Raw genomic sequence first — 230,686 nt, 5'->3', positions numbered from 1 at the left:
GAATATCTTTTTCGCCATTCTTTTGAGCGACTTTAATAATATCATCTGTCCCCGCAACCAAACGATCGATTACTTCCTTGCTACTTTCTGCTGGCCACCCCATTTCGGAAGCATCTTTTTTGGCATCAATATCATGCAATGCATCAGATAATAAACGAATCGAACCAATCGTATCTGTTTGCAGCATTTCTAATAATTCATCTAAAGTAATACCTGCCTCTTCTGCGGCAGCTGCTGCCATTTCCATATTAGGTTTGGCTTCGTAAGAACCAAAATTTGCTTCTCTAAATCGAGCATCTTCATTGATTGGTAACTCTTGACCGCTATGCTCTAAAATTAATTTAGCAGTTTCGCGAGCACGACCAGCATCACTACTATACACACTATCAAAGGTAATCTTCTGTTCCTTTAAGCCTTCACCCAATTTCTCAGCCACTTCAATTCCTTCAGGTGTTAACGGTGAATCCACCCAACCTTGTGAGATATCCATGGTGTTTAACATTGTTTTGCCATGTCGTGTCAAGTATAAGGTGATTTCCTCTTCTTTTGGCGCACTTGATTCAGCTGAGGAAGCCTCATCTCCTCCATTTGAACATCCCATTAAACCTACTCCCACAAATCCTAAAATAACACCTAAAATTAATTTTTTCATCGTTGCTCTCCTTTCGAACGGTAAGCGTTTTCAATAATTCTCAAAAATAATTTCAGACATTCCTGCCTGAAATTATTTTATTATTTAATTGGGAACAATAGTTAAGAAATCTTCGCCTGGTAGAATTTCTGTTTGTTCCATATCTAATACATCTAGATATTCATTTGTATTCGTTACAACAACTGGCGTAATGATTGGTAAACCTGCGGCCTTGATTTTTTCAATATCAAATGTAACTAATAAATCACCCTTTTTAACAGTATCGCCTTGTTTGATGGCTGTTTCAAAGCCCTCACCTTCAAGACTAACTGTGTCCATCCCAATATGCATCAATACTTCTGCACCATCAGTCGTTGTTAAACCAACCGCATGACCTGTTGGGAATAAAGTTGTAACTGTCCCATCTGCTGGAGCAAATAATTTCCCAACAACTGGTTCTATTGCGACACCTTTTCCTAAAGCGCCAGAAGCAAATACTTGGTCAGGAACTTGAGCTAGAGGAACAATTTTCCCTTCTAATGGGCTTACTAAGACTGTACGTTCTTTAGCGATTGTTCCAGTCGCAGCTGGAGCTTCTGGTTTTGCAATTGCTGTTTCTACTGGATCATCAAAACGAAGAATATACGTTAGAATGAAGGCTAAAACGAAAGCACCGCCCATACCAATTGCAGCTGCAATCATTCCTGACATATCTTTTGTATCTTGTGGAATAAATCCTGGCAAACTCAAAACACTAACTAAACCAAATGTATAGTTGGACACATTACTAAAACCGATAAATGCTCCACCAATAGCACCCGAAATACACGCTGCGATAAATGGTTTTTTCAATGGTAGTGTAACCCCATATACTGTTGGTTCTGTAATTCCAAAAATTGCTGTAATCGTTGAAGAAAGAGCTAAACCTTTTAATTTAACGCTCTTCGTAATGAAGAAGACTGCTAATGCAGCACCACCTTGTGCTAATACAGCAGGTAGTAACATTGGTACCATCGTATCAAAACCAACTTGGCCTAAGTTCACCATCATAATTGGTACAAAGCCCCAATGCATACCGAACATAACGAATACTTGCCATAAACCACCCATGACAGCTCCTGCAACAAGTGGACTAAAGTTATAGATGCCATTGTAAGCAGAGCCTAACCAATCACCAATGATTGTACCTAAAGGACCAATTGCAATAAATGTTACAGGTGCCATAATTAAGAAAACTAATAATGGGACAGCAATAATTTGCAAGAAACTAGGAACTACTTTCTTAAAGAAGCGTTCGATATGACTTTGAACATAAACAGCTAAAATAATTGGAATAACTGATGATGTATATCCACTTAAACCTAAAATAACTGGAATACCAAAGAACGAAATACTTTCGCCTGCACCTGCCAAAGCAGTAATTGATGGATGAACTAAGGCCATCGCTAAAGAAACCGCTAAAAATGGATTTGTTTTAAATTTATTAGCTGCCGTAAATGCTAAAAGAATTGGTAAATAAGTAAATAAACCATCGGCAACTGAGAACAAGATAACGTAAACACCTGATTCAGCTGAAATCCAGTTTAGAGTAACTGCTAATGTCAAGAATCCTTTTAAGACCCCTGCCCCAGCCATTGCTCCTAAGAAAGGTGTAAAAATAGAAGAAATAATATCGACAAATTGATTAAAAATATTTCCTTTTTTACCATCTGATTTAGCAGCATCTCCGCCACCAAAATTAGCTAATGATGTCAACTCTTGATAAACATCACTTACATGACTACCAATAACGACTTGATATTGTCCCCCACTTTGCACAACTTGAATAACATCATTGTCTTGTTTTAAACGCTCTGTATCAGCCTTTCCTTCATCTTTTAAAACAAAACGTAAACGTGTCGCACAATGAACCACACTGTTCACATTTTCTTTACCGCCAACAGCATCTAGGACGCGAGCAGCAATTTCACTATTTTTACTCATTTTCTTTCTCTCCTTTATAGTTTTTCTATGCAAAAAAACCTAGACTGAAAAAAGAGTACGAAAAAATAGCTACGTTCGTGCTCTATTTTCAATCTAGGTTTTGCCTGTCTGTCAGTAACAATCCTATAATGATTGAATGTTATTTTTTATCTGTCACCACTCGTTCAATATGAATGGTTAGATAGATTTTTTCTGATTGACCTAATGATTTTCCATAAGCTTTAATTAAATAGTCGTCAATACGCTCAACTGTTTGATATGCTTTAGGATACTTTGATTGCACTAAAGCAAATAAAAATTCATCTTGTTCATCAGACAACTCATCTTTTAAGTAACGCTGTGCAAAATATTGTAGATGCGTCACAATACGATGATAATTTAGCGATTGTGTATCAAGGGTTTTTCCAAAATAACGACTAATTATCGATAAAATATCGCGCACGATTTCCGTCATTTGCATGGTAGTCTGCATATTGTCATTCCCTTGATGGCTATTGACAATATGAAAAGCAATAAATCCTGCTTCTGTCTCGGGTAATATCGCACCTAAGTCTTGTTCGACTAAAACCAATGCTTTTTGCGCTACTGCAAATTCTTTTGGATAGAATTTTTGTGTTTCCAGCAAGAGCGGATTCGGCATTTCTATTCCTTCTTTTGATCGAACAATAGCGTAATGAATATGGTCTGTCAGCGTAATGTAAATATTATTAGATAATTCTACGTTTAAGTCAGCTTCAACCATATCAACGATTTTCTTCACAGTATCAATTTCATCACTTGGAATATCTGAGAATAATTGCTCCATTTGACGCCCCGTAAAAGAATCTTTTAACACAAATTCTTTTTGAACAAACGACAAATCAATCTCATCTCCAACTTTTTTCTTAAAAGCTAACCCACGGCCCATCAAAATGATTTCTTCTCCAGCATCATTGCTAGAAAGAACAACATTATTATTCAACACTTTATCAATAATCATGGCGACCTCTCTTTATACAACAAAAAAAACCTAGACTCCCCCTAAACAAATTCGTTTGGTTCGTTCTGGTTTTGCCTGCTTTGCAGTAACAATCCGTATCACAAAAATGATATTAACATAAGATTTAGAGAATTGCAATACAAAATGCAACCCTTTTCAATATATTTTTTTATTTATAAAAATAGCGTATAATAAACTCATTATTTTATTATAAAGGAGTCACTTGCATGTATTTAAACGAAGGCGAACGAATTGATCAATTGTATGCAGATGATATTCAAATTATTCAAAGCTCAAAAGTCTTTTCATTTTCACTTGATGCGGTTTTATTGGCCAATTTTCCAGCCATCCCCAAACGTGGAAAGATTGTTGATTTATGCGCAGGAAATGGCGCAGTTGGCTTGTTTATTAGTCGTAAAACAAACGCTCACATCTATCAAATCGAATTACAAGAAAAATTAGCCGACATGGCACAACGAAGCATTCAATTAAATCAATTGGAAGAACAAATGACCGTTTATACGATGGATTTAACAAACTCTTTAACAAAAATCAAAGGGGATTCGGTTGATCTATTAGTCTGTAATCCTCCTTATTTCAAAAATAGTGAGACAGGCATTAAAAATCCGAATCCACATTTGGCGATTGCTCGGCATGAAATTCACACCAGTTTAGATGAAGTCATCCATGTATCGAGTAAACTTTTAAAAACCAATGGACGACTCGCAATGGTTCATCGTCCTGATCGTTTTTTGGATATTATTGACAGCATGCGTCGCCATCGAATTGTTCCCAAACGAATTCAATTTGTCTATCCTAAAGTAGGTAAAGAAGCGAATATTCTATTAATCGAAGGCATAAAAGATGGCAAGCAAGATGGTTTTAAAGTCGCTCCGCCATTAATTACGTATGACCAAGATGGAAACTACAATCCTGAGACAAGGAAAATGCTGTATGGAAACTAAACATTATTTTTATGTCTTAGAATGTAAAGACCAGACCTTTTACGGTGGGTACACAACTGATTTAACGCGACGATTAGCAGAACACAACGCTGGAACGGGTGCTAAATACACTCGATTGGCTCGTCGACGTCCCTTAAAAATGATTCATGCGGAAGTCTTCGAGACTCGCAGCGAAGCAACCAAAGCCGAAGCTGCCTTTAAGAAATTATCTCGTAAACAAAAAGAAATTTATCTTAAAAACAATCCGTCGCTTTCCGTTCTAGATGAAAAAAGCGTGTCTTCAGTTCATTGAAGACACACTTTTTTATTTTACAATTCTTTTGGGTAAGAGCATCCAGATTAAACCAAAGATAAATAATAAGAGAAACAACATTATACATTCCTTCTTTCTGGCGTTTTTTTCACTAATATTCTAGCGAGAGCAACGATTATACATAAGAAACTAACGATAAAATAAAAGACAATATACGGAGAATCACTTCCTGCAATCTCTAAAATACCTTGTAAAATGAAACCATTGATTAAGATTACTATTCCGGCATGGTATAAAAAAGACAACTTTGAATGGTTAACACTTGCCACAACTATCCAGATAATTAGCCCTACGATAGGAACTATCCAGATATAGCGTAAAGCTGGTGAAACGACACCATGACTGAATTGATGATACACAACTTGAAAAATAAATAAGAAAATACTACTTATTACATAACGAATGATAGTTTTGGGAATCATTGATTTTCCTCCTATTCATAACCAAAATACACAATATCGCTAACAGAACGTTCCGAGCTTCCTTGGCCACCCACGGGCGTATTGATAACTTGTCCATTGAAATACAAGGTCGTTGAACCGCCTCCGTCTAAGTTATAGGCTGTTGTGGCACCCACTTGTTGGAATACTTCAGCTAATTGATATAAACTCAATCCTTCACTCTCATCAGTTCGGCCATCTGAGACCACTAACACATAATGGTTTTCACTAATTTGTCCAATGGCAGTTCTTGGATTACTACTCATCGACTGTCCCACTTCAGTAGCAGTATCCACCACGATTTCACTGTTTTCAATTAATGCTGGACCAAACGATAAAACCTGTTGAACACCACTATCTAATAATTCTTGTGCCGATATTTCGCCTTCATCAATAATTGATAAATCGCCATTTTCATCAATGACTAAATCTTCTTGTCCGTCAACGCCACTTTCACGATATAAATTGCCATTACGCAAGACGTAGCCGCTACTTCTAAACCCATAAAAATCACCATTAATCGCTAAAATCGCCTTATTTTCTTCGGCAATCGTCGAAGTTGCTTCCTTAATATTGCGACCATACGTATTTTGTGCCAAAGCAGTCTTCAAATAACTTGGATCAGATACTTGAATATCCACTACATAAGCTGTTGTATTATTAACAACTTGTTCATCAATCGTAAGTTGGATGTTTTCATCGGAATAACTCGTTTCAGTAATAACTGGCTCCGTTGTTTCAGTCGTTTCGTCTGTAGTGGTTGACTCACTTGCAATCTGATTGCTAGCAATCACTGTTTCAGCTTGGGGTAAAACGAACGCCTTTAATAACACATAACTGTCAGCACCTATCAAAAGCAGAATAAATATGCTGACGACTGCCATTTTTTTCTTAAACCATCGCTTCATCTCATGTCCTCCTTTAATTTGCAAAAATCATTCGCCGCTGAATAATAAAACTAGCGATAAATAAACAACTGTCAACCAGGATCTTGCTAATAAACACAGACGATATCATTGTATTAAACCAAGAAACGCCTAACCAACTAAGGAGCAATTGGGTAAAAAACAGGATGCCATATTTCCAAAACGATTGACGCATACTATGCTGCGAATGAAAAACTACGATACGATTAATTTGATAGTTATAAACTCCAGATAAAATCCGTGCAAACGAGGTCGCAAAAAGTAACGCACCAGCTGATTCTCCAACAATTAAACTTAATAGAACAAATAATGCCAAATCAACGATTGAAGACGAGAGTGACGCAAATAAAAAAGTCACAAGTGGTTTATAAATCAAGAAGGAATCTTGAATCACTCGAAAATGTGAGCCTTGGTTATTTTCTTCATAAACAGTAGTAATGGGGATGGTAGCTAACTGATACCCTTTATGAGGTAGTTCTAATAGATGATTCATTTCATATTCGAATCGTTCTCCCGAAATCATCAATAATTCAGGAATATCATGCAATGAAAATTTTCGTAAGCCCGTTTGTGTATCTGTTAGCCAAATACCTGTTGATGCATAATACATACACGTTGTCATGCGGTTACCTAACCAGCTACGCAATGGTGTTTGCTTCAAATAAAACTGACGCACACCTAATAAAAGTTTCCCTGAAATTGGGAGATAGTGATCAATCATTTGCTGAATGTCGGCTAGCGTATGTTGCCCATCGCTATCGGCTGTCACTAACCAACGTGCAGCGGGATAATTGTCCATAATATAGGTCATGCCATGCTTCAATGCATATCCTTTTCCATGATTCTCTGAGTAGGACAATACGGTAATGCCTAACGTTTGCATTTCTTCAAATAAAAACTGATACTTTTCACCACTTCCATCATCAACAACAACAATTGGAACAGTGCTAGCTTCTGTTAACACTCGAAGAAAAGCGAGTGTCTGTTCATCCGGTTGATAACTGGGGATCAATAAGACGGTTTCTTTCATCGGTAACTCCTCCATTCAATGTAGTGATACCTTTGATTATACGAAGTTACCTTAAAGTCACCTTAAAAAAAAAGGCCTTTTGAATGTTATTCAAAAGACCATCGCTAAAAATGGATACGAAGAATATTTAGTCATAAAGTACTTAGAACGAGCCTTTGTTTCATTTTTTGATGAAAACAAAAAATTGAGGTCTTTGCATAAAATGCAAAAGCCCCAGTTTGTTAGCCAATTTTTTGATTGCCATAAATACTACGATTACCATTACACATAAACGCAATACCACAAACAATTAAGAAATAAGGTAAATAATTAAAACCAAATACTTCGCCACCAATTAACATGGGCGCCAACAGTGTATTCGTGGCACTACCAAAAACACTGGCATAACCCAACGCTGCGGCTAAAACTACAGGAATTCCCAAAACGGGTGCTAGAATGACTCCAAGTGAAGCACCGATTGCAAAAAGTGGCGTTACTTCGCCGCCTTGGAAGCCCGCACTCACAGTAAGTACCGTGAAGATTAATTTCAAAAGCCAGTCATAAAGTTCAATCGTTCCACCATTAAAGCTAAAACTGATGAGGTTTGTACCTAGACCTGAATAGCGGCCTTGGAAAAAGAGCACGAATAAAATACTTAAAATAATTCCCACAATCCCAATACGACGGACCGCATTCGGAATATATTTCACTAAGAAGCCTTTCGCCCATTTTAAGCTACCTGAAAATGCCCAGCCACTAAAACCAAAAGCCATTCCTAAAACAATTAATTTAAGTGCAAACCAAACATCAAAAGTAATTGGCACATCCAAGGCAACCGAAAACTTCTCTAATCCTAAAAATGCAGACGTATTGCTTGCGACAAAAGCAGCAATCATCGTTGGTAACAACGCATCATAACGCAATTTCCCAATCACTAAAACTTCCATAGCAAAAAAACTTGCCGCAATAGGTGTCTGGAACAGACCTGCAAATCCTGCCGCCATCCCGATAACAATAAACTGGCTTGCATCGACACCTTTAATTAGTTTGCCAATCCAGTGCGCAACAGTTGCTCCTACTTGAACCGCCACACCTTCACGACCTGCACTACCACCAAATAAATGTGTCAACCAAGTCCCTACAATAACAAAAGGCGTTAAACGTTTTGGAATGAGATCCTCTTCATTATGACCTACTTGAAAAATCAGACCCATTCCTTGCGAACTAGTTTTGCCATAATTCAAAAATACATAAACAAACAACATTCCAACAGGTGCTAAAAATGGAATGAGGTAAAGAAAGTGCGCCTCTCGAAATTCAGTGAGCGCAAGTAAAACTCTTCCAAAAAGCGTATCAACACCACCAACAATTAACCCAATAAAAATACTCAACAAACTAATAATTGCTACTTCTTGTTTTTTACCAGTAATTTCCATAATTTCTCTCCTCAAAAAGAAAACGCTAAGCAGCTTTCACTACTTAACGTTTTTTATTATTTACCAGCGCGTTTTAAGTAAGTACCTTCTGCTGTATTGATTTCTAATAATTCGCCTGCTTCCACGAAATCTGGCACGTTGACAACTAAACCAGTTTCCATCGTCGCTGGTTTACCAGAACCAGTTACTGTTGCACCTTTAATAGATGGTTGTGTTTCTTCAACACGTAAAACAACTGTGTTTGGCAATTGAATACCGATTACTTCTGAACCGAAGAATTGGATTTTAACTTCCATGTTTTCTAAAATATATTTCATTTCTTCAGCAACTACTTCAGTAGGAATTTCATATTGGTCATATGTTTCTAAGTCCATGAAATATGCTGTATCTTCCATTGTATATAGATATTGTACTGTTTTTGTATCAATGTGTGCTTTTTCAAACTTTTCATCAGGACGGAAAGTTGTATCGTAAGTTGCCCCAGTACGTACGTCTCTTAGTTTCATACGCATTACTGTGTTTCCTTTACCAGGTTTGTGGTGGCTTTGATCCAATACTTTAATTAATTTACCATCTTGTACAAAAGTCATACCAGCTCTTAAATCACTTGCTGCAATCATGTTTTAACGTCTCCTTTGTTCTTAAAATCGTCCTTTTCCATTTTAGCAGAAGCCTATCAAATAAGCTAGTATTGTTAATTAAATAACAAAAAAACTCACCTTGCTATTCACAAGATGAGTGCCGTTATTCTGATTCAGTCGTTCCTTCATTCATAATTAATTTTTCATCGTAGAATTTTGAACGTTTCATGAGCTCTGATTCAAAGGTATCGTAGCCCAATTTTTCGATAATCGTTGGCTCTTTAGAAAATAGGTTTGTTCCTAGACCTAAGCGATTGCCCGAAATTTTCACGCCCAATGCAGATAAAGTCGTTGGAAACATATCCATCGCACTAAATTGGCGATTTTGATTATTAACTGTTTTTTTGTTGGTATTTAAAAATAGATTGAACACGCTTCGCTGATATTCTGGATCTAAATCATCAAAGAAGTCACTATCCATCGTTAAATGATCCCCACATAAGATGACTGTCGTATTTTCGTAGAAAGGCTGCTCTTTCATCCAAGATAAAAATGCCATCAATTGACGATCAGACTCATGAATCACATTACTGTATTGATCGCCAAATAAATCCGGCGTTTCCTCTGTGGCATAACCATCCTCAAAATGGGTATCTGCTGTTAACATCGTAAAGTTAAACGGTTCTTCTTTGGCAGATAACTCATTTAAGGTATCTTTAGCAAAATCAAAGAGTTTATTGTCTTCATAGCCCCACCAAACATAATAATCTTCAGGAATCAAGCCTTGCTCAATTGCCCAATAATAATCACGAATTTCATAATTGCCGTGCTGTTGGAAATATTTATCACGACCAGCAAATTCCGCTTTTGAACCGATTAATAAGGTTTGATTGTAGCCTTCTTTATCTAAAATTTCCCCTAGCGAATAGGCTCCTGGGAAATATTCGGCACTATTGGCACCAGAACCATCTGATAAACCAAAACTAGCAGACGGACGTAACGGCACGCCTGACGTTTGCGCAACCATCGAACTGGCTGTTTGGTTCGCACCAGGGACTTGCAGCATCCCTCCACCTACTTGAGTAGTATTTGAAAAGTGGATGCCTTCTGTTTCAGATAAGGATGATAAATTGGGCAACAAATTGGATTCTTGACTTCCACCTAAATCCGTTGACATATAACTGCTTTCCATTGATTCTAAGAAGATATACACTAAATTTCGTTTTTTCTTAGGAAATTTCAATTCAACTTCTTTGGGATCAACGTAATAGTTTTCATAGATTTCAGTATTTTCGAAATAATAGGCTTTAATATCCGCATAGCCGATTTCTTTCGCACTCATTGAAATCCCAAAAACTAAACCAAATAGGCCTAACATCCAGACTAAACGAGTAGATAACACTCGCCGACTAATCGACTTGCGTCCAAACTGCACATTGCAAGTCGTAAAGAGATACATCAGTGAAATTAATGGTGTACTCCATAAAACAGCTTCCAATAATGGTTGTAAAATAAATGCTTGAATTTGTCCTGGATCACTGCCATTTAAAGGTTGCGTCATTGCAAACACAATCTGGTCAAAACGCATATTGCCAATTCCATTCATTGCCCAACGACTACTTGAATATGCCAAAGCGCCACTAAAAATCAGCGTAGCAGACAATAAAAAAGCCACCCAATTCCGACGGGTTAACGTATATGTCTTCTGAATTCGATTCGAGCGTACCAAATGAAAAAAATATCCCATGATACTCGCAATGCTAAAAACTGTCGCTCCAACTATTAGGGCACTCGCAGGTAATCCGGTCAAAGGAAGAAAAATATTGCCCCAATCCCAAGAGATGCTCGCTTGATTATAGAAGAAAAAAATAGATGAAAGATAAATAAATGCTATATAGAGACCGCTTAAACGACGTGCTTTTTTCGTTTCAGGTGCATACTTGATAACAAATGCTACTAAAATAATCAATCCAATCAGCATGTAAGATCCTCCTTTGATTATTCTCTTACCTTTCATTATAACATAGGCGTTAGATTAGAAGCATTTTTGTAACGAAAATTTAAAGTTAACTCAAGTAAAGCTTGATTAAATAGGGCTAGTTATTAAGAAAGTTAAAACTTTCAGCCTAAAACGTTGCATCAGAAAGCTTAGCTGATGGTCGCCACGAAAAAGAGTGCTAGTCAGTAATTACGTTTACATAAAATACAAACATAAAAAAAACTTTGAATCTGCTACGATTCAAAGCTTTTTTATGTTTAAAGTCTCAACGCCAACATATTGGTAGTCAAACCAGCTGCTGTTCCTAAAAGTACAACCATATCTCCTGATTGTACGCGCCCTTCATCCAAAGCTTGACATAAAGCAAAAGGAATTGACACGGAGACCATATTGCCATAATCATCCACTAAATCCATATACTGTTTGCGTTGAATCCCTAATTTTTTCATTAGTAACGGCATCGCTCGACTTGCTTGATGTGGAATGACTTGGTCAATCTCTGGTAATTGTAACCCACTTTTCTCTAAGAATTCTTGGAACATCGCGGGTAATTTTTTGATAGTTAACGAAAGAATTTTAGGTCCTTGCATATCAAACATGTATTCCTCTTTCGTTGCTTCGGTATAAAATTTTGGATGAAAATTCGTTAACCCGCCACGAATTTCTGTGGCATGGGCTCCTTCTGACCAAGTACGCTGCAAACTATAGAGAATGCCTTTCTCTTCGGTCGTTTGCGTAATAATCATCGCAGCAGCGCCATCACTAAACAATTCATAACTTTCTTTTTGCTTAGGATTTAAACCTAAAGAACCTGTTTCGCTTGCAACAATTAATACTGTTTTGTACCGACTAGCTTCAATTAAATAAGAAACCATATCTAGTGCTGTTACAAAACTAGTACAAGTCGTATTGATGTCCATTGCTGGAATGTCTAATCCTTGTGCTAGTTGTTCATGAATCAATGCGGCAGTACACGGAATTGGTTGAATCCCTACTGCACTTGCTGCAACAATGCAGTCAATGTCGTCGATTGTACAATCGGCTTTTTTCAACGCACGTTCGCTTGCTTCAACTGCTAAACGTAACTGAGTTTCTTCTCCAGAAATTCGATAACGTGTTTGGTCTTCAAAATGTACGGTTTGTTCTGGTAAGCTTGTGCCATACCCTTTAATTTCCACATGATTCATCTTTTCACCTCATTTAAAATTTACGTGCCACTCGTTTTAATTTCACTTGCGGATTCCATTCATACGCATTGAATGTTAGTTGAGGGCAATTAAATTCTAAGTCTTCTGCTAATTTTTCAAATTCTTGAATGACTTGTCGCTTTTGTTGTTCAGTTAATTGATTGCTGGCAATTTCAACATGCGTCGGTTGGTGTTGAGTCACTTGATAATCACGAATATCAGGTACAAACAATAGGCAACGTCGAATAAAATCTGGAAAAACCGAAATCGTCGTGCCATTTTTCCCTTCAAAAAGGAAAATATCATCCGATCGTCCTTCAATTTTTTCGATACGTTGGTATACTGAACCACAAGGACATTTTTCTTTGGATTCTACTAAAATGTCATTTAAACGATAGCGAATAATCGGTTGTGACGTTCGTTTAAAATCCGTCACAATCGGATAAAAGCGTTTCTCATCTAAATATTCTTTTTCAATAAAAACAATATCCTCGTTTAAATGTAACTGACCATATTCGCAAGTACAACCTAAAAAACCTTCCGTGCATTGATAAATTTGATGAATGACTGGTAATTGAAAGATTTTTTCCAAATATCGCTGATCGGTTGCTTCCAATATTTCCGCAACTGAAATCACTTGTTGCACGTCCATTTTCAAGTGATGTTCTTCTATTGCTTTAGCTAAAGCGACCAGCATCGATGCAGGGGCTATTAAAATCGTCGGCTGATATTCATTTAAACGAGAGACATGTTCTTCTATCGGTTGATAGGTATCAAAATAAGCCAATTCTATCACAGGTGAATTGATACTTTGATACAATTGATTATCTGCTCTTAGAAAAAAAGCGAGTTTATGTCCGACTAACTTGCCTTTTGGTAGCATTTTCCCTAAAATCGTTCCTGCCCACAAGGCTTGCTCTTCTTCTGTCGTTATAAATATTCCACGATGACCAGAAGTTCCTGAAGACAAACCAATCGAAATCCCTTGATAATTTTCATTAAATTCTCGATTTTTTTCGCTGGCTAATGCAAAAGCCATGGCTTCTTCTTTTTTGACACCTTTTGTATTTAACTCGTCAAAATGTGCCATCATAAATGTTTTATCCATCAAAGGCCATGTTGCCTCCTCTGGCAAGGAACGATAATAAGGCGAATGTGTGCGCATATACGCAGATTGTTTTTGCAGTTCTTTTTCTTGATACCGTTCTAACGCTTGTCTATTTTTAAAACGTCGGAGCCAACGCGCTTGAATAAAAGGCAGCAGCATTTTTAATTTATTCATGCCAACACTTCCTTAATACGCTGTGTAGCATCATGACTAACTACCACTTGAATACCATCTGCTTGAATTTTTTGTAAAAGCGCACAGCTTTGGCGATAAGCACGCATATTATGTTGAATCAAACGTGGTATCGGTTTTAATTGCTCTGTTTTTGATAATAAATCCATCCCCCAACAAATATCCGCAGCTAAAAACAGATTTTTCTCAGGTAAAAATAAACAGCCTTGCCCAACCGCATGCCCATCAAACGAAGACAATAACAAACTACCGTCTCCAAACAAATCCGCAACAGCATGATAAGGAAATTGCGAATCGTGTTGCTTAGGTAATACATGAATCACACGTTCTTCAAAATCATTCGGTAGAAATTCATTAAAAATTAAATCTTTGACCGTTGCTTTTTTTAAGTTGCGGTAGACTGCTTCTGTGGTGATAAATGTCGCCTTTGGAAATTGTTTAGCACCACCAATATGATCGGGATGCAAATGCGATAATATCACCCAACGAATAGCTGAAGGTTCAATGCCTTTTTGACGCAATTGCTGATCAATCATCTCGTCAAAGGAGACTTGAATAGGATTGATTTTACGATACAACAGATATTTGAACTGGTTTTGATACAAAGCAGTTGAGTAGCCAGTATCATAAAGAATATACCCTTGTGTGCGATGCTTTATTAAAAAAACCCCTGCTGGAAAAACGCGTGTTTCTTTGGGTGCCTGCTTAAACATCCAATGCAAATGATTTGTACAAGAACCACAAGCAAAATAACTAACTTCCTCGATAATGGGCTGCATATTTTCTAATCCCCTCACTAATCGTCATTTTCGGTTGATAACCTAACTCTCTTTGTGCACGTTCAATTGATAATGTCTGACTATAACGCAATAAGAAAATGGTATATTTGGTAAACAATGGTTCTTTCGTAATGCCTAACCAACGATACACTTTTTCAAAGCTAGCTGATAATCCATACATGAGCGGAAAACTCAATGAAAGATATCTCTGTTCCAAGGCTAATTCTACTAATAGTTCATCCAAAATCGACTTAAACGGCCGTGGCTCACCATTCGTAATATTATAGACTTGGCCAATAGCTAACGGATTCTCCAAACTTAAACGAATTGCTAAAGCGACATTTTCAACGCATGTCACATCGACCAACTGTTGCCCGCCATTAAACAAAGGCATACCTATTTTCCGATGAACCCGCAATAAGCGAGGAATAATACTGGTATCACCAATTCCAAACAGACCTCTAGGACGCAAGACAACGGTTGGAACATGACGGTATTGTTTTATTTTAGCTTCGGCCAATAACTTACTCTTAATGTAAAAATTCAAGTCATTGGTATGAGGTGCCTCATCTTCTCGCAAATCAAGTTGGTCTTTCCCTGCCGCATAAATGCTAGGCGATGAAATGAAGACTACTTTTTGAATTTGATGCTGTTCACATGCCTTTAAAACATTTTCGGTACCTAAAACATTGGTTTCATAGAAGTCTTGCCATTTCCCCCAAACAGTGGATAACGCACCTGCATGGACGACGGCATCGACACCTGCAAGCGCTTGTTCAATTTCTTCATATTGAACAAAATCACCTTTGACAAATGATACTTTGGGTTGCTCCAATGTTTGTCCGACTGTTTCATTTCTGCCAAAAGCAATCACCTCATATTGATGCTCAACTAATTCTTCAATAACATATTTTCCTAAAAAACCTGTTGCTCCAGTTACTAATACTTTCATTTTTGCTCACCTTCTTTTAGGCGTTGAATTTCAGCCTTCAAACATTGACTTGGATGATAGTTCTGCCATTGTTGACTGATTTGTGCTAATGCCGACCATTCGCGCGTCACTAAACGTTGGAACCGTTCATGAATTTGTCGCTTATTTTTCCGATTAGCGACCTCTGCAATCCCCGCAAGTTCTGCACGTACAGCATAATCAAATTGATCATAGTCATGAGGCAAAATTAAGGCTGGACGCTGATATTTGATGCAGTTATATAAAATTCCGGCACCGCCATGATGAACCACGTATTGAACATGAGGTAGGACTTCTTCGTAAGGTAAATAACTATAGACAGAAACATTTTCACGTAATTGTTGCACGTGTTCTTTGCGATCATCACCGGCGGAAATCAGAAAATGAAATTGTGGATACTTGACGGCAAGTTCACAAATCAAACTTGTTAAATGGTCCTTCCCCCATAACAAATGCGTACCATTAGTTACTAACACATACGCTTTTGATTCAAAAGAAAGACTCTTCTCTTCAAGTGAAGAGCAACATGGCCCTGCCCACTTAAATTGCGCCGGAAAATCCTCACGAAACTCTAATTCTTTCATCCCCAAACCTAAAATCGAATACGGAGAATAAATCGTTTCTTCGCCTTGGCGATACAAATGAAAATCATAAGGTTTTAACTGCTTTCTTAATAACCACACGACTAGTCGTTTAAATGAACGAACCGCCTTTCGACCAACCCAATCACGAACCATTCCCAGCTTTGTGTTAGCTGGATACCAACCACCTAGATAACTAGGTGTCGTACGCTGACTCTCAATGGCAAAAGGTGTTGGAATCGTCGTAATCCAAGGAATATTTAATTGATTACAGACAATGCCCGCAGGTACTGCGACAAAATCAGCCACCACAATATCCGTTTGATGTGCTTGAAAAGCTTCCTTTAAAAAAGCCATTACTTCAGGAATCAGTTCAAGGTTTTGCTTTAATTGTCGATACATGCCGTAGGAACTAATTTGTTTGTCCGTATTAGCGATTCGTTCCATTTTAGAAGGATCCTCAGGAAACAAAGGAATTACCGTAAAGCCTAATTTTTCTGCTATTGCTACTTTATTCGCACCAGTAAATACGCGAATTTCATAGCTATCATCATCTAATAAAGGGCGCGCAAGCTCTAATAGCGGATAAAGATGACCGCTAAACGGAACTGCGACTAAATCAACTTTAATTTTGGATAATGTCATCAAGCACCTCCTTGACTGCTGGTGATAATAAATACTCATGATGGCCACATGCGACCTCGTTTGTTTGTTGATTAAAATCAAGAAAACGTGAATAATAATCGGTTTTCCCTTTGACTATCCAACCATTTTCTCGTAAAGATAATTTTTGCAAAGATACAGGACCTAATGCCACTATTTTCAACGTAGGCTTAACAGTCATATGCGTTAAAACTTGAGTTAGCATATTCAATCCCGAACTTTGCGTCACTAAAATAATCTCGTCTAAATCAAATAAAGGTTGCAAATGACGAATCAACTCCTTATGAAATGCCCGATTGCTCAAGGTATGACCATAATAATGAATATTACTTATACTCGCTCGGAACAACGACGGAAATTCCGTTTGTTGATAGTCAAAGTCTTGATTATATGGGAAATTAGAAGGGATAATTTGGTACCCAAATGATTGAAAATACGCTAAAAACTGTTGTTGCTCAATCGTCAATGACGCATGTTGATAATGACTACTTCCACTTAATAAAATCACGCTACGCGAAGTGGTCAGTAACGTTCGATTAACGTCTAGCTGTTGTAAGGCTGTCAAATACTGCTTAAAATTAAACATAACGAATTTTCCCATCCGTGACTTTAATTTTTTTATTGCGCCACTGAATAATCGGAGGCGTGACTAACGTATATATGAAGAGAAAGGGTAAAAAAATGTCATTTAACACTTCATAGCCGATAACAGATAGAGATTCCTTTCCTTCAAAAAAATGATTTCGATAGGTTCGTAGTAAGATTGCTTTTAAACTAAATAATCCCAACGTTCCCACGATATATTGCCAGCCTAGAAATATGCTTATCAGCAACAACAGCCCAGGTAAAAAAGAAGGGACAATGATTAAGAAAAACAACGCCACTGACGGAAACGTTTTGATATAAATTGATGCAAACAGCAGCCAACGCTTCATCAATAAGACATATTTTTTCGGTTGCAACACTGTATTGCGCACATTGCATGGTATTTGGCTTTGAATAATACGAACGTTATTTTTTGCTAAAAAAGCCGCTACAGCCAAATCATCACATAATTCATATTGAATTTTTTCAAAGACAGCTAACCGCTGAAAAAGTTCCGTTCGACTAATATAAAACATCCCATTAATTGTTTGATTTGCATTGACCTCCGCCATCGGGAAATACGTTAACAGCGAATTACTATTAACAAAGGCAGCCACTAGTTTAGACCATAACCCAGTCTGTCCGAAATTATAAGGAATCCCTGTCACAATAAAATCTTCCGTGACTGTTTCATAATGACTCATTTCATTTAGACGCGCACGATTAAACACCGAATCGTCATCCAATACCATAAAATATGGGGTCGTAATCTCATCCATCACTTGTTTAAGCTTATAAACTTTCGGATTGACTTCTTGTGGCACATCTTCTAGCAAAACAATCGTGACACGTTTGGCATAGTCTGGTGCTTGCAGAATGGTTTGTGTCACTTCTTGAGCAACGACATCGCTTTTATCGACTAACCACATAAACAGCATTTCTGTCGTTTGTTCCAAGTTTCCCCGCAAATCTTCAGCTAAACGAGGATCCCCTGATAAAATCGGTTGTAAGACAGTATATTCGCGTTCATTAATCGCTCCACCATTCCTTGGTTTCGTATAACGTTTTGCTAATAACCAACGTAAACCAAAAAAGAAGACAACGCTAATACTTAACCCATAAAAAAAATACATTCACATCCGCCCCTGTTTGATATAATTTCCAACTATTTTCAAACGCAATTTTATCGGCAAACAACGTATCAGCTGCGTCATCCACCAATTGCGATAGCCAATAATTTGATGATTTTTATTTTTTGTTAACACTTTTTCAATAAGCACTGCCACTTTTTCTGGTGCCATTTGAAAGTTATTTTTTTGGAATGCTATTTGCATTTTTCCTTGAAAAAAAGCCGTTTTGGTTGGTCCAGGACAAACCGTTAATACCTTGACATGAGGATATGCCCGTAATTCTTCAGATAATCCCAAAGAATAATGCCACAAAGCGGCTTTACTAGCTCCATAATTTGTTAAATATGGATGAACATAAAAAGCTGCTGTGGAACAGACATTTACAATTGTGCCATGTTTTTGTTGAATAAATTGCTGGGCATACCCTTTTGAAAGAATCATCGGCGCTAAAAAATTCGTTTCAATTTCAGCTAATTCTTGTGCTAAGGATAATTCTTGAAAATCACCAACTTCACCCACGCCAGCACAATTAATTAAACAATCAATTTTATAACGCGCTGGAATTTGCTGAACTGCCGCTAAATCCGTCAAATCTAGTGGAATAAGTTGATTTTCACCTGGTAATTTTTGTGCTAGATGCTGTAGTTTTTCTTGATTTCGTCCAACTAATAATAAACAAACACCTTGAGATGCGAATCGTTCTACTACTGCTTGACCAATTCCCGAAGAGGCACCTGTTATCAAAATCGTTTTCACTGATTGGCCTCCTTTATATTTGTTTCTACTATAATTATCGCAAAAAAAGAGAACGCATTCAAATATAGAGAATAAAAAAACAAAAAAGACCCCCTACTCAATGAGTAAGGAGTCAGTATTCATTAAAATGCAGGAACTAATGTATCGCTATGATCGTCTTCTAAGAATGAACGTACTTCGTCACTAGTCATCGCTTTTTTCAATGCTTGAATTTTTTCTGAATCTTGATTGTCTTCACGAGCAACTAATTGAATGGTAAAACGTTGATCGATATTTTTTTCTAAGAACAAGGCATCCGCTGGTTTCAAACCAATTTTTGCAATGTATGTTGGGTAGTTATACACTAATGAAACATTTGGTTCACTGTATGCTTCTGCTAGATTCAATAAGTCTACTTGTAACCATTCAAAGTTTTTAGGATTTTCTTCCACATCTTTGATTGTTCCATTCACACCAACGCCATCTTTTAATTTGATTAAGCCTTGCTCTTCTAAAATCGCTAACGCGCGACCTTCATTTGACACATCATTCGGAATAGCAACTTTTGTGCCAGCAGGAATTTCGTCAATTGTTTTGTAATCTTTAGAATAAAAACCAACTTTTGCATCATAAATTGGTTGAATCGCAACTAAATTAGTGCCTTTTTCACTGTTGTATTTTTCCATAAATGGTTTGTGTTGTGCAAAACTAGCATCTGCTTCTTCGCTACTAACCATATCATTGTAAGCAACATTATCGTTTACTTGAACTAGTTCAATTTCCCAACCATCTTCTTTTGCAACTTCAGCTGCAACTTTGACAACATCTGTCATTGGAGGAGCTTGAGACGCAACTTTAATGACTTTATCTGTTTTATCTACACTACTACTGCTGCTTTCAGTTTCCCCGTTTGATCCACAAGCAGCTAAAGTAACTACCGCTAATAATGATAAAGCTCCGATGTACATTTTCTTCATTTCTTCTCCTACTTTCTTTTATCTAATTTGCGGGCAATAAAATTTCCCAGCATTTGAATAATAAATACGATAACAACCATCACGACGATTGCAAAGTACATAATTCCGGTTTGATAACTTTGGTACCCATAACGAATGGCAAAATCTCCGACACCTCCACCGCCAACAATCCCCATGACAGTAGAATAAGAGACCATGCTAACAGCAGCCGTTGTATACGCAAGTACAATGCCGCTTCTAGCTTCAACCAATAAAAAATGCCAAATATATTGCCATTTAGATGTTCCCAACGAATCAGCCAATAAACGAATTTCTTCAGGGACATCTAATAATACTTGCTCAACTAAGCGAGCAAAAATTGCGACAGCAACAATACTTAGTGGTAGTGATGCAGGGACCGGACCAAATGCCCGACCAATAATAAAACGCGTCACTGGAATCAAGGTAATCACAAATAATAAATATGGAAATGAGCGCACAAGTGTAATTAAAAAGTTTAATACCCAATAACTAGCTGGTTGACTTCCTTTGATATTCGGATTAGATAAGAATAAAGCTACACCCAATGGTAACCCAAATAACAAACATGAGGACATTGAAATTCCCATCATCGTTCCTGTTTGTTTCAATGATAGGATAAATTCTGGTAAATAGTAATGAATATTTTCTATGAGTGTCATTGCGTGAGCCTCCTTTTTACTTTTTCTAAGTAAGGAGTATCGTTTTTACCTAATTGTGTGGGTTGATTATCCACAATCCCTAAAAGATGACTGTCTTCCATTACCAACACACGTTCACATAATTTCTTGACCGTATCCAATTCATGACTAACAAAGAAAATCGTTACTGGAAATTCTTCATGGATACGTTGTAACAAGCGAATCACATCATCGGTGTTTTCCTCATCTAATGAACTGGTTGCTTCATCACACAATAAAACATCTGGATTGCGCGTTAAGGCTCGCGCTAATGCCACGCGTTGTTTCTCGCCTCCAGAAAGCTGTGCCGGATAGCTGTCTTCTTTATGACTAATTCCCACAAAACTCAATAACTCAACGACTTTGGCCTCATCTTTTTTGCCGATTAATTTCAAGGGCAACGCAACGTTTTCTTTAACCGTTAAATTATTCAACAAATTATATTGTTGAAAAACCATGCCAATTTTTTGTTTTTGTTGCTGAATGGCTTTTTTAGAAAGTTTACTAACGTCTTTATCTGCCAAAAATAATTTACCTTGGCTTGGTGTTTCTAATAAATTTAATAAACGAAGTAATGTTGATTTCCCCGAACCACTTTTTCCAACAACCCCGATAATTTCACCTTGTCCGACTGAAAATGAAATATCTTGTAAGGCTGTCGTATCTTGATAACGTTTTGATACCTGCTCTAGTCTATACATGACAGCCCCCTAACCCACTAACAGATTTAATAAATCTTCATTGGTGAAGTTTAAAATATATTCTGAGACAGTCACTTGTTTTAAAGCAGCTGCTAATTCTTCATACTTAAAAACCGTTCCTAACAAGATTTTTTCCAAGTCGGTGGTATCTTTGGTTCCAAAATAATCACCAAAAAATTGAATGGCTGAAATCCGGCCTTTTTCTGTCGATAAATGAATGTCTACAATGCCAACGCCTGGTATCCGTGTGCGGCGGTTGAATTCAAACTTTGGTGCTTCACCATAAATCCACTCATCATTTGCATAACGCTCATCAAATAATTGTTGGATGGCGACTTTATCGGCTTCGCTTAAAACAAATTGTTTCTCTTGAACGGCAGCTAGTGTATCCACGTCATAAATATGGCAAATTAGCGCATCACGAAATTCTGGTGTGGTTAATTGTTGATATTGTTCATCTAAGAATGGTTTAACATTGGTTACGCTCTTACGAACCGATTTAGTTGCTTTGGATTCAATTTTTTCTTTTGAAACAGTCAAAATTTTGTCCAATACCGATAAATCGACATCATACATTAAGGTTCCATGTGAGTACGTCCGTCCATGACGAGTGTACATTGCATTTCCAGAAAACTTCATCCCATTAATATACAAATCATTCCGACCACCCACTGTCGCATCCTTTGCGCCCATTGATTGAAGCGCATGCAAAATAGGTGTGGTTACACCGCGATAATCACCAAATGTCGTGTCATCTTTTTTTGTTACAAAACTAAAACTCATATTGCCTAAGTCATCATACACAGCCCCACCACCAGAAATACGACGGGTTAAGGTAATGTCATGTTGACGTAAATAATTAAAATCAATCTCTTCGTACGCATTTTGATTGCGTCCGATTATAACACAAGGTTTTTGTATGTATAACAGAAGGAGTGGTTCTGTTACATCCGCAGTGTTCATCAAATGCTCTTCTGTTGCTAAATTCCAACGAATATCACTGCTCTCCATGATATAATAACGCATAAGCAAGACACCTTTACTTTCTTATGATTTTATTTCTCATTCTATAATCCCTTTAAAATTAAAAATAAGCAAGAATTATGCTCACAATTTTCTGTATCTATTTCACTAAAATACTGTATCACTATTGACAAAAAAAGAAGCGAACTAATTCGCTTCTTTTTGTCGACCATTGGCAATCCATAAAATACCAATAATCCCCAGATGTAATAAGAAAAATAGACAGATGAACTCAAATTTTTTCATCGTCCAATGCGCAAAAATCACTTCTAACACGTACAACGGATTGGTAAAAAAATGCACTGAATGTAGGCGTGGCGCAAATCTTCCAGCATACATCGCCATAGAAGATAGCCAACAAATCACAGGGACAGCGCCGATAATCACCCATTTAGATAATTGAAATTTTTCTTTAACTAATGCCATTAATGCGAAAAACTCCATGAATCCCCAATAAATATAAGCAAAAATAACTAAAAACAAAATTAGAATTAATCCCCAACCGCGAATCGTTTCCAAGCTCATTCCTGTTAAATTATTGTATAAGCCTAATAAATCAGCATGAACAATATCCGTTACTAAATAAGGAATATTAGGGAAAAACAACAGCCATAAAAAACCAAAAAACAGTTGTGCGTAGCCATTTTTCATACGTTGCACTTGAAAAGCACATTCAATCGGCAGATAAGCTAAAAAAGTATTTAACACAAGAAAATCAAAATGTGTTTCCCAAGTAACGATTAGCGTGCCTAAGGTAATCAAACGGATTAGCCAAGTATAAATAAGCCACCCCTCCTTTTATCTTTCCTTCTATTGTAATCTAATTCCTGAAAAATAAAAAACCAGTTCGTACTGTTTTAACAAAATTTTAGGGGACTATTGTTTATTTGATCAAATATATTTACCATAGGCTCGCCATTCGCCTAAAGCAACATAGGCAAAACTGCCATCTGTTCTTTTTTGTTTTCCCCAAACATATCCTTCAGCTAATTGAATGCTTTCAATGAGCACGCATTCCCCTTTTTTCAACAAAGCTAGCGAGGAAGCGTTGGTACTAGCTGCTTTTCGTAAATAAACATCTGTCGAAAATTCAAATTGATTGCTAGGCTTACTTGCAGGTGTTTCACCAAAGAAAAAGGACCATTCGCCTTTAACTAAGCGGCTGAGATCCAGCTCACCAGCATAGCCCTGTAACATTCCTGCTGAAGTGTATTGATGCAGATGATAGGCGTTGGTAGCAGTCGGATTGGCACCTGTATATTGTCCATTATTTTGACCATATGTTGGTACCCAGAGACCGTCAAACTTGCTGACGTTTAAATTAAACTGATGATACAAATGATTGGCAACATAAACACCGACTTTTTTGGCACCTAATTGTTTCAATTTCGCCCGATAACGTTCACACCCCTCACGCATATTCGCCATTGATTGTTCTTCGACATCCATCCACCAAAAAACCGGCTGAAATGCCTTGGCACGTTGATAAAAATCGGACGCTTCCTGTTCCATATCCCCCAATGAAATCCCCCGAACCCACGCATAGACAGCGGTTGGTATCCCACGTTTTTGAAACTCACGTAAATGAGTTTGATAATGTTTATCGACATAATTCGAGCCATATTGCACCCGAATAATCACACCTGCAATTTGTTTTGCCAGCTGATCGTAATTCATTTGACTAGGTAGCTGCCACTCACTAATATCTAAAATAATTGGTTTTGGAATCATTCTCATCCTCCTTTATAAAAAGCGAGGAGTTTTCACCCCTCGCTTACCTTTTTAAAACAAGATGGTTTCAATTGTTTCGACGTATTTGGCACTAGTCGCTTCTTGATACAAACCAAGACCATCTTTTTCAAATAAATTTAATTCAGTAAATTGTTGCATTGCAGCTTTCACTTGCGCTTCTGTTAAGTCTTCTGCCGCAACTGTGGGGATTAATTTGTGTGCTTTGCCTTCACTATTTGTAAATGTTAAATGTAATTTTTTCATCTCATCTTCCTCCTATTTATTATACTCGTATTCAACTGTTTCAATCACCGTATCAAGTGTTACCGTATCTGGTGCCAGACTAGCCACTACATCACCTAAAGCTAAGACTTGCGCCTCAGTCGGATCAGCAATCACATTCGCAAAATTTTGCTTTAGTGTTTTGTCCTCTCCCTCTTGGGTAAATTGAACAGTTAATTTTGTTTGACTATGTGTTTTCATAAAAAACAACCTCCTTGAATTTTGGTAGTAAGTTGCGCGCCTTACACTTCTATAAACGGAAATCGTCAAACGAATGTCACACCTTTTTGAAAAATAATTTAAAGTTCTCACGAAAATATTTTCGATATCGACTACGACTTTGACGCGATAGCTTTTCATCGGTCAATAATGCAACAACTTTTTGTTGATCTTTTGCTTTCAATTGACGGTAAAACGTTTCAAATTCCGCCAATTCAGCTAGCGTATCATAATCCGCTTCCTCAATTTGTATCTCTAAAAGAAATTCGTCTTGTACTTTGATTCCTGCTTTTTGTTCTTTCCGTTTTTCATCAATGAGGTACCACAATAAATATCGAAACAAGTAACTAATGTTGTTTTCTGCTTCAAAATACCCTCGTGATTCATATTTTTCCGCTCGTAAAAAGAAGAGAATTCGCAATTCTTGAAAATAATCCTCAAAATCAGTTTGCCCTGGAAAAATACTACATCGGCGTAATACTTTATAAAAAAGCCCTTGATAATCCTGAACTAATTGTTCTAATTCTTGTTGTTTCATTGTTGTTTCTTCCTTTATTCGTTTTATTCCTCGAGGTAGTTCGAGTATAGAAGAATAAATTAAAAAACGTTAATTGTTTTATTTGCATTTTTTTACAAATAATGCTTAAAAGATAGCGGTTTTGTTGTATAATACTTTCAATAAATCCTGTTCAAAAAATAATTATTAGGAGTTGATTAAATGACTTATTCAAAATCGGACGAATCCAAAAAGAGAAAGAAAATCCCCTCTTTTTCTAGAGAATATCGCCCAAAACTAGAGAGTCTACCAGCATTTTCAACAGCTGCTGATCAAGCACCAATTGATATTTATCAACTAATTGAGAACATTTCTCTTAGCTCCCAAGCAGATTTTTTAGAAGAAATTTATGCAATTATTCCCGTTAATCGCCCATTATGGGGAGCATCTTGCGTGATATATAGAGAATACGTCTTATTAGTGGAAGATCAGCCTTTCAATATTGTCTGTAAATTATTACAGAATTTAGAACATATGGAGTATCCCATCTATCGCAAAGCATTAGGGTAGATGACAAATAAAAAAGAACGGCTAACGCCTGTGGCTAATGAAAATTACAGTTTATTTCCCACAGCAAAAGTCGATGACAGTGAGACCATCTGGTTAAATCCTGGACGCATTCACTCATTAATTACGCAAAAACAGCAAACAATTGTTTGTTTTGAAAATTTATTTGCATTAGCGGCCTCCAAAAATAGTGCTAGTTTAAAAAATGGGATGAAAAAAGCTTTTTTTGCCCACGCAATTATTAAACGTGAACATGATTGTCGTGGAACGCGCAGTACCACAAGTTTATTGGAATTTTTGAATATTACCTCTTCTGTTGAAACACGCGATATTTTAAAAAGTCTCGAATTTCAACATATTCCAGGTTATCAACATGACTTTTTCCGCATCTATTCTAAATTTCAAGACGCAGATAGCCAAAAGAAAGCAAAAAAAGAACTTCATCGTCGGTATTCCATCGAACTTTGAAGTTATCAGTTTCTTTCATTGACTTTTTTTTAAAATTATTGCTAAATTGAATACACAAGCGTTTTTCATTTTTGTAAACGATTGAATTTATTAAGGAGTCGTGCACTCGATGGAGAAATACACACTCATTTTGTTTGTCATGCCGATTATTCTTTTAAGTGTCATTATTGCGTTCTCTTTTATCATTAAGCAACTGACTATCATCGTAAAAACTCCGATTCTACAAATAGTCACTATGGTCATTCTATACATAGTTTACGCATACGTCACATTAAAATTTTCCTATAACCTTCTTGGATTTTATAGTTATACATTTGTTATCGAAACAGTTGTTGCCTATTACTTCTTCAAAAAACATGCTCACTGGATGTTCTTAGCTCCTCCATCTTTAATAACTATTTACTACTTATTGGTAAACAAGACTATCGACTATGAAGAAATACAAATTGCTCTTTTAGGTATCTCTTTATTCCTATTTGCATTGATTATGAAAAACTTTTCTAAGATTCCACCAGTCGGTAACGTCTGTTTAAGTTTTACGTGGAAATGGCTAGCAATTTCTATGTTACCCTTATTTTTTCAGGAAATATATACTACCTGGATAGATAGCACCTTGATTTATCTAGGTAGCTTACTTGCTACCTTTATTCTATGGCTGCTTTATCACTTAGTGCTTTCAGAAAAAGCCGCCATTGAAGAAATAATTCATCAAGGACAAACAGATGCGCTAACTGGCGTTTATAATTTCCAAAAATTAGGAATAGATTTACAAGAATATGAAACAAAACAACAAGCATACGCTTTGGCAATGATTGATTTGGATTATTTCAAAAAATTAAATGATACCTTTGGACATAACGCAGGCAATGATATTTTGAAAGAATTTTCAAGTCTGTTAACAGCAACATTAACCAACAAGATTGGACAACAATATTTCAATATTTACCGTTTTGGTGGCGAAGAATTCTGTATATTATTCTTTAATTGTTCTAAAGAAGATGCGCAGAAACATCTGACATTTTTTAAAAATGTTTATGAAACAAGACATCGTTTGTTACGTGAAGCAAATTATTCTGTTACATTTTCTGTTGGGATTGAAACAAATGAATCCTATCATTACAACGGAATAGAAACGATGCAATATGCGGATACCGCTCTCTATGAAGCCAAACATGCAGGCAGAAATCACATTCGAATCTATCAAAAAAACAGCAATGATTCTTTATGAATCACTGCTGTTTTTTATATGACAGTATATTTTTTCAACCCTAAACAAATGCTATAACCAATCGAACAACCGATAAAATTTAAAATAATGTCACTTAATGCAAAGGTTCCAATATAAAACACATATTGAATCGTCTCAATCCCTAAAATAGTTAATAAAGCAATAATTCCAAACTCCCACCAGTTCGCTTTTAAGCCATATAACCCGCCTAAAGGAATAAAATACAAGACATTTAATAATGCTTCTAGTATTGTTTTCTTATCTTTTACTAGAAAATCAAATACTTCCCAGCTAAACGTATGATATTGCGGTGCTTTGGTAAACAAAACGACAAATAATAAAAATAAGTAGACGCTGTATACCAAATACAAATAAATGGCTGAAAACCGTTTAAACAACAATTGCAAATAAAATAGCCAACAACTCAAAATTAAAAAAAGAGTCAACGTTTCTTTGGTATAAGCAAAGCGCTCCATCATATGAACAAACCGATCGTATTGTAGCAATGTCGGATAGGCGATGTATTGGATCACACCATACCCAAGAATACATGAAGCAATGAGACCTAAAATACTTTTGACGAACCGTGTCATCCGCAGCCCTCCTTGATAGTAGTTGAGATTAGTTTAACAAAGAAACATACCCTAGATGCTGAAAAAATGGCTTTTTATAAAAAGTATAAGAATTGACTGAATAATCCATGGTACGTTACCTAATATGATAATATGATACACTTGGCTAATTACATGATGCCACTTAGAATGCTTGTTGGTTGCATTCTAGGTATTCTTACCGAAATTTTTTTGAATCGATTACTATGAGAATTAGTTATTGGTGCAGTCTGGGGATATAGATTAGGGTCACTGCTTTATTTCTTGAAAACCAAAAATATCAGAATTGACTAACCGCCCTTCTGATATTTCCTAAAATTATTGTTTTCTTTGAGCATACAGCTTTTCGACAGCCATCTTTTCTTTTCCCCACCATTTACGGTTTTTTCGATACCATTCAATTGTGCTTTCAAGACCGGCACGAAAATCCGTAAATTGCGGTTGCCAGCCTAATTCTTCTTTTAATTTCGTCGCATCAATCGCATAACGCAAATCATGCCCTGGACGATCTGCTACAGGTTCATAGGCTTCTGGCGATTGTTTCATCAGAGTTAGAATCGTCGCTAATACTGTTCTATTATCCGCCTCTCCCTCTGCGCCAATTAAATAAGTGTCACCGATTTGTCCGTTGGTTAAAATCAACCAGACAGCTCTTGAATGATCTTCTACATGAATCCAATCACGGACATTTTTTCCGTCTCCATAAAGTTTAGGCCGTTGCCCATTTAAAATATTGGTAATTTGTCGTGGAATAAACTTTTCAATATGTTGATACGGCCCATAATTATTTGAACAATTCGAAATCGTTGCGCGTAAGCCAAATGAGCGGACCCAAGCCTTCACTAATAAATCCGAACTCGCTTTGGTTGCTGCATAGGGACTTGATGGATTATAGGGTGTTTCAGGCGTGAATTTTTGTGAATCCTCTAGTGCTAGATCGCCATAAACTTCATCGGTTGAGACATGATGATAACGGACGTCAAACTTTCGACAGGCTTCGATTAACGTATACGTTCCCATAATATTCGTTTGCACAAAAAGCGTTGGATTCGTTAGTGAGTGATCGTTATGTGATTCCGCAGCAAAGTGAATGACGGCATCACTTTTTTGGACTAATCGTTCTACCAAATCAGCATCACAAATATCGCCCACAACTAATTCTACCTTATTAGAGACAGGTAAATTCGCTTGGTTGCCTGCATAAGTCAATTTATCTAGAACGGTTATGTGAATTTCAGATTGATTTGTTGCAACATAACGCACAAAATTCGAACCAATAAAACCCGCACCCCCTGTCACCAAAATCCGTTTCATCGAATATCCTCCTTATGTATAACTTTCCAACACATCGATTGCTCGTTTCGTTTCTTCTAACTGTTTGATTGTCTTGTCATAATGTTTAGACGCATAAACAGAAAATAAAACATCTACAGTATACAACTGTACTAGAAGAGAATTAGTTGCCGAACTACGTAACGGTGCTTCTCCTCCATCCGCAATATGTACAACAATATCTGATAATTTCGCTAAAGTTGATTTTTTTTGACTTGTCATACTAACAACTGCTATACCGTTTGCCTTGGCTACATGTGCCAAACTATTTACAGCTTTTTTTTCTCCAGAATTAGACACTAAAAAAAGAAAAGACGGCGTTTCATTGGTAACCATTGTCGTTGCTAGTAAATGAGCATCTTGGTGAAACATCGCTTTGCGTCCAATTCGTAAAAATTTTTGACAAAAATCATCCGCCACTGCTCCCGATGCACCAATTCCATACGTGTAAATAAAATCTGTTCCTTCCAATAAAGCTAAAACATCTTCAATCGATTGATCTTCTAACAGCTCACAATTTTTTTCAATGCCGTCAACTACTCGCAATTTAATCTTGCGTTTAATCGTCTCAATATCTTCATCAGGTGCAATATCAGAATACAACTCTTGATTGATTTGCGGTAAACTCGCCGAAAGTTTTAATTTTAAATCAGGAAAACCCTCCAACCCCAAAGAGTAACACAAACGCACCACAGTCGATGGACTCGCTCCAGCTGCTGCAGATAACGCTTTGGCACTCATATGAATGACTTCTGAGGAATGCGCCAAAATCCATTCAGCTAATTTTTTTTCCGTTTTCGATAATTCATCTAATTGATTTTGAATGCTAAATAAAATGTTCATATTCTGTCCTCCCTACGTGTATCATACAATAAAAAAGAAAGAGCATACAGTTCGTATGCTCTATAATTCGATATATTTCAACACTTCACTCACCGATTGAATCGGAACAGTTGCTGCAGGGTCATCATTATTTAATGCCAAAACCTCTAAATCAGCATTTACAGCAGCAGAAATACCAATTGAAGAATCTTCTACCACTAAACAGTCATCTGGTGTTAAATCTAATTTTTTCACCGTATACTGATAGATTTCTGGATTAGGTTTACTTCGTTGAAATTTATCTCCACTGACTAACAATTCAAAATACGATAAAATCTGATTTTCTGTTAAAATCATTTGAATATTTTCTAAGGAGGACGAAGACGCAACAGCCATCCGTATACCTTGATTGGCTAACGCTTCTAACGTTGGCACGATTTCCGCATTAAAAATTTCACGATAGTCAATCGGATAATTCGCACGAAACTCTGCATACTGTTCAATCAACCACTTTCGTTTTTCTACATCTTCAATTAATAGTTCAAACATATCTCGTGAATTAGAACCTACTAATTTTTTTTGAAACTCATCTGTTAAAGGAATATCATGTTGAGCAAAAAATAGTTTACGCCGTTGACGGTAGTGACTTTCTGAAAAAACAATGACGCCATCCATATCAAAAATGACTGCTTTTTTCATTAAGCTTCTCCTATTTGCATTTCTTTCGTAGTACCAAATAGATACGTCATAATAAAACCACCCGCATATCCTGCAAGCAATCCAATAATATAGTTCAACCAATGACCATTAGCAATCAAAGGAATTAATGCCACGCCACTTGGTCCAATAGAAGTTGCGCCCACATTACCAAATAACCCGATGACTGCACCGCCAATACCGCCACCAATACAAGCAGTGATAAATGGACGACCTAAAGGCAAAGTCACACCATAAATCAAAGGTTCACCAATTCCTAAAATCCCAACCGGTAATGCCCCTTTAATTAATTCAACAAGGGATTTGTTGCGGTAACATTTGACCCATAAAGCGATTGCTGCTCCCACTTGACCAGCACCTGCCATCGCTAAAATTGGTAATAATAAAGTACTGCCACCACTTTCAATCATTTGCAAATGAATAGGAGTCAAAATTTGGTGTAAACCAAACATAACCATTGGTAAGAATGCTGCTCCTAACACAAAACCAGAGAATGCGCCACCTACATTTAGAACCCAGTTAATTCCGCCAACTAAACCATTTGAAATAAAACCGGCTAATGGCATAATCAAGAAAATCGTTGCCAAGCCCATAATCAATAAGGTAATTACTGGCGTCACAATAATGTCAACAGATTCGGGAATCACTTTGTGCAATCGTTTTTCAATTAAAGACATTAAATAAACAGCAATAATGACCCCAATCACGCCACCTTGTCCCGCAGCAAGCGGTTGACCAGTAAAAATATTGGTTAACGGTGTATCCGGGCTCATGCCTGTCAGCATTGTAACCCCACCGATAACACCACCTAAACTCGGCGATGCCCCGAACTCACGCGCACTATTAATCCCAACATAAATCACTAAATAAGTAAAAACACCACTTTGAATAATGCCACAAACCGTTGCAATGTTGACCCACATATCACCCGAAAGCTGTCCTGCTGCTATTAAGTTTTTTAGAATGGAAGCAAAACCACCAATAATCCCTGCACCAACAAATGCTGGAATCAATGGAACGAAAATATTCGCAATAGCTTTCAATGCCTTCGACCATGGTTTTTGATTTTTCTGTTTCACAGCAGCTTTTGTCTGAGCCGCCTTTTCTTCGACAGCAGTCCGTCCACTTACAGATGCTTGTGAAGGTAACGTTTCTCCTAAAGCAACACCTGCCATATCGACCATATGTTGAGCTACCTTATTTACTGTACCTGGACCAACAACCACTTGTAACGTATCATCTTCTACAACGCCCATTACCCCAGGAACTTTTTTCAATCCTTCAATATCAACCAAACTGTAATCGCGAATTTCCATACGCACACGAGTCATACAATGAACAATCTTATTCACATTGTTCATTCCACCTACATGGTCATAAATCCCTTGTGCAATTTGTTGATTTTTGTCTGCCATTTTTTATTTCCCCCTTTTATAATGTTTGACGAATAAAGCCGTTCGCTGTCAGTAACTTTTCAGATGCTAGTTCTTTTGTTTCTCCAGTCAAAATCATCACAATAGCCAACTTCACATTTTCATCGGCTGCCTCAAAAGCTGCTTCAGCTACTTCATAGGAACACTCCGTTGCTTGCATGATAATTCGTTTGGCGCGTTCCACTAATTTTTCATTCGTTGGACGAACATCGACCATTAAATTTTTGTATACTTTCCCAATGCCAATCATCGAGACAGTGGATAACATATTTAAAACTAATTTTTGAGCAGTTCCTGATTTTAAACGTGTTGAACCCGTTAAAACTTCTGGCCCCACTTCAACTTCAATCGGATAGGTCGCATGATGACTAATTGCCGCATCTGTATTACATGAAATTGTCGCAGTCGTTGCACCAATTTCAGTTGCATAATCTAAACCACCAATCACATAAGGTGTCCGACCACTAGCCGCAATCCCAACCACAATATCATTTGCCGTTAATGAAATAGCTTCTAAATCCTTACGACCTAATTCTTCCGAGTCCTCCGCACCTTCTACAGCAACCGTCATTGCCTGCATCCCACCTGCAATCAAACCTTGTACCATCTCAGGATCTGTACCAAAAGTTGGCACACATTCAGCCGCATCCAACACACCTAACCGACCACTTGTTCCAGCCCCCATATAAATCAATCGTCCCTGCTTATTAAAGGCTTGAATAATTTGAGCCACAACGGTTTCGATTTGTGGCATCACTTTTTCAATCGCCAGTGGCACTTGGCGATCTTCCTCATTCATTGTCTGTAATACATCCATAATCGTCATCTGATCCAGATGCATCGTCTTCGGATTTCTTGTTTCTGTTGTTAAATTCTCTAAATTACTCATTGTCATTCCCACTTTCTACTAATTCAAATCGATAACCTGGTAACACACATGTAAGAAGGTCTACCTCTGAATCTATTACTTTTGCCACGACATTTACCTTTTCATCCGCTGGTAAATCCCGTTTACTGATTTGAAGCTCTCCCATATAACGCAAATACTTCTGATTATCCAGCGTCACACTACCTTTGTTTCTTGGTAAGCTATCATTCGGAATAATCAGTGGTAATTGTTTGAATCGTGCCTCCTGACTCCGTAAGACATCACGCGCATCATCCACTCGATTCGTATGGATTCCAATAAATAGCTCACGATGTGTCTCATCAATTATTTGCACCGGTAAAACAACCTTTTGCTCTTTGAAATACGCAATAAATTGCTGTTGCGTCTGTTCTCTTAATCCTTCATCACCAATACAAACCTCATCACATACATAATTTTGTAATAAATCAACTGCCGCAACTAACGGATGCTTCAGACGATGACCTTCTAACGTTGGCAACCCCGCATGTAATGGTCCACGTAAATTTTTATCCCCTGGAACAAACGCTATAATTTTAAAACCTAATTTTCGCCATTTCTGATTTAATGCGTGTAAATAATGTTCAGATAAACCCGTTTCAGGCCGAGGATAATAATTGTGCCATAATTCCATATTCTCAAAATTCGCTTGATAGTTAACTAACTCTTCAACATCCGTCTCTGTTAACGTCGATGCATTCAAACCAACGACCAACTGTTGTGAAACCCTAGCAATCGTTTGAAAATCAATCCCATAATCCATCCGAATCCCAGTCACACCCAAAGACAAAAGTTGAGCTATCATCTGTTTATCATTCAAATCAATCTGAAGCCGTCGCAAACCATCACTCGAAATATCAACCATTAATGAACAATTAAATGCCTTCGTAAGTTTACAAAGCTCTTTCAAATTAGCTACCATCCGTGACTCATCATCTTCTGGAATGTGCAACGAAGTAAACACTCGATTAAATCCACTATGAAACATTTTTTCAATATATAACCGTTTAGACTCTTGAAACTCATCTCCTAAGAATACGGAAAAACCTAACACAACCTCACGCCCCTTTCTTTAATACGCTTACATTATAAACTAAAAGAAATTAAATTTCAAATATTTTTGTATTTTAAAATATAAAAGAAATTAAATTTCATTTATATAAAGTTTAATTTAGCCAATGAATTATAATTTTTAATTATTTAGATAATTAAATGCATTTGTCAGATGAATATGAAACATATACAATGAAGATTATAAGAAACGAAAGCGAGGACAACAAATGTCTATTTTAGTATTAGGTGGAGCTGGTTATATCGGCTCGCACGCTGTGAATCAATTAATTCAACGTGGTGAAGATGTTGTAGTGATTGACAATTTATTGACTGGGCACCGTGCGGCTGTGCATCAAGACTCACGCTTTTATGAAGGGGATGTTCGTGACAAAGCATTTGTAACAGAAGTTTTTGAAAAGGAAACGATTGATGGTGTCATTCATTTTGCAGCAAGTTCGTTAGTTGGAGAATCCGTTGAAAAACCATTAAAATACTTCAATAATAATGTCTATGGCATGCAAATTTTGTTAGAAGTGATGCAAGAACATGAGGTGAAACACATTGTCTTTTCTTCAACAGCCGCTACGTATGGCGAACCAGAAGTGTCACCTATTTCAGAAACGACCTCAACGAATCCGAAAAATCCATATGGTGAAAGTAAGTTGATGATGGAAAAAATGATGAACTGGTGTGACAACGCATATGGTATGAAGTTTGTAGCTTTACGTTATTTCAATGTTGCTGGGGCAAAAGCAGATGCTTCGATTGGTGAGGATCATACACCAGAAACACATTTAGTTCCAATTATTTTACAAGTGGCATTAGGGCAACGCAAGGCATTATCTATTTTTGGGGACGACTACAATACACCAGATGGCACATGTATTCGTGATTATGTCCACGTAGAAGATTTAATTGCGGCACATTTATTAGCCTTAGATTATTTAAAAGCTGGGAATGAAAGCAATGTCTTTAATTTAGGTAGCAACAATGGCTACTCTGTGAAAGAAATGTTAGAAGCCGCTCGAGAAGTCACGCAAAAAGAAATCCCAGCGGTCATCGCCCCACGTCGTGCAGGCGATCCAAGCACATTGGTCGCTTCAAGTGATAAAGCAAAAGACGTATTGGGGTGGGAACCACAGTATACAGATGTGAAGAAAATTATTGAAACTGCTTGGAATTGGCATGTGAGTCATCCAAATGGATATGAAGAGTAAAATAATAAACCACTCGGATAATCATTAAGATTTATCCGAGTGGTTTATATTATAGTTTTGCAGCTAATTCTTTCAAATATACTTTTAATCCATCTTTGATTTCAGGATGTTTCAAACCAAATTCAATATTTGCTTCCAACATTCCTAATTTATTACCAACATCATAACGTTTTCCAGTAAATTCTCTAGCAAATACGCGCTGTGTTTTATTCAATGTATCAATCGCATCCGTTAATTGAATTTCTCCACCTAAACCAGGTTCTTGTGTTTCTAAAATATCAAAAATTTCTGGTTTTAATAGATAGCGTCCAATGATAGCCAAATCACTAGGAGCATCTTCAGGTTGTGGTTTTTCAACAAATGCTTTTACATCATACAATCCTTTAGAAACTTCAGAAGTTGGATCAATTACACCATATTTTGACGTATCCTCATGAGGAATCGGCATTACAGCAAGTGTAGAAGCTTTAGTGTTATCATAGTCATTCATCAATTGCTTTGTTAAAGGAACCTCATCAACCATAATATCGTCACCTAACATAACAACAAATGGTTCATTACCCACAAATGACTTTGCCTGTAATACCGCATGACCTAATCCTAATGGGCGTTTTTGACGAATAAAATGTAGACGAATCCCTGTTGTCTCTTCTACTAATGCAAGTAATTCTTTTTTACCTGATTTTTCTAAATTATGTTCCAATTCAAAGTTAGAATCAAAATGATCTTCAATTGGGCGTTTCGCTTTACCTGTTACTACCAAAATATCTTCAATTCCAGAAGCAATTGCTTCTTCTACGATAAATTGAATTGTGGGTTTATCAATAATTGGTAACATTTCTTTTGCAATAGCTTTCGTTGCTGGTAAAAATCTTGTTCCTAATCCTGCTGCTGGGATTATTGCTTTACGTACTTTTGTCATTTTATTAACTCTCCTATTAAAATCTTTTTACAATTATACTTCTCAATTCATTTATTACAAAGTTTAGCAATTTAGAAAAAAACAATGAGCTTATTATTACTAGAATAAATAAAATTATACTTATATACCAAGTACTAATATCAACATTTAGTTGCAGAAAAATTTTATTAAATACAATTATAAATAATGGATGTACATAATAAATAGTTAACGAATTCTCATCAAAAATAGTTGGATTTTTTTTAGGAATATAAAATTTGCTTAAAGCAACACCTAATATTCCTAATGTATATATACATACTGCTGGTCTCATTGTACTAGTGCTTACTAAAAAATCTCTGTTAAATACTGATATATATGCTGAAAATAAAGTCAAAAATAAACCACATATACATATTCTTGCTTCTTTTGTGTTTTGCAAGACCTTCCTACACAATATTGCAAAGAAAAAGTACACACCTTTGCGCCTGAAATTTTTCTCTGATTATTTTGGTCTTGATAGAGCGTTTTTGAGCCGGAAGCTCTCTCCGGTGAAGCTTAAAATGTGTGCGTGATGAATTAAGCGGTCCACCAATGCCGCCGTCAAACGTGTATCGATAAACACCTTATTCCATTGGCTGAACTCCAAATTACTGGTGATGATGATACTTTTCGTTTCATACCAATCACTGATCAGCTGGAAGAGCAACTCGGCACCTTCCTTAGTGAACGGCACATAGCCCATCTCATCTAGGATAACCAACTTCACCTTGTCAAAGCGGTGCTTGAAGGTCTCCAACGTGTTGTTCTTCCATTGACGTTCCAATTCTCCCACCAATTCAGAGACTCGCCAGAAGCGTGTTTCAACACCAGCATGCGTGGCCATTTGGCCAAGAGCACAAGCTAAATGCGTCTTACCAGTTCCTGGGGTACCCACGAAAACGGCGTTTTCTTTTTGGCGGATAAAGGAGAGGCTGATTAACTCTTCCTTTGTGGTCGGATTTGGCAGCGTGATATGATCATGCCAGTCGTAGTTGTCTAAAGTCCGGCGTACAGGGAATTTGGCCTGTTTGAAGAGCCGAGCTGTCTTTAGTTCTTCCCGGCACTTCAATTCATTCTCTAACAGGAATAGCAACCAATCTTCTTTGGTTTCAAAGCCCTCCGTTCCAATGACTCTAGGAATATGAGAGAGCCGCAACTGCTTACAAACCTCTTCTAAACGATCGGTTTCCATCAACTCGCCGCCTCCCCATTAGATGACTTGAGAAATGCATCATAGTCATTCCAATCCACATCATAGGCATCCGTTTCTTTCGAAGAACCGATAAGGTCGTAGAAGTTCTGATCAATACCTAACATATCGTTGGTGACGAGAAAAACGAGAAGCTGATCTACACGCTTTGCCTGTTCTTTCCAATCGGGATGGCTGAGATAGAGCTTGATGCGTTCGGGTAGATATTTCCAGTAACGAGAGTAATGCATCGCACGCAATTTGCGCCGCCAATCGAGTAGTATTGCTTGCCAGTCAATCGCTCGTTTCTTCATCATGTAGGGCCGGGGGCCTTCAGCGATAATTTCACCATCCGTGCTAACCAGTTGATAGGAGTCAAAGCGAAGCAGCCCGTAGATGATGGAATGGTTCCGGGCGCGAGGAACATGGATTCGCTCGCCATCCAGCTTGATTTCGTTGTACTTATTGGCTTTTACTTCGATTTCCTTGAAGACTGGATATGCGACATCGGGCAATGCCAAAAGATCCGCTTTTTCCTCAAGCCAGAGTTCACTGATAAGTACATGTTTCTCATAATGAACGCGTTCCCTGTCTTTCGCTAATTGAACCGCCAATGCCTCATTAAAGCTTGCGAAGTCCTTCATGATTGGAGTGGCCGGAAAGAAGTTGTAGCGAACATAGCCGACTTTATTTTCTACGCTGCCTTTTTCATTTCCGCTTCTAGGGTTGCACACCTGTGTCTCAAACCCATAATGCGTAGCGAACTGCAGAAACCCATCCGTTAACACTGCTGGTTCCGTCTTCGACTTTACTTGCGTTACTGCCGTAGACATATTATCAATGCGAATTTTTCGTGGGACGCCGCCAACTTGTCGGAATAGCTCCTTCATTCCTTCAAGTAGACACTCTTGATTCTCCGCTGGTAATGCCACCGCAAATCCGCCGTTACTATAAGGAAAAGACATCACGAGTGCTTTGATATCCTTAAAGGCTCCTTCATGGCAGACCTCCATGGTGCCAAAATCCAGCTGCGCTTCCGCCGGAGGATGTTCCAAACGCTCAAAGCCTTGATCTTCATTGGCTTCAACGTAGTGAGTGGCTTTCCAGTCCCTAACGAAATCACAAACCGTGCGATACGAACCGGGGAACCCCTGGTTCTTCAATTCTTTAGTCATAAAGTCAACGGTCCTACGCTTCTTCTTCGGGAGCTTAGAATCTTCAGAAAGCCAGAGAGCAACGATGCCTCCCCAGTGTTCCACATACATCATGCCCGTTTTCTTTCGGACCTTCGGCTCAGGTAAAAGATCCTCATCTGCATACTTTTTTGCGGTGCGCCAGTTGATTTCCAATTCGTCAGCTATGTGTTGAATAGATTTATCGTGATTGTTTCGTAGATTTCTGATAGTATTAATATCGGTCATTGCGAGCATTCCCTTTCTTACCTCCAGTTACAGTGTCGGAACTATAACTTTAGAGGAATTTCAGGACGCCCGCAATGGCTTTTTATTTTACCCTAAGCTGCTTGCGGAGTTATGTACTTTTGCGCTGCAATTGTATGTACGTCTATCTTGCCACAAACATCTTTAGCTTTAATAAATTCTAAAAATTGATTTTTTAATACTAACTGAATTCCTAAAGCAAAGAATGCAATCCATATCTAATAATAAAGTATCTGTGTTTCTATTCCTAATTGATAGAATATTGAACCAAAAAAAGAAACACATAACAACAAGTAAAAAAATATATCTTTACTGACAAAACTTTTTAAGTTTCTTTCATCTACTCCAACAATAATAATAAAATAAATAATACTCCAAAATATATATGCAGGCAATATTGTGACTCTTTTATAAAACTAAGTTTTATAATTTTGTAAATATCTCTTTCCTATTGTTAAACGATATCCTGATGAAATAAAAAATAAGAACAGCAAATCTGCCAATTTGGTTCATAAATAAATTTATTGGATTATTTATTTGAGAATCTCACTAAGTTTACTTAATCCCCTTGTATAGTGAATTAGTACTACACAAATAATAGATACTGCTCTAATGTTAACCCACGTACTTCTCTCCAGTATAATCCCTCCATAAATAATAAAAATTATTTTTATCCAAATTCATAATAAAGTTATATTTAAAATTAAAATATACTTTGATATGGAAACGTTCCTCCAATATTACTAATTATAAATAAACGTATAAATATTATTAAATATACGCCAATTAATAAAAATAATAGTGTTTTTTTAACAAGTGAATTTATTTTTAAATTAAAAAAAGCTGGTATAGCAATAATTTGCGTATAAGAAAACATAGTTAATATACGATCAAAATTTGGCACATACGCATTAAATGCAATAATCATAATACCTATACAAATTAACTGAAGATATAAATAAAAATCTAATTCTCTACTTAGTTTTAAATCATTAATTTTTGCATTGTAGTATATAAACAACATTATTAACATTACTAGTATATTCAAAACCCAATATGAACCGCTAAACTTCGCATCTATTCTTTGTCCCATCTCTGTACTACCCCAATAATTGGTATAAATTTGAAAATATTGAGTAATTTTGTATAAAATACTATCGAAAAATAATGAAGATATGGCTGTTAATAGTAAAAATATAACTGCTCTAATTCTAGTAAATTTAATATTATAAATAAAATAAATAGGAGCATATAGTATAGCTGTCTTATGAAAAAGAAAAGCTATAAGTATCCAAAAACAATATTTTATTAATTTTCTTTCTTTTATATATTTTAGCGAATATAAAAATATAGCGATGGTTATACACTGTCTCATTAAATTTAATGAAGTATTAAAGTATCCTGTTAAAAACAATAAAAGAAAAGATAAAGTATAGTTTTTTGATTGATCATAAATTGCTTTAATAGAAAAGAAAACTATTATAATCTGTATAATTGAAAATATGTGTTGATAAGAACCTAATTTATCTCCTAATATAAAAATTAGAGAACTCAAAGGTTCAACTGCATCTAACTCTCCCGATAAAACCCTAGGAATTTGTAGTATACTGTAGGTTTGATAATCTATTCCAACATCCTTTCTTAAAGCACCTATTAACCATAATGCAATAAAAGATACTATTAATAAATAAAGTAAAATTATTCTTAAAAGAGAACTTTTGCCCAATTGTCTATTTGTTAAAAGATTTTCACTGTTACTTAGCTTAATAGAATATTCACAACTTCCAATCAACACAATTAATATAAAAAAAGTTAAAAAGTAAATCATTTTATCACTATCTCCATTTGAGTCATAAATAATATTATTAAACTATTTATTCTTCATCCTAAATTTATTCTTTATTTTTTTACTTATATTATCCATCCTATATAAATTCTTATAGTGCTTAGTTAATGGTGTCATCTTTCTTATAAAATAAGATAAATCATTTTTCTTGACAGCTTGTTCATAATATAGTGGTGCCATATTTCTAATTTTTTCTCTTTGTTTTTGGATTTTCTTTCTAAAATACGGAATATTGTTATCTGCAACTACTCTAGTTTCAGGAACCCAATTATTATTTTTTTCTTCTATATATAGACGATATGCTAATTCTTCTTGAGTATGTCTATAATGAGAAATTTGTGATCTATAAATTGTATTGGCATCTACAATATCTACATTTACACTTTGTCTGTTAATTGCTTCTTCTAGTATATTTTCAATTATTAGATTTCTCACAATAATAATATTATTACCTTTACTATCTTTTGAATATTCTGGTAACCAAGCATCACCTAATGTAATATCAGCAGTTTCATTCATAACATCATCAGTAAAATCAGATGCTTTAATTTTAAAAAATCCTTGTCCCCAATCTCCTCCAAACAGATTTTTCATTTCTTTCACAATAGTTTTTTGAACACCATTAACTCTTCCTGTAACCTCAATAGCATATGAACTTGCTGGTTCATTATTAAGTTTTTTGCGAAAATTGATTTTTTCTAAATTACCAGGTTCTATTCCACATTGCCATGCAAGAAATTCCCCAAATTTTGTTGTTTTCTGATGACCACAAACTAATCCTACAGTAAATTTTATTCTTTCTTTTATTACTGGATCTACTTCTGAAAGCAAACGAATGCTAGTTATAAAACTAGGTAAACCAATTATTGCATATCTACCAGGTTTTTCTTTTACTAATCTTAAAACTTCTGATAACTCAACAGGATAATATCTTGTTTTAGAACCTTTAATTATTTCTTCAACTGTATTAGATATATCGTACTTGAAAAGTTTTTCTTTTGAGGTAGTTTCTTTTACGTGTATCACACCATCAATATAATCTTTTTCAAACAATTCTTTTAAAATCCAAGTTCCAAATCCACCTGAACTACCTTCTTCACGAAATTCCCCTTCAACGACATGTCCAACGCATAGTTTTGAGTAATAACCAATTCTTTTATCAAATTTAATATTCTCATTATTTGAAAACAAAGATTTTGATATATCATCTATCTTTTTGTTATTTAAAGTATTGGATACTCTTTTTAATAGTTCCACTTCTTCATTTGAAAATGGATAAGACTTTTTAATAGGGACAGGTACATATTTACCAGTACTATCCATCTTCATTTTTATATTATCATTAACAACTGGCCACACACCTGTACCAAAACTATAATCATTTGCAACAACTTTATTGAATACTTTTTCAAAGTTATCCATAATACCATCCTTTATTAATCAAAAAATTTTGTAATCACTTAATTTTATTAAATTTCAATAAACTTTTTTCATAATCATTCATGACAAATTTAATATGTATAACAGCATATATTGCAATATACATTACTCCAAACAAAATAAATATTTTAAATGAATCAATTGTAATAATTTTTTGTAAAAATAATAGAAACACTGTCGTTACTATAAAAGGAATTAGAACGTTTAAAGTACTTTTCCAGTATTTTTTCATATCCAATCCCATTTTTGTATGGTAATACCAATTCATTAATATTCCATTAGCACAAAGTATACTAACAACGTATCCTAACGAAGCACCCAGTAAGCCCCAATAAATTGTCCCAATAATAGTAATTAGGATATTAATAACAGCAAAAATAGTGTATGAAATCGAACGAAATATATGTTTATTCATAGCTCTTTGTATTTCAATTCCTATATTTTGACATAATGGGATTATTGAGGGCAACACCATCAATATTATTAGTTCATAAGCTAACGTATTTTCTTTTCCAGCCCAGATATTAATAAAATACCTTCCTACCACTATAAATCCACCCAAAACAAAAAAGAGGAGAGTCATCTGTATTCTACCAACCTTAATCATTAAATTGGTTAGAATATCCTTATTACTTTCAGTGTTTACAATTTCATTTACTCTTGGAACAAACATGCTAGATAATGATGTTGACAGCATAAAAAACATATTTTTTATTTGTATAGCAATTGCGAAAGTTGCAACTTGTTTGGCACCTTTAAATATTCCCAATATAAAATTAGGAACATTATTATTAACCAAATCAACCATTTGATTTAAAAAGATAAAAAAAGAAAAAATTGCTAAGTCTTTCAATAATTTAATTGGTAAGTCTTTGAAATCAAATTTCATATCTAATTTTTTTATACAGAAATTAATATTTAGAATAAGAAAAATAATTGTTACAATAGTTTGCGTTATTCCTATAGATAAAACTCCTACCCCCAATAAAATAAGAGGAATAGATATTATGGGAACCAATAAAGTTTGTATCAATTGCCTTCCTTGTTGAAAAATAAATCTTTCATTGACTATTATATTAGAATCAAACACTGACGAAGGAAAAGTTAATCCAATATTTATAACCATAATCATCATTAAATACTTAGTTAATTGGATTTCTCTAGCCGATAAACTACTACTAAAAATTGTGTTTACATTATATACCAAAAAAAAACCTATAATTAGAGATATAAAGCTAATAAATAAAAATAAAATTAAATATAAAGCATTCAATTTTTTTATTTCTTCTTTTTGATTTTTAACTTTATACCCCATATAAAACTTAACATATGCACTAGAAAACCCCATTGACAACAAACTTAATCCCATTATTACTGAATTAGTCATTTGAAAAAGACCATAGTCTGATTGACCTATATATGTTAATAAAAATGGTGTATACATAAAATTAACGACATTTTTAGCAATAATATTAAAATATGATAAAAGCGCACCGATTTTTCTCTGTTTTATCATTCATTTACTCCTTACTTTAGTGAATCATTAACACTATCCAAAGCATTCTTCAAAAATGCTAGAGATTCTTTCCTACGCAATTTAACTCTTTTTAAGGTCTGATTATAGTTTATAGGAATTATTTTCAAACTATCTTGAGAAGTATGCCACTGTTCTAATAAATTCATTTCATACAATAACGAATCAATTCTAGTCGACATAGATGGTCCTTCATTATTTCTTTTAAATACTTCGAAATATTTCTCAAATATTATAGAAAAAACACATGCATGGAAAGAATCAGTAAATATAGCTTCTGCTTGAGAAAATAAGTTAACAAATTCTAATGGGTCTGAAACCCATAACTCTAAATCTTTTCTTGAACCTAATTTCTTTATTTCTAATGAATTTTCTTTAGCAAATTTGTTTATATAGTCATTATTCTCATTTGTTACTTCATCTAAAAAATAAGTCAATACAAATTTTTCATCATATTTTTTTTTATTATCTATCAAATCTTTCCAATTACTCTTTGAAAGTAATAAGGTAGGATCCAAAACTAACTCCGCAGTATTTCCAGTTATATCATTTACAAGGTGAACTCCAGACGCTTCTCTAACAGAAAGGAATTCAATACTATTTAATCCTTTTTTATATATTGCTTTATATTTTTCAGGTATACTATCTACCCCAAATGAGGCAGCGTAACTAATTTTAGTTTTTTTTGAAAAATCAATAAAATCTAGTGTTGAAAATCTTGTAAAATTGTAATTCCAGACTTGATCGCTTCCAATAACATAACAGTCAAATTCTTCATCGAATGTAAAGTCTGTAGTCTCTTGATTAATAGAAAAATCAGTTTCGTGAATATATTTTCGAGTAAAATTCTTAAAATTATCATTTCTAGTCAAATCATATTGATAAAAATTTTGACTTTTATTTTTTTGCAAAAATTTATTAGTTACCTTTTTTAAAAGTTTTCCATCTTTTAAATTTACAAAAACCTTTACTAAAAAAGGGTTTTGTATATCAGTAAAATTTCTAATAGTAACAACTTCATGTCCCAAATCTTCTAGCACTTTCTGTAAAGCATAGTTTTGAAGTCTATTACCATAGTTATTATAATCAACTATAGTGCTTATAGCTATTTTCACTTTTCTTCCTCCATTAAATACCCAATAAACTTTATTTTTGTAAATTTTTTACTTTATAATAAAAACCATTTTTTACAATCTTTTCTTTTATAAAAAAAAGTATTGTTGCAAATAAAAAATTATGATTTCCTATAAGTAGAATTTTTTTTTCGAAACTTTTCAAAGTTATAGACTTATAATTTTTAGTAATATTATTTTTAAATTGATTTTTAAGTTGCTTATATAGCTTATTATCTTTTAATATACATTGTGCAGCAAATTTAATTAACGCCAATTGTTTTTTATTTATAATATCAATTGTAAATTCAACAGGCATTTGTTCAGTTAAAATGTCTAAAGCTTTTAGATATGATAATTGCCTCTTATTAAAAGTATTCACAGCTGAATTTTCTCGTTGTCTATAATAATTCAAAGAAATAGGTAAACAAAAAATTTTCTTAGAATTTTTAATAGCATAAGTATTAAATATGGCATCTTCTAAATAATGTATATCATTATTAAATTTAATATTATTTATTATTTCTCTTCGGTATATTTTATTCCAAACAAATCCTTGAAAACCGCTCCCCAACAGAATGCTTTGGTAAGCCTCTAAAATCGAAAGCTGTGTCTTTTGCCGATAGCTCTTATTTAGCTGATGCTCATACATTGAATTCGTATTTACAATATAAAAATTAAAAAGAATAATATCTGGAATTTCTTTTACAATAAGTTTATTTAATATATAAAATGATTTACAATGAATATAATCATCTGGATCAATAAACCATATATATTGTCCTACTGATTTTGACATACCTAAATTTCTTGCCTGTGAGACACCTTGATTATCTTGTGTAAAAACTTTTATTTTCGAATTATGATTAGCATATTCAGTACATACAGATAAAGAATTATCTGTAGAACCATCATTTATTAATATAATCTCATAATTATCACAATCTTGACACAAAATAGAGTCAAGGCATTCACAAATATAGTTTTCTACATTATACACAGGTATAATTACTGATATAACAGGGGTCTGTTTATTACCCATAAAAGTAGCTCCTTATAAATTTATAGAGTGACATATAGAGTTTCCCGAAAATCCCCTTGCTATTTCAACTTACTTTTTAAATAATTATAAGTATTCTCACCAAAAATATCATCTATTTTTCTTCTGGAAAATTTTTTAATTGGAACAGTTCTTCTAACAATCCATTTTTTTAAGTTTGTTCTATTTTTCCAATTTGTTGTATAATAATGTATTGAATAAGTATTTTTAGTAACATTTAATTTGTTATTAGTAAGTTTCAATGGTGAAAAATATTCTGATGGAAACACTGTTATTCCTGCAAATTCTTGTACTCTTTGGGCATTTTTGTAACCATGTCTTTTCATGACTCTAGTTGTCAATTCTACACAGGTAACTTTATTAACTTTATTATTAACTATTAAGGGTAAATTTTTATATTCCATCAAATTTTCTAAAATTATAGGATGTTTTTTTTCTGCACCAAAAGCTGCTCCCGTATTCAAGTCATATTTGTCTTCTGCTCCAACAAAACCTCTAAGATTTAGCAAATCATCAAAACTTTTCAGAACTTCTACATCCGTATCTAAATATATTCCACCATAATTATATATTGCTTCTAATCTTGCCACATCAGAAACAAATGCCCAATTTTGAGTTTCATAAGCTTCTCTAGAAAATTGATATTTTGTATAATCAAAATTAGTTTCATTTAATTCTATTATTTCATAATCTGGACAATATTTTCGCCAACTATTTAAATACCGTTTCAATTCAATAGACATTTCATTCATTCCAAACCAACAATAAAAAATTTTTTTGGGAATCACTTAATCACTCTTTTCTATCCAATTGGACTCTATTTAAAAAAACGTTTTCTAGCCTTTTTTATAGACCCTTTGAAACCTAAACGTTTTATTTCTATTAAACTATATACAGCATTATATTTTTTCTCTAATTTTTTCATTTTTAAAATATAATTTTCAAAATTTTCATTATCGTTTAAATATGCTTCTTTACTAGTATCTCTTATTTCTTCTCGGACATCTTGAACTTTTTTTCTTAAATACGGAACTGTCTCATTTTCATCAATTCTAGTTTCTGGAACCCATTCTTGTTTTTTTATTCTTTTTTGGATTCTATAAGGTAACTCATCCACTGTATGTCTAAAATGTCCTGGTTGAGAAGCATATGCTTGTTTTTCTGTTAGTTGATTCACCTTAATTCTACCTTCATTAGATGCTTTCACAATTAGATCATAAATTATTGGATTTCGAACAATTAGTATATTATTTCCTTTGCCATCAAATTTATATGGTGGTATCCAAGCATCCCCTAGTGTGATGTCTGCAGTTTCATTCATAACATCATCAGTAAAATCAGAAGCTTTTATTTTAAAATGACCTTGTCCCCAACTATAACCTACTAAGTCTCGCATTTTTTTTATTACTTTTTTTTCTGTCCCATTTTCGTTATAAGTAAATTCGATGATGTATTCATCTGCATTTTCTTGTTCAATTTTTTTTCTAAAGTCCACTCCAGTTAATAAGTTATAATCTATGCCTACTTGCCTAACCAAAGATTTTAAATAATTAGCACTTTTTTGATGTCCACAAATTAATCCAATAGTGTATATAATTCGTTCTTTAATAAGTTTATCTTGTTCTGCTAATAAACGGATAGAATAAATAAAACTAGGAACGCCTACAATAGCATATTTACCTTTATTTTGTCTCACATATTTTAATACTTTAGACAACTCTACGGGATAATATCTAGTTTTCGCACCTTGTTGAATTCCTTCTATAGTATTAGAGACTGTGTATTCAAAAAGTAATTCATTATTACTTGATTCTCTAACGTGAATAACACCATCAATTATTTTTTGTTCAAATAATTCTTTCAAAATCCACGTACCAAAGCCTCCTGAAGTAGCATTTTTACGATAATCATCTTCCTGAACATAACCTGCAAAAATATCCAAATAGTATCCTAGACTGTGATTGTATTTTATCCCCTCATAGTTTTCAAATAAAGATTTTGAAATTTCACCAATTCCTTTTGTTTCTTTCCATCCAATAGTTATGGCTTCTATTTTTCTTATTTCTTCTTCTGTAAAAGAATCTAAATCTTTTTCGTCTATATAAGTTTCAAATTCTCCATATTCATTCATTCTGTTTTGTATTTTTGGACTGATAACAGTCCAAACACCTGTTCCAAAATCCATACCGTCTTGAACAACTGTATTGTAAATATTTCTTAATTTATTCATAGTTTCCTCCAACATTTGGATGATAGTAGTAACTAATATATTTAATTGACATTATTTTTCAAATATATTTTTGTATCTCTTCTTCTATTTTCTAATTCCTCAAAAACTAATTTATAATTAATTTGATTATTTAAAACCTCTTGTAACTTAGAGTGTGTTACCTTATCTATTCGTTGTGATGATAAGTTGAATAATTCAAGTAAAAAACCTAATTTCTCTTCATTACCGTAGCTATTACCTATACTTTTTCTAATAATTGTAGCAAAATTCTTTTTATTAATAATAGAAAAAATCGTACCATGAAAAGTATCTGTTACAATAAAATCTGCATCTCTAAAATAAGCTAGTAATTCAAATGGTGTACAATCTACGAATTCATCACAGCACCCTTGAACTCCACCGAAACATAATATTTTAAGGTTTTTATCTTTAGCATATGTTTTCAAAACTTCATTTTCTTCTTTAGTTAGTCTACCTGAATAACCATATACAATCATATATTTTTCTTTATATAATCTTTGACTAGGAATTTGATTTTCTAACCTCATATAATCATATGCTAATACCGGATCAACGTTTAACACCGGTGACTTCACACCTAATTCTCTTACTATTTTTAATGAGTTATTATCTCGTACAGAAACAGCTTTAAAATTTGAAAAATCTTCTTGTAATTCATTTTTTATTCCGTAATTTTCAATCTTCTCTATAGTAGTATTTCCAAAAGAACCTGCATAAGAAATAACTTCTTTCGCTTTCGTATTTCGTCCAAATAAGTCTGGTGAATAGCCTACATTAGTATTTGACTGGACACAATTAAATACCTCATCACTACCAATAACAAGTAAATCTAATCCTGTCGCATCTTTTCTTTCAGCCGTAATTTCTAATATTGGAAAAAATCTTCTAGAATACGTTCTTTTATGATTAAAAAACTTAATTTTATTTATCAGACTAGAGTCTACATCGTTATACTCTTTTAATTTATGTAAAACTCGTTTGATTCCAGTAGGTTCCTTTATTTTGGAATTAACTAACGGTTTCCCTGCTTCATAGTCAATAAATTGAACAGATACATCTTTAGAGCTGTTCTCAATTAGTTTTTTCAATCCATACGCTTGCAAAAACGATCCATAATTATAGATTCTTTGCATTGACATAATCCCAATTTTTTTCATTAATTAACTCCTAATAATTCTTTTGTTATTTCAACTAGTTTATCATTAAATTTTTTATTATTTGAATTGAATGGTTCTTCACTATTCTTATAATTCATAATAGTTTCACCTAGCGTATTAATATCATCAATTACTAGTATTTTATAACCTAAATCACGTATTTTAATAGCAAAATCTAGCTGATGATCATTGACATGTTCATTAAATTCCACTTTCCGAGGAACAACAATTGGAGATTTTTTTTGTTCTAAAACACTTAGAAAACTTGCTGGTCCACCGTGAGTGATGACTATTCTAGCTTTCTCAATATAGTCTTTCATTTCATCAAATTTTACGAATTTACTCCATTCACAATATTTAGGTTGATAAGTAGAATAACCCGCTTGAATAAATACTTCTTCTGTAATTACATTTTCTTTTTTTAGGTTATCTATTTCTTCTAATAAACGATCAAATGCTTGCTCATGTGTCCCAACTGTCACAAAAATCATTAAAAAATACCTCCTAAATTAATTGCTTTAGGATATACCTTTTTCATTTCTTCCCACTGAACAATAAACTTGTCAGTAACTGGGTATACGAGTTTCCCTGTTACTGTTGGTGCATCTATTCTATCAAATACTTCTATATATATAGTTTTTGAGCCAAATATTTTACCTAAATAAAAGAAAGGAACAGCTACAGCAGCACCTGAGGAAATAATCACATCTGGTTTTTCTTTTCTCAATATTCTAAAAGCCAACCAAGTATTTTTAATTAAATTTTTTATATTACGATTAGTTGGAAAATAACAAGGATATACTTTTTCATTTTTTAAAATGCTTCTGGCATCTTCTTTATCAAAAGTCACCCAAATTCTTTCTTCATTTTCCCAAAAAGGTTTCAACAAATACAGGTGAGTCAGATGCCCTCCACTGGATCCTACTAAACATACTTTCATTCTTCTCCTCTACTCTCCTTAATATGCACTATTAGGTTTAATCATTACACCTATTGTCTTAAAAATTATCTTTATATCATTCCACATATTCAAGTTTTGTATATATTGAATATCTAATTCAACCATTTCATCAAATCCTACTTCATTTCTTCCACTTACCTGCCATAATCCCGTGCATCCTGGTTTAACTAACAATCTTTGTTTATCGTATTCAGTGTACTCGGCAACTTCCCTTAATAAAGGTGGACGAGGTCCTACTAAACTCATCTCTCCTTTTAAAACATTCCACAGTTGAGGCAATTCATCAATACTTGTCTTGCGAATAAACTTTCCTACTTTAGTTACACGAGGATCTTCTTTCATTTTAAACATCGCACCCTCAACTTCATTATGTTTCAATAATTCAGCCAACTTTTCCTCTGCATTTACACACATTGAACGAAATTTAAACATTTTAAATTCATTCTCGTTCTTTCCAATACGTGTTTGTGCGAAAAAAATCGGTCCTGTAGGCTCTTCATTTTTCATTAAAATTGCTACAATTAAAAATATGGGTGCTAATATAACTAACCCTAATAAACTTCCTACAATATCTACTGTTCGTTTAATGAAATGATAAAAATATTTTTTTTTAACAAACTGTGGATTAATAATGTTATGCGTATTCTTAACTGATAATTTATTAGATGGTTGAACATTTTCTCCCATTGTTATTCCCCCTAAAATAAACCGAATTTTTTCTTCTTCACTTCTTCATATATAGGATAATTAACAAGATCCCCATTTAAAAGATCTTTTGCAACTTGTTGCATACCCTGAACTTTTTCTTTTCCAAATTCTTTTCCAATAATTTCATAGGCTTCTTCCATATAAAAGGTTCTTTTCTTTACTCCATGTGCGTCAGAAGCCACCATTTGCACTAAATTATGTTTAATCATTTCTATTGCTGTTTTTCGTATTTGCTTACCAAATGTTCCTACAATACTCGGAGCAGTCAATTGTGCCAAACATCCCATTTCTAAGAACGGAATCAATAAATTAGGATCTTCTCTAAATTTCGCATTCCGTTCTGGATGAACAATCACTGGTATTTTACCTAATGCACGTAATTCGAAGAAAATTTGTTCAGTATATGCTGGTATATCCATCGTTGGAAATTCAATTAATATATATGTATCATCCAAATCAGTAAATAAGATTCGATTTTTATTAATTTCCTCAATCAAATCTCCCGTGATTCGGACTTCTTGTCCTTCTAATAAGGTCAAGTTTAAATTACGTTTATCCAATTCAGCTTGTAATAATGAAACCGAATGAATGACTGATTCTTTTGGAGTTTCGTATCGACCATTATTATGATGTGGTGTACATAAAATATGAGTAATACCTTGACTAATAGCTTTCTCAGCCATCGCAATACTATCTTCTATGTTTTCTGCTCCATCATCGATTCCTGGTAAAATATGGCAATGTAAATCAATCATTTCATTCGACTCCTTCAAAATTTAACTTGAATAGTAATAGTAACCTTGGTCCTTACTTTGTTCAGCCCCATTATACACAACACCTAAAACTCTTGCATTTACTAGATGTAAGAGTTCCTTGGCTTTAGTAACAGATTCTTTCTTGGTTACATTTTCACGAATAACTAAAAGTGTTCCATCAACTTTCGATGCCATAATTTGAGCATCTGTTACTGCAACTACAGGTGGCATGTCAAAAATAATAATATCGTATAAGTTTCTTGCTTCTTGAATAACTTGATCCATACGCATTGATCCCAATAATTCTGATGGGTTAGGAGGTTTGGGACCACTCGTTAACACAAATAAATTTTCAATAGTTGTTGGTTGAGCTGCATCACCAACATTTTTTCCTGTACTCAAAATTGTGCTTAATCCAACCTCATTAGTTAGTTGGAAGGTTTTAAATACTGTTGGTTTACGCATATCTGCATCTACTAATAATACTCTTTGCCCCGACTTAGCAAAAACAACAGCTAAATTCGCTGAAGTAGTAGATTTCCCTTCGCTTGGACCAGAAGAAGTTACAACTAAGGTTTGCAATTTCCGATCTACAGAAGATGCAAATTGAATGTTAGTTCGAATGGTTCGATACTGCTCAGAAACTGGTGATGAAGGATCTACTAAGGTGATTAAACTCACAGGATTGGTTTTTTGTTCTTTACGATCTTTTCTTGCCATAGTATCCTCCTAGACACGTGAACGGCTACGTCTTGTAGCTGCTTCATCATTTTCTACTTTTTTTACTGCCTTCTTAGGCATTTTTTGGGTTGTTGCATTAATTTCTTTTTGTGTCATTTGTGGTACTGTACCTAAAATTGTAAATTCTAAATTGTCAGTTACAAAACGACTATCTTTAACTGTTCTATCTAATAATTGCATTAAGAAAGCTAAACCTACCCCTACTATTACTCCTAAAACTAATCCAATAGCTAAATTCAGTTTATTATTTGGAGAAACTGGATTTGAACTTGCAGTAGCTTTAGAAACAATCGTGATTTTGTCAACATTCGTTAACACATCTTTTACTGTTTCTTGAAAAACTTCGGCTGCTGTATTCGCAATGTGTTCGGCATCAATTGCTTTAGCACTTCTAGCAGAAATTGAAAACATTTGTGAGTTTTGTGATTGTGTAACTTCTAAAACTTCTTTAATTTGTCCAGGAGTTAATTGTATATTATAATCTTTCGCTAAACGTTCTTGAACTTGTAAGGCCAAAGCATCGCCCTCTTTAATAATATCTTTATAAGTGTTTAACATTTGTAAATTATAATTAACATCATTCAAATTACTATTTGCATTTTCATTTTGAGGTAATGTAACAATTAACTGTGCACGCGAACTATACTGAGGAGTAATTACAAAAAATGTAATCGCACCTGCTAAACCTACACCAATAAACATACTAACAATTATCAGAGCAATATGCTTTTTCAAAACTTCAAAAATTTCTTTTAAACTAACTGTTTCTTCCATCTTTTCTCCACTTTCTATCGATTACTTTGTATCTAATTGTTTTTTCAATTTATTTTGAACAGAACTCAATTCATCTTCACTGACACGTTGATATGATACACCGTCTTGCATGAAGCCATCACCTTGCATCTGCAATTGATCAATTGTCGTGAATGCACCACGATAATCCAAAGCAATTTTTTGCATATCATTGAAGCTCATATCAGTTTTCATATTCCCTTCCATTGCATCAAGAATATTACGATATTGAGTAACACCATCTAAGGTTAAAACTTTCTTAACTACTGCTTCAACAACTGCTCTTTGACGTAGTTGACGTCCATAATCGCCACGAGGATCTTCATAACGCATTCTTAGATAAGTTAACGCACGATCTCCATTTAAATGAATCGGACCAAAATCATAGTGCTCCCCACGACTTTCAAATTCCAAATCATTATTGACATCAACACCGCCCAAAGCATCCACCAGTTCTTTAATCCCCATCATATTAATTGAAACATAATGGTCAATTGGAATATCTAGATATTTCTCAACGGTATCCATTGACATCGCAGCTCCACCAAACGCGTAAGCATGGTTAATTTTATCTTGGGTACCATAACCAACAATATCAACATAGGTATCACGAGGAATACTTACTAAAGTTGTTTTATTATCATTAGGATTGACTGTAGCTACCATCAATGTATCTGAACGACCTTGTTCCGTCCGTCCTAAGTCACCTGTATCAATTCCTAACAGCAACACGCTAAATGGCTCTTTTTTGTTTAAATCGACTGGCTGTTGACGTTTCTTGGTTTCTTCATTTTTCCGCTCAACAGATTCATACGTTTGTTTAATTGAACCGGATAAATCAAAATACAATTTAGCACCTACACCAGCTGCAATCACAACTAATGCAGCAACGATTGCAAAAATTGTTAAAAAGATTTTCTTTCCTCTTGAACTGCGTCGACTTCTTCGCGACATTTGTCATTCCTCCATTATTTACTGAATTACTGAACTAGTTGTTGGTTCTTCTGAATTTGGTGTTTCAGTTTCTACAGGTGTTGATTCTGTACTAGGTGTTTCAACTGATTCAGTACTTGGTGTAGTCTCTGGATTTTCTACAGCACTTTCACTTGTATTTCCACCATTATCTACAGGAGGAACATACTCACCTTGATTACCAGTATCAGTTGGTGTTTCTGGTATCCATTGTTCTTCTGAAGATTCAGGAATTGGTTCTTCATAAACTGGTTCAGAATAAGTTTCTTCAACACTCGGTTCTTCATAAGTTTCTGTTGTTGAAACTTCTTCATAGGTTTCTGTTTCAATCACTTCTTCGTAAGTTGATTCTTGTACTAAACCAACAATGTGCGAAACTTCTTCTGCTAAGGCGGTGAATTTTTCTTTTAATTTCTCATTGCGGATATCTTCTATTTTAGCTAAGACTTCCATATAATCTTCATACGTAACAATAGCGCCTTCTTTTAATAGTTCATCAAACCGTTTTTGTAAGTCATCTGCGGTTTTTACTTGATCAGTTGCACTCTTCAAATACTCTTTAGCTACTTTGCGCCATTTATCATCTGGAAATAATGATAATTTTTCGCTGACTTCATCGACTTGATTTTTTTTCAATTTATCTTGAATCGCCATCTCATCTTTAAACTTCAACCAATCTGGGACTTCTTTGGTAAATAGTTTATTCGTTTGTTCTTGAATTCTTAATTTGTCTGAAACATCCGTTAAGTTCTTAGAAATTTCTGTCTTTTGTTTCTCTAGTTCTTTAATTCCTTCAGGTAATGAACCTTCCTTGATATTAAAATCGTCTGCGGTAACGCGGACAGCTTCTAAATCACTTTTTACTTTAGTTACGTCAGCTGTTTTCAACCCTTTTTTCAAAAAATCTTTGTCTTTGCTGGCATATAATCCATCGACAGTTTTTTGTAGTTCATCCAACTTTGATTTTTCATTTGTGACAGCTGTTTCTGCATAAGAAACACGCTGTTCATATTGACGGTCGTTGTTTTTTTGATAACCAATATAACAAATTCCAACAGCAGCAACTGCGACAGCTGCCACACCAAGCCCTTTCAGCATTTTATTCATTTGTTGATTAACACTCCTTGTATTAATTTATTATTCATATTTTTATTTATACTTCGTTTTATAATAGACATATATGCCAATTTTACTGCAAATGCCCTATAAATGGAAGAAAATCTTTTTCATTCGATTTTCATTAAAGCCTTAAAAAAACGTTGGTATTCTAAGTTTCACCTTATATAAAAGGGTTTGTATCCGTTTTAAAAGACACCTCCTTTTTTCAGAAAAGGTAGTATTTTTACAGCAAAACAATCATCCTTTAAAGTAAGAATGATTGTATCGCTCGTTTGCTTGGTTATTGAAGAATCGTGACTTTGACGTTGTAGCGGCGTCCCCATTGAAGACATTCTTCAGGAGTTTTAAAGTGAACATCGATGATATTGCCTTTGATTGCCCCACCTGTATCAGCTGCAATTGCTACACCGTATCCTTCTACTTCTACTAAGGTTCCTAGTGGAATAACGCTCGTGTCAACTGCAACAGCTTGTGGATTTTGTCTTAGATCTAATCCAGAAGCTGTATAGAAACTTGCGCCAGCTTCCGCATAAGAATATGCTGTGGATTCCATATATAATACACGACCAGTTGATTGTGTTTCTTCTGGTTGTATATTTGTCTCTTGTTTCGGCGTTTCTGGTTTGGGTGTTTCTACTTTTGTTTCAGATTCTATTGTTGTATTCGTTGATTTTTCAGTTTGCACTGGTTGTTCTGCTGTTGTATTTTTACTTGTGTCTTCAGAACTGGCTTCAGATTCAACGGTTGTTTCTTGTTTTTCTTCGGTTTGTGTTTCTTTAGCTTGGCTTTCAGCTGCTTCTTTTTCTTGCTGAGCTTTGGCTTCTTCTGCTTGACGCGCTTGCTCTGCTTCACGCTTTTCGGCTGCTTTACGTTCCACTTCTGCTTTTAGACGTTCGTTCTCAACATATTTACTTTGAGCTACAGATTGTAAGGCGTCTTGATTATCGGAAAGTTGATCTTGCAAATCATTAATTTTTGAATCTAAATCATTTGCTTCAGTCACTAAGGCATGCTCACTAGTTTCAAGTTCTTTTTGTGTAGTGGTGGCTGTTTCTTCTAATTCTTGTAATTTAGCTACCTCTGCATCTAATTCATCTAGGGCATCTTTTTCAGCTGTCTGCAAGACAGAAATGGCATACACACCACTGACAAATTCTTGAATGCTTGAAGCCTGTAGTAATAACATCAACTTATTTTCTGATGCTCGATTCAACTGCAACGTTCGTAAACGATCCGCAACGAGCTGTTTTCTTTGTGCAATTTTTTCTTCTGTTGCTTTCATTTCTTCTTTTGTGGATGCTAAAATCACTTCATTTTTAGCTATTTTATCTTTCAGTTCTTCTACTTCTTGATACTTCTGATTAACATCTTGCAATGCTAATTGGACATCAGCACTAATTGTTTCACTTTTTTGTAGAAGTACTTCTTCTTTTTTATCCAAAGATTCTAGTGACTCAGCACTTACTGCTAATGGCGCTGTAACAGTCATTCCCAACAAACAAGTTGCTAAAAATTTCTTCGCTTTCACGAATTCAACACCTTCCTTTTATTCTCCAACTTTGTATATTATACAAAAGTAGACTTCCTTATTTGTTGCAATTCATTTACAGATTATTACAATTCGCTGAGATAGTAGATATTTTTGATACATATCCTTATTTATCAGTGTTAAACAATGGTTAAATGTTGATAAATTAGGATTCTAGCTCGTAACGCATTTGTAACATAGTCCGTATTTGCTTCTCTATGCAGTGTTTAGTTTCTGCAACTTTCCTTCATTGTTTCTTTGCGTTACAATATTGCTATCATATTATTTTAAGGAGGAAATTATGTTTCGTTTATTACATTATGCTAAAAATTATCGAAAACAAATTTTTCTCGGTCCCTTTTTCAAATTTTTAGAAGCAATTTTTGAGCTTGTTTTACCATTATTAATGGCAATTTTAGTGGATGAAGGGATTCAGAAAAACAATTGGTCCAAAGTGATGGAAATGATGATTTGGATGGTTGTCATGTCGATAGTTGGATTATTGTGCGCAGTAATTTGTCAATATTTTGCCTCGTATGCGTCACAAGGATTTGGAACAGAATTACGTAATCAATTGATGAAAAAAATCAATCAACTGTCACATCAAGAGTTGAATCAGTTTGGAACAGATACATTGATTACTCGTACAACCAACGATGTGAATCAATTGCAAGTTGCTCTAGCGATGCTTATTCGTTTGGTAGTACGGGCACCCTTTCTCAGTATCGGTGCTGTTGTTATGTCGTTTTATATTGATTGGCAAATTGGTCTGGTTTTCTTATTGATGTTGCCGCTGTTTTGTTTCGTTTTATTTTTTATTATTGCAAAATCTGTCCCGCTATACAAAATTGTCCAACGTCAATTGGATCATGTTAACGAATTGGTTAGCCAAAACTTAAGTGGTGTACGAGTGATTCGTGCCTTTGCCCGTCGTCAAACAGAAATCAAACGTTTTGATGACTCTACGGACGAACTATCTAAAGTTTATTTGCGCGTAACAAATCTTTCTGCATTGCTGACGCCTGCTACAACTTTAATTTTAAATATTGGTGTTTTAGCCATTTTTTACATTGGGGGCTTTAAAGTAAATATCGGTCATTTGCAACAAGGTCAAATTTTGGCATTGGTTAATTATATGAATCAAATGTTATTAGCGTTAATTGTCGTTTCCAATTTGGTCGTTCTTTTCACACGAGCGGCGGCTTCGGCAAGTCGTATTAATGAAGTCTTAGATGTTGAATCCTCTATTCAATCAGTTCAAACCACGGAAACTTCTACAAATGATGGCAGTATTTCGTTCGAACAGGTTGATTTCCGCTTTGCTCCTGAATTTGGTTTAGCTTTAGAAAATATTAACTTCACGATTCCAAGCAACACAACGATTGGCATCACTGGCCCCACTGGTAGTGGAAAAACAGCTTTAACTCAGTTGATTCCTCGCTTTTATGATGTTGCTGCAGGTTCGGTAAAGGTTGGCAATAAAGATGTTCGTGAGTGGGAGTTGAATGCTTTACGAAAAACAATTGCCATGGTTCCTCAAACAGCAGTCCTATTCACTGGAACGATTCGAGATAATTTACATTGGGGAAAAAACAACGCTACAGATGAAGAATGTTGGGAAGCATTAGAGCTCGCACAATCACGGGATTTTGTCGAAGCCTTGCCTGATGGATTGGATACGATGATTTTTGAAGGTGGAAAAAATTTCTCTGGTGGACAAAAGCAACGGTTGACCATTGCGCGAGCATTAATTGCTAAACCAGAAATTTTAATTTTGGATGATTCCTTGAGTGCGTTAGATTATCAAACAGACTTAAATTTGCGTCAAGCATTGAAAACACTTAATGGGACGGTTATCATTATTTCCCAACGAATTCGTTCAATCCAAGATGCACAACAAATTTTTGTAATGGATGCAGGGAAATTAGTGGCTAAAGGAACTCATGAACAGTTGCTACAGACATCGCAAGAATACCAAGAAATTGTCGAATCACAAGAGGAGGGAATCGAATGAAAACAAAATCTTTTGATTGGAATAGTCTAAAACGATTCTTCCCTTACTTATTACGCTATAGAAAAGAAAATATGACTGCCATGTTACTTGGGATCATTGCTGGTCTCACTTCGGTTTATATGACCTTTTTAATTGGACAAGCGGTCGATCAGTTACTTGGAAAAGATGCGGTTGATTTTAACCAGTTATATAAAATTTTGGGTCTATTTGCCGGTATTGTTGGCGTAACCACAGTTAGTCAATGGTTTATTCAACGCTTAGGAAATCGAGTAGCTTATTTAGCAGCTGCCGATTTACGAAAAGACGCCTATCAAAAATTGAACCAGCTTCCCTTGCGTTATTATGATCAGACTTCTCACGGCAATATTGTTAGCCGATTTACGAATGATATGGATAATGTTTCGGTCGCTGTATCAGCGATTTTCAATCAATTATTTTCAGGTGTTTCTGTTGTATTACTCGCTTTATTTATGATGGTTCGTATGAGTGTGGTTTTAACAATTGTCGTTTTATTATCCACACCCATTATTTTCCTAGTAAGCTGGGCTGTGGCTCGTGCATCACAAAATGATTTTCGTCAGCAACAAGAAATTGTCGGACAAGTTTCTGGCTTTATTACAGAAATGGTGGGCAATCAAAAAATTGTCAAAGCCTTCCAACAAGAAGAAAATAATCAACAACGTTTTGAAACAATTAATCAAGAATTATATGTACGTGGACAAAAAGCACAATTTTCTTCTTCCTTAACCAATCCGTTGTCACGTTTTGTCGATCACTTGGCTTATGTAGCCGTTGGTTTTACCGGTGCCTATTTAATTTTTTCAGGGAGTGAATTGGTTACGATTGGGATTGTTTCGAGTTTTACCATTTACTCCTCACAGTTTTCTAAACCGTTTATTGAAATTTCTGGGATTACGACGCAAATTCAAACAGCTTTAGCTGGGTTAACACGAACATTTGATTTAGTGGATCAAACGCCTGAATCTTCGGATGAAACGGGCAAAGAATTAACAGCTATTCAAGGTGAGGTTCGTTTTGAAGAAGTTGATTTTGCTTATGATTCTAAGCGACCATTGATTGAGAACTTCACTTTTACTGCTGAACCTGGTGAATCAATTGCCATTGTAGGAAAAACAGGTGCTGGAAAATCGACATTGGTTAATTTATTAATGCGTTTTTACGATGTGGATAGTGGTAAAATCACCATTGACGGTGTGGATATTCGTGAATTAAAACGCGACAATTTACGCCAACAATTTGGCATGGTGTTACAAGATACCTGGTTGTTTGACGCTTCTTTACGAGAAAATTTAACTTACGGGAATGCGCAAGCAACCGATGAAGAAATCTATACTGCATTGAAAAAAGCCTACATGTATGATTACGTCATGCGTTTACCTCAAAAATTAGATACACCAATCGGACAACAAGGAATTAAAATTTCTGATGGGCAGCGACAATTATTAACAATTGCTCGTACAATGATTAGTAATCCAGCTATGTTAATTTTAGATGAAGCTACCAGTTCTGTGGATACCTTAACAGAAAAAAATATTCAATCTGCCTTTCTCGAAATGATGCAAGGACGCACAAGCTTCGTCATTGCACACCGACTTTCAACCATTCAATCAGCTGATAAAATTTTAGTGATGGATGCGGGGCATATTATTGAACAAGGAACACACGAAGAGTTACTTGCGCAAAAAGGCGCGTATTATCAATTGCATCATGCACAGTTTGAACAGTAAAAAGCAGCGAGAAAACGCAACGTTTTCTCGCTATTTTTTATGGATATGCTATACTTTAGAAAAGTATACAAAACGGAGGATTTTTATATGGCAATCACCGAATTAGCAGTATTCTCTCAGTATAAGTTCAAAAAAGAAACACCTAACATTTTACTTTCAATTATCATTCCTATTTATAATCGGGAAAAATCTGTGAAAGTCACGCTGGATTGGTTGAAAAAAACAACTTATGACTTAACAAAAGTGGAAATCATCGCGGTTGATGATCATTCACAAGATCATAGTTTTGATACTTTAGCAGATTATGAAAAATTTTTTCCAAATTTTCTCATTGCGCGCCGAAAGCAAAATTCTGGTGGTGCGTCTGTACCACGTAATAACGGTATTAAATTAGCTACTGGAAAATGGCTATTATTTCTCGATTCGGATGATTACTTAACCGAACACGCTTTAAGTGATGCGATGGCAATTGCTGAATCTGGTGATAATGATATGGTTTGTATGCCTTATGCGCGTGGTTTAGGTAGTACCCGTGCTATCAGTAAATCCGCCTTTTCTTATCCAACAACCGTAACTAATCTAGCCTTCTCACAGACTAAACTCTATAATTCTTTAAATGCTGTAGGAAAACTCTTTAAGCGTGAATTAATTGATGAATATCAACTTGATTTTCCTGATTCCATCAAAGTTCGTGAAGACAATTGGTTTATGATGAAAATGTATAGTGTGTCCCTTAAAATTGCCATTTTAGGTAATCAAAAAACATACTATTTTATCGGTGAACAAGATGGTGAATCGCTCTCCAAAGCTGGTACACCACCGAGAGATGCTGTTAAAATTTTCTTATCTGTTTACGATTTTATTCAGGCACTCCCGATTGATGAAGTAAAAAAATTAGAATTTTTGGCATTATACTTAAATCGCTACACAAATTTCATAAAACGTGGCACATTTGCCCCTGTGCGTTTCTTTGATCATACGAAAGAAACTTTGAAGACGTTAGAAAATCATCCGCTGCTAGACGATAATGCCCAGACCTTTATCCAAGATTTATTTCATCATAAATATGACCTAGAAAAATAGTTATCCGCTGTTTCAGACCTCAAAGACTCATTTTTTGAGGTCTTTTAATTTAGTCTATAGCTAAAATCACTCCGTCATTTCTACGTATTCCAATAAATCTTTAGGTTGGCAATCCAATGCTTTGCATAATGCTTCTAAAGTGGAGAAGCGAATCGCTTTGGCTTTGCCATTTTTTAATACGGAAATGTTGGCCATTGTAATACCGACTTGTTCAGCAAGTTCCGTGACAGACATTTGACGTTCCACTAACATTCGGTCAATGTTTACTCTAATTGGCATCACTGTCTCCCTCCTAAACCGTCAAATCATTTCCATGCTTGATTTGAATGACGCTTTCTAATAATTTTTCGATAGTTGCTACAAATACCGATAGCGCTAAAGGAACAGCAATAATTCCCAAACCAATGATGACTACACCTGGTGCATCTTCCACATCTGCAATTCGATAAACCATAGGTAATAAACCTAAAAATAAAACAAAAATGACTAAGGTTGCTTGCTTAATTTTTCGAATAAGTTGCAGAGCTTGTGTTGAAAAAGGATTGTTTTGATCAATTAAGCGTAAAATACGATACACAAAGAAAATAATACTTAGTGATGAAATCGCGGTACCGTAAAGCGAAATATGTGCGATAATTCTGGCTGGATAGAGTTCATTGGCGGAATAGGCATGAATTAAACCAAACGTCCAAAGCATAGCTACAAATAAAATGAATACACTCATTCCTAGTAAAATAATTTTTAAAAATGTTGTTTTGATTTTCATTGGGAAAACTCCTTTATTATTGATGGATTGAGTTTATTATTTTATTTATCGATATTCAATATAAATTTATTGTTTTTCGATAAATTTAAGAAAAATTTTACATAAAAAAAAGCAGTCCGCAGACTGCTTTTATGCTTTATAAGAAAATCGCTTTTGTTTCAAGATAATCTTCTAGTCCATATAAGCCATTTTCACGACCTAATCCGGATTGTTTATAGCCTCCAAATGGCGCTTTCGCTGTGCGCTTGCCACCATTGACAATCACATTTCCTGTGCGTAATTGGCGTGCTACTTTCTCAGCTTCTTCCGTTGGGCCAACAACAGCACCTGATAAACCATAAACCGAGTCATTCGCAAGTTCAATCGCTTCTTCGACTGTATCATACGTCACTACGGTTAACACTGGACCAAAAATTTCTTCTTGGGCAATCGTCATGTCATTGGTAACATTCACAAAAACAGTCGGTTCGACAAAGTATCCTTTGCCTTCAATTGCCTGACCACCTACTAAGATTTCTGCGCCTTCTTCTTGCCCTTTTTGAATATATTCTAATACGGTTTTCCGTTGACTCTCTGATACCATTGGACCCACTCGAGTTGCTTCTTCCGCTGGATCTCCGACTTGGATAGTTGCATAATATTCTTTTAAAAATTGTTTTGTTTGTTCTAATTCATCACTAGGAACCAACAAACGTGAAAGTGCCGAACAGGTTTGTCCTTGATTGTCTAAAACGGTACTGGCAGCAGCCTCGACAGCAGCCGATAAATCGCCACCTTTTAGATAGACCATCGCTGATTTACCGCCTAATTCCAAAACTAATTTTTTAACGGTCGTTGCGGCATGATGATAGAGGTTTTTTCCGACTTCTGTTGAACCAGTAAAGGAAATGACTTCGACGTCAGGATGTGAAACTAAATAATCCCCTGCATCGCCACCACTCCCCGTAATTAAATTAAAGACACCCTTAGGTAACCCAGCTTCTTCCATAATTTCAGCATATAAAATGGCTGTGAGTGGTGTATTACTAGCTGGTTTAACAACAACCGTGTTACCCGCTAATAACGCCGGCGTAATTTTTCGTTGAATTTGATTGAAAGGATAGTTCCAAGGAGTTACACAAGCAACCACACCATATCCTTCTTTCGTAATTTTGGCGTTATCCACGGTTTCTTCAAATGAATAGGTTGCAAATTCAGAAAGTGTGGCTTCCATCTCACGAATCGATAACGGAACTTGCGCATTTTTTGTAAATTGCTTACTTGCACCTAATTCCTGAATAATTGTTTTTTGAATATCCGTTTGGCGACGTTTGATAATGGCTAATACTTTTTCTAAATACTCCGCACGTTCTTTTGGTGCTGTGGTATTCCATTTTGAAAAAGCTTTTTTCGCAGCTGCAACTGCGTTATCCACATCTTTATGCGTTGCTTGAATCACTTGGGCAATGACTTCTTCGGTTGCAGGATTGACTACATCTGAAAATACTTGAGAGTCGGCTGTTTGCCAGTTACCATCATAAAATAGTTGCTCATATTTCTTCATCTTGTCTTCCTCCTTTAATAATGAAGTGCTTATAATTACGGTAACATGTGTGTAAGCAGTCGTCAAAAAATACCCCTTTTCCAGAACTATCTGAAAAAGAGGTATCGTTTAAATTAATCCTAACTGTTGTTTCCATGTTAACACGCGACGAACCGATTCATTTAATTGTTCTTCACTGTAGTCCCCATTTTGAACTGCTTGAATCACATACGGAATTTGTTGTTGGTAACTAGAAGACATCACTAAGTCATTGCCTGCTTGTAACGCCTTTAAGCCCGCTTCTTCTTGTGAAATAAAATTAGCTAGACCCGCCATATCCATGTCGTCTGTCATAATCACACCATCAAAATTTAATTGATTGCGTAATACTTCATGAACCTTGGTCGAAATGGACGCTGGCGCATCAGAATCAATGCTGGCAATAATATTGTGTGACACTAAAATACTATCTGCTCCTGCTTTGATACCTGCTTCAAATGGTAAATAATCTGCTTCGACTTCTGCTAATGGTCGCTCATCTGTCACAATCTCCACATGAGAATCACGGTTATTGCCATATCCTGGAAAATGTTTCAGAGTAGAACCACTTTTAGCTTCTTTTAGTGTTGTTACAACTTTTTCAACAAATTCACTTGTTCCTTCTGCATCTAAACCAATTGTTCGATCATAAATAAACGCAGTTGGATCTGTGGCAACATCAGCAATTGGGAACAAGCCGGTATTAATTCCTAAATCGGTTAAAATATCAGCTTTTTGTTTCGTATCTTCAACAATTCCTTCCCAACCACTAGACGCATAGATTGCTTGTGGTGAAGCAAATGGCTGTGGCGCAAGATTCGGATTTTGACTGATACGAGTAACCGTTCCGCCTTCTTCATCTGAACCAATTAACAACGGAACGTCGCTAGCATCTTGATAACTAGCAATTTTTTGACGCAAACTCTCTTGGGTCTCCCCATCTGTATCACGACTAAATAATACATACCCACCTAAATGATAGGATTGAATGTCTTCAATTTGGTTGATTTCTGGTACTCGAACAAAAAATAATTGTCCGACTTTTTCTTCTAATGTCATTTCATCCATCCACTCATCTAACGGATCTACTTCTTGGCTTTGACTAGACAAACGCGTAGTTGTTTGGCTGGTTTGACTTGGTTCTTTGTCATTTGATTTGGTTTCATTCTTTGTAAAAAAGAAATAGGTTCCAATAATCACGGCAATTAATACCAAGACTTCAACTGCAATAACAAGTTTTTTTCCCATACTTTCTCCTTTCATGCTGACTTAATTCAATGGCAATTGAATACAAAAATCAGCCCCATGAGGATTCACATCCTTCACAGTAATGGTCCCTTGATGCTCTTCAACAATTTGTTTCGCAATGGCTAACCCTAAACCATACCCGCCTGTTTCTTTTGAACGTGATCTGTCTTCGCGATAAAAGCGATCAAACAAATGTTCCTGGGCTTCTTTGGAAATACTTGGACCAGTGTTTTTTACACGTAATTCCCATGATTTGGATCGTTTAGTTGAGATTACCTCAATTGTATCGCCTTGCTTTGTATACTTTAACGCATTATCCAACAAAATGACAATAACTTGATACACCTTCTTACGATCAATGACCGCAGTTGGAGAATTGGCTACGTCCAATGTAAAAACTTTTTCTTCCAATTCCGCCATTTCTTGAAAAGGTACGACTAAATCTGTTAAAAAGGCCTCCGTTTCAACCGCTTCTTTTTCTAACATTAATTGATTGGCATCACTCCGAGCAATCGTTAATAAGTCCGCTGTCAATCCCGTCAAACGACGTGTTTCATTGAGTGCTTGCGCAATATTTTCAGATTCGTCTAAAATGGTCTGGTCTGGTTTTCGAAAAAGACTTTCTAAGCGATTCTGGATAATGGTTAACGGCGTGCGTAATTCATGCGACGCATTCTCCACAAATTCTTGTTGCTTTTGCCATGCCTTTAAAATAGGTTTCATTGAAACAGCAGATAACCAATAACTGATACCAATTGATAATAACCAAAATACAATCATACAACCGACCACGATTGCACGAAAATTGGTCAAAGAATGCTGAATTTGATTGACGTTTGATAATATTTGAACGTAGGCAATTTCATTATCTGCGTATTCTTTCGTTAATGAGTGAAAAACTAATTCATCTTCATCGTCTTGAATGGTTACTGTTTGAATTTCTTCTAATTGACTCGTTTGCAACCGTAGATTTTCCATTTGTGAAAATCGTCCACCTATCGCGTCTTTATTCAAAATTTCACCGTCTTTTGACCACAAAATAATTTGCGTGTTAAAACGGTTGCTGGAAGGACTTTTCGGCGGTTCTTTATGAAAATTCTCAGGGAAAGAATCATCGCGATAACGCGCAATTTCTTGTTGAATAAATTCAGGATTATGATTCATCTCCGTAATGGATTGATCGGTTTCACGATACGCAGTTTGACTTAATAATTGTAAGATAATCATTCCTAAAAAGACAAAAATTACCGCAAAGGCACTGACGTTCATCAAGAAAAAATTTCTGCGTTGTTTTCGTGAGAGGGTTTTGTTCATGTTTCCTCTCCTTTCAACATATAGCCAACATTTCGTAATGTTCGAAAATCCTTTTCTAAACCTGTAGGACGCAGATGTTTTCGTAAATGGCTCATATACACTTCAACGACGGTCACCGTTGTTTCAGAATCAAATCCCCAAATTCGGTCAAAAATTTGTTCTTTAGTTAAAATCATGCCTTGGTTTTGTAAAAAATACACCAACAAATCAAATTCGCGTCCTTGAATCGGTAAAATTTTTCCTTCATAAAGCACTTCTTTACTTGTTAATTGGCAAGTAATCGTTCGATACGTCAGCGTATTTTCATCAAAAAGACCCAATGAACGTTTGAGTAACGCTTTTATGCGCATGATTAATTCTTCCCGATAAAACGGTTTGGTTAAATAATCATCGGCACCTTTTTGAAATCCTTCTATTTTATCTTCTAAGCCATCTTTGGCTGTCAAAATTAAGACGGGCGTTTGGTTGCCCTGCTTACGAAGCTCCGCTAATACTTGATACCCATTCATTTCCGGCAACATCAAGTCAAGAATAATCAAATCATACACACCAGATTCGGCTTCGTATAATCCTTCATTTCCTGTATAGACTTGTGTTGCTTCACCTAATTCTGTGACAATTTCTTTAATTGTATCTGAGAGAATAACATCATCTTCAATCAATAAAAATTTAATCATTTTCTTCACCTTCTTTAAAGATATCATACCATTTTTAGCTTAATTCAGCCTTAAATTCTCGCTTAAGCTAAGTTTAAGGTTCACTTTTTATGATAGCACCAGAAAGCAAACGAAGGAGGAATAGAAATATGAAACTCAAAAAAGTATTTCAACGAAAAGAGAGCAAATATCTCTTCAATCAAAAACAATTCGAAGCGTTTTTTCAAGAACTACAACAGTATATGACCGTCGATCAATATGGCTTACACACGATTCGTTCATTATATTACGATACGGACAATTATCACTTTATTCGTCATTCGATGGATAAGCCCAAATATAAAGAGAAATTTCGTATTCGAAGTTATGGTACACCAACAAATGATAGTCTCGTTTTTTTAGAAATTAAGAAAAAAGTGAAAGGCATTGTTTATAAACGCCGAATTCCCTTAACTTACACCGATTATCTTGCGTGGGAACAAACAGGAAACTTCCCACTTGCATTGGAGCAGTCACAAATTGCTCAAGAAATTAATTGGTTATTTTTAAAACACACGGATTTACTGCCGAAAGTTTTGATTTCTTATGATCGACTTTCTCTTTATTTAGAAGATGATGAGGATTTTCGTGTAACTTTTGACCAAAATATTCGGTATCAAGTCAATCACGTAGCATTGGCTGCAACTCGCGGTGAATTGGTCGCACCAGAGTTAGATGTTTTGATGGAGGTCAAAGCAATGGGGGCGTATCCTTTGTGGTTTGTCGAATTATTAACGAAACATCACGTGCAAAAAGGTAGTTTTTCAAAATATGCACAAACTTATCAACGTTACTTATTCAAGGAGGAATTATTCTATGTTGTCTAGTCTATTTACAGAAGGTTCAGGAGATATCCATATTCAGGAGTTATTAATTTGTATCATTAGCGCCATTGTTCTAGGGATGCTGGTCGCTTTTATTCATATGTATCGCAATGTCTACACCAAAAATTTTGTAATTACCTTAGCCGTTTTGCCAGTTCTTGTTCAATCAGTGATTATGCTGGTAAATGGGAATTTAGGGACTGGGATGGCGGTACTAGGTGCGTTTAGTTTAATTCGTTTCCGTTCAGTGGCTGGTGGCGCTCGAGAAATTACAAGTATTTTTTGGTCGATGGGAATTGGTTTAGCAACTGGTATGGGGTATGTCTCATATATTGCGGTGTTCTCTGCCGTTGTTGCTATCTTTTTATTGGTTATCTATCGGACAAACTTTGGGAATCAAAAAACCACAGAACGTGAATTAAAAGTGACTATTCCAGAAGATTTAGATTATCCTGACTTGTTCACTGATATTTTTGAAACATTCGCTTATAGCCATCGTCTTGATTCCGTTCGAACTACTACTATGGGTAGCTTATATGAATTACGTTACATTTTATTACTTAAAGATCAACAACAAGAAAAAGAATTAATCGATGCCATTCGTGTACGCAATGGTAATTTACCAATTGTTTTAGGCAAGGTCGCCACTAATCGCGACGAATTATAGAAAAAAGGAAGTGGATTTGCATGAAAAAAATAATTTATGTCTCATTAGTAAGCGCCTTATTATTAGGTGCTTGCGCTCACAATGACACAGCTACCACTGACAGCACGGATCTCTCAATTGGCAATGAAGCAGTCCAGCTCACCGCTACAAATACAGAGACAATTGGTTCTTATGAAGATGAAGATTTTAATACAGATGCATCAGATAGCCAGGCAATTGAGCTATCTGATGCCACAGAAGCCAGTGATGGCGCAACTGTCGATAATCAAACAGTTACCATTACTAAAGCTGGAACCTATACACTGACTGGCGAACTTACAAATGGACAAGTCATTGTCAACGTTGGCAAAGAAGAGAAAGTTTACCTCATCTTAGACGGCGTGACTATTACGAATCAATCAGGTCCCGCTATTTTAATTGAACAAGCTGAAAAAGTCATTACGACACTCGCAGATAATTCAACTACGACCTTAACAGATGGTAGTGACTATCAATTAGAAGCAAATGAAACGGAACCAGATGCCACCTTCTTTAGCAAAGAAGATTTAGTTATTAACGGAGAGGGCGAACTAATCATTAATGGAAATTACAATAATGGGATTCGCAGCAAAGATGATTTGATTTTAATCTCTGGAAATTACACTATTAATGCGAAAAACAACGCCCTAAAAAGTAAAGATTCCATTCAAATTAAAGACGGACTTTACACGTTAACTACCGAAGAAGGCGATGGGATTCAAGCAAACAATACTGAAGATGAAACAAAAGGTTTTGTGGCAATCGATGGCGGTAGCTTCTTGATTACTTCTGGACGTGATGGCATTCAAGCCGAAACCAATGTAACCATTCAGCAAGCAGATATCACTATTCAAACCGGTGAAGAACCCATTTCAACAGAGGAAAGCTATAAAGGAATTAAAGCTGGTAAAGCAGTGACTATTCAAAGCGGAACATTGACGATTGATAGCGCTGACGATAGTCTCCATAGCAATGGAGATATTACCATTGCAAGTGGCAAATTAAAACTAACCTCAGCAGATGACGGAATTCACACCGACAATAATTTGACCATTGACGGTGGAACGATTGTTATCACCGATTCTTATGAAGGATTAGAAGCAAGCGTCATTACTTTAAATGATGGCGAAGTCTCAATAGTTGCTAGTAATGATGGCGTCAATGCAGGTGGTGGTAGTGATACCACTTCTGAAACAGGAACATTTGGCGCGGATTCCTTTGATGGCGGACCTGGTGGCGGCAATCAAGCCGATGAAAGTAAGCAAATTATTATCAATGGCGGAACGCTAGCGATTGATGCCCAAGGTGACGGCTTAGATAGTAACGGAAATATTCAAATGTCTGGTGGAACGTTAAGCATCAATGGACCAACTGAAAATGACAATGGTGCCCTTGATTATAACGGTACATTTGAACTAACTGGCGGAACTCTTGTTAGTAGCGGAAGTAACGGTATGGCAATGAATGTGTCAGAGTCTTCCACTCAACCTTCTTTTGGTATTTATTTTGATAGTACGCAAAAAGCTGGAACAATTATTAGTTTACAAGATAGTTCCGGAAATGTGGTTGTCACCTATCAACCAAACAAAGATTTCCAACATCTCACGATCTCTTCTGCTGATTTAAAAATTGGCGAAACGTATACATTGATTAGTGGAACTGAAGCAAACGGAACTGCTAAAAACGGCTTGTATGAGGAAGGAATTATTAACGGTATCGAACTTGGAACCCTGACACTTTCTGATGCAGTTACTAATGTGACCGAAACTGGTGAAGAAGCTTCTCAAACAGGTATGATGGGTAATCCCAGAGAATAATCGCAATAATAAAAAAGGCGGACATCGGATTGATGTTCGCCTTTAGTGGATGTTTAACTATAGTTATGCAATTATGCGGTAAATTTTAAATTTTTAGTTAATCGTTTCATTGGAAGGACCCGACCAACAAAATAAATCATTGCGGATTGAACAGGTAACATAATCACCGATTTAACTAAACGCGGCGCCCAAATTACCCAGCTTGTTAATGGTTGATTGTACATAATAGCTAACCAAATTGGCGTCAGAATTAAACTGATAATAATCGTGTTAGTTAGTGTACATAAGATCGCATTTTTCCAAGTTACTTCTTTGTTGTAGAAAAAGAATCCATAAATTGCGCCGCCGATGAAAGCATTCAATGTGAATCCGATAAAAAAGGTTGATTTAGCAAATAATGCCATCCCGATTAAATCAGCAATCACTGCGCCTATTCCTGTCCAAAAAGGACCAAATAACATGCCCATCACCATTTCTGGTACAAAGGTGAATGTAATTTTGAGGTACTGTGATTCAAATCCAACAATTCGCGACAAGACCACCATTAAAGCGATCAAAAGTCCCATGGTTGTAATCATGTGTGCGTTGACTTTTCTTTTCATTTCTAGCATCTCCTTAATGAGCTGCTACACAAATAAATATGCAGCGAATGCGAAAACAAAACCGCGGATAACATCCTTCGTCCAAGAGGCAACATCCCATCCTCTCAGCACTTAACGCTTTGTCTTCTACTCTGTTTTATTTGTAGATTACTCTACGCCTTGAATATAGCACAGGAAATCCATTTGAACAATAAAATACACTTAATTTTTCGTTATTTTCCGTAAATATTCTGAAAAGTTAGCTACTAACTATTTCATTTCTTTCGCCTTCAAAAAAACAGGTACGTCGAAGGCTTTACTTAGTGATTTCATCACAAAAAAGGCAATATTGTAATCAATCATACTATGAATTAACCCACCAAAGCCGATAAAGCCAAATAAGAAAATAAACAGGTTTCCTTCATACGTTGCACCTGCACTGTTTCCTGCAAGGAAGAAAATTGCTACCACAATCAATTCCACACTTGCATGGACTAAACCAATGATAAAGTTATACACTTGAAACTTCTTATTACTTAAAATAATTTCTGGATGTTTTTGTAAATAATTCGCACCAATCACCGCAAATACCACATGTGACAATGCTCGTAACGCAATAATAAATGGCGCAGTCATCATGAACCCAAATGCCGTTCCTAATGCGACTGCGATGGCAATACTTGGTGAAAAGAACATAGCTACAAATAATGGAACATGGCTTGCTAAAGTAAAAGATGCCGGACCAATCACGATTTTCGGCATAATCATTGGAATAATAACTCCCATTGCGATTAATAACGCCGCTATCGTTAATTTTCTTACAGAATTAGTTTTCATTTTTTCTCCTCCAGTGTGTCAAGACACTTCAAACTGAACCTATTCTATCGATAAATAAGCTAGGTGTCAAGACACTTATTAAAAAATGAGTCAGAGAATCATTCTCCGACTCATTTTTTCGTTGATTTTAATTCTTTCTGTAGTCTTTTATTTTTAATTACGAGTACAATAACAAAAATAAATAACAATCCGACAGCCACACCGATGCCTATCGTTAGCCAAGAAAGAGGTTTTTTTTCAATCGATACATCTGTTTGATTATATTCGTTCGCTTCATCCGCTTCAATCGTAAACGTCGGTGCGCCTTGCCACACGTTGTCGCCTCCTGTTAACGTTGTTTTTACCGTGTACGTTCCCGCTTCAAATGCTTGTCCACTCAAAGGGATAAAATAATTCATTTTGGTATTCGGTGCGAAAGTAATCATTTTTGTTTCTTCAATTATAGTTTGCTCATCGCGACTAATAGCATAAGACAATTCCACGTCACCAATATAAGTCGGTGTACTATTTTCTATAACCACACTCACGGCATTACGCGCATTTTCTTGGAGTGCCTTAGCAGAATTAATTTTGATTTCTGGTTCAACAGTTTCTAAACGATTGCGTACAATCAACGCAATTTCTCTTGCAAATAAGTTTTGCACGTTCCCTTCAAATTCCTCTGAACCGACTTGTTGAATGTAAAGACCGCCTGCTAAAACCCCAGCAAACTCCTCGTTTGGCATAGCAACTTCGATAGTGATTTGCTTTGTTTCATCCGGTTTTAAGGTGACTTCTTTATCTGAAACAGCCACTAAATCTTCAATGTCAAACGCTGCTGAATCAGATTTTCCTTCTGAACTATCTGAATACACAATGGCACCATTCGAATTATTAACTGCGCGATGAAATGAAACAGCTAATGTCAATTCTTTCTCACTGGTATTTTTGAGTTCTAATGATAGTTCCTCTGTTTGTTTATGTTGTAGTAATAAATCATAATACATTAATTCTTTGTTCGTTTGGGAGTCAGGAACCTTGATATTCGCTTCAAAACTACCTAGTGATGCAGCTTCTACAGGTACCGCATAACTATAAAAGAGTATGACTGCTCCTATACATAACAAGCAATTCACTATGCGTTTCATTCTTTCATCCCCTTTTTGACAACAGTTCCATTATGGCGTAGTTGGCGCGTATGAAAATGTCCAAATTAAGCTCGTTTGGTACTGACCAGCTTTTTTATCTGTATTTGCAGGAATTTCTAATTCAAATTCTTCAATCGGTAATTTCGTTTCTCCTGCACCTGTCCCTGCATTTGCTGTTAGAACATCGTAATCCTGATTAAACAAGACAAACGTTAATTGATTGCCTGTAATATTAGAAGTTGGCGGTACCCCCAGATTATTATTTAATGTTCCGACTTTGAAATTCAGTTGCGCATTTCCTAACGTCGAAGCACCTAAATTAAACTGCGAGACTTGTTTCACTTTTAATGACCATGTTGATGTAGCGTCGCCCCGGTTATCGCGAACAGCAATTGTTCCTGTTGTTAAATTATTCCCATTTTTCTCACCAGTATTGTCTGTTGTTGCGTACCATTTTTCTGCAGTAGTTGTTTGAATTTCATGTGCACCAAAGTCTAAGTTTGTGGGTAATTTAGCGGTAGGATCTGCACCTTGTTCTTCTGGGTCAAAAATAATATCTCCTGGCGTAAATTCTACTTCTCCTGTCGTATTGTCAGCAGCAAAAACAACAGATGCTGTACTAAAACTCACTAATCCAAATGCAGCAACCAATAAAAAAATTCTTTTTTTCATTTTGATAACCTCCTAATTTTAATGATGTTGTAAATAGCCATTGCAATTAAAATAATCCCGAAGAAACCTAACATTTGATTAATCGTTTCACCAAATTGTCCAAACAGTGGTTTAGCAGTAGACTCTGTTGTTTCATGAGAAAAATCAGTTGTTGACGTTTCTGTCGTTGTTTCCGTAGTTTCTTCGGTGGTTTCCCCATAATAAAATTCAACATTTCCAGTAGTTATCTCTGCATGAACCTCTATGAAAAAAACGCAAAAATTCAACATTATTAGCGTAATAATAAATTTTTTGACCATTTCCTCCCTCCTCAAGGAACATCTGATAGCGTCCAAACTAAAGTTGTTTGATAAGTTCCTGTATATTTGGGGGTATTTTCAGGGATATATAGGTAAAAAGATGATAAATCAATAGTGACAGCGCCTGATGCTTGTGCATTTTCCAAACTTAAAAGGCTGACAGTTTCTTGATTATATAAAGAAATGTTTTCACCTTGAGGATAGCTAATATCCTCAGGTTGAAATTGAACCCTTGTAATTTCGCCAATATTCATCTGTAACTGAGCATTAGGCAACGGATATTCGCCATTAAGCCATGCACTTTCTTGCTTCACACTTAGTTCCCATTTCGAACTGGTTTCGATTGTTTTAAGTCGATAATCCGTTACAGAGATTTGTCCTGTTGTCACTTGGTTTTCATTTTCAGCAACCCACGTTTCTGCTGCTTTCGTTTGAATTGGATGTGTTCCAAAATCTAAATTTGTTGGCAAAGAAAGCTGCCATTCAAAAATCTCTCGTGCAAAATAAATATAGTTTTTACTTTGCGATTGAGAAAGAAGATTGACATCAATAACATTCGCCTGAACAATTGTCCCAATAAACGCTGCATCTAAGTCGGTATTCACATGCCTCGGACGACTAATTTCTGTTGGAATATCAATGGTTGAATCAGCTAATACTGAACCATCAGCTAGTTGTTTTAATAAGCTTTCTGTTGAATTAAATGTATTTTGAGCAAGTGTGATGGTACTATCTAATGTTGCCTCTAAGGCTTTTACACTAGTCGTTAATGTACCATTGACAATTTTTAAAATTTCCCCGATTAAAGGTAAATTTTCCGCTCCAGGCAACAGGCTAATTTTTAATTCAATCGCTTTTAATTCATCGAGTAGTTGATTGACCGTATCTTGCAATTTCATCGCCAAACCATTATCTAGTTCAACAACCACTGCTTTACCATCTGCGGTTAAGGTCACATTCTCAGAAAATGCTACATTATTGAGTGCTGATAAATCGGTTAATTCTTTTAGCTTGGCACTCAAGTCACCTGTATTAACAGAAACAACATCGGATAACGTAATCAAACCTAAGACTTTGCCTTTCAATAAATTGGTCACACCATCTAATAATGTTCCTACAGCGCCACTTACCGTCGTAATTAAAGTAGTAAATACAGGCATATTATTTTTTTCTAACAAAATATTCCCGTTAAAATTAGCTTGCTCATTTCCTACTGATACTTGATTTAACATCGTTTCAGGAATGACCACCACAGCCTTTTTTTTCGTTCCTACTAAAACAATCTGCCCTAAATCCACCGTCTCATTTCCTTCTATAGTAAAGACCACTCTTTTTTGCACTTCATTGACGGGCCAACGATACTCACTTGTTGTCTGGCTGTCATTTTGTGAGGAAAGATTGTTTAAAAGTTCTAATCGGTACCGACCCCCGAAAGTTAGAGTAATAAATCTAACTTTCGGGGGTATTTTTATGGCTAAATATAGTGAAGAATTTAAAATAAAGCTTGTTACGGAGTATTTGGATGGAAATATTGGTTATAAATTATTGGCGAAGAAATACAATATGCCTTCTGCAACACCATTACAAAATTGGGTAAGAGCTTATAAAACACAAGGGATGGAGGGATTAAAACGAAGAAAAAGGAAGGAAGTATATCCTGTTCAATTTAAATTAAATACGATACAATTTATGTTAGACACAGGTGCTTCTTATCAGGAAACGACTGAACAATTCGGATTAAATAATCCTTCATTAATTTATCGTTGGATGAAAGATTTTAATTCTCAAGGGATAGAAGGCTTGAAACCAAAATCAAAGGAGCGACCTTCTATGACTAAGAAACTAAATAAACAAACGAAAAAGGAAGAAAACAAGTTCACACGTGAAACGGAGTTAGAACGAGAGAATGAACTACTGAGATTAGAAATTGCCTATTTAAAAAAGCTGAGAGCTTTTCGGGAAAATCCGAATGTCTTACTCGAAAAGCGCAAGCAAAATGGGCATTCGAACTTAAAGAAGAAGGGTTCCGATTAAAGGATATTATCCTAGTTGTGGGAATTCCCGAAGCAACCTATCACTATCATGTCAAGAACTTCGGAAAAGAAGATCTGGATATCGAACTAAAAGAACGCATTACTCACCTATTTAAGGCGTTTTATGAACGTTATGGATATAAACGGATTACAGACGAGTTAAAGAAATTAGGATACTGTATTAATCATAAAAAGGTGTATCGCATTATGCGAGAGCTAGGATTAAAGTGTGTAAAATTCATGCGAAAATCCCGTAAATACAATTCATATAAAGGAACTACTGGAAAAATAGTGAAGAATCGATTGTCACGTCGGTTTAGTACACCTATCCCATTTCAGAAACTAGTAACTGACATTACGGAATTCAAATGTCTAGGGGAAGAAAAGTTGTATTTAAACCCTATTCTTGACCTATATAATGGAGAAGTGATTGCGTTTGGAATTAAGAAACGCCCAACATTAGATTTAGTCATGGAGCCACTAAATGAAACAATAGAGATAATAAAGAATCACGCAACCTACCGTACAACTATCCATTCGGATCAAGGTTGGCATTACCAACATAATAAATGGGTAAAAACATTAAATAAAAACAATGTATTCCAGAGTATGTCACGTAAAGCAACGTGTGCAGACAATGCTTCGATGGAGAATTTCTTTGGCATATTAAAACAAGAAATGTATTATGGAGAGAAACTAGTCAGTTATGAAGAATTAAAACGACGAATTAAAGAATACATCTACTGGTATAACCACGTACGATCAAAAGTAAAATTGGCTGGACTGAGTCCGGTCGAATACCGAATTCAATCCAGCCAATCAGCTGCATAATAAAAACTCTAACTTTTAGGGGTCGCCACCATCCTACGATAGCTGCCTCTACTTTTTTTACGTGAAAATAACTGGCCGAGGTTATAGATAATAAGAAAAGAAAGAGAACTATTTTGCGAATAAACAGCTGACGTTTGTGTTCTTTTTCCATCTATCATCCCTCCATTTTCAGTAAACTTTAGATACAAACAGACAATTACAGGGGGAAGATTCTTTGCATACTAATCTACTGTAATTGTCCATGACTCATATTAAATTTTCAGTCTACCATCTTCCTCTTCGTATTTTGTTTTTTTCTTTAAACACTTTTGCATCTGAAGGGATACTTTCTGGCGAATCATCGGTATGAGTTTCCCAAGGATATAACCCATTTTCATCTTTTTTAAAATTGTCTAGTGAATCATTTAGTTCTTCTTTTCGATTACGTTTAATACGTTTTCTTACTGATACAGCATAGAGTGCTAAAGCAAATAATGCAATCACTCGAATGACGCCATAAGATTCCATAATTATTCACTCCCAAAGGTTAAACTGCGATAGTTAACAAGTCCTGATAAAAAGTGTTCTGCATCGTCAATTCGCATTCTGAAACGGTCATGTCTAGCAAAAAATCCATATTCAATCTTATACGGTGCTTTGAAATACATCGCAAATTCAGGGAACATCGTACCAGTTACGATTTCATGATACGCACGATGACTCATCACATCAAAAATACGATTTTTTGCTGCTTCAAATTCTTCATCAGAAATAATTTCTTTACGTCGATCATATACCTCTAACTTCAACATCATTTTGGCAGCAGCAACTAATAACTCAAGCATCGTCGGATAAGCAGTATCACGACTTTCCATAAAATCAATTCGATTTAAGGCATTTTTCATCCCAAAGATATAATAATCATCTTTTTGTTCATGTTTTAAAAATTCGTTAACTGCATAACTCAACCAATGATCATGATATTTTTCATAATTATTAGCAACAAAGTGCGTCATTAGTCGTTTACAAATGGCAAAAATCTCTTCATCTTTCATTAATTCATAGGCACGTAACATTGAGAACAGAGCTTCACCATCATAATAAATAATTCTAAACTTATCTTTAATTGCTAAATGGCCATCAAAGACATGTATCGTCTCATCATTTTCAGTAAGGAATCGTTTTTCGATCGTTCGTGTTAAAGTTTTCATTTTTTCAAAGAAACGTGTATCATTGGTAATTTGTGTATACTTTGCCGAAGCCAAGATGGCAACTGCTTGTGCCCCCAATTTATATTCAATGGTTTCTCCAATTTGATCTTTAATAAAATAATCGCCGTCGTTTTCTTCAGCTAGATTTTCAAATCCCCAAACTAAACCTTGCAGTGAATGTTCAATCATCTCTTGATTATCTAGAAACTCGCCAGCTTCTAACAATGCATATATTGAAGAGAAATGACGAATGGCATTGTAATTTCGAATATTACGATCGTAACACGGAAAATAACCATAGATAAATTCGCCAGCTTCATCCAATTGATCTAATAAATAATTGGAACCTTGATGAATGACTAAATCAAGCATCTCACGGAAGTTATCTTCTTCCACAATTCGAAATTGATTACCAAAACCATAGTCTTTTAATTCATAAAATTGATTTTCATCAATAAAAAAAGCTTTTGTTTTAAATAAATAAATATCTGACGTTAAGAAATAGTTCATTGTATGGTCTAGAACATTGTATTTTCTTTTAACGTAATTTTTATAATTAGCTGTGTCGAAATGGAGATTTGCTTTATTTTGACCAATTTTGTGATTTTTATCTGGAACTAATAAAGCATTTGCGGTAATTTCTTCTTTCAAAAAACTCCTCTTTTTAAAACCTTCAAGTCGAAGTCCAAACTCAACATAGTTATTCCGATTGATACTATTAATAATTTCTAATAATTCCTCATATGTAACTTTTGTTTCTTCAGTAATCAAGTCAATACGAGCATATTCAATATTTATTGATAAGGAGCGATAGAACGAAGCTAATTTGTCCCAACTTTGCTTCAATGTTCTGCCATAAAATTCCTTTACATGGCAACGGGAAGCACTTTTTCCATAGCTTAAAATAAAAATAGAGGTTTTTATTTCAGCATTCTTATATGTCTCAAAAGTTTCAAATAATTGGTTCAATGTTTGACTCTTAGATACTACGTTGTTCATGTCTTTCCCTCCTCAATTTCAAAACGATGAGGGAATTACTCCCTCATCGAATGTTCGCTCTTACTTGTTCTTACTTAGGATTTTTTTTACCTTTTCTAGATTTCCAAATACCAAATCCAGAGATGACAGCTAATAAAGCACCGAAGATTGATGCAGTCGCACTCACTTCAACCCCTGTTTGAGGTAACCCAGGTTTGCCTGTAGATGGTTTATTTGTACCATTTCCGCCAGGTTTACCATGGTTATGATCGCCTTTTCCAGGTTTATCAGGTTTGCCACTATCTTTCTTACCTACAGTGACTTCTGTTGGATTGCTTTCAGCTTTTCCAGGTTCTTGAGATGTGACAAATAGTTTGTCGCCTTCACGTAAACCAGAAACAGCTACCAACCATTTACCATCAGCGCCAACAATTGCTTTACCAATCACTTTACCGTCTTTGTCACGGATAGTAATAGCCGCACCTGGTGTTCCTGTACCAGTGATTGTTTTATCCCCTTCTTTAACAGGGTTTACAGTTGGTTGAGATGTTTGGTTTTGCGCTTTTACTGTGGTAATAACTGTCTTACTTACTTTCTTACCATCAACTTGAGCAGTGATATATAATTTATCACCAGCTTTTAGTCCGGTTACTGGAATAGCAAATTCACCATTTGCTCCTGCAACACCTTTAGCAATAATGTTTCCATTCTTATCACGAATAACAATTTCAGCGTTTGGAATAGCATCCCCGGTAACAAGGACATCGCCTTCAGTAATTTCATCTACATATGGCTCATCTGTGTCTCCATCACCATCGGCATCAGAGTCGCTATCTGAGTCTGAGTCGCTGTCTGAATCTGAGTCGCTATCTGAGTCGGAATCACTGTCTCCGTCGCTGTCGCTATCTCCATCAGAATCTCCGTCTGAATCTGAGTCGCTGTCTCCATCGCTATCTCCGTCTGAATCTGAGTCGCTATCTCCATCAGAGTCGCCATCGCTGTCTCCGTCGGCATCTGAGTCGCTATCTCCATCAGAATCTCCGTCTGAATCTGAGTCGCTGTCTCCATCGCTATCTCCGTCTGAATCTCCGTCACTATCTCCATCACTGTCGCTGTCTCCATCGGAATCACCATCTCCATCGCTGTCTGAATCTGAGTCACTATCTGAATCGGAATCACTGTCTGAATCTGAGTCGCTGTCTGAATCTGAGTCACTATCTGAATCGGAATCGCTATCTGAGTCTGAGTCGCTGTCTGAATCTGAGTCACTATCTGAATCGGAATCGCTATCTGAATCTGAGTCGCTGTCTGAATCGGAATCGCTATCTGAGTCTGAGTCGCTGTCTGAATCGGAATCGCTATCTGAGTCTGAGTCGCTGTCTGAATCGGAATCGCTATCTGAGTCTGAGTCGCTGTCTGAATCGGAATCGCTATCTGAGTCTGAGTCGCTGTCTGAATCGGAATCGCTATCTGAGTCTGAGTCGCTGTCTGAATCGGAATCTCCATCTGAGTCGCCATCGCTGTCGCCATCAGAATCACCGTCTGAATCACCGTCAGCATCGCCATCCGCGTCGCCATCAGCATCGCCGTCTGCGTCGCCATCGGCATCGGCATCGCCATCGGCATCGCCGTCCGCGTCGCCATCTGCGTCGCCATCGGCATCTCCGTCCGCGTCGCCATCTGCGTCGCCATCCGCGTCTCCATCTGCGTCTCCATCTGCGTCTCCGTCTGCGTCGCCATCAGCATCGCCGTCCGCGTCTCCATCTGCGTCTCCGTCCGCATCGCCATCGGCATCGCCGTCCGCATCACCATCCGCATCGCCATCAGCATCGCCGTCTGCATCTCCATCGGCATCGCCATCCGCGTCTCCATCTGCGTCGCCATCGGCATCGCCGTCCGCATCGCCATCCGCGTCTCCATCTGCGTCTCCGTCCGCATCACCATCAGCATCGCCATCAGCATCGCCGTCTGCGTCGCCATCTGCGTCGCCATCAGCATCGCCATCAGCATCGCCATCCGCGTCACCGTCCGCATCGCCGTCTGCGTCTCCATCTGCGTCACCATCGGCATCGCCGTCCGCATCGCCATCCGCGTCACCATCCGCGTCACCGTCCGCATCGCCGTCTGCGTCGCCATCTGCGTCTCCATCGGCATCGCCATCCGCGTCACCATCCGCGTCACCGTCCGCATCGCCATCAGCATCACCATCCGCATCGCCATCGGCATCGCCGTCCGCGTCGCCATCCGCATCGCCATCAGCATCGCCGTCCGCATCGCCATCAGCATCGCCGTCTGCGTCGCCATCAGCATCACCATCCGCATCGCCATCGGCATCGCCATCAGCGTCTCCATCGGCATCGCCGTCCGCATCACCATCAGCATCGCCGTCCGCATCGCCATCTGCGTCACCATCGGCATCGCCGTCCGCATCGCCATCAGCGTCACCATCCGCGTCACCGTCCGCATCGCCATCAGCATCGCCATCGGCATCGCCGTCCGCGTCGCCATCAGCATCGCCATCAGCATCGCCGTCCGCATCGCCATCAGCATCGCCGTCTGCGTCGCCATCAGCATCACCATCCGCATCACCATCCGCATCGCCATCAGCATCGCCGTCCGCATCGCCATCAGCGTCACCGTCCGCATCGCCGTCCGCATCTCCATCAGCATCGCCATCAGCATCGCCGTCTGCGTCGCCGTCCGCATCGCCATCAGCGTCACCGTCCGCATCGCCGTCCGCATCTCCATCAGCATCGCCATCGGCATCGCCGTCTGCATCGCCGTCTGCGTCGCCATCGGCATCGCCGTCCGCATCACCATCAGCGTCGCCATCGGCATCGCCGTCTGCGTCTCCATCAGCGTCGCCGTCCGCATCGCCATCAGCGTCACCGTCCGCATCGCCGTCCGCATCACCATCCGCATCGCCATCAGCATCGCCGTCTGCGTCGCCGTCCGCATCGCCATCAGCGTCACCGTCCGCATCGCCGTCCGCATCTCCATCAGCATCGCCGTCTGCGTCTCCATCTGCATCGCCGTCTGCGTCGCCATCTGCATCGCCGTCCGCATCAGCATCGCCATCAGCATCGCCATCAGCGTCGCCATCGGCATCGCCGTCTGCGTCGCCATCAGCGTCGCCGTCCGCATCGCCATCAGCGTCACCGTCCGCATCACCATCCGCATCGCCATCAGCATCGCCGTCTGCGTCGCCATCGGCATCGCCGTCCGCATCGCCATCCGCGTCACCGTCCGCATCACCATCCGCATCGCCATCAGCATCGCCGTCTGCGTCTCCATCTGCATCGCCATCGGCATCGCCGTCTGCGTCTCCATCCGCGTCACCATCCGCGTCGCCATCAGCGTCACCGTCCGCATCGCCATCAGCATCGCCATCAGCATCACCATCGGCATCGCCATCAGCGTCACCGTCCGCATCACCATCCGCATCGCCATCAGCGTCTCCATCTGTTTCATCATCTTCTGGAACAATAATGTCTGCGTTAGGGCTGATGTAATCTACACCATCACGATTAACAGTTGAGTTAACAGTCAATTCTTCATTTTCTACAACTGCACCTACAGGAATTGTAATAGAAAAATTACCATCGCCATCTGTAGGTCCACTTCCTAGTACATTTCCATCTGCATCTTTGATTTCAACTGTAACATTTGGATCTGCCGTACCGGTTACTGTATAACCATTTACTGAATCACCAGTAATTGTTGGTACCGGTGTTACTAAAGTTGGAATTTCAGCAGGTGTTGGATCACTTTCATTTCCTTCAACGATAGCGACCACATTCACTGGTTGTCCTGGATAAACATCTTCACCATTGATTGGAATTGTATAATTACCATCACCATCAGCTACACCACTAGCAATTACATTTCCATCTGCATCACGAACTTCTATTTCTGCATCAGGATCAGCTGTTCCGCTCACTGTATAGCCTGCTGTGTTTCCTGTTACAGTAGCAGTTGGTGCTGTAACATCTATAGCAGCTGCTTCAAAATAAATGGTATTGGCATCACTAGAATTATTTAAAATATTAATATCAATTGTGTTTCCTTCAATAACTGCACCATTAAAATTAAATGCACCATCATTTGGAACGCCTACTGGATCTACTGTATCTGTATTAAGTGCAACTGGAATAGTCGCATCCATTCCACCTAATACCGCAGCATCTGCTAATTGATTAACCAATTCTCCTGCATTATTTATAACTGGATTTAATAGAAGATTTACTGCTGCATTCAGAGTAGTTTTGATCGGGTTAAGAATTAAGTTAGCTGCTGCTACTACTGGTGTGGCTATTCCTTGCTGAATAATATTGGCATTAGGATCTACTGTAATGCTTAAACTATTGATAGCATCATTCAGATCGTTCAAAATGTCTGTAACATTTTGAGCTAAAATTAATCCTAAACCGTCATTCACATCCACATATAAATGAGTACCGTCTGGTGATAACATAACATCTGAAGCAAATGTTGCTGTATCAAGTGCAATTAAATCATCTAATAACTCTTGAATTACAACGCCAGTAGTAGAAACATTAGAAATAATGCCAGCAGTGCCAGTAATAGTATCCACTATCTGACCAACTCCTGTTACTAAGCCACCCACAGCAGTTGTAAGAGCGCTTAAACCACCTGAAAGTAAAGGTACATTATTTAAATCTAAGCTAAAACTTGAATTAATTTGAGCTTGGCCATTAGTTGCTATACTTCCTTGCAAGCCTTCTGGAATTGAAATAACAATGCGTTTATTATTATCTGAAATAAGAGAAGCATCAATAGGACTTGTCCCAGATACAAAAATATTAAAATTTTCTACCCCAGTTCCAACTCTATAAGCAGTCCCATTATCATACAATCCATTTAGAATAGTTCCACTATCATTACTTGTAGTTACATTTTGTAATATAGAAGCATCAACTAAAGCTGCTTCTACAGTACTAGGTGCCCATAACAATGTTGCTGGTGCCACTACAGTTCCAGTTAATAACAACCCTGTTACTGCTGCATTGGCTAAAATACTATTTCTTTTGGAGACGCGTTTTCTTTGCTTCGCGTTCATAATCTTTTTATAGTCGTTCTTCTTCATTACTTATCCTCCTTACAAAAAGGCTTGCATCCTTTGCTTGTGAACATGAGTAACCAACCAACAAATCTCAACTCGGGAATACTTTGAATGTCCCTCCTTCTTTTTTCCCTAAACTAACCAACGATTATATATATATTATTCAATCTAATATTAAAAAAATATTAGATGCGAATACCAAATAAAGTAGATTTTTTGAACATTTGATAAGATAACTATCGACCTCAATTAAGCACATCAAGGTATAGCTTCTTGCTTAACACTGTACTGTTTTAATTGTTCAGCAACTGTATAAAATTTACTGAGTGACGATCCTTTAATAAATATGAAAGAATCATCTTCTATATATTTTTCAACTTCTTTAGCAATTAATTCTTTTTCTTCAAACCATTGGATTTCTGGAAGTTCGTTTGCCAGTTGTTGAAATGCCTTACCACATAAAAATATTTGGTCAGCTGGACTATCTTGTATCATTTCTTTTAATTTATAGTGCTCTTGGAAGCTGATTTCTCCTAAATCTGCGACTTCCCCCAGTACTAATAAACTATTTCCCGTATAAAATTTTCGTTTTTCTTTAAATGTTTGCAAACCATTTTTTAAAGCAAGAATGGAACTATTATGTGTGTCATCAATTAAAGTAACTTTCATATCCTCATTTTCAATCACACATTTCTCCAAATTCCTCGGCAAATTATGATACTCTTGAAAACAATGAATATAATCATTTACGGCATAACCTAAAGCATCGATTGCTAGTAAGCTAGCCATAATATTTTGGATTCTTCCTAAATTATCCGCAACTACTTTAAATGTATAGAGGTGACGATTTAATGACACTGTTATTTCGGAATCATCTCGTGTAATAATCCTTTCTACTAAACAACAATCCGCAGTAGAATCTGTTAAACTATATGTTTTAATCTGCAAATTTTGACTATTTGCTTCACGGAGTATTTTCCATAAATATTTTTCTTCAATATCACCGTTAATAACTGCCGTAGCTCCATTTTTTGTATGTCGAAACAATTCCGTCTTACAGGATAGATTTCTTTCTACACCATACTTTGCATGAGCATTTCCATACGATGTCATAATCACAACATCACTACGATAACGATACGTCTCATTCCCATACCCTAATCGATTCATACATCCAACAGAAGCTTCAATTAATGCTATGGTAGGATTAGTAATTAGACTCAATGCAATATCTAAATTAGGAAGATGTAAGCTTGAATTTCCTGTATTACTAGTTGGCTTTTCTTTTTCTAACAATTGCTCTAAAAGCATTCGCACAGAAGATTTCCCTGCACTACCAGTAATAGTAACCATTTTTCCAGAAGCATTTTCTGTCATGCAATCTGCTAATAATGACGCTGTTTGTAACCCATTCTCTACAATATATTGCGGGATACTGTCTTTATACTGTTCGATTGGCGTATCTGTAATAATTAATCCTATTTTATGAATGGCATTACTATTTAGTAACTGTTCATTTCTATGCAGTGGGTTCCAGTTAGGTAAATAAATCATATTTTTTAAATCTTCTTTACTTAAAGAAATATATACGGCATTTTCACACTGCGTTTCTTCTATTACTTTTGGATCAATACTCATAAAATCAAAATTAAAATCGGGGATAATGTCTGATTGTAAAAAATACCCCTTCAGATTTTGGTCAAACCACTCTAACCATTTACTGTTTTCATTAGCTGTCTGCGTTTTCCTTTTAAAAGCATCTATTTCATAGTACAGGTGACCTGCTTCATCTTTTTTTGCACTAGTTAGTAACTTATTCGAATTAAGCGTTTCTATATCTTGAATAACTGTTTGTCTATCTTTTTCATTAATAAAATAAGGTTGCCAAAATGTATCAAGATTAAAATTCCAAAAAGGATAGATTTGTATTTTATTCTTTTGGATATTCCATTTTAAGAAATAACCATATGGGAAATTTTCTGGTTTAGTGAATTCTAGACCATTATTGTTAAAAATCCCGTTACCTATGCTATAAAATACCCGTGTTCCATCAATTTCTTCTACTTCTTGAATTTTATGGGGACCACTACCAATAATTAAGTCCGCACCTTTTTCAACTAAAATTTTTGCTAACTGTCGTTGTGATACTAATACATTTTTGAAATCTACACCCCAATGTGCAAAAATAACCACTTGGGTTTCAGGATTTCTATTTTTAAATTGTTTGATTTCTTCTAATAATATTCCATCTAATGTGGTAACTCCTGAACGATTTGTTGCATAAAAGTCAAAATCTAAGTCACGCCCATTACGATGCCAATATCCTGAAAAAAAGGCTAACTTCTGATTCCCATAGGTTACAATTACTGGTTTAATGGCATCCGACAGATTTTCACCTGAACCTATTGTAGAAATTTCTGCTGCTTTTAAACTATCAATCGTATCTAAAAGCGCCTCTTCTCCATAGTCTTTCGCATGATTATTTCCCAAGTTAATCATCTTAACGAAACGATTTTTTAGTTCCTTAATCGTTTTTTCTTTATCCCCACCAAGATAGAAAACTTTTCTTTCGTTATAACAAGGTTCATTGGGTTTGATTAGCACCCCCTCATAAGTAACAATATTGAAGTCTTCCTTCTTCATTTTTTTTGATAATTTTTCAAAAGAATGTGCATAACCATATTTTTGTAACGCATCTGCTTGATTTTTCAACTTACGTTTTTTTGTATAAAATTCACCAAAATACGTATCTGCTAAGATATTAATGATGGGATTCTCTAACTCTATTTCTTCTATTTTTTCATCTGAGACTAATGTGGTTAATAAAGCTAATTCAACGGTTTGAATATAGTTTTGACTGTTAATAACTAGTGAACACACCAACTGTCCAGCAACCTCACGAAAAATTAAAGCATCACTCTGTTGATCTCCCCAAAAAATACTAGCAATAGCATCACCTTTTAAATCCATAAATGATTGCGGTTGATATTTTTTCCCCTGAATAATATGAATTCTATTTTTTATATAAGAAAAAGTGGATCTTGCTAATTTCAAGTAAGCTAAACCAACTTTATAATAATCAAATAAGTTCGTTTTTTGACGATTGGCTTGACGCCCCGTCAAACTAATCTGAGATTTTTTTGAGATATTTAATTTAATGGCTAGTTGATTTATTTTTTTCCGTGCTTCGTTCTCACTGCCATACAATTGGCATAAAGCGCGGATACAGTCTGGTGCATTTAATGAAATTGCTTGATTTAATACATCAATTAATAAGCGTTCTTCCCCACGAACGCCATGCGTTGAACGTAATGCGTCTTTTTCAACCATCGCGCCTCTAGAAAAAGTTACTACTTGATCTGGAGATAACTTCTTATCTTGTAAATCTGTCAAAATCAGCAAATAAAGCAATAAATGATTTACTCCCCACGGCGATAAACGATTGCCTGTTGGGCGTTCATTAAATAATTTTGTATCTGAAAAAGTAAGTGCTGTTGCTTCGTACGTATGATTTTCCCAACATTCCATAATACCCCTCCAAAACTCATTTTCATTTTTAAAAAAAATTCTAATGCTTCTTTTTGGTTCATTCTGTGGTGCTATAGTTCATCTTTACAAAGAAATAAGCATAACTTTATTACAACCCAAATGCTGTCGTCATTTCTGTCGTCATTTGGTCAACAGGAACAACGTCTACTAGCTGTCCTTGAATAATTAATCGACTGGTTGCATCATAATCGCCACAGGTTACTAATGTAACGATAGCTTGACCAGGTACTTCATCTAAAACTTCTGTCGCATCAGGTGCAACGGATTTTTTTGAATAGATTTCATAAATATAAATATTTGTTAAATCATTCAGATAGATACGATCGCCCATGCTCACATTCACTAATGGTGAAAATAACGCATAGGGATCATAAGACAAATGACTGGCTAAGGCATAGTTTCCACTGCCCATCACTTGAGAAGGCGACATTGTTCCTGCTCCCCACAATAAGTTCTCATTTGCTAAGCCTAAAAAAATAGGTAAATTGAGATTGACACTTGGAATAGCAATTCCAGCAACAACAGGATATGTTGAATTTTTTTTATTTAGTTGTGCTTCTACTACAGCTTGGGTACTAATCGGTTCCACTGCTGAAAAATCAAAGGTAATGCCATCTGTATTTTGTGCATTCGCCTTTTCTTCTGAGTCAATATCTTGCTCTTTTTTTGTAGAAGAGTTTGTTATATTAGAAGACGAATTGGTTGCATCTGTTGATTTACTTTGAGTAATTTTTTTTTGGTTTTCAAGAATCTCTTCTCGATTCACGTTCGCTATGGTAAATGATTGACTATTATGGCGAACAATTGCTTCTTGAATTTGATTGTTAAAAATTAAAAGTAAAGCAACGATTAGTAACATAAGAAAAAAAACGAGTTTGATTCTTCTTTTTGTTTTTTCTTTCATACTATAAATCTCCCATTAAAATAATCTGTAGTTAGCTAGCAAATCTACCTATTGAATATGAATGTACTTCAATTTAACAAATAAACCCCACCTTTTTTATAATTATTTTTTAATCAAAAAATAATTCTCATATAAATTTCCTAATTTTTATCCTTGGATTGAAAAACAAAAAAACATATTTTATTCTTCACAAAAAAGACACATATAAAATAACGACAAATATCCAGCAATTCGAAAAAATTATTGTCTTTTTGTCGTGTTATTTTTTTATTCCAGCTTTTTTATTATTAAAAAGTATTTTTTGACTAAATCTATCTGTACAAGTCAAGGACAACGGTTTCAGTTTTTATAGTTTTTTTACCTTTTTTTATAAAAAAAATTATAAAAATCCATCTTTTTTTATAAAAAAAACCATAAGGATTGATAAAATCCTTATGGTTTTCGTAATTCTGATTGTGATTCATGTTTTTTCCACCAGCGTGTATCAACAATCTTCTGAAATAGAAACTCTAGATCAGTTGCTTGAGGTAAATTTAGCAAAAATACAAATTCTTTGTCGATATTCGTTGCTATGCGCCTACTATCTGTTATGACAATATCCGCTCTATCCACGACAGGTGTCACAATTGCTCCTATATTTGCAAAATTTGTTACTAATGTTTCAATAAAATGATTGTAAAAACGGCCTTGAGAAAAATCAATATAAATATAAACAGGATCTAAAATAGCTTCTAATGGTAAAACAGTGATGATTGTCATCATATAATTCAAAAACAAATATTTTCTACGGTCATGCAAAAAGGGTTCTATTTCTTTTAAGTTAGAAATATAAATCGTTAAAAATGCGTGTATTTCCGGAAATCTGTTTTTAAAATACTCCACTTGTTCTGCATTAATAAAGTAATTATGGATTTTTCCTTTATTGAGCAAATCAATATGAACATAAAAAATTTCTTTATATAATTGGTTCGTTTCTTCAGGATAATTCCAAATTCTAGGAAATTTCTTTTGTAAAGCACTAATGAAACTGCTATTCCAACGACTTATCGTAAAGGTTGACGGAAGTTCTAAGGGGTAAGTAAGGCTTTCTAAACTAAAATAATAGCGACTCAATGCGTAAATTTCATTCCATAGTATATTTTCTGACAGTTGAAATCGCTCTAAAAACAACCGACTAGTATTTATCAATTCCTTTGGCAAAAGCTTATTGTCAATAATTTCAAATTCGCAATCATTTTCTATGAAATAATGATGTCTAATACGTGTATCAATAACAAACAATGTGTGTTTTATATGGAGCTTTTGAAAGAGTGTGGTATTTACAAAATGTAATTTTTTCTGTTGATTATTAATAAAAAAATCATCGCTTTTCTCATAAATTAAAAAATTATTTTTTTCAATTTTTAATAAAAGCTCTGTTGCCCAAAAACGTAATTCCACTTCATTTTCTGCTTCTACTTGAAAGCGTCGATTAATCTTAAATCCTAATTTTTGTAATTCTTTGTTTAGTTCACTTTGGCTTTTATGCGCAATTGGGTAACTAATTGATTCCGTTAAAGCAAATTCATTTAACGATTTATACGTTTGTAAAAAGGCTTGTAACACAAGGCGGTACTTGATTGATTCTTGAATATATAATTCAAAAAGTGTTTCAGCAATATTATGTTCTTTAGAACTCAACATAATATTTTGGTCAATAATCTCTATCGCACATAATTTATCCAAATCAAAACGCTGAAAATCCATTAGCAAACTTTGGGTAAGTCGTTTGAATACATAATTCGAAGTTTGCAATTCATTCATCATTTCATTGATCGATAAGGTAAAACTGTCTGATTCTTCTAGTTTTTTTATAAACATATACTTTTTTTGCTCTTCTTTATCCAAAAAAATTTCAAACATGCTATTTTCTCCTTATTCAATATTCCTCATTATTTATGTACTAACTACATTAACAAGATTCTTGTTTACCAATCATCTTATCAATTCCTTATTTTTTATTTATAATTTTTTTCATTCATCGGATAAGATTTATTATAAATTCAAGCAAACAAAACGAGTTTCACAAGCATTCTCATTATCTATTTCCATATTTTTTCATTATAAATAAAATTTTTACATAATAATGGCTCGTTATTTTATAAAAAGCTATCTCTAATTCAGACATTTTCTATAAAGAACAAAAAATATTTTATATGAAAACAAAAAATATTGATAATAATTCTTTTATTTTTTAATGTTTTTTATAAGGAAAAAAATGAGCTTTTTAGAAAACAACTGTTTCCTCTATAAATCAGTAACCATCTAATAAGTATCAGCTTAAAAAAACAAAACGTATATATGTAAATCAACCTTTTTTAGAAATAAAAATGTTATAGTATAAAAAAAAACAAAAACAACAGTTGTCAATTCGTGTTGTTTTTGTTTCATTCGATTTCGTTGTGAGAAATGACCTATAGCGGTTTTTTTGCTTCCATTTCATTACTTAATGCGGCAAATTCAGCTAAAGTTAATGTTTCTCCGCGGCGTGAAGGATCAATTTCAGCTGCTTCTAGACTAGCTTGTAGCCATTTTTTAGTTGCTTCATCTTTCCCATAATTATTTTGTAAATTATTCCAAAGTGTTTTACGGCGTAATTGGAAAGCTGCTTTTGTTAATTTGAAAAATTCTTTTTCATCGGTTACTTCAACTGCAGGTGTTGCTCGACGTGTTAATTTTAAAATCGCCGAATCAACATTAGGTTGAGGAACAAAAACCGTTTTGGGTACGATAAAAGCTAATTTTGCTTCCATATAATACTGAACAGCAATAGATAATGAACCATATGCTTTAGTTCCAGGCTTAGCTGAAATACGGTCTGCAACTTCTTTTTGCATCATCACGACCATTTCAGCAACGGGTAAGCCAGATTCTAAAAAGTGCATCATAATTGGTGTCGTAATATAGTAAGGGAGATTAGCAACTACTTTAATTGGTAAGTCTGCTTCAAATTTTTCCTGTGTAACATGAATTAAATCCGCTGCCAAGACATCTTGATGAATTACTTGAACGTTTGGATAATCTTGTAAAGTATCTGCTAATACGGGAATTAAGCGATCATCAATTTCAAATGCTAAAACTTGGCGCGCATTTTTTGCTAGATGTTCAGTTAATGCACCAATTCCAGGTCCGACTTCAATAACATTGGTTTGTTCGGTAATATCTGCTGTTTCAACAATTTTGCGTAAAATATTCGGTTCTGTTAAAAAGTTCTGTCCAAGACTTTTTTTGAATGTAAAACCGTGTTTTGCAAGAATTTCTTTTGTTCTTGATGGGACAGCAATTTCTCTTTTTTCGTTCACAGGATTTCCTCCACTTTTTTCATTGCTTCTGCTAATTCTTCTTCGGTAATTCGAAACATCGCTAAACGTTTCGCTAATTGTTTGCCATTTGTATAGCCTATTCGTAATTCATCGCCTAATTTTTCGCGACGCTCTTTCGCTTGCTGACCTGCGATTAAGCCATAATCTAGCAACGCTTGACGAGGAATACCTAGTTCTTGGTTGGTTACAGGCGTAACAACTTTGCGTAATGCCTCTAAAATCGCTTCATTACTAGCATGCTCAACACCTAAACTTGCCCCTTTGCGCTTTCCTTTTGCTTGGCTTCTTGGTAAAAATGCATGCTTAGCATCCGGAACAACCTCCATGATTGTCTTACGAATTTTCTCACCAGAAAAATCAGGATCCGTAAAAATAATGACCCCGCGTGTTTCTTGCGCATGAGCAATTTGTTCCAAAATGTCCTCGTTAATCGCCGAACCAATTGTTTCAATTGTATCTGCCTCAACAACTTCTTGAATACGGCGAGTGTCGTCTTTGCCTTCAACGACAATGATTTCTTCAATCGCTAATTTACTCATCGCTCAATCCCAAACAAACGATGGGCATTTGCCGTTGTTTGTTTTGCTACCTCTTCAAAAGTAACTTCACGCAATTCTGCAATTTTTTCAACGACAAAACGTGTATAGCCAGGTTCATTCCTTTTCCCTCGATACGGAACAGGTGCTAAATAAGGCGCATCTGTTTCAACTAAGAGTCGATCCCATGGAACAACTTTTGCTGCTGCTTGAACTTCTAACGCTTTTTTAAACGTTACAACGCCACTAAATGAAAGGTGCATCCCTAAATCTAAAAATTTCTGTGCCCAAATATCATCGCCACTAAAGCTATGCATAATTCCACCAATTTCACGAATATCTGCATCCTTTAAAATCCGATACGTATCTTCAATAGCATCACGCATATGAATACTAATAGGTAGTCCATGTTCTTTAGCAATCGCAATTTGACGACGAAAAACCTTTTCTTGTATGTCTTTTGGATCTTCCATCCAATAATAATCCAAGCCAATTTCACCTAGCGCTACCACTTTTGGTTGTGTTAAACGCTCTTGTAAGAATGCCTCAGCTTCTTTTGTATAACTTCCTGCTTCAGTTGGATGCCAGCCAATGATACTATAGATATCCTGATATGTTTGGCTTAATTGTAAGGATTTTTCAATTGTTGGATAATCAAAACCAACAACAGCCATTTCCGTTACGCCTAATTCATTGGCACGAGCAATCGTTTCAGGAATATCATCATTAAATTGCTCAGCGTTTAAATGTGTATGTGAATCAAAAATCATCTTTCTTCCTCCTAATTCTCTCGTATACAATAGCACATTTTCGCTAAATTCGAAACGAGTATCTCTTAAGACCTAGGCAAACATCCGTCTAAAGATGGATACGTTGGAACCTATTCTTTCTTATAATATAGTAGAAAAAGAAAAAGGAGGGATTGGGATGGAACGTTTACGTTCGCAGTACCGGTATTATTCAAGAGCAAAAGATAAAGGGTTAGCCTTTCAAAAAGATTTTCCGCAATTGGCACAACAACTGCGCCAAAAACAACGAGTTTCTGATAAAAATCAAGTAAACACCTTCACCCATTGGTTACTATTACTGGGTTTCGGAATGTTAACAATTGCTAGTTTTCCTCAACAATTAGTAATTCTTTTAATCTTAGTTGGTATTACCGCATTAGTTAAAGGTCCAGGTATGTTACTTTTTGGTATGCTGTATTCTTTCTTAGTGAGTTTGTTTCCGCCACTTGGTATTTTCTTATCGGCATTGTTCTTTTTACTTAGCTTATATCAATTAACTCGTAATTGGCGGTTTGGTTTAGCGGCAGCTTTCTTTTATTTGTATCCCATGATGACTGTAGCATTTCGTCAATTTGCTTATTTTGACCAGACAGGATGGTTACTTGCTTTTGGTGCTGTAGGACTGGTTGGTATGCACTTTTTATTTCGTAATGTATATGTTAGTCAACCATCAAGCAAAGCTTTAGCATGGTCCTTAATTAGTTTGCCTTATGATTGTCTAGTCTTTTTACTTCCTTCAAAAAAAGGCAAAAAAACACGCTTTAAGCGCAGAAAATAATGATGTGGAATTTGTGTCTGTCGACTCTTAAGAAGTACTCGACAGACTTTTTTATGCGAAAATTTTCTCTTTTGTTCGATTGCTTTTTTGCTTATAATCCACTATTCTATATACATATGTTACATTAAAAATGGCAAAGGAGACCCAATACATGTACATACTTTATGGGATAATGATTACAATCGCTCTTCTTCTTTTGTATATGGTCTTCATTGAGCCACGCCGATTGAAGAAAAAGCATTACTTTATCCGCAAAAATAAAATGCAAGTTCTAGATATTTCCAACGCTTACGATTTATATGAAGAAAATACCAATATGATTATTGCACATATTAGTGACACCCATTTTTCACGCTTATACAAACCCTATCGTTTAAATCGAGTAATTCGTTCGATTATGCAGACTTCACCCGATTTAATTATCTTTACTGGTGATTTAATTGACAACTATAAAAAATGGCCCAGTAGCGATACAAAACGTTTAATTGAAAAATTAAAAAAAATGTCTGCTCCCATGGGAAAAATTGCCATTTTAGGAAACCATGATTATTCTGGCGATGGTCAATATTTTGTCAGTGAAGTTCTTAAAGAATCTGGCTTTACGTTATTAAAAAACGAAGAAATTTTCGGATCCAATGAACATATTTCAATTAATATTGCAGGCGTAGATGATTGTATAAAAGGTTCACCCAAATTTGATTTTGAAGCAACTCTTGCTCAATGGCACTTGCTGTTAATCCATGAACCAGACAGCGTGCAACAGGTTGAAAATCTTCAAAACTATGATTTGATTTTAGCCGGTCACAGTCATGGAGGACAAATTCGCTTGCCTTTTGTTCGCTATAAACATCCTGGTGCTACTACTTACAAAAGAGGTCTGTATTTATTTGCCAATAAAACCCTGCTGTCAATCAACAATGGTTTGGGAATGAGTGTCGTGCCTATGCGTTTAGGTGTTCCACCTGAAATTATCTATTATCATCTTGCAAAAGACGAAAAAATCGCATCGAAAGATTAATTTCGATGCGATTTTTTTATTTTGCTAATCCTTCATAAATCTTATCCAAATTCCATTTCATCATTGCATAATAGCTATCTCCATCATTGCCAGATTCTGCAATTGAATCCGTAAAAATTTCAGAATAAATAGGAATTCCTGAATCTTTAGAAACACTTTGCATCGGTTTAGGATTCACGCTGCTTTCAATAAATAAAGATTGGACATTTGATTTTTTCAAACGATCGACTAATAAACGAATTTGATCTGGCGTTCCTTCTTCTTCGGTATTAATTTCCCAAATGTAAGCAGAAGGTACATCATAGGCTTTCGAGAAGTATTTGAAACATCCTTCACTCGTCACAATTAATTTGCGGTCATCTGGAATAGAAGCAAATTTAGCTTTTGCTTCTTCATCTAATTCAGTCAGTAATGCGAGATAGTTCGTAAGATTTTCTTGATAAATACTTGCATTTTCTGGGTCCTTTTCACTCAGATGTTTTGCAATATTTTCTGCATAAATCATCCCATTTTCTAAATTCAGCCACGCATGAGGATCTTCTTTTCCAGCCGCCTCATCTTCTAAATAAAGCACCTCTACACCATCACTGACTGCAAAATAATCTTCATTGACCGTTTTCTTGGCATTATTCATCAGTTTAGTAAACCAAGCATTGCCGCCTGTTTCAAGGTTCAAACCATTATAAAACAAGACATCGGCATCTGTTGATTTTTGCACATCTTCGGGCAAAGGTTCATATTCATGGGGATCTTTACCCACAGGTACAATACTGTGTAAATTGATATGATCGCCAGCAATTTGTTCTGTAATATCTTTTAAAATGGAATTGGTCACGACCACATTTAATTTATCTTCTGTTTCTTCGGTAGCATGTAGGTTCGTATATAACGCAATTCCACCACCTAATAAAGCAATCAGACCAGCAGCGAATAACCAGTTTTTCTTGCCATTTTTAGCACGTTGTTTAGGTGATAATAAAAAGCCTAAGACAAACATCGTTGCGGCAGTTAAAACAATGCTTGAACCTGCTGCAATGTTAAAGCTATACCCAATAAACAAACCAATAAGAGATGAAATTCCACCTAAAAAACTGGATAATACTAACATATGGCTCAAACGTTTGGTAAATAGATACGCCGTTGCAGCTGGCGTCACTAACATTGCGACTACTAAAATTGTTCCGACACTTTGCATCGCAGTAACGGAAACTAACGTTAATAACATCATCAATAAATAATGGTAAACTTCCACTTTCATTCCAAAGGCTTTCGCCATCATTGGATCAAATGACGTAATTAGTAACGGACGGAAGAATAAAACAATTAAAACGAGTACAAGAACACTAATTCCTAAAGTAATCCATTTATCACTATCTTGAACTGCTAATACATTCCCGAACAAAATATGGAATAAATCCGTTGAACTATTCGCTACACCGATTAAAATAACTCCCAGAGCTAAGAAAGAACTAAACGTAATCCCAATCGCCGTATCACTTTTAATGACACTATTTTGGGAAATATACGTAATCAACACCGAAGCAAGCAAACCGAATACAATCGCTCCGATAAAGAAATTTATGCCTAAAATATAAGACAATGCCACACCTGGTAATACAGCATGTGAAATCGCGTCACCCATCAAGGACATGCCTCGTAAAATAATAAAACAACCAATGGCTCCGGCAACCATACCAATCGCCACAGACGTAATCAAAGCATTTTGTAAAAAGTGATAATTGACTAATCCATCAATGAAATTACTAATCATTTAAACGACCTCCTCTAATAAAAATAGAATCGCCAAATGCTGCAACTAAATTCTTTTCTGTAAATACTTCTTGTGTAGGTCCATAAGCAATTAATTCTTTATTTAAAATAACTAATTCATCAAAATATTCTTCAACTTTGCTTAAATCATGATGCACAATAAAAATGATTTTGCCTTGTGCTTTAAAATTTTGTAGCAAATCCATAATAATGCCTTCACTCGTTGCATCAATTCCTACAAAAGGTTCATCTAGGAAAATGTATGAAGCATCTTGGACAAGTGTTCGTGCAATTAAGACACGTTGAAATTGCCCCCCTGAAAGCTCTCCAATTTGACGTTCTTTAAACTCACTCATTTTAACTAAGTCCAAGGCTGCATCAACTTTTTGCCAATCATTTTTGGTAAAACGTTGAAAAATCATTTTTTGAGGATACAGTCCCAATGAAACACACTCACGAACAGTAATGGGAAAGGTATAGTCAATTGCCGTTTTTTGTTCTACATAAGCAATTTTTTTCTGGACAGTTTTTAATGGTTGTCCATCAATCGTCGTTTCCCCTGTATTTGAAATTAAATGTAATGCTGCTTTAATAAACGTTGATTTCCCTGCGCCGTTGGGACCTATAATTCCCACAATAGCTGGTTTTTCAACTGTAAAAGATATTTTATCTACCGCTTGATGAATCCCATCATAGCTAGCAGAAATTTGTTGAAACTTCAACATATTCTTTCCTCCTTTGATAATTATAGTTAACCACATTTATATTTTTAGGCTAACCTAAACTTTTATTTAAGCGAATTATATAACTAACACAGAAAAAATGCAATCAAAAAAACGAAGAAATAAGTTTTTACTCCTCATTTCTTCGTTTTAATTATTTTGTGAAGCCTTCTAACAATCGATTTTGTCCAGCTATTGTTTGAATTTCTGTAATATTTTGTGTGACTTCTAAACAGCCTAAATACTGGTCTTCTGTGTCTTTCAATGCAAAATAGCGAATATAAATTTTCTTCGGTCCTAAATCAATCCAAAAATCCGCTTGGTCACGTGTCCCTGAACGAAAATCATCTAAAATTTGTTGGACCATGTGCATACTTTTTGGTGGATGACAATTGACCACTTCACGACCAATGACTGATTTTGTACGAGGAAAAATGCGCTCCTTACCTTCTGAATAAAAACGAACACGGTCATTTTCATCAACATACGTTAGATCAACTGGTAATGCTTGAAACAAGGCAATCAGTTGTTTAAGCTGTAACACTCCTGTGGGTAAAACCACAGTATCTGCAGTATTCGTTTGTTCCCAGTCGTAGGTTTCTTCCATAGCAATTGATTCACTCTTTAATCCAGCAGCAATAGCATCAGTTGTTTCTTTGGCTTGCTGAATAGCTGCTAATCGTAAAGGCTCACGTGCCAGCTCTTTGGCTATATCTTCTTGACTTGCTTTAAATGGTAATGGTTCTGGAATATACGCAAAGCCAATTTCGAAACTATCTGAAGCAATTTTTTCCCAATCTTTTAAGCTAAACACATCTAAAATCATTGGCACCATAATTTCTTCTTCTTTAAAAATCATTTCTTCAATTTCATTTTTTACAGTCTCCCATTTTTCAGCTAATGGATTATAGGAAACTTTTTCGCCTTTTGTATAAGCGACTAGTTCTTTGGCCATTGCACGAATATCGTCATCTACGCCCCACATCACTTGTGGAGGAGCTGTGATGCCATATTTTTCCATATAAGCAAAAATCAGTGTTTCTTTACGAGTATAATGCTTTTCAATTTGTAACAAATCCGTTAATGCGCTAATGAGACGCTCTTTTACTGACCAATCACCTTTTGAAATTTTTACTAATAAACTATCTATCTCATCCGTCAACAGAGATTGTAATACTTGATTTTCTAATTTCAAGGTATGTACTGGATGACCCGGTTGAGCGTAAGCTGCACTTGAGTGATGAATATCATTAATTGATCCTTTAAAAACAGCAGCATGAATATTGCACAGTTTTTGAATTTCGGCAGGATTTAAGCCACTTTGAATTAACGCTTTTTCAGCAGCTGTGATTTCTGTGACATCTACACCATCAAACTCTTCATTGAATAAACGTTTGGCCTCTTCAAAAGAACCACCTTCATGTAACAAGGATAAAATTTCAACAATTCTTTTTTGACGTTCTTCTCGTGTTCGTTCCATTTTATTCTCCTTTCACTGTAAAACCATTTGCTTTAAACGTTGCTACAATTTCTTCTAACGGAATTTTTTTCATCCTAGCTCCTTTAGGAATCGTCATGTAACGTCCTGCTGTTTGCAACATACCTGGTTGGGCAATTTCTTTAAATCCTATCTCAAACATTATTTCCTTCACTTGAGGATATAATGTCACTATTTCATAGACACTTTTTGTTAAATCAATCTCCATTTGTGTTCCTCCTTACAATAAGAATGATTCTCATTTAAAAGTATTATACCTTTTATTGATATATTTTTCACTAACTTTTTATAATGAAAAAGCTAAAAAACAAATGATTTAATGATAAAAAAGGATAATATATAAAAAAATAAATATTTATTGCACAAATTATTGCTTTTTTAGTTTGTGATATATTATACTATGTTTGCAAACAAATTTTAGGAGGATATTTTAATGAAAAAGATTGTAAGTAGTTTATTAATTGTTTCTGCTTTCTTGCTAACTGCTTGTGGTAGTGGTAACACAAATTCTAGTAGTGCAAGTAGTGCAACAAACTCATCTACTGAAAAAACGAGCGCTTCATCAGATGCAAATTCGGGCGCATCTGAACAAGAGTACACGGACCCGTCACAATTAAAAGATAGCTATGACGTTATCATTGTTGGTGCTGGTGGTGCAGGAATGGCAGCCGCGATACAAGCCAAAGAAGCCGGAGCAAATCCTGTTATTCTTGAAAAAATGCCAATCGCAGGTGGGAATACCTTAAAATCTTCTGGCGGAATGAATGCATCTGAAACTAAATTCCAAAAAGAACAAGGGATTGAAGATAGCAACGATACTTTTTTTGAAGATACATTAAAAGGTGGACAAGAAACCAATGATCGTGACCTACTTCGTTATTTCGTTGACCATTCAGCTGATGCCATTGATTGGTTAGATAATATGGGCATTACGTTGAATAATATTAGCTACAGTGGTGGTGCAAGTGTAAAACGTATCCATCGTCCAGCTGATGGTTCTGCTGTGGGTGGTTACTTAGTCGATGGATTAATTCGTAACGTTCATGAACGTGAAATTCCGTTATTCGTCAATGCTGATGTTACAAAAATTAATGAAACCGACGATAAAATTTCAGGTGTAACTGTTTCAATTAACGGTGAAGAAAAAGAAATCAATGCCAAAGCAGTTGTTGTAACAACAGGTGGTTTTGGTTCAAATGAAGAAATGATTACGAAATACCGTCCAGACTTAAAAGGTTATGTTAGTACGACTTCTGAAGGAAGCACTGGCGATGGCATTAAAATGATTGAAGCTTTAGGTGGACAAACAGTCGCTATGGACCAAATTCAAGTCCATCCAACTGTTGTTCAAAAAGATGGGATGTTAATTAGTGAAACCGTTCGTGGTGAAGGAGCGATTTTGGTAAATCAGCAAGGGAAACGATTCTTTAACGAACTAGAAACACGCGACAAAGTTTCAGCTGCTGAAACTGAATTGCCTGAACATTATGCATATCTAATTTTCGATGAAGCTTTAGCAAAAAGAGCAAAACAAGTAGACTTTTACAAAGAGCAAGGTGTTGTGGAAGAAGGTGCCACAATTGAAGAACTAGCGAAGAAAATTGATGTACCTGAAGAAACACTGAAAGCAACATTAGACACTTGGAATAAAGCAGTTGCTGATAAAAAAGATGAAGAATTTGGTCGTGAAACAGCCATGGATTACGATTTAACTGAGGGACCTTTCTATGCTATTCAAATTGCACCAGGAATTCACCATACAATGGGTGGCGTAAAAATTAATACCGAAACACAAGTGATTAACAAAGAAGACAAAACGATCCCTGGTTTATATGCAGCTGGTGAAGTAACAGGTGGTTTGCATGGAAATAACCGAATTGGTGGGAATGCCGTAGCTGATATTATTATCTTTGGCCGTCAAGCAGGAAATCAATCAGCAAGTTTTGCAAAAGAATAACTCATTTAAGAAGATAGCTCGTCTATCTTCTTTTTTTTGAAAAATAATGGTTAGAAATACAAAATTCGAACATTTTTTTGTTATTTTATCTTAATTCCCAAAAGAAAAGAACCGATTGAATAATTTTAGATACATCAATGCATTTAAAATTATTCAATGAAATGGGGAGAAAAAGTGAAAAAACAGAAAAGTATTAGTACGATTATTTTAGCCGTCTTAATTTGGTTGAGTTTGTTACCAATTATTGTCATGTTAATAAGTTCTTTTACTATCACGACTAATTTATTAAAAGAACGCAATCTAGTTAGTCAAGAAAGTGGCACACAAGCTGTTATTACTGAAAAAGAGAATCTTCTAAATAATGCAAAATCGCGTTTAGATGCCATTTCTGAAGAGCCTGTTTTTAAAACAGCATTTGATTTTAAAGAAATTCGTAAAACTTTACGAACCGCTCTATCTGGAGAAATGAACATCACAGCGATTACTTTTGCCACATTAGACAATCGTTTCACTGCAACAAACGAGTTACCGAAAGACTATAAACCAAGTGATCGACCATGGTTTATAGATGGTGTTGAAGGTAATGGTACTGCCATTTGGTCGATTCCTTACCAAGATTTAGTTAGCGGAAATTTTGTCAATACAATCTCTAAAATGATTCGCAACGATCAAGGTGATTGGGGTGTTATTAGTCTAGATGTCTCCTATGAGAGTGTCACTAAAGTTTTAAATGACTTAACCATCGGACAAACGGGGCATGTTTCTTTAATGACAAAAGATGGTGTAATTATTGCTGATGTTGATCCAGAACGTGTTGGTACGGATATTTCTGACACTACCACCTATCAGCAACTAAAACAAGCGACAATCCAAAAAGGCACCCTTACCAAAAACCTCCCATCTGACACAGAAACTATTTATTTTGATAAAGGTACCGAAGCTGATAGTCATAGTTGGGCCTTTGCGACTATTTATAAAGGAGAATATTCCAAAGAAAGTCGTGCATTATTACTTACTTCCTTAACAGTTGCGATAGTTATGTTGCTAGTGACGACTGCCTTTGCCTTTTTTGCAAAAAATATTATCAAAGAAATAATTCTAGTTTTTGTAGAATTATTCAATCAGATGAAAGATGGCATGTATCATCAAATTTCAAAGAAAAAAAGAAAACGTGCGCCCTTCTATAAAGTTACTGAAAATGCTCGCAATTATTTATATCCAGATGAAAATGGTAATGAAATTCATCGCATGGCAGCTAGCTATAACAATATGATTGATGGTGTAGAAGAAATTATTCATACTTCACAACAACAAAGTATGCAAATTGCTGAAATGGCAGATTCTCTGTTAGAATTGTCGCAGCAAACCACTTCTGCAACTGGTGACGTAACTGAAACAATCACTGGAGTAGCACAAGTGACAGGTATGCAAGCACAAGAAACAGAACATAGTGTGGCCCAAATGCAACAACTTTCTAATGTAATCCAAGAGCTAACAACAACTGTCGAAACTTTAAATCAGCAATCGGAAAATTCCAGTAAAAGTAATCAACAAAGTATGGATGTGATGAACAAAGTCAATATCAGTTGGCAAAGTGAAATGTCACAAATGAGTACTTTAGTTGATGGAATGAATGGCATGAATCAAAATATTCAAGCCATTAACCAAATTATTAATGTTATCAATGATATCTCTTATCAAACGAACTTATTAGCTCTAAATGCCTCAATTGAAGCTGCTCGTGCAGGTGAATCTGGTAAAGGCTTTGCAGTCGTTGCTGCCGAAATTCGTCAGCTAGCCGAACAAAGTAAGAATTCTACCAAAGAAATTGAAGAGATTATCGAAACTATCCAACACCAATCACTCAATATGGTTGAACAAACAACACGTTCATTAGATGGTGGTGAAAAACAAACTGATTTAATCAGCGAAGCAATTACTTCTGCCCAAGAAGTCTTTAGGCGTAACACTACAATTTTTGATAGTATTCAAGAAATTAAACATTCTACAAGTCACATCGCATCTATTCAAAATAGTGTTCTTGAAAATCTTGAAAGTATTTCAGCCTCAACCGAAGAAAATGCAGCAGGTACACAAGAAGTTTCTGCGAATGCCCAAGAGGTTTTAGCAACGATGGAAGAATTCGTTAGTCATGTAGGCGATTTACAAGGAATCTCTGAAGAATTAAAACAAATGGTCAATCGCTTATCCATTGTTAAAGCAGACTAATTTATGCATCGGAGCTTTTTTTGTTCCGATGCATGTTTGCTCTTAAATTTTAATTTAGATAACCGATTTATCTTATGTGTAACAATATACAATTCTAGATAGAAATGAGGAAAGTGATGAAAAAGCAAAAAAGTATCGGTACCCTAATTCTAAGTGTCTTAGTGTTGCTTGCTCTAATTCCTGTATTGGCAATGTTATTTAGCTCATTTGCTCTTACTACCAATATCATGGAAAAACGTAATGATATAACCAAAGAAAGTGCGACTCGTGCAGTAATGACTGAAAAAGAGAATCTTGTCGCAAATGCTGAATCACGTTTTAACAGTTTTGCTGAGAATGATTTTTTCAAAAAAGATTTTAATATGACAGAAATTCGTTCTGCAATTGATTTTGCAGTAAATGGTGATCTTCAAATTAAATCCATTATTTTTGCAACACCAGATAATAAATTTGTATCCAACGTAAATATCCCAGCAGATTTCCAAGCACCTGAAAGACCTTGGTTTAAAGAAGCTGTTGCGAACAATGGAAAAGCAAGTTGGTCTACCCCTTATCAAGATGTAGTAACCAAAGAATTTGTTAATGCCTTTTCAAAGGTTATCACGAATGATAACGGTGATTGGGGTGTTCTTAGTCTAGAAGTTTCTTATGAAAGCGTCAATAAATTAATCCAAGATTTACGAATTGGACGCACCGGACAAGTTTCGCTTATTACGAGTGAAGGCGTGATTATTGCCGATCTTGAACCAGAACGCGTAGGTGTCGATGTTTCTGACAATGATGTCTTTACCAAGATGAAAGAAGCCGCTAAGTCAACAGGTAACATTTCTTATCGTGACGGTGATGTCTCAAGCATTTATTTTGATAAAGGTTCTGATCCCGAATCGAAAACTTGGGCGTTTGCTACTCTTCGTTCAACCGAATACAATGAGGAAAAAAATTCATTATTGACTTCTTCAGCAATTATTGCAGTTATTCTTCTAGTCATTGTGTTTTTATTCTCTTATTTCGTACGAAATATCATTAAAAATATTATTTTAGTATTTGTTGAGTTATTTGATGAAATAAAAAATGGCATCTATCGTCCCATTCCTAAAAAGAAAAAGAATGGTTTAAGCTTTAATATTGCGGCTAGTGCAAAAAATTATGTCTATCCTAATCCACAAGGGAATGAAATTCACCGAATGGCAGATAGTTACAACGAAATGATTAAGAGTACCGGTCGTTTATTAACAAATACAAAAAAACAAAGTGATGTTGTAGCAACAATGGCAGATTCTTTATTAGAACTTTCTCAACAAACAAGTTCTGCAACTAGTGAAGTGACTGAAACCATTACTGGCATTGCAGAAGTAACAGGTACACAAGCACAGGAAACTGAGCACAGTGTTAGTCAAATGCAACAACTTTCAGATGTTGTTCAAGAATTGACTAATAATGTTACTACGATGAATGAACAGTCTCATGAATCCACACAAATTAATCAACAAAGTATGGATGTGATGGGTGCTGTTAACTCAAGTTGGCAACAGGAACTTGCACAAATGAGTAATTTGGTAAACGGAATGAATACCATGAATCAAAGTATTCAAGCGATTAATCAAATTATTAATGTCATTAACGATATCTCTTATCAAACAAATCTATTAGCTTTAAATGCCTCAATTGAAGCCGCTCGTGCGGGTGAATCTGGGAAAGGCTTCGCAGTCGTTGCTGCCGAAATTCGTCAATTAGCAGAGCAAAGCAAAAATTCTACGAAAGAAATTGAGACGATTATTTCAACAATTCAAAACCAATCAACAGAGATGGTTGAACAAGCGTCACGTTCTCTAGACGGCGGTGAAACACAAACACGTTTGATTGAACAAGCGATTGTCTCGGCTGAAGAGGTCTTTAATCGAAATACCTTAATGATTCAAGGTATCCAAGAAATTGAACAATCCACCACTCGAATCGTTACTGTTCAAAATTCTGTTTTAGAAAATTTAGAAAGTATCTCAGCTTCCACAGAAGAAAATGCTGCAGGTACGCAAGAAGTTTCAGCCAACGCCGAAGAAGTTTTAGCAACAATGGAAGAATTTGTAGGACACGTCAGTGAATTACAAAGCATTTCAAATAATTTAAAAGATATTGTAAATACCTTAAAGATTCTTAACTAAACAAAAGCACCTCCCTCCTAAGTGAACAAACTTAGGAGGGAGGTGCTTTTTTAATGATAGTTACGTTGCAAGTAATAAAAGACTGGCACGCCAATTGCCGTAATGCCAATTCCGGTAATGACTAACATTGGCGTTGTAATGGTTGTCATCACTAAGATAAATCCTCCGCCCACGATTGCAATTAACGGTGTAATCGGATATAACGGTACTTTGTAAGGTCGAGGCATTTCTGGAAAACGACGACGTAATAAAAAGACCGCAATAAAAATTAAAATGCTGAAAAACCACATAACGAAAACCAACATATCTGTTAACAAATCGAATGTTCCAACACTCATCATCACGCAAGCAATTGCTAACTGAAAAAGTGCAGCCACATAAGGAATTGTAGTATTTTTTGACAATTTTTTCATTTGTTTGCTAAATAAAAATTCATCTTTCAAAGCTAACGCATAAGGGACACGAATTCCGGTCATTGTATAACCATTCAATGCTCCATAAACTGAAATTAAAATGCCGATTGTGACGATTTTTCCACCGATATTGCCAAAAAGTACAGTTGCGACTTCTGAAGAAGAATTTAAATTACCAGCGATTTGATCGATTGGCAAGGTCTTCAAGAATACTAAGTTAATTACCCAATAAATCAATGTGACAAAACTCAATCCAAAGATGATGGCTTTTGGTAAGTCTCTTTCCGGACGTTTCATTTCACCAGCAACAGTTCCTACGTTTAGCCAGCCATCGTAAGCAAACAACGTCGCTAACAAAGCAGCACTAAAACCTGCTGCCCACGATTTATCCGTACCACCAATTGAAATATCAACAATGGACACATCCACTTTCCCAGGCATCAATAAACCTGCCACAATAATAACAGCAATAGGAATCAATTTGACGATTAACGTCACCGATTGAACATTGGCTGCAATTTTTGTTCCCAATAAATTAATTCCTGTCACACTGCCCGCAGTTAAAATGGATAAAGGCAATAACCATTGTGTATCCAAATGAAATAAATTCAAACATTGTGTTGCGAAAATAATACTTAGAGCGGCAATATTAGCTGGGAAATAAATAATACTTTGCGCCCAACCTAATAAAAATGAGGGCAACTTTCCATAAGCGATTTCGATATATTTAATCGGTCCACCTGTTTCAGGAATTGCTGTAGCTAACTCGGCTACGGTTAATCCTCCACAAATTGTTAAAAAGCCTGCTAATAACCAAGCAAATAAGGTTAAACCGGCTGACTGCGTTTGTGAGACTACGGCGGCAGCTTTAAAGAAGACGCCCGCGCCGATGACCGTTCCCATAACGGTTGACAAGGCACCAATTAACGAAATTTCTTTTTTTAATTGTTTTGGCAAACAATCACTCCACTTTCTATTTTTTAGATAGACCGATTATACTGATATTTTCATGAAATTACCATCTAAAAACGAAAAAAAAGCGCCTCTTGCGCTCTTTTCTCTTAAAACTCTTCATAAGTAGCTGGATTTTGCTGTTTTAAACGGCCTTCTTCTTTCGTTAATGATGCAATTAATGCCATATCTTCATGCAACAACTCAAAATCGAAAATGGCTAAATTATTTTTTTGACGAGCGATATGCGAAGCTTTCGGAATTGGTAATACACCTAACTGTACGTGCCAACGCAAAATGATTTGTGGAATAGTCTTGCCATAGCGAACAGCAATCTCATTCAATATAGGATGTTGTAAGATTTCTGTCGCACGCCCAAGTGGACTCCAAGCTTCTGTAATTATTTGTTTCGACTGATTATACTGACGTTGACTTTCCTGATTGAAGTTCGGATGCAATTCCACTTGATTGATGACAGGTAGAACACCAGTCTCTGCTTCTAAACGATCAATGTGTTCAGGTAAAAAATTGCTAACACCAATCGAACGAATCAAGCCAGTTTTTTGTGCATCAATTAATGCTTGCCACGCTTCCACATAGTGATTTTGAATGGGATTGGGCCAATGAATGAGATACAAGTCGATATAGTCTAAATTCAAACGTGCTACGGATTCTTCAATAGTCACCAATGCTTCTTGATAACGATGATGTCTTCCTGGTAGTTTGGAGGCAACGGTAATTTGGTCGCGTGGAACACTGCTATTTTTAATCGCTCGTCCCACCGCTCCTTCATTTTCATAATTAAAGGCCGTATCAATTAAGCGATAACCTACCGTTAGCGCTTGTTCTATGACACGTGTTCCATACGAACCATTCAAACTATACGTTCCAAACCCAATCTTTGGAATTTGAAATCCATCAGATAATTCATAGAATTCTTGCATATTTTTTCCCCTCCTCTTATTTAAAAGGATAACATAACATATCCAAAAATCGCCACTAGCGAAATTGCTTAAATTGTGGTACTGTTTGAAAAAAAGGAGGCTCTTGCATGAACTATTATGACCAGCATTTACACACGTTTTTATCGTTTGACTCAGAGGAACAATTTGAAAACTATCTTGGTAACAAACCTGAATTTTTTGTAGCAACCGACCACTTTGACTTAGAAAATGCCGGTACAGGTTTCAAAGATGATATTCCTGATTATGCGATTTTAACGAAAAAATTAGCCGAATTAAATGAACAATATGACACTACATTTTTACGCGGTATTGAATTAGGCGTTGTTCCTGGTCAAGAAGCGAAAATTCAAGACTATCTTGCTAGCCATACGTATGATTTAAAACTATTGAGTATTCACCAAAACGGCAAATTTGATTACATGGATGATATTGTTTTAACCAAAGATAAATTTGCGGTGGCAAAAATGTACTTTGACCAAATGTCAGAAGTGTTAGAGTCTTTTCCAGACGGACATATCCTCACGCACTTCGAATATGGCTTACGCCGTTTTGACTTTACACCAGAAGAATTAGAAAGTCATTTTGAGAAAGAATTGATTACTATCTTCAAAAAAGTGATTCAACGTGAATTGGCGATGGAAATTAACGCCAAAAGTTTTGGACGCTATCAAAATGAAGTACTCTATCGTTATGCGATTCCTTTGTATCAAAGTCTAGGCGGGAAATTATTTACGCTTGGATCAGATGCCCATGTGGCAGAAGATTATCGTCTCTTATTCCCAGAAATGGCCAACTTATTGCGCGAATTTGACGTCAAACAATTAGTAGTCTTCCAAGGCAACGACCGTTTTTACACTGACTTACCTTAAAAAATTCCCAGCAAAGATATTCTCTGCTGGGAATTTATTATTTTTCTTCTTCTTTTTTCTTCGGTTCAATTACTTTGTTTTTGACTGCCTCTTTCTGCGCCTCTTTAAAAATCTTCTCTTTTTCTGACTTGTACGAGTGCTGACGTTCGGCATAAACTTTTTCTTTGGTTTTGTCGGTCATATGAATCTCTCCCTTATCAGATTTATACAAGTACTTACCTTTGTATAATTTAATTATAAAAAAGAACCAGCCATTTGTAAAATCTAAGGCTACTTAATTGAACGAATCTTCTTTTTCTTTCATTATTTATAAAAAAACATATCTTTTATTTTGATGGCAAAACGCCCTCTAAAGATTAAAAAATAGTTAGATTTCAAAAAGATAATATGCTATGATTAACAATAAAAACAATAAAAGGTGATCTATATGGAAAACAAATTAAATTTCGTGATGATTTCACCGCACTTTCCAGATAACTTTGCTACTTTTGCACCACGTCTACAAGAAACTGGTTTTAATACTCTTGGAATTGCGGATGTCCCTTATGAACAATTATCTCAAACGTTAAAAAACTCGCTCACCGATTATTATCGGGTAGACAACATGGAAGATTACAATCAGGTCTATCGTGCCGTTGCGTATTTTGCTCATAAATATGGTCGAATTCATCGCATCGAATCCCACAATGAACATTGGTTAGAACTCGATGCGCGTCTACGAACAGATTTTAATGTTTTTGGCTATAAAGAAAATGATTTAGATGCCATTAAACATAAATCTGCAATGAAAGAAGTTTTTCGAAGTATTGGATTACCTGTGGCAAACGGTCGCGTTTTTTATGAACGAGCAGACGGTTTTGAATTAGCCAACGAATTAAACTTCCCAGTTATCATTAAACCAGATAGTGGTGTAGGTGCTGGCGATACGTACAAAATTAACAATGAAGATGAATTAGCACACTTCTTTGACATTCGTCATCCAGAAGTAACTTATATCATGGAAGAATTTATTCCAGGCGATATCGTCACATTTGACGGATTAGTGGATCACGATGGAAATATTGTTTATCATTCAAGCTTACTCTACAATGTCGCTGTATTGGAAACTGTTGAAAACAACGACGATATGTATTTCTATTTATCTCGTGAAGTTCCAGAAGATTTATACGAAATGGGTGCTAAAATGGTTCAAGCTTTCAATGCAAAAGAACGCTTTTTCCACTTTGAATTTTTCCGAATTGCGGATGGTTCACTGTTGCCATTAGAAGTAAATCTGCGTCCACCAGGTGGTGCAACCATTGATATGTTCAACTACGGCAATGATATTGATATCTTTAAAGAATATGCAAATGTCGTAAAAGACAATAAATTCTACACAGCTGTTGAACGCCCGTATTACTGTGGGTATGTTTCAAGACAATATAAAACGCATAACTACGTTCATTCAAACGATGACATTCGTAACTATTTAGGCGACAACCTAATTAATATCCAAACGATTCCTGGCATTTTTGCTGCAATTATGGGTGATGAAGGCTATCTCGTTCGTACACCATCTGAAGAACAGTTATTCGAATATTTCGCATTTATTCGTGAAAAATACTAGGAGGTTTTTTATGCACTTTGAAAGAAGAAGTCATTACAGCGGACATTTAAACCGCGAAATGCATTTTAATGTTTATGGACATGCAGGGAAGCCTGTCATCGTCTTCCCCTCATCTGGCGGTAGTCAAAATGAATTTGCTGATTTCGGAATGATTGAAGCTTGTCGTTCATTTATTGACCGCGGATTGATTAAATTCTATACTCCAGATTCATTAGATAATGAATCATGGTTAGCAACAAGTCGTAGCCCACATGATATTGGGGAAACACATAATCAATACGATCGTTACATTGTTGAAGAATTAGTCCCATTAATTCGTTATGAATCCAATTGGGGCGGCGCTATGATTGCCACTGGTTGTAGTATGGGTGGCTTCCACACAGCTAACTTTGTATTACGCCATCCAGATATTTTTGATATTAGTATTGCTTTAAGTGGTGTTTATGATGCCCGTTTCTTTACGGGTGATTTTTATGGTGATCAAGCCGTTTACTTTAATTCACCGGTTGATTATTTAAAAAATATGGAAGACAATTGGTTCCTAGAGCGCTACCGTCAAAACACTTTTATTGTCTGTGTTGGTCAAGGTGATTGGGAAGGTCCCCATATTTTAGCCACTCGTGAATTACAACATATTTTTGAAAGCAAACGAATTCCTGGTTGGTTTGATTATTGGGGACATGATATTCCTCATGATTGGGATGCTTGGCGTGATCAACTGCCCTACTTCTTTGGTGCATTGGAACGACAAGGAAAAATTTAGTTAATTGAAAGAAGCATGAGCTAATCAGCCATGCTTCTTTTTTAACGGAAAAACTCCTTAGGAACAATCGCATCTAAAATATTCATCATTTCCTCTGGGGATTCTTGTTGCCCACGATTAATCCACTCTTGCATGACACTAAATGCCGCATTGCTGTAATAAATCACAAAATAATGTTCTTCTAAAGGCGTAAGGGTCTCCCCTTTTAATTGTTTCACTAAGTATTTTTTCCCATACTGTTGTAAAACGTTCCGAATGTCATTTTGTACAGCTAAAGAACCATTCGTTGAAAGCAATAAGGCAATTAACTCGCCCTCTCCTTTCAAAAAATTTAAGGCTTCTAAGAAAAAATCGATGCGTTGGCCATCAAGAGCGGTTTGAATTTGTGGAAAAAAATGATGCAAATAATTATTTTTTAGTTTTTGGATTAAATCGTTTTTATCTTGATAATGTAAATAAAACGCTCCGCGACTAATTTTAGCTTTCGTGATAATTTCTTTAACCGTAATTTCTCCTAAACTCTTCTCTTTCAATAATACGATAAGCGCCTGGGTAATTTTTTTTATCGTTCGTTGGACACGAACATCTAAAAAGGCTTCTTCCATTGTTTCCTCCTAGCTAAATTTTACTAGACAATTTTAAGGCAAATGTTTACTATCTCGTTTTTTCAATTGTATTTCAAAAAAACTGGACTACAATATGAGTATACTTTTTATTAGACACTGTGTCTAATTGAGGAGGAGAGAACAATGCCAACCATTGAATTAACACACGCAACCAAATCTTTTCAACAGTTTACTGCTTTAAATGATGTCTATTTAACCGTAATGTCGGGAACAATTCTTTGTTTAATTGGACCTAGTGGTGCGGGGAAATCAACGCTAGTCAAATGTTTGATGGGCATGGAAAAACTAACTCAAGGTACCAGTCGTGTCTTAGAAACTGCGATGCCTAATCGAACGATTTTGAAACGAATTGGTTACATGGCCCAAGAGGATGCACTTTATGAAGACTTAACAGGAAAAGAAAATCTCTACTTTTTTGGTCAAATGATGGGTTTAAAAAAACAAGCGTTGAAACAAGCGTGTGACGAACAACTAGCTTTAATGAGACTGACCGACTTTCAGCATACGGTGGTCAAAAATTATTCAGGTGGCATGAAACGTCGTCTTTCGTTAGCAATTACGCTTTTAGCCGATCCGGATTTGTTAATTTTAGACGAACCTACTGTAGGAATTGATCCACGTTTGCGAGTGGAAATTTGGCAAAAGTTACGAGCTTTGGCGGATCAAGGAAAAAGTATTCTCGTTACAACACACGTGATGGATGAAGCAGAAAAATGTGACACACTTGGTTTAATTATTGACAGTCAGTTATTTGCTTTAGGTACCCCGCAAGAATTAAAAGCCCAATTTCAGGCAACTACGATTGAAGAAGTCTTCTTGAAAGCTGAGGTGGAAAAACATGCGCTATAAAGCACTCGTTCAACGAATTTTAAAAGAAATGATTCGCGATAAACGGACGCTCCTATTAATGATGGTTGCACCTTTATTTATTCTAACGCTGATGCATGTTGTTTTTGACCATGAAACAGATACGCAACTAGTTGTAGGCTATCGACAAGTTCCTGATAGCCTCATTGAGCAATTTCCTGATACCGTGACATTAACAGCATTTACTACCGATACTTCTGCCAAAAAACTTATTGAGCAGCATCAACTCGATGCATTCATCGAAACAACCGGTACGAAATTAACGGTAACCTATGAAAATGCCGATCCAAATAAAAGCAAACAACTAGCCGGTCTCTTGCCTAGTCTACTTATGAGTAGTGCAATGCAGAATCTCCCACGCACAAACGAGCTACCGCACTATACGATAACCAATCAATATGTGTATGGTAATGATGACTCTGATTTTTTTGATACCTTATTTCCGATTTTAATTGGTTTTTTTGTCTTTTTCTTTGTTTTTTTGATTTCAGGTATCTCGTTACTGAGAGAACGAACCAAAAAAACTTTAGAACGTTTATTGGCAACACCGGTGAAACGAAGTGAAATTATTTTTGGTTATATGACTGGTTATGGCTTATTTGCGATTGTTCAAACAATTTTGATTGTGTTATATGCAACCTATATTTTGGATTTGACCATCGCTGGTGAGTTGATTTGGGTCTTTGTTATTAATCTGTTAATTGCCTTAGTGGCGCTATCGATGGGGTTATTTGTTTCTACCTTTGCATCTTCCGAATTCCAGATGATGCAATTTATCCCTTTAGTCGTGATTCCTCAAATCTTTTTTGCAGGCATTATTCCCATTGATACGATGGCCAATTGGGTTCAAACTGTCGGCAAATTTTTACCTTTGACTTATGCGGGAGACGCGCTGACTAGTGTGATGTTTAAAGGTCAAGGATTTGACACCATTGCGGGTGATTTAGGTATGTTAATGTTATTCGCTTTGTTGTTTACCCTTGCGAATATTTTAGGCTTACGAAAATATCGTAAAGTTTAAAAAAAGTCCGTGACATAAAAAAAATGAAACTATCCGAATGATACACATTGAGCAACACTCATGGTGTATCATTCGGATAGTTTAGGATTAAAAGACGTATATCATCGCCTTTTTCTCTTAATTATGAAAAGTGAACTGTAGATATTCACCAAAATGGTCCGCCCAATATTTTTCAAAATGGTGCTCATCTGCTAAAATACGCAGCCAAATTTTATCCATAGCATGTCCATTTCGCAACATCGTTTGATAATACCACAAGGAACTATCAATATACGCTTGATTAATATTCTTATTAACAAAGGTTTCATCGACTTCGTTTCCTTCTTCTGTTCCTACTTGAATATATACTTTCGTATCAGGATGCAGTGGGTTTTTATCGATAAAATCTAAAAAGGCATTTTCACTTAACCATGAAGCTAATGAGAATACTCCCAATGAACCAAAAGTTTCAGGATATGCTGCACCCATATACGCTGTGATGAGTCCTCCTAAAGAGCTACCCACTAATGCTGTATGTTCACGTTCTGGTTGTGTCCGGTAATGTTTATCGATAAATGGTTTAACGGTATTCACAATCCATTCACCGTGAGGAATACCCATACCGCCAGGATGCCCATGACTTTCAACCTCTTCTTTCAATTCAAACGGCCAAGGCGTGTATTCGTCTAAGCGATCTTCCCCTGCATTATCAATGCCTACAATAATCATTTTCGGTAAATCAACACTATTTTTAATTAAAGGAATTAACTTCCATGAATGGCCCGAATAGGCTTCTTTACTATAAAAAACATTTTGTCCATCATGCATATAGACCACTGGGTAATTTTCTTCCACATACATATCGTAATCTCGCGGTAGCAACACACGGACGCGACGTGGTTTATCATCATAGGGAACATCTAAGTAATGGGAAATAATTGGCAAGTAATAATTCATCGGCTTCTTCATCGGCACACCTCATCATTGTCTATTTTTTCTATTTTAGCATGTTCTTTTAGAGTTTCCTAGTTTACTAGACTTTTGCAGAGGTATCGTTTCGTTAACCAATGAAATTATCGTTCTCCATCACTTTTTGTAAGCAATAGACCGAGTGTTGTAAGCTTTGTTGTTCATGGTCAATTGCTTCAGTATTTGCTTCAATCCCCTCTAATTTATGACTAATTTCATTCAATGTAGATAGCGTTTGTTTCATTAATTCAACAAATTGTTCTTCTGTTTGCATGTTACTTCTCCCCTTTGATTTCTTGTAATTTTGGTAATGATATTTTTGATTGATAAAATAAAGCATATAAAATGACACAAACGACGGGCAATAGACTAGCAATTCGATAGATTTCTTGAAAAGTCATCACTCTTCGTAATTCACCTAATAAATAAGGCTCTATTCCTAAACCTAAATCCAAGCCAATAAAATACGTGGATAAAGCTACACCAATTTGATGACCTTCACATTTTTTCAAACAAATCGCTTGCCCATTTGACATGAAGGTTCCATAGCCTAACCCAATAAAAGCACCTGAAAGAAGTAACATCCAATTACTTGTTGTGAAGCTTAACAGCAATAATCCTATAGCCAGACAAATATAGCTTGGGTAAATCACATAATTTTCACCATAAGTATCAAAAATGCGTCCTGACAACGGACGAGTAGCCGTAATGACCAATGCGTAAACAACAAAAAAGAATGAACTAGCCGGCACCAAATGTATGATTTGTGCATAAGAAGACAAAAAGGCTAATACGCTTGAATAAGCAAATCCCATTAAAAAGGCAATAAATGTAATAAATAGAACTTTCTTTTCAATAAAACTTTCCAACGACCATGATGCAATTAGTTTTCGATGTTCTGCTGATAATACGATATTTTTAACTGGAAATAGAAAACTGGCGATTGTCGTAATGGTAATTAATACAATTGAAAAACCAATAATAAAATAAAAATTCGTCAAATTTAATAATACCATTCCAATAAATGGACCTATGGCGGCAGCCAAGCTAGTACTTAATCCATAATAATTGATGCCTTCCCCATTACGTGATTTCGGAATATACGCTGTGACAATCGCATTTGTAGCAGTTGACACCGTACCATAACCGAACCCATTCAATAAACGTACGACATATAAGATACCAATCGATGGCACGTACAAATAAGCAACTGTTGTTAATAAATAAAAGACTGACCCATAACGCAAGACTGCTTTCCGACCGTAAGATTCTAATTTTTTCCCCATTAACAAACGAGCGAACAATGTTCCTATAATATAAATGCCTGACGCCAATCCCGCTTGTCCTAAAGTTGCGTGTAGTTGATCTTGAGCAATAACTGCGATAATCACCATCAATAAATAATAAACCAAATAAACAACAAAATTAATCACGGTCATACCAATAAAGCCTTTATTAAATAATTTATCTGGTGTCTCCAACCGTTTCTCCCCCACTTCTTTTTCCAACTCTCCCATTATTTAGGTCACCTCTGTTAAAATAAATTTGTGAAAAAATATCATATCTATTTGTTCAACGCGGATCTTCGCGAATGATGGCATAATTTTCTTTCACAAATCGCATTATACAAAGTTTTCTTACACAAAAAATGTCACTTTGTAACAATAAATTGCTAATAACATCTTTTAATTGCAAATGTTATTAACATTTGTTATTGTTTTTTGTGAGTTTCTACGATTAAATGCTAGAGAACAAGCAAAAAAGGAGGATGACGATGGATAAACAAATCTTACAAGATTATTTGGATGATCATGCGTTTCCAGTGATTGTTAGGTCAAAGAAAAAGTATTTAATGTATGAAGGATTACAAGATAGTTCTGCGTATATTTTGAAAAAAGGAATCATTAAAACTAGTGTCATTTCTCATGACGGACGGGAATTTAATCTTCGCTATATTACTGGGTTAGAAATTGTTTCTTTATTACGTGATGAATATTCGAAATTTATTGATGCTCCTTTTAACATCCGTGTCGAATCTCCTACAGCTGAGCTCTATCAAATTGATCGTGTGCAATTTTGGAAAGATATTAATCAAAGTCCACAATTACAAAATTATGTTAAAGAATATTATCGTGTGAATTTGTTGCAATCGATGAAAAAAATGCAGCAAATGCTAATGAATGGGAAATTTGGTGCCGTTTGTACACAATTATATGACCTTTATGAGACATTTGGCGTACAAACAAAAGAAGGTTATTTAATTGATTTTGTCGTGACGAATGAAGAAATTGCTCACTTTTGTGGGATTACTTCTGCAAGTAGTGTCAATCGTATGATGCAGCAATTAAGAGAAACCGGTGCTATTCGTATCCAAAATCGTAAAATTTTAATTAAAGATTTACATGCAATTAAAGAGAATATGGTGGTTTAAACAAAAAAGAGACGCTCGGTACCGACCCCCGAAAGTTAGAGTAATAAATCTAACTTTCGGGGGTATTTTTATGGCTAAATATAGTGAAGAATTTAAAATAAAGCTTGTTACGGAGTATTTGGATGGAAATATTGGTTATAAATTATTGGCGAAGAAATACAATATGCCTTCTGCAACACCATTACAAAATTGGGTAAGAGCTTATAAAACACAAGGGATGGAGGGATTAAAACGAAGAAAAAGGAAGGAAGTATATCCTGTTCAATTTAAATTAAATACGATACAATTTATGTTAGACACAGGTGCTTCTTATCAGGAAACGACTGAACAATTCGGATTAAATAATCCTTCATTAATTTATCGTTGGATGAAAGATTTTAATTCTCAAGGGATAGAAGGCTTGAAACCAAAATCAAAGGAGCGACCTTCTATGACTAAGAAACTAAATAAACAAACGAAAAAGGAAGAAAACAAGTTCACACGTGAAACGGAGTTAGAACGAGAGAATGAACTACTGAGATTAGAAATTGCCTATTTAAAAAAGCTGAGAGCTTTTCGGGAAAATCCGAATGTCTTACTCGAAAAGCGCAAGCAAAATGGGCATTCGAACTTAAAGAAGAAGGGTTCCGATTAAAGGATATTATCCTAGTTGTGGGAATTCCCGAAGCAACCTATCACTATCATGTCAAGAACTTCGGAAAAGAAGATCTGGATATCGAACTAAAAGAACGCATTACTCACCTATTTAAGGCGTTTTATGAACGTTATGGATATAAACGGATTACAGACGAGTTAAAGAAATTAGGATACTGTATTAATCATAAAAAGGTGTATCGCATTATGCGAGAGCTAGGATTAAAGTGTGTAAAATTCATGCGAAAATCCCGTAAATACAATTCATATAAAGGAACTACTGGAAAAATAGTGAAGAATCGATTGTCACGTCGGTTTAGTACACCTATCCCATTTCAGAAACTAGTAACTGACATTACGGAATTCAAATGTCTAGGGGAAGAAAAGTTGTATTTAAACCCTATTCTTGACCTATATAATGGAGAAGTGATTGCGTTTGGAATTAAGAAACGCCCAACATTAGATTTAGTCATGGAGCCACTAAATGAAACAATAGAGATAATAAAGAATCACGCAACCTACCGTACAACTATCCATTCGGATCAAGGTTGGCATTACCAACATAATAAATGGGTAAAAACATTAAATAAAAACAATGTATTCCAGAGTATGTCACGTAAAGCAACGTGTGCAGACAATGCTTCGATGGAGAATTTCTTTGGCATATTAAAACAAGAAATGTATTATGGAGAGAAACTAGTCAGTTATGAAGAATTAAAACGACGAATTAAAGAATACATCTACTGGTATAACCACGTACGATCAAAAGTAAAATTGGCTGGACTGAGTCCGGTCGAATACCGAATTCAATCCAGCCAATCAGCTGCATAATAAAAACTCTAACTTTTAGGGGTCGCCACCCTGTTTCTCTTTTTTTATTCCCTTTACAATCTTAACACTTCATTTACATAAATATTACCAAAATCTGCTTTTTGCTTTCTATACTTATACTATAATAATAACAAGTTACTTGAGCTTATTGATGGAGGAAATAGATGAAAAAAAAGAAAAATATTGCCATTATTGATATCGGATCAAATACTGTCCGTTTAGTCATTTACCAATTAAATGAACAGATGGTATTTACTGAACTGCAAAATATCAAATTGCCTGTTCGTCTCTATCAATTTCTAGATGAAGAAAATGAACTAACCAAAACTGGTGTTCATCAATTACTACGAGTAATGAATTTATTCAAAGAGATTGCCCATAGCTATGCGTTAGAAGAAATGATTGCAACTGCCACAGCCGTTATTCGGCAATCAAAAAATGCCCAAGAAATCTTAGAGGTAGTCGAAAAGAAAACAGGTATTACTATTCGTTTATTATCTGAGAAAGAAGAAGCTTATTATGGGCAATACGCTATTGTACGTACCACTGCATTTTCAGAAGCCTATACCATTGATATGGGTGGCGGTAGTACAGAAATCACTTATTTTAAGGATAATGTAATCATATATAGTCATAGCTTTCCTTTTGGCGTTGTGACTTTAAAGCAACTTTTTTTTAATGAGCATTCACCCAATAATGAACATGCACTTGAACAAACAAATAGTTATCTCAAAAAACAATTCGCTTCTTTGCCATGGTTAAAAGATCGCAAGATACCAATTATTGCAATTGGCGGTAGTTCACGAAACATTGCAACAGTCCATGAACGAATGACTGATTTTCCAGTCGTAGGAATTCATCAATATGAAATGAAAAAGAAAGATTTAAAAGACACACTCACTTTGTTCACCTCTCTATCTTTTTCCGAGTTGCAGTCATTAGACGGATTAAGCAAAGAACGTGCTGATATTATCATTCCTGCAAACCTTACTTTTATTGCTTTGATGGAACAAGTGCACGCACCCAAATTTATTTTTTGTAATAAAGGCTTGCGTGAAGGATTGTTAATGGAATCTGTGAATCAAAAATATCCCGCAACATACAGTCCACATCATGTAAAGATGACTAGCATCCAACGATTTGTAGACACTTACCAAATTGATAACTATCGCACTAAAAAAAGAACACAAATTGTCGAATTGTTACTCAATGAAATTAAACAAAAACAATTAATGAATGACGAAATTGAGCAATTAACAGCGTATGTTTCTTATGGTTCACAACTTTATCATATTGGTTCCTATATTGAAGAAGATAATAGCGCCTACCATTCTTTTTATTTGCTAGCTAATAGTAATTTAAATGGCTTTACGCATCGTGAACGAATTTCTTTAGCTTTATTAGCCAGTTACAAAAATAAATCCTTGTTCAAGTTATTTGTTAAACCTTTTAAACAATGGTTCACAGAAGAAGAATTAAAGTATATTCGTTTAGCGGGTAGTTTGATTAAATTTTGTGAAGCACTTAATATCACTACGGTCAATGAAATTATCCATTTTTCTCTGAAAGACAAAGAAACATATTTTGTCTTAAAAGTAGAATGGTCCTTTGATCCTGTCGCTGAAGAATATCGTGCCAATCGCCAGAAAAAAAATCTAGAAAATATAATTAATAAAAAAGTGGTTATTGATTTTAAGAAAGCATAGAGTAGGAGTATTAAAAAATGGAAGTATCTGAGTTTACTAATCTCAATTACTATCATAGAGATTTAAGTTGGTTATTATTTAATCGTCGGGTCATTCATGAAGCTAAAGACCCGTCAAATCCTTTATTAGAAAAATTACGTTTCTTAGCCATTGCAAGTAGCAATTTAGATGAGTTTTTTATGGTGCGTGTGCCAAGCATTCAAAGTTTAGCTCGCTTGCAACCTAAAGATAAAGACACTCGCACAGGTTGGACACAAGAAGACGTTTTATTAAAGCTATACGAAATAAATTTAAACAACACACGATTGCAATATCAATATTTCAATCAACTGATTGAAGAATTAACGAAACATCAAAAATTTGTGAAATCGATTAATGAATTATCTGCAGAACAACTTCAAGAAGCAGATAGTTTCTTTTATGAACTATTATTACCAGCAGTTACGCCGATTGGTTTAGATGCGTATCATGCTTTTCCTAAATTAGCAGAGAAAAAAGTTCATATTTTTGTGCAAGTTCATCAAGGTAATCGAGTTGAACGTGCGGTAATACCTTTGCCACCACTCTTTTCACGCTTGCATCAATTGGCTAATGAGCAAACCTATCTCTTTGTTGAACAGTTAATTATCCGTCATTTACCTGAAATTTTTGTCGGCTGGGAAATCGATCATTCCTTTTGTTTTCGAATTACTTATGATAAAGATTTAGAGTTTCGTGAAGACACAGAGGAAAAACTTTTTACTCAAATGGAAGAATACATCATTGAACGTTCTAAAGGACTCCCTTCTCGTTTAGAAATTAGCAGTGAGTGGTCAAAAGAAGTTGAAGAAAGTGTCTTAATTCTAGCAAATCTCCTACAATTAAAAGTTCGTGATTTATATTGGGTACCTGGTCCATTAGACTTAACATTTCTTTTTCCATTTGTAGATAGTTTAGCACCAGATTTTCCCGGTCTAGTATTCCCTCGTTTTATTGGAAATACCCATAAAGAATTAAACGGTGCAGAGCTATTTCAAGCGATTGAAGAAAATGATTTACTTTTCCATCATCCGTACGATTCATTTGATATCGTTTTGAATTTTTTAGAATCTGCAGCAGCAGACCCCAACACCATCGCTATTAAACAAACATTATATCGGATGGCACCTAATTCACGTGTCGTTAACGCATTGAAAAAAGCTGCAGCGAAAGGCAAACAAGTAACGGTGCTTGTAGAATTGAAAGCACGTTTCGATGAAGAAAATAATTTGCATTGGGTTCAAGAATTAGAAGAAGCTGGTTGCTATGTTAGTTATGGCTTACATCAATTAAAAACACACAGTAAGGCTTTATTAATTGTAAAAAAAGATGGTCGTCAAATTAAACAATATGTCCATTTTGGTACAGGAAACTACAATGAAAAAACTTCTTCTATTTATACAGATATTAGTTTATTTACTGCGAAAAAAGAGTATGTAGCAGACATTACTGCGTTCTTTAATTATTTAAGTGGCTATCGACAAGTTCCTAATTATCAACGCATTGCAGTTTCACCAAATGGTATTCAGCAAAAGTTGCTCGAAAAAATAGAACAAACTATTGTTCACTATCAGCAAACGAAGCAAGGAGCAATCTGTTTTAAAATGAACTCTCTTACGGATAAAGCAGTGATTAATAAACTTTATGAAGCTAGTCAATCTGGGGTTCCTATTCATTTAATCGTTCGTGGCGCATGTTGCTTAAAACCAGGTATTCCTAATCTGAGTGAGACAATTGAAGTGAAAAGTATTGTCGGCCGTTTTTTGGAACATAGCCGTATCTATGCTTTTTATACCAATGATAAAGAAGCAGACGTTTGGATTTCCTCAGCAGACATTATGACACGAAACATGTTACATCGAATTGAAATTGCAACACCAATTGAAAAGGGACCTGCCTTGGATCATTTATTAACCATTTTAGATAGTTTCAGAAAAGACCGTAAAAAAGCTTATTATCTGACAGCATCTGGTCATTCTCGTCGTCTAATTGAAAACAATGAATTTTCTGCACAAGAATATTTCATTGCGCATAGTCAACCAAATTCAGAAACAATCATTCCAATGAGCATCAAAGAAAATCCAAATTTGTTATCAAAAATCCGTAAAATATGGCAAAGCCATTAAAAAAAGTTAGACTTACTTCAATAGTAAGCCTAACTTTTTTTAATTTGTCTCTGTATTGTTTTAAAACAGTGAATCTCACGAAAATTCTTGTCGTGTTTATTTTTTCGTAGCGATATATGTGATTATCTCTGATGCGTCCGCACCATAGCCAACTTCCCGTTCAATTTCCACAAAACCAACTAAACTTAACAACATTTCAAATTCATTTACACCATACCAGTACATTGTAAAATGAGAATATTCCGTTTGTGTTACTTGTCCATTCTCGACTAATTCATACTTGCTAAGAGAAACGGTTTTTTGATTAAACCAATCAATCGTTTCATTAAAATTTGTCATAATAATGCCTTTATCTTGATCTAATAGAAAATGAGATTGACTTATTTTTTCTTCAGTAAATCCAATTGGCATTTCTAAATCAACAATTAGTTTCCCACCATCTTCTAGATGACTGAAAAAATTAAATAAGATATCTTTAATACTGTCTCTAGACAGCAAACAAAAACTCCCTGTCGGCATAATAATCGCTTGATATTTGCGCGGCATCGCTAGCTTTAATAAGTCTTGTTGGTAAATGTTCGCTGTAACCTCATGCTTTTTTAGATTGGTGTGACATTGAACCAGCATTTCATTAGATAGGTCGACACCATCTACATCTAAACCTTTTTTTAATAAAGGAATTAGCATACGCCCTGTTCCTACTCCAGCTTCTAAAATTGGTCCTGACACATTTTTTAATTTTTCAAAATAGTATTCCACATCTCCATCCAAAGATGTCCCAATTGGCTTCGTATGCTCATATAATAAAGTACTTAAACGTCCATATTCTTTAAACATTATTTCCCTCCGATTAGTCAGATAAACTATTAGTTATTATACCAGCTTTCAGACATATTATAAAATTATTATCCAGCCTAAAAAACTCGCTACTAACTAAAACGTGATTGAAAGCTCTTCCTAACTTTCAATCACGTTTTATTTTTATCATTGGTTCACATATACGGTGACTTGTAAACATAAAACTAATCCTAAACAGATACCAATCATCTTACTTTGACTTTTCATCTTAGTTGTATCATTAGCATGTTTACCTAATAGATAAATTGGTAACACGCTAATGAAATTAAATGACAAAATTTCTGCAAATAATAAAAACCATAATGCTTTTTTATGTTGCCATTCATTGATAAAAAAGAGAATTTTTAAAAGCGTTGCTAGAAAAAATAAAAACAAATACAAACCTAAAGATGAATTCATCAATAATTTTTCTGTCCCTACTTGCGTACTATTGAAAGCAAATAATCCTCCAGAAATCGTCAAAATGATTAGCCAAAAAGCCAGCAAAAAAAATGGCAATTTTTTTATAGAGAACCAATTCTTTATCGTTAACATAGATACTCCTTTCAACGAACATATTCAAAATATTTACGAATTAAGGTGTCGATTACTAATTTCAATGAAATAAATGAATAAAATTCATCTTTCATCTGTGATGTTAGAAAAATTGGTGATGCCGAATAAAACAAATTATACATCGCTTTATCTGACAGATAGTTCTGAATAAGATTGGTAATGGAAATAGTCGGTATCTTTCTCAAAGTCAGCATATCAATATTTTCTTTGATTGCATCTGTTTCACCTGATAACGAAACAAAAATAACTAAATCCTTCCGACTAATCAGTGGCATATTCATATCAAATTCTCGTTTAGCGGGAAACGTTAAAATCCGTTTTCCTTTATACATCATCGCTTGTGATAATTCTGATAATGAATTTTTTTGCGAAAATCCTGTTCCATAGCAATAAATCGTTTCTGCTTGATACATCGCATAAATGATATCGGTAAAATCCGTTTGTTGAATCAAACGATTGGTCTGTTCTAAGTCTTGTTTTTGCAGTTGCATTAACGCCTGTTCAGAATAGGATGATACTTGCTGTTTATCCATCGATTGTTCCAAATAGAATTTCATTTCAGAAAATCCTTTAAATTCTAGTTTTTTTGTTAGTCGAATAATCGAGGATTTCGAAGCGTGAACGAGTTGAGACAGCTCTACAATACCTAATTTTGTCACTTCTTCCTTATGCTCTAAGATATACGAAAGAATTTCTCGATCTGTCTCACTCAAATTTCGTGAATAGGCGCGTGCACGTGCTTCAATATCCATTTAAAAACATCCTTTTTTTATTCCCATTATACCAAATTCACCCAAAATTACGCGTTAATTATTTTCCTTTCATAATTAGATCTACTTGTGCTTTTACCATTGGAACATCGAGCCCAACAATCACTTGAACAGCATTCCCTTTACGAACAACTCCATGAGCTCCTAGATTTCTAAAGATACCGTCACTAGCTAGTTTCTCCACATCAGCCACACTCACACGTAAACGAGTGGCACAATTTGCGACGGTTTCAATATTTTCTTTGCCACCTAAAGCTTCTACAAACCTTGCTGCTTGATCATAAAATGGACTTTCGTTGGTGTCTCCTTTTTGTTTTTCACGGTATTCTTGTTTACTATAAAATTTCACTTCTTCCGTCTCTTCTTCACGTCCTGGAGTAGCTAAATTGAATTTTAAAATTAGTGCACGGAAAACGAAGAAATATAGCACCGTAAAACAAATACCAATAACAAATTGTAATACATATGTTTGCCAGTGATTTTGTGCCAAAGGAATCCATGTTTTAGCAGCTTGTTCAATTAAGCCCGCTCCTAAATCGCCTACTACACCAAATTGATACATTACAGCTGCCATAGTTGCAGCTAACAACGCATGCACAACAAATAACATCGGTGCGACAAATAAGAACGTAAACTCCAGTGGTTCGGTAATTCCGGCAACAATTGCCGTTAACGTAATTGGAATTAATAATGTTAATACTTTTTTCTTTTTATCAGGATTCGCAGTCATATAAAACGCACCCGCAATCCCTAATGGCGCAAAAATTTTGGAGTTACCTGTTAACGCAAATCCACCTTCTGGATATAATTCAATCATTGGTTTGGTACTTTGTGCAAATTCATGAATATGTTCCATCCAATAACGGGTTAAACCACCTTCAACAACAGCTGGTCCATAAACGAATGGTGCCGCGATGAAATGATGTAAACCAGTGGGAATTAAAATCCGTTCTAGAAAAGTATAAAGCCACACACCAAAAATTCCCGAATTCGCCATTAAATGCTGCAATGAACCAATGCCTGATTGAATTTTTGGCCAAATCAAGCAAGTAGCAAATGCCAAGAGAAACATCACAAAAAATCCTACGATACAAACAAAAGCTGATCCTTGGAAAATACCTAACCAGTCGGGGAGTTTTTTATCAAAATAACGATTGTGAACCCAAACTACTACAGCTGCGACTAAGATAGCTCCTAAGACACCTGTATCTAATGTTTTAATGCCGGCAATCATTTTTAAGCCACTATCGCCACCAACTTCTGCATTAAAGTCAACGCCAAAAAATGGACCAAACAACTGAATAAATGAACTAACAAAATAAGTAAATGTAATATATAAAACAAATGATTCCAACGCAGCACGTCCGGTTGCCTTTTTCGCTAATCCTAATGGCAAACCGATTGCAAATAAGATTTCCATTTGATTAAAAACCGTCCATGCACCATTTTGGAAAATCGTCCAGACATTCGTCCATAACGTTCCTTCATTGGCTAACGAACCAACAAGCATGGGATTAGTGAAGACAATACTTAACGCAACCATAATACCTGAAAATGTAAATAATAAAACGGGCGTGAAGATTGCTCCACCAAATTTTTGAAACTTCTCCATCATAACTTTTTTCCTCCTTGTATCCCTTTTCATTTTTGATTAAAAGATAGAAGGCATCATCAGCTACCTTCTATCCAACTAAGTTAGTTTAATTCTGGCCAAAAGTCTTTGTTTGCTTCGTATAACTCATCCAATAGTTGTTTGGCTGTACGAGCATCCGGTACAATTCTAGAAAGAATTAGTGCTTGCCACAACTTTTGATACGATCCTTCAATCCATGCTTCCACTACTAGTTTTTCAACCGACACTTGTTGTTCCATCAAGCCTTTTTGGAATTGTGGAATCTTCCCTTGTGTCAGTGGTTCCGGACCATTTGCACCTAAAATACAAGGTACTTCAACCATTGCTGTTTCATCAAAGTTTGAAATCGCTCCATTATTTGGAACAATTAATAACATTCGTTCATGCGTATTAAATTTAATTGCTCGTGCTAAATCGACAATATAAGATGCGTGTTCATCAATTTCCAATGTCATTCCATCTGACGTATTCACATGAGCAATTCGATTACATTCTGAAAAAACATGTTTTTCACGACTTGCCATTACTTGATTGGCACGTGTATATTCTGGATTAGTATGCGCGACTTCATCTTGTGGAAAGAAATAATATTTTAAATATGTGTTGGGCATAGTGGTTGGGTCTAGTTCAAAGACTTCTTTCGCTTTCCCAAATGTTTGTACCCAACTTTCATCACTATGCTGAGAACCTTCCATCTCTTCTTCTAACAAATAGCCATGTTGCTTCACATGTTCACGAATTTTAGGCATCAAATCATTTCCTTGTTTATCCCGAATATCAGTCCACCAACCAAAATGATTTAATCCAAAGTAACGAATCTCCATGTCTTTTCGAGAAGCAAGTCCTGCCGCTTTTGCCATACGGTCTTCAATTCCAATTGGCATATCACAAATATTGATGATTTTTGAATTAGGACGTAAACGTCGCGTTGCTTCAGCGACAATAGCGGCTGGATTGGAATAGTTTAACATCCAGGCATCTGGTGAATATTTTTCCATATAGTCAACAATTTCTAACACGCCACCAATTGAACGCATACCATAAGCAATGCCTCCAGGTCCACATGTTTCTTGACCAACGACACCGTATTTCAATGGAATTTTTTCATCTTTTTCACGCATCGCATATAAGCCTACGCGAATATGTGCCATAACAAAATCGACATCTGTAAAAGCTTCTTCTGGATCTGTGGTAGCAACAAATTGAATTTCTGGTGCTTTTTCACGAATAATGACTTCGCAAGCATCCGCAACTTGTTGTTGGCGTTCATACAGATTATCATAAAATTTAATCTGACGAATTGGAAAACGGTCTAGGTTATCCAATAACATTAAAACAATACCTGGGGTAAAGGTACTACCGCCACCGGCAATAACAATTGATGATGATTGATTCATAATAAAAGTCTCCTTTAGCTGTTTGTCTTACACTTAGAGTTATAACAAGCTTTCTCGTACGCTTCAATAGGCGCAAACGCTTTAGAATCCTCGTTTACGATTTTGAATCTATGTGTCAGACTTTGGAAAATTTTCCCGCTTTTTTTCTAAAAAAACACCCTAATTGAAATCGTTTTAAGATAGAATAAAATAACTTCATACTTATAAAAGGAGAGATTATCAATGAAAGCATTAGTATTAACTGGAAAAGAAAAAATGGCAATACAAGAGCAATCTATTCCTGAAATTGCCGCAAATGAAGTGTTAGTAAATGTTAAATTTTGTGGAATTTGTGGAACTGATGTGCATATTTTTAATGGAGAACCCGGTTCAGCAGAAGTTACTCCACCGGTGATTTTAGGGCATGAATTTGCTGGAGAAATTGTTAAAATCGGTGCAGAAGTGACAGAATTAACAGTCGGTGACCATGTAGCCATTGATCCGAATATTTATTGTGGACATTGTGATTATTGCCGACAAGGGCGCGTTCAACTATGTGACCATTTATCTGCATTAGGCGTCACTCGTAATGGTGGCATGGCAGAATATTGTGCGGCTCCAGCGACTGCTTGTTTGAAATTAAATCCTGAAATTCCTTTCGAACATGGCGCTATGGTTGAACCTTTAAGTTGTGTCTTACATGGCTTTGATCAAATCGACCCTATTACCCCTGAAACAAACATTTTAATTATTGGCGGTGGATTTATTGGCTCACTCTTTTTACAAACCACTCGTTTATATTCCCCTGCAAAAATTAGTGTCTGTGAATTAAACACTGAAAAACATGCACAACTACGTGCATTAGGTGCGGATGAAGTTTATCGAACAGCTGATGACATTTCAGAAGAATTTGATTTGGTAATTGAATGCATCGGTAAAAAAGTCACGAGTGAAACAGCTATTTCTTTAGCAGGTAAAGGGGCAAACGTTTTATTATTTGGCGTTCCTTCTCCAGATACCGAAATCACGATTCCTGCTTATGATATATTCAGTAAAGAATTAAAGATTACTAGTTCCTTTATCAATCCATTTACCTTATCAAAAGCCGTTCAATTATTGAATCAACAAAAAATCCAACTTACGCCGTTGTTGTCTCACAAAATTACGTTGGAAGAAGTTCCCGATGTCTTAGCAAATTACCCTACTTACGGCATCACCAAAGCAATTATTGAACTACCCGCAAATAAGTAAAAACAAGATAAAAATATCCGAACGATAGAGAGTGAATTTTTGCGACTCTCTATCGTTCGGATATTTCATTGTTAATTAGACTTATTTCACAGTCTCTGCTGTTTTATACATAAAATAAATTTTTTGAAGGGTAAATCGGATCACAAGTGAAAGAAATTCCTAAATTACGTAACACTTGTTCATCATCTTTATTAAAGATAACTGTTGAATGAGCTTGCGTATCTTTTAGCTCTGTTAATTTATCATATGCTAATTGTGCAGTTGGATTTGTTACTGCGCTGATGGATAAAGCAATTAAAATCTCTGAAGTATTTAAAGAAGTAATACGGCCAGATAATTCGTTTGCTTTTAGTTTTTGAATTGGTTCTAAAATATTTGGTGATAACAACAAAATTTCATCGCCAATATTGGCTAATTTTTTAATTGCATTTAAAATCGCTGCTGCACTTGCATCCATTAAATCAGAACCACGCCCGGTAATAATTTGACCATCAGATAACTCCAATGCCATCACTGGCGGGACAAATTCTTGATCCCAATCTTTTGTTTTTAATTCTTCTGCGTAATCTCTGGCAGGTTTCACACATGGACGATCTTCAGGACGTAAATCAATTTCTTCCATAATGATTTGAATACGATTTAACGTATCAATATCAGTGATTCCTTTTTTATAATTTGCAGCAGTTTCGAAATAACGACGGATAATTTCTTGTTTGGATGCTTCTTGTACCACTTCATCATCGATAATTCCAAAACCAACACGGTTCACACCCATATCTGTTGGCGAATGAAATTCTGATTCTTTGCCTGTGATACGTTCAATCGTACGCTTGATGATTGGGAAAGTTTCTAAATCGCGATTATAGTTAATCGCTACTTCACCATAATAATCAAAATGGAACGAATCAATCATATTCACATCTTTTAAATCAACTGTAGCTGCTTCATAAGCAATATTTAATGGATGTTTTAATGGCACATTCCACACTGGGAAAGTTTCAAATTTAGAATAGCCACCTGTATTTCCATGACGACTTTCGTGGTATAGCTGATTCAAACAAGTAGCTAATTTCCCACTACCTGCACCAGGTCCAGTGACTACGACAATTGGTTTCGTTGTTGGAATGTATTCATTTATCCCAAAGCCTTCATCACTAACAATTTTATCAACATTGACTGGATAACCTTCAATTTCACCATGCGTGAAGACTTTAATGCCACGTTGTTTCAATTTATTGATAAAGATTTTTGTAGATGGTTGACCGTTATAACGTGTAATAACCACGCTGTTTACCGCCAATTCATATTCACTTAACTCATCAATCAAACGCATAATATCCATATCGTACGTAATGCCATAATCACCACGAATTTTATTTCGCTCAATGTCACCTGCAAATACGCAAATAATAATTTCTGTTTTATCTTTTAGTTTGTGCAACAACTTGATTTTTGCATCTTGATCAAAACCAGGTAAGACACGTTTTGCATGCATGTCACCGATTAGTTTTCCACCAAATTCTAAATACAATTTATCATAATTGTTCACACGCTCTAAAATATACTTCGATTGTTCTTCAATATACTTCTGTGGATCAAAGCCAATTTTTTTCACTATTCTCTTACCCCTCACCTAAATTAAAAACTTGCACCTACAAAAACTAAAATTCTCTTGTATAATTCAAACAGAAATCAGCGAAATATACAACCGTAAATCACTAAAATTATAAAAGATTTTTGTCATTTTATGTTGTAAGGGAATCCACTAATTAAGTTGATGGAAGAAATAGAAACTATGCCTTTACTTGTTTTTTCTAGAAACCCTTGCTAGAATACAGCGTATTGCTAAAAACAGAAGCAGGTGAAACACATGATAACAAAAAAAGCATTTGGAATGGAAAACACGTGGGTTAATTTAAACACGCAGTCACGAGCTGAATTACGTACACTTTACAAAAATTATGGGATTGATAGTGAAGTGATTGATTACACACTGGATAAAAATGAACGTGCTCATTTAGATTATGATCAAATCACCCAGACTCTCGTTGTTATTTTCAATGTACCTAATAGAGAAAAAAATGATAACCACTATGAAACGTTACCTATGACCTTTATCGTAAAAGACAATCAATTAATCACTGTAACTAACGAAAAAACCCACTATATTTTTCAAGAAATGGAGAAATATCTAGATAAGTTTCCTGACAGCACCTTATTTAGTTTTTTGTTTAGCAGCTTATTTTTAATCACAGATTTATTTTTTCCTTATATTGAAGAAATGGATGAGTCTCGCATTTCTGTCAATCATAAATTAAAAGAAAAAACGAGTAAACAAAATTTATTGTTATTATCTGACCTAGAAATTGGGATTGTTTATTTAGTTGCTGCCTCTAAACAAAATACTGTCTTACTTGAACAAATCCGTTCACACGCGGTATATAAAACGCTCTCTCCAAGCGAAAAAGAACAGCTAGAAGATGTCGTGATTGAAGCAAGACAATTAGTTGAAATGACTCGGTTGTCTGCCCAAATTTTACAACAGCTGTCTGGTACCTATAATAATGTCTTAAACAACACACTGAATGATACCATGCGCATCTTAACTGTCCTTTCGGTATTATTAACGATTCCCACTATTATTACGGGATTTTTTGGTATGAATATGCCATTACCGTTAGAAAATAATACGTCCGGATGGCTTATCACAATTGCTATGAGTACCATTATTTGGTTTATCTTATCATGGATACTTCGTAAATTTATGAAATAACTTCTCGCCATGACAGCTACTGTCGTGGTGCTTTTTTTACTGGACTTATTTACTAATATACGTACTTTTTTTCATTTCACATTTTTTCTTAAATTTCTTAATGCTTTATTATTTCATATGAGCTATACTTCAAGTGAAACCAAAAGAAAGGGAGTAAAAATATGAAAATAATTCAATGGAAAAAAGTGTTAAATCAGGTTTTGTTAGCCGGTCTCTTTGCAAGTTTTATCGCTGTTCCTACCTCTGTTGCTGTAGATGCAGCAACTAGTCCCGTTATCTCTGAAAAAGAATTTAACGGCGACAATGCACGCGCAAATAATCTTGTTTTAGGCAGAAAAATACAGGGGAATTTTTCTGGAAAACAAGATACGGATGTCTATGCTCTTACGCTAAATACAACTAGTGATATTCAACTCATCTTTAATGGCACGGGAAAAACCAATGAACAACTCGCGACTTTTCAATTAAGCAATAGTGCTGGTAACGTGCTAATCAATGCTAAAAAAGTGTCTAATGCCACTTCGCAAATACTGGTCAAACAGACGTTACCTAAAGGAAAATATTATTTTAGCTTTAAAAATACACAAAATTTAACACAAGCCAAAAACTATCACTTTACTGCTTCTGTTTTACCAGCTGTTGCTAGTGTGACGCTTTCGCAAAAGGAAAAAACACTATATGTTAACGAAACAGCGACGTTAAATGCCACAGTAGCACCAAATAACACATTAAATAAAACTGTTACTTGGACAAGCTCAAATACATCGGTCGCAACGGTCGACTCTAAAGGTAAGGTTACTGCTAAAAAAGCTGGTTCAGCAACAATTACTGCTAAAAGTAACAATGCAAAATCAGCTACATCAAAAATTACTGTCAAAAATCGAAGTGTCACGAGTGTTTCTGTCTCGCCTACCTCTAAAACAATTGAAGTTGGTGCAACGACAACTGCCACTGCGTCGATAAAACCTACTAACGCTACCATCAAAACAGTTTCTTGGAAGTCTTCTGATTCAAAAATTGCCACTGTTGATAGCAAAGGAAAGATTACTGGCAAAAAAGCAGGCAAAGCAACTATCACAGCAACCACAACTGATGGTAAAAAAACAGCCAAAGTCACTGTTACAGTTCAAGCCAAAAAAGTAGCTGTTAAAAGTGTTAGTATCAATGCTCCAACCAAAACAATTACGGTCGGTAAAACAACTACAGTTAAAGCAACATTTAATCCAACCAATGCTAGCAATAAAGGTGTAACCTGGAAATCTTCAAATACCAAAGTCGCTACTATTGATGCCAATGGTAAAATTACTGGCAAAAAAGCAGGCAAAACGACCATTACCGTTACAACCAAAGATGGTAAAAAAACATCTTCTGTGACAATTAACGTTAATGCTACCAAGCCAATCGGTAAAACTGTCTATATTGCTCCTAAATCTGGTAAAAAATACCACTATGATGCGCATTGTCGTGGTTTAAAAAATGCGCATTCAATTTCTTCGATGACCGAAAACCAAGCGAAAAGTGCTGGTTACGATTTGTGCGGCTGGGAAGATTAAGCAACTAACCTTTATAAACTAAAAATACCAAAAAACAATCCGAATGATAGAAAGCAGGTTTAATCGCATCTTCTCAAGAATGTGCGCCATGCTTTACCTTATCGTTCGGATTGTTTTTTCTATTAGCGTACTTTTTACCAAAAACTTCGATGAATTTCTTGGGTAGCGTCTACATCGTTCATCGTAAACAAATGAATGCCATCTACCCGATGCGTAAGTAATTCGTCTATTTGATGCAGTGTATAATCGATTCCTGCTGCCCGCATAGATAGTGGCTTGTATTGATATTTTTCCAAAATAATGGCTAATTTTCTAGGAATAGCTAGTTGATTGCGTGTCGCCATGTTAAGTACTTGTGAATAACTAAGAATCGGTAATACACCTACCAATAACGGCAAGTTTAAATAATGGTCATACACTTCATGCAATCGATAAAAACCGTCATTTTCAAAAAATAATTGCGTGAGGAATTGTTGACAGCCATCTTGTACCTTTTGTTGAAGATATGCTACTTCTATTCGTGCTGTTTCTTGATTCGTCATGTGTTCTGGGTGGCATGTTCCCATCACAGTAAATTGCGTGGTCTGTTCATTGATATAATAACTTAATTCATTCGCAAACTGAAATTCACCCGTTGGCACGTCCTTCGCAGTAACTTCACCACTGACTGCTAACAATTGAAAAACGTCCTGTTCTTGTAACAATGCCAAAGCCTGCTGGACTTGTTTTTTTGTCATAAAACGGGCGGGTAAGTGAGGTAACGCTTCAATTGCTAATGTTTGCTGAATATAACCTGCCAGTTGGAGAGTTTGTTCAATTTTAGTCTTATCAATGCTTGGTATTCCGATAAATGCTGGCTGCAATTTGGCAAGCTGTGCCGAACATTGTGCCACTTCTTCATAGGAAAAACGGTCATTGGGCGGAACAACTTCCAAAGAAAAGGTTGTGCGTGTCATAAAAATACTCCTTGTTTTTCTTTATTATCAATCAATACCCCAAGGAAAGTCTTAGCGTTTTCCTTGGGGTATGCTATCCATGTAGTTTGCGTTTAATCGTTTGATAAAAAAGCAATTGTTGACGTGCTCGTTTTATCGCCTTGTAGCGTTTCGGTTGTTTTTTATAAAAGGCTTGATGGTAATTTTCTGCTGGCCAAAAAGTTTCGGCTTGGCGAATTTCTGTTACAATGGGTTGGCTATAGTTGAAGGCTAGTTCTGCTTTGGATTGTTCAGCAATTTGTCGTTGCTGATGATCTTGAACAAAAATGATGGGATGATAGTGATTTCCACGATCTTGAAACTGCCCAAAAGCATCCGTTGGGTCAGTAATTTGCCAATATAGTTCCACCAAATCACGATAACTGATTATTCGCTGATCAAAAATAATTTCGACTGCTTCTACGTGACCCGATAATCCACTACTAACTTGATCATACGTTGGATGTTCTATTTTTCCGCCAGTATAACCAGATAAGACCGATACAATACCAGCTTGGGTTTCAAATGGTTCAACCATACACCAAAAACAACCGCCCGCAAAAACGGCTCGTTCTTGGTACGCAAAATTATCGTTATCTCTGGTGTAGGCCTCCTGTTGCACATCAACAGTATTGCCGGTTATTTTCAAATAGAAGTCCATCACATCCGGCGTCAAGTTATTTCGTAAAGCTAGTGGTCGCAATTTTGCTTCTAACTTTGAAAGTTCACTTTGCACATTTATTTCTTGCGCTAATGCATCTTTGGCGATAATCAACTGTTCTCTTTCCCATTCACGCGTGCCTTTTGTTAAAATCAAATTGTAAATATCGTGCAGTACGTTCTCTATCGTTTCATTTTGTTTATTCATAGGTATTAAAAAATGAAACATAGATTTCTTTTCCTAAAATTTCTAAACGTGGAAATGCTGCTTTAGGAATAATATACAAATGGTAACAATCGCCACCCACATCCCAAAAAGCTAGCGTATAATTATGCTGTTCTAAAAAATTTTTCAAACGTTCTAAAAAAACATCGGTTGCTTCATCAGCTATAATTGGTACATCTTTTAAATTTATAGCATACCCTTTTTTTAGAATGCTCGGTTCTAATTGGGCAATGATTTCTTCCGGCCATTCTTTCCAATCAATATATGCCCCAAAATCATGGGGGGTATCATACCCAGTTAACCAATAGGCGGTGATAACATCCGCTTCATCCTCAGGGGAGTATTCCATATTTTCTATCCATTCAGCATATTGACTTGTAAATTTCTCTGGTTGTTCAACCAGCAAGGAAATACTATCCACTGCGTCTACATCATTCTCCGTCAAAATTTTTGTAATTTCAATTAATGGCATCCATTTTGTTTTTGACATGTTGATAACCTCCACGCTTTTCTTCAATTATACTGGAAAATTTTTATTTCAAGCAAATTTCGAGATTAAGATTGCGCCTCATATTGTGTAAGACACCATGCTTTTACTTCATCAGTTGCAAAAGCCGCAGCAACGGCTGTTTGATAAATTTGTTTATAAAGCGATTCATCTGTCGCAAATGCTCGTTGAATACACAACATTTCATTTGTCATCGTTGTATCAGAAACGGTCCGATTATCGGTGCTAATCGTTACATTGATGCCCGCTTGATGAAACTGATAAATAGGATGATTCTGATAACTAGAGACAGCTTTTGTTTGTACATTACTTGTCGGACACATTTCTAAGACGATTTGGCGTTCTTTTACTAATTGATACGCAGTTGGTTCATCCTTAATAAACACACCATGCCCAATTCGCTCTGCGCCTAGTAATTCAATCGCATCAATGACATTTTGTCCGCTACCTGTTTCTCCAGCATGAATGGTCACACGATACCCGTATTTCTTCGCTAAAGCAATTGGTTCAACAAATCGCTCGCAAAAACCAACTTCTTCAATGGCACATAAATCTATCGCAACGACCCCATTTCCTAAAAAGTTTTGCCCGGCTTCCACAACTTCAAAGGCACTTTCAACAGACATGGAACGTAAACAAGATAAAATAAGATTGCCTTTGATGTCATAGCTAGCTTCTGCTTGTCTCATCCCATCAAGCACACTTTGAATGACTTCTTCCAACGTCAATCCTTTTAATGTGTGCAATAGCGGACCAAAACGCACTTCAAGATATTTCACATTTTCTTTAGCTGCATCTTCAAATAATTCAAAGGTAATTCGTTGTAAACTTTCTTTTGACTGCATCACCGCATTTGGTAATGCAAATCGTTTTAAATAATCTTCTAGAGAAGCACACTCAACTGGTGCTACCAATGCTTCTTTTAATTCTATTAAATCATAGGTTGGCAATGAAATTTCCTCTTTTTGGGCAATGGCTAATACCGTTTCTACCCGTACACTTCCATCTAAGTGACAATGTAATTCAATTTTCGGTAATGAATTCATAATATCCTCCTCACGTAGCTCCTAAATAAAAAAATTCCTGCTTACGAAGAAAATACATATCTAGTACTTTCTTCGTAAGCAGGAATTTCGGTTCCTGGTAGAGACCTCCAAACCATATTATTGGAGTTATACGAAAATTTATTCTTGTTTAATTTTTTATAAGGATAATAAATATTAACAGACTTGTCAATTATTATTCTTAAACTTTGTCACTCTCATTATTTTCTCCGCCTACTATCAAATAAAGTGAAAGAGAAATCAACAATAAACAAATGCTAAATAATGTGGATTTTCCCTCTTCCATATTTGAATTAAAACTTAACCAAATGCCTAACAAAGATATTCCTAACACCAAGATTATCCCATATTTGGTTACACGCTTCACTTTTTTCACCCCTCTATACTCATTTTATTTGCTACCAACATTATTTTCTTTGATGGCTTCTACTTTATATAATCGGCTAGTTTTAACAAAGATTTTACCGTCTTAGTTAGTATTGTAAAAAAATAGTTAAAAAAACCTAACAACATCATCACGAATATCGTTAGGTTTAAACTTATTTATAATACACTTCATCCAAAAACAGTCCTTGTGCGGGCACTGTTTCTCCAGCATCTTGTCGAACTTTACTTTCAAAAATAGCATCGATGTCCGCAACTTGCATTTTACCCGCACCGATTTCTATTAATGTTCCCGTAATAATTCGGACCATTTTGTGCAAAAATCCATCACCAACAAAAGTAAAATGTAACAGACTTCCTTCACGTTGAACAGAGATTTCATCAATCGTGCGAACAGTGGATTTCTTCGTTTTTTTCAAAGCAGAAAATCCAATAAAGTCATGTTTGCCGAGTAATTTTTCACAGGCTGCGTTCATTTTTACAAGGTCTAATGTTTGTGGGACATGAAAGCTACGATGTCGTTCAAACGCTGAGGGAATTGGATCATTCCAAACATAATAGCTATATTGTTTGCCTTTGCAATTGTATCGTGCATGGAATCGTTCTGGGACTTCTGCTACTTTTTTAATCACAATATCTTGTGGGAGATAACGATTCATAAAGTCTAAGATTTCATCACGACTTAATGTAGTATTTGTCTTAAAATTGGCAACTTGACCACGAGCATGTGTTCCAGCATCCGTACGACCAGAACCGATAATTTCAAGTTTTTCCCCAGTCATTTGGGTAATAATATTCTCAATCTTTCCTTGAATCGTTTTATCTGAATCACCTAGTCGTTGCCAACCAAGGTATCGTTTGCCATCATATTCGATGGTTAATTTTATATTTCTCATGTGTATGCTCCTTATTTTTAACTTCTACCTCTTATATTGTATACGAAACACCGCCACATTCCCAATATAAAAAATATCTTGCCCACGTTTTATCTAAATAAATGAATTTGTTTCAACTCTGAATTCACTTGAATAGATTGATAACCAAGAAATATTGCATCTATGGTGACTTGAGTATCAACTATATACATATTAACCGTGTATGTATCTTCGCCATCTGAATACTTGATAACCGTCGTAATTAAATTATCATCCCCAATATCTATGAATGCTGTGAACTTATTGACTTGATTATAAGGAACATACAATTCCCAACCCGCTGCTAAAGTAATCGTTGCTGAAAAATGTTTGCTGAAAATATTTGAAGCCAATTTTATTAATCCCATAATAGTTCACCTGTCGTCGCTACAAAATCTGTTTGTGTGAGCCATACAATGACTTCTTTTTTTACGGAATCTGCTGAAATACAATCAATCCCATATTCAAACATTCCAATATCGACACCCCGATCAGCCATATCTAGAGTAACTTCCAAAACATTGTCATATTTGGTTGTTAATTGGATGATCATACTGACTACTTCTTCCTTATCATTCCCCACAACATCCGTTTGTTTCAATGTTTTAATCGATTCTTTTGGTAAAAAACTTGGAATTAATACGCGCCAACCTAATCCTACATCATAGGTAACAAATGTCGCTTCTCGTTGTTCGTTGATATAATTGTTCGTGAACAATTGCAAGCATTCCTTCTTTATTCATATAAATCCTGCCTTTCAAGGATAACAATAGATTTTTCCTTCAACAATTGTAAAGATAACTGCTCTTTTCATTATAGCAAAAATCAATGGGTTGCATTCACCGATTTTCTACACGACAACACTTTATTTTGTGATAGTATAAAAGTAGATAGGAAAAATGACTAAGTGAAGTGGGGGCGTTTATTTTGAAAATATGTACAAATTGTCATGCTGAAAATGATAATAATGCAAAATTTTGTCATGAATGTGGGGAAAAATTATCAACTACCGAGACACGATCACGAGCTACCCAACCATCTATCAAAAAACAACGGCATACAAGCTCTTTTCTTGTCATTGTGGCTCTATTAGTTTGTATTATTTTTATTGGTGCCTATTTATTATTCAATACATTTAAAACCAACACACCTGAAACAGCTACTAGCAATACAACGACTATTTCCACAAGTATTACTTCGACCAGTTCAGACGCTAATGAGCTAAGTCAATACGATGTTATTATTTCTGAAGCAAAAAAATTAAATGTCGAGGGAAATTATAAAGAATCGGAATTGAAACTTGCATCAATCCCTGTCAGTGAATTAGCCAAAACAGAATTTTCATCAATTAAAGATGCGGTTGAAAAACTTTCGGCATCAAATAACGAGCATATTCAAGAAGAAAATAAAAAAACGGCTGCCCAGCAAAACGCTACTTCAGAAGGTACCTTTACTGGAGATTTAGCAAAATGGGCCAATACGTATACTTTTTATTACTCATTAACTTCGCAAAAACAAAGCCGATTAACTATTTCTGCGAATGGTAGCGTCACACAAAGTAATTATGATGGTACGCAATACTTTGGTAAAGCAACTATTGAAAATTATTCGTCCGATGTCTTAAGTTATAACACTGATAGTTTGTATCCTTTTGATTTACCAGATAAAAAACAAATCACTTCCAATGTTAGAATGACTGTTGAATGGGATAACGAAGGCGGTACCCAACAGTTCTATGGCTACTTATCTTATTCTTCAAGATTAGTGTTAACAGATGGCATTGAAAAACAAAATGGTATCAATGAAGTCTGGATTACGTATTAACTGCTAAAAAGCGTTAAACTCCAAGAGTATTAGGAGCATAACGCTTTTTATTTTTTATAGAAGAAACCGCAAGAACAAAAATAAACCTGTTGGAAGAATCGTCACTAAACTAATTATTATCAGACATTTCACTAAAAAAATAGTTTCCTTATACTCTTTGATAATAACCAATGTTCCCCTATCGAAAAAGTGGCTGCAAAATAATTAGCACTAAACTGTAAAGCGATTATGATTACTAGAGCTATGAAAATTGAAGTTTTTTCATCCGTTCTCTCCATTTATCTGCTATTCATCCACAAGTCTTTCTCTAAACTACTTGCTAGGTGTATAGCGCAAGTTTCTAAAGAAGCCCTCTGTTCCAATATCAACAAAAAATCCTAGTGCTCCTTTAGCATTGGCACCATGCTTCATATCATTAACGACTAAAGCAGGTTGCTCTGCCGTATTTATATACAATTTACCATGTGCGCCTTCCACAACAAGTTTGAGGTCGATCCATTCATCTAAGCCAATATCGGCATAACTTTCATATTCGCCAGGATTTGTTTCTCGTGAATGAAAATATTTAAAGTTAGGATAAGAAAAATATTGCACCGTCCGATTTCTTCTTAATTGAATAGCGCATCGACTATTTGTAGGTCGCACATAAAAAGATTCAAATTCAGTATCTTGTTCATCAATTCGAAACGCCATGCCAATAAAACCTCGCGCATGTTCAGGTGCATCTGGTAAAAGGCGACTCAACACTTGAACTTCAATCACACCATCTTGAAATTCAGAACCAATGAGTTTGGCATATGTCGCTTCGTCCTCTCCTGTAACTTTTTGATCTTTAACTACTCTTAAAACACTTGAATCATCAAGTTTAGCATCATTTATAAAAACATTTACTTCTTTAAAAAGATTCGCTTTCACAGATACTTCTTTAAAATTTTTCTCCATCGCTTGCATCTCCCTAACCTATCATTTTTTATCTAAGGATAGTGTATCCAGATTGTCTCTTCATGAGAAGTAGGTACTTTTTTATTAGATAGTTACCTCAAAGAAACTATTAGGAAAAGACACTGTTTTATTGATCGGTAGTTGTCTGAGCTATAGTATTTTTGATGTAATCAATTCCCCAACTTTGCATAGCATCAATGATCGGACGAAGACTATTGCCTAAATCACTCAAAGCATATTCCACTTTTGGCGGGACTTCAGGATAGACCGTTCGAATGATAATTTTATCTTCTTCCATTTTCCTTAAGCTTTGTGTCAATACTTTTTGACTCACACCATCAAGCGCTCGATGAATTTCACTAAAACGTTTGGTGCCAGTAAGTAATTCTCGTATAATCAAAAGTTTCCATTTACTACCAATTAAATCAACTGTTGTAGCAACTGGACAAAATGGTAATTCGTCTTTTGTTAACAATATCCATCACCTCAGTATAAAATTATAGTTTATAGCAAGCTGTTTTATTTATGATACGGTCCGCCCGTATTAATTCGAAACGCTCGATAAATTTGTTCTACTAAAATTAATTTCATTAACTGATGGGGATAAGTCATTTTACCAAATGAGATTTGAGCATTGCTCCGTTTCATTACTGCCTCACTTAAACCTAATGAGCCACCAATCACAAACACCAGTTGACTTTTGCCCTGGATGCCTAGCTGGTCAATTTGTTTGGCAAAATCTTCGCTACTTGGATTTTTCCCTTCAATCGCTAACGCATAGACATATTCTTGTTCTTTGATTTTTGCTAAAATTCGCTGTCCCTCTTTTTCTTTCACTTGAAGCATTTCCGACTCACTTAATTTTTCAGGTGCTTTTTCATCTGGAACTTCGACTAATTGAATTTTGGCATATGCACCCAAACGTTTCACATATTCATTAATTCCCTGAACAAGATATTTTTCTTTTAATTTTCCGACAGTAATGATTTTAATATTCATATTGACGCTCCCTTTAATTACTTCTTATTCATTATACATGCAAACTAAATTCGCTGCTATGCTTAGTTTCTCCACATACTTATCCACAGTTTTCACAGGTTTATCCACAGAATTATCCACAAGTCCAGCTATCGCATCATTATTCATCAAATTTAATTACTATTTTTCATCTTTTTACACATTTTTATGCGTATCTTTTTCATAATTTGTTCAAAGTCTAGCAGTAGACTAGATTTAGAAATTAATATTATACTAATTATAAGAAGACTAAATAGGAGGTATATACTCATGGCTCGAAAAAATGTTACACCCAATAGAACAAGTAATGGTGTATTGAAAAAATTTGGGATTGGTTTACTTGGAGGCGTACTGGGCGGTATGTTAAGTGTCGGTGGTTTCTACTACGCAACAGGTGCGAATGATGCTGCTTCTGCTAACGAACCTCTTACTAGCGAAAGTACGAAAGATTCTACTAACGATACGCAAGTAAGTAATGTCAAAGTCAATGTAAATAGTGATGTCACTTCAGCTGTTGAAAAAGTTCAAAATGCGGTCGTTTCAATCATTAATTTACAAGCAACTTCTTCTCAAAGTCAATGGGCTAATCCTTTTGAAACCCAAGAAGAAAATAGCGCTGAATTACAACCAGTTGGTGAAGGTAGTGGCGTGATTTATAAAAAAGATGGCAAAGATGCCTATATCGTAACCAATAACCACGTGGTAGACGGTCAACAAGGATTAGAAGTCGTTTTAACAGATGGCACTAAAGTGAAAGCTGAGCTAATTGGCTCGGATGCTTACACTGATTTAGCTGTTTTAAAAATTGCTTCTGATAAAGTCGATACTGTTGCAACATTTGGAGATTCTGATTCATTAAAAGTAGGTGAACCTGCAATCGCCATCGGTTCTCCTTTAGGATCTGATTATGCAAACTCTGTAACACAAGGGATTATTTCTTCATTAAATCGTTTAGTAACAAACACCAATGAATCGGGACAAGCAATTAGTATTAACGCGATTCAAACCGATGCAGCGATCAATCCAGGTAACTCTGGAGGTCCATTAATTAACGTTGCCGGTCAAGTAATTGGTATTAACTCAAGTAAAATTGCAAGTTCTTCTGGTTCTGGCGTCAGTGTTGAAGGGATGGGCTTTGCCATTCCAAGTAATGATGTGACGAATATTATTGAACAACTAGAAGCAAAAGGCGAGGTTACTCGTCCAGCTTTAGGGATTTCAATGGTTGATTTGAGTAGTATCTCTACGCAACAACAAGAACAAATCCTAAAAGTTCCTTCTTCTGTGGTCAATGGCGTTGTCGTTTCAGCAGTTGGTAGTGCGACTCCGGCTGAAAAAGCAGGCATTCAACAATACGATGTGATTACTAAAATTGATGGCAAAGATATTAGCAGTGGTACAGAATTACGTTCTGCACTTTACAGTAAATCAGTCGGTGATACCATTGAAGTAACTTTCTACCGTGAAGACAAAGAGCAAACGGTCAAAGTGGAATTGTCAGTGGATCAATCTATCATCAACAATCAAAACCAAACACAAAATCAACAACCACAAAATTAAATAGCCGTTGTGAGCAATACAAAAAACTATCCGGACGATGTAAGAGATATGGCTAACAGCCTTTCTCTTTATTGTTCGGATAGTTTATTGTTTCTTATTTACCTACTTTAAAGGCTTCACCAATTACTGCATCACTGCCTAATTCTAAAATTCCTCGTTTCATTGGTGCATTAGGTAGATTTAATTCTTTTGCTGAACAAATCATACCATAGCTCGCAACGCCTCGTAGCTCACCTGGCCAAATCAACATTCCATCAGGCATCATCGCTCCTGGTTTAGCAACGACAACTTTTAGTCCTTTACGGATATTTGGTGCACCACAAACAATTTGGAGCGTTTGTCCGTTATCAACTTCAATTTCTGTAATCGATAAGTGATCACTATCTTCGTGGGCTTCACATGATTTGACAAAACCTACAACAAATTTTGGCTCATGATCTGGTGTTAATTGTTCTGCAAAACCAACTTCACGCATTAATTCATTTAATTGTCCCACTTGTTCATCAGACAGTGTTACTTGACCAGTACCATCAATCGTCATCACTTCTGAAATAGCAAAAAAGTTCCAACCGATCACACGGCCATCTTCTGTTTGAAGGCGTGCTACGTTTCCTTTACGTTCAACAGTTTGTTCTAAGCCTTTATCATTTTCTGTAATCACTAATAATGTATCGCTAACATATTTCGGGTTATAAGCAAAAATCACAATGTTTCCTCCTAAAATTCATTTCGACAACTATCTTAACAAATTTTACGTTCAGAAACACTATTCATGGCATTTTTTTTATTAAAAAAGCGCTCTTTTAAAAATCATTCTCTAGACGGAGTAAAAAATTTTTTTACATGGTATACTTATTTTATAAGAAAGCGATTTCTTATATCTAAAAAGGAGAGGATTATAATGAAAAACAAAGGCTCATTCTGGCAAAACTTATTTGGTTTCTTATCAATAGATATTGTTGTTCGAGGTATTGTGGCAATTGTTGCGGTTATTCTCCTGTTTTGGTTCTTAACACGTTAATCGAAAAGACCTGTTTATTCGGCAGGTCTTTTTTTTATCAAAAAAAGAAGACTGATTACTCAGCCTTCCCTTTCGTTGGTGTCACAACTAAAACATCACAGGGTGCTTCACGAATGACATAACTTGCCACACTTCCCACCATCAAGCGTTCAACTGCATTTAATCCCGATTGTCCCACCATGACTAAATCTACGCCATATTTTTGTGGTAAATCACGTGCTAACGCTGTTTTTGGTGATCCAAAGACGACCACACCTTCGACATCATGAAAAGAAACAGAAGCCGCATATTCTTTTGCCTCATCAATCATTTCTTGTGCTTCGTCTTCTTCTTTTTCTAAAACGGACTCACTTAATGGTGCATAGCCCATCGTCGTTGGTAATTGAGGTTCAATAATTGCCGCAACAACTACTTTCCCCTCATTTCTACGAGCAACTTCAACTGCTTTTTCAAATGCTTCTTTTGCTTGTTCTGAACCATCGATACCGACTAAAACTGTTTGATAGTTTTGTTCCATTGTGCTCACCCTTCCATTTTTTATCTTAAAGACTACGAAGAAACGTTTCGATTTCTTCTTTTGTCTTGCGCTCTTTGTTGACTAATCTCCCTAATTCTTTTCCGTCTTGAATTACAACAAAACTTGGAATACCAAAAATATTCCATTCTGAAGCAACGTCAATATATTCATCGCGATCGACTTCAATAAATTGATACTCTGGAAAATCTGCTTCAATTTCAGGCATTGCAGGCTTGATAAAACGACAATCACCACACCAATCTGCGGTGAAGAAAAACACGTTTTTACCTTGCTCTACATAACCCGCAAGTTCTTCTAAATTTTTAGGAATAATCATTCACTCGCCCACTTTCTTCTTTATTAACTTCAGTATACTCTTTTTAATCAATGAAAAAAAGCTATCCAAACTAGTTTCGTTTGAATAGCTTTGATAATTATTGACCTTCAATAATCGTATTGATTGTGCTTTGATCTAACCCGCGTAATGTTTGAATCAACATTTCTTGTGCTGCATCATAATCGGCAATACTAAACATTGTTTGGTGCGTATGAATATAACGACCAACCACGCCAATAACTGTACTTGGAATTCCTTCGTTCGCAGTATGAGCTGCTCCAGCATCGGTTCCACCTTTTGAAACAAAATATTGGTAAGGAATATTGTGTGTTTCAGCAGTATCTAATAAATATTCTTTCAAGCGTGGCAACATAATTAAACCTGGATCGTAAATACGCATTAACGTCCCTTCACCTAAATGACCAAATGTGCCATTTTTAGTTACTGTGTCGTCTGCTGCAGAACAATCTACGGCAAAAAATAAATCCGGTTTGAATTTAGTCACAGATGGTTTTGAACCACGTAATCCAACTTCTTCTTGAACATTGGCACCTGCGATGAGTGTATGACCTAGTTTTTCGTCTTTAAGTGCTTCTAAAGCTTCTAAAACGACTGTACAGCCATAGCGATTATCCCACGCTTTTGAAATAATATTTTTGCCATTCGCTGTTTTAATTGTTTCGACTTGCGGAACAATCGTATCTCCTACACGCACCCCATAACTAGCGGCTTCTTCTCTAGAATCAAAACCTGCATCAAATAAAATATCCGTCACTTCTAGGGATTTTTGACCAGCTGTTCCACGTAATAAATGTGGTGGAATAGAAGAAGAAATACAAGGATAATCACCCTTAGCTGTTTTTAAAGTAAAGCGTTGCGCTGAAACAACGTATGGATTCCATCCTCCTAGTGGTGTCACTTTAAACAATCCACGATCAGTAATTTGCGTAATCATAAAACCGACTTCATCCATATGCGCTGCAACCATCACACGTGGTGCATCTGCGTCTTCATGATGACGAATCCCAAAAATACCGCCTAAACCGTCTTGTTGAATTTCATCAACCAGTGGCGTCATTTCTTTTCTCATATACGCACGAATTTCATGTTCAAAACCGCTTGTTCCTTGCATCTCTGTCAACTCTTTGATTCGTTGAAATGTTTTTTCTTGCATGTTTTTGTTTGACATTTGTCAAACCTAGCCCCCTTTATCAATAAAACTACCTATTCAGTATAACGCAAAACCAATAATATGGTAAAATAAACAGTAATTAGATTAGAGCTTAAGAAAAGAGGTCATAGTATGGCAACAAATCAACCGTTCAATTATTTCAAAAATGGTTTAGCAATTGGAGCAACTATTGGATTGGCAAGCGGAATTGCCGCAACTGTCTGGGTGAAAAATCGAAAAGAATTGTCTGCTGACGATGTCTTAAACCAAGTAAAACGCGCTTTTTTATTAGAGGGTCCAATTGAAGGCTCTTGGATTAACTTTGAGAAACAACCTTTACGTAAATTTGCTGTTCATTCGACAGCATATAACGGTGGCATTACTCGCATGGAAGATGGCGAGTTGGCTATTTATGAATTTTTAGCAGATACTAAAACAGGAACTGTTTTAGATATTACACGTTCAATTTAAAGAAAAGAGGAATGTATGATGGGTTTATTTGATGGATTAATGGGAAATGCAACTGAAGCCAATCACCAAGACATTACCAAGAAATTAGCTGATGTTTTAATACCAGATGAACAAGTCAATCTCGCCTTTAAACTAGTTCGTGACTTGGTCGTTTTCACTGATTATCGTTTAATTATTGTCGATAAACAAGGGGTCACAGGTAAAAAAGCGACTTATAAATCAATTCCCTATAAAAGTATTTCGCGTTTTAGTGTCGAAACATCCGGACATTTTGATTTAGATGCCGAATTAAAAATTTGGATTTCTAGCAGTGTCGAGCCGGCTGAAATGCTACAATTTAGAAAAGACAAAAATATTACTCAAATTCAAAAAGCACTTGCTACAGCTGTCTTAAGATAAACAAAACCGATGTGATTGCTCACATCGGTTTTTGTTTTATTTCGCCAATCTATAAATGGCATCCGCATAAATTACGGCTGCACGGAATAAATCGTCTAATTCCATGAATTCATTGGCTTGGTGCATGGTATCTGTATACCCAGGGAACATGGCGCCATAGGCAACCCCACGCTCTAATAAGCGACCATATGTGCCGCCACCGATAATTTGTTCAAACCCTTTTTCACCGGTATGTTCTTCGTAAACCGCTAATAATGTTTGTACCAACGGATCATCTTGAGGAACATAATGTGGTTTCATATGATGTGGTTCTGTTGAGAAAGTTGCACCTAATGAACCAAGTGTTTCTTGTAACCCAGCTTCAATGTTTTCTAACGTTGTTCCTTGAGGGTAACGGAAATTCAAGTTAACGAAAGCTTGATCTTTATCTGCTGAAAAATCAAATAAACCAGCGTTCATCGTTAATTTACCCATTTTTTCATCTTCATAAGCAGTGTGTAATTTTTCACCATAAACATCTTCATGAATGTATTCGGCGATAGCTTGAACAAAGTTTTTCGCACCACCAGAAAAATCGTAGTCGTTTAAGAATGCCGCTAAAAAGGTTGCCGCATTGATTCCGATTTGTGGACTTGCACCATGTGCGCCCTTACCAATTAGGTCAAAAGTAACCGTTAAGTCTTCAACAGTGCTTGTCCCCTTCACTGGATTCGCTTCAAGGTAAGCAGTAAAGGCTGTTGTCAATTCCGTCACTTTTTCTACATTTGGAACAGTCACAACTGCCTTAGCTGTTCCTGGTACCATATTTGCACGTAGACCAGAAACAAAACTTTCTAAAGTATAGCTGCCTGTATTGCCACTTGGCAGATGAACAGCAACAGAAACATTCCCTTTTTCTCCATTGATAATTGGAAACTCTGCATCTGGTGAGAAACCAAAGTCTGGTTTTGCTTCATGTTCAAAATAGTAATCCATATCTGCCCAACCACTTTCTTCGTCAGAACCGACTACAAAGCGGATTTTTTTTGATAATGGTAATCCTAATTCTTTAATGATTTTCATTCCATAATACGCCGCCATGCTTGGACCTTTATCATCAGAAGAGCCACGAGCATAGATTTTATTATCTTTAATGACTGGTTCATAAGGATTGGTATCCCAACCATCACCAGCAGGTACAACGTCCATATGACCGAAAATCCCTAATGTTTCATCGCCTTCGCCATATTCAATGTGTCCAGCGTAATTGTCTACGTTTTTTACGATGAAACCATCACGCTCACCGTAAGCTAACATGTGTAATAATGCATCACGAGGTCCTGGTCCAAATGGAGCGTCTGGCGTTACTTTATCGTCTTCACGTTCACTTTTTACTTTCAATAAGTCGATTAAATCTTGCAACAAATCATCTTTTCTTGCATCGACTTCTTTTTGCCAATCAATTGTCATTTGATTCCCTCCAAATTCTATTCTCGTGTTCCATGATACCACTTCTAACATCGAAAGTGAAAAAGTTTTGCGTGGAGACTCTTTTTTGAAAAAAAGTTATAATAAATTAACTATAAAAAAGGACTGAAACGTATGAAACAACTAACAGAAAAATGTCTTGAAATCATTCAACCTCGCCCTAAAAATTCCCACAAAGGCACATTCGGTCGAGTCGTTTTAATTGGTGGCAATGCGCAATATGGTGGCGCAATTATGATGAGTGCCGAAGCTTGTGTACGTTCGGGTGCTGGTTTAGTGACTATCATTACCCATTCCAAGAATCATGCACCATTGCATGCGCGTCTTCCAGAAGTAATGGTCGTTGATTGGCAAGATGAAGACCTCATTGCGGACGTTTTTGCTACAGCTGATGTCTGTTTGATTGGTCCAGGACTTGGCTTAGAAAAACGTAGCAAAGAAATCCTTGCATTTGTTCTACAAAAACAAGATAAACAATGGTTCGTAATTGACGGTTCCGCGATTACCTTGATTTCCGAAGACAATCTATCTTTGCCAAAACCCAAACAAACCGTTTTTACACCGCATCAAATGGAATGGCAACGATTGAGTCACATTCCAATTTCTGAGCAAAATCAACAACTAAACCAATATGTGCAACAAAAATTACAAGCAACCATCGTCTTAAAAAGCCATCGTACCGAAATTTATCACCACACAGGAATTTATCAAAATCCTCTAGGGAATCCAGGAATGGCGACAGGTGGTACTGGTGATACTTTGGCAGGGATGATTACTGGTTTTCTGGCTCAATTTCCAAAAGATATTACTAGCATTCATGCTGCCGTTTATCTACACAGTTACATTGGTGATCAATTAGCAAAAGAGCGCTATGTGGTTTTACCCACCGAGATTAGTGCCGCTTTACCTTTTTGGATGAATTATTTCGCAAATGCTTGAAAAATAGTCAATTATCCCCTATAATTCTTGTTCTGTTAACTTTTTGACAAAAGGAGAATGTGTATGGTCAACACTGAATTTCAAAAAGAAAAAAATTATTTGTCACAAGTCTATCAACAATTACTACAAACAGAACAAGCACTACAAAAACTCGTTCAAACAGCCAAAGAAGATGGTTTAACTTCCTTACGCGAAATGGGTAAAGATGTCAGTCTCAACTTTGATAGTGTCCTTGACAATTTGGACACCTTCTCAATGCTTGAGATGAAAAATCGCGAAATCGATCAAATGAATATTAGAATTCAATCGAGCGAACGCACGTTACAACAAGTTCAACAACTACTGAAAAGTCCTTATTTTGGTAAAGTGACACTGACTTTTTCAGATGAAGAAACATCCGACGCCTTTTATTTCGGTCGTTACAATTTTACGAATGAAGCTGGTGAAACTTTAATTTTTGATTGGCGTTCCCCAATTGCCGAAACCTATTACAACAATATGTTAGGCGACTCTTATTATGAAGCCAATCAGCAACAAATTCCCGTCACTATTCTTGATCGACGCCAGCTTTTAATTGAAAAAAATCATTTACTTCAATATTTTGATACATCTGTCGCGATTCAAGACGATATTTTACTCGAAGCACTCAAACAAGATGCCACTCATCACATGCAAGATATTACCGCTACAATTCAAACCGAACAAAATAAAATTATTCGTGATACTCAACATGAGATTGTATTAGTTAATGGTGTCGCTGGTAGTGGTAAAACCTCGACAATCATGCAACGTATTGCGTATTTATTGTATTCATTCCGTAAACAAATGACTGCTGATAATTGTCTAATTTTATCTCCTAACCATCGTTTTATTGATTATATTTCAAATGTATTGCCTTCATTAGGTGAACGCACACCACTCAACTTAACCATCACGCAGTTTTTACAACAGTTTCTCACACTGCCACTTGAAGATGAAACCAGCTATTTTGAGCGAATTAGTAAAGCGACAGTCGATGAACAAACGACACAGTTACGTAGTTCCGCCTTTTTAACATTTCTAAAAAATACTACTTGCCAGCCGGATGATTTTTTTGAAGCAATTCACTACAAAAAGCAGGTACTGATTAGTCACGAAAAAATTAAAGCCCTCTACCAATCTACACCAGCACAAGCAACTATCCAAGATCGGATTCAAGCAACCAAAAAACTTTTACTTAGCGATTGGGAACGTCATTTATTGCATCAAGCAAAATCAGCTCGAATTCAAGATCAACTACTCGCTTTATCAGAAGCGCAGCAAATGCAGTACTTTGGAGAACTAATCACCGATGATTCCGAACAGCAACTGATTCATTATGCACAAACTTTGTTGCGAAAAAAATATCAACGCGTCCAAAAACAAATCGAACAACTCCGCTGGATCGATACACTTGCCATGTTTCAATCCTGCTTGCAGCGGTATACGAAAACAAAAGCTCCCCTCTCTACTACCATAAATGTAGATGAAGCAGTTGGTTTAGTTTTGATGACACATTGGTTTCTTGAAAAAATTGAAACACCTCATATGCACTATGTTTTTATTGATGAAGTACAAGACTATACACCAGCCCAACTAGTGCTATTAAACGAACTTTTCCCTAAAGCACGTTTTACCATGGTTGGCGATGAAAACCAAGCTATTTTCAATTCAACGAGTTCATTTAAAACGATTGCTAATCAATTTGTTCAGCGTCAATCAGTCATAGCCTATCCTTTGCTTTATAGTTATCGTTCGACAGGTGCCATTACTCAGTTATTCAATCAATTAACTACCCAAGAAATTACCATTATTCCTGTTCGTCCTTTGGGAAAAGTTCCGCAATATCTACCTATCGATACAACAACCGATTTGAATCCCTTACTCACAAGGATTGCTCAAGAAAATCAAACAACGACACTCACATTGTTAACCAAAACGGCTCAACAAGCTACTCAAATAAAAGAAAAATTAACTCTATCTGCAATTAATGTGACTGTTTTACCCATTAGTTTAGCGAAAGGTTTAGAATTCGATCATGTCGTACTCTATGATGTCTCTTCTGAAATGTATCATACACCACGAGACCGACGCATTTTATACACCGCTCTTTCTCGTGCAATGCAAACAATCACTTTACTGTATTCGCAGCAACTGACGAATTTCTTGCAATAAAAAAAAAAGCAACCAATTAATGCCGACTCTCACTGAATGAGGTGCATTAATTGGTTGTTTGTTTTTATTCGATTTTATCCGCGTAACGCTTCAACATCGCGAGCGATAACTAATTCTTCGTCTGTTGGAATTAACAATACTTTTACTTTTGATTCTGGTGTAGAGATTTCTAATTCTTTTCCACGTGTCGCATTTTTTTCTGGGTCTAATTCACAACCAAACCAAGTCATACCGTTAATGATGTTTGCACGAGCATTTGCATCATTTTCACCAATACCAGCTGTGAAGACAATCGCATCAACCCCGTTCATTACAGTTACGTAAGAACCGATATATTTACGGATACGGTCAGCAAAGATGTCTAAAGCTACTTGAACTTCTTCTTTGTCCATATTGTTTTCTAAGTCACGCATGTCACTTGAAATACCTGATAGGCCTTGTAAACCAGATTTTTTATTTAAGATGTTAAGCATTTCTTTGATATCAATGTTTAATTTATCCATTAAGAATGGTAAAATCGCTGGATCTAAGTCGCCTGAACGAGTTCCCATTGTTACGCCAGCTAAAGGTGTGAAGCCCATTGATGTATCAACTGATTTACCACCATCAACTGCTGTAATTGATGCACCGTTTCCTAAGTGACAAGTGATGATTTTTAATTCTTCGATTGGACGATCTAACATTTCAGCTGCACGATGCGCAACGTATTGATGACTTGTTCCATGAGCACCATATTTGCGTACGCCATATTCTTCATAGAATTCTTTTGGTAAGCTATATAGATAGTTTACTTTCGGCATAGTTGAATGGAATGCTGTATCGAAGACAGCTACACTCACAATATTTGGCAATAAGTGTTGGAATGCTTTGATTCCCATAATATTTGCAGGATTGTGTAAAGGAGCAAAATCAGCTAATTCTTCAATTTTTTCCATAACATCTTCATCGATAACTACTGATTTATCAAAATAGCTTCCGCCTTGAACTACACGGTGTCCTACACCTGTAATTTCATCGTAAGAGCTTAAAATGTTTAATTCAATCAATTGATCTAATAACATTTTAACAGCTATTTCATGGTCAGGGATATCAATAATTTGTTCGAATTTTTGGTCTTCCCCGTATTTAATGGTGAAGATAGAATCATTCAAACCAATACGTTCAACGATTCCTTTCGCTACTACTGTTTCTTCTGGCATTTGATATAATTGCCATTTTAGACTTGAACTTCCTGCATTAATTGCAATTGTTTTAGACATCTTATTTTCTCCCTTATTCTTATTATTTTAAATCCTCGAAAATACTTTTCAAGGTTCATAAACTAATTTAACTCATTGCTTTTTTTCCAAGTAATAAACTCTTGAAAGAACGCCGTTACATATTTTGTCTCTTTTAAAGAAGTCAATTTTGCTAGCAATACTTCTGGCACTTGCTTAACATCTGATCCTTTACGTTGTAGAATCAGAATACTTTTACGAGATATTTCATTTTTAAATAGTTCGTCAGGTAACTGAATAATTCCTTGCAAGTAAACGTTGTTACCTATCCATTGTTTCAAATAGTCACTTTGCTCTGTTTCTAAGAAGTTAGATGGCACTAAAAATAGACCAAACCCACCTTCTTTAACATAATTCATACTTTGTTCCATCAATAAATGATGAGCAAAAGTATGGCCATTTTCTGCAGCAGTTACAAATTCTTGGGCTTTTTCATCAATTGGATAATAACCAACAGGTAAATCACCTACTGCAACGTCGACTGGATCTACCAACAGACTTTGTAACCCATCTTGATGGAATAATTGGGTATCTGTGTTTAACCATTGGCTATTAACTGCAGCAACGCCAAGTAGCGTCTCATCATTATCCACACCAATACCTGAAATTTGATATTTTGCCAATTTCAAATTACTGATAATTGTTAATAATAAATTTCCCATTCCAACCGATAAATCTAAAACGGTTAACGGTTGCCCTTTTTTTGCTAATTGCTCAATTAAGAAAACAAATAAAAAGCCAATACTATCAGGTGTTAATTGATGGTTTGGCTGTAAGGGTTCTGTTTGCGCCCCTTTAAGTAACAACAACTGAGAAAGTTTACGAGTTTCTTCTTGTTCTAACGAAATCGTTTGTAATTTACGGTAGATGTCATTTACTTTTTCAGTAGTTTCTGCATTTGGAACTCCATCAATCACACGTACTTGATATTGATCAATGATATTTTCCACATGTTCTACATAGGCATCCAAATATGAGGACTCCAATGCAGTTTGCAACAATTGAATGGCTTCAAGATGCAAGTGGAAGCTTTCTTCAATTTTTTCTGGAAACATGGTGCACCTCATTTCAAGCTCTAAACTATAACAACTATTATACCTGTTTAATTTTATCCGATTTAGGTTAAATAATCAACAGCTTCCGCTTGTAATCCTTTATTTCCTTATGTATTTGTATTTTTGCGAACAATCTCACTAGATAAAGGAAAGGCTTTCATATGTATTCCCTCCCTTTATCTGTACTATTCTAGGCTTTCATCTGTTATTTCTTTGTTTGCATTTTCCTCTTCTTTTCTCTCTGGTTCTGTATTATTTCCCACATTTTCTGTATCGCTTTCTTTCAAAACTTCTTGGTATGTTTGTTGGTATTTACCTGCATAAGCGGTCACGATGAGTCGATTTTCTTGTACAGAATAACTGATTTTCCCCGTATTATAATAAACTTCACCCTTCATATTTTTTTCAGCAGGTACTTGCGAGTAATCTTGCAAAAATAATTCTGTCATGATGCGCATTTCATAATAGCGACGTGTCCGTGTCGAAAACTCTAGGGCATTCCGATAATTACCAATTAGGAACATTAACAATGCACTTAGCAAACCAATGGTAAAAATTGCTGTAATTAATATGCCACCTTGATGCTTAAAACGTCCATTTACCATCTCGTTTTTCTCCATTATTAAAAGTGATTTCAAAAGTTACACTATAAGGATATTGTATGAAAGTTACATTTTCGACAGAAGTTAAAATAGGTTCATACCCCCCATCATCACGAATGACGATTTCTTGATTTTTAGCATTGTATTCAATCCGACACTCATAGACTTTATTTTCAACAGCTCGTGGTTTATTAAAAAACACTTTGCTTCCTTGCGCTTTTACAAATTCACCTTCTGATAATTTCTGTTCAAATTGCAGTAAGAACACATGCCATTCTTGTTCGTGACGACCGAAAACCACTTCATTCATTTGTTTGCTTTGTATAATCATCCGTGGCACCAGCAATAGACAGAGACTAAATACTAACAGCGCAAGGAGACATTCAATTAGCGTAAATGCTTTATATTTCACGGTAAATACTCCATGAACGATTCTTTGATGCAATTGTTGCCTGGGTATGCGTTTGCGTTGTAATAGTAATTCTCTGATTCTTTTGATTTATCGTATACGGTGTTGCTACTGACATTTGGCGGTACTGCGAAACTTCCTCATACAGGGTCCGCAGCATCGCCACGTCCTGATAGGCTTGTTGGCTTTTTTTCACTAATTGGAGTTGACAGTCTTGATAATACAAAATACCCACAGTCAAAACACTAATGGCTACCAATGATTCTAATAAAATAAAGCCTTCTTTAAAGCGTCGTAACGACTTTGTTGTAATGTCCTTTTCCAAACAAGAAAACATAGGAAACTTTTTGCTTTTTATCTTGCCATATAAATTGAATTTGTCGTTGTTGCCCCACATTTCCTGTTCCTCCTGCAAATGAAATTTTTTTACTTAGTTTACTTGCTACTAAGGTATCTGGTACGGTTAAAGTTTCCAACCAATCTCCTGTTGTTAATTGAAATGCTAATTGTTTAAGATCCGGTTGGAGTATATCCGCACTTTTATTGGAGATAATCGCGACTTGCTGACTTGTTAAAATACTTTTTTCTAAACGGTCAAAAAAATAAAGTGTTTCTACAGTCTTGGTTGTTTCCCTAATCATCAGTGTTGGTAGACAAACAATGATTGAAACAATCATCAACACCACTAACGATTCGATTAATGTAAAAGCTGTATGTTTTCTCATCGGCCTATGGTTGCGCTGCCCGATAAATTTTTAACTGTTCGGCTGGAATTTCCCGAGTCATATCTTCTTCTGTCATTTTGCGATTATTTTCTAACTCAAATAAATCAATTTGAGTTTCAACTGATTTAACAACTGCTGAATCTCCTTGTTTTCTGACCGTTTCTTTCCCTTGCATTAAATTAGGAATAAATAACATCACTAAAATGCTGACTATTAAAAGGACAATCATCATTTCAATTAAGTATAGTAAATATATTGTTTCGTATAAGTGGAAAAAGAAAAATCCCTATCAACTCAACGATAGAGATTTTTTTCATAGTACGGTTGGATCGTATCTGTATGTAACATTGCCGTGATGTGCTGCTTCACCCACGATAAATTTTTTGTCTTCTCTTTTTAACCAAGCAGCTCGAAACTCCATAAAATTGTCATGACTGACTGCTATCTCTTTAATTTCACCTTGTACTAATTTCTCAATTTGTTCGTCATAATTATTCATCAATATCCCCTCCACAAATTAATTATATCATCAATTTTAAACTTTTGTTCGCTTGATTATACGAACATACATTCGTATAATAATTTTAACGAGAAATGCTAGGAGTGATTACATGACATGACTACTATAAAAGGTACTGTTAGTAAAATTAAAGTTTTAAAATTGTCCGTCTCCCCTCTCGTACGATTTAGTGTTGGTGATGTCAATTGTTTGATTGCTACAAACAGCCTTAATTTTATGTATGATGTCATGGAAGATTTCGAAGTGGTGATTAGCGGAACATATAATAATAGGAAACAATTTGTTGTTAAGCGTTACTGTGTGATAAATCAAAAGGTGGTGTCCGCATGAGAGCTCAAGAATTGCTGACAGCATTAAGTATCAAAGTTTTTACTACAGATTATGCAGGTATCTACTATAGTAAAGATAAGCAGATTATCCCTTTTACTACTATTGATGTAGATGGAACAGGAAACTTAGTTTTGTATCAAGAATCACGCAAACCTCCCCTATTGATTAAAGACTTACTTACTAAATTGATGCTCAATAAAAAGCGCCAAATCACGTATTGGGACGGCGAAGAAAAACTACCCCTGTTTGGTTATAAGATTGATGATAATAAGATAATTGTTTAAATTTATGCGTATCTCTTAATAAGGAGGTACGCTTATGTATTATTTTAAAAACACAATTGGTTATGTATATATTAAGCACAGTACAATATTTGTTAGCGCAAGGGATTATATGTTGATATACGTGATACATGACAAAGATAAATTAATCGATGCTTATGAGTTTGAAATAGCACGATTGATTGACGCTGAGATAAATTTATTGTAAACAAAAAACGGAGTAACCAATTAAGGCTACTCCGTTTTTACATAAGATAAATGACCTGTTGACATTTTTTATTTTGTGTTACTTATACTTAGTTACTGTGTCTTTGCGAGTAGTGATATACAAACCACTTTTCACCTTGAATCGTGGATATTTACCGCTATACTCAATAGCGACGACAGTAAGGATAGTACCTTTTTTGACTTTATTGCCGACTCGATTTTTTAGCGATACCTCTTTATATGCGTAATCGTCCTTGATTAGCTTGATTTGCGCAAATTTGGTTGTGTGGTAGTTATTGATGTCAAAAGTCGTTGGGGTATCTTTGACTAACTCAATGTCATTTTCGTGCGCCCAACCGCTAAATCCATTCCCTTTAACATGGTATCTCTTACCTTTTTTTACATCACGATCAATGGTTCCGATTTTTCCTTTACTTGAAGTCGAACGACCACGACCATCGCTATCAAGATATAAAGCAATTTTAACTCGTACTTTGTCTCCTGCTTTAAACTTATCTTTTGTTGGTGTATTCGGTTTAGATGTGCTAGTATCTTTACCATTTAGTTTGTTAAGTTCTGCCTGTACCATATTCAAAAATCGTTGCCAACCAAGGTCTAACGTACGATGTGGACAATATTTGTAATAAGTACCTTGCCAATAGTCTTGATGCTTTCCAACTTTGTTGATTCCCCAACCCTTTGATTTTAAAATCATCGCTACTAAAAGTGCTCCATTTTGTTCTGCTTTGGTAAATCTGCTACCACCACTTTTGCTGTAACAAATCTCAACACCAATTGTGTTTCTATTGCCTTTTCCACTTCCACCGTCACCAGCGTGCCATCCATTACGGTTTAAAGGCAATCCTTGTACTGCACGAACATCATCAACTGCATAGTGATAAGATACTTCGTAAGGATTGCCTTGCATATATGATACTTCCGCCATTGCACTCGCATCATTTGCTGTATTGTGTACTGTAATACCTGTTGGATTCATCGCAAATGGACACTTAACGTTATACTGTGATTGCGGTAAATTTACTTGTGTGATTGTTAAACTCATTATTTACCATCCTTTCCATCGTTCCCACGATTAAACGCGTTATCTTTAATATTTTGTTCATATTTTTCTTTGTCAAAATCCACTGTTTCTGTCGGTTTTAATAAATCTTTTTCTGCCATGTAAATCTCCTCCTAATTTCGAGTACAAAAAAAGGACTAGCAACCGCTAATCCTCTTTACTCTTGTTGTAATTTAATTGGCTAACGCCTGTCACCGCTCCTAAAAATACTGCTACAGCATTGATTGTCAACACAGTTAAATCTGTATACTCAAATCCGTAAGCCTTGCCTAATGCTCCTACGAGCAAAGATAAAGCAGGTAATACTGTTAGTACTACCCACTTGATGATTTGATAATGGTTATCTTTTAAAATCATATTATCCAACCTTTCTAAATAATGTTTTTAATTGCTCTCCATGCTCCACTAACTTTTCCTTATGACTATCCAAACGTCTATCATGTTCCTCTAACTCATCATGTATAGCAATCCTGTCTGATTTACTAGACTCCAAGTCTTTGTTAATCATATCTAAGGTGTGGCTCATCTTGGTTAGATTATCGGATATTTTTGTAAAATTAGTCATAATCGGTTTAACCAAGTATGATACAAGTCCAATAATCGCCATAATTGCTCCACACCAAGTTGCTATTGTTAATACATCTATCATTTGACACCTCCAACATAAAATTAAAAAGGACATCATAGAAATAATGTCCTTAAATTGATTAAATCCAACTAGAAATTTTTGTTCGGGCTAACGTATCAAAATCAGATTTACGTAAATCATCTAATTCTTCACCCGTTTGTAAATCTTCTTTAGCAATTTCAACGCTAGCCATAAAGTTATTTTCTCCAGAAAAACCTTTTTGTTGATACCCAACAAGTACCCCTACTGTAGTTCCGTTCTCGTCCATTTTGTATTTGTAGCTATTCATTACGATTTCCATGTTTGTTTCCTCCTAATATTTTTTTTGAATTAAAAAGCTAACGATTATTTTTCGTCAGCTTCTTTTTCCATTTCGTCTAATAAGCGATCATAAATTTCTGCTTGTGCACCCGATAGTTCGCCTTCATATTCATTTAAAATACGTGGCATTTCGTCAAAGTTCTTGGCAAATACGCCACCTTCAATAACAACTTCTTCGTCATACAAAACTTTTTGTTCCTTTTGAAATTCTTTGACTACTTCTTTATCTTGTTTTTCAACAGGAAGTAACTCATTGTTTTCATCCAACAAATCGAATTCTCCCATTAATACTTTTTCGGCTTCTACTAGCCCATCGAATGCACCTTGTAATTGTTTAACTAACTTTGTGCGGTGGCGACTGTCTTTACCTTTAATAGGCATATTTTGTAAAAAGTCAATTGCTGGAATTAATTCGTTGTTTTTTAAAGTAATTTTCATGTATTTTCCTCCTAAAAAAGCACTACGCCACTTGTTGACGTAATACTTCTATCTCTTGATTTAATTTTTGAATTTCAAATTTAAGTTTCTGAATTTCGAAATCACGATCAAAGTTTCCTAGTTTAAGCATTTGTATTTCTGATTCGTGGTCTTTGAGAATAACATTGTGGTACATGCTGATACGGTCATATGCTAATGACTCTACTTGACCATGATCTCCGTAGATAACTACCTCCGAAAGACCGAGCGCATCAAATTCATCCGCAATAAAACCATAGTGACGCTTGGTAGCTACACCATCAGCTAATTCACCTTTGTCTAGCCAAGATTTCGGTTGTAATCGTATAACTTTTTTTGCTTTACTAATCACATCATTAGCTATAAGTACGTTAGCTTTATACTTGAGAGCAGATGTCGAACGACCCAAAACTCCTTCGGCAGTAATAATCATATTGGCAGCACCAGAGTAGGTTCTAGCATAAATTGCATTTGAAGCAACTACACGACCACCGTTGATAGTCGAACCGTCTCTACCTATTCTAAAGTCTGCTGCAATTGTTCGAGTTTCGTTAAAATAGATATTCTGTTCAGCAAACACGACATCTGATAATGCCCTGTCCTGATTAATAGTTAAGGATTGATAATCTGCTGGCGCATTAATACGACCAGTTCGGACACCTGAAAGACCTCCGCCACCACGTACTTCAATGCCATTGCTAAAAGTTGCCATTCCCTCAAACCAACTACGACCGTCACCATATAGATGAATACCTGTATTTGTACTATCGTCCCAAGAGTCGTTAATCTCGATTTTCCCACCAACAATATCAACACGTCCATTAAGGCTCATGCTTGTTTTGTTGTTATATTGACGCATCTTGAAGTAATCTCCACCAACGAATGTTTCTGCGTAGTTTCTAAACGTCCCTCTATTGCCATTACTATCAAGATTGTAAACGTCGGCTAAATATTTTTGATAACGATAACCAAATTCATAATCTCCTACAAACCATCTTGGGTTATATGCACCGTCCAATGTATCTCCATAGTTATAATTGGCACGTATTCCATTGTTTGCACTTGCAATTGTGAGCCACCCGTTGACATTCAAGTCACCTGTATTTGCGGTAATTACAGATAAAGAATTAGCGCTAATTTTATTCGCATCTAAACTGATTATCTTAGCACTACTAATGGAAGCATCTTGAATCTTAGCATTGTTAATTGCACCATTCGCAATCTTGGCATTAACAATTGCAGCATCTCCAATTTTGACAGTAGAAATAGCGGCATCTGCTATTTTAGCGTTAGATACAGCTAAATTAGCTATTTTAGCATTGCTTACAGCCAAATCTTTGATGTGTCCAGTATCAACTGCTAGACTGGCTATTTTTGCCCCATCTACTGCTAAGTTTGCAATTTTGGCATTAGAAATAGCCGCATCTGCTACTTTTAAAGTAGTGATTGCAGCATTAGCTATCTTTCCTTCATTGACAGATAGGTTACCAATCTTAGCGTTAGTAACTGCTAAGTCTGCAATATGAGCATTTTTTATAGTCGCATCTTGAATATAAGTTGTAGTTGGTGTAACCATCAATACGTTATCGTTTGCTCTAATTAGGACTTTACCAGCCTGCACGTTTATCTGACCAATCAGTTCACTTTTAGTCACACGCAAATCAATCTGATCAGATAGTTGAGTGATTTGGGATTTGGCTGTAGCAATTTCAGCAGCATTACCTTGTAGAACACCAGTCCATTGGGTCCCTGATGGTAAGGAACTTACATTCGCTACACCATTTCTCCATGCCACAGATGCGCTACTTCCAGATGTATGGAAATTATATGGTTGAGAAGTAATAGCCGAATACTGCCAAGGTACTTTTAGATACAATGATACTTGAGAGCGTTCAGAAGTGCTTGAGGTTAACACCGCTACTAGATACTCAGGTATAAATCCACCATCCGCGTTCAGGACATGTAAATTTACTGACGGAGCACTACTCATGTCGCCACCTTGCCGTACTTTAACAACAGCTTCCATTTTACGAATATTGCCTTCTCTGTCGTTCATATATAGACCAAAACTAGCTGTGGCCCATGTGGAAGTAAGAGTAACAGTGCATAGAGGGATATATAAATTAGTAGCAGAACTGGTGGATGCCGAATCCATACGTATATCGTCCATCTTCTTACTTAAATCACTAACCACACTAGAAATTTGTCCTGATAGCTGACTAATCTGTGACTTATCCGCCTTATTAGAAACTGTTGTCTGTAATCCTGACACGTTTTGTTCTACAGATGAAACTCTACCTTGCGCATCTGTTGCTATTGTCTTAGCTCCGTCCGCTGTTTGTTGAGCAGTAGTGATTCTGCCATTATGAGCTTGTATAGTTTGAGTATGGCTATCAACAGTATCCTTAACAGAGTTCAAAGTAGTGACTGTTGCTTTTCCATTCAAATCCGTCTGCATTGTCGAAATAGTTTGAGTGGTTGAACTAACTGTTTGTTCAACGGTATTTAATGATGTTTTTGTCGCATAAGTGGATTGCACTGTTTGCTTAAATCCATTCACATCTTGTTTAAATTCAGAGAACTGTTTGATTTTTGTATAATCAGACAATGAAAGTTGATGTGGTTTCGCTTTAACTCCTTTGACAACCATAATATCTTTAATTCTGATAGCATAAGTTGTTCCAGAAAGTGCCATGATAGAGACAGAAGGTGAATTAGTAACCATTTTTATATTATCGAGATAGTAGGTTGTTGGGGAATCAGTTAAGGTAACAGTTTCATTATCAAAGTAACTTCCAATACTAATCTTCCTACCACTTGTTAGAGCGTATCCTGTAAAACTGATTGAAAATGCTTCTCCCACAGATACAGTAGCAAGTATATTGTTGATCATCGCTCTTGTGTCTTTTGAAGTTGGATTGACAAATTGAATATTAAGATATTCCCCAACCATACTTAGATTGGTATTGCTGGTGGACCACTGTGATAGATTATCTGAATAATCACTGTATGGCATTAAGTTAAGGTCAGAAAAGTCTAAGTCACCTATCTCGGTCTCTATATTACCAATAGTTGACTGCAAACCTGAATAACTAGTCTTAAGAGTGCCAATTTCCGTAGAATTATTGGTCGCCTTAGTATTAGTAGCAGTAATAGAACCTTCAGCAATACCAACTCTAGATTCTAAGGAAGTAATCTTTCCTCCCTGTGTGGAAGTTGTGTTAACTACTGAAGTTATGCTGTTTTCATTTTCAGAAATGCGTTGATTAATGGCATTAGTTTTTGTAGTTACTTCAGCTACAGTAGAATAATCTTCAAAAGCAGGAGACCATGCAGTTGCTTGATTGCCCTCTTCTAATTGATATTCCTCATATTTAACATTAATACCAGTTGTTTCACCTAATTTTCCTGAATAAACTAGTAAATTATAGTCAAACCTATTGTCTGTAGTAAAAGTTGTAACAATTTTACCGTTAACAATTGGAACATGTATTGTTGGCATATTATTGCCTGTTGCAAGATATGGATAAACACTAATAACATTGGTAGAACCTTTCGTAACAGTTACTTTTGAACTAAAAGTATAAGTGGTATTTCTCTTTAGTCCCTTATAAATCACTTTATATACATGAGTAAATGTACCAATTAACTCAAATGGGTTTGAACTATCTTTAATAAGATTTCTTCCTCCAAATTGCATTCCATCCACTGTTGCTGTAACAGTCTGTAATTGGCTAGTATGCTCATTTAACTTCCCGTTAATTGTAGAAACTTGGCTGTTAAGACTAGTTTGTGTTGCATAACCTTTTCCATTAACTAATGACTCTACTTGTGTAGCTGTTAAGCGCTGGGAAATTTGACCTGCTTGAGCGCTAATCTGACCTTCTGCTGTGGAAACTCTACCTGTTAGAGTGTTCACAGTGGATTGATTAGCTTTAAGTGTAATATCAGTTTTATTTTGATTAATCTGAGTACCTTGATTAGATACAGTACCTTGTAAAGTGTTAAAAGTAGTTTGGCTGACTTTTTGGGATAGTTCTCCATTGATAGTAGAAATCTGCACTTGAACATCTTCTAGAGCTGGTGTCCAAGGTGTTGCAATATTCCCCATTTCCCACTGAATATTAGTTATTTCTAAGCTAACAGTTGTCGGAATGTTATCTCCACGGAATTGTACGCCTCTGATTAAATCATTCATAAATGAATCAGTTAATTGATAAACATTTCTAATTTTGATTGTCTCTTCTTTTACAATATTTTGGGTACCACTGATATTCACCCATACTCCACTAACAGTTTGAAATTTGAAATCTCCACTAAAGCCACTGCCTGTAATTTTCACATCTGCACTAAAAACAATGAAATCACCTACAGAAGCAAAAGCATTCAAAGGTGATTTAGAAAAATATAAAGGTGGAAGAGTTTGATTAGTTTTATTTTCTCCAGTAAGAGATAGAGATTTCCCAGTATCTAATAACCAGTTACGCCCTCCAACTTCCATATTGTTGTACGCATCTAGCGATGCTTTGGCATCAGTGACAGCAGTTCCAGCCTGACCAATTGCATTTAGAGCATCTTGTTTAGCCTGATTGGCAGTAGTCACTGCATTAGACACAGCGCTTGAAGCACTTTCTGCAATTTGTTTGGCTGTTGCAGATTGACTAATAGCATTTAAAGCATCTTGTTTGGCTGCATCTGCTAGTTGTTTTGCATCTTGTGCTTGTGTCTTACTGAAACCAGCGTCCTCAACTGCCTGATTGGCTTTATTTACAGCATTATTTGCATTTGTAATAGCTGTGGCAGATTCTGTTTTAGCTTGTCCAGCTAATGACTCTGCACGTTGTCCTGCTGCTTTCGCATCTTCTCCAGCTATTTTTGCAAGTTCAGCTTCTGCTTTGGCTTCCTCTCCTGCTTGTTTGGCTTCTTCGCCCGCTTGCTTAGCTTCGTTGCCTAGCTGTTCCGCTCGTTCACCAGCTTCCTTAGCCTCTTCTCCTGCTTGTTTTGCAGCATTCACTTCCGTTTGTAATTCATCCCATAAGTTTGGATCTTGTTCTTTTAAAGACGTTTCATAATTAATCCATGCGCCATTTTTGTAAACTTTAAGGATAGGAGGAGTTTGACTTTCGTCTCGCCACTTCTGACCTTCGACTGGATTAGTTGGTTGCGTCACACTTTCCTTTGTATCTAAATAATTTGTTATGTTTGCCGAAGCAATAAGAATCGGCATAGAAACACCTCCTTAATAAGAAAACGACCTGTCAGACCCTATGCCGAATCTCAAAAGGTCAACACGTCTTGTCTTTGTATTTAAAATAACTACGTCCCACAAATCTTCTTGCAATGTTCCGAGTGGTCTATCGCCCTGATTTTTCTTTGGACGTGAAACAGAACAGCCAATTGAATAATTTACAATACCATTTTCATCTCGACTTATTTTGTCGTTATGAGTGTGCCCGTGAGCTAAAAAAGCAAGCTTGCCTTTGCGACCTTGAAAGTCACAAGACACACTTGCGGAAAAATCAGGATTAGAATTATACGTCCTACTATATGTTCCTCCGGTGACGAAGCTATTAATAATTCCGTCAATCATTTCGAAGTTGAATGGATAATAGGCATGATTAGTGCTATATCTTTTTCCAAATGGATAATGTTGATAGATGCATACAGTAACGTCTGAAGGTGTATTTTTTAACGTTTGGTATAACCATATAATTTGTTTTTGACGATAACCGGATACGTTAATATCAATGTATTTTGCGTGTCCATCAGTATCCAATACTGCAGGAATATCTTGAGTATTTAGAATAATGACCCGTTGTTTTTTTTGCGGAACATCATAATAATAGTAGCCTAATTTGTCATCAGGATTTTCTTTAATACCAAAAACAGTAGATGGCCGTGTAGCTATTTCATACATTTCTTGATTTCTGATTACCTGTGCCATTTTTCCATGTAAGCTGGTCATAGGTTCACGAGGTAAATAATTATTAACAGTTTTCGGGATTGAACTTGTAACGTTATCCCCCCAAGAATTATTACAATGATTTCCCCAAGTTACAAAATACGGACAGTTAGCTAGCCCCAACGTGCTGATAGCTTCTTTGTAATTGCTGACTGCTATATCTTTATTAGCAGTTGAACCATCGTGCACATCGCCGTTTAAAACAACATAATCAACATCAACTAGATTCGTAAACTCAGCTACGTTTTTGATATGGTTATTACTTCGACCGTAATTTTCCAAATCATCCCGAGCGATTGAATCCGTCGCATAATGTGTGTCCGAAATATGGATGCTTGTCACAGTATCCGCTGACTGCAGTTGTATGGTTTTTCTAGCTAGTTCTTGGATACCATTTAAAAAGTAACTCGCTTGAACAAATCGATTATCCAAAACAAGTATTTTGCAACGGTACTGCGCAATTCCATTCACGCTGTTTAAATCATCCGTAAATTTCGCGCCTGTTCTTGACCAATCTAAGACATTGCCATCTTTGTCAATTTTTTCCCAAATATAGTCACTGTCTAGTATTTTCCTAGTGAATGGTTCACCATCTTTAAAGACGTTCACTTCGCCTTTGATAGTCGTTCCTTCTTGGGTCAAAGTGACAGTTGCACGATACTCGCCATCTTTTTGCATTTGCTTCTGTTTAGCTAATAAATCACTACTGATTAAACTTTGCAATAATTGATAATTACCAATTTCTGCTTTATTTTCTGATGGCGAGCTACGGTGAATGTCTTTGTTCAAAACACGAGCTTTTAATCTTAGCGGAGGATTGTAATCTTCATCTACAAAAGTTAGCCAATCACCTATAGCGAAATCACCGTCATTAAACAACATATCTACTTCAGCAGAGAAAGTTGGTTGACTTCTCTCTTTTAAAACCTTTAGTAGTTCATTATAATTATCAATTTGCGCAGTGTTAGAACTAGGATACCTCCCAGTAATCCAACCACTAAAACGTTCCTTTGAAGTATTCCCACGACCATATAACGCATTAGCTTCGCGGTCGTAGATGATAGATTCTCCTGCCCTTGTGAAAAAACGTCCATCACCTATCCCTAAATCGTTGAATCCTTGATTTGTATCTTCAATGGCTGTAATAACATTATTAATACTTACCGATTTTCGCATAGTAATAACATCTACACCAGAATATAGCAGTTTATTAGTTTTATCAGTACCGATTTTCTGATAAATGTTAAGCATCTTTTTGACTACTTTTAAATTTTGAAACTCTACTGTAAATGTCATCTCACAATCAAAAGCTTCACAAATTTTTTGCAGTCTAGCAAGCGGAGTTTCTTCGGAAGAAGTATCAACCAAACGTTTTAAATCTTTAGGTAGGTCATTTTTACCAATTATCCATCCTGTATCATAGATTTCACGATTAATATAGTAATCAATCAACTGTGCTTTTTTACTTTCAAATTGAGCAGCTGACCCCGAAAGTAATTCCATACCCAAGTCTTCTCCAACGATAGGACGAACAGTCTCATCTTCCCCTCTAATATCTTGGATACTTAAACACACATTGTTTGAATTATCATCTTGAAACACAATATAACATCCTTCTTTTATCAAAGAAGTCTCGTATGGACTATTCGGATCATAATCATTAACTTTTGGACCTGTATTTTTTAACACGTCCATCGACAACGTATTAAGTAATGTTCCGTTTTTCAGTCCAACTGAATGAACATCGTTTTGAACAACAATTCCATCAGTTGCGCTAGTATCAATCATAGTAAGAGCATTAAACTGCCTATCTAAAATATGATAAATCATTAGTATCTTTCCCTCATTTCTAAGTAACCAGTAAACGTCCCATCGCAAATAACACTATATTCCGATTCGCCTTTTGGAGCTTCTAGAAATTGACTACTACCAATTACACGGTAGCTGTCATCACGAATACCATTAATGTAGACACGATTAGTTTCACCATCAACAAATAAAGTATCCCCTGAATAAAATGTTTTAGGGATAAGTGATTCTACCTGCGTATTAAGTTTAGTTATGCGACTATGCGTAATTTGGATGTCCATAGCACGTTCTGCTTTCCATTGAGACAAGAACATTTGGATAGAACTTGCTGATAGCATAGCTACCGCTTCGTTATACCACGTTTTAGTATTTGACCACGTTTCGCGCCACTTATTTTTTTCATTAACCAATCGAGCAATTTTGAATGTAAATTTATTACCAACTTTCGTCATTTGGATAGAACCGAAAAAACCACCTCTATCTTTCATAACACTTTTAGGTAAAACTCCTTCAAACATACGATTATTTCCAATGAAAAAACTATATTTTACTTCATCGACAGTGTTGTTATTATCTTTCATTTCAAAACCTAGAACGAAATTACTATCAGCATCCATATAATTGATTTCAACAAGTCCTTGACATGTCGGTTTCTGCTTGGCTGTGCCAGTAGGTTTAAAATTCAAACGATGCATAACTTCAAAGTCTTGTAATGAAGTTGTTAATAATCTTGAAATAGTTGGTCCATGCCAGTAACCAGGTTTAGAACTATCAATCGAACCATATCCCGAAGGAACTACCATAGAATCGGCTGCTTTCCATGTTAAACCGCCCATTATTTTAGAAGTATTGTCCCCAGAATCATAACGCCATCGTATTCTACCAGCATTTGCCTGCCATCCAGAGCTACTCCCCATACCATTGTCTAACACTTTATTAGACGGAATGAAATTCTCATCATCTTCTGAATATGATGTACCTAATTGAACTACATCATCCGCACTGACAATCCCTATTGAATTTGCATCAGAAGTAAATTCAATATTTATATCTAAAGGTGTTTCTAACCTACCGGCATTTAAAACAGTGCTTGTTCCATCTAAAAACAAGAATTTATTTGTATTTATAGACCTAGAAAAACCACTAGGAACCTTGAAAGAAAGATTCAAAGTCCCTAGCCCTTCTGTGATATAGTCAACAGTCGCCGTGCTGTCTAATCGACCTAAAAAGTAGCGATCCGGTTGGTCGGAAAAAATAATTTCTTTATTTTGTTTATCATCTAATTTTGATTTGATTAATTCCTCAATCTCCAATACAGACATATAAACATTTTCTTGATCGGACAATAACGTAGCTTCAACAGAAATTGTTTTTTCTTTTCGCTTCGTAGAAGTTATTTTCACACCATCGTATCTATCACTAGAAATAGTCTTGTTTTCCACGTCATAGAGGGGTCTGTTTAATTTATTGATTACCATGTATGGGCTAAAATCAAATCCATCTATTTTCATCGAAATACTATTCATTTTAAACGCCTCCCTCTAATCTGCGGTTTCGTGTGTTGTTTGCATTAACAAATTCATCTACATATTTCCAAGTGCCACGTGCAATTTCACGATTATTTGCTTCCATAGTTATACTCTTTTCTTGCATAATAAGAATTTTCATTAATTCGATTAGCTCTGATAGTTGTCCAGATTCGCCACCATACGCTCGATTTTCTTCTGCGGTCAATACACGCTCTCCCTTGTGAAGAATTGCGTTGTAACCATCAAATGGGACATAAGCTAGTCCATCTTTGTGTGATCCATTGATTCTGTAACCGCTTGGACCCCAACCAGATTGACCATACGGTAAATCTCTACGCCAATTTGAATTGTTGAAAAAGGCGAGCAATTGATGATAACCATTCATGATGTTCTCATATCCTTTTACAGCATAAGAACGGAATGTCTGAGGAATATATTGTAATAACCCACGTGCTGGATTACCTGCAGCCATATTCTCATCCCATACAGCCGAGGATTGAATGATTTTTTCATTTCCTCCTGACTCGCGTTGAATCTGCGCTAAAATACCAGTTGCTTCAGCAGGTGATACTCTTTGTCCCATTTGCGCAGCTGCTTTGTAAATCGTTGACAACCAACTACCGCCAACTTTTCCACTACCACCTGCTTGGTACTTAGGTCCACTTGGTTTGTTACCCGAAATATGAACGTGGTCATAATGGTCGCCGTCTGGCCATGTTACCCACGATTGACCTTTGTGGCGCCACATACCGTTAGTAATAACGTATTTCACACCATCCATGTTTATTGCTTCATTTGCTATTTTTTGGTAAATAGGTGAGCCATTGTTAACACCAGGAATAGCTAAATCGACAGCCAATCCCTTACTATGGTCAAAAGCATCTGTAAAACGTAATCCTGATGATAAATACAGACCATATTGTTTGTATCGTTGGATAAAACCATTAGCAATATTCATCAGATATTGATAAACACCGTTACCACTCTTACTATCATCACCGTAAAAACTGCCATCACCAAAATCAGAAGCATGTGAATCAAATAACCCTTGTACCCAATCAACAGCTTGGTCTCCAAGATAACCAACAACATCTCCGCCTACATCAAGCATTTTACCGCCCAATCCATCAAGCTTAACCATCTTGCCAAATAAAGTTTTAACTAACTCTCCAGGATCGGAAACATAATCCCAAACATCACCAGAAAATTCTTTAACTTTACTCCAACCTTTTTTCGCAAAATCAACAACATTTCCAACTGATTTGCTGAACCAACCTTTTTCAAAGTGCGGAAGCATATCTTTTGTCATTCCTGCCGGTAATATTTGTGTACCCTTTTTCATTGGCAACACTACGTTTCTACCTTGAGGGATAAAAGCATTTCCGTTTGGTTCAATAATCATTTCTTTATATGTTGATCCACGTTGGTCATTGACTACACCTAATGTATCTTGTGGTAAACCACCAGAACCTCTTTCAAAGCGCGGTAATTTAATTGTAGGAGCTTCAAAATCGGCTAGTTTAATCGTTCCTAAACCTTCACCGCCGAAAAACTCAATGACTTTATTAATAACGCCAATGACGCCATTAACAGCCCCTAAGATTCCGTTTTTCATACCGTTTCCGAGTCCAGTTATCATCTTTAAAGCTGCATTTGAAAATCCTTCAATGCCAGAAGCAATGACTTCCCAACCGCCACGAAAAATATCTTTAACCCCCGACATGACTTTTTTCATGTCGCCAGTAAAGACACCTGAAAAGATTTTAATTAGACCACCAATAATTTTAAAAGCACCAGAAAAAACGCCCTGCATAGTTTTCCAGGAAACTTGTACTAAACCAACTACCGTTTTAAACGTGGAACTAAAGACACCCGACCACATCTTTAAGGCTGGTTGTATCAACGTCCAAATAATACGGAAAAAATTCCTGAAGGCTTGAACAATCGATGCACCATTTTCATCCCAAAACTTTTTAATAGCAGAAAAAGCTTGTTGAAATGCTTTTACAACCGAATCAAGAGCTGGTTTGATGTACTCATTATAAATTTTCTGTGCGAATTTCTTTATATCTTCAAGCAAGCCATTTATAAAGTTGCGAAATGGTTCTATTTTCTGATATGCCAGTACAAACGCTGCTATTAAAAGACCGACAGCCACCACAACTAATGTTATTGGTGACGTTAAAAATGCAAATGCAGTACCTAACGCACTAGTAATAGTTGTACCAATTCCTGCAATAGCGCTCCAAATTGTTGTACCTTTTGAAGCCAACGATACTTGCCATGCATATAAACCGACAGCTGTCGCTAAGGAACCAACCATAATAGCGCCAATCGTTAGTGGCGTTTTCAATTGGTCCCAATTGGCTTGTAAATATTTAACCCAATCTCCAGCTTTTTGCAATCCTCCAGACATCTTTTGAATTGCGCCAGTTACAATTGGCCAAATTGGTTTTCCAACAATAGCAGAAAAATCAGTCCAAGCTTGTCTCATATTTCCCATTTGGTTTTCAAGCGAGTCACTTTCACGAGCTGCTTGTCCTGTTGCGCCAGCTTGTTTCTGCATTTCTTCTGCGAACTTCAAACGAATAACTTGTTTTTCAGCTTCGCCCATGTCTTGCCATTTTTTAGTAAGATTAGGACCATCCGCAGCCTTTTCCATTGCAGAATTAACTTTTTCTTGGGCGCTACGAGCTTCGATACTATCTGCACCAAATTTTTCTACAGCTTTTGAATAAGCCCCTTGAGCTTTTTCAATTGCTAAAGATGATTTTTCTGCATGTGCTTCCTGTTCAGCTGTTGCTTCTATCAAATTATTTTTGATAGCAAATGCTGCCATTTGAGTATCATTAGCAAATAGCCCGATGGATTCCCCACCTTCGTAGTTTCCTTTGATAAATGAAGTTAACGACCCTTGAGAGTCTTCCATTGATTTATCGTAAAAAGCAGCAGCATCCGCTGATAAGGTTGTTGCTTTTTCTGCTTGTTGCATGGCTTCTTCTGTGGTCATGCCAAGACCTTTAAACATAGACGTAATCTGTGCGAAATTAGGTTTGATACGATTTGGTAACATACCAAAATCTTCAGCCATTTTGTCAATAGAAGATTGCGCATCATCTTGCACATCACCAAATACTTGTTCAAATTGTGCTTCCATTGCTTGAGCTTCTGCTGCAGAGGCAACACTCAACTTTCCAAAATCAATAATCTTGTCGACTGCAAAAGCACCAGCTAAGACTCCAGCTGCAGTTTTAAAGACTGAACCAATTCTATTGCCTGATTTCTCAGCTTCTTCAGGTAATTCTTTAAAGCCTTTTTCAACTTCTTCCGTTGCAGATTTACCTTCTTTTTTGACATCGCCCATTGATTTCTTGAAATTTGAAGCAACTTTCATGGACTCTTTTGTTGCGTCGCCTGTTAAATCGCGGAACTCTTTTCCTACAGAATCCTTAACAGTACGTCCTTCTCTTTTGACTTCAGCCATTGATTTTTTGAAGGGGTTTAAATCTGCTATGATGGCAACAGATAAGGATGGTAATTTCAGTCCTGCAATTGCTGGCAAGTTTACCTCCCCCTTTCTTCGTTGAACCTACGAATTGCGTCACTATCAGCTGTAGTTTTTTGAAGACGTGCGCATGCTTTAATAAACTCGCGCCCTTCTTCTGATTGACTCATATTGGCCACCCAAGCGTCATGACGATACAGCATATAAACTGCATAAGGTAAATCATCTAAACGCAAAAAATCCACGCCTGTGTAATCAGACATGGCTTTCATTGTTGCGGTTTGATTCGTGTTAACCTCTTTTTGCCAAGGTTCAATTTCAAAATACTTTTCTATCATAAGTTCCCCGACCACTCCATCGGGTACGGGAATCATTAGTTTGGGTCTTGATCTACTTCTTCTTTAAAGTAAACAACTGCTTCCACGATAGACATAAATTGTTTGATGTTAAGAATTTCAGTATCTTTTTTAGTAAATTTACGAGCACTTGAATTGTTGTTTAAGATATCCAATACAGCAACTTCCATTGCGTCGATATCTGACTCATCAACTGCTGTAACTTTTTTCATGATTTTAAGTGTCGGTTGATTGACTTTAACCAGCGAACCATCCACCCATTTAATTGGAATTGATAATTCGTTATAAGCTTGTAAATCTAAAATTTGTGCCATTGTATATTCTCCTAATCTGTTTTTTATTTATAAAGAAAAAAGCAAGGACATTAAGCCCCTGCTACAAGTTCTTCTTCAATTTCTGCCAAGAAATTTTTAATGTATTCAAATGCTTGGATTTCAGCGTCTACAACTGTTTCCTTATCACCCGTAAAGGCCATTGTAAATCCATTACCTGCATTACCAATCATGGTTAAACGAATTTTCTTGCCATTGTCTTTAACATGAACAAAACGAACTAAAATATTTTTTAACGGATTATTACCACCAAAAGTTAATTTATTAATGTTTTTAGTGCTATCTTTAACCAACTTAGCGGTAGTTAGTAACTTAATTTTGTCTAAATGCCATGTTAAAATTCCCGACTTAAAGGTACATTCTTCCTTTGTCACCACACGCTTTACGATTTTACCGTAAGAATTTTCTACATCGTATGGCGTTGGTTTGTATTCAAAGCTTGCTCCGCCTTGTGTGTGGCCAACATTATTAGCTGGCGTTTCAATAACAGCATGTTCTGGAATTGTAGTACCTGTAAATTCTTGTAAATACAATTCACCAGCACCTAAAATAATTTCATCTGCCATTTAATCTCTCTCCTTTGTATTTAAAATAAAAATTGCGGTTAGTTCCCACATTTGTAAATCATCGCGAAATAAAAAACCACCGCCTGCCAATGAACCAGTGAAACTGATTGTCGGCAAGACGACAGCTGTGTTTTTCTTTTCTGTGCTGAATAAATTAATAATTTTTTGCTTGTATTCTTCGGCGGTGTCATAGTCTGCATCGATAATTCTAATTTCTAATCTATCTTGGCCAACAACACCACCTGTTGAATTAGTTATGTTATAGATGATAGAAATGCTATCAATTTTAGTCGTAAATCCTGGATAAACGGCATTACTTAATTCAGGATGTTGTTGTTCAATCCTCTGTTTAACTTGATAACCTTTTATCATCTAACCACCGCCTAGCAATTTACTAATTTTACTTTGTTCTTCGTCAACGGCATCTTGTAAATAAGGATTAGGTTTAGAACCTTTTGTCCATATTTCTTCGCCTGTCTTCGGGTCTTTATATCCCCACGGAGTCTTTCTGCCGTCACCATCAGTAGCATAAATTCCTGTTCCTTGATGATGAAAAACTGCATGCTCTAAAGTATTGCCTACAGTACCCTTCACCTCGACACCATCAATTTCTACGCCCGTTTTAATATCAGCTTTCAAAGAACCAGTATCAACACCTACTTTTTCTTTCGCTGTATTAGCTATAACATCGGTTGTTATTTGCATGTTTTCCGCAATAATTTGAAGATACTTTAGAACAGCAGCGTCTACTCCTTTTTCAAAATCATCCGCCATTAGCTAACACCTCCAAGAACAGTTGTGCCAACCGCCCTTCATTGTTTACTCCTTTTACGGATAATTTCAACAAACTATTTCTAAGCTGATGTTTACCAGCTACAAGCGTTTTATCAGTTGTTAAACCCAAATAGTCGTACTTCTTAATTCGAGCGCCTGACGAGCCAACGGTTAGCTGATTCTGTGCGCTTTGGTCATATAGACTAACTTTAATCGGAGCGTCCAACTTCACCCAAGTATCTTTTAGTGATCCAGAAGGTTGTTTAATTGGTTGATTCTCCCACAACTCAAACGATTGGCGCTTTCTACGTGGATTAGGCATCATCATCACCCCATGAACCAAGACGAGAGTTCGCATAAATGATTGACATCAAGTCGGCAGGCAGACCGTCAAGATAACTCGTAGACACACCAGAATACCCTTCAGAAGCAAGTCCTTCTGTACCAAGTCTATTTACTTTGATTGCCACAGAACTTGCTACTACCCGTTCAAGAGCTGGGTTTAATTCAGATTGTTGGGTTTCTCCTAAAACTTCATCCGTTGCTTGTTCAATTAAATCTTGTAATAAAGATTCAGTGACGGTAACATCGGAATCTTCTAGGCGTGTTTTCACACGGTCAATAATTGAACGTGACATAACTAGTCACCTACTTTTTCATCGTGTAACGCTTTTTCGGCTTCTACAGCTGCTTCTTGCCCTCTAACTTTTTCTCCATTGGAAAGTTCATAGTAACCGCCACCACTGTGTTTCGGAAACTCGCTGTCTGCTTCACTAGAAGCTTCTGATGTATCGCTTGAATCTGGTGAACCATCATTTTCAGTATTTTCGGGTGCATCGCTATCAGGCAATCCAGAATCATCTGAATTACCTTGAACAACATTTTTGACTTCTTCGATTAATACTTTCCCAATTTTATTGTTTGTAGTAGATAATTCAGCAAGGCGCTCTGCTGTTTGAGCGCCTTCGTAAATATCATCTACATTGTAAATTCGTTCTTTATCTTGTAAATCACGAAATTGAGTTAATACTTTATATTCTTTAGACATAATTAACTTCCTCCTTCTTAGGCTCCTGGAACGACATCTGAATAAGATACATAAATGGCTGGACGTGCTTTTTCTAACACGATTAAATCGAAATAGTCCAACCCTTTTAATTTATCGCGGTAGCCTTCAGCATCTTGAGAGGCTGGAATCATATCTACTTTATTAACGCGATCAATTGGAGCTGCTACACGCAAAGGAACCAAGATATAGTTAACATGTTTGTCTGTAAGTTGTTGCAAGCGGTCTTTAGAGACTTTTTTAATCACAGCTTCCATTCCATCCAATTGTTCTACTTTACGATTAATACCAGCGATTTGAACTTCATTTACTGTGAATGATTTAGAAACACCGTCTGAATTCTTCAATGCTTTATAATACTCACTAGAAACAAACATAATGAATGGTCCAACGATTTCTTCATCAGTCATATAAGATTCTGCATCGTCATAAGAAGACAAAACATTTGCTTTTGTAATTGTTTCTTTCACAGTCTTACCTTGATAGCCATCTGCGGTTGCAGCAGCAAAAGCAGTTTCAATTAAACGTTTAACTGCTACTTTATCTTTACGAGGAATCGTTACTAAACGGCGGTGTTCAGATACAACTGTTTCAACTTCATATGCAGGGTTTTCTAATTGATCTAATTCGTCTAAATCGTAACCCATCCAATCTTCATACTCTAATTTTACAGCTTCTTTTTCAACTGTGATTGCTGTACGACTGTTTTCTCCACCACGTACATAATCTCTAGCAGTAAATCCTTTCATTTTGTTGACACGAACTTCTTTTGTTCCAACAAAATCTTCTTCAGTGATGTCTGATGCACCACCTTTTAATAATTCCCATACTTGAGATTCCGCAGCAAACTCTTTATCAATTTTTTGAACATCTTTACTATTTAATACTACTGGCATAATTAATCATCTCCGTTTTCTTTCATTTTTTTAAGATTATTTCTTAACGCTGCACGCCAATCGTCCGTTTTATTTTCTTTCGTTTTTGGTTTATCTGGCGTTTTATCTTTCAAAACTTCTTTAACAATTGACTCACGATAAGAAGCCAAAATCTTTGTGAAGTTCTCCATTTTTTCCTGAGCAACATCTTCTTGTGAATCAAATACAAAATCAGCAAAATCAGAAGGTAGTTTAGCTTGCAATAACGCTTTTCTAGCTTTATCAACTGCATCACGTTGAGCAACAGCTCGTTCTAGTTCTTCTAATTTAGCAATTCGTTCCTTCTCTTTTTCTTCGGCTGACAACTTAGCTACACGGTCTTTTTCTTCCTGTTCCGACTGCCAACGAGCAAATCGTTCATTAAGAATTCGGTCCACATCTGCATCAGAATACTTTTTACTTTCTGGCTTTGGTTCATCTTTAGAGGTCTCTTTAGGTGGCTTATCATCCCCACCTAAATTTTCTTCTTGCTTAGAATCTTCTGGTTTAGGGGATTCTGCGAACATTTGCAACTTCATTGGCATAAAAAACTTCTGCTTCTGCAACTTCATTGGCATAAAAAACTTCTTGTATTTCATTTTTGTTTCTCCTCCCATACCTTTTAACGAGAATACATGCCTGCTCGTTCCCATAGCTTTTATAGACATCCATGCCTGGTCATTTAGATAAAATAAAAAAGCCTAACGATTGTTAGACTTCAAAAAATTTATTTGATTATCATTTAATAAAATTGAACTACTGTTTCATCGAGAGTTTTTGTAAAATATAATTCTCCTCCAGTAACTTCACTTTCTATCTTTATTTCTAATTCTTCGTCTGATAAGGAATTACAAAAATCTTTCAATTCTTTGAAATTGTTGAAAGATTTGCTACCAAATACATACTTTTTCACGATCATAACTAAACACCTTCAATGCAAATATTTTCCTGTTTCTTATATACATCAAGGTAGAGTTGTTTTTTATCACCATTATAGGTAACTTCAAAATAAAGACCATCTCCACTAATATTAGTAGAAATCATTGCTTTGTTATTTTGTAGCACTTTAGTTAACCAAACAACGTATAAGTCATCTTCGGTAATAAATCTAGCAAATGTTCCTTTACGTTCGTTGTATGCCTTGACCAATTGTTCTTTAGCTAATTTGACAAATTCTTGCTCTCCCATTTTATCCCTCCTCAGATTTCGTCAGTGCATAACCTGCAGTTGACGTATTGTTAAACATTGCTGCACGCTTCACGCCAGTTGCAACGCCCACATAATCAAAACTAAATCCTGTAGTTGTTGGACGGAAATTTTCCACACCTTTAAAATGATATGTTTGGCCATTATTTGTAAATACGATTAATTCCATAACTTTTTCCCCTTTCAAAATTAAAAAAAGCCTATTTTTTTAAAATAGACAGTCTATTTAACGTATAACTGTGAAACATCTTTTTATTTTGTCTAATAACGTCGGTTTCCGTTCACTTTCAATAGTGCGTCTAAGTCCACGTTCATCACAAAAAGGACAATCTTTATAAAAATAATGTTCTACCCTGTCGCAACGGCCGCTTTCAGGCCAATCTTCCCACTCGTATTTTTTATTTTCCCTCATCTAAATGAACCTCTTTGCCCTTCTCCCATGCTTCACATTGATAATCATGCGAATTTTTACTAGGGTCTGGTGGTTTCTTTTGCATTTTTTGAATGATTCCTTGTTGGTAAGCTTTATCCAATCCAATGAAAAAGCTTCTAAATACAGTCTCAGCATCATCGCGGTTTTTTGTGTTTCCCATGATGGTCACCCCCATATTTTTCGGTTAATGCAAAGGTACGTTCATACTCATCTTGAATGGCTTTTCGCTCATTTTCTGACAGCGGACGTTTTAAAAGGCGTTCTAATTGGCCACATTTAGCCAATAGTGCTCGGCGAACGATTTCATTGTCAGAAAACAAACAAATCCCCTCTTGATTTACGGTGATTTTAGACATGAAACTTCAACTCCTTAATTTTGGGTACAAAAAATAGCACTCCCAACTTGTGGTAAGTGCTAATATAAACGTTCTTCGTATCCTTCAGGAATAACAACAGGCTTATTATCAGCAATACGCTTGTCGATAAATTCCGAAAATCGCTTGGAACCTTCCAATGAAAAATCATAATCCTTATCTTTAGTCATATCAATGTACTCATACAGAGGAAAAGTTTCATCAAAATGTTCTTCGTATTTTTCGATAGCATCATCAATAATTTTTTCAGATCCTTCTTCCCAAAAAAACATCTATTTCACCCTTTCCAAAATATCATCTACAAGTTGTTCCCAAACGCCTATACCCGTTGGAAATATTTCACGCATGACTTTTTCAGCTTCTTTATTCGAGACCAACTCCGTAGCGTGAGCAAAAAATTCAGTCTCTGCCATACCAGTTTTTTTCCAATAACTACTACCATGACCTGCTCCTAAAGTTCCGTAAAACCATCCTGTGGATTCCATAATGTCAGATAAAGCGCTATATACACTCGGATTTTCTTTAAATTTCTTTCTATATTCAGATTGAAAATTCCTTGCGTTTTCTTGATGAACTTTGTAAATTTCATATTCTTTCGCTTCCCACTCTTGTTTCTCGATTTTTTTCCGAGGTTTAGGCCCTAAATCTTTAAACATTGGCAAATCAGGTCCATTAATAGCACGCCATAAATCTCGATTAAAACTTTCTCTTAATTTATATTTAGGAAGAGCCGAAGCATGATAAATGTTATCATCCACTTCTACCGTTTTCCTTAATACTTTGACTTTCTTTTTACCAATTGCAAAACCGTTTTTACCAGTTAATAATTCAATACCTAGAGAGTCGAATGCGTGACCTGCTTCATGATACACAGTTTTCATCGGATTTCTAGACAAATTTCCGTCAAATGATTTAGGGTCCAATTGAATAATGTTTCCTTGTGCATAAGGATGAATATTCGCTATCGGCTTAAACTGTAATTTATCACCTAAATAATTAAACATTTCTTTTACTCTCTCGTTATCAATCCCACTTAAATGGGTAATGAAATTATCATAATTTTCTTTACCGACCTTTTCTTTCATATTAGTCTTAGAAAGAGAATCGTTGTATTCAATACCTTCTAAGGGTTCTTCTTGAATTTCTAATCCCCTTTTAGCTTCCTGCAACATCTGGGCACGTGCTTCGATAAAATCATCATCAATTACAGGGATAAACGTACAACGGCAATTAGGATGCGCTGGAATATCAGGTAATTGGTCAATAGGATACTCTTTACCGTTTCTTTCACGACACATTTTGCTTGTGCGACTGTCCATAGTTGCAGACCAACGTAATTTTGTATAACCAGCTGCTTTGTAAGATTCAATTTGCCCTTGGTTAAGTGCGTGCATGTATTCAGTACGAACAAGCCTTTGCATTTTATTCTTACCAACGTTCAGACGTTCTTCCATCGCGCCTGCTACTTGATAAATAGACTTACCTTGTATGATTCCATTTGTTAATTCTGACTTCATACTAGCAATTAATTCGGCTTTATTATTCCAAATCCTGTCAGAATAATTAGCACCATGCCATGGGTATTTAATAACATTATCAATCGCACGTTTGTTAAGAATAGGCGCATCAAGAACATTATTAACAACCTTAGTACCTAAATCAGTAGCATGCTTTAACACATTAGTTGTAAAGTCTTCCTCACGAACACCCAACTGTATGATAGATTCTTCAATCTGTTTCTCAATTTTTTGCAAATGATTGTAACGATAAAAATCAGAAATCAAAGGTTTCTCAACGTTGATTTTCCGATAAGCGTCAAATAATTCTGCTTCAATCTCTTTTTTTGCCTGTTCATAGACATTTAACCACTCACGTGTGGCGTATTCATTCTCGTTGTAAGCTTGATACAGAGGATTCTGTAGTCTCACTTGCCAATAAGTCGGATCGTTCGCCATCGCTATTCACATCCCTCCTAATTTGAGCAGGGATGAAGCTATTTTCTTTCGCATCCTCTTTTTCAGCTTCGATTGTTTCTAGTTCCACTTGAACGTCTGGAACGATTTCAGGTCCTAATTGAGTAAGCATAGTCGCTTTAGATGTGATACCAGAAAGATTCTTGACAAATTCAGCAATTTCTTGAACGTTTTGAGGTAAGTTAGCTTTAAATGTAATACCAATTTCTAATGGATCAAATGTTTTTTCGTAGGCATCAAGATACTCACTAATCATTTGTAAACGAGTAAATAACGCCTTACGCATCCACTTGACCTTTTCCAATCTTAGCTGCTCTAAAGGTAGTAACTTGTATCGTATTGCTACACCAGAAGCATTACCGGCGAACTGTTCATCCGACATATCGGGAACGAAAGAAAATTTGTGAATATCAGAACTCAACCGGTTCTTAATATTTTCGGAATAACCATCGTTCACATTTTTGACAAGCCAATAGATGTCTCCGTTTTCTCCTACTTTAAATCCGCCTGCTTCTTTAGCTTCTCGTATATCTTTTCGGGATGTAGACATCATGTTTTTAAACACCATCATTGCATCCGTATTATCCGTTAAGTCATTAACACTATTAGAGACGGACAGATTGTATGCATCAACTTCGGAAATAATTGGTTCAAAATCCCCTAAGTTCCAACGGTTATTTTTAATTTGAATCACTGGGCAACGACCAATCTTATGCGGAGTTTGCTCTTCTTCAATTTCAAACGTTTCAGTCATGATTTCCGGCTTTTCCTGTTTATAAGCATTTTCATCACGAATGTAGGAATATACTACGCGATGAGTGTCATCGTAACACGTCATAGTAACCTTGTATTTATTCCCTTTTTTGTCGTCTTCATCAAAGACAATCGCATCTGTAACACTCTCACGCAACTTACCATCCGTAATAACCATCACAGATTGAGGGTCAAGCGCTTCGAAGCAAAGTTGGCCACTTTCATCAAGCCATATAATTTCGAACGACTCGCCAAAGATTGACATGAATAGTAGGTGGTCACTATTTACTGAAGACTCACTATTATAATCAAAGATAGCTTTTAATTTTTCGTGTTCTTCTAATTTAGAGTAGTTGACCGAACCAGTGTAACCAGTAACAACTGTACTGATATAGCGAGGATAGCCATGAACTACTTTGGCATCCTTTTTCCCTTTACGGTTTTTTCGATTTAAAATATCATGTTCCCCTTTGTAGTACCGCATTAACTTCTTCAAGCGTGGTCTACGGTTCATCACATGACTTTCATATAATTTTTTTGCTTCCTCGAATGTAAGCATTCTTTCACTCCTATCTGAATCCAAGGTCTCCAATATCAATTGAGCCAAGTTTATTACCTTTTTCCATATCCTCACTAAAGGCGTAGCGTGTGGCATCGATGCAATTGTGAACAATAAAACCACCATTAACCGCAAAGTTATGGTGGTTCGCTACTTCCATATTATAAACATCTTCTATCCCTGATTGCCTTACGCTAACTACTTTTACTTTCTTTCCTGAGAATTGCGCCACACTGTCTTGAGCAACTCCTAGTTTTTGAATATCTGTTAACTTTGAATATTCTTCCGCAAACTGGGCATTCTTTTTCAATATCATCAACTCCACTTTTTCTTCTCCAAGCACTTTTACATTTGTTAGAACAAAATCTGTTATTTCCTGTCTTTTCTGCTTCAAAATCTTTTCCGCAACTCTCACAATTAAAAACAGCCATTTCATGCAATTTATCTTTTGTTCTTTCGTAATGTTTCATGTGCCATTCTTTTCCTTCTTGTGACTTATGCCACTCTTTAGTCAACTCTCTTATGTTTTCTAAATGTCCACTTTCTACATTTTTTGCACCCAACTTTTTGCTATGACTCATATGCTCTGTTTTGTGTTCGGAAACGGACAATATCATCAAATTTTCTATATTGTTATTACTTTTATTTTCGTCGATATGATGTATTTCATATCCTTTAGGTATTTCCCCATTATAAAACTTCCATACATATCTGTGCATGCGTTCCCTTATGGTTGAATTTAGATAATACCCTGTTTTGTCATCTCTCGTAAAATGCTTACCATCAAAATACTGCACTTTTTCATTCATGTTCACCGCTCCTATTTAATATTATACTTTATTATATCAAATAGTATCGTGTAGAGTCAATTAAAAACATTGATAATATAGTCTTCTTCTGTAATTCTCCCTAAAGATTTCCACCCTTTACATGTTAAAACTAGATGGTCTTTAGTCGCTTTTATAACCGAACCATCTTCTAATTGTAATTCATAGATTTCAGCTTTTTCTCTAGTCATTCTCACCTCGTTAAACAGCAATACGGTTCGTTTATTTTTTACAAAATCATAAGCGTATACTTCGCCTTGCGAACCAACTAAATCTTTTATTGGAATATCGCCTTTTAACGTGTGAACTATCGTATCTCCTGTTAAGCAGTGGTTATCTTTATCTTCTAAACGCGGCTTAGGGTTTCCGTCCTTATCCGTTTGATAATCTATATTTTCAAATTCTCGTGCAATAAATGGTGTTCGCAATGGGTCTATGTAGATAGCATCTAAATCATCAAGCCATTTCTCACCATATTCCACGCTGTCGGGACCTTTTTTCACTTGATAAAGGCGCTTTATGTCGTGTTCATCTCTCATTTCTGCATTTGACTTAGGTTCAACCTCTGCATAAATATCTTGATAATCGTACTTTTTGGATTTAATCCATTGAGCAGCTTTCCTGTTACTAAGCTTGACCTCATACAATTCATCTATTGCATAAATACAGTTTCTTTTTTTGTCATAATGCCACCGGACAAATGCTAACGGATCAGTTGCATAACCGTAGTCAAGACCTTGGCGAATATTGTCAAAACCAGCAACCATATCATCAGTGATAAAACCTTTGATAACATGCAAATTGTCAAAAGGAACAACACCAGAGCCTATAGCTTTGCCATCATACTCCCATTCTGCCCTCCGTGGGTTTGTTTCCCTAGTCGCTTCTACCTCATCAATAAAGGCTTTAGCGATGAAAGGATTGTCTTTATAGGTAGAATGATGAACAAATGTATTTTCTGGTTGAAAGGACGTTTCATACTTTTTATTCACCCACGCTTGCTTTCGTTTTGGTGGATTATAAGAATGAAAGACCTTATAAAAAAGACCATCGCCTAACTCTCCACGTAACAGTGAGTTGGTAATAGTCTTGACTGAATCTTCTGTTTTAAATTCGCCTTCTTCCTCAATCCATGCAATAGCGAATGGGAACCGGCTATCTTTTAATGATTTAATTCGTTCAGGGTTTTGTGCGCCACGAAAAGTAATATAGTTGCCACGTGGTTTATAAGTTATCCGCATAGGTGATTTATTGATTTTAAAATAGACACCTACTCCTTGCTCTTCTATTGCCCATTTCAATTGTTCAAATACCGATAACTCTATTGTGTTATCGACAAAACGAATAGCTACAGCATTTACAGGAAACCTCATGATAAGCTGAATGATTATATGTGAAATAACCGAAGACTTACCAGAACCACGCCCACCTTTTTCTACAATATGCAAAATATTAGAATTTAACGATGCTCGCCAAGTATTGTTGAATGCTTTAGGAATATATTTGGATAATTTAGTCATCTAAATCACCCGAAATATCATCAATAAACACTGGTGGTTCAATATCACCCATTCCTCCATTATCCATCGATGAATTGATTTTAGCTATTTGAGCTTGCATCAACTCGGCTCTATGCCCAGCTAACGACAATTCATTCAGTTGTTTGATAGCCTTTGTCAATTGAGTGCTAACCCTGGTCAAAGCATTCTCAATATTTAATATGTCGTCAATTTTGCGGAAGGTTTTACGAGTTATTTGCACATCTTTAAGGACTTCTCGTTTAATCTGCACTACTCTATCGTCAATTACAGTAGGTTCTTTAACATTTCTCAACTGCTGTAATCGTTCAACTTCTTCTTGATTCAATCCTTTTTCTGCTTCCTTGACCCGTTTCATCATTCTGAATTGGCGAACTTTCAATAGACGAATTTCCTCAGATAAAACAAAAAAAGGATCATCACTCATCACTGAATAAATCTCCTTTTCTTCATCTGATAACAAGTCAGCAAAGATTGTCTCAAACTCTCCTGTTTTCAAGGCGTTCTTATTGCCCTGCGGTGGGGAAGCACGGCTGTTGCCTTTGTTACCTACTGCATTCTTATTTCCTTGGGGTGCACCCCTGTTAGAAGGTTGCACCCCTTTAGTTGCACCCCCACGTTCCCAACCGAATCTTTTACGCCACGATTTTAACGTATTGAGTGGAACAGATAGTTTTTCGGAAATATCCTTGTACTTCCAACCATCTTCATACATCTGTTTGGCTTGTTCTTTTTTATCCATCTGACATGAAACACCACCTCGCAATACTTTATTAATTGAGTTTTGTTTTCTTATTTTTCAATTTCTTTTAACATCAAGTCTGCTTCAATCAAAACTTTCAAGTCATTTACTGACTCTAATTTAATTACTCCAGTCTGGAGGTTTTTCAACCATTTTCCGAGCGCTACACGAATAATTTTCTTGTACTCGTCTATTGATTCTTGCTCCTCTTGAGCCTTTTTAATTAAATATTCTAGTTCTAAGTCTTGATTTTCCATTCCAATAAACCTCGCATTACGTTATAATGCTAAAAGACACAGAACTTGTCTAAACGCACGCGTGCTAGCTTCTGTGTCTTCGGGCTTATTGCCTTGTTGAAAGAGTCGAGTGTTCACGCACTCGGCTTCTTTTTTTATTCTTCAATCAATACTGCTTTGTTACCAGTCATCGTTTCCCATCTATTAATAATGACATCGACATAATGCGGATCCATCTCCATAGTTAGGCACTCTCTATCCAAATGTTCGCAAGCAATCAACGTTGTTCCGCTACCTCCGAAACAATCTGCTACTACATCCCCTTTATTAGTAGTTAACTGTATTGCTTGTTTAGGTAAATTAACAGGAAAACAGGCTTTATGGTCATCCAGTTGAGTATTTCCAGTTGGTATTCTCCAATAATTAGAAATGCCCTTGCCTTTCTGTTTATTAAAGTAACCACGCTCTTCTGTGCTACCTAAATAATACAACTCCATATCATGTGATATTGATGCATCATCACCTACCATTAAAATATCCTCATACTGCCTTGTTAGCATGTCTTTAGATACAATCGGTAATGCATGACCTTTATCCCACACAATCAACTCCATAAATCGCAGTCCTGTTTCTTTCACAATTTTATGAATAATTTCTATAAATTCCCATCGTGTATTTTTGTTATAACTGATATTCCAAAAGAGGTAGCCTTGTAAATACTGCTTCCATAAATTAACGACCTCAAGATTAAAATTGATATACTTTTTACTCTCTAAATCATCGGTATAGGAGTTATACAAATCTGACCCCATGTTATATGGTGGCGAAGTAAAGAGACATTTAATTTTTCTATCACCAACTAACTTTTTCAGGTGAATTGCATTCGTACTATCACCGCACATAATTCTATGTTTACCTAATTGATAGACTTGGCCAACTTTAGCAATTGGTTCCTTATCCAAATCAATCTCATAGTCATCTTCCGGCAAATCATATTCAACATCTAATGATTCTCCCAAATCTGCGAATAAATTTTCAGTCTCTTCAGCAGAAAAACCAGTTAGTTGAATTTCCTCTTCGTCCAATTCTTGAAGAATGGAAGTCAGTTTCTCTTCATCCCACTTCCCTGAAATCTTATTTAAAGCTATGTTTAAGAACTTTTCCTTTTCAAGTGATAAATCTACAACAGATACTTCTATCTCTTCAAAAAGTCCTAAATCCTTAGCTACAGCCACACGCTGATGACCGCCAACTAAATTTCCAGTACGTTTGTTAAAAATCGGTGGATCAACGAAACCAAACTCCGAAATGGATTGCTTGAGTTTCTCATACTCCTGCATACCAGGTAATAACTCTACCCTCGGGTTATAATCTGCAGGTTTTAAGTCTGCTAATGCCATCAATTTAATTTCCAATACTCTGCACCACCTAAAAAATATGTAAAAAATAGGACTACCACGAAATGTAGTAGCCCTGATAAGTATCACGCTGCATCGCAACACTTGTTTATACACAATATGCAGTTGCTTGCCTAGGCCTTCCACAGCTTCTAAGCAATTTATGAAGTACTAATGGACCATGCAAGACTTGAACTTGCGACCTTTGGATTATGAGTTCACTGCTCTAACCTGCTGAGCTAATGGTCCTTAAACAAAATAATTATAGAGAGGTAGTTGCCTACCACTCTATAAAATAAGAAGAAAGCTATTCCACGTGTCACAAAAATAAGATGAGGGACTTCCTCCCTTGCTCTTTATTTTTTGACAATATCATAATAACACGGCATTTGAGGCAAAAACCGCCACAAAACCGCCAAATTTCCGCCACAAAACCGCCATTTTTATCTATAACTGATTAATTTACCTCTACGATATGCCTCAGCAAACTCAATTAGCGCTTCTGATTTCATACGCTCGATCTGTCGCACAGAATAACCAATCTCACTTGATATGCCTATATTAGAAAAATGCTCTGTCGTACAAAATGAGTAATAGAGTATTTGCCTACTTGTCAGCTTTAACGCCATCAACGCAGCGACTATTGCATCACGCTCTGCCTCGGCATCCATACGCTGTAAAATAGCATCCTCAGCACTATTCCCGTATCTATCACCTTTTGGCATATCTGTAATAATCGGTGAGCGGACGTCGATTGCTGAACGCCCTGCTATCCGCTCTAACCGTCTGTAATGCTTTAGTACATTTCTTGCATTTTTGCGCGTTTGATAAAAATTAACCTCTTTTAGTAACATCATTGTGCGTCCCCCTGTGGTATAATAAATTTTGTCTGATATTTATCACTGCTGGAGGAATCCGGCTTTTTTATTTATCTTTTTGTTTGTCATATAAATTGATGATAAAGTAGGCAATACCCAAATTTGCCCAACCGTAAACCATAAAAGTGTCAAATTTTGTGGGATACATCCACCCACTAAGGACTAAGACCATCTCTACAATATTAACTACCAGCACTACGCAAAATACTAGCATTAGAATTTTATTCATCTGATCCCTCCTTTAATACACTGGTTTTAATCCAGAGGTCAAATTAAGCAGTTGAAACTGTTTTAAAATATCTTCCGGCTTTTCTATTACTTGCAACTTTTCTGCTCGCGTATAGACAATACTTCCCAGCGTTGTTTCGTGAAACTGAACAATATCATTCATATTTACGTAAATTTTCACAGGAGTTTCTCCATTAAGTAAATTCAATACAATAAACTTCAATTCTTTTCCTCCTCAAAATCAAATAGTGATTCTTCTTGTTGCAAATACTTCGGATTGATGTATCCTGGTACATTTTCCATTTTATTTAATTGATCCCGCAATTCATCAATCTGTGTCTCTATATCATCTGCTTGTTCCGCTAAATTAGATGCTTCTACTCTGACATGTTCTGCTTGGGAATATAATTCGTCAGCTTCCTCCTCATATTCATCAGCTTCCTGATAGAGTCGGTCTGATTGGTTTTTCAATATATTTCTTTCAGTTTCTAACTCTTCGATTTCATTTGCTATTTCTGCATTCATCCAATCACCTACTCTGCTAACTCTAATGACATTTGTCGTACAATTGACTTCGTGGCGGTGGATGGTTCCCAATCTTGGATAAACTCGACTACCTGGTCATAATGTCTTGACCGCAATTGGGAACGAGTACCTACTCCAGTGATTTGTTTGATACCGCTATTGATATCCCTAAACAATTCTCCACGCTGTGCAGGAGTGATTTTCCCGAATCCTTTAGCAACTTCCGACACACGTTTATTCACTCGTAGTCCGATATAATTGTAATCGCCTGTGCTAATAGGCTGATTTTCTTTCAAGTCCACAATGTCTTTTTCCACCTTATCCACACGTTCGTTTGTTTCTTCGTTGCCTGCAAGGGCTAATTTGATTAAATCACGAGGTGAGGTTGGCAATTGTTGTGGTGGGTTGAAATAATTTTCCTCCAGCTCATCGAACATATCCCACGCTTGGTCAGTGCCCAACATTTTTGAATGCCGACTTGCGCCTTGTTTGGTGTATAAAATCAAATGTCGAGTATTCTTTTTAACTAACTCGAAATTTTCGAAGTAGTCCTTAAATTGTCTCAACTCTTCTCCAGTCAAATGAAAGTAGTGTTTACCTTCAATAAATTTATATTGATTATTTCCAAAATTTTGTTGGATTTGTTGTGGCTTCGCTCCGTAAAATTCTGCCAGTTGATCTGTAGTCAACAGACGTTGGTTGTTATATTCAATAATTTGTGGTGTATTCATTTTGTCTTAATCTCCTTAGCTGTCTGCTTTATTTTTTCTTTAGCTGATTTAAAAAGCTCGAGTCCTTTGCCAGTTTCACCATGTGTATATGCACTGACTCCAAATTGCAGATAATTATTCAACGCAATCCATTCTTCGGCGGTTAAATCATTTTTCATTACGATTCCTCCCTTTAACAGAATACTTCTCCTAACTCGTCCTCAATTACTTGCATTCTTTGTTCTACTTCTTTAATCAACCACGCTGTCAAATCATCGTTTGTCAGATCCATGCCTAAATCTCTGGCTAGATTAACCTTATAAACCAAATGAGTTTCGGACGTCTTGCCAAGAATTATCGCTGGTGTCGAAATCATTAATTCGTTACTATTTACAAACGATTCTGTTTTTATTCCTAAATAGTCAGTCGGTTCTTCGCCGTTAAATTTCAAAGCTTGTAAAAAATCTTGGCATTCTCTATATTGTCTTGTCAATTTTTCGTAGTGCTTAACTTGCTTTTCGTACTTTTCAAATTCAATCATTCCGCCACCCCATTTTTATCCATCAGCATTTTATTTTGTGACTCTAAAAAGTTTGTATAGCCACGTAGTTCGCTGTTCTTGTTATTCATCTCTGTATTGATTTTTTGCAACGAATTAGTTTCTTGCCACAAAATCGAGAGTTGCAAATCCTTGTTATCAATTTTATGATTTAGCGTCTCTACCATCGTTCCTAACCCGACAAGGACGATTGCAGAAAATATCAGTGTTATTGCAATTGTTATCATTAAACCTTTATTTAATTTACTCACTCGCATTCACTCTGCCTCCTGTTTGCTATCGCTGACGATTGCGGAATTAATCAATAAACCTTATCAAGTCATGCTCATATAGCGCTATTGTTCCATCGTTCATTTCTACTACTGCGTATAGGTTAGATGTTTCTCCATACTCGTTAGCAGCATATTCGGATATCCATTGATGAAATTTGCCTTTTATTTCTGTGTCTGTGTATTCGCAACTAACGCAATACCGTACACTCGTTATTTCACTAAAAGCATGCTCTTCTTTCTTCTCTCGAATTACTACTGGTCTAAGAATCATCGTTCTTCCTCCTGTTCTTCTCCTACGGTAAATACCCTTATTTTAGTATCTACTGCCCTGTCTCTTGCCCGCTGTTTAATATGACAAACTAGGTCATTTGTCATATCTAACGTTGTAAACGCACCATAATACCGCCAATCGCTATTAATATTTGTTTTGTAAAATATAGCGTATAATTTATTGACCATCTTATCCCTCCTGTTTGCTATCGCTGACGATTGCGGAATTAATTTTATTACTCTATTCTCCAGCAAACTCCGTAATTTAAATCGCTTTTCAACGATATCAACACTTCTTTACAAGAAAGGTTAATAGCATGTTTTATAAGTTCCTGCTGATTTGATTTATTTCCGAATTGTTCAAAGTATTCTATTTTTCGTTTAACTGCTTCGATTCTGTCATCAATAATCTCAAATACTTCTGATTTTTCACTCATCATTCTGCCTCCTTAGCCAATTGGTAAATTAATAGTAACTTTTTAATGCGCTCCAAAGCTGTCGCTTGACCTATCCAGTAAAGCAAAGCCCCACGCTTTTTAAAGCTAAATCTTGACTTTTCAACTAGTTCTTTGTTTGCATAAATTCCTTCTAGTTCGTGTTCGATGATTTCTAAAGCTCTATCCATCACTCTGCCTCCTGTTCCAAAGATTTCCAAGAATTCCTATGAACTATATTGAAAATGCAAGCTCCAGATAACGGTTTGTATATCCTTCTTAACTCAGCTTGACTAGTACCGCTATCGTACAATTTTCTGATTTCCATAACTTCTTCTTTAGTTAATTTGCTGAAAGGATGCTCCTCGCCTTGAATATATAAATAATTTTCTCTAGCATGTTTTTTATTTTGTTCATCAGTTACCCACTCAAGGTTATTATCATAATTATTACTTTTATTCCCATCTATGTGATTTACTTGATTATTATCTTTAGTTCTTCCAGGAACAAAGCACATAGCAACTAATCGATGCACGAAAAACCTTCTGCATGTACCATCTGATTTATTTATATTTACAAAAACGTAATTCCTTTTAGTCAAATGTGTTTTCAGTAGTTTTTCTTGTGACAAGACTTCAACACCGTTATCTTTAATGTATAATCTTCTATTAGATTTAACTTTTCCTGTATTGCTAATTTCATAAATACGACCTTCCAATTCCATAGTTTTCCATTTTTCTATCAATAAACTCACCTCTCATAAAGATTCTTCGGATAAAACCCAAGTGGAAAATGCTTGCAGGACTTGGGCAAAATCTTCCTGCGACAGCTTTTCGTAGGCGTTAACCATTTCTTGTATTTCTTTATCTTCTAAATCGCCAATCGCTGTCATATTAACGTAAAAGTACAAATTACTAAGAACGGATTTGATATACGAATCAAAGTGTTCTCTCTTCAACCACTCCAACACAATCTGCTGATTCTCGTTGAGGGTTGGTTGTTGCAAGTAGTAAACGTCACATTCATCCAAATTGATAGGGTTTGAATAATAGGCATTATCAGTTTCAAACCCATTTTTTGGCTCAAATCGATATTCTCCAAACGTTACACGTCGGGTTAATTTTGTTTTGATGAATATATCCGTCTCATTTTTACAGAATTCGTCTAACTCGCTATTGTATCGCTTAGTAATGATTGTTTTTAATTTACTCACTCGCTCCACACTCCAATCATTTTATTCACTCGCATCTACTTTCCAACCCTTTCTTGCTTAATACTCTGTTATTAAAACTAAAACCCATTCTTTCTAGCTTTCCACGTATGCCTGCTTCGCTACGATCTAATTTTTCTGCTATTTTTTGAAATGAATGCCCCGCTTGGTACATGGAGACAATGCAATCAATTTCCTCTTGAGAATATTTTTTATGATTCTCTCGATAAACAGGACGCAATTTAATCCCTAAATCATGGATCCTTCTTTTAATCGCCCCATGCGTTCTGTTCAATTCTTTTGCAATCTCGCTATAGGTAAATTTATGTTGATTCAACATCCATAACAATTTCGTATCGTCATCTTTTGTCCAGGGTTTCTTTTTTACAGATTTATTTTTAGAAATGATTGCTGCATCTCTTGCGTGATTAACCCAATCAGGTTCAGCGCCCAAAATGTGTTTTTCTACCTTATCCCACTCAATCATATTTTTATGATTTTCTGCCCATTTCCAAAAATCATCTATCATGATAATTTTAAAATAACTTTTTCTATGTCTTTTCATACGAACAGGCAAGCCGTAATTTTGATTCCAATTCGTAATCGTTCCGCGGTGTACATTTAACGCTTTCGCAACTTCATTTTGCGTTATTCCTACCAAATTGCTATACCATCGGCCTAATTTCATTCGTACAGCTTTATTTTTTATAGCTGATTCTGACCTGCCCAGATTTTTTTGCAAATATTCTATTGTTAAGTACCCATAATTATCTTGTAAATATTCTTCTTCTTCTTCAGTCCAATACTGCACGTCTTTTTTCATGCCTGCTATTCTCCTTTAAATATTCCTTCAACGCCCGCAACACAACCTCTTTTCCGTGTTTTTCTTCCAATCGCTTAATCTGCGCTTTAATATCTGTTTTTGCATAAACTTGCGCTTGATGGTATAAATCACTTTGTTTCATAGTGTTGCCTCCATTCCTTAAATTCCGCTACGATTTCCTCGTAGCCTTTAGGTTTTGGCATCCCTTTTGGTGGTTCCATCGCTAACACTCTGTTTCTCGTGGCGGTACGGTTGCGATTGTTTTCCTCCGCCTCTTTGCGCTTACGATTACGCTTTTTGATACGGTTCCCTCGTTTTCCCATAGTTTGTTATCCCTCCACATCAATATCTGTTTTTGCATAAGGCATCATCTTTTATCCCCTTTGATTTTTGTAATCGCATAACCTTTGATTTTTTTACCGTTTTTATTTACTTTTGTCACTGCCGCTGGACTTATTAGCAACGCCTTCGCCACATCTCTTGTCGTTCGAAACATCAACGTATCGCCGTTCGGTGTCGTTACTATCCATGTATTCCGCCACATTTCGTCTCGTTCGTTCGGATAAAATTCATTGTCTTTTACTATCTGTTTCGCTTTTTTCCACTCCCCTTGTGACATGGATTTCAGCAGTTCGTTCCATGCCTCTGGATTGTCTCTTTTTCTCATTTTTCCTCCTCAAAAAGTAAAATTCTGTCGCAATAACTCTCATTTTTATCAAACATATCTAAATTAACCCAATCACCTTTAGTGTTATAAATCAATTCGTTATTCCTATAAGTGATAAACCATTTTTCGGTGTGCATTGGTTTTCCTTCTCGGTTTAACACCAGTAATTTAGTACACCATTTCCTTTTTACGATGCCTACGCCCTCTATATAGTCGGTAAACCTAGATTGCATATCCTCTGTATAGGCTTCGTGTAACTGTTGAGATTCGGTTATGTTCGTTACTTTCATTCCTCTTCCTCCTACAAATCTTCAAACTTAATAATGGTACGACCGTTCTTATATTTTTCTGTACGCTTTTTTGGAGATGGTCTTGTGTACCAAATAACTGATGATTCCTTGATATTTAATGCTTTCGCAACTTCTTGTAGCGTTCCCATCACTTCAATTTCTTCGCCTTTATAAACTGCATAAATCATCTGTTTCACTTTGCTTCCTCCTACAATCTGATAAACTCGTAACCTTTAAATCGTCCTTTTGCCACTTTCCGCTCCGAACTGCAAAAACGACTTACAGCGTGACGGCTGATTTTAAACGTTTCGCCTGCAATTTGCATAGATCGAAAATCTTCGTATTCGCCGTTTGGATATATTACTCTTATAGCGCTACCGCTAATATTTCTCTCACTTCGCCCTGGATTCTTTTCGTTGATAATGAACTTACGTTCTCGTTTGACTCCTTCGCCAACCAACTTGCATAAATGGTTGTACCCATCGCTTCCTAAAACAATCATAGTTCTTTCATTTCTAATTGTGATTTCTCCATCGACCATTCGCCCATCTATGGTTTCGTACATTACTTATTCCCCTCGCTTCCCTCGCTTCATGCGGTCAACCTCATCGTAGCAATCTAAATCTCTTTCTGTTCCAAAAATTGCTAAAACGATAATGATAAATAGCGTAATTAAGATACTTAACATTGCCTCATCTCTCCTTTGTTAGACGACCATCCTAAAAAGGGAGGTCGTCGTTTCCGATGTCAATACTGCTACCGCCAAAAGGGTCATTGCTTACTTGCTGTTTGTTCTGGCGTTGACCATTACCACCTTCTCTCTTTTCCAAAAAATGGAACTTTTCAACTACAACTTCCGTTACATAAACTTTTTGACCTTGTTGATTTTCGTAACTTCTTGTTTGAATGCTACCGACAACATCAATCAGTTGTCCTTTTTTAACGTAATTCGCTAATGTTTCAGCCGTTTTTCTCCACACAACGCAATTAATAAAATCTGATTCTTTTTCCCCACTAGCGTTATTAAAATCTCGTGTGACCGCTAGTGTAAATGTTGCTACTGCTGTGCCTGAATTTGTGTAACGTAGGTTCGGGTCAGCTGTTAACCTTCCTACTAATGTGACATTATTTATCAAAATAAACTTCCTCCATTCCTAAATATTGAATCTTGTTATATACAGTTTTTCTTGATACCCCAAGCTTTTTTGCAATTTGAGAAGCCTTATCTCCTTGTTTTACTAAAAGTACCAATTGATTATCTATATCTTTATAACGAGGATGATTTGTTTTATCAGCAAATCGTCTTTTTGCAACTTCTGACATATTTTTTCTTGTTTTGCTACTCCTTGTTGCGCCGATATGATGAAGTCGTGTATGGTCAACTGGATCAATTATTTCTAAATTTGAAATACGATTATCATGTTTAATACCGTTCTTGTGATGTACAGACTTGTGATTGTCTAAGAATTGTCCTATCTCAATTTCTTTTACAAGTCTGTGCTCCATTACATATCCAAGTGAGTCTGAGTTTGGATGATCATGTACACATACAAGAACGTATCCCTTAACAGTTCGTTTTCGTCCGGTAACATCAAGTAAGGTATTACCAACTTTAACTGTGTACATTATTTGTCTATCTTTAGGAGCAGGCATAAAATCACCAACTTTCTCTCGTTAATCTACCTGCTAATACTACGTTGTTAATCATTTTAAAAATCCTCCTTCAAGTCCAAATCGTTTTCTAGCGTTCTAGTAATCGTTTCTAGCGACTTTCTGTAATCTTTAACTGTTTGTATGTCGTCCTTGCCTGTGTACACGTAGTCACGCTGTATCGCTACCAAGGCACGACTTAGATTGCCGTAGTACCCAACAATTGAAGTTGATTCGGCAGCCTCACCCGTCTTAGTATCAATAGTTGTTGAAATTTCACCTTTGTCGTTACGTCTGACCTTTGTCACCGTAATTTGATTTTCGCCACTTTTAATTCTGTAATCTAAAACTTTCATGTTTAGCATTTTGATTCCTCCAATACCTCGAAAATATCCATTTGATGCTCTTCTTCATCCCCTATTGTCAACATTTTCTCAACCGCTTCTTTATAAAACGGCTTGTAAATTTCAAATCCATAAGAATGCCGACCATTCTTTTTAGCCGCAAGTAAGGTTGTTCCACTTCCTGCACATGGATCGATTACAACGTCTCCTGGGTCTGTAAATGTTTTAATTAATTGCTCTAACAAATTTACTGGTTTTTGTGTTGGGTGTATTTTAGGTATATCTTTCACACTGTCACGTTTCCACTCAAACCAATTCAAAATCATTTTTTTGCCTGTTTCTTCTTGTTGCCACTGATTATTAAACTTAGGCAACTTATCACGATAAAACACAACGGCGTATTCTGTTGCGCCTACAATTCGCATATTTGCTTTTAACGCTTGCGCACTCGATTTTTTGATAAACACAAGTGGATAACTGTTCTTAAAGCCATAACGCTTCGCTGTCTCAATCAACGGGGCCATTTGTTCAAATGCACAAAACATAATCATTGCTGGCGCTTTGCCTCGTTCTTTTGGTTCTGGTTTTAGCAATTTGCTACAAAAGTGCATGTATTCCACCAAATTAAAATTTTTGTCACTTGGAAAGAACTGTTTGCCTGCTTTTTTCGATTCGCCATTTTTGATATCGCTGCCGTTGTACCAACTAGGGTTACTAGCAAAAGCGTTATTTCCTAAGTTGTACGGAATATCGGCAACCACAAGTTGTGCTCTCGGTATGTTATATTTTTTTCTGTTTTGAAAATTATCGTTGTATAATTCGCATTTGATTTTCATTCTGATTCCTCCGTATCAATCGTTCGCTTCCCGTCAAGGATTTCAATCGCATCTTCAACGCTACGCGCTACGCCGTTCAAAATTCTATTTTCATGTGCCGATTTCAAGAAATTAATCTGGTCTTTGCTTGGTTTCCCTTTATTGAGCTTTACTTCGATAAAGAAAATTTGAGGTACCTCTTCGTCTGATATTTTCGCCCCGACTAAATCGGGAAACCCTTTTTCTAAGCCTTGACCCCGAGTTTTGTAAGTTAGCTTTTTTCCAGAATCAACATTCCAACATTTATGTCCTAATGAGATTAGATAATCTCGGATTTCTTTTTGTAGATTTAGTTCATTCATAAGCTTTCACCTTTCGGTTTATTGCAATACGGGCATGGACCAATTGTTAAACTCCCTGAAGGTCCAGGTTGCCATAAAACTTTTTCATCTTTGCATACTAAACACATGTACGTTCCTCTTTTCTAAAAATTTATTTTTGCTCTTTTATCGTCTGTCGCTTGAGTAAATTTGATAATGTGACCTTCTACACCTTTAAATATCCGACTGATAATTTTGGGATTATAGATCTCTCTTAACTCATCACTGTTTAGATTCGTTGTAATAATGGTTCGATTGCGTGAATTTAGGATTGAGAACAAAATCCGCTGTGTATATTCGCTTGATTCATTTGTCTTGCGTTGCAAGCTTGACTCACTTCCCAAGTCATCTAAAACGAGTAAATCTACCTCGCTTAGCAAACGCACCATATTATCTTCTGTGTAACGACTTTGTTTATTTGAGATAGAATCTCTTATCAAACGAAACAAATCGGCTACAGAGATAAATAGACAGCTTCTAAACGGTTCTGAATAGTCATTTACACCTTTCAACATTGCCATTGCTAAATGCGACTTGCCTACACCAGGTACACCGCTCAAAATTGTATTAAACGGTGTATCTGTCTTGAGGTATTCACCAGCAGAGTCTCTAGCAATTTTTAAAGCCACTTCTGTTTCTGTGTTTTCTGTCAGATAATTTTTAAAAGTTGCATTCCATAGCGTTTCATCACCGATAATCGAATCTTTCCTCAGAACTTCAATTGTTTTTCTTCTGTGGTGTTTCTCAAATTGCTTGTTAACACGAGTTCTCTCTTCTTGGTCAATCTGATTTTTCGTACATTGGAGACAAAATGGCTCTTTCCCTTTTAACATCACAAGGTGTGTATTGTGTTCGTCACACATCAAATCTGTAGTTATTAGTTGTTTTAGTAACGGAAAATCCATATTGCACCTCCTAAAAATGTACAGTTGAGTTCGTAGCTCTTTTCGGTGACTCTTGATGTTCATTGAGATAGTCATCAAACTTATTCCCAAAAAGCGTTTGAGGTCTTAGATACTTATTCATTTCACTGCTTTCAAGCCATTGTTGTGTTTTCACATCAATCACTTTTTTAAAGTCGTCTTCTCTTTGTCCTTCGTTCCATCTTGCTTTAATTAAGTCTTTCCATTTTTGAGTAACCTTATATTTTTTCTTCGTTTGTTTGTTTAGATAATCGATAATCTCGACATATGGTATTCTTTCTTTATCTTCTTCTTTATCTAATTCTTTATCTATATCTGTTGCGTTAGGTTGCGTTAGACCTAACGTTAGTCTAACGTTAGAATTTTCATCTTTCTTTTTGTTATAGTGTTTTTTAGCTCTCAATCTATTTTGTTCTCTAACTTTTTCCATACCTTCGACGTTTTGATGCTTCTCCCATTTGCTTATGGCTATGATTCCCTTATTACTGATATCAATCATGTTAAAATTGGCTAAAGTAGTTAACGCCAACCGTACAGTGTTCACATTTTTACCAAATAAAGTTGCCAGCATCTCTTCTGTGTACGGCATATTCCTTTGGATATAAATCAACCCATCGTCATTAGTTTTTCCAGCTAAAACAAGCAGTCTAATCCATATAACCAATATCGCATCAGATTCTGGTACAGCTTGGATAAGCCTTATTTTTTCGTCATCAAACATCGTTGTTTTTAACTTTATCCAACTAATTTCTGCCATATTATCCCTCCTATCCTCCTATTCTCATTTCTTTTATCGCTTCCTTATTTAACTTGATTCCTTTAACTTGATACTTTTGTTTAAATCCAGTGATTCCAATTTGATGCTTTTCATGATGATGTTGAGGACATAATGCTGCGAAAGTATATTCTGAATGATCTACTTTTTTCCGACTTCTACGCCCCAATGCTTTATCAAAGTGGTCAATTTCAGCTCCTGTTTTTCCGCAAATACAGCACACCCGACTAGTGATACATTTGTATAAATAGTATTGGACATTCTGTTGTGGTATCTCGTAACCATCTTTAAAGGGAATGTTATTTTCAAAAATAAAATCGAGTATTAAATTGTCCAACGTTGCTACATCATCAATTGTGCTATTTGACATGTTCGACAAGCTGATTGTTCTTCCTGTGTAGTATCGAAATTGCCAATAAAACACGTCTTTCAGGCTTTCCAAAGGCTCGCCAGTATGCTTGTATATATCGCCTAACAAAGCGAATGTGAAGGCTCTCTGTTGTGTTGTAAAGCACCGAGGGTCTTTAAAAAATATCTCGGCTGTTCTGTCACCTTCATAATCTTTAAATATAGTTTTCAAGCGTTCAAAATTCAGTTCATCTAGTAATTCGAATGTTATTTTATTACCATTGACTTTTACGAGTTTTCCAATATTTGTTAAGTTATTCAATTAGATCACTTCTTGCTCGTATAGTATTTTTCTAACTCATTTAGATAGCGATTTAAGGTAGTAAGTTGTTCGGTATCAATTTGTCTGATATCAACAACAAACCCGATTTTCTTTTCTGTGATTTGTTCAAAAAAACTCTTACTTTCTAAGTTTGCTAATTTTGCTATTTCATCTGCTCTCTTTTGCAAAGCGTCCTGTTGTACTTTGCTAGCTTTTTTAGGTGTCGCTTGTTTGACTTGTTCGCTGTATTCGTCTGTATCTGCATCTTTGGTATCGTCAATCTGATACAATCCGTTCATTGCATATTTCCGTGCATAAGATGACGCGGTTCCTGTTATTTGTGACTCGTCCATTCCTTTTTTAGCAAGTGGCTCTCGAGCATAAGCTGTAGCTATTTCTTCTTCATGTGTTTTCACATCTTTAATACTTGCGGTAGCTTTTATATAGTGCCAATCTCCTATTATGACAGGCTCATCGGACAGTTTTGCTACTAGTCCATATTGATGTGCAATAGGTTTCACAGCTTCGAGAATATCTTCTGCACTTCGATAGTTGTACTTACCAAAATTATTACGTTGGCTCTTTGGTGCTTTTAACTCTGTTATTAAATGAGATAATTTTTCTAAAAATGTTAATTTTTTTTCTGCCATTCTTCTAACTCCTCACCTGTTGTAATATCCATACTCCAATATAGTTCCGTGTCTTTTTCGTCCAATAAATCAATTAAGTTATCATCGCAAGCTAGATACGTGTTGAAAAAATCATCACTAGTTTTAGCGTGAGATATGATTGTGCCGATTGTCTTTTTAAATCGGACTACAAATACTCTGTCTTCTGCGTCAATTTGCTTCCCTTGCCAATCTAAAAGTACATCTTCGCAGTATTCATCCTTACCTAAGTGTTGATTGATATTAGGTAATAGATGATTAGTTTCATCAGCTAATGCTTTGTCAAAGTTAAAATTCATGCACATCAACCCCTGTAATTTGTTTGAATTTCACTGCGTCAAAATTAGGAATGGTCAATACGTCCGCTTTTTCACCTTCATCAAGATTTTTCCAAAACTTTTGAAAAGCTTCTTTATATCTCAATGGGTTACGTTTCAAATAACCTTGATTCACTTCCCAGTTAGGATTTTTCGCTTTTTCATCTTCTGTCATATCAACACCCCAAACCCAATCGGTTGGACGATACAAGAAGCTATTAAGAACTCTGCGACCACGATGCCAGTACCACTCATCCCATGTGATATCCGTTTCCTTGTCGAAAAAGTGCAGTGGTCTAGTTTCTGTATTAAAACATCCAGAATTATGATCAGATAAATTCCAGTCACCACTGTTGAAGTCACCACTGTTGAAGTCACCACTGTTGAAGTCACCACTGTTGAAGTCACCACTGTTGAAGTCACCACTGTTGCGGTTACCACTGTTGCGGTTACCACTGTTGAAGTCACCACTGTTGAAGTCACCACTGTTGAAGTCACCACTGTTGCGGTCACCACTGTTGAAGTCACCACTGTTGCGGTCACCACTGTTGAAGTCACCACTGTTGAAGTCACCACTGTTGCGGTTACCACTGTTGCGGTCACCACTGTTGCGGTTACCACTGTTGCGCAGACCGACATTGTTACTACCGCTATTTGCAAGTCTTAGCATTTCTTCCCACGAAATTTCGCGTATGATTTCAATGACATCTGTTACAAGCTTGTCATCATCACCAAGCACTTTGCCATGAGCGATTATCTCAGCAATTTTGTTCGCTGGATCAAATGAATAATAATTAAAGCAATCAGCAACTTGTGGGCAAAAGTGGAAACCTGCGTTACACAAGCCGATTTCGCCATCATGTGTAAAAGTTTGACCTACTTTATATTGAAAGCCACGACATTGCCAATTAGAATCGAATACCTTGAAACCTGTTACTACTTCTGATTTTTGTTTTTTCATGTTATAATCTCCTTAGATATGTTCTTATTTGTGACTCATTGCTTGTCGGCGGAGTCACTTTTTTTGTTCTGTCACAACCTTAGCTGCGGTAAAAATTAATGCGTAACCAACATTTTTAGCTTCTTCTGGTGTCAATCGTTGGTTGATAGTCTCATTTGTCCCATGGACAATCAGTAGTACTTCACCATTTAAAATGCCGATTTCTATTAGTTCCTTAGTCTCCTCTGTCATTTGTCAACCTCCCCTTATCTATAAATATTAAACTCGCCATCACCTTTTATTTGAGAGACAAAAACTGTTTTGCTACGCGTTTTTACGTTTACATCAGTGCCCATTAATTCGAAATTTAAAAACACAGCAACTCTTTTTTTACGCAAGTACCAAATGCAAAAATTCTTCAGCATTAACTTGCCTCCTTTCTTTTCCTTTCCGCTGATTTAAGCTTCAATTCGATAATGAAATCTTGAATATCCTTTGGTAACTCGACTTTGGAAATATCTGGAATCAAGTTACCGTTAATATCAAAATTCCGAACTTCGAATTGTTTTCGTTCTTGTTTCAAGATATTCACCTACTCTCTTAAATTTATTTCGAGTTTGCTTTTCATTTTGAAATCTCCTTATTTTTCTTTTCCAACTCGTGCAAAATCACTTCAATTTTTTTGACTTGTGGTTTTGCGGAACGCTTCCCTTTCATAATGTCTGACATATAAGGTTTAGAAATCTCAAGTTTCTCAGCTAACCAATTTTGATTTTTACCATGTTTGGCTAAAGCAACCCGAATTTTTATAATAAAATCTTGTGACATACAATCACTTCCTTTCTGTTTATTGATATAATCTCCTTATCAGCAAGTGATCTGCTGAAATAACTGATAAGGTGGTGAAAATAATATGGGACTTAGCCCGAAACCAACATCTCATATAAATTCATATGGTTGGAAAGAGTTAGATAATTGGTTAAAACTACAATTTGAATCAAATACAACCGGTTCTCCTTTTGCTGATGTGAACTTGAAATTTTATTCTCTTTCTAAAGAAGAAATAATTAGAGAAGCTCAATCTAAAGGGTATTCAGTTGAAGATTTAGGTAACGATACTTTAAGATTTACTTGATTTTTCAATTTTTGGGGTCAATTTCGATGTCATATCACTTAACTGAACTAAATTACTATCTTTTTGCTCCTCGCTACTCGCAATAGCTTGGAGCAATTCTGCTATTTCTTTTGGTGTTGCTTCGATTGTGATTTTCATTTTGCTTCCTCCTTTTCTAACCAACTTCTTCTAAATCCATTTGAGGGTAATAGCCCTCTGCAATTAATAAGTTGTAAATAAAAACTCGCCCTTTTTGCGTCCATTTCGTATTCATAACAACTTTTACACCGCCATCAGCTTTTGGAATCTCACTTGTGTGCGATTTTGTGTAACCTTGATTCATGTGTTTTTTATACAACAACCATTGTCCACTGACTTTGTGTTGTACACCTAGTTTGTTTAACAATTTATTCAATGCGATTGCTGACATTCCGTAATCAGCTGCAATTTGCGAAGTCGCTACTGTATCAGTTGATGAAAGAATCATATCTAGATAGCTGATTTTCGGTTCGTATTCGGCGATTTTTTGCTCTAACATCAATTTTTCTTCCTCTAAATCGGCAGCTAATCTTAATGCTTGTGCAAAAGTTTGAGGTACATTACTGTAACTTCCTGTTTTTCTAATTGTTGGTATGACTTCTACTGCTAGCCAATCCTGAAATTTTTCAGCTAAAGCATTATTCGCTTTAAAAGCTAACTTGTATACCATCGGCTCACTGATAAAGTCGTTTTTCGCAACTTCTTGCGAAAGGTATTTTTTTAAATATCCGTTAACAGTTCTCCACCGAACATATTCTTTGCCGTTTTTTGTTTCCACAAACCCCAAACTTCTTGCTACTGTTTCAGCATTAAACAACGATTCACCGTTTTCCGTCTTAACTTCTAATTCAAATAGATTATTTTCAAATTTTTGTGTTTTCATTTTTCGAATCCCTTTCTTTAGTTCAAACTTTTTGAACTTTTAAATTAAAAAAATATTCGCCAATTTCTTCTCTTGGAATATCTAGCAATTCAATGGCTTTTTGAAGTTCGGTGCTTTTCCATGGTACTCGGTTATTCAATTTTAATGACAAACTTCTTTCTGACAAACCTAAAGCGATTGAAAAATTATATTGCGTTCCGTATTTCTCAACAATTTTTCCTGATAACTTAGAATAATCAAAACTCATATTAGTTCGCTCCTTTCTAGTTCAAATGTTTTGAACTTTGTAACCAAAGTATAACCCCTTCACAAAACATTGTCAATAAAAAAGTTCAAATTAATTTAACTTTTTTATTGAACTTATGTTCAATTAGGTATATAATAAGTATCAGAAAGGAGGTATAAGATGAAGCAAACGACTCAGCAACGACTTAATCAGTTAATGTCTGAAAGAAATTTAAAGCAAGTTGATATTCTGAATATGTCTTTACCTTTACAAAAAGAAACTGGAATAAAAATGTCAAAAAGTCATCTATCGCAATATGTCAATGGTAAATCCTCGCCCGACCAATACAAACTTTATTTACTGGCTAAAACTTTAAATGTGAGCGAGGCGTGGTTACTTGGTTACGATGTTCCAAAAGAAGATAAGGAAAATGATGTTCCATCTATCGAATCAATCTACAATCAGTTAGAAGACTCTCGTCAAAAAGAAGTATATGATTTCGCAGAGTATCATTTAAAAGAACAAGAAAATGCAGCAGCAAACAGCAATAAAGTTATTCCGTTGAAAGAGAAAAAGAAAGAAACAAAAGATTATTTAAAAGTTGTTGCAGCTCATATTGATGACGATGCAACCGAAGAAGAATTAGATGAAATCAAAGCATTTATTGATTCATTAACAAAAGAAGATTAATGGTGGTAGGTCAGATGAATAAAGCAGAAGCGCTCATGGCAAGTTTCCCGGATTTAGATTATCGTTTCAATCCTCGAATGCCTAAAAAACTTAAAGGTCTTTGTCACGGTGACATAATATGGTTAAATCCTAATCAACATGAAACAGAATTACCTGGGAATTTAGCAGAAGAAATTGGGCATCACTTAACTGGGGTTGGAAAAATTATCGATCAAAAAACTAATGCGGAACGGAAGCAAGAACAAAAAGCCCGTGATGTTGGTGTGAAGTTGGTAGTTACTCCTGCAGATATTCTATCTTGCTACAAAGAAGGTTTAATCTACCGTTGGGAATGCGCTGAATATTTAGGTATTACACTAAAAACTTTAAATCAAGCAATAGAAGCTTATGCAAAAACAAATGATGGGAAATTAAAGTATAGTCATTATACTATTTATTTCAAATCCAATGGAACTGTAGAAATATTTGATTGGTTTAATTAAAATAACCCCAGCCATAGTTGGTCCTACGGCTAGGGTTCCTCATTTCTGAGATGCACATATATATTATATCAGAAATGAGGGTTTAAAATGGAAATATTAGGTACTTTGCTTTTAGTAGTTTCAGTTTTTATATTAATATTTGTTGGCTGGATGGTCTTTCGAAAAAAAGAGTCTGCAAAAAAATATTTAATTCCATTGGGTGCAGCGATTATATTATTTGGCATAGGTTATATTTTTGTACCTAAAGAGACAGAACCAGCAACAAAACAAACTGCTACGAGTAGTGAAAGTGTTGAGGAATCTGTTGAAAAATTAAGCCTAGAAGAACAAAGCAAACAATTCTTAATTGAAAATGGTGGTATCGATAATGATATAAATCATTTGGTAGATTCATATTTAGCTATTCAGGACAAGGAATTGAAACAAATGGTAGCTGTCGGAAATGCTAAAGGAACCCAAATAAAAGATGACTTTGATGTTATCGGTTCTAATATAAGCGCCACCGGAATGGTTATTTCGTTTGAAAATATTTACGTCAACACTTATAACAATCGTGGTAAAAAGAACGGTGTAAAAGCCGAAGAACGAACAGACTTCTTCTCTATGTATACAGGAAATAAGCCTATTAATGATTTTGAATATATTGAATACGATCCTGTCTTACATAAGGACAGAGATAAAAACGAATTCTTTTTAGGTGTCTATCCAGATGAAGTTAATCATTTTGTATTGGTCGATTTAGATTCAGAACATGAAATAGAGTTGGGGCAAACGATTACAATACAAGGACGAATCAGTAATTTTGTAGTTACAGAAGATTTTGACAGCAACGAGAATTCTGCCATTAGCATTGATATGGCAAAAATAATAGAAGAATAACGAAAATAACATATTCTTCAACTTTGGCGAGCAGAGAATATGATTTATATAAATATTATCTAGGGCATGAAATTAAGTTCTAAAATTTCATTTATCCACATTTTTAGACACAGACTGTGGATATGTATGTTAAATAAAAAACACGTCCCTCAACTTTGGCGAGCGGAGGACGTGAAGATGAAAATAACACCTAGGGCATAGGGTTATTTACTATGCCTATTTTATCATAAGTAGGAGCTGAATTAAATGAATATTAATAACGTTGCAATCTATGTAAGGGTATCAACATTGGAGCAAGCCGAGTCGGGTTATTCCATCGAAGAGCAAACCGATAAACTAAAAAAATATTGTGACCTTAAAGACTGGAATATCCATAAGATTTACACCGACCCTGGGTTTAGTGGGTCTAGTATCAAGCGCCCTGCTTTGTCTCAATTAATCACTGATGCAAAGTTAAAACGCTTTGATTGTGTCCTTATTTATAAATTAGATCGTTTGTCCAGGTCTCAAAAGGACACCTTGTATTTGATTGAAGATATTTTTACTGCTAATGACATCGCTTTTGTTAGTTTAAGTGAAAATTTTGATACTGCTACTCCATTCGGAAAAGCTATGATTGGTATTTTGGCAGTGTTCGCACAATTAGAACGTGAACAAATTAAAGAGCGTATGACAATGGGTAAATTAGGGCGTGCTAAAGCTGGTAAAGCGATGGGATGGTCTAAGGTGCCATTTGGCTATAAATACGATAAGGACACTGGAATTTACACAATAAACGAACTGGAAGCAAGTATCATTAAAAGGATATTTAACGACTATTTAAGTGGTATATCCATCACAAAACTAAAAGACCACTTAAATGAGGAAGGTCATGTAGGAAAAGACATTGACTGGTCATACCGTACGATTAGACAGACCTTAGATAATAAAACATATTGCGGTTATACAAAATATAAAGGGCAGTATTTCAAAGCAGACTATCCTGCTATTATAGATGAAGAAACTTACGAAAAAACCATAAAAGAGTTGGATATTAGGCAAAAACAAGCTTATGAAATGAATAATAATCCGAGACCCTTCCAAACTAAATATATGATGTCTGGATTAATAAGATGTGGTATATGTGGAGCAACATTTGATATAAATCTTGGTTCTATTCGTAAGGACGGAACTAGATCCAAAAAATATCGTTGTCATTCTACCAAATCGAAAAAGCATAACCCTACAATGAAAAAAAATCCTAATGGATGTACTTCTAACGCTTATAATATGGAAGATTTGGAACATGTTGTACTTGACGTAATCGAGCAACTTAGAATTAATCCGTTAGGTATTAATGAATTATCAAAGACAGAAGAAGAAACTGCCCCTGAAATAATAAAAAATAGAATCGACGAACTGGATAAAACCCTTGAAAAACTAATTGATTTATTTTTAGATTCTTCTTTACCAAAGTCAAAACTGCAGGCTAGACAAACGAAAATTTTAGAAGAAAAAGAAGCCCTTGAAAATCAATTAATTGATAGAAATAAACGTTTGCTTGAACCTTCTGAAGCTATTGATTTGTTAGCGGATTTGAATAAATCTGTTTTTGAAATGACCTATGAAGAACAAAAAATTTTAGTTAGAAAACTAATCGAAAAAATCGTTATCTATCCCGAAAACATTGATATAACTTGGAAATTCGCTGTTTTAAAATAGCGAATTTTACTATACTTCATTTCAATTAACGTAAATCCCTCATGAAGCTTCTTTTTCATGTCATCATACCTCCTATATTTCCATAAATTGGTAAAAACATTGCCATATAAATAGCCAAAATCAAGATTGCCACGAATAAAAAAACCAGTGGCTGAATCCATTGAATGTATTTTTCAATTTGCACAATAAATTTATTCAATAATAGTTGACTGTACACAACTAATTCTTCGCCTAATTTCCCTTTCACTTCTCCTTGAAAAACAATCAGCGGAAATTCTTTCGTTAAAAAAGGATAGCGTTCTAATTGTGTTGCCAAACTTTTTCCAATAATTAATCCCTCATGCGCTTCTTGCGCCACCACAGTTAATAATGTTTCTTGCTCCATTTTCATCGTGTAGCTCAAGATTTGATGAGCTTCCATTCCTTGCCTAAATAAACGCCCCCATTCTAAAGCAAAATAACTCGTTTGGTAAAAAATATATAGCGAGCCAAAGAAAGGGAGCTTTGCTAAAAAACAGGCTTTATCTAAGATACTACGGTGCTTAAAATACACGCTACTTGCTATCAGTACTATGCCAAGCAGGAAAACTACCCCTAGCAAAATGAAAGGACTATACTTCAAAAAAAGCATCCCCACGTGTTTTTCATCAATCATGCCCGATTGCAACAAAGAAGGTAATAAAAAGAAACGCATCCCCATTAACAAAGACACAATAAACGTTAGTAATAGCAAAGGATAGATTGCAACTTTACGGAGTTCTTTTTGTTGTTTTTCAAATAAGTTGATATGCTGCAACATTAAATTTAATGTATGATTCAATTCTCCGTGACTTTCGGCTAATTGAATCTGTAAGGCTTGCTGTTTGGAAAATCCAGCGTTTAAAAAACAACGCGCAACAGAATTACCTTGAGCGAGCTCTGTTATAAACTGCTTCACTTTTTCTTCTGGAAATTGACCGCTACGTTTCATCACGAGTAAGCTTTCTTGTAAGGAAAAACCATTGTCTAACAATGCAACGAGCAGTTCTAAAAATTGCTTACGAAAACTTTCTTTTTTCACAGATTTCCCCCTGTTGCTGTAATTGTTTGTAGCGCGTGGGAAAACTTTCTTTGAGTTGTTTATCAAAAAAGAACTCATAACCGACTAATGCTTGAACCTCATTTGTCGAATTGAGAAATAATTGTTGATATAACACGCCATTTAAACAATGCTTTAATTCTGTATCTGTTCCCACTAAATCTATTAGGCGGCTTTTGGTTTCATGGAGCCCTTTCGCATGAACGGTTGCTAAAACCGTATGACCCGTTAAAGCTGCGCGAATCGCTGCTAAAGCCGTTACACGGTCACGAATCTCTCCAATAATCAATAAATCTGGTCGATGACGTAACGCCAATTTAATCAGTTGATCGTATGTTTGCCCAATTTTTTCATTGGTTTGTAGTTGTAAAAAAGCAACTTCTTCAATTTCAACAGGATCTTCAATCGTAATCACTTGTCCGGTACTTTGTCTAGCTAGTTCATACATCATTGTTGTTTTTCCAGAACCTGTGGGACCGCTAAATAAATACAAGCCGACTTTTTGTTGGACATATTCTTGGATGACTGATAGGTCTTCTGGATAAAAATAGCCTATTTGTTGGTGCCTTGTATGCAAAAAACGAATGACCATACTTTCTTGTCCACGATAATCACCCACCGAAGATAAACGTAAACGTTGCTTATTTTCGGGTAACAAATACGTGATTGCACCAAGCTGCGCCTTGCGTTTCTCACCAACGTCCATTTCACCTAAATATTTAAAACGCGCAATCAGTTGTTGAATAATTGCAAGTGGCAATTGTCGATATAATTGAGTGGTCATACTTTGTCGAAAAAATAATTTGCCCATCTCACCTACTGAATAAATATATAAATCTTGCATCTGATGCTCCATCCCGTATGCAATCAACTCATCCGATAGCTTTTGAATATCCAATTCATCTCCTCCCTTCACTCTTAATATACGAAAAAACTCCCTTAAACTTTTTCGTCTAAGGGAGTTTTTTTTTAATTTAAGATTGCTTTTGCGATTAAAGAGACATACGCTGTTAAGCCATTTTCATCTGGATGAACAGAATCTTCTCTAAACCATTCTTCATGATTGACACTTTCACCATACCAATCAATCAGCGTAATATTATCGTATTTTTCCGCCATTCGATTAAATAAATCGTTGACTTCATTTTGCCAGCGTTGGGTAGGTACGTGGACATTTACAAGGTACACTTGACGCTCACCAATGGTTGCCATGATACCATCAAATTGGGCTTCTGTTGCTGTTCCATTTGTTCCTAACGCTAAGACAACTTTATCTTTTAATAAACCTTGTTCACGCAAGCTTTTTAATAACTCAGCTGCTTGGTATAATTGACGACCAACATCTGCATCAACAATTGCTTGAGGAAAGACTTGTTGTAAATCAATCGTGGCACCTAACATAACCGAATCACCAAAAGCGGTGACTTCTGTACTATAGGCTTCTTCTAGCTGTGCTTTGGTTAAATCATACGTTGCCATAATTTCTTCAGCATTTTCGCCTAATTCTACTTTATTTTGTTGATCTTTTGTTTTTTCAGCAGCCTCTTTATTTTTAGCAATATCTTTTTGGAATTTTTCTTGAGCAGCATCTACTTGATTACTTGGTGCCGTTGTAATTCCAACAAGTGCAGTAACGGTGACTAACGCACAAACAATTCCGGTAATTTTCCGAGAATTTTTTAATGGTAGTGCTAACCATTCTTTGACTTTAATGCGCAGTTTACGGAAATTAAAGTATCGCATCGGTTTTTCAACTAATTGATACGACAATTCACTCATAAACAAAATCAAGAATAACTCAATCAACACATGCATCCAACTATTATTGGCAATATTTTTTACTTTTGCTTCATAAAAAATCATCACTGGAAATTGATATAAATAGATACCGTAGCTTCGTTTGCCTAGATACGTAAAAAAACGATTGGTTAACAAACGATTTAAACTTGCTCCTGGATGTGCCGTAACCGCTACTAAAACTGCAGCGACCAGACTAATTAAATACATTCCGCCATAATAAACAAAAGGCTGTTGCGCTCCTAAATAAATAAACGAAAGTATCAACAGGACTAAGGCCAAAATACCCGAAGCATTTAATACCCGTTTAGCTTGCGAAGGGATTTTACTTTTTAGTTGCATGCTTGGCCAAATAAATGCCAGCGCACTTCCAATCCAAACAGAAAAAATACGAGTATCTGTACCATAATATACGCGCGTTGGGTCCACATCAGGTGTATATAATATTCCCATCAATATCGCAGACAGTAATCCTCCAATCGAAAGAATCGCAAATATTTTGTTTTTACGTTTCACAAATTTTACTAATAAAACAAAAATGACTGGAAAAATCAAATAGTGTTGACCTTCTAATGCCAATGACCATAAATGTGTAAAGGGCGATTCGCCACCAAATCGATCAAAATAAGACATACCATGATTGATTTGCCACCAGTTATTCACATAGAGTAAACTACTTGTCACAATGCCTCTTAAATTGTTTAATAAGTTCCTCTGAAACAATGTAATGTATGCGGAGGAAAGAATTAAAAGGACGAGCATCGCCGGATACAATCGTTTGATTCGCCGAATATAAAAATCTTTAATTTGGATTTTACCATTTTGTTGCCATTCTTGACGCAACAAGTCAGTAATCAAATAACCTGAAATAACAAAAAATACGGGTACACCTAAATATCCCCCCTGCATACTTGTAGGGATTAGATGATAAAATATAACACCGATTACAGCTAAACTGCGAATACCGTCAAACCCGGTGATATAGCGACTCTTTTTGATTCGTTTTTTCTCCATGCGTTTACCTTCTCTATTCATTTCTCTACCTTTCATCATGCCATAGAAATGACAAAAAATCACCAGAGAAAACATAAAAAAAAGAAATTTTTTTCATTTTATTTCTCTTGTCCCAAAATACTAACCATCCAAAATTTACACAATCATTTAATACAAAAACAGCATCTGATCGTACATCAAATACTGTTATCCCCTTCTATAGTTCTTCTTCATAAAAGCGACCTAGAATTTGTACATTGTCCGCAATACTTACAAACGCTTTTTTATCGGCTTCACGCATTGCTTGGCGTAAAATAGGTAATTCAAAACGAGTCACAACCGTTAATAAAACCGTTTGTTTATCATGACGAAAAGCCCCTTCTGCTTCGTGAATAATCGTAATTCCGCGGCGCAAACTATTTTGAATCGAATGAATGACTTGATCTGGATGGCGCGTAATAATCGTCACTTGCATTTTCTTTTGTTTCGTATAGACTGCATCGGTTACCTTCCCACTTACAAAAATTGCCAGTGCGCTATACAGCGCATATTGCCAACCAAATAACATCCCTGCTGCCAGTAAAATAAAGAAATTAAAAATAATTGAAATCGAACCAATCGTCTTACCAGTTTTTTTACGAATTGCAATACTTATAAAATCCAAGCCACCTGAAGACAAACCATTTTTTAACGCATATCCAATTCCAGCCCCCATAACTGCGCCACCAAAAATCGCACAAATAATAGGATCAGTTGTTAATACCTCAGTTGGCATAATTTGCATAAAAATCGAGGTTAATACGACGGTAATACCAGTAAAAATAGTAAATTTATGTCCTATTTTAAACCAGCCTATTAAAAATAAAGGTACATTCAATAATAATAAGGTCAACGAAACAGGTAAATGAATATCAAACCATGTTTCAGACAAAGTGGAGACTATTTGAGCAATACCTGTCAGTCCACTAGAATAAATTTTTCCTGGTTCATAAAAAATATTGACTGCCACAGAAGCTAAAATAGCATACACAACAGAAAAAGAAAATTTCATCGCATAATCTGGATGCGGTAGAAACTTAAATAGGCGACTCATGATAGTTCCTCACTTTTATATTTAGATACGTTCATTCCTATTATAGGCAGTTTTAGCCTAAAAAGAAATCAAAAAACCTGAAAAAAGTTCTTTCATTAAACTTTTTTCAGGTTTTAAAAGATTACTCCTCTTCTACAGAAGTAACATCAATATTTAACTCAAATAATTGTAGTGGTGATACTGTACTTGGTGCTGCAGACATTGGATCCACGGCTTTTCCGTTTTTAGGGAACGCAATGACTTCACGAATATTCTCTTCACCAGCTAATAACATTGCTAAGCGATCTAATCCTAAAGCAATTCCGCCATGTGGAGGGAAACCGTAATCTAAAGCATCTAGCAAGAAACCAAATTGTTCTTGCATTTCGCGACGAGAAAAACCTAATGTTTCAAACATTTGTTCTTGAACTTCACGTGTATGAATACGTAGTGATCCACCACCTAATTCGTAGCCATTTAACACAATATCGTATGCTTCAGCATGAACTTTCGCTGGTTCAGTTGCTAATAGCTCAACGTCACCTGCTTTAGGTAAAGTAAATGGATGATGGGCAGACACATAGCGACCAGCTTCTGCATCATATTCAAATTGTGGCCAATCAACTACCCATAAGAAGTTGAACGCTGACTCATCAATCAATTCCAATTCTTTTCCTAGACGTGTACGAATCGCTCCTAATGTTGCCGCAACAATCTCAAAGCTATCGGCACCAAACATCAATAAATCGCCTACTTCAGCATTTGTTGCTGCGATAATTTCATCTGTTGCTTCTACTAAAAATTTAGCGATTGGTCCTTTCAAACCATCTTCTTCAACTTTCAACCAAGCTAAACCTTTTGCACCAAATTGGCTAGCATATTGTCCTAAGTTATCCATATCTTTACGAGAATATTTTGCAGCAGCACCTTTTGCATTTAATGCTTTAACAACGCCACCGTTTTGTAATGCCATTTGGAATACTTTGAAATCAATCTCTTTAACAGTTTCTGATAAATCAATTAATTCCATCTCAAAACGTGTATCTGGTTTATCACTACCGTAACGATTCATCGCTTCATCCCAACTCATGCGAGGGAATGGTAGAGTAACTTCCACGCCTTTGACTTCTTTCATCACTTTCGCAATCATTTGTTCAGTATAATCTTGAATTTCATCAGCTGTTAAAAAAGATGTCTCAATATCAATTTGAGTAAATTCTGGTTGACGGTCACCACGTAAATCTTCATCACGGAAACAACGAACGATTTGGTAATAACGGTCAAATCCTGCATTCATCAATAATTGTTTAAAAATTTGTGGTGATTGTGGCAATGCATAAAAATGCCCTGGATGCACACGAGATGGAACTAAGTAGTCACGTGCTCCTTCTGGCGTTGATTTTGCCAAATAAGGTGTTTCAATATCTAAGAAATCATTGTCATCTAAGAAACGGCGGATTGATTGCGTAATTTTTGTACGTGTAATTAAATTTTTTGTCATATTTGGACGACGTAAATCTAAATAACGATATTTCATACGAACTTCATCGCCGACATTTGCGTCTTCTTCAATTGGAAATGGTGGTGTTTTTGATTTGCTTAAAATGGTGATTTCGTCAATCATCACTTCATATTCTCCTGTTACCATTTTAGGATTTACTGCTTCTGGATTACGAGCAATCACTTCACCGGTAACTTCAATAACATACTCGCTACGGCAAGTATCTGCTGTTTCCCAAGCTTCTTTTGATAATTCTGGATTAAATACGACTTGGACAATTCCTTCACGGTCACGTAAATCGATGAAGATAACGCCACCTAAGTCACGACGCTTTTGTACCCAACCTTTTAATGTTACTTTTTGGCCTAGCTGTTCTTTTGAGACACGGCCACAATACACTGTGCGTTTTGCCATTTGTTTACTCCCCTTTAGTCATTTCATCATAAATTGTTGTGAATGATTCATAAATATCAACTAACGGTACACGTTTTTCTTCACGTGTTGCCATTGCTTTGACGTTAATCATTCCGGCAGCTAATTCATCTTCGCCTAATGTGAAGACCAACGTTGCAGCCTCTTTATCAGCAGTTTTGAATTGTGCTTTAGCTTTTCTGTTCATTACATCACGGTCGGCAGAAAAACCTGCGTTACGAATAGCTTGAACCACTTTTAATGCTTCAATATTTGTTGCTTCGCCTAAGTTCACGACATACGCATCGACTTGGTTAAAGGCTGGAAGAACCACTCCCTCGGCTTCTAATACAAGTAAGATACGTTCGATTCCCATTGCAAAACCAAATCCCGGTGTTTCTGGTCCACCAAGATCTTCAACAAGTTGATTGTAACGTCCACCTGCACAAATAGTTGACTGTGCACCCATTCCTTTGGCGTCACTCATAATTTCAAAAATGGTATGTGTATAATAATCTAAACCACGAACCATATTGGTATCAATTTCATAAGGGATTTCCAAAGCATCCAACATTTTGACTACTTCCTCAAAATGTTTTTTAGCAGTTTCACTTAAATAATCTAAAATAGACGGCGCATCTGCTACAAATTGTTTATCACGTTTATCTTTACTATCTAACACGCGTAAAGGATTTTCGTGCAGACGACGTTTAGAATCTTCACTTAATTCAGCTTCATGTGGTTCTAGATAATCAATCAACGCCTGACGGTAATTTTGACGTGTTTCTTTGTCACCTAACGAATTGATTACTAAACGAATTTCTTCAATTCCTAGTTGTTTGAAAAATTCCATCGCCATAACCATTGTTTCAACATCAGTTGCTGGATTTTCAGAACCAAATGCTTCAACACCAATTTGGTGGAATTGACGTAAGCGACCTTTTTGGGGACGTTCATAACGGAACATTGGACCGGTATAATACACTTTATAAGGTTTGGCATGTTCTGGACCAAATAATTTATTTTCTACGTAAGAACGCACGATTGGTGCCGTTCCTTCTGGGCGCAGGGTGACATGACGATCCCCTTTGTCATAAAAATCATACATTTCTTTTGAAACAATATCTGTTGTATCTCCCACACTACGGGCAATTACTTCATAATGTTCAAACATCGGTGTACGAATTTCATTATATTGATAATCTTTAAATAATAAGCGTGCTGTCTCTTCAACAAATTGCCATTTTTCGGATTCTCCTGGCAAAATATCATTCGTGCCTTTTGGACGTTGATAACTCATTTCTCTTCCTCCCTAACTAATGAAAACTAACCGTAACAGACTGTCGGCGTGCAAAAAAATAAAAAATCGCCCTTGTTTTTACACAAGGGCGAATGAATTCGCGGTACCACCTAAATTTGAAAGTCTAATGCTTTCCTCTATGCGAATAACGCTCGCTCGCGGAGTGGCTTTGCACGCACTCGCCTCCAGACTGTCTTTCTGCCGCATCTCTTAAACTACTTTCAGCCTAGGTAGTTCTCTCTTTAAAGTCACCATTGCTACATACTCGTTCTTTCACTGGCTTTTTTCCGATATTAGCTATAAGGTACAGGAAAGCTAGTGAAAAGTCAAGATTTTAGAAGCAATATTTTCAGAAAACTTGCACGATTTTGTTCTTACGCCTGCTTTCTTTTTTCTCGTCGTTCCTTTCGCTGTTGCCGTCTTTCTTCTCGTTCGATTTTACGAATTTTTTCATGGAACGAAAATCCCAATATAGCCAAAATAGCGAAAATATTTGCTAATGTGACTACTCCCATAATCCATCTATTTCCTGAAGTGTAAATAATATATTTAAAGCAACTACATATAAAATCATCACATAACGATACATTGCCATTCGTTGTTTCACTAACCAGCGCATCGGCCTCTCTCCTTTTTCATTGAGTATACACCTAATGAGAATGATTCTCAATTAACTTTATTCAGGAAAAGATTCTTGCATCCTACTACTTCTAACCGTAAACTAATAAATAGAAACTAATAGAAAGAAGGCGTTTTGTTTGACCATATATTCAGGATATATTCGTCAACCACACTACTACGAAACTGACCAAATGAGTATTATTCATCATTCCAATTATATTCGTTGGTTTGAAGAAGCTCGAGTAGATATTTTAAATTTTTTAAACTTACCGTATCAAAAAATTGAAGAATCTGGAATTATCGTCCCTGTATTAGAAGTAAGCTGTCAATACAAGGAAATGATTCGATACGGCGACACAATCCGTATCGATGTTTTTGTCGAAAAGTATACCGGAACACGCCTTGATTTTTGTTATGAGATTCGTGATACAAACGAATGTTTATTAACGACTGGAACCAGCAAACATTGTTTTTTAAATAAGGAAACACAACGGTTAGTACAGTTGAAAAAAACTGTCCCAGAATTTCATAAAATATTCGCAGAATATGCTCAATTACAAAATAAAATTCATGAAAAATAGTGATTTTCTTAACAATTATTGGAATTGTATTAAAATGAACGCGTTTTTTTTGATTTTTATCTCCTCCTTCGTATAATTAACAGTAGATAAATCGAAAGGAGTGGTTTGATGTACGCAATTAAAGTTTTTCACGGATATATCTCTAAAGATGGGCAACGCACCAGAGAAAAATCTCCAGATAAACTGTTGATTTTCAATGATAGAAAACAATCTGAAGCATTCGCAGATAAAATCGGTGGCCGTGTTAAAAAATTAGAAAAAACCCAAGTCTGAGTCTTTTTTGTTGAAAAGTTACTCAGGCTTTTTTCTTTGTCTATTTTTAATAAAACTATCACAAGCATGGCAGGTTTATTCTCCACTTGTGATATGCTATTCTTAATGTAAAAGGAGTGATTGAATGGGAATACCCTTCTTAAAAGAACTATTTCATTGGAATAAGCCTAAACTTAACCCCTTCCAATTAATTGGTGCAGGACTATGTATGTTTACTGTATTATTTACAGGTTATTTTTTAGATAATATGGCAATTGCTAGTTTCGGTTCCTTCGGGATTTTTGTCTTTCTTTATTACCACCATCTTCCATTAAAAAACTTATTATTACGCCTCAGCGCAATTGGTCTCTTCGTTTTTGTTAGTTTTCTATTAGGTTTGTTATCTACACACGTCAGTTGGTTGGCACCTTTAGTTGTCAGCATTATTGCTTTTACTGGACGTGTCTTTTTTCGCTTATATAACATTACAAAGCCCGGTGTTTTCTTCGGAGTAATGGTAGCTGCAATGGGAACAAGTATTCATCTACCCTTGTCCGCCTTGCCTTCTACTGCGTTATACTTTCTCCTAGGAATTATCCTTTCTTTGATTATGGCAAGCTTGGTACATTTCACAGAAAAAACACCTGCTGAACCAGTTCCAAAAATTTCCATATCTCAACGTTTAACAGATGATCCAGCGGTTGTTTTAGATGGTATTTTTTACGGAGGCATGTTATTTTTCGCAGTGTATTTGAGCCAAGGTTTACAATTAACTAATCCTTATTGGATGGTTGTATCAACAGCAGCAGTTTTACAAGGCGATAATTTACGTGCCATGTTACATCGGAATATTCAACGTATTTTGGGAACAATTATCGGTCTTGGTCTTTCGGTATTCTTATTAAACTTACCTTTAACAACTGTTCAAACTTTGCTAATGATTACGATATTATACGTCATTGTAGAAATTACTGTTCGTACCAATTACGCAGTTGCAAATTTTTTTATTACACCAATGTCTTTAATGTTAGCTTCACTGATTAAACATCAATACATGATTCCTTTATTGCCTGATCGGTTTATCGGTATTGTTTTAGGTGGTATCTTAGGATTGTTTGCTGCCTGGATCATGACGGTTGGATTGAAATTTTACAACAAAGCGTTTGATTTACACGAAAATTTAGATAAAGAAAATGATTAGTAGATGATAGGCATCTGCTTTTTATTTTTGGCTTTTTGGCACTGATGTTAGAATAACCTGAGAACTTATGAGAGAAATGATTCTAGTTGAATCAACAAGAGCGTTTTGAGCTTGTTGATGATAGTGGGGAAACGTTATTAAAAACTGGTGCAGAAGTGAAGCGTGTCGAGTCAACAATCACTCACGTTGCGTAAACCTTTGAATTAGAGAATTTTGATAGTTATGTCTCCATTCACGGGATTTTTCTAACAGCAACACCTTACAATAAAAATGTCCAAGCAAAAGTTCGTGACACACCACTTTCACCGACTTCGCTTGGAAGAATTGATGCTATTAATACCTTATCCCGACACATTACAGAAGGAAAAATTGATCCCTATGAGGCTCGAAAACAGCTAACGATGATTCAACTACTCGCTAGTTTCATCGTCACCATTGCTTTTGCTATCTTTATTGTGGAATCATCGGCAGTATCGGTTGGGGCATCTACTTATTGACAGATCAACTCCTTCATTCGACAGTCATTGCAACTTTCGTGGCATCCGTTGCCTTAATTTTTCTATCACGTGAAGCTTCCTTTGGCTTAAGAGCGCCCGTAACAATTTTTTTAATTTGTGGTATGTTCTGCCTTGTTCCTGGTTTAGGCATTTATCAATTTGCATATGATTTTTTCTTAGAGAATTCATTAGATGCTGCAAATGCTTTTGTTAAAGTAATTAAAATTTCTATCGCTATTGCTTTAAGAGTTACCTTGGGATATGAATTACTCCAACGGTTTTCTATATGTATCATCGGCGTCAAAAACACGCACACAATTAAAACAAGCCTGTTTCTTCAATTTATTTTGAAATAAACTGAGGAAACAGGCTTGTTTTATATTATGCCCAAACAGGTTGCCATGTCACGCTAAATTTATCAACTACCCACGCACATTTTCTAATATCTCCAACCGATTCTGGTCCCATCATAATTGATCCTTCCTCAGAAAGCACTTGGAAAATTTCGTCAAACTCTGCTTCATTTTGACAATCAATATACAAAGAATGTGCCCAATTAAACGGTGGCGCTGGGTATTCATCACTCATATCTAAAAACATAATTTCTTGCCCCATACAATTAATAGCACCGTACATAATTCTATCTCCTTGTTCTGCAGGCATATGAGGATTATCTATTCCATAACGTACGAGCGTTGTAATTGATGTTTCTGGTAATACTTGAGCATAAAACTTCATCGCTGCTTCGGCTTGCCCGGTAAAACTTAAAAATGGTACAATGCGCGCTTTACTCATTTTCATCTACTCCTTTATTCAATAGTCAGGGTGATGTATTCTTCGCCATCCTCTTCAATTGTTTGATGGTAAACGTGTTTGCCAATAATTTCGCGGGATTGTTTTACTTCTTCAAGATCCCCAGCAACTTCAAAGAAACATTTTTGCTCATTGTTTTTATTTAACGCATCATAAAAGTCAGACATGTAAAGAGAATAGGTATCTAACAAGTCTTCAAGCAAATAAGGTGCAAACAAGCCACCAATTTTTTCTTCTCCTATTTCCGGTTCAAACGAAAAGCTAGTTACATATTCATTCCCCATTTGATAAATATCTTCTGCCACAGCAGTATACTCTGTGTTATTTTTATATTTTTCTGCAATAAAATTTTTAATGTTTTTCATGGCTTGCCTCCTCATTTCCCAACAAAAATATCCTTTTCTGGGCAATCATTCCAGACGTATTCAATATCATAAGCCATTTTTTGGGCACACGCCTGGCCATGTCGATCCGCAATGAAGCCTAATGCCATATCCATTCCTGCCGATACACCAGAAGATGTGTAATATTTCCCAGCGACTACCCAACGTGCCTTACGTTGCCACTTAACTGCTTGATTCGTTGACATTACCCAATCAAACGCGCGTTTATTACTGGTGGCTTTTTGATTATTCAGCAGTCCCGTCTTCGCTAATAGCGCTGCACCTGTACAAATTGTTAGCACATACGGAGCTAGTAAACTCAATTCTGTTAATTGTTCAATCCATTCATGATGATCCACTAACTTCCTTGTTCCCATCCCTCCCGGAACAACTAAAATACCCGAAGTATCGATAGAAGAAATTGGTTCAGTAACAATCGGAGTCTGTTGACTACTTGTAATCACGCCACCTTCTAAAGAAACAAATTTGAGATCATACGATTCTTTTAAACGACCAAAAATTTCAACAACACCAAATAAATCCAACGTTTCAAAATCATCAAAAACAAAAAAGTTCACTTTTTGCATATGCCACCTCCTATTATCGTTATTGTATCATAGAAGGAAGTCAGACACTTGAAAAACAAAAAAAAGCCCTACTTCAAAAAGTAGGACTAATTATCAAATAATTATTTAGCCAATGCAGATTTCGCTTGGTCTGCTAATGCAGTGAATGCAGAAGCATCGTTTACAGCTAAATCAGCTAGCATTTTACGGTTGATGTCGATTTCAGCAACTTTCAAACCATGCATTAATTTAGAATAGCTTAAGCCATTCATACGAGCTGCAGCGTTGATACGTGCAATCCATAATTTACGGAAGTCGCGTTTTTTCTGACGACGATCGCGATATGCATAACTATATGATTTCATTACTTGTTCTTGAGCTGTTTTAAATAAAGTATGTTTTGAACCGTAATATCCTTTTGCTAATTTAAGCACTTTTTTACGACGTTTACGAGCTACTGTTCCACCTTTAACACGTGCCATGTTTAATTCCTCCTAATATATCAAATCTAGTAATTGGTTTATTTCATTCTTGCTAATTGTTGACGGATACGTTTGAAATCGCCGCTTGATACCATACGCGCTTTACGTAATTGGCGACGTTGTTTTTTAGTTTTTCCATGGAATCTATGGCTAGTAAAAGCACGAGCGCGTTTTAATCCGCCTCCGCCAGTACGTTTAACACGTTTTGCTAATCCGCGGTGAGTTTTTTGTTTTGGCATAACTAATTTCCTCCTCAAAATCTTTCGTTAATCAGTTTTATTTTTCGTTTTTAGGTGCAAGCACTAAGAACATGCTTCGTCCATCCATTTTCGCTTTTTGTTCTACTGTTGCAATATCAGTAGTTTCTTCTGCTAAACGATCTAGAACTCTTTGACCAATCTCTTTATGGGTAATGGCACGTCCTTTGAAACGGATTGAAGCTTTCACTTTATCGCCTTTTTCTAAGAATTTTCGTGCATTACGCAATTTAGTATTGAAATCATTTACGTCGATCGTTGGACTTAAGCGGACTTCTTTAATGTTGATTACTTTTTGCTTCTTACGGGCTTCACGTTCTTTTTTCTGTTGTTCAAAACGATATTTACCGTAGTCCATAATTCGCGCAACTGGTGGTTTCGCATTGGGAGCCACTAATACTACATCTAGATTTGCTCTTTCAGCAATACTTAATGCTTCTGCTTTAGATTTAACTCCTAATTGTTCACCATTTTGATCAATCAAGCGTAGTTCTCTTGCACGAATGCCGTCATTTACCATCATATCTTTAGCTATGGTCATTCACCTCCAAGTTATTTGAGAGAAAGAAAGAATTACCAATATGGCAATAAAAAAACGAGTTCTTCTACAAGAACCCGCACGTACTCCAGCTAATCAATTAGTCGGAATCCTATTCTGCCCAGCGATTTTTTCACTCAGGCGAGAAGCGGGTGCTTCTGCTTTCATTTCTCAACTTTTATATCATATCAAATATATCAGCCCATGTCAACAATTATTTATCTATTTTTATATGATACAATCTAGAATAAAGGAGTTGATTGAATATGAAGGAAACAACCTTACAAACATCTAGAAATAAACTGCTCCATCACTTACAAGCTATAACCAATATTTCGATAATCAAAGGGACTTTCCTTGGAGGTTCACTAGCAACTGGCAATGCCGATGCTTATTCAGATATTGATTTTCGAATCGTTCTTGCTCCGACTGTCGATAAAAATACTTTTTTAACAACCTTGCTAAAAAAATTAGAACCTATTTTGTTTATTGAAACAAAAACTACTTTTTATGCAGTTATCCATTTTCCATCTTTTATTAAATTAGATGTTTTTGTCTATTATCCAGATGAGTTGCCACCAAGTCCTTGGTTAGCAACTATTCATATTTTAAAAGATACAAATGAACTCTTACAACACATCAAAGAAGACTCTCAAAAGTCTCCCTACCATCCCACACAAGCGGAAGTAGATGTCTTTTTAGCTAAATATTATGCGAACCTCCATGAATTTTATCGACGTTTAAAACGTCAAGAGACTATCTATGCGCAAACATGTCGTTTTATGTTAATCCATTGTTTAATTTCTTTCTGGTATATGGAACAAGGATATCCTCCAAACAATTTAGGTGATTGGAGTAAGTATGAAGTCGCGCGTTCCAAGCTAACAAATACGCAAAAAAACACCGTTCAACAGCTTGTAATGTTAGAACCTCTGGACTTTATTAATGAATTGATAGATAGTACGCATACCACTTTAACGTCTCTTTCTGTAAAGCAGTCGCTTCATTTTGACTCTGCACATTATCAAACCGTCACATCGCTTATTAAATAGACGGTAGCATACGCCACCGTCTATGGGTTAAAACGTTAAATTCAACGTAGCAATGCGTGCAATGGCTTCTTGTAATCGTTCTTCTTCAACTAACAATCCAACGCGTACATAGCCTTCACCACCATCGCCAAAGCCATTTCCAGGCGCTACAGCCACAGCAACTTCATTCAATAAGAACTCAGCAAATGAACGACTCGTATAACCTTTTGGTACGGGCATCCACGCATAAAAAGCTCCCGTAGAAGGATACGCTTGCCATCCAATTTGAGCTGCCGCTTCGACAAAAGCTTTACGACGACGATTATACAAAGCAACTAGTTCGTCCACTTTTTCATTACTTTTAAGAGCATAGGCCCCTGCTTCTTGTAAAGCAGGAAATAAGCCTACAAATAAATGATCTTGAATGATGTTAATCGCTTCAATAATTTCGGCATTCCCTGCAGCAAATGCAATTCGCCAACCAGCCATATTATACGTTTTAGACAGTGTATATAATTCTACCCCAACTTCTTTTGCACCTGAGCTTTGTAAAAAACTCACAGGTGCTTCTTCATTCGTACCTAAAGCCCCATAAGCAAAATCATGAACGACCGCAATCTCGTGTTCTTTTGCAAAGGATACGGTTTGATCAAAAAATTCCGAAGTTGCTTGGGCGCCTGTAGGATTATTCGGGTAATTTAAAAAAAGTAACTTCGCTTGTTCCAGTTTTTCTTTGTCCACTGTTTCATAATCGGGCAGATAGCCATTTTCTGGTAATAAAGGTAACAATTCTTTCTCAATTTGCGCTAAAACAACCCCTGACAAATAATCCGGATAACCTGGATCAGGCAACAATAGACGATCTCCTGGATTCAATAAAGCAAGCGGTAACTCCACTAACCCAATTTTGGAACCACCCATGACTGCGATTTCCGTTTCAGGATCCAGAGTTACACCATAGTGTTCCAAATAAAAATCAGCAGCTGCTTGTTTAAAAAATTGATTTCCTCTAAATTGTGAGTATTTATGATTTAATGGATTCTCAACAGCTTGTTGAAGCGTCTCAATAATTCCTGAAGGCGTTGGCTGATCTGGATTTCCTTGACCTAAATTAATGACGTCCTGACCTTCTGCAATTTTTTGATTCACTTGTTGCACTAAATGAGCAAAAAATTGTGGCGGTAACTCTTGTAATATCTTTGATTTTTGTATCATCCTTTTCCCCCTCAATATAAATCAGTTCGACGGTCTTCAAAAACAGGCATCTGTCCCCGTGTTTTTGCCACTTCTTGATGATTAATGGTCACTCGTCCAATTGTTTCAGTATCTTCTAATTTTATTAAAATATTTCCTAAAGAATCAACTACTAAAGAATGTCCGCCAAATTGGTTATTAGGATCGGCACCCACGCGATTCACTGCCGCAACAAAACATTGATTTTCAATCGCACGTGCTTGAACTAATTTTTCCCAATGCTCAATCCGTGGTGTTGGCCACTGCGCAGAAAGAAGCAATAATTCTGTCCCTTGGTGCGCACTTTTACGAAACCATTCTGGAAAACGCAAGTCGTAACAAATAAAAGGTGCTACTAAAAAATCAGCAATCGTTGTTTGCGCCAACTGTTTACCCGCATCTAAAAATTTTTCTTCTTCCATTAAACGAAACAGATGGACCTTGTCATATTGGGACCGAACTTCTCCTGTTGGGGCGACAATATAGGTTGTATTAAATACCTTCTCCCCTGTCTGACGTGCAATAGAACCGCCAGAAATAAATACTTGATATTTTTTTGCCAATTCTGATAAAAATCGTTGTGCCGTTTTTCCTTCTTGATCCGCAATTTCAGGCAATCTCGTCAAATCATAGCCCGTATCCCATAGCTCTGGCAGCAAGACTAATTCATTCGGCTGCAAATTCGCTCTAGCAAACCATTCACTAACTTTTTGTCGATTTGCTTCTGGATCCCCAAATATAACATCTAATTGAAGTAATACAATCGATAATTGTGACATTTTCTCACACCTCTCTTATTTCTTATAAATTACAGTTTAATGGAGCAATCATATCGTCAGAATTTTCAGAAGTCAATCATTTAATAGATACTTTTTTTCAATCACTCAACAAAAAAACCGACAGTCATTACGTGACTGCCGGTTTCTTCTATTATTCTGCTGCTAATGCGGCTTTGTTAATATAGTTATATGGTTGGTTGAAGTGTGGTAAGAAGAACAAGTCTAGTAATGCTAGCTCATCAACTGTTACCCCACGCTCAATTGCTAATGAGAACATGTGGATTGCCATTGAAATTTCTGAAGTTGTAGAAGCAATTTGTGCGCCAACAATACGACGAGTAGTTGCCTCGTATACAATACGGATTTTAACTTTATCGTTTTTCTTCATAAAGCCTGGTTTTTGTGTATCTTCAAAATCAGTGTATTTCACGACTAAGCCATGACGTTCTGCTGCTTCAACAGAGTAGCCAGTTGAAACCATGTTGTAACCGAAGATTGAGATTCCATTTGAACCTTGAACACCTGGTGATGCAACTGCAGCGCCACCGATATTTTCACCAGCAACCATTCCTGTACGAACAGCATTTGTTGCTAAAGCAATATAAGTTGTATCTTGTAATGCGTTTGAATAAACTGTTGCACAGTCACCAACTGCATATACGTCTGGATCGTTGGTTCTTTGATGACGATTCACCAAGTAAGCGCCATTTTTGTATACTTGCAAATGATCTTTGCCTAATTCACTGTTTGGCAAGAAACCAATTGCATTGACAACTAAATCAACTTGATATTCACCATTTGCTGTAACAACTGCTTCAACTTTATCCGTTCCTTTGTATTCTTGAACCAATTCACCTAAGTGTAATTCAACACCATTGTCTGCCAGATTTTTATCCATCGCATCTGTAAATTCACGGTCATAGTAGCTTGGTAAAGAACGATCCATCGCATCAAATAATAACACGTTTTTGCCGCGACGTTTCACAGCTTCAGCCATTTCAACACCAATGTAACCAGCACCGATTACCGCAACATTTTGGATTTCATCTGAATCCAAGATACCATCGATAAACTCGCCTTCAGCATATTTTTTCATGAATGTGATGTTTTTCAATTCACGCCCAGGTACTTTTGGAGAAATTGGTTTAGAACCAGTTGCAATAACTAATTTATCATATGATTCAACAAATTCAGAACCATCTGATGTCACACAATGAACTTCTTTTTTCTCAAAGTCAATGCTGTCAACAGCTGTTTCTAAATAAACTTTCGCGCCTTTTGCTTCAAAGTCTTCACGGTTTGTGTAGAATAGGCCAGGTACTTCATCTTCATCGATTTGACGCCCTACCCAAAGTGCTGTTCCACAACTTAAGTAACTAAAATTGCTGTTACGCTCGATCATTACAACTTCTTGACCTTCATACTTATCTAATAACACATTTCCAGCAGCAATACCTGCGTGGTTCGATCCAATAATTACTGTTTTTGTCATTGAAAGTTCCTCCTTTAATTTACAAGCTTATTATAGCTAGATTGTGAATTAAGAAACTATCACTTTTTTTTGCACAAGTAAAAAAAATGACAGTTTTCCGATAAAAACTCTTTATATCAGTCTATTTTTAGTATAAAAAATTTTTTTGTTTTATATATTGTGAAATAGATATCTTGTAAATTTTATTTATTGAAGTAAAAAAAGAACCTGTCAGCGGGGAACTGACAGGTAAGGAGTAAAAATGAAAAAGTGTTTTGTTAGGGTTGTTTGTTGGTATGCTTATACTATACTCAGGAAGTGTGAAAAAAGTGTGATAAATTTATTTTGTTTTCGTAAAATCACCGTTTTAGTCAATAAAAATTAAAAACTGACGTATCTGTCAGCTTTTATTCGATGCAAATTTTTCAGCCCATAAAGGCAAACCTGCCTTGACCAAACGATACGTCTGCTCAAAATCTCCTGTATACCATGGATCAGGAATCGCTTGGTCTTCTTTTCCTGGTACTACTTCTTGATACAAATGAATTTTATGATGATATTCTTTGGGTGCCATCGCTCGTAAATCGTCTACATTATCATGATCCATTCCAATAATCCAATCAAATAGTTCAAAATCTCCCAATTTAATTTGACGTGAAAACATTTGTGAGTAATCAACATTTTCTTTGCGTAAAATTTTTTGGGTCCCACTATAAACTGGATTTCCCACTTCCCAACGACTCGTAGCAGCTGAATCAACAACTATCTCCAATTGGTGTTCTTCACTATATTTACGCATCAAGCCCTCTGCCATTGGTGAACGACAAATATTTCCCAAGCATACAAATAAAACTTTCGTCATCCAATTATTCCTCATTTCTTTGATAAATTCGATATGAATAAACTTCAATATCCTGCGCCAAACGTAAGAGCTGCGTTGCAATGTCTAGCGGCGTCTCTTGAAAATTCCCACGAATCCAAGCTTCTAAAATACCACTGCAACCAAAAGAAAAAAAGCGACTATAAAACTGAATATCTTGCGTAGACAATACATGTTCTTCATCTACTTGCTGGAACAATTGCTTAAAAACTTCTTGAACGACTTGAAAAAACTCATTCATCAAAATATCGCGCTCACCAGCTAGTGTATTATGATAAAAAACACTTTTTTCTTGCATTGTTTTCAACATTTTCAACGCTTGTTCTTCCCAATTATCTAAAGAAACTTCATCCGCCGCTAAATACCTTAATGAATCATTCAAATACACCCAGCGCAACAGCGTTTTTTTATCTGGAAAATGATAATAAAAGGTTTGACGGTTAATCCCCGTACGTAAAGCAATATCTTGTACACTAATTTTTGCCCATTCTTTTTCTTCACATAACTGAATATAAGCTGCAGCAATCGCAGCTTTAGTTTTTTTACCTTCTGCCATTGTCTTCCTCGCTTCTATTCTTGATAAGAGTAGCCAAAATGTTCATATGCTAAAAGCGTCGCTACTCTTCCACGTGGCGTCCGTTTTAAAAACCCTTTTTGAATCAAATACGGTTCGTACATATCTTCTACAGTTTCTCGTTCTTCTCCGATATTTACAGACAACGTACTTAATCCAACAGGCCCACCATTATATAACTCAATCATTGTTTTAATTAATTTTTGATCAATTAAATCTAAACCAGCACTATCTACTTGTAATAAAGATAAGGCTTTATCAGCAATTTTTTGATCAATAATACCATTCGCTTGAACTTGAGCGAAATCACGCACACGTTTCAACAACCGATTGGCAATTCTAGGAGTCCCTCTAGAACGACGCGCAATTTCAATTGCACCAGTTTCAACAATTTCAGTTTGAAAAATTTCTGCCGATCGTTGAACAATTTCTTTTAAATCAGCTTCTTCATAATACTGCATGTGTGAAATGATACCAAAACGATCTCTTAATGGCGCTGAAAGCATTCCTGCACGTGTTGTCGCACCAATTAGGGTAAATGGTGGCAAGGGAAAATGAACAGGATGTGCCGTTGTTCCTTGTCCAACCATAATATCCACATAAAAATCTTCCATTGCTGAATATAACATTTCTTCTGCCACACGTGGTAAGCGATGAATTTCATCAACAAATAAAACATCCCCAGGCTCTAGTTCGTTTAAAGTAGCTACTAAGTCACCTGGTTTTTCAATGGTAGGGCCACTTGTTGTACGAATATTGACACCCATTTCATTAGCAATTACCATGGCCATCGTTGTTTTTCCTAATCCTGGAGGTCCGTAAAGTAACACATGGTCCAATGACTCTTCACGATGTTTGGCCGCTTGGATATAGATATTCAATTCTTGTTTTACTTTATCTTGCCCAATATATTGCGCAAAATACTGCGGACGTAGTGTTCTTTCAAGAAATTCTTCTTCTTGATTCGTATTTGGCGAAATCATTCGATCAGTCATACGTTTCTCCTTATTTTTTCATCATTAATTTTAACCCAGCTCGTAAATATTCATCCGTTGATTGAACTGGTTCTTGCAGTAATTGTTTGTGAACTTTTTTTGTTTCTCTTTCACTATAGCCTAGTGCTTGCAAAGCTGCTATTGCTTCTTCTAACGCAGGATTTTCTGAAGTAGTAAACAATTCCATTGGTACCTCCCCCGTCAAATCCCCTGCAAGTTCTCCAAGTTTTCCTTTTAAGTCAAGAATTAATTGTTGAGCTGTTTTTTTACCTACACCAGGAAATTTAGTTAAATAAGTAATGTCTCCAGATTCGATTGCAGCTATTAAACCGTCATGGTCATCATTTGCCATAATTGCTAAGCCACTCTTTGGACCAATTCCGGATACACTAATTAAGCGTAAAAATAATTGCTTTGCTTCTAAACTATTAAAACCATACAAGGTATGTGCATCTTCACGGATAACTTGATGGACAAAGATTTTTACCTCTTGATTCATTTTACTACTATAACGATACGGGTTTCCCGAAGCAATCTGATACCCAATACCATTTGTTTCAATCACAATATATGCGGGATGAATTGCCGCAATTTTACCAATAATATACTCGTACATAATTTTTCCTTTCTGTACATATGTTCCCTTTATTGTATCATAAAATGAAAAGGATATAAAAAAAACAGATAACCTATTTGCTATCTGTTTTCTTTATTTATCTGACATATTGTTGGTATTCTTCGTAACCTTTTTCTACCATATCGTCATATGGAATAAATTTTAATGCGGCAGAATTAATACAATAGCGCAAGCCACCTAATTCTTCTGGTCCATCTGTAAACACATGCCCGAGATGTGAATCAGCTTCTTTGCTGCGCACTTCTACACGAGGATAAATTAATTCATAATCTTTTTTTTCTTGAATTTCTGCTGTAGCAATTGGACGTGAGAATGATGGCCAACCACAACCTGCATCAAATTTATCACTAGAAACAAAAAGTGGTTCTCCACTTACTATATCCACATAAATTCCCTTTTCATAAAAATTATCATATTCACCTGTAAAAGGACGTTCTGTCGCATTCTCTTGCGTTACAGCAAATTCAATAGATGATAATTTTTTCTTTAGTTCTTCTTTTGAATGTTCTGCCATTAGTTTAACCACCTTACTTTTCTTTTTATTTTCCTCTGCTTCAATTCATTTGTCTACTTATTTGCTTATCAGTGTATAATGATTATATGCAATATAGAAAGGAAGGTGATGGAGTTTTTAACTCCACTTAAATGAAGATAGCAGAACAATGGATTCGAGAATTACAATTAATTCCCCATGAAGAAGGTGGTTATTTTAAACAAACCGATGTCAGTGAACAAACTATAGTAACTTCTAATGGCACTCGTCCACTATACACCTCTATTTTATTTTTATTAAATACTGATAGTCCTTCACATTTTCATCGATTACAATCTGATGAAACTTGGTTCTATCATGAAGGAGCAGCATTAACCGTTCACTGTATTTTTCCAGATGGACATTATGAAGCCATTTTGTTAGGTAAGCATCCTCAGTTAGGTGAAAAATTATCTTATACTGTTCCTAAAGGGACTATTTTTGGCTCAAGTGTTGAGAAATCTTTTGCTTTAGTCAGTTGTGTGGTCGCTCCAGGTTTTGATTATCAAGACTTTGAATTATTTACACAAAATGAACTACTAAAAGACTATCCTCAACATGAGACAATTATTAAACAATTAGCCTATGAAATAATCTAAACTCTAAACAATCCTCAATTCTTAATATGATTGAGGATTGTTTCATAGCATAAAAAAAATGTAGGATTCATACCATTTTGGAATGAATCCTACATTTTTATCAAATGATATTTGCGTGGCGACGTCCTACTCTCACAGGGGGCAACCCCCAACTACAATCGGCGCTAAGAAGCTTAACTTCTGTGTTCGGCATGGGAACAGGTGTATCCTTCTCGCTATCGCCACCACACTATTTAATTGAATGAACGTTGTTCATTCAAAACTGGATTTAAAGTAAAGGTCATAAAAACCTCGAATTCAATTTTTTCTTTTTGGTTAAGTCCTCGATCGATTAGTATCAGTCCGCTCCGTACATCACTGCACTTCCACTTCTGACCTATCTACCTGATCATCTCTCAGGGATCTTACTTTCTTAAAGAAATGGGAAATCTCATCTTGAGGTGGGCTTCACACTTAGATGCTTTCAGCGTTTATCCCTTCCCTACATAGCTACCCAGCG

The 230,686-nt window shown here is 36.0% G+C and carries 260 protein-coding genes, 1 tRNA gene, 2 rRNA genes, 2 riboswitches and 2 other annotated features (2 of these 267 only partly in view); of the genes, 52 read left to right on the top strand and 211 right to left on the bottom strand.

All coding sequences use genetic code 11. The annotated features are described in order from the left end of the window. The 3 genes from AC4BC7_RS15465 to licT form a co-directional block, all read right to left on the bottom strand. A protein-coding gene (locus AC4BC7_RS15465) for a histidine phosphatase family protein (RefSeq protein ID WP_490503326.1) crosses the window boundary here: on the bottom strand, positions 1-652 show its 5' portion. The gene continues 161 nt to the left of window position 1, outside the view; only the first 652 of its 813 coding nucleotides appear in the window; its start codon is at positions 650-652; its stop codon lies off the left edge, out of view. Positions 653-736: 84 nt separating this feature from the next. After that, positions 737-2,614, bottom strand: a complete 1,878-nt coding sequence (locus AC4BC7_RS15460) for a beta-glucoside-specific PTS transporter subunit IIABC (protein WP_490503325.1) — start codon at positions 2,612-2,614, stop codon at positions 737-739. 139 nt (positions 2,615-2,753) lie between these two features. Further along, a complete protein-coding gene (gene licT, locus AC4BC7_RS15455; RefSeq protein ID WP_207942119.1) occupies positions 2,754-3,593 on the bottom strand; it encodes a BglG family transcription antiterminator LicT in 840 nt (279 codons plus the stop codon). 227 nt (positions 3,594-3,820) lie between these two features. Between licT and AC4BC7_RS15450 the strand changes: the two genes are divergently transcribed. Together AC4BC7_RS15450 and AC4BC7_RS15445 are read left to right on the top strand one after the other, a co-directional pair. Then, the gene (locus AC4BC7_RS15450; RefSeq protein ID WP_490503324.1) at positions 3,821-4,558 is read left to right on the top strand and encodes a tRNA1(Val) (adenine(37)-N6)-methyltransferase; all 738 of its coding nucleotides are present in this window, start codon (positions 3,821-3,823) and stop codon (positions 4,556-4,558) included. Continuing rightward, positions 4,548-4,850, top strand: coding sequence for a GIY-YIG nuclease family protein (locus tag AC4BC7_RS15445; RefSeq protein ID WP_207942117.1), 303 nt, complete (start codon positions 4,548-4,550; stop codon positions 4,848-4,850). Before AC4BC7_RS15450 ends, AC4BC7_RS15445 begins: the two co-directional genes overlap by 11 nt. An 80-nt stretch (positions 4,851-4,930) precedes the next feature. On the opposite strand, the gene AC4BC7_RS15440 is transcribed toward AC4BC7_RS15445, so the two are convergent. From AC4BC7_RS15440 to AC4BC7_RS15330, 23 genes are all read right to left on the bottom strand, one after another. Continuing rightward, entirely contained in the window at positions 4,931-5,293 is a 363-nt protein-coding gene (locus AC4BC7_RS15440; RefSeq protein ID WP_207942116.1) for a hypothetical protein, read from the bottom strand. Between the two features lie 11 nt (positions 5,294-5,304). Continuing rightward, positions 5,305-6,219, bottom strand: coding sequence for a phosphodiester glycosidase family protein (locus tag AC4BC7_RS15435; protein ID WP_207942115.1), 915 nt, complete (start codon positions 6,217-6,219; stop codon positions 5,305-5,307). A 13-nt stretch (positions 6,220-6,232) separates the two neighbouring features. Beyond that, positions 6,233-7,267 (bottom strand): glycosyltransferase, encoded by a 1,035-nt coding sequence (locus AC4BC7_RS15430; RefSeq protein ID WP_490503323.1) that lies wholly within the window; start codon positions 7,265-7,267, stop codon positions 6,233-6,235. A gap of 221 nt (positions 7,268-7,488) precedes the next feature. Next, entirely contained in the window at positions 7,489-8,682 is a 1,194-nt protein-coding gene (locus AC4BC7_RS15425) for a chloride channel protein (protein WP_490503322.1), read from the bottom strand. A gap of 56 nt (positions 8,683-8,738) precedes the next feature. After that, the gene (gene efp / locus AC4BC7_RS15420) at positions 8,739-9,302 is read right to left on the bottom strand and encodes an elongation factor P (RefSeq protein WP_207942112.1); all 564 of its coding nucleotides are present in this window, start codon (positions 9,300-9,302) and stop codon (positions 8,739-8,741) included. Positions 9,303-9,426: 124 nt separating this feature from the next. Continuing rightward, entirely contained in the window at positions 9,427-11,244 is a 1,818-nt protein-coding gene (locus AC4BC7_RS15415) for a sulfatase-like hydrolase/transferase (protein WP_490503321.1), read from the bottom strand. A gap of 275 nt (positions 11,245-11,519) precedes the next feature. Then, entirely contained in the window at positions 11,520-12,449 is a 930-nt protein-coding gene (locus tag AC4BC7_RS15410) for a 3-oxoacyl-[acyl-carrier-protein] synthase III C-terminal domain-containing protein (protein ID WP_490503320.1), read from the bottom strand. 13 nt (positions 12,450-12,462) lie between these two features. After that, the gene (locus AC4BC7_RS15405; RefSeq protein WP_207942109.1) at positions 12,463-13,731 is read right to left on the bottom strand and encodes a F390 synthetase-related protein; all 1,269 of its coding nucleotides are present in this window, start codon (positions 13,729-13,731) and stop codon (positions 12,463-12,465) included. Further along, on the bottom strand, positions 13,728-14,528 hold the full coding sequence (locus tag AC4BC7_RS15400) for an MBL fold metallo-hydrolase (RefSeq protein ID WP_490503319.1): 801 nt from the start codon (positions 14,526-14,528) through the stop codon (positions 13,728-13,730). The genes AC4BC7_RS15405 and AC4BC7_RS15400 overlap by 4 nt, the downstream gene beginning before the upstream one ends. Beyond that, positions 14,503-15,480, bottom strand: coding sequence for an NAD-dependent epimerase/dehydratase family protein (locus AC4BC7_RS15395; RefSeq protein WP_490503318.1), 978 nt, complete (start codon positions 15,478-15,480; stop codon positions 14,503-14,505). The genes AC4BC7_RS15400 and AC4BC7_RS15395 overlap by 26 nt, the downstream gene beginning before the upstream one ends. Next, a complete protein-coding gene (locus AC4BC7_RS15390; protein WP_490503317.1) occupies positions 15,477-16,724 on the bottom strand; it encodes a glycosyltransferase in 1,248 nt (415 codons plus the stop codon). The genes AC4BC7_RS15395 and AC4BC7_RS15390 overlap by 4 nt, the downstream gene beginning before the upstream one ends. Continuing rightward, entirely contained in the window at positions 16,705-17,328 is a 624-nt protein-coding gene (locus AC4BC7_RS15385; protein WP_490503316.1) for a hypothetical protein, read from the bottom strand. Before AC4BC7_RS15385 ends, AC4BC7_RS15390 begins: the two co-directional genes overlap by 20 nt. Then, positions 17,321-18,460 (bottom strand): glycosyltransferase, encoded by a 1,140-nt coding sequence (locus tag AC4BC7_RS15380; protein ID WP_490503315.1) that lies wholly within the window; start codon positions 18,458-18,460, stop codon positions 17,321-17,323. Before AC4BC7_RS15380 ends, AC4BC7_RS15385 begins: the two co-directional genes overlap by 8 nt. Beyond that, positions 18,461-19,213 carry an SDR family NAD(P)-dependent oxidoreductase gene (locus AC4BC7_RS15375; RefSeq protein ID WP_490503314.1) on the bottom strand — a complete coding sequence of 251 codons (753 nt, stop codon included), beginning with the start codon at positions 19,211-19,213 and terminating at the stop codon, positions 18,461-18,463. Between the two features lie 122 nt (positions 19,214-19,335). Next, the gene (locus AC4BC7_RS15370) at positions 19,336-20,169 is read right to left on the bottom strand and encodes a MetQ/NlpA family ABC transporter substrate-binding protein (RefSeq protein ID WP_490503313.1); all 834 of its coding nucleotides are present in this window, start codon (positions 20,167-20,169) and stop codon (positions 19,336-19,338) included. 8 nt (positions 20,170-20,177) lie between these two features. Further along, positions 20,178-20,849: a metal ABC transporter permease EmtB gene (gene emtB / locus AC4BC7_RS15365; protein ID WP_490503312.1), complete on the bottom strand. Its 672-nt coding sequence runs from the start codon at positions 20,847-20,849 to the stop codon at positions 20,178-20,180. Continuing rightward, a complete protein-coding gene (locus AC4BC7_RS15360; RefSeq protein WP_490503311.1) occupies positions 20,846-21,568 on the bottom strand; it encodes an ATP-binding cassette domain-containing protein in 723 nt (240 codons plus the stop codon). Before AC4BC7_RS15360 ends, emtB begins: the two co-directional genes overlap by 4 nt. A 9-nt stretch (positions 21,569-21,577) precedes the next feature. Next, entirely contained in the window at positions 21,578-22,594 is a 1,017-nt protein-coding gene (gene lplA / locus AC4BC7_RS15355) for a lipoate--protein ligase (RefSeq protein ID WP_490503310.1), read from the bottom strand. A 144-nt stretch (positions 22,595-22,738) separates the two neighbouring features. Beyond that, positions 22,739-23,353 carry a DUF1361 domain-containing protein gene (locus tag AC4BC7_RS15350; protein WP_490503309.1) on the bottom strand — a complete coding sequence of 205 codons (615 nt, stop codon included), beginning with the start codon at positions 23,351-23,353 and terminating at the stop codon, positions 22,739-22,741. 129 nt (positions 23,354-23,482) lie between these two features. Continuing rightward, a complete protein-coding gene (locus tag AC4BC7_RS15345) occupies positions 23,483-24,322 on the bottom strand; it encodes a GH25 family lysozyme (RefSeq protein WP_490503308.1) in 840 nt (279 codons plus the stop codon). A 51-nt stretch (positions 24,323-24,373) separates the two neighbouring features. After that, positions 24,374-24,586 carry a DUF2922 domain-containing protein gene (locus AC4BC7_RS15340; protein ID WP_207942097.1) on the bottom strand — a complete coding sequence of 71 codons (213 nt, stop codon included), beginning with the start codon at positions 24,584-24,586 and terminating at the stop codon, positions 24,374-24,376. A 12-nt stretch (positions 24,587-24,598) separates the two neighbouring features. Continuing rightward, entirely contained in the window at positions 24,599-24,805 is a 207-nt protein-coding gene (locus tag AC4BC7_RS15335; RefSeq protein WP_207942096.1) for a DUF1659 domain-containing protein, read from the bottom strand. A 76-nt stretch (positions 24,806-24,881) separates the two neighbouring features. Then, complete coding sequence (locus tag AC4BC7_RS15330) at positions 24,882-25,361, bottom strand: RNA polymerase sigma factor (RefSeq protein WP_490503307.1); 480 nt, start codon at positions 25,359-25,361, stop codon at positions 24,882-24,884. A gap of 180 nt (positions 25,362-25,541) precedes the next feature. Here AC4BC7_RS15330 and AC4BC7_RS15325 point away from each other — a divergent pair, with 180 nt between their 5' ends. The 3 genes from AC4BC7_RS15325 to AC4BC7_RS15315 all read left to right on the top strand — a co-directional run bounded on the left by AC4BC7_RS15325 (position 25,542) and on the right by AC4BC7_RS15315 (position 27,582). Next, positions 25,542-25,889 carry a hypothetical protein gene (locus AC4BC7_RS15325; RefSeq protein WP_490503306.1) on the top strand — a complete coding sequence of 116 codons (348 nt, stop codon included), beginning with the start codon at positions 25,542-25,544 and terminating at the stop codon, positions 25,887-25,889. Then, complete coding sequence (locus AC4BC7_RS15320; RefSeq protein ID WP_490503305.1) at positions 25,890-26,354, top strand: hypothetical protein; 465 nt, start codon at positions 25,890-25,892, stop codon at positions 26,352-26,354. A 109-nt stretch (positions 26,355-26,463) separates the two neighbouring features. Then, complete coding sequence (locus AC4BC7_RS15315) at positions 26,464-27,582, top strand: GGDEF domain-containing protein (RefSeq protein WP_490503304.1); 1,119 nt, start codon at positions 26,464-26,466, stop codon at positions 27,580-27,582. A 14-nt stretch (positions 27,583-27,596) separates the two neighbouring features. Here AC4BC7_RS15315 and AC4BC7_RS15310 read toward each other — a convergent pair whose 3' ends face one another. From AC4BC7_RS15310 to AC4BC7_RS15280, 7 genes are all read right to left on the bottom strand, one after another. Next, a complete protein-coding gene (locus tag AC4BC7_RS15310) occupies positions 27,597-28,175 on the bottom strand; it encodes a VanZ family protein (RefSeq protein WP_490503303.1) in 579 nt (192 codons plus the stop codon). 336 nt (positions 28,176-28,511) lie between these two features. Continuing rightward, positions 28,512-29,507, bottom strand: coding sequence for a dTDP-glucose 4,6-dehydratase (rfbB, locus tag AC4BC7_RS15305; protein WP_490503302.1), 996 nt, complete (start codon positions 29,505-29,507; stop codon positions 28,512-28,514). 12 nt (positions 29,508-29,519) lie between these two features. Next, on the bottom strand, positions 29,520-30,368 hold the full coding sequence (locus tag AC4BC7_RS15300) for a MurR/RpiR family transcriptional regulator (protein WP_490503301.1): 849 nt from the start codon (positions 30,366-30,368) through the stop codon (positions 29,520-29,522). A 60-nt stretch (positions 30,369-30,428) separates the two neighbouring features. Next, complete coding sequence (locus AC4BC7_RS15295; RefSeq protein WP_490503300.1) at positions 30,429-31,046, bottom strand: HAD family hydrolase; 618 nt, start codon at positions 31,044-31,046, stop codon at positions 30,429-30,431. Further along, a complete protein-coding gene (locus tag AC4BC7_RS15290) occupies positions 31,046-32,479 on the bottom strand; it encodes a PTS transporter subunit EIIC (protein WP_490503299.1) in 1,434 nt (477 codons plus the stop codon). The genes AC4BC7_RS15295 and AC4BC7_RS15290 overlap by 1 nt, the downstream gene beginning before the upstream one ends. A gap of 16 nt (positions 32,480-32,495) precedes the next feature. Continuing rightward, a complete protein-coding gene (gene murQ, locus AC4BC7_RS15285) occupies positions 32,496-33,392 on the bottom strand; it encodes an N-acetylmuramic acid 6-phosphate etherase (protein ID WP_490503298.1) in 897 nt (298 codons plus the stop codon). Further along, positions 33,379-34,458, bottom strand: a complete 1,080-nt coding sequence (locus AC4BC7_RS15280; RefSeq protein ID WP_490503297.1) for a DUF871 domain-containing protein — start codon at positions 34,456-34,458, stop codon at positions 33,379-33,381. The genes murQ and AC4BC7_RS15280 overlap by 14 nt, the downstream gene beginning before the upstream one ends. 226 nt (positions 34,459-34,684) lie before the next feature. Between AC4BC7_RS15280 and galE the strand changes: the two genes are divergently transcribed. Further along, a complete protein-coding gene (gene galE / locus AC4BC7_RS15275; RefSeq protein ID WP_490503296.1) occupies positions 34,685-35,674 on the top strand; it encodes a UDP-glucose 4-epimerase GalE in 990 nt (329 codons plus the stop codon). 49 nt (positions 35,675-35,723) lie between these two features. Here the strand turns inward: galE and galU are convergent, their stop codons facing one another. The 20 genes from galU to AC4BC7_RS15175 form a co-directional block, all read right to left on the bottom strand. Next, positions 35,724-36,596 (bottom strand): UTP--glucose-1-phosphate uridylyltransferase GalU, encoded by an 873-nt coding sequence (galU, locus tag AC4BC7_RS15270; protein ID WP_490503295.1) that lies wholly within the window; start codon positions 36,594-36,596, stop codon positions 35,724-35,726. A 484-nt stretch (positions 36,597-37,080) separates the two neighbouring features. Beyond that, a complete protein-coding gene (gene istB, locus AC4BC7_RS15265; RefSeq protein WP_490502869.1) occupies positions 37,081-37,809 on the bottom strand; it encodes an IS21-like element helper ATPase IstB in 729 nt (242 codons plus the stop codon). Then, positions 37,809-39,236: an IS21 family transposase gene (gene istA / locus AC4BC7_RS15260; RefSeq protein ID WP_093365140.1), complete on the bottom strand. Its 1,428-nt coding sequence runs from the start codon at positions 39,234-39,236 to the stop codon at positions 37,809-37,811. The genes istB and istA overlap by 1 nt, the downstream gene beginning before the upstream one ends. A 712-nt stretch (positions 39,237-39,948) precedes the next feature. Then, a complete protein-coding gene (locus tag AC4BC7_RS15255; protein WP_490503294.1) occupies positions 39,949-41,073 on the bottom strand; it encodes an EpsG family protein in 1,125 nt (374 codons plus the stop codon). 42 nt (positions 41,074-41,115) lie between these two features. Then, on the bottom strand, positions 41,116-42,513 hold the full coding sequence (locus AC4BC7_RS15250; RefSeq protein WP_490503293.1) for a Coenzyme F420 hydrogenase/dehydrogenase, beta subunit C-terminal domain: 1,398 nt from the start codon (positions 42,511-42,513) through the stop codon (positions 41,116-41,118). Between the two features lie 34 nt (positions 42,514-42,547). Then, on the bottom strand, positions 42,548-44,047 hold the full coding sequence (locus tag AC4BC7_RS15245) for a lipopolysaccharide biosynthesis protein (RefSeq protein ID WP_490503292.1): 1,500 nt from the start codon (positions 44,045-44,047) through the stop codon (positions 42,548-42,550). A gap of 11 nt (positions 44,048-44,058) precedes the next feature. Further along, the gene (locus AC4BC7_RS15240; RefSeq protein WP_490503291.1) at positions 44,059-45,180 is read right to left on the bottom strand and encodes a polysaccharide pyruvyl transferase family protein; all 1,122 of its coding nucleotides are present in this window, start codon (positions 45,178-45,180) and stop codon (positions 44,059-44,061) included. Between the two features lie 31 nt (positions 45,181-45,211). Then, complete coding sequence (locus AC4BC7_RS15235; RefSeq protein ID WP_490503290.1) at positions 45,212-46,219, bottom strand: glycosyltransferase family 2 protein; 1,008 nt, start codon at positions 46,217-46,219, stop codon at positions 45,212-45,214. A 59-nt stretch (positions 46,220-46,278) separates the two neighbouring features. Then, positions 46,279-47,025 (bottom strand): glycosyltransferase family 32 protein, encoded by a 747-nt coding sequence (locus tag AC4BC7_RS15230; protein ID WP_490503289.1) that lies wholly within the window; start codon positions 47,023-47,025, stop codon positions 46,279-46,281. 29 nt (positions 47,026-47,054) lie between these two features. Continuing rightward, positions 47,055-48,467, bottom strand: coding sequence for a Coenzyme F420 hydrogenase/dehydrogenase, beta subunit C-terminal domain (locus tag AC4BC7_RS15225; RefSeq protein WP_490503288.1), 1,413 nt, complete (start codon positions 48,465-48,467; stop codon positions 47,055-47,057). Positions 48,468-48,508: 41 nt separating this feature from the next. Beyond that, complete coding sequence (locus AC4BC7_RS15220) at positions 48,509-49,645, bottom strand: polysaccharide pyruvyl transferase family protein (RefSeq protein WP_490503287.1); 1,137 nt, start codon at positions 49,643-49,645, stop codon at positions 48,509-48,511. Beyond that, positions 49,645-50,136, bottom strand: coding sequence for a PssE/Cps14G family polysaccharide biosynthesis glycosyltransferase (pssE, locus tag AC4BC7_RS15215; protein WP_490503286.1), 492 nt, complete (start codon positions 50,134-50,136; stop codon positions 49,645-49,647). Before pssE ends, AC4BC7_RS15220 begins: the two co-directional genes overlap by 1 nt. Further along, entirely contained in the window at positions 50,136-50,585 is a 450-nt protein-coding gene (gene pssD / locus AC4BC7_RS15210) for a PssD/Cps14F family polysaccharide biosynthesis glycosyltransferase (RefSeq protein ID WP_490503285.1), read from the bottom strand. Before pssD ends, pssE begins: the two co-directional genes overlap by 1 nt. An 18-nt stretch (positions 50,586-50,603) precedes the next feature. Then, on the bottom strand, positions 50,604-51,293 hold the full coding sequence (locus AC4BC7_RS15205) for a sugar transferase (RefSeq protein WP_490503284.1): 690 nt from the start codon (positions 51,291-51,293) through the stop codon (positions 50,604-50,606). 11 nt (positions 51,294-51,304) lie between these two features. Next, a complete protein-coding gene (locus AC4BC7_RS15200; protein WP_490503283.1) occupies positions 51,305-52,069 on the bottom strand; it encodes a tyrosine-protein phosphatase in 765 nt (254 codons plus the stop codon). A 21-nt stretch (positions 52,070-52,090) separates the two neighbouring features. Then, positions 52,091-52,789, bottom strand: a complete 699-nt coding sequence (locus AC4BC7_RS15195) for a CpsD/CapB family tyrosine-protein kinase (RefSeq protein ID WP_490503282.1) — start codon at positions 52,787-52,789, stop codon at positions 52,091-52,093. A 9-nt stretch (positions 52,790-52,798) separates the two neighbouring features. Next, positions 52,799-53,584 (bottom strand): YveK family protein, encoded by a 786-nt coding sequence (locus AC4BC7_RS15190; protein WP_490503281.1) that lies wholly within the window; start codon positions 53,582-53,584, stop codon positions 52,799-52,801. Between the two features lie 21 nt (positions 53,585-53,605). Further along, positions 53,606-54,556, bottom strand: a complete 951-nt coding sequence (locus AC4BC7_RS15185) for an LCP family glycopolymer transferase (RefSeq protein ID WP_490503280.1) — start codon at positions 54,554-54,556, stop codon at positions 53,606-53,608. Positions 54,557-54,574: 18 nt separating this feature from the next. Next, a complete protein-coding gene (locus AC4BC7_RS15180; protein ID WP_490503279.1) occupies positions 54,575-55,681 on the bottom strand; it encodes a hypothetical protein in 1,107 nt (368 codons plus the stop codon). Between the two features lie 292 nt (positions 55,682-55,973). Then, the gene (locus AC4BC7_RS15175) at positions 55,974-57,221 is read right to left on the bottom strand and encodes a 3D domain-containing protein (RefSeq protein ID WP_490503278.1); all 1,248 of its coding nucleotides are present in this window, start codon (positions 57,219-57,221) and stop codon (positions 55,974-55,976) included. Between the two features lie 301 nt (positions 57,222-57,522). Between AC4BC7_RS15175 and AC4BC7_RS15170 the strand changes: the two genes are divergently transcribed. The 3 genes from AC4BC7_RS15170 (at position 57,523) to AC4BC7_RS15160 (ending at position 62,066) form a co-directional block, all read left to right on the top strand. Next, complete coding sequence (locus tag AC4BC7_RS15170) at positions 57,523-59,235, top strand: ABC transporter ATP-binding protein (protein WP_490503277.1); 1,713 nt, start codon at positions 57,523-57,525, stop codon at positions 59,233-59,235. Continuing rightward, positions 59,232-60,983: an ABC transporter ATP-binding protein gene (locus AC4BC7_RS15165; RefSeq protein ID WP_490503276.1), complete on the top strand. Its 1,752-nt coding sequence runs from the start codon at positions 59,232-59,234 to the stop codon at positions 60,981-60,983. Before AC4BC7_RS15170 ends, AC4BC7_RS15165 begins: the two co-directional genes overlap by 4 nt. 87 nt (positions 60,984-61,070) lie before the next feature. Then, complete coding sequence (locus AC4BC7_RS15160) at positions 61,071-62,066, top strand: glycosyltransferase family 2 protein (protein ID WP_490503275.1); 996 nt, start codon at positions 61,071-61,073, stop codon at positions 62,064-62,066. A 66-nt stretch (positions 62,067-62,132) separates the two neighbouring features. Here the strand turns inward: AC4BC7_RS15160 and AC4BC7_RS15155 are convergent, their stop codons facing one another. The 6 genes from AC4BC7_RS15155 to AC4BC7_RS15130 all read right to left on the bottom strand — a co-directional run bounded on the left by AC4BC7_RS15155 (position 62,133) and on the right by AC4BC7_RS15130 (position 67,632). Then, positions 62,133-62,345 carry a helix-turn-helix domain-containing protein gene (locus AC4BC7_RS15155; protein WP_207942063.1) on the bottom strand — a complete coding sequence of 71 codons (213 nt, stop codon included), beginning with the start codon at positions 62,343-62,345 and terminating at the stop codon, positions 62,133-62,135. A gap of 13 nt (positions 62,346-62,358) precedes the next feature. Next, positions 62,359-62,832 carry a DUF2975 domain-containing protein gene (locus AC4BC7_RS15150; protein WP_490503274.1) on the bottom strand — a complete coding sequence of 158 codons (474 nt, stop codon included), beginning with the start codon at positions 62,830-62,832 and terminating at the stop codon, positions 62,359-62,361. A gap of 136 nt (positions 62,833-62,968) precedes the next feature. Further along, entirely contained in the window at positions 62,969-64,375 is a 1,407-nt protein-coding gene (locus tag AC4BC7_RS15145) for an aldehyde dehydrogenase family protein (protein WP_490503273.1), read from the bottom strand. A 108-nt stretch (positions 64,376-64,483) separates the two neighbouring features. Beyond that, positions 64,484-65,641, bottom strand: coding sequence for a glycoside hydrolase family 3 N-terminal domain-containing protein (locus tag AC4BC7_RS15140; RefSeq protein WP_490503272.1), 1,158 nt, complete (start codon positions 65,639-65,641; stop codon positions 64,484-64,486). 21 nt (positions 65,642-65,662) lie between these two features. Beyond that, the gene (locus AC4BC7_RS15135) at positions 65,663-66,955 is read right to left on the bottom strand and encodes a sensor histidine kinase (RefSeq protein WP_490503271.1); all 1,293 of its coding nucleotides are present in this window, start codon (positions 66,953-66,955) and stop codon (positions 65,663-65,665) included. Next, a complete protein-coding gene (locus AC4BC7_RS15130) occupies positions 66,952-67,632 on the bottom strand; it encodes a response regulator transcription factor (RefSeq protein WP_207942058.1) in 681 nt (226 codons plus the stop codon). Before AC4BC7_RS15130 ends, AC4BC7_RS15135 begins: the two co-directional genes overlap by 4 nt. Positions 67,633-67,760: 128 nt before the next feature. On the opposite strand from AC4BC7_RS15130, the gene AC4BC7_RS15125 reads away from it, so the two are divergent. From AC4BC7_RS15125 to AC4BC7_RS15115, 3 genes are read left to right on the top strand one after another with little or no spacing between them, the layout of a single operon-like run. Continuing rightward, positions 67,761-68,477 carry a polyphosphate polymerase domain-containing protein gene (locus AC4BC7_RS15125; RefSeq protein WP_207942057.1) on the top strand — a complete coding sequence of 239 codons (717 nt, stop codon included), beginning with the start codon at positions 67,761-67,763 and terminating at the stop codon, positions 68,475-68,477. Further along, positions 68,467-69,141, top strand: a complete 675-nt coding sequence (locus AC4BC7_RS15120; RefSeq protein ID WP_207942056.1) for a DUF4956 domain-containing protein — start codon at positions 68,467-68,469, stop codon at positions 69,139-69,141. The genes AC4BC7_RS15125 and AC4BC7_RS15120 overlap by 11 nt, the downstream gene beginning before the upstream one ends. 20 nt (positions 69,142-69,161) lie before the next feature. After that, entirely contained in the window at positions 69,162-70,976 is a 1,815-nt protein-coding gene (locus AC4BC7_RS15115) for a carbohydrate-binding domain-containing protein (RefSeq protein WP_490503270.1), read from the top strand. A gap of 71 nt (positions 70,977-71,047) precedes the next feature. Here AC4BC7_RS15115 and AC4BC7_RS15110 read toward each other — a convergent pair whose 3' ends face one another. The 6 genes from AC4BC7_RS15110 to AC4BC7_RS15085 form a co-directional block, all read right to left on the bottom strand. Next, positions 71,048-71,587 carry a folate family ECF transporter S component gene (locus AC4BC7_RS15110; RefSeq protein ID WP_207942054.1) on the bottom strand — a complete coding sequence of 180 codons (540 nt, stop codon included), beginning with the start codon at positions 71,585-71,587 and terminating at the stop codon, positions 71,048-71,050. 30 nt (positions 71,588-71,617) lie between these two features. Then, positions 71,618-71,714, bottom strand: a riboswitch (THF riboswitch). Between the two features lie 113 nt (positions 71,715-71,827). Next, complete coding sequence (locus AC4BC7_RS15105) at positions 71,828-72,394, bottom strand: hypothetical protein (protein WP_207942053.1); 567 nt, start codon at positions 72,392-72,394, stop codon at positions 71,828-71,830. A 110-nt stretch (positions 72,395-72,504) separates the two neighbouring features. Continuing rightward, positions 72,505-73,521 carry a WxLIP family cell surface protein gene (locus AC4BC7_RS15100; protein WP_490503269.1) on the bottom strand — a complete coding sequence of 339 codons (1,017 nt, stop codon included), beginning with the start codon at positions 73,519-73,521 and terminating at the stop codon, positions 72,505-72,507. Between the two features lie 30 nt (positions 73,522-73,551). After that, positions 73,552-74,193 (bottom strand): WxL domain-containing protein, encoded by a 642-nt coding sequence (locus AC4BC7_RS15095; protein ID WP_490503268.1) that lies wholly within the window; start codon positions 74,191-74,193, stop codon positions 73,552-73,554. Next, a complete protein-coding gene (locus AC4BC7_RS15090) occupies positions 74,190-74,492 on the bottom strand; it encodes a hypothetical protein (RefSeq protein ID WP_490503267.1) in 303 nt (100 codons plus the stop codon). The genes AC4BC7_RS15095 and AC4BC7_RS15090 overlap by 4 nt, the downstream gene beginning before the upstream one ends. 11 nt (positions 74,493-74,503) lie before the next feature. Beyond that, positions 74,504-75,937 carry an adhesive domain-containing protein gene (locus AC4BC7_RS15085; RefSeq protein WP_490504443.1) on the bottom strand — a complete coding sequence of 478 codons (1,434 nt, stop codon included), beginning with the start codon at positions 75,935-75,937 and terminating at the stop codon, positions 74,504-74,506. Between the two features lie 25 nt (positions 75,938-75,962). Here AC4BC7_RS15085 and AC4BC7_RS15080 point away from each other — a divergent pair, with 25 nt between their 5' ends. Then, positions 75,963-76,526 carry a helix-turn-helix domain-containing protein gene (locus tag AC4BC7_RS15080; protein ID WP_311055572.1) on the top strand — a complete coding sequence of 188 codons (564 nt, stop codon included), beginning with the start codon at positions 75,963-75,965 and terminating at the stop codon, positions 76,524-76,526. Further along, positions 76,412-77,356, top strand: coding sequence for an IS3 family transposase (locus AC4BC7_RS15075; protein ID WP_490504395.1), 945 nt, complete (start codon positions 76,412-76,414; stop codon positions 77,354-77,356). The genes AC4BC7_RS15080 and AC4BC7_RS15075 overlap by 115 nt, the downstream gene beginning before the upstream one ends. Before the next feature lie 264 nt (positions 77,357-77,620). Here AC4BC7_RS15075 and AC4BC7_RS15070 read toward each other — a convergent pair whose 3' ends face one another. The 9 genes from AC4BC7_RS15070 to AC4BC7_RS15030 all read right to left on the bottom strand — a co-directional run bounded on the left by AC4BC7_RS15070 (position 77,621) and on the right by AC4BC7_RS15030 (position 93,728). Further along, positions 77,621-77,863 (bottom strand): hypothetical protein, encoded by a 243-nt coding sequence (locus AC4BC7_RS15070; protein ID WP_207942048.1) that lies wholly within the window; start codon positions 77,861-77,863, stop codon positions 77,621-77,623. Between the two features lie 2 nt (positions 77,864-77,865). Next, positions 77,866-79,545: a hypothetical protein gene (locus tag AC4BC7_RS15065; protein ID WP_207942047.1), complete on the bottom strand. Its 1,680-nt coding sequence runs from the start codon at positions 79,543-79,545 to the stop codon at positions 77,866-77,868. A gap of 70 nt (positions 79,546-79,615) precedes the next feature. Then, positions 79,616-84,631 (bottom strand): adhesive domain-containing protein, encoded by a 5,016-nt coding sequence (locus AC4BC7_RS15060; protein WP_490503266.1) that lies wholly within the window; start codon positions 84,629-84,631, stop codon positions 79,616-79,618. A 234-nt stretch (positions 84,632-84,865) separates the two neighbouring features. Beyond that, entirely contained in the window at positions 84,866-88,135 is a 3,270-nt protein-coding gene (locus tag AC4BC7_RS15055) for a CapA family protein (RefSeq protein WP_490503265.1), read from the bottom strand. 109 nt (positions 88,136-88,244) lie between these two features. After that, the gene (locus AC4BC7_RS15050) at positions 88,245-89,060 is read right to left on the bottom strand and encodes a class A sortase (protein ID WP_490503264.1); all 816 of its coding nucleotides are present in this window, start codon (positions 89,058-89,060) and stop codon (positions 88,245-88,247) included. A gap of 432 nt (positions 89,061-89,492) precedes the next feature. Beyond that, positions 89,493-90,962: a helix-turn-helix domain-containing protein gene (locus AC4BC7_RS15045; RefSeq protein ID WP_490503263.1), complete on the bottom strand. Its 1,470-nt coding sequence runs from the start codon at positions 90,960-90,962 to the stop codon at positions 89,493-89,495. A 551-nt stretch (positions 90,963-91,513) separates the two neighbouring features. Beyond that, the gene (gene rsmA, locus AC4BC7_RS15040; RefSeq protein ID WP_207871492.1) at positions 91,514-92,401 is read right to left on the bottom strand and encodes a 16S rRNA (adenine(1518)-N(6)/adenine(1519)-N(6))-dimethyltransferase RsmA; all 888 of its coding nucleotides are present in this window, start codon (positions 92,399-92,401) and stop codon (positions 91,514-91,516) included. Beyond that, on the bottom strand, positions 92,398-92,961 hold the full coding sequence (rnmV, locus tag AC4BC7_RS15035) for a ribonuclease M5 (protein ID WP_207871493.1): 564 nt from the start codon (positions 92,959-92,961) through the stop codon (positions 92,398-92,400). Before rnmV ends, rsmA begins: the two co-directional genes overlap by 4 nt. Next, the gene (locus tag AC4BC7_RS15030; protein ID WP_490503262.1) at positions 92,958-93,728 is read right to left on the bottom strand and encodes a TatD family hydrolase; all 771 of its coding nucleotides are present in this window, start codon (positions 93,726-93,728) and stop codon (positions 92,958-92,960) included. The genes rnmV and AC4BC7_RS15030 overlap by 4 nt, the downstream gene beginning before the upstream one ends. 157 nt (positions 93,729-93,885) lie before the next feature. Between AC4BC7_RS15030 and AC4BC7_RS15025 the strand changes: the two genes are divergently transcribed. Both AC4BC7_RS15025 and AC4BC7_RS15020 read left to right on the top strand, forming a co-directional pair. Then, positions 93,886-94,524, top strand: a complete 639-nt coding sequence (locus AC4BC7_RS15025) for a hypothetical protein (protein ID WP_490503261.1) — start codon at positions 93,886-93,888, stop codon at positions 94,522-94,524. Between the two features lie 151 nt (positions 94,525-94,675). After that, positions 94,676-95,542 (top strand): metallophosphoesterase, encoded by an 867-nt coding sequence (locus AC4BC7_RS15020; RefSeq protein WP_207871496.1) that lies wholly within the window; start codon positions 94,676-94,678, stop codon positions 95,540-95,542. A 16-nt stretch (positions 95,543-95,558) separates the two neighbouring features. Here the strand turns inward: AC4BC7_RS15020 and AC4BC7_RS15015 are convergent, their stop codons facing one another. The 4 genes from AC4BC7_RS15015 to AC4BC7_RS15000 all read right to left on the bottom strand — a co-directional run bounded on the left by AC4BC7_RS15015 (position 95,559) and on the right by AC4BC7_RS15000 (position 99,740). Next, entirely contained in the window at positions 95,559-97,313 is a 1,755-nt protein-coding gene (locus AC4BC7_RS15015; protein WP_207871497.1) for a metal ABC transporter permease subunit, read from the bottom strand. Beyond that, positions 97,306-98,037, bottom strand: coding sequence for a metal ABC transporter ATP-binding protein (locus AC4BC7_RS15010; RefSeq protein ID WP_490503260.1), 732 nt, complete (start codon positions 98,035-98,037; stop codon positions 97,306-97,308). Before AC4BC7_RS15010 ends, AC4BC7_RS15015 begins: the two co-directional genes overlap by 8 nt. 151 nt (positions 98,038-98,188) lie before the next feature. Further along, the gene (locus AC4BC7_RS15005) at positions 98,189-99,514 is read right to left on the bottom strand and encodes a DUF438 domain-containing protein (RefSeq protein ID WP_490503259.1); all 1,326 of its coding nucleotides are present in this window, start codon (positions 99,512-99,514) and stop codon (positions 98,189-98,191) included. Between the two features lies 1 nt (position 99,515). Continuing rightward, positions 99,516-99,740, bottom strand: a complete 225-nt coding sequence (locus AC4BC7_RS15000) for a DUF1858 domain-containing protein (RefSeq protein WP_016174259.1) — start codon at positions 99,738-99,740, stop codon at positions 99,516-99,518. Positions 99,741-99,965: 225 nt separating this feature from the next. On the opposite strand from AC4BC7_RS15000, the gene AC4BC7_RS14995 reads away from it, so the two are divergent. The 3 genes from AC4BC7_RS14995 to AC4BC7_RS14985 all read left to right on the top strand — a co-directional run bounded on the left by AC4BC7_RS14995 (position 99,966) and on the right by AC4BC7_RS14985 (position 105,877). Further along, a complete protein-coding gene (locus AC4BC7_RS14995; protein ID WP_490503258.1) occupies positions 99,966-101,489 on the top strand; it encodes a flavocytochrome c in 1,524 nt (507 codons plus the stop codon). 174 nt (positions 101,490-101,663) lie between these two features. Further along, positions 101,664-103,718, top strand: a complete 2,055-nt coding sequence (locus AC4BC7_RS14990) for a methyl-accepting chemotaxis protein (protein ID WP_490503257.1) — start codon at positions 101,664-101,666, stop codon at positions 103,716-103,718. Between the two features lie 116 nt (positions 103,719-103,834). Next, entirely contained in the window at positions 103,835-105,877 is a 2,043-nt protein-coding gene (locus tag AC4BC7_RS14985) for a methyl-accepting chemotaxis protein (RefSeq protein WP_490503256.1), read from the top strand. A gap of 50 nt (positions 105,878-105,927) precedes the next feature. Here AC4BC7_RS14985 and AC4BC7_RS14980 read toward each other — a convergent pair whose 3' ends face one another. Both AC4BC7_RS14980 and AC4BC7_RS14975 read right to left on the bottom strand, forming a co-directional pair. Next, positions 105,928-107,247: an APC family permease gene (locus AC4BC7_RS14980; protein WP_490503255.1), complete on the bottom strand. Its 1,320-nt coding sequence runs from the start codon at positions 107,245-107,247 to the stop codon at positions 105,928-105,930. Positions 107,248-107,351: 104 nt separating this feature from the next. Beyond that, a complete protein-coding gene (locus AC4BC7_RS14975; protein ID WP_490503254.1) occupies positions 107,352-108,185 on the bottom strand; it encodes an aldo/keto reductase in 834 nt (277 codons plus the stop codon). Positions 108,186-108,292: 107 nt separating this feature from the next. On the opposite strand from AC4BC7_RS14975, the gene AC4BC7_RS14970 reads away from it, so the two are divergent. Continuing rightward, a complete protein-coding gene (locus AC4BC7_RS14970; RefSeq protein ID WP_490503253.1) occupies positions 108,293-109,075 on the top strand; it encodes a PHP domain-containing protein in 783 nt (260 codons plus the stop codon). A gap of 37 nt (positions 109,076-109,112) precedes the next feature. Here the strand turns inward: AC4BC7_RS14970 and AC4BC7_RS14965 are convergent, their stop codons facing one another. Further along, on the bottom strand, positions 109,113-109,256 hold the full coding sequence (locus AC4BC7_RS14965) for a hypothetical protein (RefSeq protein ID WP_207871506.1): 144 nt from the start codon (positions 109,254-109,256) through the stop codon (positions 109,113-109,115). 246 nt (positions 109,257-109,502) lie between these two features. On the opposite strand from AC4BC7_RS14965, the gene AC4BC7_RS14960 reads away from it, so the two are divergent. Both AC4BC7_RS14960 and AC4BC7_RS14955 read left to right on the top strand, forming a co-directional pair. Next, positions 109,503-110,681 (top strand): ATP-grasp domain-containing protein, encoded by a 1,179-nt coding sequence (locus tag AC4BC7_RS14960; RefSeq protein ID WP_207871507.1) that lies wholly within the window; start codon positions 109,503-109,505, stop codon positions 110,679-110,681. A gap of 10 nt (positions 110,682-110,691) precedes the next feature. Further along, positions 110,692-111,444, top strand: coding sequence for an esterase family protein (locus tag AC4BC7_RS14955; protein ID WP_490503252.1), 753 nt, complete (start codon positions 110,692-110,694; stop codon positions 111,442-111,444). A 41-nt stretch (positions 111,445-111,485) separates the two neighbouring features. Here the strand turns inward: AC4BC7_RS14955 and AC4BC7_RS14950 are convergent, their stop codons facing one another. Next, positions 111,486-112,049 (bottom strand): TetR/AcrR family transcriptional regulator, encoded by a 564-nt coding sequence (locus tag AC4BC7_RS14950; RefSeq protein ID WP_243430363.1) that lies wholly within the window; start codon positions 112,047-112,049, stop codon positions 111,486-111,488. A gap of 144 nt (positions 112,050-112,193) precedes the next feature. Between AC4BC7_RS14950 and AC4BC7_RS14945 the strand changes: the two genes are divergently transcribed. Beyond that, positions 112,194-112,919, top strand: a complete 726-nt coding sequence (locus AC4BC7_RS14945; protein ID WP_490503251.1) for an ABC transporter ATP-binding protein — start codon at positions 112,194-112,196, stop codon at positions 112,917-112,919. After that, positions 112,909-113,958, top strand: coding sequence for an ABC transporter permease (locus AC4BC7_RS14940; protein ID WP_207871510.1), 1,050 nt, complete (start codon positions 112,909-112,911; stop codon positions 113,956-113,958). The genes AC4BC7_RS14945 and AC4BC7_RS14940 overlap by 11 nt, the downstream gene beginning before the upstream one ends. Before the next feature lie 117 nt (positions 113,959-114,075). Here the strand turns inward: AC4BC7_RS14940 and AC4BC7_RS14935 are convergent, their stop codons facing one another. The 3 genes from AC4BC7_RS14935 to AC4BC7_RS14925 all read right to left on the bottom strand — a co-directional run bounded on the left by AC4BC7_RS14935 (position 114,076) and on the right by AC4BC7_RS14925 (position 116,423). Continuing rightward, positions 114,076-114,906 carry an alpha/beta hydrolase gene (locus AC4BC7_RS14935; RefSeq protein WP_207871511.1) on the bottom strand — a complete coding sequence of 277 codons (831 nt, stop codon included), beginning with the start codon at positions 114,904-114,906 and terminating at the stop codon, positions 114,076-114,078. A 91-nt stretch (positions 114,907-114,997) separates the two neighbouring features. Beyond that, a complete protein-coding gene (locus AC4BC7_RS14930) occupies positions 114,998-115,180 on the bottom strand; it encodes a hypothetical protein (protein WP_207871512.1) in 183 nt (60 codons plus the stop codon). Between the two features lies 1 nt (position 115,181). Then, a complete protein-coding gene (locus AC4BC7_RS14925; RefSeq protein ID WP_490503250.1) occupies positions 115,182-116,423 on the bottom strand; it encodes an MFS transporter in 1,242 nt (413 codons plus the stop codon). Between the two features lie 257 nt (positions 116,424-116,680). Between AC4BC7_RS14925 and AC4BC7_RS14920 the strand changes: the two genes are divergently transcribed. The 5 genes from AC4BC7_RS14920 (at position 116,681) to ppk1 (ending at position 122,651) form a co-directional block, all read left to right on the top strand. Then, positions 116,681-117,337, top strand: a complete 657-nt coding sequence (locus tag AC4BC7_RS14920) for a Crp/Fnr family transcriptional regulator (protein WP_207871514.1) — start codon at positions 116,681-116,683, stop codon at positions 117,335-117,337. Between the two features lie 70 nt (positions 117,338-117,407). Then, on the top strand, positions 117,408-117,971 hold the full coding sequence (locus AC4BC7_RS14915; RefSeq protein WP_311055572.1) for a helix-turn-helix domain-containing protein: 564 nt from the start codon (positions 117,408-117,410) through the stop codon (positions 117,969-117,971). Further along, the gene (locus AC4BC7_RS14910; protein WP_490504395.1) at positions 117,857-118,801 is read left to right on the top strand and encodes an IS3 family transposase; all 945 of its coding nucleotides are present in this window, start codon (positions 117,857-117,859) and stop codon (positions 118,799-118,801) included. The genes AC4BC7_RS14915 and AC4BC7_RS14910 overlap by 115 nt, the downstream gene beginning before the upstream one ends. 164 nt (positions 118,802-118,965) lie before the next feature. Beyond that, on the top strand, positions 118,966-120,507 hold the full coding sequence (locus AC4BC7_RS14905) for a Ppx/GppA phosphatase family protein (RefSeq protein ID WP_490503249.1): 1,542 nt from the start codon (positions 118,966-118,968) through the stop codon (positions 120,505-120,507). A gap of 17 nt (positions 120,508-120,524) precedes the next feature. Next, positions 120,525-122,651, top strand: coding sequence for a polyphosphate kinase 1 (ppk1, locus tag AC4BC7_RS14900; protein ID WP_490503248.1), 2,127 nt, complete (start codon positions 120,525-120,527; stop codon positions 122,649-122,651). Between the two features lie 96 nt (positions 122,652-122,747). Here ppk1 and AC4BC7_RS14895 read toward each other — a convergent pair whose 3' ends face one another. The 5 genes from AC4BC7_RS14895 to AC4BC7_RS14875 form a co-directional block, all read right to left on the bottom strand. After that, complete coding sequence (locus tag AC4BC7_RS14895; RefSeq protein ID WP_490503247.1) at positions 122,748-123,488, bottom strand: class I SAM-dependent DNA methyltransferase; 741 nt, start codon at positions 123,486-123,488, stop codon at positions 122,748-122,750. A 147-nt stretch (positions 123,489-123,635) separates the two neighbouring features. Further along, complete coding sequence (locus AC4BC7_RS14890) at positions 123,636-124,043, bottom strand: hypothetical protein (protein ID WP_207942498.1); 408 nt, start codon at positions 124,041-124,043, stop codon at positions 123,636-123,638. 11 nt (positions 124,044-124,054) lie between these two features. Next, entirely contained in the window at positions 124,055-124,816 is a 762-nt protein-coding gene (locus AC4BC7_RS14885; RefSeq protein WP_490503246.1) for a MurR/RpiR family transcriptional regulator, read from the bottom strand. 58 nt (positions 124,817-124,874) lie between these two features. Next, positions 124,875-126,449, bottom strand: coding sequence for an alpha-glucoside-specific PTS transporter subunit IIBC (locus AC4BC7_RS14880; protein WP_490503245.1), 1,575 nt, complete (start codon positions 126,447-126,449; stop codon positions 124,875-124,877). A gap of 80 nt (positions 126,450-126,529) precedes the next feature. Continuing rightward, positions 126,530-127,867 (bottom strand): family 4 glycosyl hydrolase, encoded by a 1,338-nt coding sequence (locus tag AC4BC7_RS14875; protein ID WP_207942559.1) that lies wholly within the window; start codon positions 127,865-127,867, stop codon positions 126,530-126,532. A 219-nt stretch (positions 127,868-128,086) separates the two neighbouring features. Between AC4BC7_RS14875 and AC4BC7_RS14870 the strand changes: the two genes are divergently transcribed. Continuing rightward, positions 128,087-129,094 carry a zinc-dependent alcohol dehydrogenase family protein gene (locus tag AC4BC7_RS14870; RefSeq protein WP_490503244.1) on the top strand — a complete coding sequence of 336 codons (1,008 nt, stop codon included), beginning with the start codon at positions 128,087-128,089 and terminating at the stop codon, positions 129,092-129,094. A gap of 103 nt (positions 129,095-129,197) precedes the next feature. On the opposite strand, the gene AC4BC7_RS14865 is transcribed toward AC4BC7_RS14870, so the two are convergent. Next, positions 129,198-130,709, bottom strand: a complete 1,512-nt coding sequence (locus AC4BC7_RS14865; protein WP_207942502.1) for a DUF1846 domain-containing protein — start codon at positions 130,707-130,709, stop codon at positions 129,198-129,200. Between the two features lie 255 nt (positions 130,710-130,964). Here AC4BC7_RS14865 and AC4BC7_RS14860 point away from each other — a divergent pair, with 255 nt between their 5' ends. Both AC4BC7_RS14860 and AC4BC7_RS14855 read left to right on the top strand, forming a co-directional pair. Beyond that, complete coding sequence (locus AC4BC7_RS14860; protein ID WP_207942503.1) at positions 130,965-131,867, top strand: magnesium transporter CorA family protein; 903 nt, start codon at positions 130,965-130,967, stop codon at positions 131,865-131,867. A gap of 161 nt (positions 131,868-132,028) precedes the next feature. Continuing rightward, positions 132,029-133,420, top strand: coding sequence for an Ig-like domain-containing protein (locus tag AC4BC7_RS14855; RefSeq protein WP_490503243.1), 1,392 nt, complete (start codon positions 132,029-132,031; stop codon positions 133,418-133,420). A 134-nt stretch (positions 133,421-133,554) separates the two neighbouring features. On the opposite strand, the gene AC4BC7_RS14850 is transcribed toward AC4BC7_RS14855, so the two are convergent. From AC4BC7_RS14850 to AC4BC7_RS14815, 8 genes are all read right to left on the bottom strand, one after another. Continuing rightward, positions 133,555-134,376 carry a methylenetetrahydrofolate reductase gene (locus tag AC4BC7_RS14850; protein WP_207942505.1) on the bottom strand — a complete coding sequence of 274 codons (822 nt, stop codon included), beginning with the start codon at positions 134,374-134,376 and terminating at the stop codon, positions 133,555-133,557. Positions 134,377-134,449: 73 nt separating this feature from the next. Beyond that, positions 134,450-135,283, bottom strand: a complete 834-nt coding sequence (gene msrA / locus AC4BC7_RS14845; RefSeq protein WP_243430754.1) for a peptide-methionine (S)-S-oxide reductase MsrA — start codon at positions 135,281-135,283, stop codon at positions 134,450-134,452. After that, positions 135,255-135,770: a DUF6630 family protein gene (locus AC4BC7_RS14840; RefSeq protein ID WP_243430756.1), complete on the bottom strand. Its 516-nt coding sequence runs from the start codon at positions 135,768-135,770 to the stop codon at positions 135,255-135,257. Before AC4BC7_RS14840 ends, msrA begins: the two co-directional genes overlap by 29 nt. A gap of 65 nt (positions 135,771-135,835) precedes the next feature. Then, positions 135,836-136,834: an adenosine deaminase gene (gene add / locus AC4BC7_RS14835; RefSeq protein ID WP_207942506.1), complete on the bottom strand. Its 999-nt coding sequence runs from the start codon at positions 136,832-136,834 to the stop codon at positions 135,836-135,838. Between the two features lie 55 nt (positions 136,835-136,889). Beyond that, a riboswitch (purine riboswitch) is annotated at positions 136,890-136,988 on the bottom strand. 45 nt (positions 136,989-137,033) lie between these two features. Beyond that, complete coding sequence (locus AC4BC7_RS14830; RefSeq protein ID WP_207942507.1) at positions 137,034-137,219, bottom strand: hypothetical protein; 186 nt, start codon at positions 137,217-137,219, stop codon at positions 137,034-137,036. A gap of 172 nt (positions 137,220-137,391) precedes the next feature. After that, positions 137,392-138,132, bottom strand: coding sequence for a tRNA pseudouridine(38-40) synthase TruA (gene truA, locus AC4BC7_RS14825; RefSeq protein ID WP_207942508.1), 741 nt, complete (start codon positions 138,130-138,132; stop codon positions 137,392-137,394). A gap of 89 nt (positions 138,133-138,221) precedes the next feature. Beyond that, on the bottom strand, positions 138,222-138,518 hold the full coding sequence (locus tag AC4BC7_RS14820) for a hypothetical protein (RefSeq protein WP_207942509.1): 297 nt from the start codon (positions 138,516-138,518) through the stop codon (positions 138,222-138,224). Further along, a complete protein-coding gene (locus AC4BC7_RS14815; protein WP_490503242.1) occupies positions 138,509-138,868 on the bottom strand; it encodes a hypothetical protein in 360 nt (119 codons plus the stop codon). Before AC4BC7_RS14815 ends, AC4BC7_RS14820 begins: the two co-directional genes overlap by 10 nt. Before the next feature lie 209 nt (positions 138,869-139,077). On the opposite strand from AC4BC7_RS14815, the gene AC4BC7_RS14810 reads away from it, so the two are divergent. Then, the gene (locus AC4BC7_RS14810; RefSeq protein ID WP_490503241.1) at positions 139,078-139,974 is read left to right on the top strand and encodes a zinc ribbon domain-containing protein; all 897 of its coding nucleotides are present in this window, start codon (positions 139,078-139,080) and stop codon (positions 139,972-139,974) included. A gap of 312 nt (positions 139,975-140,286) precedes the next feature. On the opposite strand, the gene AC4BC7_RS14805 is transcribed toward AC4BC7_RS14810, so the two are convergent. The 3 genes from AC4BC7_RS14805 to rlmH all read right to left on the bottom strand — a co-directional run bounded on the left by AC4BC7_RS14805 (position 140,287) and on the right by rlmH (position 141,915). Continuing rightward, positions 140,287-140,916, bottom strand: coding sequence for a hypothetical protein (locus tag AC4BC7_RS14805; protein ID WP_207942510.1), 630 nt, complete (start codon positions 140,914-140,916; stop codon positions 140,287-140,289). Between the two features lie 127 nt (positions 140,917-141,043). Further along, on the bottom strand, positions 141,044-141,391 hold the full coding sequence (locus AC4BC7_RS14800) for a winged helix-turn-helix transcriptional regulator (RefSeq protein WP_490503240.1): 348 nt from the start codon (positions 141,389-141,391) through the stop codon (positions 141,044-141,046). A gap of 44 nt (positions 141,392-141,435) precedes the next feature. Further along, the gene (gene rlmH, locus AC4BC7_RS14795) at positions 141,436-141,915 is read right to left on the bottom strand and encodes a 23S rRNA (pseudouridine(1915)-N(3))-methyltransferase RlmH (RefSeq protein ID WP_207942512.1); all 480 of its coding nucleotides are present in this window, start codon (positions 141,913-141,915) and stop codon (positions 141,436-141,438) included. 288 nt (positions 141,916-142,203) lie between these two features. On the opposite strand from rlmH, the gene AC4BC7_RS14790 reads away from it, so the two are divergent. Next, positions 142,204-143,493, top strand: a complete 1,290-nt coding sequence (locus AC4BC7_RS14790) for a S1C family serine protease (RefSeq protein ID WP_207942513.1) — start codon at positions 142,204-142,206, stop codon at positions 143,491-143,493. 94 nt (positions 143,494-143,587) lie between these two features. On the opposite strand, the gene ytpR is transcribed toward AC4BC7_RS14790, so the two are convergent. The 4 genes from ytpR to pepA form a co-directional block, all read right to left on the bottom strand. Next, positions 143,588-144,199, bottom strand: coding sequence for a YtpR family tRNA-binding protein (ytpR, locus tag AC4BC7_RS14785; protein ID WP_207942514.1), 612 nt, complete (start codon positions 144,197-144,199; stop codon positions 143,588-143,590). 370 nt (positions 144,200-144,569) lie between these two features. Next, complete coding sequence (locus AC4BC7_RS14780; protein ID WP_207942515.1) at positions 144,570-145,031, bottom strand: universal stress protein; 462 nt, start codon at positions 145,029-145,031, stop codon at positions 144,570-144,572. A 25-nt stretch (positions 145,032-145,056) separates the two neighbouring features. After that, complete coding sequence (locus tag AC4BC7_RS14775; RefSeq protein WP_207942516.1) at positions 145,057-145,368, bottom strand: thioredoxin family protein; 312 nt, start codon at positions 145,366-145,368, stop codon at positions 145,057-145,059. Positions 145,369-145,465: 97 nt separating this feature from the next. Continuing rightward, positions 145,466-146,542: a glutamyl aminopeptidase gene (gene pepA / locus AC4BC7_RS14770; RefSeq protein WP_207942562.1), complete on the bottom strand. Its 1,077-nt coding sequence runs from the start codon at positions 146,540-146,542 to the stop codon at positions 145,466-145,468. Between the two features lie 129 nt (positions 146,543-146,671). Here pepA and AC4BC7_RS14765 point away from each other — a divergent pair, with 129 nt between their 5' ends. Then, positions 146,672-147,010: a PepSY domain-containing protein gene (locus tag AC4BC7_RS14765; RefSeq protein WP_207942517.1), complete on the top strand. Its 339-nt coding sequence runs from the start codon at positions 146,672-146,674 to the stop codon at positions 147,008-147,010. Between the two features lie 18 nt (positions 147,011-147,028). Next, positions 147,029-147,409, top strand: a complete 381-nt coding sequence (locus AC4BC7_RS14760; protein ID WP_207942563.1) for a PH domain-containing protein — start codon at positions 147,029-147,031, stop codon at positions 147,407-147,409. Positions 147,410-147,445: 36 nt separating this feature from the next. On the opposite strand, the gene pepV is transcribed toward AC4BC7_RS14760, so the two are convergent. Beyond that, the gene (gene pepV / locus AC4BC7_RS14755) at positions 147,446-148,858 is read right to left on the bottom strand and encodes a dipeptidase PepV (protein WP_490503239.1); all 1,413 of its coding nucleotides are present in this window, start codon (positions 148,856-148,858) and stop codon (positions 147,446-147,448) included. Between the two features lie 132 nt (positions 148,859-148,990). Between pepV and AC4BC7_RS14750 the strand changes: the two genes are divergently transcribed. Both AC4BC7_RS14750 and AC4BC7_RS14745 read left to right on the top strand, forming a co-directional pair. Next, entirely contained in the window at positions 148,991-149,815 is an 825-nt protein-coding gene (locus tag AC4BC7_RS14750; protein ID WP_490503238.1) for an NAD(P)H-hydrate dehydratase, read from the top strand. Between the two features lie 63 nt (positions 149,816-149,878). Further along, positions 149,879-152,008, top strand: a complete 2,130-nt coding sequence (locus tag AC4BC7_RS14745; RefSeq protein WP_490503237.1) for a HelD family protein — start codon at positions 149,879-149,881, stop codon at positions 152,006-152,008. Between the two features lie 74 nt (positions 152,009-152,082). Here AC4BC7_RS14745 and AC4BC7_RS14740 read toward each other — a convergent pair whose 3' ends face one another. The 8 genes from AC4BC7_RS14740 to ykzS form a co-directional block, all read right to left on the bottom strand. After that, entirely contained in the window at positions 152,083-153,267 is a 1,185-nt protein-coding gene (locus AC4BC7_RS14740; protein ID WP_207942521.1) for an acetate/propionate family kinase, read from the bottom strand. A 62-nt stretch (positions 153,268-153,329) separates the two neighbouring features. Next, positions 153,330-154,340 carry a class I SAM-dependent methyltransferase gene (locus AC4BC7_RS14735; RefSeq protein WP_207942522.1) on the bottom strand — a complete coding sequence of 337 codons (1,011 nt, stop codon included), beginning with the start codon at positions 154,338-154,340 and terminating at the stop codon, positions 153,330-153,332. A gap of 185 nt (positions 154,341-154,525) precedes the next feature. Then, positions 154,526-154,945 carry a competence type IV pilus minor pilin ComGG gene (gene comGG / locus AC4BC7_RS14730; protein WP_207942523.1) on the bottom strand — a complete coding sequence of 140 codons (420 nt, stop codon included), beginning with the start codon at positions 154,943-154,945 and terminating at the stop codon, positions 154,526-154,528. Further along, positions 154,926-155,354 carry a competence type IV pilus minor pilin ComGF gene (gene comGF / locus AC4BC7_RS14725; protein WP_207942524.1) on the bottom strand — a complete coding sequence of 143 codons (429 nt, stop codon included), beginning with the start codon at positions 155,352-155,354 and terminating at the stop codon, positions 154,926-154,928. Before comGF ends, comGG begins: the two co-directional genes overlap by 20 nt. After that, positions 155,344-155,676 (bottom strand): PilV family protein, encoded by a 333-nt coding sequence (locus AC4BC7_RS14720; protein ID WP_243430758.1) that lies wholly within the window; start codon positions 155,674-155,676, stop codon positions 155,344-155,346. The genes comGF and AC4BC7_RS14720 overlap by 11 nt, the downstream gene beginning before the upstream one ends. Beyond that, positions 155,636-156,076: a competence type IV pilus minor pilin ComGD gene (gene comGD, locus AC4BC7_RS14715; RefSeq protein ID WP_207942526.1), complete on the bottom strand. Its 441-nt coding sequence runs from the start codon at positions 156,074-156,076 to the stop codon at positions 155,636-155,638. Before comGD ends, AC4BC7_RS14720 begins: the two co-directional genes overlap by 41 nt. 4 nt (positions 156,077-156,080) lie before the next feature. Continuing rightward, complete coding sequence (locus tag AC4BC7_RS14710) at positions 156,081-156,272, bottom strand: competence type IV pilus major pilin ComGC (protein WP_490504441.1); 192 nt, start codon at positions 156,270-156,272, stop codon at positions 156,081-156,083. 117 nt (positions 156,273-156,389) lie between these two features. Continuing rightward, positions 156,390-156,575: a protein YkzS gene (gene ykzS, locus AC4BC7_RS14705; protein ID WP_490503236.1), complete on the bottom strand. Its 186-nt coding sequence runs from the start codon at positions 156,573-156,575 to the stop codon at positions 156,390-156,392. Between the two features lie 347 nt (positions 156,576-156,922). Between ykzS and AC4BC7_RS14700 the strand changes: the two genes are divergently transcribed. Both AC4BC7_RS14700 and AC4BC7_RS14695 read left to right on the top strand, forming a co-directional pair. After that, on the top strand, positions 156,923-157,210 hold the full coding sequence (locus tag AC4BC7_RS14700) for a hypothetical protein (RefSeq protein WP_490503235.1): 288 nt from the start codon (positions 156,923-156,925) through the stop codon (positions 157,208-157,210). A gap of 34 nt (positions 157,211-157,244) precedes the next feature. Then, positions 157,245-157,415, top strand: coding sequence for a hypothetical protein (locus tag AC4BC7_RS14695; RefSeq protein ID WP_490503234.1), 171 nt, complete (start codon positions 157,245-157,247; stop codon positions 157,413-157,415). A gap of 78 nt (positions 157,416-157,493) precedes the next feature. Here the strand turns inward: AC4BC7_RS14695 and AC4BC7_RS14690 are convergent, their stop codons facing one another. The 70 genes from AC4BC7_RS14690 to AC4BC7_RS14345 all read right to left on the bottom strand — a co-directional run bounded on the left by AC4BC7_RS14690 (position 157,494) and on the right by AC4BC7_RS14345 (position 201,927). After that, positions 157,494-158,477 carry an N-acetylmuramoyl-L-alanine amidase gene (locus AC4BC7_RS14690; protein ID WP_490503233.1) on the bottom strand — a complete coding sequence of 328 codons (984 nt, stop codon included), beginning with the start codon at positions 158,475-158,477 and terminating at the stop codon, positions 157,494-157,496. A 165-nt stretch (positions 158,478-158,642) separates the two neighbouring features. Next, positions 158,643-158,852 (bottom strand): phage holin, encoded by a 210-nt coding sequence (locus tag AC4BC7_RS14685; protein ID WP_490503232.1) that lies wholly within the window; start codon positions 158,850-158,852, stop codon positions 158,643-158,645. Between the two features lies 1 nt (position 158,853). Then, positions 158,854-159,144 (bottom strand): hypothetical protein, encoded by a 291-nt coding sequence (locus AC4BC7_RS14680; RefSeq protein WP_490503231.1) that lies wholly within the window; start codon positions 159,142-159,144, stop codon positions 158,854-158,856. Between the two features lie 58 nt (positions 159,145-159,202). Continuing rightward, positions 159,203-159,424: a hypothetical protein gene (locus tag AC4BC7_RS14675; RefSeq protein WP_490503230.1), complete on the bottom strand. Its 222-nt coding sequence runs from the start codon at positions 159,422-159,424 to the stop codon at positions 159,203-159,205. A 44-nt stretch (positions 159,425-159,468) separates the two neighbouring features. Continuing rightward, the gene (locus tag AC4BC7_RS14670) at positions 159,469-159,882 is read right to left on the bottom strand and encodes a DUF1617 family protein (protein WP_490503229.1); all 414 of its coding nucleotides are present in this window, start codon (positions 159,880-159,882) and stop codon (positions 159,469-159,471) included. Positions 159,883-159,904: 22 nt separating this feature from the next. Then, positions 159,905-165,127, bottom strand: coding sequence for a hypothetical protein (locus tag AC4BC7_RS14665; RefSeq protein ID WP_490503228.1), 5,223 nt, complete (start codon positions 165,125-165,127; stop codon positions 159,905-159,907). Between the two features lie 12 nt (positions 165,128-165,139). Beyond that, positions 165,140-167,650: a phage tail spike protein gene (locus AC4BC7_RS14660; RefSeq protein WP_490503227.1), complete on the bottom strand. Its 2,511-nt coding sequence runs from the start codon at positions 167,648-167,650 to the stop codon at positions 165,140-165,142. Between the two features lie 41 nt (positions 167,651-167,691). Continuing rightward, complete coding sequence (locus AC4BC7_RS14655) at positions 167,692-169,197, bottom strand: distal tail protein Dit (RefSeq protein ID WP_490503226.1); 1,506 nt, start codon at positions 169,195-169,197, stop codon at positions 167,692-167,694. A 1-nt stretch (position 169,198) separates the two neighbouring features. After that, positions 169,199-172,762: a hypothetical protein gene (locus tag AC4BC7_RS14650; RefSeq protein WP_490503225.1), complete on the bottom strand. Its 3,564-nt coding sequence runs from the start codon at positions 172,760-172,762 to the stop codon at positions 169,199-169,201. A gap of 2 nt (positions 172,763-172,764) precedes the next feature. Next, positions 172,765-173,043, bottom strand: a complete 279-nt coding sequence (locus AC4BC7_RS14645) for a hypothetical protein (RefSeq protein ID WP_490503224.1) — start codon at positions 173,041-173,043, stop codon at positions 172,765-172,767. A 35-nt stretch (positions 173,044-173,078) separates the two neighbouring features. Then, positions 173,079-173,375, bottom strand: coding sequence for a hypothetical protein (locus tag AC4BC7_RS14640; RefSeq protein ID WP_490503223.1), 297 nt, complete (start codon positions 173,373-173,375; stop codon positions 173,079-173,081). Positions 173,376-173,425: 50 nt separating this feature from the next. Further along, positions 173,426-173,959: a hypothetical protein gene (locus AC4BC7_RS14635; RefSeq protein WP_490503222.1), complete on the bottom strand. Its 534-nt coding sequence runs from the start codon at positions 173,957-173,959 to the stop codon at positions 173,426-173,428. Next, a complete protein-coding gene (locus AC4BC7_RS14630) occupies positions 173,960-174,331 on the bottom strand; it encodes a hypothetical protein (protein ID WP_490503221.1) in 372 nt (123 codons plus the stop codon). Further along, complete coding sequence (locus AC4BC7_RS14625) at positions 174,332-174,733, bottom strand: HK97 gp10 family phage protein (protein ID WP_490503220.1); 402 nt, start codon at positions 174,731-174,733, stop codon at positions 174,332-174,334. Further along, positions 174,723-175,055, bottom strand: coding sequence for a hypothetical protein (locus tag AC4BC7_RS14620; protein ID WP_490503219.1), 333 nt, complete (start codon positions 175,053-175,055; stop codon positions 174,723-174,725). Before AC4BC7_RS14620 ends, AC4BC7_RS14625 begins: the two co-directional genes overlap by 11 nt. Then, positions 175,048-175,371 (bottom strand): phage head-tail connector protein, encoded by a 324-nt coding sequence (locus AC4BC7_RS14615; RefSeq protein ID WP_490503218.1) that lies wholly within the window; start codon positions 175,369-175,371, stop codon positions 175,048-175,050. The genes AC4BC7_RS14620 and AC4BC7_RS14615 overlap by 8 nt, the downstream gene beginning before the upstream one ends. A gap of 2 nt (positions 175,372-175,373) precedes the next feature. Further along, on the bottom strand, positions 175,374-175,781 hold the full coding sequence (locus tag AC4BC7_RS14610) for a hypothetical protein (RefSeq protein ID WP_490503217.1): 408 nt from the start codon (positions 175,779-175,781) through the stop codon (positions 175,374-175,376). A gap of 17 nt (positions 175,782-175,798) precedes the next feature. Then, entirely contained in the window at positions 175,799-176,695 is an 897-nt protein-coding gene (locus tag AC4BC7_RS14605) for a capsid protein (protein ID WP_490503216.1), read from the bottom strand. A 2-nt stretch (positions 176,696-176,697) separates the two neighbouring features. Continuing rightward, a complete protein-coding gene (locus AC4BC7_RS14600; RefSeq protein WP_490503215.1) occupies positions 176,698-177,312 on the bottom strand; it encodes a DUF4355 domain-containing protein in 615 nt (204 codons plus the stop codon). A 143-nt stretch (positions 177,313-177,455) separates the two neighbouring features. Then, positions 177,456-177,632, bottom strand: a complete 177-nt coding sequence (locus AC4BC7_RS14595; RefSeq protein ID WP_490503214.1) for a hypothetical protein — start codon at positions 177,630-177,632, stop codon at positions 177,456-177,458. A 2-nt stretch (positions 177,633-177,634) separates the two neighbouring features. Then, the gene (locus AC4BC7_RS14590; protein WP_490503213.1) at positions 177,635-177,901 is read right to left on the bottom strand and encodes a DUF6275 family protein; all 267 of its coding nucleotides are present in this window, start codon (positions 177,899-177,901) and stop codon (positions 177,635-177,637) included. A gap of 1 nt (position 177,902) precedes the next feature. Further along, positions 177,903-178,088 carry a hypothetical protein gene (locus AC4BC7_RS14585; protein ID WP_490503212.1) on the bottom strand — a complete coding sequence of 62 codons (186 nt, stop codon included), beginning with the start codon at positions 178,086-178,088 and terminating at the stop codon, positions 177,903-177,905. 229 nt (positions 178,089-178,317) lie between these two features. Continuing rightward, positions 178,318-178,512 carry a hypothetical protein gene (locus AC4BC7_RS14580; RefSeq protein WP_490503211.1) on the bottom strand — a complete coding sequence of 65 codons (195 nt, stop codon included), beginning with the start codon at positions 178,510-178,512 and terminating at the stop codon, positions 178,318-178,320. After that, a complete protein-coding gene (locus AC4BC7_RS14575) occupies positions 178,487-178,708 on the bottom strand; it encodes a hypothetical protein (protein ID WP_490503210.1) in 222 nt (73 codons plus the stop codon). The genes AC4BC7_RS14580 and AC4BC7_RS14575 overlap by 26 nt, the downstream gene beginning before the upstream one ends. A 59-nt stretch (positions 178,709-178,767) precedes the next feature. After that, positions 178,768-178,998, bottom strand: a complete 231-nt coding sequence (locus AC4BC7_RS14570; RefSeq protein WP_490503209.1) for a hypothetical protein — start codon at positions 178,996-178,998, stop codon at positions 178,768-178,770. After that, complete coding sequence (locus AC4BC7_RS14565; RefSeq protein WP_490503208.1) at positions 178,999-180,681, bottom strand: minor capsid protein; 1,683 nt, start codon at positions 180,679-180,681, stop codon at positions 178,999-179,001. Continuing rightward, the gene (locus AC4BC7_RS14560; RefSeq protein WP_490503207.1) at positions 180,611-182,011 is read right to left on the bottom strand and encodes a phage portal protein; all 1,401 of its coding nucleotides are present in this window, start codon (positions 182,009-182,011) and stop codon (positions 180,611-180,613) included. The genes AC4BC7_RS14565 and AC4BC7_RS14560 overlap by 71 nt, the downstream gene beginning before the upstream one ends. Positions 182,012-182,021: 10 nt before the next feature. Continuing rightward, positions 182,022-182,171 (bottom strand): hypothetical protein, encoded by a 150-nt coding sequence (locus AC4BC7_RS14555; protein WP_490503206.1) that lies wholly within the window; start codon positions 182,169-182,171, stop codon positions 182,022-182,024. 34 nt (positions 182,172-182,205) lie between these two features. After that, positions 182,206-182,820 (bottom strand): HNH endonuclease, encoded by a 615-nt coding sequence (locus tag AC4BC7_RS14550; protein ID WP_490503205.1) that lies wholly within the window; start codon positions 182,818-182,820, stop codon positions 182,206-182,208. A 56-nt stretch (positions 182,821-182,876) separates the two neighbouring features. Next, complete coding sequence (locus tag AC4BC7_RS14545; RefSeq protein ID WP_490503204.1) at positions 182,877-184,358, bottom strand: PBSX family phage terminase large subunit; 1,482 nt, start codon at positions 184,356-184,358, stop codon at positions 182,877-182,879. Next, positions 184,351-185,118, bottom strand: a complete 768-nt coding sequence (gene terS, locus AC4BC7_RS14540) for a phage terminase small subunit (protein WP_490503203.1) — start codon at positions 185,116-185,118, stop codon at positions 184,351-184,353. Before terS ends, AC4BC7_RS14545 begins: the two co-directional genes overlap by 8 nt. 50 nt (positions 185,119-185,168) lie before the next feature. Continuing rightward, complete coding sequence (locus AC4BC7_RS14535; protein WP_490503202.1) at positions 185,169-185,375, bottom strand: hypothetical protein; 207 nt, start codon at positions 185,373-185,375, stop codon at positions 185,169-185,171. 134 nt (positions 185,376-185,509) lie between these two features. Then, on the bottom strand, positions 185,510-186,769 hold the full coding sequence (locus AC4BC7_RS14530) for a site-specific DNA-methyltransferase (RefSeq protein WP_490503201.1): 1,260 nt from the start codon (positions 186,767-186,769) through the stop codon (positions 185,510-185,512). Between the two features lie 157 nt (positions 186,770-186,926). Further along, positions 186,927-187,000: transfer RNA gene (locus AC4BC7_RS14525), tRNA-Ile, on the bottom strand. A 194-nt stretch (positions 187,001-187,194) separates the two neighbouring features. Further along, positions 187,195-187,608: an ArpU family phage packaging/lysis transcriptional regulator gene (locus AC4BC7_RS14520; RefSeq protein WP_490503200.1), complete on the bottom strand. Its 414-nt coding sequence runs from the start codon at positions 187,606-187,608 to the stop codon at positions 187,195-187,197. Positions 187,609-187,675: 67 nt separating this feature from the next. Further along, positions 187,676-187,858 carry a hypothetical protein gene (locus tag AC4BC7_RS14515; protein WP_490503199.1) on the bottom strand — a complete coding sequence of 61 codons (183 nt, stop codon included), beginning with the start codon at positions 187,856-187,858 and terminating at the stop codon, positions 187,676-187,678. 12 nt (positions 187,859-187,870) lie between these two features. Beyond that, on the bottom strand, positions 187,871-188,080 hold the full coding sequence (locus AC4BC7_RS14510; RefSeq protein ID WP_490503198.1) for a hypothetical protein: 210 nt from the start codon (positions 188,078-188,080) through the stop codon (positions 187,871-187,873). After that, positions 188,077-188,382, bottom strand: coding sequence for a hypothetical protein (locus tag AC4BC7_RS14505; protein WP_490503197.1), 306 nt, complete (start codon positions 188,380-188,382; stop codon positions 188,077-188,079). Before AC4BC7_RS14505 ends, AC4BC7_RS14510 begins: the two co-directional genes overlap by 4 nt. 8 nt (positions 188,383-188,390) lie before the next feature. After that, positions 188,391-189,113, bottom strand: a complete 723-nt coding sequence (locus AC4BC7_RS14500) for an ORF6N domain-containing protein (RefSeq protein ID WP_490503196.1) — start codon at positions 189,111-189,113, stop codon at positions 188,391-188,393. Then, positions 189,110-189,271 (bottom strand): hypothetical protein, encoded by a 162-nt coding sequence (locus AC4BC7_RS14495; protein ID WP_490503195.1) that lies wholly within the window; start codon positions 189,269-189,271, stop codon positions 189,110-189,112. Before AC4BC7_RS14495 ends, AC4BC7_RS14500 begins: the two co-directional genes overlap by 4 nt. A gap of 14 nt (positions 189,272-189,285) precedes the next feature. After that, positions 189,286-189,633 (bottom strand): hypothetical protein, encoded by a 348-nt coding sequence (locus AC4BC7_RS14490; protein ID WP_490503194.1) that lies wholly within the window; start codon positions 189,631-189,633, stop codon positions 189,286-189,288. Next, positions 189,630-189,908, bottom strand: coding sequence for a hypothetical protein (locus AC4BC7_RS14485; protein ID WP_490503193.1), 279 nt, complete (start codon positions 189,906-189,908; stop codon positions 189,630-189,632). The genes AC4BC7_RS14490 and AC4BC7_RS14485 overlap by 4 nt, the downstream gene beginning before the upstream one ends. Positions 189,909-189,948: 40 nt before the next feature. After that, positions 189,949-190,194, bottom strand: coding sequence for a hypothetical protein (locus AC4BC7_RS14480; protein ID WP_490503192.1), 246 nt, complete (start codon positions 190,192-190,194; stop codon positions 189,949-189,951). Further along, a complete protein-coding gene (locus AC4BC7_RS14475; protein ID WP_490503191.1) occupies positions 190,191-190,382 on the bottom strand; it encodes a hypothetical protein in 192 nt (63 codons plus the stop codon). The genes AC4BC7_RS14480 and AC4BC7_RS14475 overlap by 4 nt, the downstream gene beginning before the upstream one ends. 47 nt (positions 190,383-190,429) lie before the next feature. After that, positions 190,430-190,630, bottom strand: a complete 201-nt coding sequence (locus AC4BC7_RS14470) for a hypothetical protein (protein ID WP_034872015.1) — start codon at positions 190,628-190,630, stop codon at positions 190,430-190,432. Further along, positions 190,630-190,818: a hypothetical protein gene (locus tag AC4BC7_RS14465; RefSeq protein WP_490503190.1), complete on the bottom strand. Its 189-nt coding sequence runs from the start codon at positions 190,816-190,818 to the stop codon at positions 190,630-190,632. The genes AC4BC7_RS14470 and AC4BC7_RS14465 overlap by 1 nt, the downstream gene beginning before the upstream one ends. After that, entirely contained in the window at positions 190,818-191,372 is a 555-nt protein-coding gene (locus AC4BC7_RS14460; protein ID WP_490503189.1) for an HNH endonuclease, read from the bottom strand. The genes AC4BC7_RS14465 and AC4BC7_RS14460 overlap by 1 nt, the downstream gene beginning before the upstream one ends. A 12-nt stretch (positions 191,373-191,384) precedes the next feature. Next, the gene (locus tag AC4BC7_RS14455) at positions 191,385-191,840 is read right to left on the bottom strand and encodes a hypothetical protein (protein ID WP_490503188.1); all 456 of its coding nucleotides are present in this window, start codon (positions 191,838-191,840) and stop codon (positions 191,385-191,387) included. Positions 191,841-191,865: 25 nt separating this feature from the next. Next, positions 191,866-192,660 (bottom strand): hypothetical protein, encoded by a 795-nt coding sequence (locus AC4BC7_RS14450; RefSeq protein WP_490503187.1) that lies wholly within the window; start codon positions 192,658-192,660, stop codon positions 191,866-191,868. Continuing rightward, complete coding sequence (locus AC4BC7_RS14445; RefSeq protein WP_490503186.1) at positions 192,632-192,802, bottom strand: hypothetical protein; 171 nt, start codon at positions 192,800-192,802, stop codon at positions 192,632-192,634. The genes AC4BC7_RS14450 and AC4BC7_RS14445 overlap by 29 nt, the downstream gene beginning before the upstream one ends. Beyond that, positions 192,789-192,983, bottom strand: coding sequence for a hypothetical protein (locus tag AC4BC7_RS14440; RefSeq protein WP_490503185.1), 195 nt, complete (start codon positions 192,981-192,983; stop codon positions 192,789-192,791). The genes AC4BC7_RS14445 and AC4BC7_RS14440 overlap by 14 nt, the downstream gene beginning before the upstream one ends. A gap of 44 nt (positions 192,984-193,027) precedes the next feature. Continuing rightward, complete coding sequence (locus AC4BC7_RS14435; protein ID WP_490503184.1) at positions 193,028-193,327, bottom strand: hypothetical protein; 300 nt, start codon at positions 193,325-193,327, stop codon at positions 193,028-193,030. After that, complete coding sequence (locus AC4BC7_RS14430) at positions 193,324-193,617, bottom strand: hypothetical protein (RefSeq protein WP_490503183.1); 294 nt, start codon at positions 193,615-193,617, stop codon at positions 193,324-193,326. The genes AC4BC7_RS14435 and AC4BC7_RS14430 overlap by 4 nt, the downstream gene beginning before the upstream one ends. An 11-nt stretch (positions 193,618-193,628) precedes the next feature. After that, complete coding sequence (locus AC4BC7_RS14425; protein WP_490503182.1) at positions 193,629-193,814, bottom strand: hypothetical protein; 186 nt, start codon at positions 193,812-193,814, stop codon at positions 193,629-193,631. Positions 193,815-193,825: 11 nt separating this feature from the next. Next, entirely contained in the window at positions 193,826-194,182 is a 357-nt protein-coding gene (locus tag AC4BC7_RS14420) for a hypothetical protein (RefSeq protein WP_490503181.1), read from the bottom strand. A gap of 154 nt (positions 194,183-194,336) precedes the next feature. Next, positions 194,337-194,753, bottom strand: coding sequence for a single-stranded DNA-binding protein (ssb, locus tag AC4BC7_RS14415; protein ID WP_490503180.1), 417 nt, complete (start codon positions 194,751-194,753; stop codon positions 194,337-194,339). After that, complete coding sequence (locus tag AC4BC7_RS14410) at positions 194,743-195,270, bottom strand: HNH endonuclease (RefSeq protein ID WP_490503179.1); 528 nt, start codon at positions 195,268-195,270, stop codon at positions 194,743-194,745. The genes ssb and AC4BC7_RS14410 overlap by 11 nt, the downstream gene beginning before the upstream one ends. A gap of 56 nt (positions 195,271-195,326) precedes the next feature. Beyond that, a complete protein-coding gene (locus AC4BC7_RS14405; protein WP_490503178.1) occupies positions 195,327-195,632 on the bottom strand; it encodes a hypothetical protein in 306 nt (101 codons plus the stop codon). Continuing rightward, complete coding sequence (locus AC4BC7_RS14400) at positions 195,626-196,447, bottom strand: DNA-methyltransferase (protein ID WP_490503177.1); 822 nt, start codon at positions 196,445-196,447, stop codon at positions 195,626-195,628. The genes AC4BC7_RS14405 and AC4BC7_RS14400 overlap by 7 nt, the downstream gene beginning before the upstream one ends. Then, a complete protein-coding gene (locus AC4BC7_RS14395) occupies positions 196,444-196,788 on the bottom strand; it encodes a VRR-NUC domain-containing protein (protein WP_490503176.1) in 345 nt (114 codons plus the stop codon). The genes AC4BC7_RS14400 and AC4BC7_RS14395 overlap by 4 nt, the downstream gene beginning before the upstream one ends. 122 nt (positions 196,789-196,910) lie before the next feature. Continuing rightward, a complete protein-coding gene (locus tag AC4BC7_RS14390) occupies positions 196,911-197,711 on the bottom strand; it encodes an ATP-binding protein (protein ID WP_490503175.1) in 801 nt (266 codons plus the stop codon). Between the two features lie 10 nt (positions 197,712-197,721). Continuing rightward, a complete protein-coding gene (locus AC4BC7_RS14385; protein WP_490503174.1) occupies positions 197,722-198,486 on the bottom strand; it encodes a phage replisome organizer N-terminal domain-containing protein in 765 nt (254 codons plus the stop codon). 10 nt (positions 198,487-198,496) lie between these two features. Beyond that, a complete protein-coding gene (locus AC4BC7_RS14380) occupies positions 198,497-199,174 on the bottom strand; it encodes a putative HNHc nuclease (protein ID WP_490503173.1) in 678 nt (225 codons plus the stop codon). Between the two features lie 5 nt (positions 199,175-199,179). Then, entirely contained in the window at positions 199,180-199,824 is a 645-nt protein-coding gene (locus tag AC4BC7_RS14375) for an ERF family protein (RefSeq protein WP_490503172.1), read from the bottom strand. Next, positions 199,806-200,141 carry a hypothetical protein gene (locus tag AC4BC7_RS14370; RefSeq protein ID WP_490503171.1) on the bottom strand — a complete coding sequence of 112 codons (336 nt, stop codon included), beginning with the start codon at positions 200,139-200,141 and terminating at the stop codon, positions 199,806-199,808. The genes AC4BC7_RS14375 and AC4BC7_RS14370 overlap by 19 nt, the downstream gene beginning before the upstream one ends. Beyond that, positions 200,131-201,120, bottom strand: coding sequence for a pentapeptide repeat-containing protein (locus AC4BC7_RS14365; protein ID WP_490503170.1), 990 nt, complete (start codon positions 201,118-201,120; stop codon positions 200,131-200,133). Before AC4BC7_RS14365 ends, AC4BC7_RS14370 begins: the two co-directional genes overlap by 11 nt. A gap of 54 nt (positions 201,121-201,174) precedes the next feature. Then, positions 201,175-201,351 (bottom strand): hypothetical protein, encoded by a 177-nt coding sequence (locus AC4BC7_RS14360; RefSeq protein ID WP_490503169.1) that lies wholly within the window; start codon positions 201,349-201,351, stop codon positions 201,175-201,177. Positions 201,352-201,365: 14 nt separating this feature from the next. Further along, on the bottom strand, positions 201,366-201,524 hold the full coding sequence (locus tag AC4BC7_RS14355; RefSeq protein ID WP_490503168.1) for a hypothetical protein: 159 nt from the start codon (positions 201,522-201,524) through the stop codon (positions 201,366-201,368). Beyond that, a complete protein-coding gene (locus AC4BC7_RS14350) occupies positions 201,524-201,682 on the bottom strand; it encodes a hypothetical protein (protein WP_490503167.1) in 159 nt (52 codons plus the stop codon). Before AC4BC7_RS14350 ends, AC4BC7_RS14355 begins: the two co-directional genes overlap by 1 nt. A gap of 41 nt (positions 201,683-201,723) precedes the next feature. Next, on the bottom strand, positions 201,724-201,927 hold the full coding sequence (locus AC4BC7_RS14345; RefSeq protein WP_490503166.1) for an XRE family transcriptional regulator: 204 nt from the start codon (positions 201,925-201,927) through the stop codon (positions 201,724-201,726). A gap of 85 nt (positions 201,928-202,012) precedes the next feature. On the opposite strand from AC4BC7_RS14345, the gene AC4BC7_RS14340 reads away from it, so the two are divergent. Continuing rightward, positions 202,013-202,234, top strand: coding sequence for a hypothetical protein (locus AC4BC7_RS14340; protein WP_490503165.1), 222 nt, complete (start codon positions 202,013-202,015; stop codon positions 202,232-202,234). Here AC4BC7_RS14340 and AC4BC7_RS14335 read toward each other — a convergent pair. Genes AC4BC7_RS14335 through AC4BC7_RS14325 form a run of 3 tightly spaced genes read right to left on the bottom strand, consistent with a single transcriptional unit; the run spans position 202,220 to position 203,382 of the window. Continuing rightward, the gene (locus AC4BC7_RS14335; RefSeq protein WP_490503164.1) at positions 202,220-202,372 is read right to left on the bottom strand and encodes a hypothetical protein; all 153 of its coding nucleotides are present in this window, start codon (positions 202,370-202,372) and stop codon (positions 202,220-202,222) included. The two genes, AC4BC7_RS14340 and AC4BC7_RS14335, sit on opposite strands and share 15 nt — an antisense overlap. 16 nt (positions 202,373-202,388) lie before the next feature. Next, positions 202,389-203,135 carry a phage antirepressor KilAC domain-containing protein gene (locus AC4BC7_RS14330; protein WP_490503163.1) on the bottom strand — a complete coding sequence of 249 codons (747 nt, stop codon included), beginning with the start codon at positions 203,133-203,135 and terminating at the stop codon, positions 202,389-202,391. Between the two features lie 22 nt (positions 203,136-203,157). After that, a complete protein-coding gene (locus AC4BC7_RS14325; RefSeq protein WP_490503162.1) occupies positions 203,158-203,382 on the bottom strand; it encodes a DUF739 family protein in 225 nt (74 codons plus the stop codon). Positions 203,383-203,541: 159 nt separating this feature from the next. Here AC4BC7_RS14325 and AC4BC7_RS14320 point away from each other — a divergent pair, with 159 nt between their 5' ends. The 4 genes from AC4BC7_RS14320 to AC4BC7_RS14305 all read left to right on the top strand — a co-directional run bounded on the left by AC4BC7_RS14320 (position 203,542) and on the right by AC4BC7_RS14305 (position 207,113). Then, the gene (locus tag AC4BC7_RS14320) at positions 203,542-204,051 is read left to right on the top strand and encodes a helix-turn-helix domain-containing protein (RefSeq protein WP_490503161.1); all 510 of its coding nucleotides are present in this window, start codon (positions 203,542-203,544) and stop codon (positions 204,049-204,051) included. Between the two features lie 14 nt (positions 204,052-204,065). Further along, on the top strand, positions 204,066-204,533 hold the full coding sequence (locus AC4BC7_RS14315) for an ImmA/IrrE family metallo-endopeptidase (RefSeq protein ID WP_490503160.1): 468 nt from the start codon (positions 204,066-204,068) through the stop codon (positions 204,531-204,533). A gap of 87 nt (positions 204,534-204,620) precedes the next feature. After that, positions 204,621-205,412 carry a hypothetical protein gene (locus tag AC4BC7_RS14310; RefSeq protein ID WP_490503159.1) on the top strand — a complete coding sequence of 264 codons (792 nt, stop codon included), beginning with the start codon at positions 204,621-204,623 and terminating at the stop codon, positions 205,410-205,412. Positions 205,413-205,658: 246 nt separating this feature from the next. Further along, positions 205,659-207,113 (top strand): recombinase family protein, encoded by a 1,455-nt coding sequence (locus AC4BC7_RS14305; RefSeq protein WP_490503158.1) that lies wholly within the window; start codon positions 205,659-205,661, stop codon positions 207,111-207,113. A 55-nt stretch (positions 207,114-207,168) separates the two neighbouring features. Here the strand turns inward: AC4BC7_RS14305 and comGB are convergent, their stop codons facing one another. The 7 genes from comGB to AC4BC7_RS14270 all read right to left on the bottom strand — a co-directional run bounded on the left by comGB (position 207,169) and on the right by AC4BC7_RS14270 (position 215,780). Continuing rightward, on the bottom strand, positions 207,169-208,173 hold the full coding sequence (gene comGB / locus AC4BC7_RS14300; protein WP_490503157.1) for a competence type IV pilus assembly protein ComGB: 1,005 nt from the start codon (positions 208,171-208,173) through the stop codon (positions 207,169-207,171). Then, on the bottom strand, positions 208,151-209,089 hold the full coding sequence (gene comGA, locus AC4BC7_RS14295; protein ID WP_207942564.1) for a competence type IV pilus ATPase ComGA: 939 nt from the start codon (positions 209,087-209,089) through the stop codon (positions 208,151-208,153). The genes comGB and comGA overlap by 23 nt, the downstream gene beginning before the upstream one ends. A gap of 71 nt (positions 209,090-209,160) precedes the next feature. After that, positions 209,161-211,002 (bottom strand): acyltransferase family protein, encoded by a 1,842-nt coding sequence (locus AC4BC7_RS14290; protein ID WP_490503156.1) that lies wholly within the window; start codon positions 211,000-211,002, stop codon positions 209,161-209,163. A 196-nt stretch (positions 211,003-211,198) separates the two neighbouring features. Further along, entirely contained in the window at positions 211,199-212,074 is an 876-nt protein-coding gene (locus AC4BC7_RS14285; protein WP_207942530.1) for a YitT family protein, read from the bottom strand. Between the two features lie 121 nt (positions 212,075-212,195). Beyond that, positions 212,196-213,968, bottom strand: a complete 1,773-nt coding sequence (aspS, locus tag AC4BC7_RS14280) for an aspartate--tRNA ligase (protein WP_207942531.1) — start codon at positions 213,966-213,968, stop codon at positions 212,196-212,198. Between the two features lie 4 nt (positions 213,969-213,972). Beyond that, positions 213,973-215,265, bottom strand: coding sequence for a histidine--tRNA ligase (gene hisS / locus AC4BC7_RS14275; protein ID WP_490503155.1), 1,293 nt, complete (start codon positions 215,263-215,265; stop codon positions 213,973-213,975). An 81-nt stretch (positions 215,266-215,346) separates the two neighbouring features. Next, positions 215,347-215,551 (bottom strand) — a binding site (T-box leader). An 88-nt stretch (positions 215,552-215,639) separates the two neighbouring features. Next, on the bottom strand, positions 215,640-215,780 hold the full coding sequence (locus AC4BC7_RS14270; protein ID WP_490503154.1) for a hypothetical protein: 141 nt from the start codon (positions 215,778-215,780) through the stop codon (positions 215,640-215,642). A 243-nt stretch (positions 215,781-216,023) separates the two neighbouring features. Between AC4BC7_RS14270 and AC4BC7_RS14265 the strand changes: the two genes are divergently transcribed. The 5 genes from AC4BC7_RS14265 (at position 216,024) to AC4BC7_RS14245 (ending at position 218,773) form a co-directional block, all read left to right on the top strand. Continuing rightward, positions 216,024-216,467, top strand: a complete 444-nt coding sequence (locus AC4BC7_RS14265; RefSeq protein WP_207942534.1) for an acyl-CoA thioesterase — start codon at positions 216,024-216,026, stop codon at positions 216,465-216,467. 108 nt (positions 216,468-216,575) lie between these two features. Continuing rightward, positions 216,576-216,740 (top strand): hypothetical protein, encoded by a 165-nt coding sequence (locus AC4BC7_RS14260; RefSeq protein WP_207942535.1) that lies wholly within the window; start codon positions 216,576-216,578, stop codon positions 216,738-216,740. A 124-nt stretch (positions 216,741-216,864) separates the two neighbouring features. Continuing rightward, the gene (locus tag AC4BC7_RS14255) at positions 216,865-217,920 is read left to right on the top strand and encodes an FUSC family protein (protein ID WP_490503153.1); all 1,056 of its coding nucleotides are present in this window, start codon (positions 216,865-216,867) and stop codon (positions 217,918-217,920) included. 230 nt (positions 217,921-218,150) lie between these two features. Then, positions 218,151-218,417, top strand: a complete 267-nt coding sequence (locus AC4BC7_RS14250) for a threonine/serine exporter family protein (RefSeq protein WP_490504439.1) — start codon at positions 218,151-218,153, stop codon at positions 218,415-218,417. Further along, positions 218,414-218,773 carry a threonine/serine exporter family protein gene (locus AC4BC7_RS14245; RefSeq protein WP_490503152.1) on the top strand — a complete coding sequence of 120 codons (360 nt, stop codon included), beginning with the start codon at positions 218,414-218,416 and terminating at the stop codon, positions 218,771-218,773. Before AC4BC7_RS14250 ends, AC4BC7_RS14245 begins: the two co-directional genes overlap by 4 nt. A 25-nt stretch (positions 218,774-218,798) precedes the next feature. Here the strand turns inward: AC4BC7_RS14245 and AC4BC7_RS14240 are convergent, their stop codons facing one another. From AC4BC7_RS14240 to infC, 6 genes are all read right to left on the bottom strand, one after another. Further along, positions 218,799-219,212, bottom strand: coding sequence for a VOC family protein (locus tag AC4BC7_RS14240; RefSeq protein WP_490503151.1), 414 nt, complete (start codon positions 219,210-219,212; stop codon positions 218,799-218,801). Between the two features lie 14 nt (positions 219,213-219,226). Further along, complete coding sequence (locus AC4BC7_RS14235) at positions 219,227-219,595, bottom strand: hypothetical protein (protein ID WP_490503150.1); 369 nt, start codon at positions 219,593-219,595, stop codon at positions 219,227-219,229. A gap of 11 nt (positions 219,596-219,606) precedes the next feature. Beyond that, complete coding sequence (locus AC4BC7_RS14230; RefSeq protein ID WP_490503149.1) at positions 219,607-220,200, bottom strand: DJ-1/PfpI family protein; 594 nt, start codon at positions 220,198-220,200, stop codon at positions 219,607-219,609. A gap of 101 nt (positions 220,201-220,301) precedes the next feature. Next, entirely contained in the window at positions 220,302-220,661 is a 360-nt protein-coding gene (rplT, locus tag AC4BC7_RS14225; protein WP_016175999.1) for a 50S ribosomal protein L20, read from the bottom strand. Between the two features lie 38 nt (positions 220,662-220,699). After that, a complete protein-coding gene (gene rpmI / locus AC4BC7_RS14220) occupies positions 220,700-220,900 on the bottom strand; it encodes a 50S ribosomal protein L35 (protein WP_016176000.1) in 201 nt (66 codons plus the stop codon). A 37-nt stretch (positions 220,901-220,937) separates the two neighbouring features. After that, positions 220,938-221,459 (bottom strand): translation initiation factor IF-3, encoded by a 522-nt coding sequence (gene infC / locus AC4BC7_RS14215; RefSeq protein WP_016176001.1) that lies wholly within the window; start codon positions 221,457-221,459, stop codon positions 220,938-220,940. A gap of 40 nt (positions 221,460-221,499) precedes the next feature. Continuing rightward, positions 221,500-221,626: a sequence feature (ribosomal protein L20 leader region), on the bottom strand. 96 nt (positions 221,627-221,722) lie between these two features. On the opposite strand from infC, the gene AC4BC7_RS14210 reads away from it, so the two are divergent. Continuing rightward, positions 221,723-222,508 carry a nucleotidyltransferase domain-containing protein gene (locus AC4BC7_RS14210; protein WP_490503148.1) on the top strand — a complete coding sequence of 262 codons (786 nt, stop codon included), beginning with the start codon at positions 221,723-221,725 and terminating at the stop codon, positions 222,506-222,508. A 27-nt stretch (positions 222,509-222,535) separates the two neighbouring features. Here AC4BC7_RS14210 and AC4BC7_RS14205 read toward each other — a convergent pair whose 3' ends face one another. The 8 genes from AC4BC7_RS14205 to msrB all read right to left on the bottom strand — a co-directional run bounded on the left by AC4BC7_RS14205 (position 222,536) and on the right by msrB (position 229,570). Beyond that, positions 222,536-223,702: a pyridoxal phosphate-dependent aminotransferase gene (locus tag AC4BC7_RS14205; protein ID WP_207942542.1), complete on the bottom strand. Its 1,167-nt coding sequence runs from the start codon at positions 223,700-223,702 to the stop codon at positions 222,536-222,538. Between the two features lie 11 nt (positions 223,703-223,713). After that, the gene (locus tag AC4BC7_RS14200) at positions 223,714-224,499 is read right to left on the bottom strand and encodes a carbon-nitrogen family hydrolase (protein ID WP_490503147.1); all 786 of its coding nucleotides are present in this window, start codon (positions 224,497-224,499) and stop codon (positions 223,714-223,716) included. Between the two features lie 151 nt (positions 224,500-224,650). Further along, a complete protein-coding gene (gene nox / locus AC4BC7_RS14195) occupies positions 224,651-225,991 on the bottom strand; it encodes a H2O-forming NADH oxidase (RefSeq protein ID WP_207942544.1) in 1,341 nt (446 codons plus the stop codon). Between the two features lie 379 nt (positions 225,992-226,370). Continuing rightward, on the bottom strand, positions 226,371-226,832 hold the full coding sequence (locus tag AC4BC7_RS14190; protein ID WP_490503146.1) for a low molecular weight protein-tyrosine-phosphatase: 462 nt from the start codon (positions 226,830-226,832) through the stop codon (positions 226,371-226,373). Between the two features lie 4 nt (positions 226,833-226,836). Further along, on the bottom strand, positions 226,837-227,406 hold the full coding sequence (locus tag AC4BC7_RS14185; protein ID WP_490503145.1) for a TetR/AcrR family transcriptional regulator: 570 nt from the start codon (positions 227,404-227,406) through the stop codon (positions 226,837-226,839). A gap of 14 nt (positions 227,407-227,420) precedes the next feature. After that, positions 227,421-228,419: a Holliday junction branch migration DNA helicase RuvB gene (gene ruvB, locus AC4BC7_RS14180; protein ID WP_207942547.1), complete on the bottom strand. Its 999-nt coding sequence runs from the start codon at positions 228,417-228,419 to the stop codon at positions 227,421-227,423. Positions 228,420-228,429: 10 nt separating this feature from the next. Beyond that, the gene (ruvA, locus tag AC4BC7_RS14175) at positions 228,430-229,035 is read right to left on the bottom strand and encodes a Holliday junction branch migration protein RuvA (RefSeq protein WP_207942548.1); all 606 of its coding nucleotides are present in this window, start codon (positions 229,033-229,035) and stop codon (positions 228,430-228,432) included. A gap of 97 nt (positions 229,036-229,132) precedes the next feature. Further along, positions 229,133-229,570, bottom strand: a complete 438-nt coding sequence (gene msrB, locus AC4BC7_RS14170) for a peptide-methionine (R)-S-oxide reductase MsrB (RefSeq protein WP_207942549.1) — start codon at positions 229,568-229,570, stop codon at positions 229,133-229,135. Between the two features lie 131 nt (positions 229,571-229,701). On the opposite strand from msrB, the gene AC4BC7_RS14165 reads away from it, so the two are divergent. Next, on the top strand, positions 229,702-230,187 hold the full coding sequence (locus tag AC4BC7_RS14165; RefSeq protein ID WP_490503144.1) for a cupin domain-containing protein: 486 nt from the start codon (positions 229,702-229,704) through the stop codon (positions 230,185-230,187). 113 nt (positions 230,188-230,300) lie between these two features. On the opposite strand, the gene rrf is transcribed toward AC4BC7_RS14165, so the two are convergent. Both rrf and AC4BC7_RS14155 read right to left on the bottom strand, forming a co-directional pair. Continuing rightward, positions 230,301-230,416: ribosomal RNA gene (gene rrf, locus AC4BC7_RS14160) — 5S ribosomal RNA — on the bottom strand. 82 nt (positions 230,417-230,498) lie between these two features. Further along, positions 230,499-230,686, bottom strand: a 23S ribosomal RNA gene (locus AC4BC7_RS14155) (it continues 2,727 nt past the right edge of the window).

The sequence above is a fragment of the Enterococcus sp. AMC1623 genome, from assembly GCF_058216495.1.
The sequence above is the reverse complement of the archived record's forward strand: the minus strand, read 5'-3'. Positions and strand labels throughout refer to the sequence as shown.

Bases quoted from the DNA above. Each gene is read 5' to 3' on its own strand.
- AC4BC7_RS14345 (WP_490503166.1), bottom strand. From the start codon at position 201,927: ATGTCACAAGATTTTATTATAAAAATTCGGGTTGCTTTAGCCAAACAT.
- AC4BC7_RS15105 (WP_207942053.1), bottom strand. From the start codon at position 72,394: ATGAAAACTAATTCTGTAAGAAAATTAACGATAGCGGCGTTATTAATC.
- AC4BC7_RS14190 (WP_490503146.1), bottom strand. From the start codon at position 226,832: ATGACGAAAGTTTTATTTGTATGCTTGGGAAATATTTGTCGTTCACCA.
- AC4BC7_RS15165 (WP_490503276.1), top strand. From the start codon at position 59,232: ATGAAAACAAAATCTTTTGATTGGAATAGTCTAAAACGATTCTTCCCT.
- AC4BC7_RS15140 (WP_490503272.1), bottom strand. From the start codon at position 65,641: ATGGGAAAAAAACTTGTTATTGCAGTTGAAGTCTTGGTATTAATTGCC.
- rlmH (WP_207942512.1), bottom strand. From the start codon at position 141,915: ATGAATATTAAAATCATTACTGTCGGAAAATTAAAAGAAAAATATCTT.
- AC4BC7_RS14255 (WP_490503153.1), top strand. From the start codon at position 216,865: ATGGGAATACCCTTCTTAAAAGAACTATTTCATTGGAATAAGCCTAAA.
- AC4BC7_RS15430 (WP_490503323.1), bottom strand. From the start codon at position 7,267: ATGAAAGAAACCGTCTTATTGATCCCCAGTTATCAACCGGATGAACAG.
- AC4BC7_RS14805 (WP_207942510.1), bottom strand. From the start codon at position 140,916: ATGGAGAAAAATTTTAAAGAAGTATCTGTGAAAGCGAATCTTTTTAAA.
- AC4BC7_RS15225 (WP_490503288.1), bottom strand. From the start codon at position 48,467: ATGAATAAATTAAGAAATATTTACAATACAGTTGTTCAAGACGGTATG.
- AC4BC7_RS15135 (WP_490503271.1), bottom strand. From the start codon at position 66,955: ATGAACAAAACCCTCTCACGAAAACAACGCAGAAATTTTTTCTTGATG.
- AC4BC7_RS15060 (WP_490503266.1), bottom strand. From the start codon at position 84,631: ATGAAGAAGAACGACTATAAAAAGATTATGAACGCGAAGCAAAGAAAA.
- AC4BC7_RS14405 (WP_490503178.1), bottom strand. From the start codon at position 195,632: ATGCTAAACATGAAAGTTTTAGATTACAGAATTAAAAGTGGCGAAAAT.
- AC4BC7_RS14205 (WP_207942542.1), bottom strand. From the start codon at position 223,702: ATGATACAAAAATCAAAGATATTACAAGAGTTACCGCCACAATTTTTT.
- AC4BC7_RS14590 (WP_490503213.1), bottom strand. From the start codon at position 177,901: ATGGGAGAGCAAGAATTTGTCAAATTAGCTAAAGAACAATTGGTCAAG.
- AC4BC7_RS14615 (WP_490503218.1), bottom strand. From the start codon at position 175,371: ATGTCACGTTCAATTATTGACCGTGTGAAAACACGCCTAGAAGATTCC.
- AC4BC7_RS14395 (WP_490503176.1), bottom strand. From the start codon at position 196,788: ATGAATGAACTAAATCTACAAAAAGAAATCCGAGATTATCTAATCTCA.
- rpmI (WP_016176000.1), bottom strand. From the start codon at position 220,900: ATGCCAAAACAAAAAACTCACCGCGGATTAGCAAAACGTGTTAAACGT.
- terS (WP_490503203.1), bottom strand. From the start codon at position 185,118: ATGGATAAAAAAGAACAAGCCAAACAGATGTATGAAGATGGTTGGAAG.
- AC4BC7_RS14890 (WP_207942498.1), bottom strand. From the start codon at position 124,043: ATGTTAACGATAAAGAATTGGTTCTCTATAAAAAAATTGCCATTTTTT.
- AC4BC7_RS14365 (WP_490503170.1), bottom strand. From the start codon at position 201,120: ATGAAAAAACAAAAATCAGAAGTAGTAACAGGTTTCAAGGTATTCGAT.
- AC4BC7_RS14630 (WP_490503221.1), bottom strand. From the start codon at position 174,331: ATGATAAAAGGTTATCAAGTTAAACAGAGGATTGAACAACAACATCCT.
- AC4BC7_RS15370 (WP_490503313.1), bottom strand. From the start codon at position 20,169: ATGAAGAAAATGTACATCGGAGCTTTATCATTATTAGCGGTAGTTACT.
- comGG (WP_207942523.1), bottom strand. From the start codon at position 154,945: ATGGTAAATGGACGTTTTAAGCATCAAGGTGGCATATTAATTACAGCA.
- AC4BC7_RS14375 (WP_490503172.1), bottom strand. From the start codon at position 199,824: ATGGCAGAAAAAAAATTAACATTTTTAGAAAAATTATCTCATTTAATA.
- AC4BC7_RS14260 (WP_207942535.1), top strand. From the start codon at position 216,576: ATGTACGCAATTAAAGTTTTTCACGGATATATCTCTAAAGATGGGCAA.
- AC4BC7_RS14390 (WP_490503175.1), bottom strand. From the start codon at position 197,711: ATGGATTTTCCGTTACTAAAACAACTAATAACTACAGATTTGATGTGT.
- AC4BC7_RS15450 (WP_490503324.1), top strand. From the start codon at position 3,821: ATGTATTTAAACGAAGGCGAACGAATTGATCAATTGTATGCAGATGAT.
- AC4BC7_RS14435 (WP_490503184.1), bottom strand. From the start codon at position 193,327: ATGAGAAAAAGAGACAATCCAGAGGCATGGAACGAACTGCTGAAATCC.
- pssD (WP_490503285.1), bottom strand. From the start codon at position 50,585: ATGAAAGTATGTTTAGTAGGATCCAGTGGAGGGCATCTGACTCACCTG.
- AC4BC7_RS15055 (WP_490503265.1), bottom strand. From the start codon at position 88,135: ATGGAATGTTGGGAAAATCATACGTACGAAGCAACAGCACTTACTTTT.
- aspS (WP_207942531.1), bottom strand. From the start codon at position 213,968: ATGGCAAAACGCACAGTGTATTGTGGCCGTGTCTCAAAAGAACAGCTA.
- AC4BC7_RS14780 (WP_207942515.1), bottom strand. From the start codon at position 145,031: ATGGAACAAAACTATCAAACAGTTTTAGTCGGTATCGATGGTTCAGAA.
- AC4BC7_RS14555 (WP_490503206.1), bottom strand. From the start codon at position 182,171: ATGGAAGTAGCGAACCACCATAACTTTGCGGTTAATGGTGGTTTTATT.
- AC4BC7_RS14535 (WP_490503202.1), bottom strand. From the start codon at position 185,375: ATGGAAAATCAAGACTTAGAACTAGAATATTTAATTAAAAAGGCTCAA.
- AC4BC7_RS14745 (WP_490503237.1), top strand. From the start codon at position 149,879: ATGGTCAACACTGAATTTCAAAAAGAAAAAAATTATTTGTCACAAGTC.
- AC4BC7_RS15385 (WP_490503316.1), bottom strand. From the start codon at position 17,328: ATGTTTAATTTTAAGCAGTATTTGACAGCCTTACAACAGCTAGACGTT.
- AC4BC7_RS15190 (WP_490503281.1), bottom strand. From the start codon at position 53,584: ATGGAAGAAACAGTTAGTTTAAAAGAAATTTTTGAAGTTTTGAAAAAG.
- AC4BC7_RS15025 (WP_490503261.1), top strand. From the start codon at position 93,886: ATGGAACGTTTACGTTCGCAGTACCGGTATTATTCAAGAGCAAAAGAT.
- AC4BC7_RS14320 (WP_490503161.1), top strand. From the start codon at position 203,542: ATGAAGCAAACGACTCAGCAACGACTTAATCAGTTAATGTCTGAAAGA.
- AC4BC7_RS14495 (WP_490503195.1), bottom strand. From the start codon at position 189,271: ATGAAAAATGATTTAACCGCCGAAGAATGGATTGCGTTGAATAATTAT.
- AC4BC7_RS15070 (WP_207942048.1), bottom strand. From the start codon at position 77,863: ATGGAATCTTATGGCGTCATTCGAGTGATTGCATTATTTGCTTTAGCA.
- AC4BC7_RS14360 (WP_490503169.1), bottom strand. From the start codon at position 201,351: ATGACAGAGGAGACTAAGGAACTAATAGAAATCGGCATTTTAAATGGT.
- AC4BC7_RS15090 (WP_490503267.1), bottom strand. From the start codon at position 74,492: ATGGTCAAAAAATTTATTATTACGCTAATAATGTTGAATTTTTGCGTT.
- AC4BC7_RS14820 (WP_207942509.1), bottom strand. From the start codon at position 138,518: ATGGGATTAATAAAATTGGCTTCAAATATTTTCAGCAAACATTTTTCA.
- AC4BC7_RS14880 (WP_490503245.1), bottom strand. From the start codon at position 126,449: ATGATGGAGAAGTTTCAAAAATTTGGTGGAGCAATCTTCACGCCCGTT.
- AC4BC7_RS14660 (WP_490503227.1), bottom strand. From the start codon at position 167,650: ATGATTGATACTAGCGCAACTGATGGAATTGTTGTTCAAAACGATGTT.
- AC4BC7_RS14285 (WP_207942530.1), bottom strand. From the start codon at position 212,074: ATGAGTCGCCTATTTAAGTTTCTACCGCATCCAGATTATGCGATGAAA.
- AC4BC7_RS14490 (WP_490503194.1), bottom strand. From the start codon at position 189,633: ATGATTGAATTTGAAAAGTACGAAAAGCAAGTTAAGCACTACGAAAAA.
- AC4BC7_RS14270 (WP_490503154.1), bottom strand. From the start codon at position 215,780: ATGGGAGTAGTCACATTAGCAAATATTTTCGCTATTTTGGCTATATTG.
- licT (WP_207942119.1), bottom strand. From the start codon at position 3,593: ATGATTATTGATAAAGTGTTGAATAATAATGTTGTTCTTTCTAGCAAT.
- AC4BC7_RS15080 (WP_311055572.1), top strand. From the start codon at position 75,963: ATGGCTAAATATAGTGAAGAATTTAAAATAAAGCTTGTTACGGAGTAT.
- ruvA (WP_207942548.1), bottom strand. From the start codon at position 229,035: ATGTACGAGTATATTATTGGTAAAATTGCGGCAATTCATCCCGCATAT.
- AC4BC7_RS15000 (WP_016174259.1), bottom strand. From the start codon at position 99,740: ATGGAGATTGATTTAACAAAAAGTGTCTATGAAATAGTGACATTATAT.
- AC4BC7_RS14335 (WP_490503164.1), bottom strand. From the start codon at position 202,372: ATGAAAATCACAATCGAAGCAACACCAAAAGAAATAGCAGAATTGCTC.
- AC4BC7_RS14200 (WP_490503147.1), bottom strand. From the start codon at position 224,499: ATGTCACAATTATCGATTGTATTACTTCAATTAGATGTTATATTTGGG.
- AC4BC7_RS15400 (WP_490503319.1), bottom strand. From the start codon at position 14,528: ATGCAGCCCATTATCGAGGAAGTTAGTTATTTTGCTTGTGGTTCTTGT.
- AC4BC7_RS14935 (WP_207871511.1), bottom strand. From the start codon at position 114,906: ATGAAGAAGCCGATGAATTATTACTTGCCAATTATTTCCCATTACTTA.
- AC4BC7_RS15185 (WP_490503280.1), bottom strand. From the start codon at position 54,556: ATGTCGCGAAGAAGTCGACGCAGTTCAAGAGGAAAGAAAATCTTTTTA.
- AC4BC7_RS15125 (WP_207942057.1), top strand. From the start codon at position 67,761: ATGAAACTCAAAAAAGTATTTCAACGAAAAGAGAGCAAATATCTCTTC.
- AC4BC7_RS15445 (WP_207942117.1), top strand. From the start codon at position 4,548: ATGGAAACTAAACATTATTTTTATGTCTTAGAATGTAAAGACCAGACC.
- rplT (WP_016175999.1), bottom strand. From the start codon at position 220,661: ATGGCACGTGTTAAAGGTGGAACAGTAGCTCGTAAACGTCGTAAAAAA.
- AC4BC7_RS14475 (WP_490503191.1), bottom strand. From the start codon at position 190,382: ATGGTCAATAAATTATACGCTATATTTTACAAAACAAATATTAATAGC.
- ykzS (WP_490503236.1), bottom strand. From the start codon at position 156,575: ATGAATAATTATGACGAACAAATTGAGAAATTAGTACAAGGTGAAATT.
- AC4BC7_RS14445 (WP_490503186.1), bottom strand. From the start codon at position 192,802: ATGAAACAAAGTGATTTATACCATCAAGCGCAAGTTTATGCAAAAACA.
- AC4BC7_RS14620 (WP_490503219.1), bottom strand. From the start codon at position 175,055: ATGCCTAATCCACGTAGAAAGCGCCAATCGTTTGAGTTGTGGGAGAAT.
- AC4BC7_RS14315 (WP_490503160.1), top strand. From the start codon at position 204,066: ATGAATAAAGCAGAAGCGCTCATGGCAAGTTTCCCGGATTTAGATTAT.
- AC4BC7_RS15220 (WP_490503287.1), bottom strand. From the start codon at position 49,645: ATGAAAAAAATTGGGATTATGTCAATGCAAAGAATCTATAATTATGGA.
- AC4BC7_RS15180 (WP_490503279.1), bottom strand. From the start codon at position 55,681: ATGAATAAAATGCTGAAAGGGCTTGGTGTGGCAGCTGTCGCAGTTGCT.
- lplA (WP_490503310.1), bottom strand. From the start codon at position 22,594: ATGCGTTATTATATCATGGAGAGCAGTGATATTCGTTGGAATTTAGCA.
- istA (WP_093365140.1), bottom strand. From the start codon at position 39,236: ATGCTCGCAATGACCGATATTAATACTATCAGAAATCTACGAAACAAT.
- AC4BC7_RS14575 (WP_490503210.1), bottom strand. From the start codon at position 178,708: ATGTCTAAAATCACCGTAAATCAAGAGGGGATTTGTTTGTTTTCTGAC.
- AC4BC7_RS14470 (WP_034872015.1), bottom strand. From the start codon at position 190,630: ATGAGTGAAAAATCAGAAGTATTTGAGATTATTGATGACAGAATCGAA.
- AC4BC7_RS15115 (WP_490503270.1), top strand. From the start codon at position 69,162: ATGAAAAAAATAATTTATGTCTCATTAGTAAGCGCCTTATTATTAGGT.
- rnmV (WP_207871493.1), bottom strand. From the start codon at position 92,961: ATGAGTAAATTAGCGATTGAAGAAATCATTGTCGTTGAAGGCAAAGAC.
- AC4BC7_RS15160 (WP_490503275.1), top strand. From the start codon at position 61,071: ATGGCAATCACCGAATTAGCAGTATTCTCTCAGTATAAGTTCAAAAAA.
- rfbB (WP_490503302.1), bottom strand. From the start codon at position 29,507: ATGAAACGGATTTTGGTGACAGGGGGTGCGGGTTTTATTGGTTCGAAT.
- AC4BC7_RS14740 (WP_207942521.1), bottom strand. From the start codon at position 153,267: ATGTCTAAAACAATTGCAATTAATGCAGGAAGTTCAAGTCTAAAATGG.
- AC4BC7_RS14290 (WP_490503156.1), bottom strand. From the start codon at position 211,002: ATGGAGAAAAAACGAATCAAAAAGAGTCGCTATATCACCGGGTTTGAC.
- AC4BC7_RS15005 (WP_490503259.1), bottom strand. From the start codon at position 99,514: ATGGAACGAACACGAGAAGAACGTCAAAAAAGAATTGTTGAAATTTTA.
- AC4BC7_RS14330 (WP_490503163.1), bottom strand. From the start codon at position 203,135: ATGAAAACACAAAAATTTGAAAATAATCTATTTGAATTAGAAGTTAAG.
- murQ (WP_490503298.1), bottom strand. From the start codon at position 33,392: ATGACAATGAGTAATTTAGAGAATTTAACAACAGAAACAAGAAATCCG.
- AC4BC7_RS15170 (WP_490503277.1), top strand. From the start codon at position 57,523: ATGTTTCGTTTATTACATTATGCTAAAAATTATCGAAAACAAATTTTT.
- AC4BC7_RS14840 (WP_243430756.1), bottom strand. From the start codon at position 135,770: ATGTCAAAAACAAAATGGATGCCATTAATTGAAATTACAAAAATTTTG.
- AC4BC7_RS14665 (WP_490503228.1), bottom strand. From the start codon at position 165,127: ATGCCGATTCTTATTGCTTCGGCAAACATAACAAATTATTTAGATACA.
- AC4BC7_RS15335 (WP_207942096.1), bottom strand. From the start codon at position 24,805: ATGAAAACACATAGTCAAACAAAATTAACTGTTCAATTTACCCAAGAG.
- AC4BC7_RS14670 (WP_490503229.1), bottom strand. From the start codon at position 159,882: ATGAAAATTACTTTAAAAAACAACGAATTAATTCCAGCAATTGACTTT.
- AC4BC7_RS14905 (WP_490503249.1), top strand. From the start codon at position 118,966: ATGAAAAAAAAGAAAAATATTGCCATTATTGATATCGGATCAAATACT.
- AC4BC7_RS15155 (WP_207942063.1), bottom strand. From the start codon at position 62,345: ATGCCAATTAGAGTAAACATTGACCGAATGTTAGTGGAACGTCAAATG.
- AC4BC7_RS15150 (WP_490503274.1), bottom strand. From the start codon at position 62,832: ATGAAAATCAAAACAACATTTTTAAAAATTATTTTACTAGGAATGAGT.
- AC4BC7_RS15065 (WP_207942047.1), bottom strand. From the start codon at position 79,545: ATGAACAACGTAGTATCTAAGAGTCAAACATTGAACCAATTATTTGAA.
- AC4BC7_RS15310 (WP_490503303.1), bottom strand. From the start codon at position 28,175: ATGACACGGTTCGTCAAAAGTATTTTAGGTCTCATTGCTTCATGTATT.
- galE (WP_490503296.1), top strand. From the start codon at position 34,685: ATGTCTATTTTAGTATTAGGTGGAGCTGGTTATATCGGCTCGCACGCT.
- AC4BC7_RS15255 (WP_490503294.1), bottom strand. From the start codon at position 41,073: ATGATTTACTTTTTAACTTTTTTTATATTAATTGTGTTGATTGGAAGT.
- AC4BC7_RS14645 (WP_490503224.1), bottom strand. From the start codon at position 173,043: ATGATAGAAAAGTATTTTGAAATTGAACCTTGGCAAAAAGAGGTTAAC.
- AC4BC7_RS14565 (WP_490503208.1), bottom strand. From the start codon at position 180,681: ATGGCGAACGATCCGACTTATTGGCAAGTGAGACTACAGAATCCTCTG.
- AC4BC7_RS15380 (WP_490503315.1), bottom strand. From the start codon at position 18,460: ATGTATTTTTTTTATGGGTTAAGTATTAGCGTTGTCTTCTTTTTTGGT.
- comGD (WP_207942526.1), bottom strand. From the start codon at position 156,076: ATGAGAAAACATACAGCTTTTACATTAATCGAATCGTTAGTGGTGTTG.
- AC4BC7_RS15030 (WP_490503262.1), bottom strand. From the start codon at position 93,728: ATGATTTTTGATTCACATACACATTTAAACGCTGAGCAATTTAATGAT.
- AC4BC7_RS14585 (WP_490503212.1), bottom strand. From the start codon at position 178,088: ATGGAATTAATCGTATTTACAAATAATGGCCAAACATATCATTTTAAA.
- ppk1 (WP_490503248.1), top strand. From the start codon at position 120,525: ATGGAAGTATCTGAGTTTACTAATCTCAATTACTATCATAGAGATTTA.
- AC4BC7_RS14340 (WP_490503165.1), top strand. From the start codon at position 202,013: ATGGGACTTAGCCCGAAACCAACATCTCATATAAATTCATATGGTTGG.
- AC4BC7_RS14515 (WP_490503199.1), bottom strand. From the start codon at position 187,858: ATGAATAAAATTCTAATGCTAGTATTTTGCGTAGTGCTGGTAGTTAAT.
- hisS (WP_490503155.1), bottom strand. From the start codon at position 215,265: ATGAGTTATCAACGTCCAAAAGGCACGAATGATATTTTGCCAGGAGAA.
- AC4BC7_RS14465 (WP_490503190.1), bottom strand. From the start codon at position 190,818: ATGGATAGAGCTTTAGAAATCATCGAACACGAACTAGAAGGAATTTAT.
- AC4BC7_RS14235 (WP_490503150.1), bottom strand. From the start codon at position 219,595: ATGAAAAACATTAAAAATTTTATTGCAGAAAAATATAAAAATAACACA.
- AC4BC7_RS15015 (WP_207871497.1), bottom strand. From the start codon at position 97,313: ATGATTAGTAATTTCATTGATGGATTAGTCAATTATCACTTTTTACAA.
- AC4BC7_RS14480 (WP_490503192.1), bottom strand. From the start codon at position 190,194: ATGATTCTTAGACCAGTAGTAATTCGAGAGAAGAAAGAAGAGCATGCT.
- ruvB (WP_207942547.1), bottom strand. From the start codon at position 228,419: ATGACTGATCGAATGATTTCGCCAAATACGAATCAAGAAGAAGAATTT.
- AC4BC7_RS15410 (WP_490503320.1), bottom strand. From the start codon at position 12,449: ATGAATCATGTGGAAATTAAAGGGTATGGCACAAGCTTACCAGAACAA.
- AC4BC7_RS15460 (WP_490503325.1), bottom strand. From the start codon at position 2,614: ATGAGTAAAAATAGTGAAATTGCTGCTCGCGTCCTAGATGCTGTTGGC.
- pssE (WP_490503286.1), bottom strand. From the start codon at position 50,136: ATGATTTTTGTGACAGTTGGGACACATGAGCAAGCATTTGATCGTTTA.
- AC4BC7_RS15345 (WP_490503308.1), bottom strand. From the start codon at position 24,322: ATGATTCCAAAACCAATTATTTTAGATATTAGTGAGTGGCAGCTACCT.
- AC4BC7_RS14450 (WP_490503187.1), bottom strand. From the start codon at position 192,660: ATGAAAAAAGACGTGCAGTATTGGACTGAAGAAGAAGAAGAATATTTA.
- AC4BC7_RS14520 (WP_490503200.1), bottom strand. From the start codon at position 187,608: ATGATGTTACTAAAAGAGGTTAATTTTTATCAAACGCGCAAAAATGCA.
- AC4BC7_RS15320 (WP_490503305.1), top strand. From the start codon at position 25,890: ATGACAAATAAAAAAGAACGGCTAACGCCTGTGGCTAATGAAAATTAC.
- AC4BC7_RS14610 (WP_490503217.1), bottom strand. From the start codon at position 175,781: ATGTCTAAAGAATATAAAGTATTAACTCAATTTCGTGATTTACAAGAT.
- truA (WP_207942508.1), bottom strand. From the start codon at position 138,132: ATGAGAAATATAAAATTAACCATCGAATATGATGGCAAACGATACCTT.
- AC4BC7_RS14940 (WP_207871510.1), top strand. From the start codon at position 112,909: ATGCGCTATAAAGCACTCGTTCAACGAATTTTAAAAGAAATGATTCGC.
- AC4BC7_RS14185 (WP_490503145.1), bottom strand. From the start codon at position 227,406: ATGGCAGAAGGTAAAAAAACTAAAGCTGCGATTGCTGCAGCTTATATT.
- AC4BC7_RS14945 (WP_490503251.1), top strand. From the start codon at position 112,194: ATGCCAACCATTGAATTAACACACGCAACCAAATCTTTTCAACAGTTT.
- pepA (WP_207942562.1), bottom strand. From the start codon at position 146,542: ATGCAAGAAAAAACATTTCAACGAATCAAAGAGTTGACAGAGATGCAA.
- AC4BC7_RS15440 (WP_207942116.1), bottom strand. From the start codon at position 5,293: ATGATTCCCAAAACTATCATTCGTTATGTAATAAGTAGTATTTTCTTA.
- AC4BC7_RS14695 (WP_490503234.1), top strand. From the start codon at position 157,245: ATGTATTATTTTAAAAACACAATTGGTTATGTATATATTAAGCACAGT.
- AC4BC7_RS14240 (WP_490503151.1), bottom strand. From the start codon at position 219,212: ATGAGTAAAGCGCGCATTGTACCATTTTTAAGTTTTACCGGGCAAGCC.
- AC4BC7_RS15315 (WP_490503304.1), top strand. From the start codon at position 26,464: ATGGAGAAATACACACTCATTTTGTTTGTCATGCCGATTATTCTTTTA.
- AC4BC7_RS14895 (WP_490503247.1), bottom strand. From the start codon at position 123,488: ATGTTTAAAGAATATGGACGTTTAAGTACTTTATTATATGAGCATACG.
- AC4BC7_RS14920 (WP_207871514.1), top strand. From the start codon at position 116,681: ATGGATAAACAAATCTTACAAGATTATTTGGATGATCATGCGTTTCCA.
- AC4BC7_RS15250 (WP_490503293.1), bottom strand. From the start codon at position 42,513: ATGGATAACTTTGAAAAAGTATTCAATAAAGTTGTTGCAAATGATTAT.
- AC4BC7_RS14775 (WP_207942516.1), bottom strand. From the start codon at position 145,368: ATGATTATTCCTAAAAATTTAGAAGAACTTGCGGGTTATGTAGAGCAA.
- AC4BC7_RS14760 (WP_207942563.1), top strand. From the start codon at position 147,029: ATGGGTTTATTTGATGGATTAATGGGAAATGCAACTGAAGCCAATCAC.
- pepV (WP_490503239.1), bottom strand. From the start codon at position 148,858: ATGACAATTGATTGGCAAAAAGAAGTCGATGCAAGAAAAGATGATTTG.
- AC4BC7_RS15290 (WP_490503299.1), bottom strand. From the start codon at position 32,479: ATGGCAGACAAAAATCAACAAATTGCACAAGGGATTTATGACCATGTA.
- AC4BC7_RS14685 (WP_490503232.1), bottom strand. From the start codon at position 158,852: ATGATTTTAAAAGATAACCATTATCAAATCATCAAGTGGGTAGTACTA.
- emtB (WP_490503312.1), bottom strand. From the start codon at position 20,849: ATGACACTCATAGAAAATATTCATTACTATTTACCAGAATTTATCCTA.
- AC4BC7_RS14950 (WP_243430363.1), bottom strand. From the start codon at position 112,049: ATGGAAGAAGCCTTTTTAGATGTTCGTGTCCAACGAACGATAAAAAAA.
- AC4BC7_RS14765 (WP_207942517.1), top strand. From the start codon at position 146,672: ATGGCAACAAATCAACCGTTCAATTATTTCAAAAATGGTTTAGCAATT.
- AC4BC7_RS14305 (WP_490503158.1), top strand. From the start codon at position 205,659: ATGAATATTAATAACGTTGCAATCTATGTAAGGGTATCAACATTGGAG.
- AC4BC7_RS14430 (WP_490503183.1), bottom strand. From the start codon at position 193,617: ATGAAAGTAACGAACATAACCGAATCTCAACAGTTACACGAAGCCTAT.
- AC4BC7_RS14995 (WP_490503258.1), top strand. From the start codon at position 99,966: ATGAAAAAGATTGTAAGTAGTTTATTAATTGTTTCTGCTTTCTTGCTA.
- AC4BC7_RS14560 (WP_490503207.1), bottom strand. From the start codon at position 182,011: ATGCTTACATTCGAGGAAGCAAAAAAATTATATGAAAGTCATGTGATG.
- AC4BC7_RS14690 (WP_490503233.1), bottom strand. From the start codon at position 158,477: ATGAGTTTAACAATCACACAAGTAAATTTACCGCAATCACAGTATAAC.
- AC4BC7_RS14640 (WP_490503223.1), bottom strand. From the start codon at position 173,375: ATGGCACAAATTTTAGATTTACAAGCTTATAACGAATTATCAATTCCA.
- AC4BC7_RS14870 (WP_490503244.1), top strand. From the start codon at position 128,087: ATGAAAGCATTAGTATTAACTGGAAAAGAAAAAATGGCAATACAAGAG.
- AC4BC7_RS14975 (WP_490503254.1), bottom strand. From the start codon at position 108,185: ATGCAAGAATTCTATGAATTATCTGATGGATTTCAAATTCCAAAGATT.
- AC4BC7_RS15325 (WP_490503306.1), top strand. From the start codon at position 25,542: ATGACTTATTCAAAATCGGACGAATCCAAAAAGAGAAAGAAAATCCCC.
- AC4BC7_RS15360 (WP_490503311.1), bottom strand. From the start codon at position 21,568: ATGTATAGACTAGAGCAGGTATCAAAACGTTATCAAGATACGACAGCC.
- AC4BC7_RS15235 (WP_490503290.1), bottom strand. From the start codon at position 46,219: ATGGGTAATAAACAGACCCCTGTTATATCAGTAATTATACCTGTGTAT.
- AC4BC7_RS14735 (WP_207942522.1), bottom strand. From the start codon at position 154,340: ATGTTTCCAGAAAAAATTGAAGAAAGCTTCCACTTGCATCTTGAAGCC.
- AC4BC7_RS15330 (WP_490503307.1), bottom strand. From the start codon at position 25,361: ATGAAACAACAAGAATTAGAACAATTAGTTCAGGATTATCAAGGGCTT.
- AC4BC7_RS14440 (WP_490503185.1), bottom strand. From the start codon at position 192,983: ATGGGAAAACGAGGGAACCGTATCAAAAAGCGTAATCGTAAGCGCAAA.
- AC4BC7_RS14400 (WP_490503177.1), bottom strand. From the start codon at position 196,447: ATGAAAATCAAATGCGAATTATACAACGATAATTTTCAAAACAGAAAA.
- AC4BC7_RS14930 (WP_207871512.1), bottom strand. From the start codon at position 115,180: ATGCAAACAGAAGAACAATTTGTTGAATTAATGAAACAAACGCTATCT.
- AC4BC7_RS14595 (WP_490503214.1), bottom strand. From the start codon at position 177,632: ATGATCGTGAAAAAGTATGTATTTGGTAGCAAATCTTTCAACAATTTC.
- AC4BC7_RS15295 (WP_490503300.1), bottom strand. From the start codon at position 31,046: ATGAAAAAAGCAGTCATTTTTGATATGGATGGCGTCATTGTTTTTTCA.
- AC4BC7_RS14655 (WP_490503226.1), bottom strand. From the start codon at position 169,197: ATGAATAGTATTTCGATGAAAATAGATGGATTTGATTTTAGCCCATAC.
- AC4BC7_RS15195 (WP_490503282.1), bottom strand. From the start codon at position 52,789: ATGGCAAGAAAAGATCGTAAAGAACAAAAAACCAATCCTGTGAGTTTA.
- AC4BC7_RS14970 (WP_490503253.1), top strand. From the start codon at position 108,293: ATGAACTATTATGACCAGCATTTACACACGTTTTTATCGTTTGACTCA.
- AC4BC7_RS15100 (WP_490503269.1), bottom strand. From the start codon at position 73,521: ATGAAACGCATAGTGAATTGCTTGTTATGTATAGGAGCAGTCATACTC.
- AC4BC7_RS14985 (WP_490503256.1), top strand. From the start codon at position 103,835: ATGAAAAAGCAAAAAAGTATCGGTACCCTAATTCTAAGTGTCTTAGTG.
- AC4BC7_RS14635 (WP_490503222.1), bottom strand. From the start codon at position 173,959: ATGGCAGATGAAATTATTTTAGGTGCTGGTGAATTGTATTTACAAGAA.
- AC4BC7_RS14230 (WP_490503149.1), bottom strand. From the start codon at position 220,200: ATGCAAAAAGTGAACTTTTTTGTTTTTGATGATTTTGAAACGTTGGAT.
- AC4BC7_RS15200 (WP_490503283.1), bottom strand. From the start codon at position 52,069: ATGATTGATTTACATTGCCATATTTTACCAGGAATCGATGATGGAGCA.
- AC4BC7_RS14850 (WP_207942505.1), bottom strand. From the start codon at position 134,376: ATGACACGCACAACCTTTTCTTTGGAAGTTGTTCCGCCCAATGACCGT.
- AC4BC7_RS14700 (WP_490503235.1), top strand. From the start codon at position 156,923: ATGAGAGCTCAAGAATTGCTGACAGCATTAAGTATCAAAGTTTTTACT.
- AC4BC7_RS14385 (WP_490503174.1), bottom strand. From the start codon at position 198,486: ATGGCAGAAATTAGTTGGATAAAGTTAAAAACAACGATGTTTGATGAC.
- AC4BC7_RS14965 (WP_207871506.1), bottom strand. From the start codon at position 109,256: ATGACCGACAAAACCAAAGAAAAAGTTTATGCCGAACGTCAGCACTCG.
- nox (WP_207942544.1), bottom strand. From the start codon at position 225,991: ATGACAAAAACAGTAATTATTGGATCGAACCACGCAGGTATTGCTGCT.
- AC4BC7_RS14710 (WP_490504441.1), bottom strand. From the start codon at position 156,272: ATGTTATTTATTCCTAATTTAATGCAAGGGAAAGAAACGGTCAGAAAA.
- AC4BC7_RS14505 (WP_490503197.1), bottom strand. From the start codon at position 188,382: ATGAATGCAGAAATAGCAAATGAAATCGAAGAGTTAGAAACTGAAAGA.
- AC4BC7_RS15245 (WP_490503292.1), bottom strand. From the start codon at position 44,047: ATGATAAAACAGAGAAAAATCGGTGCGCTTTTATCATATTTTAATATT.
- AC4BC7_RS14545 (WP_490503204.1), bottom strand. From the start codon at position 184,358: ATGACTAAATTATCCAAATATATTCCTAAAGCATTCAACAATACTTGG.
- AC4BC7_RS15020 (WP_207871496.1), top strand. From the start codon at position 94,676: ATGTACATACTTTATGGGATAATGATTACAATCGCTCTTCTTCTTTTG.
- AC4BC7_RS15095 (WP_490503268.1), bottom strand. From the start codon at position 74,193: ATGAAAAAAAGAATTTTTTTATTGGTTGCTGCATTTGGATTAGTGAGT.
- AC4BC7_RS15110 (WP_207942054.1), bottom strand. From the start codon at position 71,587: ATGCTAGAAATGAAAAGAAAAGTCAACGCACACATGATTACAACCATG.
- AC4BC7_RS15120 (WP_207942056.1), top strand. From the start codon at position 68,467: ATGTTGTCTAGTCTATTTACAGAAGGTTCAGGAGATATCCATATTCAG.
- AC4BC7_RS14310 (WP_490503159.1), top strand. From the start codon at position 204,621: ATGGAAATATTAGGTACTTTGCTTTTAGTAGTTTCAGTTTTTATATTA.
- AC4BC7_RS14605 (WP_490503216.1), bottom strand. From the start codon at position 176,695: ATGCCAGTAGTATTAAATAGTAAAGATGTTCAAAAAATTGATAAAGAG.
- AC4BC7_RS14915 (WP_311055572.1), top strand. From the start codon at position 117,408: ATGGCTAAATATAGTGAAGAATTTAAAATAAAGCTTGTTACGGAGTAT.
- AC4BC7_RS14550 (WP_490503205.1), bottom strand. From the start codon at position 182,820: ATGAATGAAAAAGTGCAGTATTTTGATGGTAAGCATTTTACGAGAGAT.
- AC4BC7_RS14580 (WP_490503211.1), bottom strand. From the start codon at position 178,512: ATGGGAAACACAAAAAACCGCGATGATGCTGAGACTGTATTTAGAAGC.
- AC4BC7_RS14960 (WP_207871507.1), top strand. From the start codon at position 109,503: ATGGAAAACAAATTAAATTTCGTGATGATTTCACCGCACTTTCCAGAT.
- add (WP_207942506.1), bottom strand. From the start codon at position 136,834: ATGAATTCATTACCGAAAATTGAATTACATTGTCACTTAGATGGAAGT.
- AC4BC7_RS14860 (WP_207942503.1), top strand. From the start codon at position 130,965: ATGATAACAAAAAAAGCATTTGGAATGGAAAACACGTGGGTTAATTTA.
- AC4BC7_RS15045 (WP_490503263.1), bottom strand. From the start codon at position 90,962: ATGTTTGAAATTTTTTTGGATAAAGAAGAGCAAAAAAAGTATATGTTT.
- AC4BC7_RS14410 (WP_490503179.1), bottom strand. From the start codon at position 195,270: ATGCCTGCTCCTAAAGATAGACAAATAATGTACACAGTTAAAGTTGGT.
- AC4BC7_RS15405 (WP_207942109.1), bottom strand. From the start codon at position 13,731: ATGAATAAATTAAAAATGCTGCTGCCTTTTATTCAAGCGCGTTGGCTC.
- galU (WP_490503295.1), bottom strand. From the start codon at position 36,596: ATGACAAAAGTACGTAAAGCAATAATCCCAGCAGCAGGATTAGGAACA.
- AC4BC7_RS14210 (WP_490503148.1), top strand. From the start codon at position 221,723: ATGAAGGAAACAACCTTACAAACATCTAGAAATAAACTGCTCCATCAC.
- AC4BC7_RS14955 (WP_490503252.1), top strand. From the start codon at position 110,692: ATGCACTTTGAAAGAAGAAGTCATTACAGCGGACATTTAAACCGCGAA.
- AC4BC7_RS14790 (WP_207942513.1), top strand. From the start codon at position 142,204: ATGGCTCGAAAAAATGTTACACCCAATAGAACAAGTAATGGTGTATTG.
- AC4BC7_RS14325 (WP_490503162.1), bottom strand. From the start codon at position 203,382: ATGAGTTTTGATTATTCTAAGTTATCAGGAAAAATTGTTGAGAAATAC.
- AC4BC7_RS15340 (WP_207942097.1), bottom strand. From the start codon at position 24,586: ATGAAAAAATTACATTTAACATTTACAAATAGTGAAGGCAAAGCACAC.
- AC4BC7_RS15300 (WP_490503301.1), bottom strand. From the start codon at position 30,368: ATGAACATTTTATTTAGCATTCAAAATCAATTAGATGAATTATCGAAA.
- AC4BC7_RS15390 (WP_490503317.1), bottom strand. From the start codon at position 16,724: ATGACATTATCCAAAATTAAAGTTGATTTAGTCGCAGTTCCGTTTAGC.
- AC4BC7_RS15425 (WP_490503322.1), bottom strand. From the start codon at position 8,682: ATGGAAATTACTGGTAAAAAACAAGAAGTAGCAATTATTAGTTTGTTG.
- AC4BC7_RS15130 (WP_207942058.1), bottom strand. From the start codon at position 67,632: ATGATTAAATTTTTATTGATTGAAGATGATGTTATTCTCTCAGATACA.
- AC4BC7_RS14625 (WP_490503220.1), bottom strand. From the start codon at position 174,733: ATGGCGGATGATTTTGAAAAAGGAGTAGACGCTGCTGTTCTAAAGTAT.
- AC4BC7_RS14600 (WP_490503215.1), bottom strand. From the start codon at position 177,312: ATGAAATACAAGAAGTTTTTTATGCCAATGAAGTTGCAGAAGCAGAAG.
- AC4BC7_RS14675 (WP_490503230.1), bottom strand. From the start codon at position 159,424: ATGGAAATCGTAATGAATAGCTACAAATACAAAATGGACGAGAACGGA.
- efp (WP_207942112.1), bottom strand. From the start codon at position 9,302: ATGATTGCAGCAAGTGATTTAAGAGCTGGTATGACTTTTGTACAAGAT.
- AC4BC7_RS14925 (WP_490503250.1), bottom strand. From the start codon at position 116,423: ATGGGAGAGTTGGAAAAAGAAGTGGGGGAGAAACGGTTGGAGACACCA.
- istB (WP_490502869.1), bottom strand. From the start codon at position 37,809: ATGGAAACCGATCGTTTAGAAGAGGTTTGTAAGCAGTTGCGGCTCTCT.
- AC4BC7_RS14855 (WP_490503243.1), top strand. From the start codon at position 132,029: ATGAAAATAATTCAATGGAAAAAAGTGTTAAATCAGGTTTTGTTAGCC.
- AC4BC7_RS15415 (WP_490503321.1), bottom strand. From the start codon at position 11,244: ATGCTGATTGGATTGATTATTTTAGTAGCATTTGTTATCAAGTATGCA.
- AC4BC7_RS15205 (WP_490503284.1), bottom strand. From the start codon at position 51,293: ATGGGAGAAAATGTTCAACCATCTAATAAATTATCAGTTAAGAATACG.
- AC4BC7_RS15395 (WP_490503318.1), bottom strand. From the start codon at position 15,480: ATGAAAGTATTAGTAACTGGAGCAACAGGTTTTTTAGGAAAATATGTT.
- AC4BC7_RS14370 (WP_490503171.1), bottom strand. From the start codon at position 200,141: ATGAATTTTAACTTTGACAAAGCATTAGCTGATGAAACTAATCATCTA.
- AC4BC7_RS14420 (WP_490503181.1), bottom strand. From the start codon at position 194,182: ATGTACGAAACCATAGATGGGCGAATGGTCGATGGAGAAATCACAATT.
- AC4BC7_RS14355 (WP_490503168.1), bottom strand. From the start codon at position 201,524: ATGCTGAAGAATTTTTGCATTTGGTACTTGCGTAAAAAAAGAGTTGCT.
- AC4BC7_RS14750 (WP_490503238.1), top strand. From the start codon at position 148,991: ATGAAACAACTAACAGAAAAATGTCTTGAAATCATTCAACCTCGCCCT.
- AC4BC7_RS14165 (WP_490503144.1), top strand. From the start codon at position 229,702: ATGAAGATAGCAGAACAATGGATTCGAGAATTACAATTAATTCCCCAT.
- AC4BC7_RS14570 (WP_490503209.1), bottom strand. From the start codon at position 178,998: ATGTTTTTTTGGGAAGAAGGATCTGAAAAAATTATTGATGATGCTATC.
- AC4BC7_RS15050 (WP_490503264.1), bottom strand. From the start codon at position 89,060: ATGAAAGAAAAAACAAAAAGAAGAATCAAACTCGTTTTTTTTCTTATG.
- AC4BC7_RS14500 (WP_490503196.1), bottom strand. From the start codon at position 189,113: ATGAATACACCACAAATTATTGAATATAACAACCAACGTCTGTTGACT.
- msrA (WP_243430754.1), bottom strand. From the start codon at position 135,283: ATGTTTCATTTTTTAATACCTATGAATAAACAAAATGAAACGATAGAG.
- AC4BC7_RS14885 (WP_490503246.1), bottom strand. From the start codon at position 124,816: ATGGATATTGAAGCACGTGCACGCGCCTATTCACGAAATTTGAGTGAG.
- AC4BC7_RS14485 (WP_490503193.1), bottom strand. From the start codon at position 189,908: ATGCGAGTGAGTAAATTAAATAAAGGTTTAATGATAACAATTGCAATA.
- infC (WP_016176001.1), bottom strand. From the start codon at position 221,459: ATGACCATAGCTAAAGATATGATGGTAAATGACGGCATTCGTGCAAGA.
- AC4BC7_RS15145 (WP_490503273.1), bottom strand. From the start codon at position 64,375: ATGAAGAAATATGAGCAACTATTTTATGATGGTAACTGGCAAACAGCC.
- AC4BC7_RS14680 (WP_490503231.1), bottom strand. From the start codon at position 159,144: ATGATAGATGTATTAACAATAGCAACTTGGTGTGGAGCAATTATGGCG.
- AC4BC7_RS15010 (WP_490503260.1), bottom strand. From the start codon at position 98,037: ATGTTGAAGTTTCAACAAATTTCTGCTAGCTATGATGGGATTCATCAA.
- msrB (WP_207942549.1), bottom strand. From the start codon at position 229,570: ATGGCAGAACATTCAAAAGAAGAACTAAAGAAAAAATTATCATCTATT.
- AC4BC7_RS15435 (WP_207942115.1), bottom strand. From the start codon at position 6,219: ATGAAGCGATGGTTTAAGAAAAAAATGGCAGTCGTCAGCATATTTATT.